The sequence below is a fragment of the Lewinella sp. IMCC34191 genome, from assembly GCF_003390935.1.
Classification (GTDB): domain Bacteria; phylum Bacteroidota; class Bacteroidia; order Chitinophagales; family Saprospiraceae; genus Neolewinella.
Genome location: NZ_QNQZ01000003.1, coordinates 115,085 through 345,770 on the forward strand (window position 1 = coordinate 115,085; position 230,686 = coordinate 345,770).

Annotated in this window: 176 protein-coding genes, 1 tRNA gene and 1 pseudogene (1 of these 178 only partly in view); 61 read left to right on the top strand and 117 right to left on the bottom strand. The window is 58.1% G+C overall.

What is annotated here, in order from left to right; translation table 11 throughout:
- Positions 1 to 149: 149 nt before the first annotated feature.
- From DRW39_RS07730 to DRW39_RS07755, 6 genes are all read right to left on the bottom strand, one after another.
- On the bottom strand, positions 150 to 893 hold the full coding sequence (locus tag DRW39_RS07730) for a hypothetical protein (RefSeq protein WP_116106455.1): 744 nt from the start codon (positions 891 to 893) through the stop codon (positions 150 to 152).
- A gap of 97 nt (positions 894 to 990) precedes the next feature.
- Positions 991 to 2,349 (bottom strand): SusD/RagB family nutrient-binding outer membrane lipoprotein, encoded by a 1,359-nt coding sequence (locus DRW39_RS07735; protein WP_116106456.1) that lies wholly within the window; start codon positions 2,347 to 2,349, stop codon positions 991 to 993.
- A 103-nt stretch (positions 2,350 to 2,452) separates the two neighbouring features.
- A complete protein-coding gene (locus tag DRW39_RS07740) occupies positions 2,453 to 5,713 on the bottom strand; it encodes a SusC/RagA family TonB-linked outer membrane protein (RefSeq protein ID WP_116106457.1) in 3,261 nt (1,086 codons plus the stop codon).
- 348 nt (positions 5,714 to 6,061) lie between these two features.
- Complete coding sequence (locus DRW39_RS07745) at positions 6,062 to 6,790, bottom strand: pyridoxine 5'-phosphate synthase (RefSeq protein WP_116106458.1); 729 nt, start codon at positions 6,788 to 6,790, stop codon at positions 6,062 to 6,064.
- Between the two features lie 34 nt (positions 6,791 to 6,824).
- Positions 6,825 to 8,042 (bottom strand): NYN domain-containing protein, encoded by a 1,218-nt coding sequence (locus DRW39_RS07750; RefSeq protein ID WP_198664820.1) that lies wholly within the window; start codon positions 8,040 to 8,042, stop codon positions 6,825 to 6,827.
- 431 nt (positions 8,043 to 8,473) lie between these two features.
- Positions 8,474 to 9,013 (bottom strand): RNA polymerase sigma factor, encoded by a 540-nt coding sequence (locus DRW39_RS07755; RefSeq protein WP_099107418.1) that lies wholly within the window; start codon positions 9,011 to 9,013, stop codon positions 8,474 to 8,476.
- A 209-nt stretch (positions 9,014 to 9,222) separates the two neighbouring features.
- Here DRW39_RS07755 and DRW39_RS07760 point away from each other — a divergent pair, with 209 nt between their 5' ends.
- A complete protein-coding gene (locus tag DRW39_RS07760) occupies positions 9,223 to 9,750 on the top strand; it encodes a helix-turn-helix domain-containing protein (RefSeq protein WP_116106460.1) in 528 nt (175 codons plus the stop codon).
- A 25-nt stretch (positions 9,751 to 9,775) separates the two neighbouring features.
- Positions 9,776 to 10,666: a DMT family transporter gene (locus DRW39_RS07765; protein ID WP_116106461.1), complete on the top strand. Its 891-nt coding sequence runs from the start codon at positions 9,776 to 9,778 to the stop codon at positions 10,664 to 10,666.
- On the opposite strand, the gene DRW39_RS07770 is transcribed toward DRW39_RS07765, so the two are convergent.
- Positions 10,655 to 12,478 carry a tetratricopeptide repeat protein gene (locus DRW39_RS07770; RefSeq protein WP_116106462.1) on the bottom strand — a complete coding sequence of 608 codons (1,824 nt, stop codon included), beginning with the start codon at positions 12,476 to 12,478 and terminating at the stop codon, positions 10,655 to 10,657. The two genes, DRW39_RS07765 and DRW39_RS07770, sit on opposite strands and share 12 nt — an antisense overlap.
- Before the next feature lie 74 nt (positions 12,479 to 12,552).
- On the opposite strand from DRW39_RS07770, the gene surE reads away from it, so the two are divergent.
- On the top strand, positions 12,553 to 13,401 hold the full coding sequence (surE, locus tag DRW39_RS07775; protein WP_116106463.1) for a 5'/3'-nucleotidase SurE: 849 nt from the start codon (positions 12,553 to 12,555) through the stop codon (positions 13,399 to 13,401).
- Positions 13,402 to 13,409: 8 nt separating this feature from the next.
- Here the strand turns inward: surE and DRW39_RS07780 are convergent, their stop codons facing one another.
- The gene (locus tag DRW39_RS07780; RefSeq protein WP_116106464.1) at positions 13,410 to 13,703 is read right to left on the bottom strand and encodes a hypothetical protein; all 294 of its coding nucleotides are present in this window, start codon (positions 13,701 to 13,703) and stop codon (positions 13,410 to 13,412) included.
- Between the two features lie 117 nt (positions 13,704 to 13,820).
- On the opposite strand from DRW39_RS07780, the gene DRW39_RS07785 reads away from it, so the two are divergent.
- Positions 13,821 to 14,609, top strand: coding sequence for a DUF697 domain-containing protein (locus DRW39_RS07785; protein WP_232830096.1), 789 nt, complete (start codon positions 13,821 to 13,823; stop codon positions 14,607 to 14,609).
- Positions 14,610 to 14,619: 10 nt separating this feature from the next.
- On the opposite strand, the gene DRW39_RS07790 is transcribed toward DRW39_RS07785, so the two are convergent.
- The 11 genes from DRW39_RS07790 to DRW39_RS07840 all read right to left on the bottom strand — a co-directional run bounded on the left by DRW39_RS07790 (position 14,620) and on the right by DRW39_RS07840 (position 28,974).
- Positions 14,620 to 15,510, bottom strand: a complete 891-nt coding sequence (locus tag DRW39_RS07790; protein ID WP_116106466.1) for a DUF4097 family beta strand repeat-containing protein — start codon at positions 15,508 to 15,510, stop codon at positions 14,620 to 14,622.
- Positions 15,511 to 15,512: 2 nt separating this feature from the next.
- On the bottom strand, positions 15,513 to 16,109 hold the full coding sequence (locus DRW39_RS07795; protein ID WP_116106467.1) for a hypothetical protein: 597 nt from the start codon (positions 16,107 to 16,109) through the stop codon (positions 15,513 to 15,515).
- Positions 16,106 to 16,672 carry an RNA polymerase sigma factor gene (locus DRW39_RS07800; RefSeq protein WP_116106730.1) on the bottom strand — a complete coding sequence of 189 codons (567 nt, stop codon included), beginning with the start codon at positions 16,670 to 16,672 and terminating at the stop codon, positions 16,106 to 16,108. Before DRW39_RS07800 ends, DRW39_RS07795 begins: the two co-directional genes overlap by 4 nt.
- 157 nt (positions 16,673 to 16,829) lie before the next feature.
- Positions 16,830 to 17,465 carry a porin family protein gene (locus DRW39_RS07805; RefSeq protein WP_116106468.1) on the bottom strand — a complete coding sequence of 212 codons (636 nt, stop codon included), beginning with the start codon at positions 17,463 to 17,465 and terminating at the stop codon, positions 16,830 to 16,832.
- 124 nt (positions 17,466 to 17,589) lie between these two features.
- The gene (gene treY, locus DRW39_RS07810; RefSeq protein WP_157975992.1) at positions 17,590 to 19,902 is read right to left on the bottom strand and encodes a malto-oligosyltrehalose synthase; all 2,313 of its coding nucleotides are present in this window, start codon (positions 19,900 to 19,902) and stop codon (positions 17,590 to 17,592) included.
- A 10-nt stretch (positions 19,903 to 19,912) separates the two neighbouring features.
- Positions 19,913 to 21,685, bottom strand: a complete 1,773-nt coding sequence (gene treZ / locus DRW39_RS07815; protein WP_116106470.1) for a malto-oligosyltrehalose trehalohydrolase — start codon at positions 21,683 to 21,685, stop codon at positions 19,913 to 19,915.
- 3 nt (positions 21,686 to 21,688) lie between these two features.
- Complete coding sequence (locus tag DRW39_RS07820; RefSeq protein ID WP_116106471.1) at positions 21,689 to 23,134, bottom strand: dihydrolipoyl dehydrogenase family protein; 1,446 nt, start codon at positions 23,132 to 23,134, stop codon at positions 21,689 to 21,691.
- A gap of 36 nt (positions 23,135 to 23,170) precedes the next feature.
- The gene (mutS, locus tag DRW39_RS07825) at positions 23,171 to 25,804 is read right to left on the bottom strand and encodes a DNA mismatch repair protein MutS (RefSeq protein WP_116106731.1); all 2,634 of its coding nucleotides are present in this window, start codon (positions 25,802 to 25,804) and stop codon (positions 23,171 to 23,173) included.
- 92 nt (positions 25,805 to 25,896) lie between these two features.
- On the bottom strand, positions 25,897 to 27,240 hold the full coding sequence (locus DRW39_RS07830; RefSeq protein ID WP_116106472.1) for a DUF2851 family protein: 1,344 nt from the start codon (positions 27,238 to 27,240) through the stop codon (positions 25,897 to 25,899).
- Positions 27,241 to 27,342: 102 nt separating this feature from the next.
- Positions 27,343 to 27,840, bottom strand: coding sequence for a dihydrofolate reductase (locus DRW39_RS07835; RefSeq protein WP_116106473.1), 498 nt, complete (start codon positions 27,838 to 27,840; stop codon positions 27,343 to 27,345).
- Positions 27,841 to 27,864: 24 nt separating this feature from the next.
- The gene (locus tag DRW39_RS07840) at positions 27,865 to 28,974 is read right to left on the bottom strand and encodes a DUF4407 domain-containing protein (protein WP_116106474.1); all 1,110 of its coding nucleotides are present in this window, start codon (positions 28,972 to 28,974) and stop codon (positions 27,865 to 27,867) included.
- A gap of 278 nt (positions 28,975 to 29,252) precedes the next feature.
- Here DRW39_RS07840 and priA point away from each other — a divergent pair, with 278 nt between their 5' ends.
- Positions 29,253 to 31,727, top strand: a complete 2,475-nt coding sequence (priA, locus tag DRW39_RS07845) for a primosomal protein N' (RefSeq protein ID WP_116106475.1) — start codon at positions 29,253 to 29,255, stop codon at positions 31,725 to 31,727.
- 3 nt (positions 31,728 to 31,730) lie between these two features.
- On the opposite strand, the gene DRW39_RS07850 is transcribed toward priA, so the two are convergent.
- Complete coding sequence (locus DRW39_RS07850) at positions 31,731 to 32,483, bottom strand: head GIN domain-containing protein (protein WP_116106476.1); 753 nt, start codon at positions 32,481 to 32,483, stop codon at positions 31,731 to 31,733.
- A 96-nt stretch (positions 32,484 to 32,579) separates the two neighbouring features.
- Between DRW39_RS07850 and DRW39_RS07855 the strand changes: the two genes are divergently transcribed.
- On the top strand, positions 32,580 to 33,812 hold the full coding sequence (locus DRW39_RS07855) for a metallophosphoesterase (protein ID WP_116106477.1): 1,233 nt from the start codon (positions 32,580 to 32,582) through the stop codon (positions 33,810 to 33,812).
- Positions 33,813 to 33,858: 46 nt separating this feature from the next.
- Here DRW39_RS07855 and DRW39_RS07860 read toward each other — a convergent pair whose 3' ends face one another.
- Entirely contained in the window at positions 33,859 to 34,770 is a 912-nt protein-coding gene (locus DRW39_RS07860) for an aldo/keto reductase family oxidoreductase (RefSeq protein WP_116106478.1), read from the bottom strand.
- A 28-nt stretch (positions 34,771 to 34,798) separates the two neighbouring features.
- Here DRW39_RS07860 and DRW39_RS07865 point away from each other — a divergent pair, with 28 nt between their 5' ends.
- Positions 34,799 to 35,149, top strand: a complete 351-nt coding sequence (locus tag DRW39_RS07865; protein ID WP_116106479.1) for a transmembrane 220 family protein — start codon at positions 34,799 to 34,801, stop codon at positions 35,147 to 35,149.
- A 10-nt stretch (positions 35,150 to 35,159) separates the two neighbouring features.
- On the opposite strand, the gene DRW39_RS07870 is transcribed toward DRW39_RS07865, so the two are convergent.
- From DRW39_RS07870 to DRW39_RS07880, 3 genes are all read right to left on the bottom strand, one after another.
- Positions 35,160 to 35,948 carry a LytTR family DNA-binding domain-containing protein gene (locus DRW39_RS07870; RefSeq protein ID WP_116106480.1) on the bottom strand — a complete coding sequence of 263 codons (789 nt, stop codon included), beginning with the start codon at positions 35,946 to 35,948 and terminating at the stop codon, positions 35,160 to 35,162.
- Positions 35,948 to 36,532, bottom strand: coding sequence for a hypothetical protein (locus DRW39_RS07875; protein WP_116106481.1), 585 nt, complete (start codon positions 36,530 to 36,532; stop codon positions 35,948 to 35,950). The genes DRW39_RS07870 and DRW39_RS07875 overlap by 1 nt, the downstream gene beginning before the upstream one ends.
- Before the next feature lie 83 nt (positions 36,533 to 36,615).
- Positions 36,616 to 37,077, bottom strand: a complete 462-nt coding sequence (locus DRW39_RS07880) for a DUF1573 domain-containing protein (RefSeq protein WP_116106482.1) — start codon at positions 37,075 to 37,077, stop codon at positions 36,616 to 36,618.
- Between the two features lie 154 nt (positions 37,078 to 37,231).
- On the opposite strand from DRW39_RS07880, the gene DRW39_RS07885 reads away from it, so the two are divergent.
- Positions 37,232 to 37,305: transfer RNA gene (locus DRW39_RS07885), tRNA-Ala, on the top strand.
- Between the two features lie 155 nt (positions 37,306 to 37,460).
- Here the strand turns inward: DRW39_RS07885 and DRW39_RS07890 are convergent.
- Together DRW39_RS07890 and DRW39_RS07895 are read right to left on the bottom strand one after the other, a co-directional pair.
- The gene (locus DRW39_RS07890; protein WP_116106483.1) at positions 37,461 to 38,258 is read right to left on the bottom strand and encodes a class I SAM-dependent methyltransferase; all 798 of its coding nucleotides are present in this window, start codon (positions 38,256 to 38,258) and stop codon (positions 37,461 to 37,463) included.
- A gap of 61 nt (positions 38,259 to 38,319) precedes the next feature.
- Positions 38,320 to 39,108, bottom strand: a complete 789-nt coding sequence (locus DRW39_RS07895) for a phosphatase PAP2 family protein (protein ID WP_157975993.1) — start codon at positions 39,106 to 39,108, stop codon at positions 38,320 to 38,322.
- 217 nt (positions 39,109 to 39,325) lie between these two features.
- Between DRW39_RS07895 and DRW39_RS07900 the strand changes: the two genes are divergently transcribed.
- The 3 genes from DRW39_RS07900 (at position 39,326) to ribA (ending at position 43,371) form a co-directional block, all read left to right on the top strand.
- The gene (locus DRW39_RS07900; protein ID WP_116106485.1) at positions 39,326 to 39,961 is read left to right on the top strand and encodes a peroxiredoxin; all 636 of its coding nucleotides are present in this window, start codon (positions 39,326 to 39,328) and stop codon (positions 39,959 to 39,961) included.
- Positions 39,962 to 40,205: 244 nt separating this feature from the next.
- Complete coding sequence (locus DRW39_RS07905; RefSeq protein WP_116106732.1) at positions 40,206 to 42,602, top strand: zinc-dependent metalloprotease; 2,397 nt, start codon at positions 40,206 to 40,208, stop codon at positions 42,600 to 42,602.
- Between the two features lie 136 nt (positions 42,603 to 42,738).
- A complete protein-coding gene (gene ribA / locus DRW39_RS07910) occupies positions 42,739 to 43,371 on the top strand; it encodes a GTP cyclohydrolase II (protein ID WP_116106486.1) in 633 nt (210 codons plus the stop codon).
- Between the two features lie 665 nt (positions 43,372 to 44,036).
- Here ribA and DRW39_RS07915 read toward each other — a convergent pair.
- On the bottom strand, positions 44,037 to 44,897 hold the full coding sequence (locus tag DRW39_RS07915) for a hypothetical protein (protein WP_116106487.1): 861 nt from the start codon (positions 44,895 to 44,897) through the stop codon (positions 44,037 to 44,039).
- A 234-nt stretch (positions 44,898 to 45,131) separates the two neighbouring features.
- Between DRW39_RS07915 and DRW39_RS07920 the strand changes: the two genes are divergently transcribed.
- Positions 45,132 to 46,190 carry an App1 family protein gene (locus DRW39_RS07920; RefSeq protein ID WP_116106488.1) on the top strand — a complete coding sequence of 353 codons (1,059 nt, stop codon included), beginning with the start codon at positions 45,132 to 45,134 and terminating at the stop codon, positions 46,188 to 46,190.
- Here the strand turns inward: DRW39_RS07920 and DRW39_RS07925 are convergent.
- The 5 genes from DRW39_RS07925 to DRW39_RS07945 all read right to left on the bottom strand — a co-directional run bounded on the left by DRW39_RS07925 (position 46,187) and on the right by DRW39_RS07945 (position 52,033).
- Positions 46,187 to 48,559, bottom strand: coding sequence for a thiamine pyrophosphate-dependent enzyme (locus tag DRW39_RS07925; protein ID WP_232830098.1), 2,373 nt, complete (start codon positions 48,557 to 48,559; stop codon positions 46,187 to 46,189). The two genes, DRW39_RS07920 and DRW39_RS07925, sit on opposite strands and share 4 nt — an antisense overlap.
- 121 nt (positions 48,560 to 48,680) lie before the next feature.
- The gene (locus tag DRW39_RS07930) at positions 48,681 to 49,472 is read right to left on the bottom strand and encodes a UDP-2,3-diacylglucosamine diphosphatase (protein WP_116106489.1); all 792 of its coding nucleotides are present in this window, start codon (positions 49,470 to 49,472) and stop codon (positions 48,681 to 48,683) included.
- 26 nt (positions 49,473 to 49,498) lie between these two features.
- Positions 49,499 to 50,539, bottom strand: coding sequence for an NAD-dependent epimerase/dehydratase family protein (locus DRW39_RS07935; RefSeq protein WP_116106490.1), 1,041 nt, complete (start codon positions 50,537 to 50,539; stop codon positions 49,499 to 49,501).
- A complete protein-coding gene (locus tag DRW39_RS07940; RefSeq protein ID WP_116106491.1) occupies positions 50,529 to 51,641 on the bottom strand; it encodes an anhydro-N-acetylmuramic acid kinase in 1,113 nt (370 codons plus the stop codon). The genes DRW39_RS07935 and DRW39_RS07940 overlap by 11 nt, the downstream gene beginning before the upstream one ends.
- A gap of 41 nt (positions 51,642 to 51,682) precedes the next feature.
- The gene (locus DRW39_RS07945) at positions 51,683 to 52,033 is read right to left on the bottom strand and encodes a c-type cytochrome (RefSeq protein ID WP_157975994.1); all 351 of its coding nucleotides are present in this window, start codon (positions 52,031 to 52,033) and stop codon (positions 51,683 to 51,685) included.
- 186 nt (positions 52,034 to 52,219) lie between these two features.
- Here DRW39_RS07945 and DRW39_RS07950 point away from each other — a divergent pair, with 186 nt between their 5' ends.
- The 6 genes from DRW39_RS07950 to DRW39_RS07975 all read left to right on the top strand — a co-directional run bounded on the left by DRW39_RS07950 (position 52,220) and on the right by DRW39_RS07975 (position 57,956).
- Positions 52,220 to 52,849, top strand: a complete 630-nt coding sequence (locus DRW39_RS07950; protein ID WP_116106734.1) for a 50S ribosomal protein L25 — start codon at positions 52,220 to 52,222, stop codon at positions 52,847 to 52,849.
- Positions 52,850 to 53,000: 151 nt separating this feature from the next.
- Positions 53,001 to 53,708 carry a hypothetical protein gene (locus tag DRW39_RS07955; RefSeq protein ID WP_116106493.1) on the top strand — a complete coding sequence of 236 codons (708 nt, stop codon included), beginning with the start codon at positions 53,001 to 53,003 and terminating at the stop codon, positions 53,706 to 53,708.
- Between the two features lie 49 nt (positions 53,709 to 53,757).
- Complete coding sequence (locus tag DRW39_RS07960; RefSeq protein WP_157975995.1) at positions 53,758 to 54,510, top strand: DUF92 domain-containing protein; 753 nt, start codon at positions 53,758 to 53,760, stop codon at positions 54,508 to 54,510.
- A 157-nt stretch (positions 54,511 to 54,667) separates the two neighbouring features.
- Positions 54,668 to 56,206, top strand: a complete 1,539-nt coding sequence (gpmI, locus tag DRW39_RS07965; protein WP_116106495.1) for a 2,3-bisphosphoglycerate-independent phosphoglycerate mutase — start codon at positions 54,668 to 54,670, stop codon at positions 56,204 to 56,206.
- Positions 56,207 to 56,368: 162 nt separating this feature from the next.
- The gene (msrA, locus tag DRW39_RS07970; RefSeq protein ID WP_116106496.1) at positions 56,369 to 57,088 is read left to right on the top strand and encodes a peptide-methionine (S)-S-oxide reductase MsrA; all 720 of its coding nucleotides are present in this window, start codon (positions 56,369 to 56,371) and stop codon (positions 57,086 to 57,088) included.
- Between the two features lie 286 nt (positions 57,089 to 57,374).
- Positions 57,375 to 57,956: a hypothetical protein gene (locus tag DRW39_RS07975; RefSeq protein WP_116106497.1), complete on the top strand. Its 582-nt coding sequence runs from the start codon at positions 57,375 to 57,377 to the stop codon at positions 57,954 to 57,956.
- On the opposite strand, the gene DRW39_RS07980 is transcribed toward DRW39_RS07975, so the two are convergent.
- A complete protein-coding gene (locus DRW39_RS07980; RefSeq protein WP_116106498.1) occupies positions 57,953 to 58,399 on the bottom strand; it encodes a hypothetical protein in 447 nt (148 codons plus the stop codon). The genes DRW39_RS07975 and DRW39_RS07980 overlap by 4 nt on opposite strands.
- Before the next feature lie 89 nt (positions 58,400 to 58,488).
- On the opposite strand from DRW39_RS07980, the gene DRW39_RS07985 reads away from it, so the two are divergent.
- The 3 genes from DRW39_RS07985 to DRW39_RS07995 are packed head-to-tail and all read left to right on the top strand — an operon-like array spanning position 58,489 to position 61,934.
- Entirely contained in the window at positions 58,489 to 59,985 is a 1,497-nt protein-coding gene (locus tag DRW39_RS07985; protein WP_116106499.1) for a DUF5691 domain-containing protein, read from the top strand.
- Between the two features lie 20 nt (positions 59,986 to 60,005).
- Positions 60,006 to 61,040 carry a rhodanese-related sulfurtransferase gene (locus tag DRW39_RS07990; protein ID WP_116106500.1) on the top strand — a complete coding sequence of 345 codons (1,035 nt, stop codon included), beginning with the start codon at positions 60,006 to 60,008 and terminating at the stop codon, positions 61,038 to 61,040.
- Between the two features lie 33 nt (positions 61,041 to 61,073).
- Entirely contained in the window at positions 61,074 to 61,934 is an 861-nt protein-coding gene (locus DRW39_RS07995) for an endonuclease/exonuclease/phosphatase family protein (RefSeq protein WP_116106501.1), read from the top strand.
- 32 nt (positions 61,935 to 61,966) lie between these two features.
- Here DRW39_RS07995 and DRW39_RS08000 read toward each other — a convergent pair whose 3' ends face one another.
- From DRW39_RS08000 to uvrB, 7 genes are all read right to left on the bottom strand, one after another.
- Complete coding sequence (locus DRW39_RS08000; protein WP_116106502.1) at positions 61,967 to 62,728, bottom strand: DUF4440 domain-containing protein; 762 nt, start codon at positions 62,726 to 62,728, stop codon at positions 61,967 to 61,969.
- Between the two features lie 61 nt (positions 62,729 to 62,789).
- On the bottom strand, positions 62,790 to 64,157 hold the full coding sequence (locus DRW39_RS08005) for an alkaline phosphatase family protein (RefSeq protein ID WP_116106503.1): 1,368 nt from the start codon (positions 64,155 to 64,157) through the stop codon (positions 62,790 to 62,792).
- Positions 64,158 to 64,160: 3 nt separating this feature from the next.
- Positions 64,161 to 65,315: a metabolite traffic protein EboE gene (gene eboE / locus DRW39_RS08010; protein ID WP_116106504.1), complete on the bottom strand. Its 1,155-nt coding sequence runs from the start codon at positions 65,313 to 65,315 to the stop codon at positions 64,161 to 64,163.
- A gap of 30 nt (positions 65,316 to 65,345) precedes the next feature.
- A complete protein-coding gene (eboC, locus tag DRW39_RS08015) occupies positions 65,346 to 66,227 on the bottom strand; it encodes a UbiA-like protein EboC (RefSeq protein WP_116106505.1) in 882 nt (293 codons plus the stop codon).
- A gap of 4 nt (positions 66,228 to 66,231) precedes the next feature.
- A complete protein-coding gene (locus tag DRW39_RS08020) occupies positions 66,232 to 67,134 on the bottom strand; it encodes a TatD family hydrolase (RefSeq protein WP_116106506.1) in 903 nt (300 codons plus the stop codon).
- 87 nt (positions 67,135 to 67,221) lie between these two features.
- Positions 67,222 to 68,067: an EboA domain-containing protein gene (locus DRW39_RS08025; protein ID WP_116106507.1), complete on the bottom strand. Its 846-nt coding sequence runs from the start codon at positions 68,065 to 68,067 to the stop codon at positions 67,222 to 67,224.
- A 113-nt stretch (positions 68,068 to 68,180) separates the two neighbouring features.
- Positions 68,181 to 70,226 (bottom strand): excinuclease ABC subunit UvrB, encoded by a 2,046-nt coding sequence (gene uvrB / locus DRW39_RS08030; protein WP_116106508.1) that lies wholly within the window; start codon positions 70,224 to 70,226, stop codon positions 68,181 to 68,183.
- A 113-nt stretch (positions 70,227 to 70,339) separates the two neighbouring features.
- Between uvrB and DRW39_RS22210 the strand changes: the two genes are divergently transcribed.
- On the top strand, positions 70,340 to 70,480 hold the full coding sequence (locus DRW39_RS22210) for a hypothetical protein (RefSeq protein WP_157975996.1): 141 nt from the start codon (positions 70,340 to 70,342) through the stop codon (positions 70,478 to 70,480).
- A gap of 36 nt (positions 70,481 to 70,516) precedes the next feature.
- Entirely contained in the window at positions 70,517 to 71,392 is an 876-nt protein-coding gene (locus tag DRW39_RS08035; RefSeq protein ID WP_116106509.1) for a hypothetical protein, read from the top strand.
- 463 nt (positions 71,393 to 71,855) lie between these two features.
- On the opposite strand, the gene DRW39_RS08040 is transcribed toward DRW39_RS08035, so the two are convergent.
- The 17 genes from DRW39_RS08040 to DRW39_RS08120 form a co-directional block, all read right to left on the bottom strand.
- Positions 71,856 to 74,132 carry an FHA domain-containing protein gene (locus DRW39_RS08040; RefSeq protein ID WP_116106510.1) on the bottom strand — a complete coding sequence of 759 codons (2,277 nt, stop codon included), beginning with the start codon at positions 74,130 to 74,132 and terminating at the stop codon, positions 71,856 to 71,858.
- A complete protein-coding gene (locus tag DRW39_RS08045) occupies positions 74,129 to 76,261 on the bottom strand; it encodes a hypothetical protein (protein ID WP_116106511.1) in 2,133 nt (710 codons plus the stop codon). Before DRW39_RS08045 ends, DRW39_RS08040 begins: the two co-directional genes overlap by 4 nt.
- Positions 76,258 to 77,919 carry a hypothetical protein gene (locus tag DRW39_RS08050; RefSeq protein WP_157975997.1) on the bottom strand — a complete coding sequence of 554 codons (1,662 nt, stop codon included), beginning with the start codon at positions 77,917 to 77,919 and terminating at the stop codon, positions 76,258 to 76,260. The genes DRW39_RS08045 and DRW39_RS08050 overlap by 4 nt, the downstream gene beginning before the upstream one ends.
- Positions 77,916 to 78,662 (bottom strand): ubiquitin-conjugating enzyme E2, encoded by a 747-nt coding sequence (locus DRW39_RS08055; RefSeq protein ID WP_116106513.1) that lies wholly within the window; start codon positions 78,660 to 78,662, stop codon positions 77,916 to 77,918. The genes DRW39_RS08050 and DRW39_RS08055 overlap by 4 nt, the downstream gene beginning before the upstream one ends.
- An 11-nt stretch (positions 78,663 to 78,673) precedes the next feature.
- On the bottom strand, positions 78,674 to 78,961 hold the full coding sequence (locus DRW39_RS08060) for an EsaB/YukD family protein (protein WP_116106514.1): 288 nt from the start codon (positions 78,959 to 78,961) through the stop codon (positions 78,674 to 78,676).
- Between the two features lie 9 nt (positions 78,962 to 78,970).
- Positions 78,971 to 80,200 (bottom strand): HesA/MoeB/ThiF family protein, encoded by a 1,230-nt coding sequence (locus DRW39_RS08065; protein ID WP_116106515.1) that lies wholly within the window; start codon positions 80,198 to 80,200, stop codon positions 78,971 to 78,973.
- 120 nt (positions 80,201 to 80,320) lie between these two features.
- Complete coding sequence (locus tag DRW39_RS08070; RefSeq protein ID WP_157975998.1) at positions 80,321 to 81,628, bottom strand: M23 family metallopeptidase; 1,308 nt, start codon at positions 81,626 to 81,628, stop codon at positions 80,321 to 80,323.
- Positions 81,629 to 81,634: 6 nt separating this feature from the next.
- A complete protein-coding gene (locus tag DRW39_RS08075; protein WP_116106517.1) occupies positions 81,635 to 82,876 on the bottom strand; it encodes a hypothetical protein in 1,242 nt (413 codons plus the stop codon).
- Between the two features lie 3 nt (positions 82,877 to 82,879).
- Positions 82,880 to 83,791 carry a TssN family type VI secretion system protein gene (locus DRW39_RS08080; RefSeq protein WP_116106518.1) on the bottom strand — a complete coding sequence of 304 codons (912 nt, stop codon included), beginning with the start codon at positions 83,789 to 83,791 and terminating at the stop codon, positions 82,880 to 82,882.
- Positions 83,788 to 84,732, bottom strand: coding sequence for a hypothetical protein (locus DRW39_RS08085; protein ID WP_116106519.1), 945 nt, complete (start codon positions 84,730 to 84,732; stop codon positions 83,788 to 83,790). The genes DRW39_RS08080 and DRW39_RS08085 overlap by 4 nt, the downstream gene beginning before the upstream one ends.
- The gene (locus DRW39_RS08090; RefSeq protein ID WP_157975999.1) at positions 84,729 to 86,585 is read right to left on the bottom strand and encodes a type VI secretion system baseplate subunit TssF; all 1,857 of its coding nucleotides are present in this window, start codon (positions 86,583 to 86,585) and stop codon (positions 84,729 to 84,731) included. The genes DRW39_RS08085 and DRW39_RS08090 overlap by 4 nt, the downstream gene beginning before the upstream one ends.
- Positions 86,585 to 87,046 (bottom strand): GPW/gp25 family protein, encoded by a 462-nt coding sequence (locus tag DRW39_RS08095; protein WP_116106521.1) that lies wholly within the window; start codon positions 87,044 to 87,046, stop codon positions 86,585 to 86,587. The genes DRW39_RS08090 and DRW39_RS08095 overlap by 1 nt, the downstream gene beginning before the upstream one ends.
- 8 nt (positions 87,047 to 87,054) lie before the next feature.
- Complete coding sequence (locus DRW39_RS08100) at positions 87,055 to 88,869, bottom strand: type VI secretion system Vgr family protein (RefSeq protein WP_116106522.1); 1,815 nt, start codon at positions 88,867 to 88,869, stop codon at positions 87,055 to 87,057.
- A gap of 75 nt (positions 88,870 to 88,944) precedes the next feature.
- Complete coding sequence (tssD, locus tag DRW39_RS08105) at positions 88,945 to 89,343, bottom strand: type VI secretion system tube protein TssD (RefSeq protein WP_116106523.1); 399 nt, start codon at positions 89,341 to 89,343, stop codon at positions 88,945 to 88,947.
- 83 nt (positions 89,344 to 89,426) lie between these two features.
- Positions 89,427 to 90,809, bottom strand: coding sequence for a type VI secretion system contractile sheath protein TssC (locus DRW39_RS08110; RefSeq protein ID WP_116106524.1), 1,383 nt, complete (start codon positions 90,807 to 90,809; stop codon positions 89,427 to 89,429).
- A gap of 37 nt (positions 90,810 to 90,846) precedes the next feature.
- A complete protein-coding gene (locus DRW39_RS08115; protein WP_116106525.1) occupies positions 90,847 to 91,317 on the bottom strand; it encodes a type VI secretion system contractile sheath small subunit in 471 nt (156 codons plus the stop codon).
- 9 nt (positions 91,318 to 91,326) lie between these two features.
- Complete coding sequence (locus DRW39_RS08120) at positions 91,327 to 93,819, bottom strand: ATP-dependent Clp protease ATP-binding subunit (protein WP_116106526.1); 2,493 nt, start codon at positions 93,817 to 93,819, stop codon at positions 91,327 to 91,329.
- A 183-nt stretch (positions 93,820 to 94,002) separates the two neighbouring features.
- Between DRW39_RS08120 and DRW39_RS08125 the strand changes: the two genes are divergently transcribed.
- The 4 genes from DRW39_RS08125 to DRW39_RS08140 all read left to right on the top strand — a co-directional run bounded on the left by DRW39_RS08125 (position 94,003) and on the right by DRW39_RS08140 (position 101,681).
- Positions 94,003 to 95,313 (top strand): hypothetical protein, encoded by a 1,311-nt coding sequence (locus tag DRW39_RS08125; protein ID WP_157976000.1) that lies wholly within the window; start codon positions 94,003 to 94,005, stop codon positions 95,311 to 95,313.
- Positions 95,310 to 99,560: a DUF6531 domain-containing protein gene (locus tag DRW39_RS08130; RefSeq protein WP_116106528.1), complete on the top strand. Its 4,251-nt coding sequence runs from the start codon at positions 95,310 to 95,312 to the stop codon at positions 99,558 to 99,560. The genes DRW39_RS08125 and DRW39_RS08130 overlap by 4 nt, the downstream gene beginning before the upstream one ends.
- The gene (locus tag DRW39_RS08135) at positions 99,548 to 100,408 is read left to right on the top strand and encodes a hypothetical protein (RefSeq protein ID WP_116106529.1); all 861 of its coding nucleotides are present in this window, start codon (positions 99,548 to 99,550) and stop codon (positions 100,406 to 100,408) included. The genes DRW39_RS08130 and DRW39_RS08135 overlap by 13 nt, the downstream gene beginning before the upstream one ends.
- A gap of 217 nt (positions 100,409 to 100,625) precedes the next feature.
- Complete coding sequence (locus DRW39_RS08140) at positions 100,626 to 101,681, top strand: ATP-binding protein (protein ID WP_116106530.1); 1,056 nt, start codon at positions 100,626 to 100,628, stop codon at positions 101,679 to 101,681.
- 30 nt (positions 101,682 to 101,711) lie between these two features.
- Here the strand turns inward: DRW39_RS08140 and DRW39_RS08145 are convergent, their stop codons facing one another.
- Positions 101,712 to 103,043, bottom strand: coding sequence for a N,N-dimethylformamidase beta subunit family domain-containing protein (locus tag DRW39_RS08145; protein WP_116106531.1), 1,332 nt, complete (start codon positions 103,041 to 103,043; stop codon positions 101,712 to 101,714).
- Between the two features lie 158 nt (positions 103,044 to 103,201).
- Positions 103,202 to 103,492 (bottom strand): hypothetical protein, encoded by a 291-nt coding sequence (locus DRW39_RS08150; protein ID WP_116106532.1) that lies wholly within the window; start codon positions 103,490 to 103,492, stop codon positions 103,202 to 103,204.
- A gap of 263 nt (positions 103,493 to 103,755) precedes the next feature.
- Between DRW39_RS08150 and DRW39_RS08155 the strand changes: the two genes are divergently transcribed.
- The gene (locus DRW39_RS08155) at positions 103,756 to 104,451 is read left to right on the top strand and encodes a hypothetical protein (RefSeq protein WP_116106533.1); all 696 of its coding nucleotides are present in this window, start codon (positions 103,756 to 103,758) and stop codon (positions 104,449 to 104,451) included.
- A gap of 22 nt (positions 104,452 to 104,473) precedes the next feature.
- Here the strand turns inward: DRW39_RS08155 and DRW39_RS08160 are convergent, their stop codons facing one another.
- From DRW39_RS08160 to DRW39_RS08205, 8 genes and pseudogenes are all read right to left on the bottom strand, one after another.
- Positions 104,474 to 105,898, bottom strand: a complete 1,425-nt coding sequence (locus DRW39_RS08160) for a DUF5723 family protein (RefSeq protein WP_157976001.1) — start codon at positions 105,896 to 105,898, stop codon at positions 104,474 to 104,476.
- A gap of 198 nt (positions 105,899 to 106,096) precedes the next feature.
- A complete protein-coding gene (locus DRW39_RS22625) occupies positions 106,097 to 106,357 on the bottom strand; it encodes a hypothetical protein (protein ID WP_255419244.1) in 261 nt (86 codons plus the stop codon).
- Between the two features lie 201 nt (positions 106,358 to 106,558).
- Positions 106,559 to 107,275, bottom strand: a complete 717-nt coding sequence (locus tag DRW39_RS08170; protein WP_116106535.1) for a hypothetical protein — start codon at positions 107,273 to 107,275, stop codon at positions 106,559 to 106,561.
- 527 nt (positions 107,276 to 107,802) lie between these two features.
- Positions 107,803 to 108,483, bottom strand: a complete 681-nt coding sequence (trmD, locus tag DRW39_RS08175; RefSeq protein WP_116106536.1) for a tRNA (guanosine(37)-N1)-methyltransferase TrmD — start codon at positions 108,481 to 108,483, stop codon at positions 107,803 to 107,805.
- 63 nt (positions 108,484 to 108,546) lie between these two features.
- Positions 108,547 to 109,587: an MBL fold metallo-hydrolase gene (locus DRW39_RS08185; RefSeq protein WP_116106538.1), complete on the bottom strand. Its 1,041-nt coding sequence runs from the start codon at positions 109,585 to 109,587 to the stop codon at positions 108,547 to 108,549.
- A 58-nt stretch (positions 109,588 to 109,645) separates the two neighbouring features.
- Complete coding sequence (locus DRW39_RS08190) at positions 109,646 to 111,025, bottom strand: putative oxidoreductase C-terminal domain-containing protein (protein ID WP_116106539.1); 1,380 nt, start codon at positions 111,023 to 111,025, stop codon at positions 109,646 to 109,648.
- Positions 111,026 to 111,040: 15 nt separating this feature from the next.
- Positions 111,041 to 112,429: a Gfo/Idh/MocA family protein gene (locus DRW39_RS08195; protein ID WP_116106540.1), complete on the bottom strand. Its 1,389-nt coding sequence runs from the start codon at positions 112,427 to 112,429 to the stop codon at positions 111,041 to 111,043.
- A gap of 6 nt (positions 112,430 to 112,435) precedes the next feature.
- Positions 112,436 to 114,388 (bottom strand): annotated as a pseudogene (locus DRW39_RS08205) (ThuA domain-containing protein).
- Positions 114,389 to 114,652: 264 nt separating this feature from the next.
- On the opposite strand from DRW39_RS08205, the gene DRW39_RS08210 reads away from it, so the two are divergent.
- The 7 genes from DRW39_RS08210 (at position 114,653) to DRW39_RS08240 (ending at position 126,730) form a co-directional block, all read left to right on the top strand.
- A complete protein-coding gene (locus DRW39_RS08210) occupies positions 114,653 to 116,251 on the top strand; it encodes a glycoside hydrolase 43 family protein (protein WP_116106543.1) in 1,599 nt (532 codons plus the stop codon).
- Positions 116,248 to 117,201: a pectinesterase family protein gene (locus tag DRW39_RS08215; RefSeq protein WP_116106544.1), complete on the top strand. Its 954-nt coding sequence runs from the start codon at positions 116,248 to 116,250 to the stop codon at positions 117,199 to 117,201. Before DRW39_RS08210 ends, DRW39_RS08215 begins: the two co-directional genes overlap by 4 nt.
- A 25-nt stretch (positions 117,202 to 117,226) precedes the next feature.
- Entirely contained in the window at positions 117,227 to 118,459 is a 1,233-nt protein-coding gene (locus DRW39_RS08220; protein ID WP_157976002.1) for a DUF4861 domain-containing protein, read from the top strand.
- A gap of 34 nt (positions 118,460 to 118,493) precedes the next feature.
- Entirely contained in the window at positions 118,494 to 119,765 is a 1,272-nt protein-coding gene (locus DRW39_RS08225; RefSeq protein WP_116106546.1) for a glycoside hydrolase family 105 protein, read from the top strand.
- A gap of 175 nt (positions 119,766 to 119,940) precedes the next feature.
- Positions 119,941 to 123,204, top strand: a complete 3,264-nt coding sequence (locus DRW39_RS08230) for a SusC/RagA family TonB-linked outer membrane protein (RefSeq protein WP_116106547.1) — start codon at positions 119,941 to 119,943, stop codon at positions 123,202 to 123,204.
- Positions 123,205 to 123,226: 22 nt separating this feature from the next.
- Positions 123,227 to 125,047, top strand: a complete 1,821-nt coding sequence (locus DRW39_RS08235; protein ID WP_116106548.1) for a RagB/SusD family nutrient uptake outer membrane protein — start codon at positions 123,227 to 123,229, stop codon at positions 125,045 to 125,047.
- 21 nt (positions 125,048 to 125,068) lie between these two features.
- The gene (locus DRW39_RS08240; protein WP_116106549.1) at positions 125,069 to 126,730 is read left to right on the top strand and encodes a DUF5123 domain-containing protein; all 1,662 of its coding nucleotides are present in this window, start codon (positions 125,069 to 125,071) and stop codon (positions 126,728 to 126,730) included.
- 33 nt (positions 126,731 to 126,763) lie between these two features.
- On the opposite strand, the gene DRW39_RS08245 is transcribed toward DRW39_RS08240, so the two are convergent.
- From DRW39_RS08245 to DRW39_RS08280, 8 genes are all read right to left on the bottom strand, one after another.
- Complete coding sequence (locus tag DRW39_RS08245; protein ID WP_116106550.1) at positions 126,764 to 127,729, bottom strand: alpha/beta hydrolase; 966 nt, start codon at positions 127,727 to 127,729, stop codon at positions 126,764 to 126,766.
- A gap of 50 nt (positions 127,730 to 127,779) precedes the next feature.
- The gene (locus DRW39_RS08250) at positions 127,780 to 128,679 is read right to left on the bottom strand and encodes an alpha/beta hydrolase (RefSeq protein ID WP_116106551.1); all 900 of its coding nucleotides are present in this window, start codon (positions 128,677 to 128,679) and stop codon (positions 127,780 to 127,782) included.
- A 6-nt stretch (positions 128,680 to 128,685) separates the two neighbouring features.
- The gene (locus DRW39_RS08255; protein ID WP_116106552.1) at positions 128,686 to 130,143 is read right to left on the bottom strand and encodes a tagaturonate reductase; all 1,458 of its coding nucleotides are present in this window, start codon (positions 130,141 to 130,143) and stop codon (positions 128,686 to 128,688) included.
- 9 nt (positions 130,144 to 130,152) lie between these two features.
- The gene (locus tag DRW39_RS08260; RefSeq protein WP_116106553.1) at positions 130,153 to 131,802 is read right to left on the bottom strand and encodes a UxaA family hydrolase; all 1,650 of its coding nucleotides are present in this window, start codon (positions 131,800 to 131,802) and stop codon (positions 130,153 to 130,155) included.
- 269 nt (positions 131,803 to 132,071) lie between these two features.
- Positions 132,072 to 135,740 (bottom strand): pectinesterase family protein, encoded by a 3,669-nt coding sequence (locus DRW39_RS08265; RefSeq protein ID WP_116106554.1) that lies wholly within the window; start codon positions 135,738 to 135,740, stop codon positions 132,072 to 132,074.
- A 40-nt stretch (positions 135,741 to 135,780) separates the two neighbouring features.
- Positions 135,781 to 136,551, bottom strand: coding sequence for a rhamnogalacturonan acetylesterase (locus tag DRW39_RS08270; protein WP_116106555.1), 771 nt, complete (start codon positions 136,549 to 136,551; stop codon positions 135,781 to 135,783).
- A gap of 21 nt (positions 136,552 to 136,572) precedes the next feature.
- Positions 136,573 to 138,111 (bottom strand): Ig-like domain-containing protein, encoded by a 1,539-nt coding sequence (locus DRW39_RS08275; protein WP_198664821.1) that lies wholly within the window; start codon positions 138,109 to 138,111, stop codon positions 136,573 to 136,575.
- 50 nt (positions 138,112 to 138,161) lie between these two features.
- Complete coding sequence (locus DRW39_RS08280; protein WP_116106557.1) at positions 138,162 to 139,595, bottom strand: glycoside hydrolase family 28 protein; 1,434 nt, start codon at positions 139,593 to 139,595, stop codon at positions 138,162 to 138,164.
- 221 nt (positions 139,596 to 139,816) lie between these two features.
- On the opposite strand from DRW39_RS08280, the gene pelA reads away from it, so the two are divergent.
- Positions 139,817 to 140,878, top strand: coding sequence for a pectate lyase (gene pelA, locus DRW39_RS08285; protein WP_198664822.1), 1,062 nt, complete (start codon positions 139,817 to 139,819; stop codon positions 140,876 to 140,878).
- A gap of 195 nt (positions 140,879 to 141,073) precedes the next feature.
- On the opposite strand, the gene DRW39_RS08290 is transcribed toward pelA, so the two are convergent.
- From DRW39_RS08290 to DRW39_RS08305, 4 genes are all read right to left on the bottom strand, one after another.
- Complete coding sequence (locus tag DRW39_RS08290; RefSeq protein WP_116106558.1) at positions 141,074 to 145,303, bottom strand: response regulator; 4,230 nt, start codon at positions 145,301 to 145,303, stop codon at positions 141,074 to 141,076.
- Positions 145,304 to 145,413: 110 nt separating this feature from the next.
- Positions 145,414 to 146,922 carry a M20/M25/M40 family metallo-hydrolase gene (locus DRW39_RS08295; protein ID WP_116106559.1) on the bottom strand — a complete coding sequence of 503 codons (1,509 nt, stop codon included), beginning with the start codon at positions 146,920 to 146,922 and terminating at the stop codon, positions 145,414 to 145,416.
- A gap of 175 nt (positions 146,923 to 147,097) precedes the next feature.
- Complete coding sequence (locus DRW39_RS08300) at positions 147,098 to 147,955, bottom strand: family 16 glycosylhydrolase (protein WP_116106560.1); 858 nt, start codon at positions 147,953 to 147,955, stop codon at positions 147,098 to 147,100.
- Between the two features lie 26 nt (positions 147,956 to 147,981).
- Positions 147,982 to 148,998: an LLM class flavin-dependent oxidoreductase gene (locus DRW39_RS08305; RefSeq protein ID WP_116106561.1), complete on the bottom strand. Its 1,017-nt coding sequence runs from the start codon at positions 148,996 to 148,998 to the stop codon at positions 147,982 to 147,984.
- A gap of 294 nt (positions 148,999 to 149,292) precedes the next feature.
- Between DRW39_RS08305 and DRW39_RS08310 the strand changes: the two genes are divergently transcribed.
- The 3 genes from DRW39_RS08310 (at position 149,293) to DRW39_RS08320 (ending at position 153,074) form a co-directional block, all read left to right on the top strand.
- On the top strand, positions 149,293 to 149,685 hold the full coding sequence (locus DRW39_RS08310) for a DUF3224 domain-containing protein (RefSeq protein ID WP_116106562.1): 393 nt from the start codon (positions 149,293 to 149,295) through the stop codon (positions 149,683 to 149,685).
- 91 nt (positions 149,686 to 149,776) lie between these two features.
- Positions 149,777 to 150,520 (top strand): DUF4328 domain-containing protein, encoded by a 744-nt coding sequence (locus DRW39_RS08315; protein WP_116106563.1) that lies wholly within the window; start codon positions 149,777 to 149,779, stop codon positions 150,518 to 150,520.
- 160 nt (positions 150,521 to 150,680) lie between these two features.
- On the top strand, positions 150,681 to 153,074 hold the full coding sequence (locus tag DRW39_RS08320; RefSeq protein WP_116106564.1) for a TonB-dependent receptor: 2,394 nt from the start codon (positions 150,681 to 150,683) through the stop codon (positions 153,072 to 153,074).
- A 69-nt stretch (positions 153,075 to 153,143) separates the two neighbouring features.
- Here the strand turns inward: DRW39_RS08320 and DRW39_RS08325 are convergent, their stop codons facing one another.
- The 4 genes from DRW39_RS08325 to DRW39_RS08340 form a co-directional block, all read right to left on the bottom strand.
- Positions 153,144 to 153,680, bottom strand: a complete 537-nt coding sequence (locus DRW39_RS08325) for a hypothetical protein (RefSeq protein WP_157976003.1) — start codon at positions 153,678 to 153,680, stop codon at positions 153,144 to 153,146.
- Between the two features lie 92 nt (positions 153,681 to 153,772).
- The gene (locus tag DRW39_RS08330; protein WP_116106566.1) at positions 153,773 to 154,348 is read right to left on the bottom strand and encodes a hypothetical protein; all 576 of its coding nucleotides are present in this window, start codon (positions 154,346 to 154,348) and stop codon (positions 153,773 to 153,775) included.
- Between the two features lie 85 nt (positions 154,349 to 154,433).
- A complete protein-coding gene (locus DRW39_RS08335; protein ID WP_198664823.1) occupies positions 154,434 to 155,534 on the bottom strand; it encodes a hypothetical protein in 1,101 nt (366 codons plus the stop codon).
- 120 nt (positions 155,535 to 155,654) lie between these two features.
- Positions 155,655 to 156,842 (bottom strand): hypothetical protein, encoded by a 1,188-nt coding sequence (locus tag DRW39_RS08340; protein ID WP_116106568.1) that lies wholly within the window; start codon positions 156,840 to 156,842, stop codon positions 155,655 to 155,657.
- 356 nt (positions 156,843 to 157,198) lie between these two features.
- Between DRW39_RS08340 and DRW39_RS08345 the strand changes: the two genes are divergently transcribed.
- The 4 genes from DRW39_RS08345 to DRW39_RS08360 are packed head-to-tail and all read left to right on the top strand — an operon-like array spanning position 157,199 to position 162,709.
- Positions 157,199 to 159,565: a hypothetical protein gene (locus DRW39_RS08345; RefSeq protein WP_116106569.1), complete on the top strand. Its 2,367-nt coding sequence runs from the start codon at positions 157,199 to 157,201 to the stop codon at positions 159,563 to 159,565.
- Between the two features lie 3 nt (positions 159,566 to 159,568).
- Positions 159,569 to 160,294 carry a hypothetical protein gene (locus DRW39_RS08350; protein ID WP_116106570.1) on the top strand — a complete coding sequence of 242 codons (726 nt, stop codon included), beginning with the start codon at positions 159,569 to 159,571 and terminating at the stop codon, positions 160,292 to 160,294.
- A 15-nt stretch (positions 160,295 to 160,309) separates the two neighbouring features.
- Positions 160,310 to 161,629: a cation:proton antiporter gene (locus tag DRW39_RS08355; protein WP_116106571.1), complete on the top strand. Its 1,320-nt coding sequence runs from the start codon at positions 160,310 to 160,312 to the stop codon at positions 161,627 to 161,629.
- Between the two features lie 36 nt (positions 161,630 to 161,665).
- Positions 161,666 to 162,709: an alpha/beta hydrolase gene (locus DRW39_RS08360; protein WP_116106572.1), complete on the top strand. Its 1,044-nt coding sequence runs from the start codon at positions 161,666 to 161,668 to the stop codon at positions 162,707 to 162,709.
- On the opposite strand, the gene murQ is transcribed toward DRW39_RS08360, so the two are convergent.
- From murQ to DRW39_RS08375, 3 genes are all read right to left on the bottom strand, one after another.
- Positions 162,668 to 163,465 (bottom strand): N-acetylmuramic acid 6-phosphate etherase, encoded by a 798-nt coding sequence (gene murQ, locus DRW39_RS08365; protein ID WP_116106573.1) that lies wholly within the window; start codon positions 163,463 to 163,465, stop codon positions 162,668 to 162,670. The genes DRW39_RS08360 and murQ overlap by 42 nt on opposite strands.
- Positions 163,466 to 163,473: 8 nt before the next feature.
- Positions 163,474 to 166,512: a hypothetical protein gene (locus DRW39_RS08370; protein WP_232830100.1), complete on the bottom strand. Its 3,039-nt coding sequence runs from the start codon at positions 166,510 to 166,512 to the stop codon at positions 163,474 to 163,476.
- Between the two features lie 65 nt (positions 166,513 to 166,577).
- Complete coding sequence (locus DRW39_RS08375) at positions 166,578 to 167,306, bottom strand: outer membrane lipoprotein-sorting protein (protein WP_116106574.1); 729 nt, start codon at positions 167,304 to 167,306, stop codon at positions 166,578 to 166,580.
- Positions 167,307 to 167,482: 176 nt separating this feature from the next.
- Between DRW39_RS08375 and DRW39_RS08380 the strand changes: the two genes are divergently transcribed.
- The 4 genes from DRW39_RS08380 (at position 167,483) to DRW39_RS08395 (ending at position 170,535) form a co-directional block, all read left to right on the top strand.
- Complete coding sequence (locus DRW39_RS08380) at positions 167,483 to 168,187, top strand: NUDIX hydrolase (protein WP_116106575.1); 705 nt, start codon at positions 167,483 to 167,485, stop codon at positions 168,185 to 168,187.
- Between the two features lie 108 nt (positions 168,188 to 168,295).
- A complete protein-coding gene (locus DRW39_RS08385) occupies positions 168,296 to 168,877 on the top strand; it encodes a nucleotide exchange factor GrpE (protein WP_116106576.1) in 582 nt (193 codons plus the stop codon).
- Positions 168,878 to 168,916: 39 nt separating this feature from the next.
- Positions 168,917 to 170,080, top strand: coding sequence for a molecular chaperone DnaJ (dnaJ, locus tag DRW39_RS08390; RefSeq protein ID WP_116106577.1), 1,164 nt, complete (start codon positions 168,917 to 168,919; stop codon positions 170,078 to 170,080).
- Complete coding sequence (locus tag DRW39_RS08395) at positions 170,077 to 170,535, top strand: gliding motility lipoprotein GldH (RefSeq protein ID WP_157976005.1); 459 nt, start codon at positions 170,077 to 170,079, stop codon at positions 170,533 to 170,535. The genes dnaJ and DRW39_RS08395 overlap by 4 nt, the downstream gene beginning before the upstream one ends.
- A 665-nt stretch (positions 170,536 to 171,200) precedes the next feature.
- Here the strand turns inward: DRW39_RS08395 and DRW39_RS08400 are convergent.
- The gene (locus tag DRW39_RS08400; protein ID WP_116106579.1) at positions 171,201 to 172,067 is read right to left on the bottom strand and encodes an RNA polymerase sigma factor RpoD/SigA; all 867 of its coding nucleotides are present in this window, start codon (positions 172,065 to 172,067) and stop codon (positions 171,201 to 171,203) included.
- Positions 172,068 to 172,276: 209 nt separating this feature from the next.
- Here DRW39_RS08400 and DRW39_RS08405 point away from each other — a divergent pair, with 209 nt between their 5' ends.
- Positions 172,277 to 172,699, top strand: coding sequence for a DUF983 domain-containing protein (locus tag DRW39_RS08405; protein ID WP_116106580.1), 423 nt, complete (start codon positions 172,277 to 172,279; stop codon positions 172,697 to 172,699).
- A gap of 1 nt (position 172,700) precedes the next feature.
- The gene (locus DRW39_RS08410; protein ID WP_116106581.1) at positions 172,701 to 173,090 is read left to right on the top strand and encodes a translation initiation factor; all 390 of its coding nucleotides are present in this window, start codon (positions 172,701 to 172,703) and stop codon (positions 173,088 to 173,090) included.
- A gap of 25 nt (positions 173,091 to 173,115) precedes the next feature.
- Here DRW39_RS08410 and DRW39_RS08415 read toward each other — a convergent pair whose 3' ends face one another.
- The 3 genes from DRW39_RS08415 to DRW39_RS08425 all read right to left on the bottom strand — a co-directional run bounded on the left by DRW39_RS08415 (position 173,116) and on the right by DRW39_RS08425 (position 177,861).
- On the bottom strand, positions 173,116 to 174,780 hold the full coding sequence (locus DRW39_RS08415) for a glutamine--tRNA ligase/YqeY domain fusion protein (protein WP_116106582.1): 1,665 nt from the start codon (positions 174,778 to 174,780) through the stop codon (positions 173,116 to 173,118).
- A gap of 76 nt (positions 174,781 to 174,856) precedes the next feature.
- Positions 174,857 to 175,348: a 5-(carboxyamino)imidazole ribonucleotide mutase gene (gene purE, locus DRW39_RS08420; protein WP_116106583.1), complete on the bottom strand. Its 492-nt coding sequence runs from the start codon at positions 175,346 to 175,348 to the stop codon at positions 174,857 to 174,859.
- Positions 175,349 to 175,401: 53 nt separating this feature from the next.
- On the bottom strand, positions 175,402 to 177,861 hold the full coding sequence (locus tag DRW39_RS08425) for a TonB-dependent receptor domain-containing protein (RefSeq protein ID WP_116106584.1): 2,460 nt from the start codon (positions 177,859 to 177,861) through the stop codon (positions 175,402 to 175,404).
- A 467-nt stretch (positions 177,862 to 178,328) separates the two neighbouring features.
- Here DRW39_RS08425 and DRW39_RS08430 point away from each other — a divergent pair, with 467 nt between their 5' ends.
- Both DRW39_RS08430 and DRW39_RS08435 read left to right on the top strand, forming a co-directional pair.
- Entirely contained in the window at positions 178,329 to 179,435 is a 1,107-nt protein-coding gene (locus tag DRW39_RS08430; protein WP_157976006.1) for a sensor histidine kinase, read from the top strand.
- The gene (locus DRW39_RS08435) at positions 179,368 to 180,105 is read left to right on the top strand and encodes a LytR/AlgR family response regulator transcription factor (protein WP_116106586.1); all 738 of its coding nucleotides are present in this window, start codon (positions 179,368 to 179,370) and stop codon (positions 180,103 to 180,105) included. Before DRW39_RS08430 ends, DRW39_RS08435 begins: the two co-directional genes overlap by 68 nt.
- 2 nt (positions 180,106 to 180,107) lie before the next feature.
- Here DRW39_RS08435 and DRW39_RS08440 read toward each other — a convergent pair whose 3' ends face one another.
- Positions 180,108 to 182,543, bottom strand: coding sequence for a TonB-dependent receptor (locus DRW39_RS08440; protein WP_116106587.1), 2,436 nt, complete (start codon positions 182,541 to 182,543; stop codon positions 180,108 to 180,110).
- A gap of 169 nt (positions 182,544 to 182,712) precedes the next feature.
- On the opposite strand from DRW39_RS08440, the gene DRW39_RS08445 reads away from it, so the two are divergent.
- Both DRW39_RS08445 and DRW39_RS08450 read left to right on the top strand, forming a co-directional pair.
- Complete coding sequence (locus DRW39_RS08445; RefSeq protein WP_116106588.1) at positions 182,713 to 183,069, top strand: MmcQ/YjbR family DNA-binding protein; 357 nt, start codon at positions 182,713 to 182,715, stop codon at positions 183,067 to 183,069.
- Entirely contained in the window at positions 183,059 to 184,447 is a 1,389-nt protein-coding gene (locus DRW39_RS08450; RefSeq protein WP_116106589.1) for an amidohydrolase family protein, read from the top strand. The genes DRW39_RS08445 and DRW39_RS08450 overlap by 11 nt, the downstream gene beginning before the upstream one ends.
- Here DRW39_RS08450 and DRW39_RS08455 read toward each other — a convergent pair.
- The 15 genes from DRW39_RS08455 to DRW39_RS08525 form a co-directional block, all read right to left on the bottom strand.
- Entirely contained in the window at positions 184,444 to 186,831 is a 2,388-nt protein-coding gene (locus tag DRW39_RS08455) for an outer membrane beta-barrel family protein (RefSeq protein ID WP_116106590.1), read from the bottom strand. The genes DRW39_RS08450 and DRW39_RS08455 overlap by 4 nt on opposite strands.
- Positions 186,832 to 186,871: 40 nt before the next feature.
- On the bottom strand, positions 186,872 to 189,523 hold the full coding sequence (locus DRW39_RS08460; RefSeq protein ID WP_116106591.1) for an ankyrin repeat domain-containing protein: 2,652 nt from the start codon (positions 189,521 to 189,523) through the stop codon (positions 186,872 to 186,874).
- Positions 189,520 to 189,897, bottom strand: a complete 378-nt coding sequence (locus DRW39_RS08465; protein WP_116106592.1) for a BlaI/MecI/CopY family transcriptional regulator — start codon at positions 189,895 to 189,897, stop codon at positions 189,520 to 189,522. The genes DRW39_RS08460 and DRW39_RS08465 overlap by 4 nt, the downstream gene beginning before the upstream one ends.
- 83 nt (positions 189,898 to 189,980) lie before the next feature.
- On the bottom strand, positions 189,981 to 191,156 hold the full coding sequence (locus DRW39_RS08470) for an outer membrane beta-barrel protein (RefSeq protein WP_116106593.1): 1,176 nt from the start codon (positions 191,154 to 191,156) through the stop codon (positions 189,981 to 189,983).
- Between the two features lie 444 nt (positions 191,157 to 191,600).
- On the bottom strand, positions 191,601 to 192,737 hold the full coding sequence (locus tag DRW39_RS08475) for a hypothetical protein (protein WP_116106594.1): 1,137 nt from the start codon (positions 192,735 to 192,737) through the stop codon (positions 191,601 to 191,603).
- Between the two features lie 180 nt (positions 192,738 to 192,917).
- Positions 192,918 to 193,853, bottom strand: coding sequence for a DUF4249 family protein (locus DRW39_RS08480; protein WP_116106595.1), 936 nt, complete (start codon positions 193,851 to 193,853; stop codon positions 192,918 to 192,920).
- 3 nt (positions 193,854 to 193,856) lie between these two features.
- A complete protein-coding gene (locus DRW39_RS08485) occupies positions 193,857 to 196,211 on the bottom strand; it encodes a TonB-dependent receptor (RefSeq protein ID WP_232830102.1) in 2,355 nt (784 codons plus the stop codon).
- Between the two features lie 102 nt (positions 196,212 to 196,313).
- Positions 196,314 to 197,033, bottom strand: coding sequence for an RluA family pseudouridine synthase (locus DRW39_RS08490; protein WP_116106596.1), 720 nt, complete (start codon positions 197,031 to 197,033; stop codon positions 196,314 to 196,316).
- Positions 197,034 to 197,161: 128 nt separating this feature from the next.
- On the bottom strand, positions 197,162 to 197,920 hold the full coding sequence (locus tag DRW39_RS08495; RefSeq protein ID WP_116106597.1) for a DUF4397 domain-containing protein: 759 nt from the start codon (positions 197,918 to 197,920) through the stop codon (positions 197,162 to 197,164).
- Positions 197,910 to 199,193, bottom strand: a complete 1,284-nt coding sequence (locus DRW39_RS08500; protein ID WP_116106598.1) for an APC family permease — start codon at positions 199,191 to 199,193, stop codon at positions 197,910 to 197,912. The genes DRW39_RS08495 and DRW39_RS08500 overlap by 11 nt, the downstream gene beginning before the upstream one ends.
- 185 nt (positions 199,194 to 199,378) lie before the next feature.
- Positions 199,379 to 200,479, bottom strand: coding sequence for a dipeptidase (locus tag DRW39_RS08505; RefSeq protein WP_116106599.1), 1,101 nt, complete (start codon positions 200,477 to 200,479; stop codon positions 199,379 to 199,381).
- Between the two features lie 209 nt (positions 200,480 to 200,688).
- Positions 200,689 to 201,774 (bottom strand): alanine racemase, encoded by a 1,086-nt coding sequence (locus DRW39_RS08510; protein WP_198664824.1) that lies wholly within the window; start codon positions 201,772 to 201,774, stop codon positions 200,689 to 200,691.
- Positions 201,775 to 201,803: 29 nt separating this feature from the next.
- The gene (locus DRW39_RS08515) at positions 201,804 to 202,193 is read right to left on the bottom strand and encodes a RidA family protein (protein WP_116106601.1); all 390 of its coding nucleotides are present in this window, start codon (positions 202,191 to 202,193) and stop codon (positions 201,804 to 201,806) included.
- A 3-nt stretch (positions 202,194 to 202,196) separates the two neighbouring features.
- Positions 202,197 to 203,057: a fumarylacetoacetate hydrolase family protein gene (locus DRW39_RS08520; protein ID WP_116106602.1), complete on the bottom strand. Its 861-nt coding sequence runs from the start codon at positions 203,055 to 203,057 to the stop codon at positions 202,197 to 202,199.
- A 39-nt stretch (positions 203,058 to 203,096) separates the two neighbouring features.
- The gene (locus DRW39_RS08525) at positions 203,097 to 203,513 is read right to left on the bottom strand and encodes a hypothetical protein (protein WP_116106603.1); all 417 of its coding nucleotides are present in this window, start codon (positions 203,511 to 203,513) and stop codon (positions 203,097 to 203,099) included.
- A gap of 151 nt (positions 203,514 to 203,664) precedes the next feature.
- Between DRW39_RS08525 and DRW39_RS08530 the strand changes: the two genes are divergently transcribed.
- Positions 203,665 to 203,934 carry a hypothetical protein gene (locus DRW39_RS08530; protein WP_116106604.1) on the top strand — a complete coding sequence of 90 codons (270 nt, stop codon included), beginning with the start codon at positions 203,665 to 203,667 and terminating at the stop codon, positions 203,932 to 203,934.
- Between the two features lie 617 nt (positions 203,935 to 204,551).
- Here the strand turns inward: DRW39_RS08530 and DRW39_RS22215 are convergent.
- The 9 genes from DRW39_RS22215 to DRW39_RS08580 form a co-directional block, all read right to left on the bottom strand.
- Complete coding sequence (locus DRW39_RS22215; RefSeq protein WP_157976008.1) at positions 204,552 to 204,884, bottom strand: hypothetical protein; 333 nt, start codon at positions 204,882 to 204,884, stop codon at positions 204,552 to 204,554.
- A gap of 323 nt (positions 204,885 to 205,207) precedes the next feature.
- Positions 205,208 to 206,041, bottom strand: coding sequence for a hypothetical protein (locus DRW39_RS08535; RefSeq protein ID WP_116106605.1), 834 nt, complete (start codon positions 206,039 to 206,041; stop codon positions 205,208 to 205,210).
- 411 nt (positions 206,042 to 206,452) lie between these two features.
- A complete protein-coding gene (locus tag DRW39_RS08545) occupies positions 206,453 to 206,713 on the bottom strand; it encodes a hypothetical protein (protein WP_116106607.1) in 261 nt (86 codons plus the stop codon).
- 313 nt (positions 206,714 to 207,026) lie between these two features.
- A complete protein-coding gene (locus DRW39_RS08555; RefSeq protein ID WP_116106609.1) occupies positions 207,027 to 207,764 on the bottom strand; it encodes a PaeR7I family type II restriction endonuclease in 738 nt (245 codons plus the stop codon).
- A gap of 8 nt (positions 207,765 to 207,772) precedes the next feature.
- On the bottom strand, positions 207,773 to 209,491 hold the full coding sequence (locus DRW39_RS08560) for an Eco57I restriction-modification methylase domain-containing protein (RefSeq protein WP_198664825.1): 1,719 nt from the start codon (positions 209,489 to 209,491) through the stop codon (positions 207,773 to 207,775).
- Positions 209,492 to 209,615: 124 nt separating this feature from the next.
- On the bottom strand, positions 209,616 to 210,209 hold the full coding sequence (locus DRW39_RS08565; RefSeq protein WP_116106610.1) for a tyrosine-type recombinase/integrase: 594 nt from the start codon (positions 210,207 to 210,209) through the stop codon (positions 209,616 to 209,618).
- A 244-nt stretch (positions 210,210 to 210,453) separates the two neighbouring features.
- Complete coding sequence (locus DRW39_RS08570; protein ID WP_116106611.1) at positions 210,454 to 210,909, bottom strand: hypothetical protein; 456 nt, start codon at positions 210,907 to 210,909, stop codon at positions 210,454 to 210,456.
- A gap of 375 nt (positions 210,910 to 211,284) precedes the next feature.
- Positions 211,285 to 211,581: a hypothetical protein gene (locus tag DRW39_RS08575; protein WP_116106612.1), complete on the bottom strand. Its 297-nt coding sequence runs from the start codon at positions 211,579 to 211,581 to the stop codon at positions 211,285 to 211,287.
- A 213-nt stretch (positions 211,582 to 211,794) separates the two neighbouring features.
- Positions 211,795 to 212,202, bottom strand: coding sequence for an Rrf2 family transcriptional regulator (locus DRW39_RS08580; RefSeq protein WP_116106613.1), 408 nt, complete (start codon positions 212,200 to 212,202; stop codon positions 211,795 to 211,797).
- A 198-nt stretch (positions 212,203 to 212,400) separates the two neighbouring features.
- Between DRW39_RS08580 and DRW39_RS08585 the strand changes: the two genes are divergently transcribed.
- On the top strand, positions 212,401 to 212,823 hold the full coding sequence (locus DRW39_RS08585) for a DUF983 domain-containing protein (RefSeq protein WP_116106614.1): 423 nt from the start codon (positions 212,401 to 212,403) through the stop codon (positions 212,821 to 212,823).
- A 437-nt stretch (positions 212,824 to 213,260) separates the two neighbouring features.
- Positions 213,261 to 216,806, top strand: coding sequence for a DNA polymerase III subunit alpha (gene dnaE / locus DRW39_RS08590; protein WP_116106615.1), 3,546 nt, complete (start codon positions 213,261 to 213,263; stop codon positions 216,804 to 216,806).
- 113 nt (positions 216,807 to 216,919) lie between these two features.
- Here dnaE and DRW39_RS08595 read toward each other — a convergent pair whose 3' ends face one another.
- Positions 216,920 to 218,107, bottom strand: coding sequence for a hypothetical protein (locus DRW39_RS08595; RefSeq protein WP_157976009.1), 1,188 nt, complete (start codon positions 218,105 to 218,107; stop codon positions 216,920 to 216,922).
- 308 nt (positions 218,108 to 218,415) lie between these two features.
- Between DRW39_RS08595 and DRW39_RS08600 the strand changes: the two genes are divergently transcribed.
- Together DRW39_RS08600 and DRW39_RS08605 are read left to right on the top strand one after the other, a co-directional pair.
- Positions 218,416 to 219,456 carry a sensor histidine kinase gene (locus tag DRW39_RS08600; RefSeq protein ID WP_116106617.1) on the top strand — a complete coding sequence of 347 codons (1,041 nt, stop codon included), beginning with the start codon at positions 218,416 to 218,418 and terminating at the stop codon, positions 219,454 to 219,456.
- Complete coding sequence (locus DRW39_RS08605) at positions 219,453 to 220,184, top strand: LytR/AlgR family response regulator transcription factor (protein ID WP_116106618.1); 732 nt, start codon at positions 219,453 to 219,455, stop codon at positions 220,182 to 220,184. The genes DRW39_RS08600 and DRW39_RS08605 overlap by 4 nt, the downstream gene beginning before the upstream one ends.
- A 47-nt stretch (positions 220,185 to 220,231) precedes the next feature.
- Here DRW39_RS08605 and DRW39_RS08610 read toward each other — a convergent pair whose 3' ends face one another.
- Entirely contained in the window at positions 220,232 to 221,740 is a 1,509-nt protein-coding gene (locus DRW39_RS08610) for a DUF1593 domain-containing protein (RefSeq protein ID WP_116106619.1), read from the bottom strand.
- Between the two features lie 536 nt (positions 221,741 to 222,276).
- Between DRW39_RS08610 and DRW39_RS08615 the strand changes: the two genes are divergently transcribed.
- The 3 genes from DRW39_RS08615 to DRW39_RS08625 form a co-directional block, all read left to right on the top strand.
- Entirely contained in the window at positions 222,277 to 225,558 is a 3,282-nt protein-coding gene (locus DRW39_RS08615) for a SusC/RagA family TonB-linked outer membrane protein (RefSeq protein WP_116106620.1), read from the top strand.
- 20 nt (positions 225,559 to 225,578) lie between these two features.
- Positions 225,579 to 227,264, top strand: a complete 1,686-nt coding sequence (locus tag DRW39_RS08620; protein WP_116106621.1) for a RagB/SusD family nutrient uptake outer membrane protein — start codon at positions 225,579 to 225,581, stop codon at positions 227,262 to 227,264.
- 315 nt (positions 227,265 to 227,579) lie between these two features.
- Positions 227,580 to 230,686, top strand: the 5' portion of a protein-coding gene (locus DRW39_RS08625) for an FG-GAP-like repeat-containing protein (protein ID WP_198664826.1). 253 nt of this gene lie beyond the right edge of the window; 3,107 of the gene's 3,360 nt are visible here — the first part of the coding sequence; it begins with the start codon at positions 227,580 to 227,582; its stop codon lies off the right edge, out of view.

Sequence of the window (230,686 nt, forward strand, 5' to 3'; positions counted from 1 at the left end):
AGGTAAATAAGCAGATTGCGGTACGTGAGCTTTCATTCGCTCCGAAATATGATAACATTAAGGATTTTTACGGCCAGGTCCGGTTGCCAGGCACCTGCTGAGAAATGCCCTACATTTCTTCAACGGCATGGCGATCACTCGGAATACGGCTATTCCTTTTCCATATACTCCAGAAGCGCTACAAAATCTTCCGGCTCGTTTTTGAGCCGTTGCCGCCGTACAAAATCAGTAGCGACTTCGCCTTCGTCCTTCCCTAGTCTGGAGAGTAAATGCTTCATTTTATCGACCTCGGTGGTCTGGCCGTTATTGACCAGATAGCACTGGGTAACGCGTTTCAGGGTCTTCTTCGGCTCGCTGGTGTCGAACATATTCTTCTTGGGCGGATCCTGCCACACCGTACTTTCCTGGATGAGCAAGCGCCTTTCCTTACCTGAAAAAGCTACCTGGTACCACTGTGCGCCACTCTTGCGGGCTAAGGGATCGAAGCCCGGAACAAAGACGCGTCCGTTCGCATCGGTGACGGAATTAACGGCCTGGTTATCTAACTCGAACACCTCATCGTCCACCTTGACCTCGACCTTTTGGTCGATCAGTCGAATGCGGCCGGGCAGCACGTACTTTTGTCCGTCCTTCAGCACTATCTCAAATGGAACAAACTCGGTGTCGAGGTAGGCCTTTTCCGCATCCACTTCGTAGGCGGGTGGCGGGTTACTCACGTAGAATGCACCGCCTGCCGCTAACGCCGCTGAGGGATTCTGTTGATTGAACATACTTTCCCGGGTTCGATCGTTAAAGCGGGTCTGCTCAGTGAGGTCGGTTTCAGCATCCTGAGCCGGTAGTACTGTAAACCAGAACAGCGCAATTATGATGATCAATAATTTGGACAATTGCATGGCTAATTGTTTAATGCTCCCTCAATATAAAAAACGGCGAGTACGCATGGGATGCGTACCCGCCGTCGTGAGCTAAAAAAATACTTCCGCTATCCTATCAGTTGAAGACGGGAGTGGCATCATCCAGGGTTTTGTTCCCGGGGTAGTTGCTGTTCGAAGAAATTTCCGTCGCGGGGTAAAGAAAGCGCTCGGCTGGCGTATCCCTTGAGTCCATATCCGCTCCAATGAGGTTGTCTGTCCGGATGATGTCGTAAAAGGTAGGAAGTCCAAATACGGACACGTACTTTTCTACGAGTATCGCCTCAATGAGCTCATCACCAGAAAGATCAGTTTCGTCAAGATCCTCGTATGAATCAGTACCCGTCAGACCATCCCAATAATTGCGAGCATTATTGAGCGCGGAGAGGGCGCTTTCCTCATCTCCAGTACGAGCCGCTGATTCTGCAATGATCAATTGCACTTCAGGATAGCCAACTAAGGGAAAGTCTGCATCTGCCGCGAAATACCCTTCGTCGGTCACATTGATACGGTAAATGCCCTGATCCGCTCCGGAACTGAACAGTGCCAAACGAGCGGCATCGTCAGTTTTGTCATCGGCTCGAGACATTGGAGTATCGGTAGAGAGGATATTGTAGAGCGTAGATTCGTTGGTCCCCTCGCTACCGAAAGAAAGATAATTTGCGCGTTGCTCGAACTCGAACTGGTAGATCAAATTTTCGGTAAAATTTGTCGTGGTGTGGATATAGTAAACACCATCGGTCATATTGTCAAAGTTCGCCGCCTGTGCAGCGGTCAGAGCCTGTTCGTAATTACCCTGAGCCAAGTAATAACGGGCCATCAGCGCATTACCCAGTTGGCCCCACGTGGTTCCTGTGGGTTCGGGTCCGGTGGTGAATACCTGGTTGGCCGAAGTCACTGGATTGTCGGCACCCGGTCCAGTAGTGGCCTCCATCAATAAGTTAATACCTGCTGCCAGCACTTCTTCCTGAGGTTCGTATACGGGATCGGCAAACTCAAGATCATTGACCTGCGAGTACGGCACATCGCCAAACATCAGCGCGGCTTCAGCTACATAATAGCCTTCCAACAGACGCGAGTAGTTGGCAACTACCGCCAACTCCTCCGCTTCGGCTTGCGCCTGCGCAATTTGCGCCTGTGCGATACCCTGTTGGAAAAGGTCGCCCCAAATACCGTTAAAGTCAGCAGCTCCTACGTCATAATTGTCTTGAGTAGTGTATTGCCTGTCAGTACCGGCAAACTGATCCGCCCACATACCGGCAAGACGGAGAGGTTCGGCCTCGGCAATCGTGGAAGTACTCAATACGACGTGGTTGAACACCAGTTGAGCGGGAACTTCCGTAAATTGATTAGGGTTGACGTTGAGATCGTCGACAAGGTTTTCGCAACCCGTGAAAAGTATGGCGGAGATAGTAGCCGCAAGAATGCTCTTTCTCATTTTTCTTTATTGTTAGCAATTAAAGGATGGCAGGGCGGGCCGGCGAACGCCGCGGAGCTTCCGCGCGTTTGCCGTTGGCCCTGCCAGATGGCTGCATGCCTGTTTAGAAGCCGAATTTTAGGTTGAACAGCACCGAACGGCTACCGGGGTTATTGAAGTAAGCCAGACCCCGACCACGGGAAGCTCCCGTAAGGTTCGTATCCGGGTCGGCACCTTCGAAGGGCGTCCAGAGGATCAAGTTTCGGCCAGTAACTCCAATACTGACGTCGCTCAGTCCTACGTTCTCCAGCAAACTGATGGGCAGTGCATAGCTAAGGGTCACTTCGCGCAGGCGGGTCCAGGAAGCATCCTCGATAAATTGCTCGTCAATTTGTCCAAATCCTCCACCGTTACGCTGGTACCAATAAGCATCTGCGGCAACCGGTCCGCCACCGAAGTCGATAACGTTACCCCGGAATTCCGTACCGGCCGGGATGGTAGCTCCGGCAGCGTTCTGTATATCTTCAGGCGCCACGGAAATATTGGCCGTAAGCGGGTCGATGCCGAAGTACTGAAGTACGCCTTTCGTGCCGTTCCACATGTCCTGGTTCTGGGCGGTCTCGAAGAGGAAGCTGAAGCTTATTCCCTTATAATTGAGTTCGCTACCTATGCCTCCGCGCCAGTCGGGGTTAGGATCACCGATCACGCCCTGCTCGATGGCGTTATAGGGAAATCCAAATTCGTTCAGACTCAGACTACCGTCCTCTTCGCGGGCGTACCGGCCACCGTAGAGCGCGGCAAACGGAGCTCCCTCCACGAGGGCGGAAGACGTGGAGGTAAAGCCGTTGAGGATGAGGCGGCTAACGTCGGGCAACTTAGTCACCGTGTTTTCGTTGTGGCTGGCGTTACCGAAGATGCGCCACCGGAGGTCACCATTATTTAGCACGCCGTAGGAAAAGTCAAATTCGAAACCCGTGTTGGTAATTTCGGCAATGTTGGCATAGCGCGAGGTAAATCCGCTGCTCGGCGGCGTTTCGACCTGCAGCAGGGCGTCTTCGGTTACCCGGTCGTAGTACGTGAGGCCCAAGCTTAGACGGTTCTGGAAGAAGCGGAAGTCACCCCCGAACTCCAGTTCTTTGACAATCTCGTTCGTCAGGTTGGGGTTACCCTGCAGCGAACTGCGGGCGTAGGTTCCGCCATAGTTGAGACCGTCAAGCGCTTCGCCCCAACCGCCGCCCGGGGAGGTAGATACGAAAGTGGAAAGGTTCACATACAGCGGTGGCTCGATACCCACCTCGCCGTAGCTGGCGCGCAGTTTCGCGAAGCTTACGGTCTTGCTGTCGTCGTCGAAAAGCTTATATCCCAGACTGACGCTGGGGTAAAAGAATACTTGGTCGGGCAGCGAAACGGTCCGCTCCGCACGGCCACTAAGCTCCACGAGAAGGTCCTCCACGATGGTGAAATTCAGCACACCGAAGACGCCGTTCTTGCGGTTGTTGCGCAGGTTTTGGCTTGAGCCGTTGTTCGAAGCGATCGCATTCTCGATAATAAACTTATCGGAGGGAACGAGTAAGTTAGTCGCGGATCCGCTCAGCGACTGGTAATCGTTTTCGTAGTAGTTGTACCCGAGGGTGTAGTCCAGATTCAGGGAGCTGCCGAAGCTGGAGTTACCGTTCAGGATCAGGAACAGATTTTGGGTCTTCTCGGTGATCTCGTCACGGAACAGACCACCCTGTCCGTAGTCGCCCGCGGAAAGTACGGGAAACACCGTACGCCGCTCGTCGGTATAGTAGTCCAAACCGTACCGGGCGGTGAATTTAAGGTTAGGCAAAATATCCCAGTTAACTTCGGGAGCAACCAGGAAACGGTCTACCTCGGAGGGGTTGACCTGGCGATTGATCGTCCAGCCCGGGTTGTTGTATGCGGGGATACTATTTCCAAGGTAATTCCGGTAACCGCGATGAGCGTTCTGAGCAATTCCCCTCTCGTCGGTGTATACCCCAGAGTAATCGGTGTTGTCAAAGTCCGGCGAGGTCCTCAGATACCCTAGATATAGGCCAGCCAGGTTGGAACCCGTTTGGATCCGATTGGATTTCACACCGGAGTAGCTGCTGTTGACTCGAATATTAATCTTATCCGTGAGATTAAAATCCTGGTTGATCCGGATCGTACTACGGTCATAGTCAGAGTTTCCCCGGAGAAGGCCTTCCTGCTGTAGGTTAGAGAAGCTGACATAAGTGTTGCTGTTGTCTCCTCGGAAGTTGATGCTGACGTTCATGTCCAAAGTATTCCCTGTCTGGAAAATTTGGTTGCGGTTCACGTCATTGTAAACCGCAGTAGAATTTTTGACTCCATCTCCTAGTCCGGGTAATGATCCGTTCTGGTCAACATAGGGATAGTATGTGTTTCCAGTTTGATCCCCTACGAAGAACTCACCGTCCGTGTCGACCACATCCGCCGCGCCACTTCGGTCTGCGATACGGTCACCCCAGCTAAAGCCGGTGTTGGGTACGTAGATGCCGAATTCGTCAAACCTTTCGGAGGTGTAGGCTGAACCCTGACCAAATACGTCCTGCTTCTCATATTCCCGGTTGACCTCGTCAAAGCCGTAAGTAATACCCGCGTTTACCGTGAAACGCTTACCGGCCGTACGTCCCCGCTTGGTATTGATGACTAGTACGCCGTTGGCGGCACCCGTACCGTATACCGCGGCGGCGGACGCTCCCTTCAGCACGGTGATGCTCTCGATGTCCTGCGGGTTGATGTCGTTCAGGCGACTCTGCTGGACTACCCCACCGGTGTTTCCGCCGATGTTCGAGTTAGAGATGGGCACCCCGTCTAAAATGATGAGTGGTGAGGCATCCCCGAGGATGGTGTTTTGACCGCGGATTTGAATGTATGCTCCGGCGCCCGGATCACCGGAGTTTCGGGTAATGTTGATGCCCGATGTTTTGCCGGCTAAGCCCTGTACAACACCGGTTTCCCCGGAGCGCTGCAGCACATCCGCCTTGACGAGGGTGGAGGAACTAAGATCTTCATCCCGACGACGCTCGATTCCGAGTGCCGTAACGACGACCTCCCCCAGTTGAGCGGCGTTTTCCTCCAGCGCGATACTGTAGTCAGTACGGCCGTCCTCCAACAGGATCTCCTGGGTACCGAATCCGGTATAGCTGACGATGAGCACTTCACCTTCGGCTGGAACCGCCAGGGAGAATGCGCCGTCAATGTCCGTGACAGTACCGGAGGTCGTTCCCTGAACGAGAATAGACGCTCCGATCAGTCCCTGCCCTTCGATGTCAGTTACGGTACCGGACACGGTCTGCTGTGACATGGCAATGCCACAGACGAGGCAGACGGCTGCCACGACTAGTAAAAGTCTTTTCATGATTGAAAGAAGTTTTAGTTGATTAAATGTCTCTAAGGCTAAAAAAAGATAAGGGTCACCGGGGCGTCGGCCCGCAATGCTTCGTTGGGTCAGAGATGTAAATTGCTGAGTTGATTGTGCGTCTGGAGATGGGTGAAGAACTAGTGAAAACTTGCACGATAACTAAAAGCTCCTACGCAAATGGCGGATCTATTGTCCGCTGTATGAACGTAAAGGTAAAATATTTCGCTGCTTGAGCAACCCCAAATTAAATTTTCCGTCTCTAATCGATCGATTAGCCAAACCGATTGGTCTAATAATTCCCCCGATTTATCGATTTTTTAGCCGACCCGACGGGCGTTCCAACCCTTACCGTCTGCTGCCCTCCGCAATTTTCTGCAGGTATAGCTGGATGGTGTTCGACAACCCATGGTAGAGGGAATCCGTCACCAGCGCGTGGCCGATACTCACTTCCTGCAGGTCAGGTAGCGCGCCTACGAAATAGCTAAGATTATGCAGATTCAGATCGTGCCCGGCATTAATCCCCAGCCCGAGTTCAGCGGCGTAGCGGGAAGCCTTGGCGAATGAAGCCACGGCGCGCTCGGGATCCTCATCGAACGATTGCGCATAGGGGCCGGTGTAAAATTCAATGCGATCCGTACCCACGGCCAATGCCCCTTCGAGCAGATCGGCCACCGGATCGATAAACAGAGAGGTACGGATACCGGCATCCTTCAACTTTCCCACGATGCTACGAAGCTCCTCCGCCCGTCCAACGGTATCCCAACCATGGTCGCTGGTCAGCTGCCCCGGCTCGTCTGGTACCAATGTGACCTGCTCGGGCTTCGCCTCCAAAACGACCGAGAGAAACTTCTCCGTGGGATAGCCTTCGATGTTCAATTCCGTGGTGACCGATTCCCGCAGGGCAAAAACATCATCGTAGCGCGCGTGCCGCTGATCCGGTCTGGGGTGTATGGTGATGCCCTCCGCACCGAAGCCCTCACAATCCGTAGCGACCCGCACCAGGTCCGGATAATTAGCTCCCCGGCTGTTCCGGATCAGGGCTACTTTGTTCAGGTTGACGGAAAGGCGCGGCATAGGAAATCGGATTGGTTAGCCGCGAATGTACGGGCTACTCCTCTTCTCGTTCTCCGTCAATACGCTCCAGGCGTTCGGCCTGGTCTGGATTACCGGTAAGGGCCAGCGAGAGGGCGGTATAGTTGAAGGGCTCTTCGAGGTTGTTGCCGATGCGGGCGAGCATGAGGTCGAAGTACCGATCCTCGATGTCTTCGATCCCTTTGATGTCTTCGTGGAAACCGATGGTATCATCAACCGACGGCCGGAAGAGGAAACACTTGAAAAGGACCTGGCGTACCTTTTTCACCTCCGTCATCGAAAGGGTCGGAAAATCCTCCCGCAGCAGGCGGAGGCATTCCTGGTCGATCTCCGAAAAGGAATGAAAGGTGATGTCGTCGGCCAGGAAACTGGCGTACACGTCAATGCCTTCCCACATGATGATCGGATCCGGCATGCGGATACCCTGCTGCCCGGCTACGCGCAGGTAGTAGGTGGCCAAATGTTCCGGATTTGGCGTGCGGGCACCCGCTTCGTCCCCGGAGTCTTCACTTGCCAGTAGCCGGAATTCCGGTTCCTGCTCTCCTTCCCGGTGTCGTCGTTCGATTAGATCGCCCTGATCGCGCAGGAAGTGACTGAATGCCTCGTATCCGAGCAGGCTTTCGTCGAAATCGGGTTCCTGACGAATGATGGCGGGCTTGATCCGTACCTGTTGCACCCAGTCTGTCCCGTAGTAGCGGCTCAGTTGGTTCATCGCTACGGTAAGCAGCGAGCGGGCGCGCTCCGCGTCGAGCGACACCATATCCAGGGGACCGGTGTACAACTTGCGGCACCCCAGGCGGTGGTAGAAGTTGAATTCATCACAGCTTTCGATCCAGAAAGTATCGGTTACGGCTTCTACCCCGATTCCCATTAGCTGGCGACCTTTGGCCTGGACAATCTGACGGAGCTGCCGGTACTCGCTTCCCCCGCCAATGATCAGAATGATGTCGGCCGGTTCGGCTTGTTCCAAGTGCGTAATTACGTCGGCACTAAGCTGGCGATGGACGGCGACGTTCCCTAACTTATTGGGAAATAACTGGATCAGTTCCAGGGGAGCCTCGCCCAGTGATTCCGCGTATCCACCCAACGGACGCCAGTCAGCGTACGCTCGGTTGATAACGACACGGCCTGACCGGTCGGCAAATGCAAGCAGGCATTTGACGTCAATGACCTCCGGCTGCGTGACGGTGGGGGAAATCTGATAAGGTTTGCCATCGTTAGCAGCAGTTAGCAAACTTTCGTGCAATTGGGCAAAATCCCAAAATATGGCTAAACTGTTAGGCATTTACTGGGGCGTAGAAGAAAACATTACCAAAAAGGCCACTCATCACGAATACATTATCGGATGGGGTCTGTGAAAAATAACCCGAATGAGCTTACTCAGGCATTAAACCTGGATGGCCGGACAGGGAAAAGCAAAAGCAATGGTAAATGAGTCCTAGTCGTTCTTAGTGTTATTAAGGTAGGCACAGGTAAGTTACACTATTAACGCGAAACCTACCCGTATTCCGGTAAAAATACTATCTAAACTCGGTTTCAGCTAATTGTTTGACCACTTTAAAAATTTTGACCATCCCACAAACGAAAACGGCAGATCCGCGGTTTTTCGTCCGCAAATCTGCCGTCCGTACCGGTAGCCTGAGCTAGCCGGGAATGTAGATGGTACTAGGCCACGCTGCTGCGCTCGCGCATGATCTCTTCGTACATCTTCTGTAGTTTCTTACGGGCAAAGAAGATACGCGATTTGATCGTACCCAGCGGGCTGCCGAGTTGCTCGGCGATCTCGTCGTACTTATATCCCTGGTAGGCCATCAGGAAGGGAACGCGAAAATCATCGGGCAGTCGATCGACCAATTCCTGCAGCTCGTTGAAAGTTACTTCACTTTCGCCATCGTTGAGAACGGTCTTATTGCCGCTGTTGATGTAGTAGTTATTGGGCGTCTGGTCGATAATCAGGTTGCGCCGAACCTTCTTGCGGTAGTTGTTAATAAAAATGTTCCGCATGATGGTCACGGCCCAGGCCTTGAAATTCGTACCGGGGTTATACTTCTCCGCGTTCGTCATGATCCGCAGCGCGGTATCCTGGTAAAGGTCCTCCGCGTCGTTCATGTTACCCGTCAGCTTCAGGCTAAAGGCGCGCAGGCTGTTGGTAATGGTGGAGAGTAAGTCTTGTATATCTTTCTGTTGTTGCTTCGTGGCTGTCATCTTCGTCATATTTGGGCGCCTGTAAAAATTCTTTACAAAATTAGTGCTTGTTTAGACTTTTTGCAAATAATACGGGCGCGTTCTACGGTAAAGATTGCAAGAATCATACCAAGGGTTGCATGACAGCGGCAAAAGAGTAAAATTTTTTTACATATATCAACCATCTTCGTCACCGAATTGTAAAGTAGACATATCAGTTTACGAGACACATGAAAAACCAGGACGCCGTACTTGCCGCCTTTACCGAAGAGGCAGAGCTACCTAATTTCATCGCTTCGAACCTGAAACTCCTCCGCAAGTCAGCCGGCTGGTCACAAACCGAGTTGGCGGAGCGGGTAGGCCTGAACCGCGGTAATATTGCAAGCTATGAGAGTGGTTGTGCGGAGCCGAGTATCTGCAAATTGCTCCGCATCAGCAATTTATTCGACATCACCACCCGAGACTTCACCCGCCGTGATCTCAGTGACCCCAGCGAGCTTGCCCTGGCACGTACGGCGCACCGCGCGGAGACCAAGGAAGCCGACCGCTACGCCGCTTATCGGCAGCGACAGGCCACGCTGCAGCACCTCATCGATTCTTCTCACGATCTCTTTCGCCACAAGCGAGCGTCATTAGAACAACCCTGTAAGGAAGCCGAAATGTACGCGGGGCACTACCTGCAACTCATGGATCTCAGCCGCCAACTACTTGCGGACCACCAAAACCTGCTGGATGAACTGGGCTGTCAGTGTAAATAAGACACCCTGGCAGTAACCTGACACAATGGCCTACAGTGAAAAGCGAGCGTATCTGGAGCTCCACCTCGCCGTTTTTCTCTGGGGATTCACGGCGATCCTCGGCGATCTCATTCAGTTATCTGCTCTGACGCTTGTCTGGTGGAGAGTCCTGTTAACCTCCCTCAGCCTCATATTTTTCGTCCGGCTTGGGCGTATGGTCCGGGAAGTCGGTGCCAGACGGTTGCTTCTATTATGTGGTATCGGAATAATCGTGGCGCTCCACTGGGTAACTTTCTACGGTTCCATCAAATTGGCGAATGCCAGCATCGCGCTGATTTGCATGGCCACCACCTCCCTTTTTTCTTCCGTTTTCGAACCGCTCATCGTGAATCGGCCATTCAACTGGTACGAACTCCTCCTCGGCATTTTCATCCTGCCGGGTATTTGGCTGGTTGTCGACGGCGTGGAAAGCGCCATGAACGTCGGGATCCTGGTCGGTTTGCTTTCGGCGGCGCTGGTTTCCATTTTTACTTCGCTCAACAAAAAGTACATCCAGAGTAGCAATCCCGCCCGCATCACCTTTATAGAGTTGGGTTCCGCTACCCTGTTCCTTACTCCCTTTCTTTATTCCCTGGGGGGTGACAAATTCTGGCCCTCCGCCATGGACTGGGTTTACCTGCTGGTTCTGTCTCTCCTCTGCACCACGCTTACTTTCTTTCTCTCTCTACGTTCCCTCAGCGAATTATCCGCCTTCGCTTCCAACCTCACGGTCAACTTGGAGCCGGTATACGGCATCCTGCTCGCCTATTTTCTCCTCAACGATGCCGCCGAACTCAGCCCCAACTTCTATTGGGGCGCGCTGCTGATCGTAGTAGCCGTTTTTGGATACACGGGCGTGGAGCGTTACTTCAGGCGGCGCCGTGCGCTACTCCGATAATTGCCGGAGCTGTTGACGGGCGATGGCGACGTTTTGCCGGGCTCCCTCGTTATCGGGCTCTATTTGAAGTGCGCGTTCGAAGTAGGACAAGGCACGGGCCGGGTTGCCCTCCATCCCGTAAGTGATGCCCAGTAGCCGCAGCGTTTCGTACCGATCGGGTGCCAGGGCCAGTGAACGCTCCAGGTAGGACCGGGCGGTAAGCAGGTCGTTTTGCTCCTCCCCTGCCCTGCGTCCGGCTTGCTGCAGGGCCAGGGCCAGGTTTCCGTTTACGGTGCCATCGGCAACGCCGAAGGCACTCGCATTTTCGTAATCCGCTATCGCCGCCCCGTAGTCTTCCTGCAGATAGTGGGCGTTACCCCGCAGAAGGTAGGCGTTGCCGTAGCGCGGATGAATGCGGAGGGCGGCATTCAGGTCTTCGAGGGCATTGGCGATGAGCATTGCCTGCCCGGCGCGCCGTTCCTCCGGCAACTGCTGATAACGATCGAGCCGGGCACCGGCGGCGGCATTACGCAGTTTCGCACTGTTCGGCTGGCGGGCGACATCCGTCGTGAAGAGCGTATAGTTATCGCTCCACACCGGATTGCGCAGCACGGTCAACATGCAAAAAACGGGTACCACGGCAATCGCTATCCACCGACCATGCTGCCACCGGGCCAGCAACGCCACCACCGCCAGCAAGAAGCCGAAGCTGGGCATAAACAGAAAGCGTTCGCTCATCAGCGTACCCACGCTAAATAGCAGATTACTGACGATGGAAAGCGTGATAAAATAGGTCAGTATGCCTGCGGCAACAATGGGGCGACGGGAGCGCAGGTAAAAGCCTGCCAGTGCAAGCAGCGCAATGTGGCCGATCAGACTGATCCAGACCCAAATGTCCGACCAGCTCTTCAGCTCGATGGCGGTCGGGTAATAATCATGTACCAGATTCACGGGCCAGACCATCAGCTTCAAGTACAGCAGGGCCGTATAAATCACCGTAGGCAAACGCTCCCAGAAGGTCATCACGACCACTCCCCCACCCTGTTCCCGCAAAAAGGGATTATTCATTAGTTCGGTAGGTGGGTCGCCGATGCCCGTACCGATCACCGCGAAGCGGACAGCCAGGTAAACGGCGGCTGCCAAAGCCATAGGAATCAGGTATCGGTAGCGAGGACCACTGCGGGTGGAGAGGAGCAAGGGAGTTACGATTAAAAAGGTAATCGCATTTTCCTTGGCAAAACACCCCACTAGAAAAAGCATTCCACCTGCGCTCGCCGCCCACCAACTGCCGTCGCGGGACGCACGCAGGACCATCCAGGTGGCGCACAGCGCCCCGAGCAAGGCAAGGATCTCGTCCCGCCCCTTGATATTGGCCACGGCCTCGGTGTGGACGGGATGGGCCACGAAGAGCGCGGCCGTCGCCAGCGGCACCCACCCGGCCAGCTCCTTATCCCGGACAAGCTCCCGGACCGTAAACAGGACAACGACGCCCAGGACCGCGTACCACGATACGTTGAATAAATGGTACAAAAACGGGCCGTCCGCTACCTCCCCTTCCAGGGCAAAGAGGGCCGGCGTGAGGGGACGGTAGCGTCCGCCCGCGACCAGGCTCGCCCGGTCCTGCTCCCCGAAGAAACCGTAGAAGGTATCGTGGGTAAAGAGGTCCGCCCATCCGGAGACACCCCGGTTGACGACGGAATTATCCGTGATCACGATGGCGTCATCGAGCGTAAAGTCGTGGCCCAGCGTGTTGGCGTACAACAGGAAACTGAGGAGCGCAAGCGCAATCGCTTGCGGACCGGAACGGCGGTACCACGGTAGAACGAGCGGCATAGGGCGAAGATAGCGGGCGGTCACGGCAACCCAAATTGGTTGGTAACCGTTGCAACGATTTACAAGCCCCGCTTATGTCCCGCCCCCTGATTTTGGTTACGAACGATGATGGCATCACCGCCGGAGGAATTGCCGCGCTGGTCGGTGTTGCCAAAGAATTCGGTGACGTGCTGGTCGTCGCCCCCGACAGCCCGCAATCTGCCCAGGGCCACGCCATCACCATTAGCGTGCCGGTCTTCGTTCGGGAAAGCGACGCCTTAGGGGACGACGTCGAAGCCTACGAATGCAGCGGCACCCCGGTCGACTGTGTCAAGCTGGCGAAGAGCGTATTGCTGAACGGCCGCACGCCCGACCTGTGCCTCTCCGGCATTAACCACGGAAGCAACGCGGCCATCAATATTCTTTACAGCGGCACCCTTTCCGCGGCCATGGAAGCCAGTCTGGAAGGTATTCCCAGCATCGGGTTCAGCTTCCTGAATTACCAAGCGGACGCTGACTTTTCGCCCTGCCTGCCCTACGTCCGGCATTTGGTAGACTTCGTTCTGACCAACGGCATGGAAGACGGCAGCCTGTTCAACGTCAACATTCCCGACCTGCCCGCCGAAGAGATACGGGGACTAAAGGTCTGTCGCCAGGCAGAAGCCCGCTGGGTAGAGGAATACACCCGCGCGGAAGACCCCCGCGGCCGCCCTTATTACTGGCTGACGGGCAAATTCGTCAACGAAGACGAACGGACCGACACCGATGCATACGCCCTGCAGCACGGCTACGTGGCCCTGGTACCGAGTGTCCACGATTTAACCAACCACCGGGCCCTACAGAGCCTGCAGACCATCGAGAGTAGTCTCCAACCGGGCGAGGTCGATTACGCCGACGACGTCCGCGAAGGACCGGGTAAGGAACAGCAGCTGGAGCAGTTCTAGGTAAAAATTTACCCGTCTAGCAACTCACTTCCGAAATAGAAGAACCAGATGGCGGCCATGATCATGACCCCGATCACCAAACCCTTCAGGCTCTTGGACCGGTAGGTTCGGCGGAAGACGTTCATCGGAAGGATATTCAGGCAGATAGCGATGAGCGCGAGTGTGCGCGGCCGGAACGAGATCTGCCGCCCCGCGCTGGCGGAAAACCAGTCGCCGAGTTGCAGGAAAAGGGCGTAGGATACGAAGGAGAGAAAGAAGGAAACGGCCAGACCGAGCCAGAGGTGGTCATTGCGTGGGACCATGCAGCGAGATTTTAGCGGATAACGACCGAATGACGGCCTACGTTCATCCCGTCGGAATTGCCGGTCGTCGAAACCGGCCCCCGCATCGTAGCGAGTGACTTAACTTAGGCTCCGTACATGCGTTCTACGAATATGCGCAAGAGAATAACGGACTACGCCAAGAAAACGCTTAAAGATTCCATCATGAACCCCGATCCGAAGAGCGATAAGGATGCCCACGCCGGCACCATTATCCGTAACCACGTCGTCTGGAGCATGGGCGCCAGTTACGTCATTCCACTTCCGGTAGCCGATGTATTCGCCGTATCGGCCCTGCAGCTCGACATGATCCGCCAGCTATGCCGGGTCTACAATATTGATTTCGCCGAGACACAGGGCAAGGCCATCGTTACCTCGCTGACCACCAGCGCCATGACCAAGGCCGGAGCCCGCAGTCTGATCAAACTTATCCCGGGCATCGGCACGGTGATCGGTGGCGTGACCACGGCCATCCTCAACGGGGCCAGCACCTACGCCCTGGGGGAGGTTTTCAAAAAGCACTTCGGCAACGGCGGCACCTTCCTCGACTTCGACACCGACCGGTTGAAGAAGATGTACAACGAAAAATTCGAGAAGGGCAAGGACGTAGCCAAGAAGTGGAAGCAGGAGCAGGCCGAGGATATCGTTCCTCCCCCGCCGCCGCCACCCGCTCCCACGGCTAAGCCAACGCCCGAAGCGGGTGTAGGCGCAACGGCAACCGCCGCCCCTAGCCCTACCCCACCCCCTCCGGCACCGACTCCTCCCCCTGCTCCCGCCAGCGACGCGGAGGATAACATCCGCCGCATCCGCGAACTTGCCGAAATGAAGGCGCAGAATATTATTTCCGAGGAGGAGTTTCAGGCTATGAAGAAGCGCATCATCGGCTAGTCCAGGAGACCTACCGCTGTTTGGCTAAGTGGAGATCGCCGAAAGTCACACTGGCGGTGATCGTCCCCGTTCGTTCGCCGCCGGCACCGATCTGGATGCGTCGCCATTCACTGGTGCGCTCCAGCTCGATGAGCTTGCGGTTATCCGGCAGGATCATTTCTCCGTTGTTGCTGGCCAATTCGTAGGCCAGTCGTTCGCCGCCATCCGGCTCGTAGATGTAGACGTCGCTTTTATCCGCGTTCACGCGCAGGTCACGCATATTGATGTTGGGGCTCAGCTTTAGCTCGCCGTACTGCGCGTTGATCGTGAACGTACCGCCGACGTCGAGCAGGTTGATGTCCGACCGACGGGCGTTAATCACGACATTGCCGTCGATTTTTTCCCCCGTAATGTCGCCGAATCGCGTGCGGATATCCAGCAATCCCTCCACGTTATCGATGTTGATGGCGGAGAATTCTCCGTTGATGCGCAGTCGGTTGCGCAGGTTGCTGATGGTCGCCCCGCCGAAGTGGCTCTTAAGGTAGACGGGGCACTCCTCCGGCAGCGTGATGAAGTATTCGACGGTCAGCTCGCTATCGGGTTCATGGTCCGCGTCCAGCCGGCGATTCTTTAGAAAGATTTTCTGGCCGGCGACCTCGGTGACGAGTTCCAGATTCTCTAGATCCCGTTCGGCGACCTCAAGGCGCTGGTTCCGCGCCGTCATGACCACCCGCACGTGAATTTTTTGCTGGTCCCAGGTTTCGACGAAGATTTCCGCTTTTTCCCCCTCCACGGCCAGTTCACTGCCGGAGCGGTAGGTATAGGTATCCTCAATGGTCTTGGTGACTACCTCCCGGTAATCAGCCTGGGCCGTTAGCGTAACGGCAAACAAGCAGTAGAGGGCGAACAGGACGTACCGCATGATCACAGTTCTACGATGATGCGGCGGTATACATCGTCGCGCTCCCGCTCGATCTCGGCGAGTTGCTGCACGATACCGGGATCTTCGCCGTAGGCCACGAGCATCGCCTTGACCTCCTCGCGGGCGCTGGTCAGTTCGTCGAGTTCGTGACCGAGATTATTGAGGTGAGGTTCGTTACGCTCTTCCACTTCCCGGCGGGCGAGCTGAAAACTGTTTTCATCGTCATCCCAGTCGGCAACGACGGGCTCGGGTGCCGCTTCGCGGGAATAGGCGTAGGAGATCTCGGGGCCGCCGTCGTACAGCAGGAATACGGTAACGAAGAGCAGCAGAACCGCCGCGGCCGCGGCTACGCTGGTCCAACGACGAAGCGGTAGCCGCCGCATTCGCGCCCGCTTGTCTTCGTCCAGTTCTTTACTAATCGTGTTCCAAACACCCGGTGGTGGGGCATGTGTGGGCAGTCGGCTGCCGAGCGGAGCGCTGGCGCCGCTGGTAGCCTGATTCAGCTTGCCGTCGATGGCGGACCAGGAATCACCCAGGGCATCGTAGTTCGGCAGGCGATCCAGTGCTTCACGCAGGGTCCGGTAGTTCTTCTCCTTCACACGTATGCTTTTAAGTATTCGCGCAATTTCTTTTTCGCGTAGAATAGCTGGCTCTTGCTGGTTCCGGTTGTAATGCCCAGCATATCAGCTACTTCCTGGTGTTTATAGCCTTCCACTTCGATCAGTACGAAGACGGCGCGGTATCCGTCGGGCAATCGCTGGATGGCACGTTCCAGGTACTCTACGTCTAAAGCGGTATGCCCCCAATCGATCTGCTCGTCCGCGTGGTTAAGGGGCAGCTCCTCGTACTGGGGTTGACGACGTAGCCGGTTCAGGGCAGTACGTACGATAACCACTTTCATCCAGGCACCGACGGTGCTGTCGCCCCGAAAGGTGTGCAGCTTCTGGAATACCTTCAGGAAGCCTTCCTGGAGGGCATCGTTGGCCAGATCGAAATCGCCGCAAATGCGGTAACAGGCGGTATACATCGCCCGACTGTAACGGTCGTACAACTCTTTCTGGGCACGTCGGTCCTGCCGGCGACACGCAGCTACTAGTTCGTCTTCCGTCATCCGGGCGGGGCTTGTAGGTGTAATTGCTCCAGCTTGAAGTTTACTGATCATGATGGTAAGCTCTAAGTAAAGGAGTGGTGAGAGGAGTATAGGGTTGGTTCGTTCGCAAAAAAAAGCGGAAGCGATGCGAAGCTGGCACTGGCCACCTTCCATCTCGCTTCCGCTAGGATAATTCAAACCGTTTTAGCTTTCAGGAGCCTGGTCCTATCTAGAACCGGTAGGCAACACTACCGATCCACCGTTTCGGCGCCTGATCAATATCAAATTCGTTACCGTCGAAGGTCCAGGTTTTCCCGTATTTGGCAAAGTTGCCATCGTAGCGAACGTCCAGGGTAAGCGGGCCTATATCGATCGATCCCCCCAGTGTGTAACCCAGGTTGAAGGTGTCGAAGGTACGGTCCAACCCATCCTGCGAACGCAGGTCATTCGTATTCGACAGGAAGAAGTGGCCGACGGGACCAGCGTTCAAACGCAGGAAGGCGAGCTTATAACTTAGTAGCACCGGAACGTTTACGTCGTTGTAACGCTCGTCGAACACCACCTCCGTGCCCGGCGTGTCGGGATCGTCGAATCGGTAGGTCGTCTTAGCGCTATTGAAGGTCACCTCCGGTTGCAGGGTCAGTTGTTCCCCGAGTGGAAGACGTAGCAACGCGCCGAACTGGAAGCCATAATTGGCATCGGTCAGCGCGAAGCGCAGATCGTCGCGTCCGTCGCGGTTGAAACTGAAGCTTTCCCCCTGCAGCGATTCGGTCGCGAGGCCCGCCTTCACGCCCAGTTCGATCTGGGCAAAGCTGAAGGTGGAGAGAAAAAGCAGGGGTAGAAAAAAGGCTATTCGTTGTGTCATGTCATGCAAAGTATTGGTTCACCAATAAGCGGCTGCGTATTCGAAAGAATTGTGGCCAATGCGTTAATTCTCCCTTAATGTATATCGCGAGCGGATAGTTCGTTACCCATCCAACCGGCTATTTTCAGCGATTTCCTTCGGTGCGCCACCAGACTCCCAGGCCACCGCCGAAGTCGTCCGAAACGATTCGGTCCCAGCCTCGCTCTTCCGGGCGTTGAACGCGCGTGTCCGACCGCTTCGCGATCTTGACGAGCAGCTCCTGCCCTTCATACCGTCGACGAAAAGCAAGCATCTCATCCCCCTCGCTGATCGGCTCGTAATCGGCCGATTCGAAGAACTCCTTATGGTCTAACCGCAAATGGAGCAGCTTCTTCAGCAGTTTCGATTTCTGTGCCGGGTCGTATTTATCCTTGGCGTCCCGGGAGAGTCGCAGGGAGCGTTCCTGGTAATCGACCGGCCGCCGGTTGTCGGGGTCCACGAAGCTGAGGTCCCAGCTTTCCGTACCCTGGTAGATGTCCGGGCTGCCGGGTACGGTACACTTCAGTATGACCTGGGCGAAACTGTTGTGGCGCGTCTGCGGCCAGATCGTGCGCAACAGGGTTTCGAGGGCACTTTGTAGGCCGTCGTCGTCCAGGATACGGTCGCCCAAATTCTTGAGTTCCCGCTCGTAGTCCAGATCCGGATCGGCCCAGTCGCTCATCTCCTTGCCTTCGCGGATCGCTTTTTCCAGATAGGCGTGCAACCGCTCCCGAAGGTTGGCCGCCTCGGCCTTTTTATGCAGCGGATAACCGGCAACCAGGCTTTGCAGGACGAGGTAGAACCCCCGTGGCCGGACCAGTTCCAGGTCGAGTTGCTCGCGCATGCGTCGGACGAAATCGGTCCATTCCTTCGGATAGAAGGTCAGCGCCTGCAAAAATGCCCGCCCGTCTTCGCCCCGCTTGGTATCGTGGGTAGCCGTAGCGTTCATGGTGGTGGCCGGACGCCGCATGATGAACTCGTGAAAGTCGCGGACGGGCAGCCGATCGCCCGGATCTGCCGATCCCCCTACCTCGTTCAGGTGTGCCTGCCGCCAGAACTGGTAGAAGGTCGTGTCCTCCACCCCCTTGGCCATCAAAGGTCCGCTAAGTTGCTGGGTGCGTTGGAGGAATTCCAGGCTTTCCCCCTCGAACTGCTGGTGCGCCAGCCAGTTGACCCAGGCCAGTACCAGACGCCCGTGGTCGGGGGCGTATTCCGCCACGATCGTCGCGGCTTCCATGCACAACGTGACTTCGTGGTCGGTCAGACCGCCGCCGTCCGGGTAGATCCGGTACACGGGGAAGGCGGCCAGCCAGTGGGCCAGGGTTTGCTTAAAGTCAGCGCGTAACTCATCCGTCAGCAGTGAATCCCACCGCCGGACCAGGTTATCGAGCTCCCCGTTAAAGTGCTCGAGCACCAGCATCAGCTTGTTGCGGAAGACCAGTTCCCGGTAGTCCGGCAGGTGTTCTCCGGTGATCTGCTCGTAGAGGTCGCTGAAACTGTTGTTGCTGTCGTCGTTGGTCAGCAGGCGGTTCACCGCGGCCAGGAAGTCGTAGCCGGTCGTTCCCTGTACGGGCCAGTCTTCCGGTAATTGCTCACCCGGTTCCAGGATCTTTTCGACGTAGATACCGACGTCCGGTCCCACGGATGTGCGCAGCCGCTGCAGGTAGCCGGTGGGATCGAGCAGCCCGTCGACGTGGTCTACCCGCAGGTAGTCGATCCGGCGGGCCTTGACGTCCGCGAAGGTCCGCTCGTGCAGATCGTCATAGACCTCTTGCTCCTCGGTGCGCATACCGATCAGTTGGTTCACCGTAAAGAAGCGCCGGTAGTTGATGTAGTCGTTGACCCGCTGCCAGTGGACGGGTTTGACATAGGGGTTCTCGGCCTGCTCGCTGTCGCGATCTGGGGTGGTTCCTTCCCATCGGTCGTCGTACACCTTCATGCCACCGCCGTAAAAGCTGAGCTGGCCGGCCCGTATCACGTGCTCCGGTTCATCGCCCAGCACGGGCAGCATCATTTTACCCGGCAGGCGGGGATGCGACCAGTCGATGTCGAAGTGCCCCGCGTACTTACCTTCCGGCCCGTCGGCAATGACCGTTTTGAACCATACGTTCTCGGGGGTCAGCGCCGTATGGTTCGGTACGATATCCTGCATATACGACATCCCCCGCTCCCGCAGCTCTTCGTGTAGTAGTTGCCAATCCTTTTCGTTGGTGACTTCCGGGTTGAGGGTAGCCGGATCAGTTACGTCGTAGCCGTGGGTGCTTCCCCGGTGGGCGGTCAGGATGGGGCTGCCATAGATCGTATCGATACCCAGTTCCTGGAGGTAGTCGAGGACATGCATCAGATCCCTGACTTTAAAATCTTTATTGAACTGGATACGGTAGGTGGTCATGGGCGTAATGGGATTAATTGAATGCAAGGGGAATTGGTTATCGCGTTCCGGCTACCGCAAATCCCCATCCGGGAAGGTGTAGTTGGCCATCAACGAGCGTGGCCCCATTTGACTCGAGCAACAAGTCGCCGGATACTTCTATATCCAGCGCTTCGTCACCAAAGTTCGCGCAGCACAAAAAGGGACTGTTCCGGATCGTCCAGGTGATCAGCTTACCGGCGTGATCGACGGCGATGTCCGTAAAGGCAAAGTCCTTTGGGGCGGCGGCGCGCAGGTGTAAAGCTTCCCGGTAAAAGCCAGCGATCTGCTCGTCCGCATCCCAACTCAGGCGGGCGGATTGAAACGTTTCCTCCGATTGCGGATCCGGAACCGTATGCCCTTCGTGCTGAAAGGCGGCGAATTCCGCGGCCCGCCCCTTCCTGACGGCTTCGATCAACCAGTCGTCACCATGGTGCACGAAGTAGGGAAAAGGGTTTTCCTCCCCGTACTCCTCCCCCATAAACAGCAGCGGGGTAAAGGCACTCAGCAGGTAGGTACCCGCTCCGAGCAGGTATTTATCCCGGCCTACGGTCGAGAGAATGCGGTCGCCAATCATGCGGTTGCCGACCTGGTCGTGGTTCTGTAAGAAGACGACCATTTGCCCGGGACGTACGCGCTCGTCGGCCGTGACGCCGAAATTACGGCCCCGGTGACGACTGTACTGGCCGGTATACACGTAACCGTCCTTCAATGCCTTAGCCAGCATTTCCACGCTACCGAAATCCTCGTAATAGCCGCGGGTTTCACCGGTCAGCACCACGTGAAGGGCATGGTGGAACTCGTCCACCCACTGTCCGCTCATGCCGTACCCTCCGTCGGCGCGTGAGCGGATGAAGCGGGGGGCATTCAGGTCACACTCGGCAATGGTGATCATCTGCCGGCCCTGCCGTTCGCCGATCTCATCGACTACGATGGAAAGTTCTTCCAGGAAATGTCTGGCGGAGTAATCCTTGATGGCGTGGACGGCATCGATGCGCAGACCGTCGGCCCCGTAGTCTTGCAACCACATACGGACGTTTTGCAGCCAGTAGTTACGCACCCCGTCGGCCTCTGCGTCGTCAAAGTTGATCGCTTCTCCCCAGGGGGTATGGTGCTTCTCCGTGAAGACGGGGAAGAACTCCGGCAGGTAGTTGCCTTCCGGCCCCAGGTGATTGTAAATGACGTCAACGAGGACGGCGATCCCCCGTTCGTGGGCGGCATCGATGAGCGCGCGAAAATCCTCCGGCCGACCATAAGCGCGGAAGAGGGCGAAATTTTTGACGCCGTCGTAGCCCCAGTTCCGGTCGCCCGGCGTCTGGTTGAGCGGCATGATCTCCAGGGTATTAACCCCGAGATCGCGCAGATAATCGAGCTTTTCCATCGCTCCCCGGAAGGTCCCCTCCGGGGTGAAGGTGCCGATGTGCAGTTCGTAAATAACGGCTTCGGCCAGGGTATGGCCCTTCCAATCTGACTTTGGCAGGGGGGACAGATCGACTACCTCGCTCCAGCCGTGGACCCCTTCGGGCTGATAGCGGCTAGCGGGGTCAGGGTACCTTTTCTTGTGCTCTCCATTGATGTAGTAGCCGTAGCGATCGCCGGTCCGGGCGGGCACTTCGTCGGACATCAGGTACCCATGTCCCTCGTCGCGCATGGGGTAACGGCTTTCCTTGCCATCGGCTTGCACGACGAGTTCCACCGAATCCGGCTTAGGGGCCCACAACCGAAAACGGCGGGATTGGTCAGCCCCCGCCGGCAGCGGGCCGAGGGGCAGGTAGGGAAAATGGTCGGTCATACATTATCGGTTTTGGAGCCGGTAGGCGGCCTGCAGTATCCGCTTGGTCAGCGGAGAGAGCAGGCGATTCTGGGCCCGGTCGCGGGCGGGCTTCTGGTTGATGCGACTGCCTACGGGATAGGCATATATTTTGTTGGTCAGCTTACCGTAGTCTAAGCCAAGCTGTTGCAGCAGGTGCAGTTCCTGGATCATCTCACCGGCGGCCGGGGCGGCCATGCATCCGCCCAGCACTTTGGCACTTCCGAAGGCCGGCTTACTTAAGTAGAGAATCAAGAGGCTGTCATCGTAGTCGGCGGCAACCGCCCGGTCATCGTGAGCGAAAGACTGCTCGATCGTCTCGTATTCCGTTCCCGACTCCTTCAGTTGTTGCGGGGTCAGGCCGAATGTGGCGACCTCCGGATCGGTGAAGGTCACCCAACTGAAGTGTTTCAGTTTGTGCTTTTTGTCGATGGGGCTGAGTAGGTTCGTCCAGAGGTCCGTATTGTGCTTCTCGGCTCCGTGGCTGAACATCTCCCGGCCGTAAGCATCACCTACCGTGAAAATGGCGTGATTGCTGGTGCGGTAATAATCATCGGTGACGATCCGGTCTCCCTTTACGTGCACGCCCGCAAGTTCCAGACCGAGCCCCTTCGTCCGCACCGAGCGACCGATTGCAACGATGAGGTGGGTAAAGGTCAATTCACCGGCGGGCAGATCATCGTGGACGAGCTTGGCCGTATGGGCATCGGTGAATTCGCCTACTTCCGTTTCGAAGCGGATGTCCACGCCCTCCGACCGCAGTTTGCGCTCCAGGATGGCGGCCGCGGCTTCCGGGTCGTGCTGGAGCAACCGTTTGTCCCGACAGAGCAAGGTGACCTGGCTACCCAGACGCTGAAAGGCCTGGGCCATTTCGCAGGAGTTCGGGCCGCCCCCGATGATCAATAATTGGTCGGGTAATTCATCCAATTCGGAAAACACGGACTCGTTATCATACTGCTTGACGAGTTCGACGCCGGGCACGGACAGGTGACGGGGGTTGCTCCCCGTAGCCAGGACGATGCGGGGGGCAGAAAGTTTTCGGCCGTTCACCGTGACCTCCTTCTCAGCGGTCAGCATGGCTTCACCGACGATACAATCCAACCCGTAGGTAGCCCGCAGATAGTCCGGGCTTTCGTGCTCGCGGATGATATCCTGTCGCTCCCGGATAAAGCGTTGCACGGTTTTCATGTCGGCTTTCCCCTCGATTTGCAAACCGAAGGCGGTCGCCGCACGGGCACCGGCAAACTGGGCGGCGACGTGCAGCAATGCTTTGCTGGGTACACAGCCGTAATTGAGGCATTCCCCGCCGTAGTCGTGCAGGGTCTTATCAATCAAAGCCACATTTAAACCGATTGCTCCGCCGAAGCCGGCGGCCCCCAGTCCCCCGGAGCCCGCCCCGATCACGATGAGGTCGTGGGTATAATTCGCCATACCCTCCTAAGCCGGGGGGAGCCGGTATTGTTTGCTTTATTCCGCCGCCTCCACGATCTCTTTCAATTCCTGCAACTTAAGCATGCATTCTACCGGTGTCATGCTGTTGATGCTCACCTGATCCAGCAGCTCCCGCAGGCGTCCGGCGGTAGGGTCACTTGTCTCGAATATGCTCAGTTGCATCGCCTCCGCACTCAGGCTTCCCGGAGCCACGCGCTGGGCATTTGGTACGGGAGCCTCTCCATTTGAGGTAACCTGTTCCGTGACCTCCTCGGTGATGTGCTGCCGCTCCAGTTGCAGCAGGATATTAGCGGCACGTTCAACGATGGCATCGGGCATGCCGGCCATCCGGGCCACGTGAATACCGAAACTGTGTTGGCTACCACCGGGTATGAGCTTCCGGAGAAAGATGATCCGGTTGCCGTGCTCCTTGATGGCAATGGAATAGTTGTGGATGCGGTGCAGGCTCTCCGCCAGTTCGTTCAATTCGTGGTAGTGGGTAGCAAAGAGCACCTTCGGCTTGGCCCGGCCATTATTGTGGAGGTACTCCGCGATCGCCCAGGCGATAGAGATGCCGTCGAAGGTGCTGGTACCCCGACCGATCTCATCGAGGAGGATCAGGCTGCGGTCGGTGATGTTGTTCATGATCGAGGCCGTCTCGTTCATCTCCACCATGAAGGTCGACTCACCACTGCTGATGTTGTCGCTGGCGCCCACCCGGGTGAAGACGCGGTCCACCACCCCCAGGCGGGCCGATTTGGCCGGGACGAAACTGCCCATCTGGGCCAGCAGACAGATCAACGCGGTTTGTCTCAACAGCGCTGACTTACCCGCCATATTGGGTCCGGTGATCATGAGAATCTGCCGGTCTTCGGGATCCAGCTTGACGTCATTGGGTACGTACTGCTCCCCGACTTCCAGTTGCCGCTCGATAACCGGGTGCCGCCCCTCCTCGATGACGATGTCCCCGGTTTCGTCCATCTGGGGTTCGACGTAGCGGTAGGTATTCGCCACCTTGGCGAAGCTCAGCAGGCAGTCGAGTTGACCGAGTACGGCGGCGTTGCGTTGCACAGGCTCGATGTAGTCCTGCAACCAAATCACCAGCCGTTCATAGAGTTGCTCTTCCCGCTGCAAGATCTTGTCCTCGGCGTTCAGGATCTTATCCTCGAGGACTTTCAGTTCCTCGGTGATGTAGCGCTCGGCATTGGTGAGGGTCTGCTTTCGCGTCCACTCGGGGGGGACGACCTTCTTGTACTTATTGGTCACTTCGAGGTAGTAGCCGAAGACGTTGTTAAAGCCGATCTTCAGGCTCGAGATACCCGTGCGCTCCACCTCCCGTTGCTGAATGGCCGCGAGGCGGTTTTTGCTGTTCCGGGTGATGTCGCGCAGCTCGTCCAGTTCCTCGTCAAAACCATCCGCCATGACGCCGCCCTTGGTCAGGTTGACGGCGGGTTCCTGCTTGATCTGCTCGTCGATGGCCGTGCATACGTCCGGCAGGGGATCCAGTTGCTTACCGAGGCCCGCGAGCACTTCGCTCCCGCAGTCGAGCAGCAGTTTCCGTATGGGTTCCATCGCACAAAGTGCCTTACTCAGGGCCCGTATTTCGCGGGGGTTCACTTTGCCCAGCGGCACCTTAGAGATGAGTCGTTCGACATCGCCGATCTGTTGCAACGACGCATTGAGGTCTTGCAGCAGCGGCGGGTTCTGGACGATCGTCCGCACCGCTTCGTGGCGTCGCCGGATGGCGGGGAGATCCTTCAGGGGCAGGACCGTCCACTTCCGGAGGAGCCGCCCACCCATGGGGGTGACGGTCTTGTCGATCGTCTGGACCAGCGATACGCCCTGATCGTTCGGACTGTAGATCAACTCCAGGTTGCGAATCGTGAACCGGTCGAGCCAGACGTAGCGGTCGCTGGCCAGTCGCCCGATCCGGGTGATGTGCTTCAGGTTCCGGTTCTCGGTGGTTTCCAGGTAGTGGAGTACCGTACCGGCGGCCACTTTTGCGACCTGCATATCGTCGACGCCAAAGCCCTTTAGGCTGGCGGCCTGGAATTGCTTGAGCAGCTTTTCCGTGGTGTAGTCCTCGGTGAAGATCCACTCATCCTGGGGGCTGAGGTAGAAGCGATCGCCGAAGCGTTTCTCGAAATCGCCGCGGCGGTCCTTGCTCAGGAGCACTTCCTTGGGCTGGAAACTTTGCAGCAACTTGTCGATGTAGTCTTCCGGTCCTTCGGCGACCATAAACTCACCGGTACTGATATCCAATAGACTGATGCCACAGGGATCCTTTCGTCCGCGCCCGAAGACCACGCAGGCCAGGAAGTTGTTGCTCTTGTGCTCGAGTAGTTGATCGTCGACGGCTAGTCCCGGGGTGACGATCTCGGTGACCCCCCGCTTTACGATCTTTTTCTCCTTCGACGGCTTCTCCAACTGCTCGCAGATGGCCACCCGGTAGCCCGCCCGTACGAGGCGGGGCAAGTACATGTCGACGCTGTGGTAGGGGAAACCCGCCAGTTCGACATCGCTGCCCCCGTTGTTGCGGCTGGTGAGTGTGATGCCGAGAACCTGCGCGGCCTTCACCGCGTCTTCGCCGAAGGTCTCGTAGAAGTCGCCTACCCGATAGAGCAGCAGGGCATCCGGGTGCTTGGCTTTCACCTGGTTGTACTGCGCCATGAGCGGCGTGACTTTCTTCGATTTGCTTTTGGCCACGGAAGTTCTTTTAGGAATGGGCGAAGGTAACAAAGCTACCGGCCGGGCGAAAATGACTAGCCCGTCAGTTGGTAAAGCCGGGCTTCCTCATTTACGCTCAGCACCGTACCGTCCGCTTCATCGGTGCGATTAAGTATGGAGCAGCCAACAGCGCAGGATGTGCATCGGGTAGGTGTACAATATGCCTGCTTCAGATCAAGGAGGGCCTGACTCTCCCCCGCCGATCGGGCCGGCCACCCCAGTTTTTTCCAATGACTGACAACGGAATTGCGTTCGGCGGGCAGTGCCTCCAGGAGTTCGAGGGCCCTTTCCCGGTAGCGCTCGTCGGTTCGGTGAAGCCCGTATGCGAAGTATGCCGGCGCGATGGCATTAACGAGAATCGAGCGGATGGCCGTCTCTCCCAGCCGCCTATCGCTCCGCTTTGCTTCCGCCCCGAAGCGATAATGATCCTTCCAATAATTGCTCAGCGAGACGGCAAACATATTCTGCAGTTCCTGCTGCCCGGTGGCCGCCAACGCCTTGCCGAATAGCTGGCCGCTGCGATGGTACAGGCACGCCAGTTGGGCGATGCGGACGGTAGGAAAGTTATTGGGTCGCATCCGCAGGAAACGCCAGGCGGTCGCGGGAATGGGTTGCAGATCGTACTTGACGCGCAGCAATGCGTACTCCCGGTGTAATCGGACCACGTATGGCGCGACCTGCTGTTCGGCAGCCGGAAGGAGACCAGACTGCCCGAAGAGCAAGGCCTCCAGTTGCAGCAGACTATGCTTATGCTTCTGGAGGATACGCAACGGTAGTGAGCGGGCCAGCATCTCCATGGCATCTGCATTTACACTTCCGCCAAGACTGCGGGCAAGGACCTGGTAAAACGCGGCTTCCCAGTCTGCATCCGAGCGATTCACTAAACTTTGGAAGGTGACGGCTTTCCGTGATAGCCGCTCGGCCAGCACCCGTTGTAACCACACCGCCCGTACCGGGGGAGCCACTGCGGTAAGCTGTCCGGCGCAGGCAACCCAACTTTCGTTGTGCAGCAATCGCCAGTAGGTACCACGCAGGCCGGCCGGTATGCGCCCGCGGAGCTCCAGACAGGGAATTTGACTTCCATCGCTGCGGTAAACCGGCCGATCGTCCTCCAGTACGACGTGCAGGATTACGCTATCGTAGACCGGATCGTCCTGATGACCGTGATCGTACCAGTCGCTGCTTTTCAGGTGCATCTCTACCCTACCCGCCCAGCGTAGGCCGTCAATGATTAGACGGGCATCGTCGAAGTCGGGCCCGGCGTGGGTGTTGTGAACGCCAAATTGGTAAATGATGATGGGCTGCCCATCGGTCGTCCGCAGGTCACGGAGGTCAAAACGGGCCAGCCGCCACAGGTAGTGGAGGAAATCTTCTCGCATTTCTCATAGTGGTTTGCCGGTCGGCGCAGGCCAGATGCCTACCGGAGTGAATCAATATTGACACAATTAACCACTAATTAAATTAATAAACAACTATTTGTGTTATTTAATTTTATCCAGCCGGGAAAAGCGGTACGCCAATTCATTCTTCCCGTTCGGCCGGTAAGCTTCGCTCCAGACCTCGCGCCACCGCTCCGGATCCAGCTCCGGGAAGAAGGCGTCACCATCCTTTATCTCGGCGTCAACGATGGTGCGGTAGACCGTAGAGATGAAGGGCAAACTGTCGCGGTAAATCTCACCGCCACCGACGATAAAGGCCTCTTCCGACTCGGTCACCGCCGGGTGGCCTACCGCTTCCCGTAGGCTGTGCACCACCACCACGCCGGTGGCCGTGAAGAAAGGGTCGCGGGTGAGCACGATGTTGGTCCGCTTCGGCAGGGGCCGGCCGATACTGCGGAAGGTCTTTCGGCCCATAATGATGGGATGACCCAAGGTTACCCGTTTGAAATACCTCAGGTCGGCCGGCAGGTACCAGGGAATTTCCCCGTCCTTACCTATGGTGCCGATTCGATCCGTGGCGACGATGGCGGAAAGCTTCATGGTCGCCAAGGTACAACGGGTGGCTTATCCCATCCCCAAACCAGGCTCGCCGAGTTCCTCGCGGTAGCGCCGCAGCTTCTGATCGATCTCGACCTTCTTGGCGGTGATGTCCGCGGTGGTCTGATAGACCCCGACCTCCGTCTGGTAGCGAATGCGGTTCTTGAGCTTGCCGGCCCGCTCGGTCATGCTTTCCTCGGCGGTGACGGCGTAGCGCTGTTCGTGCTCGGCCATCAGATAGTCGTACGGGCTACGCGGAGCGATCAGCTTAGTAAAGATCGGCGCGGTCTCGATGGCGATGAACAGCAGGGTCACGAACAAGACCGCCAGTTGCACGGCTTCGCTGCGCCGACTCAGTCTTTCAAGCGCCTCAATGCGGGCCGCCATCCCTCCGTAGGTGCCCCGGTCGAGGGCGGTGACCTCTTCCGCGATGGTGGCTCGTAATTCCGCCACCCGGCTGGTCTTTTCGTCAATTTGCGGCTGCAACTGAGCGGTCGTAGCGTCTAATTCCGCCTGCGCTTCGTCCGCGATGGCCCGCTTGGCGCGGTAAATCGGCCCCATGTTCCGGATACCGGATCCGCCACTGCCATCCGCTTCGGCGAGGGCCGCGGCATCGGCGGCGTCCCGGGCAGCGGTCTTTTCGGCAATGACGCTTTTCCATTCGTTCGCTTCGGCGACGTTTGTATTAATTAAATCGGTGTAACGGGCCTGAATCCGGTCTTCCTGCTCCTTGTAGGTTTCCTGCTCCATCACGATTAGTTCGGCGTCGATCTCCTTTTCGAAGATCTTCAGTTCGAGCGGTTTCGAGATCACCAGCGCAAGTAAGACAGCCATCGCAATGCGGGGCGTAGCCAGCAGAAAGTTTTTGAAAAAACCCCGGTCGCTCTTCATACTCGACACGATATAGCGGTCCAGGTTGAAGATCATCAGTCCCCAGATGACGCCGAAAGCCGTGGCCAGCAGGTAGCTATCGAAGATCGTGTAGCAGGCGTAGGCCGCGGAAAAGAAAGCAAGCACGCCGGTGAAGAAGATCGTGCCTCCAATCCCGAGATATTTGTTCTCGTCACTGGGCACCTGGTCGAGGGTAGTACGGTCAACGCCCGAACAGAAAAGGAAGAAATCTTTGGTGGAAGACATAGGTTGGTGGGATTTGGGTAATGGTCGAGGGTAATTGATGGGACCAAAGTATTCCCGCCGCACCCCGCCGTGGAATCCATTCGATCAACCAAGGAGCTTCTTGGACGAGTGCGCTTTCCGGGGGGCATCTCTATATCCTGCGCTCCGTCGCCCTGTACTAATTGGTGAATTTTTGAATTAGTGGATTAGTGGATTAGTGAATGGCGGCATCCGGTCCTTCACTAATTCAATCATTCAATCCTTCTTACATTTGCAACAAATTATTTTAAATTCCTTCCGTGACCCGCAGCGCTCATCCAGACCCCCCCACTACCGGTACGGTATTCGCCGACGTCGTGCTGCCGCTGGCGCTGGCCCGGACGTACACCTACCGGGTGCCCGAGGAGTTTGTCGGACAATTGCGGGCGGGGCAGCGGGTGGAGGTGCAGTTCAGCCGGAATAAGCACTACGCGGGCATTATCCGGCGGCTGCACGGCAAGGATCCCGGCTTCAAGACCAAGCCGATCATCAGCGTGATCGACGTGAATCCGCTGCTGACCGAGCGGCAATTGGAACTGTGGGAATGGATGGCCGACTATTACTGCTGCACGCTGGGCGAAGTAATGACCGCCGGGCTGCCGAGCCACCTGAAGATGGCCAGCGAGACGATCATTACGCTGGGGCCGATGTTCAGCGACGATATTACGGAGTTGAACGAAGACGAGTATCTGATCGTCGAGGCGCTTACCCTGCAATCGGAGCTCTCGTTAAAGGACATCCGGGACATCCTGCAGCGTAAAACGGTCTACCCGGTGATCCGCGGCCTCCTGGATCGCCACGTGATCTTCCCCAAAGAAGAGTTTAGCGACCGGTATAAACCCCTGGAGGTTAAATGCGTGCGTTTCGGACCCAAATACCGGACGGAAGCCGAGCAGATCAGTGCCTTCGACCTGGTGAGCCGCTCGGAGAAGCAGACGGCGGTGTTGCTGGAATACATGGATACGAGTCGCAAGCAACCCTACGTCCGGCGTGCGGACCTCAGCAAGCGGACCGGAGCTTCCGATGCGGTCATCAAGGCCATGGTCAAGAAGGAAATCTTCGAATTTTACGACCGGGAGATCAGCCGGATCGACGCCACGGAGGCCAGCGCCGAAGCCGGTGCGCTGAGCCGGGAGCAGGAAGAAGCCCTAGGCGACGTGCGCCGGATACATGCCAGTGGCAAACCCGCGCTCATAAACGGCGTGACGGGCAGCGGGAAGACCCGGGTGTACCTGGAACTGATGGAGGAAGCGATCGCCAAGGGCGGGCAGGTACTGTACCTCCTTCCGGAAATCGCCCTGACGGGGCAGATCACCAAGCGGTTACAGCGGGTACTGGGCGACAAAATCCTCGTTTACCACAGTCGCCTGAATAATATGGAGCGGGTAGAGATCTGGAAGGCCGTGCTCTCGGGGGAAAAGTCGGTGGTCGGTCCGCGTTCGGCACTGTTCCTGCCTTTCACCAATCTGGGCCTGGTCGTAGTCGACGAGGAGCACGATCCCTCCTACAAGCAGCACGATCCCAATCCGCGTTACAACGGTCGCGACGTCGCCATGTACCTGGCCCACCAGCACGGGGCACAGGCGATACTGGGCAGTGCCACCCCCAGCCTGGAAAGCTGGGAAAACACCCGCTCGGACAAATACGGCCTGATCGTCATGCGGGAGCGCTACGGCGGCGTTGCCCTGCCGGAAATATCCATTGCCAACAGCCGGGAAACCGATGAAAAGGGCATGCACCACCCTTTCTTCACGCCTACCCTGATCGACAACATCCGCGCCACCATCGAGCGGGGGGAGCAGGTGATCCTGTTCCAGAATCGCAGAGGCTTCGCGCCGGTCTATTTCTGCCCTACCTGCGAATGGTCGGTGCAGTGCGTCAACTGTGACGTCAGTCTCACCTACCACAAATACCAGCACCGGCTCCGCTGCCACTGCTGCGGTTACGTCACCTCTCCCCCGGAGCAGTGCCCGGCCTGCGGGGAGGTGCAGCTCAAGCTCAGCGGAACCGGGACCGAAAAAATCGAGGACGAGCTCAAGATCTTCCTGCCGGAAGCCCGCATCGCGCGTATGGACCTGGACACGACGCGGGGAAAGAACGCGCTGGGAAAACTCCTGCAGCAATTCGAGGTCGGCGAGCTGGACATTCTCGTGGGAACCCAGATGGTGACCAAGGGCCTGGATTTCGACCGGGTTGGCCTGGTTGGGGTCATCAGTGCGGACCAACTGTTGCGCTTTCCGGATTTCCGGGCGGACGAACGCGCCTTCCAGCTCATGCTCCAGGTAGCGGGGCGGGCGGGGCGCCGCGAACGCCAGGGCAAAGTGATCATCCAGGCACACGAAGAGAGCCATCCCGTATTGACCGACGTCCTGGCGGCCGACTACGATAACTTCATCCAGCGGGAGGCGGATAACCGGCGGGCGCATGCCTTCCCCCCTTACCGGAAGATGATTCGGATACAGCTCCGACACACCCGGCGGCCAACGGCGGAAGAGGGAGCTAAATTGATGGGTAAGTGGCTGACGTACGCGCTGGGCGATCTGGTAGAGGGGCCGTTCGAGCCGTCGATCGCCCGTTTACGCACCTATTATTTGCAGGATATCGTCCTGCGCCTGCCCCCCCACCCCGCCGAGCTGAAGCGGGTGAAGAGCATCATTCAACGGGCTTCGGACAAGCTCTCGACCACAAAGGGCCTGACGAACGTTCGCGTAGTCGTCGACGTCGATCCGTATTAGGGATCAATTTCGGCCCCGGACCTTACCGGCGCTGCTGGTGTCGGTGTGAATATCGCTGGGACTGCCGCTGTAGCTGATCGAGCCGGCGGAACTGGCATCCGCGCGCAGGCGCTTTTCGGCGTGGACGGAGATATTCGCTGCGCTGCTTACGTCAGCGTCCGCTTCATCGGCACGTAGGTCACCGGCGTCAATCCTACTGGCGCTGCTGGCGTCGGCCGTCACCCGCCGGGCGGAGCCCTTTACGTCGATGCGGCCGGAGCTGCTGGCGTCCAGTTCGACGTGGTCGCCGCTAAACTCCACTTCGATATTAGCGGAACTGCTTACATCCAGGTCCAGATCGTCACCGGTGAACGGTGTAGTTCCCGTCACCCGACTGCTGCTGGAGGCGTCGATGGACTCCAGCCTGGGTAGCCGGACGTAGACAACGATGGGCTCGGTCGACTTAAAGTTGGCGTCTTCGGTGTACTTAATGTGCAGCGTGCGGCCACGGACTTCGGTCTCGATGAATTCCAGCAGGTTGCTTTCCGCTTCCACGCGCACGTCGAAGTTTCCTTCCGCCACTTCTACCTTGAACGAGCAGCAGGTCTTGACTCCGGTAAAACCATCGATGTTTCGGGAACGGGTTACTACATCGCCGTTGCCCTTTACCCGGTCACCGGATCCGAAGCCGAACCAGCCGCCGCCGTTGTTGACTTCTACCTGTGCGGAGAGGGTGGTCACGATGAGCAAAAAGAAGAGGGTGGATATTGCTTTCATAGTTGATCAGATTGTTTGTTACACGAAGGACGAGTGGTAGTCACCGGCGTTGCATTTGTCCATCATCTTTTTAGGTCACCCGACGTTAATGGGGGCATGTCTAGATTATTTATTCTACTTGCGGTCATGGGCGCGCTTGATGCGTATGCCTTCCAGGCCCTCCGCAGTTGGCTTTCCAAATATAGTCCCTCTACCAGACGAACCGCTTACGTAATTTACTGGGCCCTCAGCGTGCTGAGCTTCGCTTTCATCGTACTCAATGTATTGGAAGTCACGGAGGCATGGTCGGACGGACTCAAGGTTTACAGCCGGGCCGTCGTCTTCATTCTGTACCTGAGCAAGGTTCCCGTAGCGTTCTTCCTGTTGATCGACGACCTGCGCCGCGGCGTCACCTGGATCATCAACCGCATCAGTCCGGTGACCAAACGCGATACCAGCCGCTCCCGCTTCCTGAGCAAGACCGCCCTGGTGGCCGGGGGCGTCCCGTTGGTGACCCTTACCTACGGCATGGTTCGCAACGCCTATCGCTACCGCCGCTTCTCCGTGGACGTGCCCGTTGCTAATCTACCGGCGGGCCTGGAAGGCTTTCGCATCGTCCAGATCAGCGATATGCATTCCGGCAGCTGGACGCGCACCGAGCCGTTGAAGGAAGCCGTCCGGATGATCAACGAAGAGGAAGGCGACATCGTCGTCTTCACGGGGGACATCGTCAACAACCGGGCGGACGAGATGGAACCCTACATCGACATCTTCAAGGAAGTCCGCGGCAAGCACGGGGTGTACAGCATCCTCGGCAACCATGACTACGGCGACTACGTCCCCTGGAACGACGACCGTGAAAAGGAGAACAATATGCAGCGGGTGTACGCCATCCACGAGCGCTTGGGCTGGGACCTCCTACGTGACGAGCACCGCAAGTTGAAGATCAACGGCAGTACGCTGGGCCTGCTGGGCATCGAGAACTGGTCGGCCATCATGCGCTTCCCGAAGTACGGCGACCTCTCCGTAGCCGCCGCCGGTACGGAAGACTGCGACTGTAAAGTCCTGCTCAGCCACGACCCCACCAGCTGGGATGCCCTCATCCGCCCCGAATATCCCGACATCGATCTCACCCTCAGCGGGCACACCCACGGCTTCCAGTTCGGCATCGAGATTCCCGGCTTCCGCTGGTCGCCTTCTCAGTACATCTACGAGCAGTGGGCCGGCTTGTACCGAAAGGGGACACAGTCGCTGTACGTTAATCGCGGTCTGGGGTTTTTAGGCTATCCGGGGCGGGTGGGTATTTTGCCGGAGGTTACGGTGCTTACTTTGAAGGGGGTCAGGGGGTAGCCTGTAAGCATTGACCATTCACTACCTGGACCTGCTACCTGCTGACCTACGCCACTTCGTGGCCGCGGCCGGCTTCCAGGATCTCGTACCATTCCTGGCGGTCGAGGGGGAGATCTAGGGCTTTCAGTGACCGGGTGATGCGCTCTTTTTTGGTGGTCCCGATGACGGGAACGGGGCGCGTGGGATGCATACGGCACCAGGCCAACAGCACCACGTCTTCCTCGACGCCGTACTTTTCACCGATCTCTTCCACTTTCGAACGTAAACGCAGCAGCTTCGTGCCCTCTCCCTTGAAGTAATCGGCGCCGCCCAGCGGGCTCCAGACCATGGGGCGCAGACTGTGCATCTGGCACTGGTCGTAGGTTCCGTCGAAGAGCGGATCGGGGTGTAAAGGACTGCACTCTACCTGATTGGTGACCAGATCGGTGTGTTGGCGAAGGAGGTCGAATTGGCCGGGGGTGAAGTTGCTCACGCCGAAGTAGCGCACCTTGCCGGAAGAACGCAGGTCGTCGAAAGCACGGGCCATTTCCTCGGGCTCCATTAGCGGATCGGGGCGGTGAAAGAGCAAAAGATCGATATAATCGGTGCGCAAATTCCGCAGGCTTCGTTCGGCGGATGCGATGATGTGATCGTAGCTTGCATCGTAGTGCTTCACCCGGGTATCGGGGCGGTGGGCGGATTCGAGCTGGATCCCGCACTTCGTGACCAGCTGTATCTGCTCGCGTACGGTGTCGCTGTGCTGGGCCAGGGCCGCACCGAAAGCCGCTTCGGTGGTGTAGCTTCCGTAGATGTCGGCGTGATCGAAGGAGGTGATGCCGATATCCAGACAGTGACCGATCAGCTCCGCCATCGTGGCCGTATTGTAATCACTGCCCCATTCGCCCCAGGTCATGGTACCGGCGACAATTTCGGATAATTGGGGACCCGAAGGGCTAAGGCCGCGTTGGTCGGCGTTCATGTGTTCAATTTTGCGCTAATCTAGCAATATGAAATATCTCCATCTTGTAGTTGCCGTTCTCTTCGCTTTGTTCGCTTATTGGCAGCTAAACGATCCCGATTGGCCGATCTGGGTACTGATGTACGGTAGCGTAGCCGTAATCGCTGTTTGGAATTTCTTCAGCAAGCCCCCCCGGCTTCTCGTCTACGTAGCGCTGGGCGCCGCGGCGATTTGGATGCTCACCCTCGTACCCGATCTCATCACCTGGATCGGGGAAGGCATGCCCACGATTGCCGGCCAGATGAAGGCCGAATCCCCCCACATCGAACTGACGCGCGAATTCTTCGGCCTGTTGATCTGTACGATCGCCCTGGCGATGTACGCCCGCAAGGGCTCGTAGTACCGGGCCGCTAAAATTTGGAGAAGTTTTCGATCGTAACGGGCACCTTCAGCGTGGTTCCGTGCACGGTCAGGCGGAGGCCCTGGGCGTCCGCGGTCACGGCCAGGATGTGGTCCGGATTGACGGAATATTGCGGGTGGCAGCGCAGCAATCCATCGTAGGCGTACTCGGTTTCGATAACGTCCAGCGGCTGATCGATCTCCTTTTCCCGGCCGCTCTCGAAGTAGATCGTCGTTTTCGATTTGGCGCGCGGTTGGTGACCGACGACGATACTGTCCGGCGTCCCCTCCCCCGATGGTTGCCCGTTACCTAGGGGCGAGTTGTTGCCGTTGCCCCCGATCACGCTGAGTTGTAGCCGGCTCGCCACTTTCTGGTGTTCCCGTTCCGCGCGTATCTGTACGGCCAGTCCGCTGAAGACGATGGGCAAGAGACCGACCAGCACGGTAGGCACGGCGATGTAGAGAAAAACCTGTAGGTCCATCACCGCCCAATCACGGGTATAATTATACAGCAGAAAGCAGGCCGCGGAAACCAGCAGGAGCAGCACCGCCTGGTCGAGCGTCCACTTGGCCATGGTCCACTTCGGTCCCGTCCGCCGCACGCCGATTTGCTCGGTCACCAGGTGATAGGCCAGCGCGACCGCGAAGACGATCAGGCCGTACGCCAGGGCTTGGCCGATAGAAAAGATGAAGAGCAGCGCGATGAATACGAATAGCGCCGTGCGCCCGTGACCGATCACCACCGGCCGGCTGAAGGGCCGTTCCGGGAAGGGGCGGGAAAATGGGTTGCGATTGAGCATCAGTCCGGCGCGGAGAAGAGTTTAAAAACGGTCATACCCCGTTGGAAAAGGTGTAGGATTTCCTCGGGCGGCAGCAGCATCCCCTTTTTGTACACGATGAGGTAGTAACCGATGCCTTCCACCGACCAACCCTTATTCAGGGTGAAATAGTTCAACACGTCGTCGGTAAAGTGATGCCGAATATAGTCTTCATCATCGCCGGTGAGGCGATACTGCTTGCTGAACTTCGGGAAGCGTACGAAGTCGATGTCATCAAATCCGAAGAGCTCCCCCAGTTTATGCAGGATCGTTTCGGGCTGCATATCCAGGCCGGGCAATGTCAGTTGCTGACTCTGTAGAAAGAAGACCGTCTGCCGGGTAGTATGCTTATCGCCGTAGTCCTGGTAGCTGTAATCGAAGATGTACGCATCCTTTTCCATCAGCCCGTCCTGCTTGCGCAGGATATTCGAAACGGCGCGGCGCCGGCCCCGATTCGCCAGCCGGAAGTCGCTCAAATAGCGGTGAAGACCGAAATCATCGGCTGCACTAAACTCGAAACCCGCCCGGTGGGCCAGGCCACTAAGGCTTTTCTCGCGGTATGGCATGGCCAAATATAGAAAATGCCCGCCTCCTGTCGGAAGCGGGCATCATCGAATTCGTTGGTTTGAATTCCGGGCGGGTGCCGGGACTACTTGCCGTTGTTAAACATTCCGGCCTCACCGGCGGGAACGGCCTCGGGCTGAGCGGGCTTCTCGAGCACCTCGCCCATGATGGTCAGCACGACGGGGTCCTTGGTCACGTTGGTGGTGAGGGTCACGCGCTTGCGAAACTTGCCGAGGCGGTCGGTGGCGTAGCGCACCTTGATCTCACCGGATTCACCGGGGGCAACGGGCATATCGCTGTAGCTGGGTACGGTACATCCGCAGGAACCGACGGCGTTGGTGATTACGATGGGCTCCTCACCGGTGTTGGTGAAGGTGAAGGTGCGGTAGGGATCCGAGTTCTGCTCGATGGTTCCGTAGTCGATCTCCTTGGTTTCGAAGGTCATGACCTCGGGGTTACCCTCACCCGGCATGACCGAGGGAGACTGGGCGTTAACGGCGAACGTAACGCACAGGAACAGAGCGAAGAAGGAAAAAAGGCGCTTCATAATTCAAGTTGTTTCTTGCGGTTATAACGTAAAGATCGGTCGAAAGATGATGCACTACCAAGGATAAAGCTGTTAACGGCATGTAAAAATCTTGTTCCGAATGTTTGTCTAGTTCCATCGGCTACCCTTATCTTTGCCCTCGCTTAAACGCCACGGGGGATTAGCTCAGCTGGCTAGAGCGCTTGCATGGCATGCAAGAGGTCACCGGTTCGACTCCGGTATTCTCCACGAAAAGGGGCATTCGCTTTGCGAATGTCCCTTTTTTAGTACGGTAGTCTTTAGTCAGCTGCCTGCGGCATCCGGGGTAGTACGGTAGTCGGTGGAGTAGTTGCCCCCCGCTTTGCTCGGGTGCTTGCGGGACACCCCATACTGGATTTGGTTGATTAATTGAGGGGCTTGACTACGTCCAGGGAGTAAGTTAGGGGGATCAGTCCGGGCATCTGTTTAAAGTGGTAGCGGTTTTTGGCTACTTCGACTAGGTCCGGGAAGCAATCGTAGGGGCTGTAGTCGTACTCTTCGAATTGGCGGAGGTCGAGGCCTTGATGGAGCAGGGCGTTGATCACGTCGCTGATGGGGTGGTCCCAGCTGACTTCGGTGCCCGATACTTCTTCGCTGCCGTCGGTGTAGCTGCCGGTGGTTTCTTCTACGATGGCTTCGCGGGAGAAGTAGCCGTATTGGATGCCGGTCCGGTCTGCGTTCCAGAGCCAGGCAAGGGGGTGAAACTCGACGAAAACGAACTGCCCGCCGGGCTTTAGGTAGCGGGACACGATGGCCGCCCATTTGTCCAGGTCGGGGAGCCAGCCGATGGTGCCGTAGGTGGTGAACACGATATCGAAGGTCTCGTCGAGGTGTTCGGGCAGACTGTAAACATCGCAATTGATGAACCGACCCGGTAGCCCGCTGCGCTGCGATAGCTCACGGGCGGCGCCGATGGCTTGATCGCTGAGGTCCACACCCGTCACTTCGGCCCCTCTTCGGGCGAGGGATAGTGTGTCCTGCCCGAAGTGGCACTGCAGGTGCAGCAGTGACTTTCGCGCCAGCGAGGGTGGCAAAAGGCCCAGTTCGATATCGCGAAGGCACTCCCCTCCGGAGAGCCAACCCTCCACATCGTAAAATTCACTCGTCAGGTGGGCGGCCGTCCGTTGATTCCAATGCGCCCGGTTCGTTTCCAGGTAATCCATGGAGATAAATATAGGGCGGCGGAGCGCAGGTAAAAAGCCAGCTAATTAGAAGGAAGGTGCTTCAGAAACGATAGGCAATTCCCAAGCCGTCGGCCGTAGCCGTCATCGACCAGTGCTCTCCACCGCGTTTGTGCAGTTGGGGAACAAGGATCCCCAGTGCCGCCCCAAGCGCATAACCGGCCGCAATATCCGTGGGGAAATGCTTGCCCGCGCGGTAGCGCGCGTAGCCCGTAACGAGCGGTATAGTGGCCGCGCCGGCCCAGACCACGGGGCGCCAGGGGCTATCGGGATATAAGTCGTGAAAAACCTTGGCGGTAAAGAAGGTCAGGGCGGCCGTATTAGAGGTATGGCCGGAAACGAAAGACTGTCGGGAATCCTCCCCGCGCTTGGCATCAATGTCCACCGACCGGTTATAGATATACGGACGGCTGCGCTGGACGATGATTTTTGATGCTTTGGTCAGTCCGTCGTTGGCCAGCATGGTTTCCGCGAGTAGCGTAGCCAGCACCAGGCCTTTGCGGCGCGCTGGCTTGCTAAAGAGTAGCGTTCCCGGTAGCAACATCGAGCCGCGAAGCACCTCATCACTGATGTTCCGGAAGACCTCAGACCGGTGGCGGGTGGCGCCCCGATCGACAAACCACACGCTCTTGCGCTGCAGTGTAGCCACCTCCGTAGGCGAGTGACCATCCAACTTATTTTCCAAGGTATGAGATGTCATACTCAAACTGCCGGCCGCAGTAAGCATGGCAATTTCCCGTTCGGGATTAAGCGTGTACGGAAAATCCTGCGCACCGGCGGCCAGGGCGAAGCAAAGAAGGAACCAGAGAATAAAATGTCGAATCGACAGCATGCGGCACATTGTTGGTGGAGCAAACCGGGCTTGGCAGCACCCGTAAGAATACGATATTTTACGCTGATTAACAACCGGTTAGTACACCACTGCGGCGGACATTGCGATGAGTAGCAGACAAATCGCCACTACCGAAGGGCAAACTATATCCGCTCCCTTCCGCTTCAACCGTAGCGGGACTGCCACGTTATTGAGGTTCAACCCACAATGAACAACCATGCCTTTACGATTAGGAGATCAAGCACCCAATTTCGACGCCCAGACTACGGAGGGCGACATTAATTTCTACGACTGGGCCGGCGACCACTGGGTCGTCCTGTACAGCCACCCGAGCGATTATACCCCCGTCTGCACCACCGAACTGGGCCGCACCGCCGCGCTGAAGGAATCTTTCGAGCAGCGCCACGCCAAAGTGATCGCCCTCAGTGTCGACGACCTGGAAAGCCACAAGGGCTGGGTGAAGGACATCGAGGAAACGCAGAACTGCAAGATGAACTTCCCCATCATCGCCGATTCGGAAAAGAAGGTGGCCACCGCCTACGATATGATGCACCCGAACGCCGATGACAAGTTCACCGTTCGCTCTGTCTTCATCATCGACCCCCAGCGCAAAGTGCGCCTGACCCTCACCTACCCGCCCAGCACCGGACGTAACTTCCAGGAGATCCTGCGGGTACTCGACAGCCTCCAGCTGACCGACAACTACAGCGTCGCTACTCCGGTTGACTGGAACGACGGCGAGGACGTCGTCGTGAGCCCCAGTATCAAGACCGAGGATATCCCCGACAAATTCCCCAAGGGACACAAAGTCATCAAGCCTTACCTGCGCACGACGCCGCAGCCTAATCGCTAAGCGGAAACGATCCACTTGACAGCCGGCCACTCCCGCAAGGGGGGGCCGGTTTTTAATTCAGCGCCCTGTCGCAGCTACCGCGTCTGCAAGCTTGCGAATTCGCGGACACAACGGGCGATCATTCAACCCGAATTGTCGATCAGACTGTTGTTTTAGCAACGAAATGGGCATCTTGGCCGAAATTATCATCCGGCGCTGCCCACCCTTCCGGTATATCGTAGCCCACCGTAATCAATCTAACCGAATGAACCGATATTCATTACTCTTCCTCATGTTGCTTTTCTCCTGCGCTTTCGGCGCCAATGGCCTGCTCGCCCAGGCGGACGATAAGGAGGAGGAATCCGAAAAAGAAGACAAAGACGCTTATAAGGAACTGACCAAAGACGCCGACATCCAGGACGGCCTTTTCGGCGTCATTATGAAGGAAGGAAATACCTACTTCGAGCTTCCCATGGATCTGTTAGACGAAGAGATCCTGGTGGTGAGCCGGATCAGCGGCCACGTAAAGGGCCTCAACTTCGGTGGTGCCGGTATGAAGAGCCGTCCTCAGCAGGTCGTTCGTTGGCAGAAGCACGGTGAAAAAGTCCTACTGCGCAGCGTCAGTTACAACAGCGTAGCCATCGAGGAACTGCCGGTCTACCAGTCCGTCAAGAACAACAATTTCGAGCCCATCGTCGCCGCCTTCGACATTAAGGCCTACGGTCCCGACAGCGCCTCGGTGGTAGCCGATGTCACCCCCTTCTTCACCAACGACGAGCCGATGATCGGCGCGCTTGACGATAGCGAACGGAAGCGCTTCGGTATCAAGGGGCTGGATAAGGAACGCAGCCTCATCATGAACGTGAAGGCTTTCCCCAGCAACGTGGAAGTACGCCACGTGCTGACTTACAAGGGCGACGAGCTGCCCGACAACAAAGTGACCGGTACGCTTTCCGTAGAGATGAACCAGAGCTTCATCGTCCTGCCGGAGGAGCCCATGCAGCCCCGCAAATACGACCCCCGTGTTGGCTACTTCAGCATCGAGCAGACCAACTACGGCCTGGACGCCCAACGCGCCGAGACGCAACGCTTCATCACCCGCTGGCGGCTCGAGCCCGTTGACATGGAGGCCTGGGAAGCCGGCGAACTCGTGGACGTCAAAAAGCCGATCGTCTACTACATCGACCCCGCCACCCCGAAAGAATGGGCACCTTACATCAAGCAGGGAGTCGATGACTGGCAGCAGGCCTTCGAAGCGATCGGCCTGAAGAATGCCATCATGGCGAAGGACGCGCCCACCAAGGAGGAAGACCCCGACTGGAGCCCCGAGGATGTCCGCTACAGCGTGATCCGCTACGTGACCACCGAGATCCAGAACGCCCAAGGACCCCACGTGCACGACCCCCGCACCGGTGAGATCCTGGAGAGTGACATCATCTGGTACCACAACGTGATGAACCTGCTGCGCAACTGGTACCTCATCCAGACCGCCGCGGTAAACGAAGACGCCCGCAGCCCCAAATTCGAGCAGGAAGTGATGGGCAAACTGATCCGCTTCGTAGCCGCCCACGAGGTCGGACACACCCTGGGCCTGCCCCACAATATGGGTTCGAGCCCCGCTTACACCGTAGAGCAGCTACGCACCCCGGGCTTCGTACAGGAAAACGGCGTATCGCCCAGCATCATGGACTACGCCCGCTTTAACTACGTGGCGCAGCCGGAAGACGAAGGCGTGGGTCTCCACCCCAAGATCGGCCCCTACGATTACTACGCCATCCGCTACGGCTACCTGCCCATCCCGGAAGGTGACGAAGACCAGGTCCTGAACGAGATGGTCAAGGAGAAAGCCGACGATCCCATTTACCGCTACGGCCGGCAGACCCGCAACGGCTACGACGCCAGCGCCCAGACCGAAGACATTGGTGACGACGCCGTACTCGCTTCCACGCTGGGTATCGCCAACCTGAAGCGTATTGTGCCCGAGCTGGAGGGATGGATGGCCGAAGACGGTAAGTACTTCGATAACCTCGAAGAAGTGTACGACAACGTGATCGGCCAACTTCGCCGCTACACCGGCCACGTGGCCAATAACGTCGGCAGCGTTTACGAATGGCAGCGCAGCAGCGATGAGAATAAAATCGTGTACGAAACCGCCCCGCGGGATAAGCAGGAAGCAGCCGTTAAATTCATCAACGAGCAGATCTTCAAAACGCCCATGTGGCTGGTGAACGAAGACATTCTCCAGCGCATTTCCGCCACCGGCGTCGCCGAGAAGATTGAAGGCCTCCAATCGTACGCCATCGGTACGCTAATGAACGAAGACCGCCTGAACCGCCTGGTCGAGCAGCAGGCCCGCAATACCCAGGCTTACGGCGTGATGGACCTCATGGAGGACACCCGCACCGGCGTCTTCAACGCGGAGAACACCAACAGCAGCTACGGCCGCAACCTGCAGGCTAACTACGTTGATGCCCTGACCGATCTCCTCGAAAATGAGGACGTAGCGGCCGACGTGCGCGCCTCCGCCCGCGCCAATCTGATGGAGATCCGCACCGGGCTCCTCGGCCGCCAGGCCGACGCCTTAGTGACCGGTCACCTCTCGGAACTCAGCCAGCGGATCCAGGTTGCCCTGACCGGCCTGGAAGTTATGACCGGCAAATAAGCCTTCCCCTACTATCCGGGAGACTAAGCCCCCAATCTCCCCCGCGGAGGTTGGGGGCTTTCGTTACCGGTCCGCCGCCATGCAACCCCCTTCCGTTCCAGGCGTTACCCTTGCACGAATAATCGCGATACGCTCCATGCCCAAGTCCGGCGACTCCCTGCTCCTCCCCTCCGCTGACCTCACCGACGCTACTCGCCGCGCCGAAGCCCTGATCCCCACCCCCTACGGGATGTTCAAGATGATCGCCTACGCCGGCGACGAGGAGGACTATACCCCGCACCTCGCCCTGGTGCATCCCGACATGGACCCCGACAGCGACGTAATCGTGCGCCTGCACTCCGAGTGCATTACCGGCGATCTGTTCGGCTCCAAGCGGTGCGACTGCGGCGAGCAGCTGGACCGGGCCATACGCCTGACCGCCTCCGGCAAGGGCGTGGTCGTGTACCTGCGCCAGGAGGGGCGCGGTATCGGTATCATCAATAAACTCAGGGCCTACCAGCTACAGGACCAAGGTATGGATACCATCCAAGCGAACGTACACCTCGGGTTGGAAGTAGACGCCCGGCACTACGATGTGGCTCAGGGCATTCTGGGTGACCTCGGCATTCACCGCATTCAGTTGCTGACCAACAACCCCGAAAAGGTAGATTCCTTCGGCGACGGACCCATCGAGGTGGTACGTCGCTTGCCCATCATCGTTTCCCCGGGCAAGGAAAACGAGAATTACCTCCGCACCAAGCGGCTTGATATGGGTCACTGGTTAAAGTAGGGCGCCGGGGCGCAGGAGAAGTGAGCTCCGTAACGGGTAAGGTTGTTCCCGGGGCACCACCAACATGGGTGGAGGACCTCTGGTCCGACTGGGGTGTTCCCTGCCCCTTGCTCCGCTCGGACAGGTTCGGACCGGGAGGTCCTCAACCCGGGACACCACTAGCTCGGGTGGAGGACCTCAGGTCCGACCAAGGCATCCCCTACCCCTCGCTGCACTCGGGTAGGTTCGGACCGGGAGGTCCTCAACCCGGGATACCACAAGCTCGGGTGCAGGACCTCTGGTCCGACCATGGCGTTGCCTGCCCCTCGCTGCGCTCGGGTGCGTTCGGTCCGGGAGGTCCTCCACCCGGGATACCACTAGCTCGGGTGGAGGACCTCAGATCCGACCGCAGCATCCCCTACCCCTCGCTGCACTCGGGTAGGTTCGGACCGGGAGGTCCTCAACCCGGGACACTACTAGCTCGGGTGGAGGACCTCTGGTCCGACCACGGCATCCCCTACCCCTCGCTGCGCTCAGATGCGTTCGGACCGGGAGGTCCTCAACCCGGGATACCACTAGCTCGGGTGCAGGACCTCTGGTCCGACCATGGCGTTGCCTGCCCCTCGCTGCGCTCGGGTGCGTTCGGACCGGGAGGTCCTCAACCCGGGCGTGGCCCGTGCCGGCAACTAGCCCGTTAGGTACTCCCAGTCGCGGATGGCCTCAAAGCCACGGTGTCCCTCTGCCACCGAGGGATGTGTGAGGACCGACTCCACGGTCACTTCCGGTAGGACTTCACGCGCCAAGTCGTTCCGAACAAAGATGAAATTGAACGCCAGTTCGTTCGCGCCGACTAACCGGTAGCCTTTTCTGCGGCCGAGCTTGACCATAGCGACCGGCGAGGCACCGTGATAAAGGGGATGCTTGCCCGGATAGGCGTAATTCGGATCGTAGGGCACTACGATATTTTCCATTCCGAATTCGTTGTGCGTTTCGATAATGACTACCTGTGGATTGATGACCTCGAGCGACTCCCATACCCAGTAGTCGTTGCCGTCGATATCGATGGAGAGTAATCCTATTTCGCCGACGTAACCACTCTCCTCAATTAGCTGATTGACGTTCTCGCGGGTGACGCGGGCGCATCTGAAGTGGGGAGGATAAAACCAGGGGTGCGGGTATTTCCCGTAGAAGCGTTGCCCGCGGCGGATGCTGTCCGGGTTGCCATCGATAAACAGTCCGGACCAGCCGAAATTGAAATACAGGTTCGCGCTGTTGCTGTTGACCCCGTCATCTGAACCGATCTCCACGAATCGTTTATTCGTCATGCCCAGCACCGCGAAGACAAATAGAAGGAGGCCGTCTTCCTCAAATTGGGAAAAGACGCGGAATCCGGTTTCCGCAAGTTTCGGTATACTACCCGCTTCGGTTTGCTCGCGGTACTTCAGGTACCGGGCCCGCTGAGCGATCTGTACGGCCGCTGAAAACCGGTCACGGACCTTGAGGATCAGGAACCGATCCTTGAGTATGTTTTTAATCCAGCGTTTCATAGAGGATGAGGTGTACGATCAGGGCTCGGTTGACGGTGAAACCAAAGGTAGACAATAGGAAATGGCCGTGACGGTTGGCAGGATTGAGGTTAGCGATGGGCACGTTTTAATCGACAGGCTTTCTACCTGCGCTCCGACGCAAGTGAACAAAAGAGGCGCTTCGGCCCATTCATTGGAAGTCATTTTCCTCACTTTAATAGTTAGTACGTCCACCTTCAATACCTTGTAGACTTTATGCCGTTAACCGAGCTCGCAAAAGAGGTACACCGCGAATGGGACAACCTCGTAGACCGGCTGCGCTGGGGCCAAGACAAGCCCGTCGACGTGGCGAATTACATCGGCTTCGGCCGGCCCGACTATCTCTACCTCACCGGGCGGGTGCTGCGCGACAAGGGCGTGAGCCGCAACGAGCGCGACCAGCTCTGGCACAACCTCGTCAACAACTTCAAGCGCTTCAATAGCCGCGAGATCGACGACGCGGAAGTAGAGATCACCTGGGGGGAGCACACCTTCCAGCGCACAACCGACAGCGAAGGGTACTTCCAGATCGAGCACCAGTGCGACCCCGACGAGGCCCCCATGCTCGACGACGCGCTGTGGCAGGAGGCCACCATCCGGGTGATATCCACCCCGTTGAACGGGCCGGTGAATCACCTCTCGCATTCGGACGTGGTGGTGCCGGTGGAGGCGGAGTTTGGGGTAATCAGCGACATCGACGATACCATCCTGAAAACGGACGTCACGAGCCGACTGAAGCTCAAAACGCTGATGCACACCTTTCTGAAGAACGCCAGTAACCGGCGTGCCTTCGAGGGGGTATCCGATTTCTATCAGGCCCTACAGCTCGGTCCCGACGGCAAGGGATATAACCCTTTCTTTTACGTATCGAACAGCCCCTGGAACCTGTATGACCTGCTGTTGGACTTCATCCACCTGAACCACCTGCCCCGGGGGCCGATCCTACTGCGTGACTTCGGTTTACCGGCCGACGATATGATACAGTCCTATAAGACGCATAAGGCGGACATGGTGGACAAAATACTGAGCACCTACCCCGATATGCCCTTCATCCTACTGGGAGACAGCGGGGAGCACGACACGGATATCTACCTGGAAGCCGCCCGCAACAATCCGGATCGCATTCTCTGCATTTACATCCGGGATGTAAAGCACGAAGAGCGCGCCCAGCGAATCGAAGGGTTGATCGAGGACATCAGCCTTATCAATGTAAAACTCGTAGGAAGTTACGAAGAGGCGGCGGCGCACGCCCGTGAGAAAGGCTGGATAATCTAGTACAGTACCAGCTCCGCGGCGGCTTCCACGACGTCCATCACCTGGGGCTTGCTGGCGTAGTTTCCATCGTCGGCGTAGGCCGGGCGGTGTACGGCGGCGGTGACGGTGCGCACGGGGGCGTCGAGTAATTCGAAGCCTTTCTGCTCCTCTACAATTTTTCGCTCGATGAAGGCCGAGGCGGCGCCGGGAATATCCTCGTCTACGATCAGGAGGCGGTTGGTGTGCGACAGGTGATTGGCGATGCGGTGCTCCAGATCGAAGGGCAGCAGCGTCTGCACGTCGATAATTTCCACCTCCACGCCCTGTTCCGAGAGGAGCTTGGCAGCTTCCAGGCAGATACGTACGCAGGCTCCGTAGGTCACGATGGTCAGATCGGTGCCTTCACGAAGGCACTCGGGCACACCGAGCGGAACGCGAAACTCCAACAAGTTGCTGGGCTCGGGCTCACGTAGACGGTAGCCGTTCAGCACCTCGATCACGAGAGCGGGATCGTCACCGTCCAGCAGGGTATTGTACATGCCGGTGGCCTGGACCATATTCCGGGGAACGCAAATGTGCATACCGCGCAGGCTTCCCAGCAACGGAGAGAGGTAGGAACCGCTGTGCCAGATACCTTCCAGGCGGTGGCCCCGGGTGCGGATGATCAGCGGGGCGGCCTGCATACCGTTCGTCCGCCAGCGCAAGGTGGCGACGTCATCGGTGAGGATCGGCAGCGCGTAATAGATATAGTCGAGGTACTGGATCTCGGCGATTGGTCGTAAACCGCGCATGGACATGCCCATGGCCTGCCCGACGATAGTCCATTCGCGAATTCCCGTATCGAAGATGCGCTTCTCTCCGAATTTATCCTGGAGGCCGGCGAATCCCTGATTGACGTCACCGATATTCCCAACGTCTTCACCGAAAGCAAATAGCTCGGGCCGCTCCTCGAATTTAGCGGCAAAGTAATGCTGGAGGATCTCGTAGCCCGGGATCGGCTTGACGCCCTTCGTGTACGTCGCGGGGACGCCCCCGATACGGAGTGGAGAATGGGGGGTATTGCTCAGCAGATTGCGGGACTTCGTGGCGCGCAATTCATCCAGGGCATCGCGGAGCCACGACTTGAGCTCGCGTGGCATGGCGTCGGGCCCGGCTTCGAAACGCAGGCGACGCACGGCGTCGATGAGTTCCGATAGCAGCGGCTGACTCATTCGCTTTAGTTCCTCCGCGAATTTGTTGATGGCCGGCGTACTATGACCGTTGGTAGGCAGCAGTTTGAGGAGGGCTTCCTTGCGGGCCTTCCGGGGAGCGTTTAACCGTTCCCAGGCTTCCTTGCGGGCGGCGGCCACTTCTTTCTTGGCCCGCTTTTCGATCTCGTCCAGATCGCTCGCATCGGCTACGCCGGTGGCGACCAGGTAGTGACGGAACTGCGCCAGGCAGTCCCAAGTCTTTTCCCACTGCAGGCGTTCCTTGCTCTTGTAGCGCTCGTGGCTGCCGCTGGTGCTGTGTCCGTTGGGCTGGGTCAGCTCCTGAACGTGGATCAGGGCGGCACGGTGAGACTGCCGTACCTGCCGCGCCACCTTCGGATAGAGGTCGATCAGGGCGGGATAATCCCAGCCTTTGACCCGGTGGATATCGATGCCGCTGCCGGCCCCATCGTCCTGCAGGCCGGCCAGGGCCTCGCTGATGCTTCCCTTGGTGGTCTGCAGATCGACGGGCACGCTGATTCCGTAGCCATCGTCCACAATGGTACAGATCATCGGTACGCGGGTGACGCCGGCGGCATTCATGGTTTCCCAGAAAACACCTTCGCTGGTGGAGGCATCACCTATTTCGGTCCAGGCGATCTCATTGCCCTCGTTGGAATGCAGATCCGCGGGAAGGCGTTCGTCCTGGCGGTAGAGTTTGGAAGCGAACGCCAGCCCGAAACCGCGCGCCATCTGGCCGGCGGTGGGTGAGGTTGCGCTGCTTAGATTGAAGGTTTGGGTGGCATCGAGCCAGTTGCCGTCCTCGTCGATTGTCCGGTTGGCGTAGTGTCCGCCCATCTGACGGCCGGTGCTGAAGGGATCGTGTCGATCGTCGCTGTAGAGCTGGGCGAGTAACTCGGCGGGCGTGGTCATATCGAGTGCCAGTAGCAGGGTGTGCCCGCGGTAATAATCGGCCCGCCAGTCTCCCTTGCGAATAGCCCGCGCCATCGCTACCTGGTAAAGTTCTTTTCCGTCGTCACTCACCCCGAATTTGGCCCGTCCATTCAGTACATCCCGGCGTATAACGTTACTTAGCTCTCTGGATACGCGGCATGTATAGTAGTCCTTCAGCGCATGCTCAAAGTCTGATTCCGGCAGTCTCCGGAAATCCACGGTGCTTAGCTCGGGATCTTTTACGGACAAAACAATTAGGTTTAAGTGTGCGGTGGTTAGCCGCAAAATTGGTCAGGGTATCATGTCAAATTTGGCCGCGGCACAGCTGACGCGACTCTTGCGAAGGTAACAGATTTTTCTGATTCCCGGTTTATCCGGGGTAGCGATTGACGCCGGGAACGACCGCCTCCGGATCGATGCCGTTCCAGTGCAAAAGCCGGGCTCCAGCCGTGTCTAAGCGCAAGTAGGTCTGGTAGTTCAGCCACTCCCCGAGGTTGAGATAGCGCGTCCGTCCGTTGCTTAGGGTGTAGTCGATCGGCAGGTGTCGGTGGCCGAAGATACAGAGGTCCAGATCGGGGAACTCGGTCAGCTTTCGTTCACTGTAGGCGACGAGCCACTCACTGTCCGCCCCCCTGAACTCTTCCTCCGAAGGTTGGGCGTCGCGACTCTTCCCGCTGAACCAGTTAGCCAGTCCGATGGAGGCGTTCGGATGCAGGCGGGCGTATAGCCACTGGGCCCAGCGGGCGGTCATCACCTTCTTCAGCCTTTTATAGTTTCGATCCCCCGGACCCAGACCGTCGCCGTGGCCAACCAGGACGTGCCGCTCCTCGACGGTAATACGAATGGGCCCACGGTGGATGATGGCGCCGACTTCCTGCTCGAGGTAGTCTTTCATCCACAGGTCGTGGTTGCCGGTAAATACGTGCAGTGGTACGCCGGCATCTACAACTTCGGCGAGTTTTCCCAGAAATCTGACGTGCCCCCGCGGAACGGCGTGGCGCCACTCGAACCAAAACTCGAATAAATCACCAACGAGGTAGATGGCCTCCGCTCCTTCCAACAGGCAGTGATCCAGCCAGCGGACGACGGCGGCCTCTCGCTCCCGGCTGCTCGTGCGGGCGTCGACGCCAAAGTGAAAATCAGAAGCAAAGAAGACTGGCATGCGCCGCCAAGATAGAACGTCCGAGATTACTCCCCCGCCCTTACGACGGGCAGGTAGGTAGCCGGTAAGCCCTGACCGATGCCCTGGCTCATCCGAAAAGCCTTGCCGATCTCTGCTATCGTCAGCTCCGGCGGAATATATTCCTGGCCGGTTGCCTCTACGTAGGGCCGACCATCGTAGCGATAGGTCGCCTGCCCCGTTCGGTGACTGGCGCGGGTAATCACGGGTTGGCCCCCGACTACATTCGACCATAGGCCCGCCAGCGGCCAGAGCATGGCGGATTGCCAGTGGCTCAGGCCGATCGATGGTGGACTCGCGTCGAGGCTTCGGGCTACCTGGCGGAAGAAGTCCTGCCAACTCAGGTTCGCGGCATTCAGCAGGAATCGTTCCCGGTCCACGTCCCTATCGACCACGGTCAGAACTGCTCGCACCACGTCGCGTACGTCGATGAAGCCGGCTGCTCCCCGGGGATACAATCTTCCGCCATTGTCGACGTACGTCCAGAGCGAGGGTGTATTATCTCCCTGCCAGTCACCGGCGCCGAGAATGGTCGAGGGGTAGACGGCGGCCACCGAGAGGCCCTCCGCCTGCCCCCGCCATATTTCCCGCTCGGCGGCAAACTTGGAGCGGGCATAGGCCGTAGTGAGCCGATTTTCCGGCCAGCGGTCGGCGGCGGTAGTCAGGGGCCCGCCGTCCACACGATCCAGCGCGGCTACGGATCCCAGGTGGACGAGGCGGCGCACGCCGGCGTGGAGCATAACGTTGACCAGGTTCGCGGTTCCCGTGCCGTTGACCTGCAGCAATTCGTCTTCCCGCCGGTCTTCCATGGAGACGAGGGCGGCGGCATGGATGACGGTATCGACCCCGTCCATTGCCTCCTCCATGCTGCCGGGATCGGTCAGATCGCCGTACACCAAGGTGCACCAGGCCGAGATGGTAGTTAACTGGGTGGTATCGGAGTCTTCCCGTACCAGGGCCACGAAGGGCCGCCCGTCGGCCGCCAATGCCTGGGCGAGGTAGTAGCCGACAAAACCCGTAGCCCCGGTAAGTAATAGTTTACCCGGCATACAGCGCCCCGTTGACGGTGTCGTGCGATGCCCCCGTGGCGGAAGCCAGGCTATTGGGCAGACCGGCGTAACGAAGCAACGCACAGAGGGCTACCAGAGCGCCCTCCTTGAAGTCCGTCACGCCGGCGGGCGTTTGAAAGTCAAACGTCCACTTGTCGCTGCGGTAGGTGCGCAACGATTCGAGCAAATAGCGATTGTGGGCGCCCCCGCCGGTTACGAGGACCGGCATGGAGGTATTGTCCGGGCCGCTGCGCCAGTGCGGCGTAAGCTCTTCGTAAATGGCTACAATGAGGTAATCGACGAAAGTGCGAAGCTTGTCGGCGGTGTCGCCAGGAAAATCACGGATGACGGGCCAGAGCGTCTCCACCACCCACTGATTACTCAGGGATTTGGGGCAAGGCTGCGAATGGAACGGGAGTTCATCGATCCGTCGCCAGAGCTCCGGAAGGTGTTTTCCGGAGCGGGCTAATGTCCCGTCCTGATCGTAGTCCTGCCCTTCCTGACGGGCCAGCCGATCCATGATCTGGCAGCAACCCGATAGATCGCCGGCGAGAAAATTACCGTCGGGCTGCCGAATGCTGAAGTTAACGATGCCGCCTAGGTTAAGGAAGGCGTCGTACTCCGGGAAGAGGTAGCGGTCGGCCACCGGCGCGAGTGGCGCTCCCTGGCCGCCGGCGGCAATATCGGCCGATCGGAGGTCGGTAATCACGGGCAGACCGATCGCACCGGCTAACGCGGCGCCTTCCCCTAGCTGCAGGGTGTAGCCGGCCGCCGGCTCGTGAAATACGGTATGGCCGTGGTAACCGACGAGCGAGGGCGCGCCCGAGGTAAACTCCGAGAGGAATTTCGCTGCCTGGGCCCCCACCCAGCCGCCCAGTTCGGCATTGAGTTGCTGAAGATCACGGGCGGAAAGCTTGGTTGAAGATACCAGTCTTTCCCGCCACGTGTCTGGATAGGCGAGAGTAGTTGCCTTATCTAACGACCAGTTTCCGATCGGATCGGCGCGGTGAGCGTCAAACTCGAAGGTGCATACGGCCAGGTCTACCCCGTCGAGCGAACTGCCCGACATGATTCCGAGTACGGTGTGCCGGGTGTGGGGCATGGTGGTCGGGGTGCGGGGTGCGAGAGGCGGGTGCGGGGTGCTTACAGGTTCTCGTTGAACTGCATCGTATGCTTGGCCATCGCTTGGATCTCCTCGGGGGTGAGGATATCTTTGAAGGCGGTCATAACTCCATTTTCGCTACCGTTCGTGATGATATTGACGCGGTAGGCCATGTCGCTGGTTGCCTCTTGCAGGTTGGCCGCTCCGTTGGTTCCCATATCGCCATTGAGGCCGTGGCAGGCGATACAGCGGACCTTCCAGATCCGGTCGGTATCAATGTCGGGCGCGGCGGCAACGTCTTCGGTCTCGGGGGCTTCCGAGGCGGTTTCTTCTCCTCCGCCACAGGCAAGGATAACGAGAGCGAAAAGCAGGAGGGGGAAAAGCCTTTTCATAAGCTTGGTCATCTTTAGGTTAAATTGCGGGGCAAGGTAAGGCAGGCGGGTTTAACAATAGCTTTGGGAGGCAGAATGTTGGTTTGGCGCGAATCAATTAAAGTTTTTGGCCCAATGGCTACCTTGAGCGCCGATATCTTCGTATCTTTGCGGGCCGAAAGCGAAACAGCGCTAAAGAATTACCGTATGGAAGTTGTAAAAGTAAGCGGCGAAGTCCGTGATAACCTAGGAAAAAAATCCTCCAAGGATGTACGTCGTTCCGGCCTTGTACCGGCTGTTATCTATGGCATAGGTGGCCCCGTCCACTTTACCGTCAAAGCGCTGGACCTGCGGGATCTTATTTACACCGCCGAGTTTAAGCTTGCCGAGCTCAACGTCGGCGGCGAAAGCTACCGCGCCATCGTGAAGGACTACCAGTTCCACCCGGTGACCGACGAACTTCGCCACGTCGATTTCCTGGCCCTCGAAGACGGACGCACCATTAAAGTGCAGGTTCCCGTTACCTTCACCGGCACCAGCCCCGGCGTCCGGGGAGGTGGCAAGCTGCAGGTTAGCGTTCGCCGCATCAAGATCAAAACCACCCCCGAGCACCTCGTTGACCACGTAACCCTGGACATCAGCGACCTCGAACTCGGCCAGAGCATCCGCGTCCGCGATATCGACGCAATGGAAGGTGTGGAAATTCAGAACCCCGGTGGACAGCCCATCGCTACGGTTGAAGTGCCCCGTGCCCTTCGCTCCGCCGCCACCGCAGAAAAGAAAGCCGCCGAGAAGGATGCCAAGAAGGCAGCCAAGGAAGTGGCCACCGAAGAGTAATTATTCCCACGACAGACTTGATCAGAGGGTATGTATCCAGCCGGATGCATACCCTCTCTTTTTGGCCCTTGGCCGCCTGCTCAGCCTACAATTTGTTTGGCAATCCATAATAGCCTATTTTTGTTGGGATTACGTACTGATACCAAACCCGATGAAAAAGCAGAAAGTAAACCGGAAGTACAACTTCCCGGATGCCGATCTTTACCGCATGGCCATGGACAGCATCCGGCTGGCCAAGCGGGATCTCGAGCACTTTAAAAGCGGTTACGATTACGACGGCCACCGCCTGAAGGGCTTTTACGATCGGTGTGAGCGCTTCGTCGAGATGCCCCACGACGATGAGCTGCTCGGCGACCAGATGGTGGTGACCGATAAGAAATACGAAGCATCCGAAAAATTAAAGCATGCCATCCGCTCGGTCATGACCCGCGTGCGTATGGCCTTCAGTAACCGGACCGGCCGGTACCGTAAGTTCGGCACGGCCAAGATGGGAGATATGACGGACGCCCAGCTGTTGTTCTGTGGACGCCGCGTGATCCGCGTGGCCCGGGCCCAGTGGAACTTCCTGGCCGATACCGGACTAAACGAGAGCCACCTGGAACGCGTCGCAAAAGCCTGCCAGGCTTTTGAATTGGCCATGAATATCCAGCAGGATAAGATCGCGGACCGCGACATCAGCGTCGAGTCGCGCATCGAACTGGGTAATCTTATCTATGACGAATTAATTAAGGTCTGCGATATCGGCAAGGACATCTGGGCGGAGCGTGACCGCGCGAAGTACGATGCTTACTGCATCTATGACAGCAACATGGAGCAGAAGCGCATCAGCGGAGTGGCCGGGTCCCAATCTCCGGCTTAGCCGGAACCGGGGTCAAAGCCCGTACCTTACCATTCAAATCAACTATCCTTTGGAATCCCTGTCGTGGACTATCATTTACGGTGTGATCGGCGTGGCTTTCGCAGTCCTTACAGTGCGACGGGGCAGTCTGACCAAGGCGGGTGCGGGGACGGCCCTGGCATTGGGTACGGTAACCCTAAGCTTCCGCGGTGCGGAATGGCTTTTTCCCCTGCTGATTTTTTTTCTGAGTAGCGTGATCATCGGCCGAGCGCTTCCGGCGTCCGTATCGGTTAGCGACGAGAAAGACAAAATGCCCCGCGATGCCGTTCAGGTGGCCTGTAACGGGGCGGTGTACGGTTGCCTGGCTGTGTGGGGGGGTAACCCGATGCTGCTTTTGGTTGTCATGGCGACGGCCACTTCGGATACCTGGTCGAGCGAGATTGGCAAGCATTTTCGACAACCTACCTTCGATATCACGACCGGTCGACGGGTTCCACCCGGCCTCAGCGGGGGCATTAGCGTGGCGGGTACCATTGCCGGCCTGGGGGGCGCGGCCTTGATTGCCCTATTGGGCTACGGTCTGATACCATCGTACACTCTCGGCGATTTGCTGTTCGTGATTACTTGCGGCTTTGGTGGTATGCTACTGGATTCCCTGCTTGGCGCGAGCTTCCAGGCTCGCTATCGCGGTAGTGACGGTGCGATCAGTGACCGCCCCAGCCCGGGTAGCCATCTCGCAAGTGGCTTTCCCTGGATGACCAACGATACCGTGAATCTTCTATCGATCACCCTGGTCGCCCTGGTAGCGTGGTTTGCTGCTTAATTCCGTTTGGCTTCCTGCTCTCTGCGGAAGAAGTTGAAGCCGTTATCCGTACCGTTGGCGGATTTGAACCGTTCGTTTGCCGTGAACTGGTTTTCTTTGCACCTTCGGAAGGATCCCTCCGGACCTCCACCACCCCCAAACGGCAAATGAAAACGGCATGAATTCTGCAAAGACACTATTGGTAATATTAGACGGATGGGGATTGGGTCAGCGCCCTGAAGCCGATGCCCTCGCCAACGCCAACACCCCCAACTTCGACCGAATCTGGAAGAATAACCCCCACGCCACCCTGGTCACCTACGGGGAGGAAGTAGGATTGCCCGAAGGCCAGATGGGAAATTCCGAGGTCGGTCACCTGAACATTGGAGCCGGACGGGTCGTCTACCAGAGCTTTGCACGAATCAATAAAGCCATCCGGGAGGGGGAACTGCAGCAGCTAAAAATCCTACAGGATGAACTGGCCTATGCGCGCAAGCACAAAAAGGCCGTTCACCTGATGGGTCTGGTCAGCGACGGGGGCGTCCACAGCCACATCAACCATCTTCTGCGGTTGACTGACATTGCTACTCAGGCCGGCAATGAGCGGGTCTACATCCATGCCTTTACGGACGGCCGGGACGTTTCACCGACTTCGGGCAAAGGATATCTATCTACCCTACTCGAACACATCGCTGACCAACCGACTAAGCTGGCATCGGTCACCGGTCGTTTCTACGCTATGGACCGGGATACCCGCTGGGAACGTATTGCGGAGGCCTACGACGCCATGGTCAAGGGAGCGGGTGAGAAGTCGGATGACATCCTTAAAACCATCGTCGCGCACTACGATGAAGGCACTACGGATGAGTTCCTGAGGCCCATCATCCACGTAGACCAGCAGGGCAAACCCATCGCTACCATCGAGGAAGGGGACGTGGTGATCTGCTTCAATTTCCGGACCGATCGCCCGCGCCAGATTACCCGGGCGCTGACCCAGGAATCCTTCCCCGAACAGCACATGGAGCCGGTGAAGGGGCTGCACTACGTCTGCATGACGCAGTACGACGAGAAATTCAAGGGAGTCAATGTCCTCTTCGAGGCTACGGACCTGAGTAAGACCATGGGTGAGGTAGTCAGCAAGGCAGGAAAAACGCAGGTACGAATCGCGGAAACGGAAAAGTATGCCCACGTCACCTTCTTCTTCAGCGGCGGGCGGGAAGACACCTTTCCGGGCGAGCGACGCATTCTGATCGACAGTCCGCGCGACGTCGAGACCTACGACGAGAAACCCGAGATGAGCGTATACGGCGTCACCACGGCGATCATCAAGGATATCCGGGAGAACGAGCCGGACTTCATCTGCCTGAATTACGCGAATACCGACATGGTCGGTCACACCGGAAGCTGGACGGCTGCCATCCGGGCGGCGGAGGCGGTCGACGAATGCCTCGGGCAATTGCTGAATACGGCCTTCGAGCACGGGTACCATGCCCTCATCATTGCGGATCATGGTAATTCGGACGTCATGATCAACGAAGACGGAAGCGTAAACACCGCCCACACCACGAACCCCGTACCGGTGATCTACTCCGGGCCCGATCGCTTCGACGTCCGCCTCCGCACCAACGGGAAGCTGGGTGACGTCGCACCTACCCTGCTGCAATTTCTGGGCGTCAGACAACCGAAGGAAATGACGGGGGAGAGCCTGCTGTTCTAGTCTAATGTTACCCCTGGGTTAAGAAATTCTTGGTCGCGCCGACCGCTATTCCCAGTCGACAAACGGCATAAGGTCGCTTGGCATTTCGGTTCCGGCGGGGAGAAGCGGAAACGCATAACCTAAGCCCCCACTCTCTTGTTAGGGAAGTAGAAATATATACGAATGAAAAATCTACTTCTCCTTCTGACTTTTGCCCTGAGCGTAGCATCCTGCGACAGTCAACGCCCGGCTACGACCACCTCGGAAACCACGCCCACCGCTGAAACGGGCAGCCAAATGCAGCTCGCCGGCGAAATGTCGATCGACGAACTGGATGCCCGCTACCCGGATGCCAAGAAGGCCTACTTTGCCGGAGGATGTTTCTGGTGCACGGAGGCTTCCTTCGACCGGATTCAAGGTGTAGAAGACGTCTGGAGTGGTTACGCCGGAGGCACCAGCGATAATCCGAACTACAAGGACGTCAGCTACGGCAAGACCGACTATGCCGAGGCGATTGTGGTGTACTATGACCCGGAGGTAATCGACTATGACAAGCTCCTCGATATCTTCTTCGTCGCGCACGATCCCACCCAAGTGAACCGTCAGGGTCCCGATGTCGGTAAACAGTACCGCTCCGCCATCTTCCCCATCAACGACGAACAACGTCAAGCTGCTACGGCCAAGATCGAAAAGCTCAACGCCAGCGCCAAATTCGACAAGTCAATCGCCACCACCATCGAGTCCGCCGACAACTTCTACGTCGCCGAAGCCTACCACCAGGATTACTACGAAGACCCTTCCAACCCCAACCAGAGCTACGTCCAGAACGTCAGTCGCCCGAAGGTGGAAAAGGTGATGAAGGAGTTCAGTGATTTGCTTAAGCCGGAGTACCAGCAGAAGTAGGGCTCCCTGCGGTCGTGGTAGAGGCTGCGCCGTAGAGCTCCCTGCGGTCGCGGTAGACGCCTCCGGCAGTAGAAGCTCCCTGCGGTCGCGGTAGACGCCTTCGGCGGTAGAGCTCCCTGCGGTCGCGATAGAATACTGCTAGCAAAATTCTAATCTCTACCGTGAGCGCTAGCGAACTCTACCGCGAGCAAAGCGAGTTCTATAGCGAACTCTACCGCGAGCAAAGCGAGCCTCTACCCTGAGCGCTAGCGAACCCTACCCCTCTTCGTTCTAAAAATCAAACCCTATGCACGACATCGAACCCCACTTCCAGTGGCGCGACCGTTACCGCGCGGAGGATGATTCCGCTTCTCCGTTCTACGGCCGACGCTACAGTGAATTCAGCTACAGCAATAAGGTGTATAACTACCTGCTGCATCCCCAATGGGATGAGTTCGGGTCTGAGACACTGTACCTGAAGATCTTATTTGTTGACTACGATGACCGGTACGCTATTATCGAACTGATCGGCGAGTGGAACGATGCGCTGCATAATGATAGCATGTTCCTGAAGCGGGAGGTCATCGACCGGCTACTCGGGGAAGGCATCAACCAATTCATTCTGGTGATGGAAGGGGTACTAAATTTTCATTCGGATGCCGATGACTACTACGAGGAATGGTATCACGAGGTAACGGACGAAGGGGGATGGATCGCCCTGATCAACGTACTTGATCACGTGATGGACGAGATGAATACCGCCGGATTAGATAGCTATCTACACTACGGCAGCCTCCTCAACAATCTGACCTGGAGGCCGCAAAAGGCGCGGCGGGTTCACGAGGCCATCGAAGGGTTGCTGCAGACGGAACGCCGCCGAGTCTATTAAGCCCGGGCGCTTTTCGCTTTCTTAAGTACCATTCGCCCACGTCGGCGCGTACCCTTGAAGGTTTCATCGGTGACTTCCTGCCAGAACCCGCGTAGCTCGCTTTCCCAAAGATCGGGTTTGAAGTTGATCTGATACTGTCGGTTGAACTCGGGCATGATGGCATTATCGCCGTCGCCAACGAATGCGATCTCCATCATTCCCATCGAGCGATCGCCGTAGAGTTGGCCTTCCAGATCCATGCGCAAAATACGACCGTCCGGCAGGGTGACGTAACTGCGCCCCTCGATGACGCCGTCCTCCGAAGTGGTCAGGTATAGCTGCATGGGGAGTGCTTCATCGGAGTAGATGCCCCCGACGGTCATATGTCCCTCCCAAAGGCCATCCAGATCGGTTTGGGCACTTGCAAACAGGGGAAGCAGTAAACAGCAAAGAAAAGTTTTCATCGGTCGGAGGGGTATCGGACTACGGAAAGTTAACCAATCGTACCGACAATCGTTGACGGTTGCCGGTCGGCTCCCCTACCTTGCGGTCCATGCCCGCTCCCCCAACTTATGCCCGGCTGTTTAAATCCGTCACGCTCGGCACCGTCCGCCGGCCACCGGAGCCGGAGGTGCTGGCCTGGTTGGATGAGCTCGGCGCTATCGACCCCACCGCCGACGAGGCCGAACAGCTACTGGTTGCGCTGGGGCTGGCCGAACGAATGCACCGGATGCGGTTAGCTACCAGTTCCGTTGTAGACACCAACTCCGGTATCGCACCTCCGGAAGAGAGCGATCCACCCCCTCCAAAGCTCGCCCGTGGCCTACAGCTCATACTGGAAGGAACTTACCCGGAGTTACTGGACGAGGCCGTTGACTTGGTACTGACTCAGGGTACATTTGTCCCCCCTCAGCTACTACCCTTATTGATCCCGCGAGCCGCCGCCTTTCTCTCCGAAGATTACACCCGCGCGCAGCGCTACTTGGATGCCGGAGGCAAGCGAGGTCGATGGCTGGCCGCGCAACATCCTGACTGGGCGCTTCTGACGCCAACCTATTCTTTCGCAACTGCCTGGAGCGCGGCGGAGCAGCCGGCCAGACAAGCCGAAATACTTAGCGCGTGGCGCCGAGTGGACGCCCAGACCGCACGCCGTGCCTTGGAGGACATTTGGGACGAGCAGAGTCCCCGTAATCAGGAAGTGCTGTTGGATGGCCTGCAGGATTCGCTAGAAGAGCCCGATCACGCCTGGCTCCGTGAGCGACTGCAACCCAAACGGAAAGGTGTTCGCCGTCGTCTTACGGAATTGCTGCTACTGGCGCGGGAGCCGCAGACGGTAGCCGACTTCCAGGCAATTGCAATAAACGCTACGGCGGCGGACGGTTCCATAGCCGCTAATCCGCCGAGTGGAGAGATGCGGGACCTGCTGAAGCAATACGGAGGTGTCAAGGCACCGGAATCTCTCGCGCAGCGACTATTGGAAATCCTGCCCCCGGAGGTATGGAGCGAGGTAGTGAATATGCCGCTTCCTCGATTCTGGCTGGGCTTGCGTCCGCTGGAATTACGAGCCGCAAGCAGATCCATCCTCGCGTTTAGCAACGCGGATCTTATCCAAGAGATGGTCCGGTTTCTACTGCAAGAAGAGCCTAAGGGCTATGATATGGAACTCGCCGGCCGATTGGTGCAGGCACTGGATCGGGAGAGCTTCAACCGCTTGTACGACGAGTTACTGACCAAAGAAAAGGATGCCCTGCGCCTCCGCGGCTTCTCCCGCTACCTCGCCCTGCAGCGACGCGAAGCCTGGTCCGAACGACTAAGCAAAGCCATGGTCACCCGCCTGCTGGAAGACCTCCACAACCGGCAACTCGACTACGCGACCCAGCGCGACCTGGGCCTGCACTGGAAGCTGGCCGTCCCCCTGCTCGATACGGCCATCTTCCCCTGGCTTCGCCGACAGTTGCACACGACCACGGAGCGGTACGACGCGTTCGGCAAGTTAGCCACCCGGATGTTGCAGGTAACGTCCTTCCGCCGGCAGCTGCACGGGGAGTAGTTCGTATCTTCGCGGCCGCTATGGAAAGGAAGAAGCACGAACTGCGTAACCTGCTGTCCCGCGAGGACTTACAGGCCCGGCTGGACGCCGAAACCGAACCCCGCACGACCCTGTCGTTTTACCGCTACGCCCGGATTACCGACCCCCAGGCATTCCGCGACGAATGCTACGAACGCTGGTCGCCATTAGGGGTACTGGGGAGGATTTACATCGCTTCGGAGGGGATCAACGGGCAGCTATCCGTGCCCTCGTCCAATTTGGATGCCTTCCGCGAGGCGCTGTACAGCGTTCCCTTCCTGGAGGGCACCCGGCTAAATATCGCGATCGAAGCCGAAGCTCGTTCGTTCCTGAAGCTGATCATCAAGGTCCGTCCCAAGATCGTCGCCGACGGGCTGGACGACGATACCTTTGACGTTACCAAACGCGGGCGCCACCTGAGTGCCCGGGAGGTGAACGAATTGCTGGAAAAAGAGGACACCCTGGTCGTCGATATGCGCAATTACTACGAAAGCGAGGTCGGCTACTTTGAGGGTGCTATCCGGCCGGAAGTGACCAACTTCCGCGATATTTTGCCCGTAGTCGAGGATATGCTGGCCGATAAGAAGGACCGCGAAATCGTGATGTACTGCACCGGCGGCATCCGTTGCGAAAAGGCCAGCGCCTATTACCTGCACCGCGGCTTCGAACGGGTAAGCATGGTGGACGGCGGCATCATCGAATACGCCCGACAGTGCGAACGGGAGGGATTGGAAAAGAAGTATATCGGTAAGAACTTCGTGTTCGACGAGCGGCTCGGCGAGCGCATTACGGAAGACGTGGTCAGTCACTGCCACCAGTGCGGACAACCGACCGACCGGCAGCTGGACTGCGCCAACAAGGCCTGTCATATCCTCTTCATCCAGTGTATGGATTGCGCCGCGGAACACGAAGACTGCTGCTCAGTCGAATGCCGCGACTTCAACCGGCTGCCCGAAGACGAACGGCAGAAGAAGCGCCCTTCGATGGTGTTCAATGGACAACGGTTCGGGAAGGCCATGCCGCCACGAGCCAAATAGCGAACCCCGGCCCCACTCGGGCATTAAGGAAGTATGAAAAGTATCGTTCTGAAGTGCTGCGCCCTCCTGATCCTGGCGGCGGCCTGCTCTACCTGTACTCCTTTCCGTAGCACGGCGGACGAGAACCCGCTAACCGTGATGACCTACAATATCCGCTACGACTCGGGCGACGACGGAGGCGATCGGTGGGAAAACCGCCGGGATATGCTCGTCAATCAGGTCCTGTTTCACCAGCCCGATATACTGGGCACCCAGGAAGCTCTATCGAATCAGCTTCGCTATATGGACCGCCAGCTTAGCGACTACGATTACGTAGGTATCGGACGCGAGGGAGGTGACAAGGGAGAATACTCGGCCCTTTTCTACAACGATCGCAAATTGCGGGTCGAAGACAGCGGGACGTTCTGGCTCTCTCCCACCCCGGGCGAGGTTTCGACCGGCTGGGATGCCGCCCTGCCGCGGATCGTCACCTGGGCGCGCTTCCGTCGCCTGGACACGCGCGAGTCGTTCATGGCCTTCAATACCCACTTCGACCACCGGGGAGAAGAAGCCCGCCTGGAGAGTGCCCGTCTGCTGGTCAGTTCCATTAGCCGCATGAACACCGGGAACCTGCCGGTCATCGTCACGGGCGACCTGAATCTTACCCCGGAGACTGAAGCCATCGGTATTTTGACGGATTACCTGGAGGATACCTACGAAGCATCTCCCGTTCGCCTGGGACCGGTCGGCACCTTTACCGGCTTCGATTACGACGCCCCGGCCGAGCGGCGGATCGACTACATTATGGTGTCGGAAGGGGTCCAGGTGCAGCGCTACGCCGTGCTTACGGATGCCATCGATCGGCGCTTCCCTTCGGATCACTTTCCGGTAGTGGCGAAGGTGATTTTGCCCTAGTCATCAAACGGTCGGTTGGGAGAGCAAGCTAACTACTCGGACTGCCGGGCTTCAGCGACTACCTGGCCCCGGTCAGTGACGCTCAGAATAAAGGGGCCCCGACCGGAGGCGGACGAAAACACGAAGGACAGCGGACGATCGGGGGTGACAAATTCTCGTTCCGAAACCGGAGTCAGGACGAAGGTTTTTCCATTATTACTAAGTTGTAGTCTCCCCTCCTCCAGGGTGACGGTAATGACGCCTTCATCCGGCATGAGGTAGGTTCCAGTATACAAATGAAGCTGATCCGCATCCAGTGCCACAGCGCTTGCCGCCTCCGCGTTGATCATGTGGTGGTCGTAACTGAACACCCGCGTCATGACGTAGCCTTCGGGCTTAGCTTGCCACAGGTGGCTGAAGTAAGCCTGTTCTACCTCGCCGGTGAAGGCACCGTCTTTCTTCAGGTGAAAAGTATGCGTGCCCTGCTCATAAGCACCGTAATCCCGGATCGGAAAAACCGCTACACTGCCCTGCACGGCGCGACGCTCCAGGGTGTTCACGCCGGTTGCGCAGAGCCCGTTTCGCATGGAAGCGATCAGGGCTTCGCGGCCCATCGTCAACCCGCCCTTATCGTGGTAGAATTCCAGATCGGGATCGAGCATCGAGGCCATCGTCTCGGTATCGCAGTCGTTGTAAGCCTGCCAGAAGAGGCTATCCAATCTTATGATGGTGGCCTCCATTTCGGATTGCGCGTCTAGAGCCGGAGAGAACGCGAGTACAAATAGGAGGGTGAAAACGAGGTAAGGGTGCAACATATGCCACGTCGGTTTTCTAAAGGACGTGAGGTCCGGCCCGGGGTTGCACCACCCTGCTGCATCAGGCCGGAAAGGCCGTGGTCAATAACCAATTGAATACCTCCGGAGCGTTGAGCTTATCCGGAGCCTCCTGGCGATGAATGAAAACCGGGAGGTCGCCGTCGGCATTCCCCAGACGGCCGTGGGAGCCGCCGATCAATTCAGCCCGCAGGGGCACCACGTTCATCAGCGTGCGGAAACCCAGCTTTTTACCGGCGACCTTAAGGCCGATCCGCGGAATCATCAGCGGCTTATCCGGGTCCAGAAACATCTCTACCGGGTCGAAACCGGGTTTGCTATGGATGTCGACGGTACGGGCGTAGTCGGGAGCCCGATCGTCGTCCAGCCAGTAGTAGTAGGTGAACCAACTGCGGTCGTCGGCTACGGCCACGAGCTCGCCGGCGCGGGGGTGATCGATCTTCCACTCCTTCTTGCCCTGCTCATCCAGGAGGTGCTCGATACCGGGTACGTCCTTTAGCAAATCCTGGACCAGCGGAATGTCCGCCGGATCCTTGATGTAGACGTGGGCGATCTGGTGGTCGGCCAGGGCAACCGCCCGGCAGGTACCGACGTCCAGCAGCTCGGTGCCGCGCTCCTCCCGGTAGCTGATCAGCCCGGCCTCTCGCAGGATGCGGTTGATGTGGACCGGCCGGTCGACGTTGGTGATGCCGTACTCCGAGACGATCGACACCTCCACCCCGTTCGCCTCGTAGTAATTGATCAGCCCCTCCACTACGCCGTCGATCTCGCGCAGGTCCTGCCGCACGGAGGGGTGCTCCGTCCCGTGGCGCTGCATATTGTAATCGAGGTGGGGCAGGTAGACCAAATTCATGGTCGGGTGATGCCATTGATGCACCAGCCGGGCGGCGTCGGCGATCCACTGGCTACTGACGATATTCGTCCGCGGGCCCCAGAAGGAGAACAGCGGAAAGGTTCCCAATTCATCGGTGAGCCGGTGCCGCAGCTGCATCGGGAAGGTGTAGCAATCGGGCATTTTGCGGCCGTCGGCGAGGTACTGCGGGCGCGGGGTGACGGTATAGTCGACCGAGCCGTTCATGGCGTACCACCAGCAAATATTGGCGATGGTGAAGCTCGGGTCGCGCTCGCGGGCGACCTCCCAGATCTTCGGCGCCTGCACCAGGTGGTTGGACTGCCGCCAGAGCTTGAGTTCCATCTCGTCGCGGAACAGCCAGCCGTTGGCGACGATGCCGTGGTCGCGGGGGTACTTACCGGTCAGGTAACTGGTCTGGGCGGTGGTGGTGACGGCGGGCAGCGCGGGCTCGACGTGACTTATTTTCCGGTTCGCAGACCAGCGCGCCAGAAAGGGCGTATCTGCTCCGATGAGGTTGCTCGTCAGGCCTACGATGTTGATGATGGCGGTGGGGCGCATAGGTTAGTCGGCTATTTCGCGGCGGACCCATTCGAGCTCCCGGACGATGGAGTCGGTCAGGTTCAGCCGCTGGTGATCGGGCAGGACGTCCCAGGTATAGGTTTCCACCTCCAGGTGCGGGGTGTAGAGGCTTGCTTTCCAGTAGCGTAACGCCTCCCGGATGGCATCGTTGGTGGAGTGAAGCAGGCCGTAACTATCCGCGTAGATCGGCACGTGAAAGTGCGTCCGTAACTCTTCGTACGCCGGGTCGTCGAGCACCTCCAGGGCGGGGGCCAGGTCGGGGAAGCGATCGATCGATCCGTCCGAACGCCGCAGGGCCGCCTGGTGTAGGTAGACCGGCTCGTCGTAGGGCTCCAGGTTGTGACGGACTTCACCGCGGTTGGCGGTCAAGTTGGCCTTCAAAGCGGCGCTGATCTGCAGGCGGCCGATGCGGACGCCTTCTTCGAGTAGGGCGGACAAAGACTGCTCCGACGATTCGTAGGCCACCGCGAAGTGGCATACATCGTAGCAGATGGCGAAGTGCCGGCGCACGTCCGCTTCCATTTCGCCGACGGCAATACTGCGGTAGAAATCCAGGAACTCCTGCGTATTTTCGATCAGGCCATCGGGCTCCGGCTCGAGATCAAGGTGCAGGTCCTTCCCGGTGCGCCGGCGGAGATCGGCCAGGTAATGAATCGTCTCCACAATATGCTCCCGCATTTTGGGCACGGCTTCTACCTGCGCTCCGCCGCCCAACCAGGGCTTATAGGAAAGCGGCGAGGTGGAGACGCCGCCATCGAGGCCTTCGGGGAGGAGTTCGACGAGAATATCGAACAGCTGCTTCGTGTACGTGACACGCTCGCGGGTGCTCCAGTCGGGGGCGTAGACCTTATCCTTCACGCGCTCCTTGTGGAAGCCGCCGTAGGGGAAGCCGTTCATGGTAAAAACGTAGCAGTCGTGGACGTCGAGCCACATTTTAAAGCTCTTCAGTCGCTTCGGTTCAGCCAGTTGCGCGGCGGCCGTGGCGGATAGTCGCAGCCCGATCCCGAAGGGCTCGTCGGGACAGAGTTGCTGCTTGACGACCAGCACGTACTCCAGGCTATCGCGTACCGCTTCCCAACTTTCGCCGGGGTGGATATTCGTGCAATACGTAAGGTGATGGTGGGGGGAAATCTTCATGCGGGCGGCGGGGCGCAGGTAAAAAGCTAATCAGGTAACGGCAAAGTAACGCGCCAGTCCGAAAGAAACCGGCAGCAGGGCAAGTACGGCCAGACCCGCGGGTAAACCCATGAAGCTAGCGGCCAGGCAGGCATTCAACGGGATCAGGGAAATCACCCCGGTCTTGACGGCCTTCTTGATGAGGCGCGGTCGGTTGTCGCGAATGGCATCCCGCTTGGCCAGGAAGTTCATGCCGTACCACAACAGAAAGAAGGGATAGGCGGGCAGCGGCTCGGCGACGGTATACCACGGCAGCAGCAGAATGGCGGCCGCAACGATCCCGTCGAGCCACATCGCCAGGCCGATCGAGCGCTGGTTGTTGCCGCCGACCTCGCCCCGGCTGGTCAGGGTGATGGCCGCGATGAAGAGGACCGGCAAAAGGCCCAGCCACCAGTACTGGCCGAGGGCCCGCGAACTCAGACTTATACCGAGCAGCAAATTGCCGCCCCGGCACATCCCCATAACCAGTGGTCCGAAAACGGCGTGGTGTTTCGCCTTTGCATCGTAGAGCAGGGCCAGTGCAGCGATGCCTATGGCGATCGCGGCGGAGCTACTGCCCACTACCGCGGAAGCTACCACTCCACCGATTAGCAGCAAGCCTCCAAGCAGGAGGGCGGAGGCCAGGGTCACCTGACCGCTCGGAATCGCCCGTTCGGGGCGCTCTATACGATCGAGATCGGCGTCAAAAATATCGTTGAAGACCACTCCACCCCCATACAGGCCGACGGTGGCCAGGCAGAGCCAGCCTAGTTGGCTATCCCAACCCCCACTCACCGCGGCCGCCACGCTGGCACCGGCTAGTATATCGGCTACGGCCGTTACCAAGTTGGCCGGACGCATGAGGGTCAGGTAAGGACGCAGGGAACCGGTCATCTGGCTAGTTTTCGATGATGTTATCGGCACGCTCGGTTTTGCGTCCGTTGCGCAGGACGCTGTTGCCGCTAAAGAGCTGGCTGCGATCGATCTCGGGAGCGTCGAGCCAGTGCTCCTCACGCATCTGGCCGCTCTGGGAATAGGCGGTTAGGGCATTACCGTAGGTGACCTTCCGTACGTCGGCTTCCGAAATGCCGCGCTCGAGCATGAGGGCGGCGGTCTTGGGAACGGAGAGCGGATCGCTGATCCCCCAGTCGGCGGAGCTGTCGACGATGATGCGTTCCGGGCCGTAGTGCTTCATGAGGTCCACCATGCGTTCGTTCCCCATCTTGGTGCCGGGGTAGATGGTAAAGGCGGTCCAGTAACCGCGATCGAGGACTTCCTGGGCGGTCTCCTCGTTGCAGTGGTCGATGATGACCTTGGTGGGGTCGCAGCCGTGCTCCTCCAGCACGTCCATGCTGCGATAGGTACCATTTTTCTTATCTCGGTGGGGAGTGTGGATGAGGATGGGCAGGTCCAGCTCCTTGGCCAGCTCGATCTGCTGCCGGAAGTACTTATCCTCTGCTTCCGTCTGGTCGTCGTAGCCGATTTCACCGATGGCGACCACGCCCTCCTTCGTAGCAAATAAGGGAAGAAGATCCATCACGGCTTCCGCCAGCGGTTCGTTGTTCGCTTCCTTGCTGTTCAGGCCGATGGTGCAATAGTGGCGAATGCCAAATTGGGAGGAGCGAAAGCGTTCCCAGCCCACCAGCGTGCTGAAATAATCGCGGAAGGAACCCACGGCGGTCCGGGGTTGTCCGAGCCAGAAGGCGGGTTCGATGAGGGCGACGATACCGGCGGCGCTCATGGCTTCGTAATCGTCCGTCGTACGGGAAACCATGTGAACGTGGGGGTCGATGAATTGCATGCAGGCGGTTGCTGGTGAGGAAGGAGATTAAAAGGTGAACGGGAAATGGGTGTCTTCCGTGTCAACGGGTGGGAGCGTAACGTAGTTTCATGCCCCTTCGCTTGCGCGTCCAATTTCGTTCCAACCGGGGAGGTCATCCGTGTCGATGGCTTGTTCGCCGAGCCAGTCCCGGGCGTGGACGAAATCACTCTCGAGGATGGCCTTCGCCGCGGCGGCCCGCTCCATTGCGGACCCGTTGCGGATCGTCTTGCGCAGTCCGGGGAAGGACCGGTCGCTTACGTGGCCGGCGACGAAACGCCAGAGTTCGGGGCTGACCGGCCGGTGTGCCGACCAACGCTCTTCAGCGTAGTCCATGAAGATGTCGGCCAACTTCGGATTCTTGCGGTCTTCGATGCGGTAAATTCGGTACATGGGGCGCTGCATAAACATGGCTTTGAGCACCATCTGATTCCAGGCATCCTGGGAAAGGTAGCGGGCCGGATAGGGATTATCCAGCGCAATCGCGTCGAATACCCCGACCATATTCGTGCGTAGCCCTTCGCGCGCGCGACCGGTAAACTCCGAGGCATTCTCCAGGAAGTACAAACCCCGGTAGAGTGCCATGGCTTCCCGGTAGTCGGTAGCTGCAAAAAGCTCGTCCAGCACTTCCCGGTTTCGATCCGTGGGCAGCGCGGTCATGAGCAGGATCCGCCCGAGTTCGTCGGCGGTCCAGTCGGTCGCGACGAAATTGGGATAGACCGCGACCAGGCTGCTGTAATCCGTTTCGCTGAAGTTCAGTACTTGGTTTCCGAGATGCCGGGCACAAGCGCCGAAAGCCAGGTAAAATTTTCGCGGCTGAAAGTCATCGGTGATGGTATCCACTTGCGCTTCCAGCCAATCTCGGGCATCGGATGATAAATGCCGGTGGAGGATGTGGTGGAGCGTCGTATTCATGATCTTTCAGGAGAGTTCAGCCTGGGAACGCTCATCCTATGGCAGGGTTTGCTGACCCCGCGTGCAAAAGGCGGATATCGATCTTCTCCTTTTATGCGGCGGCTGAAGGAGCGCTAATTCTCCTTGAGCACCATATTTCCCATCTTCAACTTCGCCTTCAGGGCAAAGACTTCATCCCGGTACTGGGCCGCGCTCATGAAGTCGAGCTCCTTGGCGGCCTTCTTCATTTTGCGTTCCGCTTCGGCGATGGCCAGTTCGAGCTGGTCCTTGGTCATATGCTGTAATACCGGATCGGCGGCCGAGCTGGGGCGGGTTTCCTCGACGTAAGCATTACGAGCCTTACGGCCGCGGATGTCGAGAATCGTACTGCGGTTGATGATCTCCTCACGGGTTTTGGCGAGGGTTTCCGGGGTAATGCCGTGTTCCTCGTTGTAGGCTATTTGGATGGCGCGGCGGCGGTTCGTCTCGTCGATGGTGCGGCGCATCGAGTCGGTCATCGTATCGGCGTAGAAGATGACCAGTCCGTTACTGTTCCGGGCCGCGCGGCCGGCGGTCTGGGTCAGGCTGCGCTCGTTGCGAAGGAAGCCTTCTTTGTCGGCGTCCAGGATGGCTACGAGGGAAACCTCCGGAAGGTCCAGGCCCTCCCGCAGCAGGTTGACGCCGACCAGTACGTCGAACTCCCCGAGCCGTAGATCGCGGAGGATTTCCACCCGCTCCATGGTATCCACCTCCGAGTGGATGTAACGGACGCGGATGTTCATGTTGGCGAAGTAGCTCGTCAGTTCCTCGCTCATGCGCTTGGTCAGGGTAGTGACCAGTACCCGTTCGTTCACCTTGCGACGCTCGTCGATCTCCTCGATCAGGTCATCGATCTGGTTCATACTCGGGCGGATCTCAATGGGCGGATCGAGCAGGCCGGTAGGCCGAATCAGCTGCTCGACGATCTCGCCGCCGGTTTGCTCCAGCTCGTAGTCACCGGGCGTGGCGGAGACGTAGACCACCTGATTGATGAGGCTCTCGAATTCGGTAAAATTCAGCGGGCGGTTGTCCATGGCGGAGGGAAGCCGAAAACCGAAGTTGACGAGGGAAAGCTTGCGTGCCCGGTCACCACCAAACATGCCGCGTACCTGGGGTACGGTGACATGACTCTCGTCGATGATCATCAGGTAGTCGTCGGGGAAGTAATCCAAGAGGCAGAAGGGTCGCGTCCCCGGGCGACGACCGTCGAAAAAGCGGCTGTAGTTCTCGACGCCGTTGCAGTAGCCCAGTTCCTTCATCATTTCCAGGTCGAAACTGGTCCGTTCGTGGATGCGTTTAGCTTCCAGCAGCCTACCCTCCCGCTCGAAGTAGCGCTCCTGCTCGTAGAGTTCGTCCTCGATGTTGCGGATGATGCCGTTGATCCGCTCCTTCGGGGCCACGTAGAGGTTGGCCGGAAAGATGGCGGCGTTGCGCATCGTTTCGATGCGCTTCCCGCTTTCGATCTCGATCCGCTCGATGGTTTCGATCTCGTCACCGAAAAAAACGACCCGGTAGCCGAAGTCGACGTAGGGCAGGTTGATGTCGACGGTATCGCCACGCACCCGGAAGGTGGCCCGGCGGAAATCCGTTTCCGTGCGGCTGTAGAGACTATCGACCAGGTCGTAGAGAAAGCCGTTGCGGCTCTTGGTCTGGCCCACCTCCAGGCGAATGATACCGGACTTGTAATCCTCCGGATTACCCATACCGTAGATTACGGAAACCGAGGCCACGATGATGATGTCGCGGCGACCGCTAAGCAGGTTACTGGTTGCCCGCAGGCGTAGTTTATCCACCTCCTCGTTGATGGCGAGGTCCTTCTCGATGTAGGTATCCGAGGTGGAGATGTAAGCTTCCGGCTGGTAGTAATCGTAGTAACTCACGAAGTACTCCACGGCATTTTCGGGGAAGAACTCCTTGAACTCGCCGTACAGCTGGGCGGTCAGGGTTTTGTTGTGCGTCAGGACAAGGGTCGGCCGGTTCAACTGCGCGATGGTGTTGGCCATCGTAAAGGTCTTTCCCGATCCGGTCACCCCTAGCAGTACCTGCCCCCGGTCGCCTTCCCGTACACCGTGGACAAGCTTCTCGATCGCCTGGGGCTGATCACCGGTGGGATCGAATTTGGATGTAATCTTAAAGGCCATGGACGGGGGGATATCTCGCTTACTGGTGGATAACCGGCGGTGCAAACAAATTGTTGGAGGGGAATTCGGTTTCGGGTACTTGCGACCGATCGCCCTGGGCACTATATTCATGTATGATTCGTACCCGGCACCGAAAATACATCGCTTACATCGTTTTAGTGGCGCTGGCCATGCTGCTGATCCTGCTTTTCGGTTGGCAGGATGAGGGGGGAATCAAGTCCGCCCTCAAATCCTTCATTCGTGCGGTAACTTAAACGCGGCTCGGGGTATAAACGGGAAACCGCCGCATCATGTCTGTCAAAATTTCCCGCCGTGAAGAGAAGCGGGCTACTCCCCTACGTGATTTTTTACTTGCCGCTACCCTACCCCTGCTACTCGCTGCCTTGATCGGTTATCTAGCCGGGCGGGCAGCAAATGCGGACGCCGGCATTAACCGGGCGGAAGTCCAACAAATGCAGGAGCGCGCCGAGCGGGCGGAAGCGCAATTATCGGAACAGGCCCGCTTCGTGCAAGACGTTGACTCCCTTACCCGATTGCTCGTGGATGCCCGCGATGCACGCAAGGAAGAGTTCAGTCAGATTGTTGCCCAGGGTAGTTCGGACTACACCTTCGGTCAGGATCCCCTATCCGCCTGGACCAAACAGGTGCGGGAGGATCTCACGAGTTACTCCCGCGCTATGAATGAGCTACAGGGAAGCATTGCCGGACGGGACATCATCGAAGAGTCATCCATTATGCCCATCACTCACCTCTATAGCAGTCTGATCGAACTGTGCGGTCAGTACTTCAATGATCAACGGCGCACCTACCAGGCCATGAACGACGACCAAAAACGGATGTCCGAATCGATTGCCGAACAGGAAGAAGTGTTGGACGACGAGCTGGAGGACCTGCAAGCGGAACTGGATCAGGCGAAACGCAAACTGGAGATCAAAGACGAGCGGATCAATTTGCTGAACAGCCAGCTGGCGCAGACGGGAGAGGTACCCCCGCCCGTCAGTTTTCAGGCGGAGAAAACAGCGATCAAGGGAGCGACCGTCAGGATCGAGGCGATATCCCGTCAGCTACCGACCGGGGTCGTCGGCAAGCGCAAGGTCGCGGAGATAGAAGCGGAGATCCTCACGCAGGTAGGTGTAATCGAGTCGGCCCTGGAGATCATCGACTAGACAGTCCGGTCATCACCGGAAGGATCGGATGGTTCTTCCGTCAGGTTACGCCCGAATCTAAATAGAAGACACCGGCCAACAAACTAGCTTCCCCACCCAACAATTTGTAATTACAAACAAATTGCTCTGGCGGACTCCCTGGATGGGATAACGGGAACCGCCAAATCACGTTGCCAATAACATAGGTATTCGCCGACACCCTCCGGGCCCGGATGGAGGTACGGTAATATACTTTTTCTCCCGATCCGCATACTTGATGGGTACGCCCGGAAGGCCACCGGCGTGGGAGAAGGTGACGGCGGAACGGGGTGAGGCAGTGCGATCACGACGAATTCGCTATCCCTCTACAATACCCGGGATTGCCACATCGCGCATATTGCCGCAGCCTTAAAAGTGGAACGCGGATGGAGCCGAAATGCAGCGCCTATTTCCCAAGGCTTGGCATTGCGGTTGCACGATCACCTTACTTTTCCCAGAATCGCATTTGCGTCGTACTGCGCCGGCCTAACTGCAAGGTATCGCCAGACTGCAGTTGCACCCGCTTCTGGCCGTGAATGATCTGGCCGTTGACCAGGGTTTCCCCCTGCGGGTATAGATAGACCCGCCCTCCTTCGAGTTTGATCCGAGCGTGTTCGGGTAGTACATTCTCGTCCGGCCATTTGATGTAGACCTGACTACCGGGTTGCGTACCGATCATAATATCCCAGCTACTCTTTAGCCACTTACTCAGCGGCACCTTCCGGTGGTAGTTTGCAGGACTCACGTATTCGATCTCGTAGTTTTCCGCCAGTTTGACGACGGTATCCAGAACCAGCCCCAGCAAGGCTCCCGAAATCAGCAAACTGATGACTTTCGGGATCAGGTCCGTACCCAGGAATTCCTGCGACAGCCAGTACACTAAAAAGCCGATGACCCCGGAGACCAAGCCCCCCAGCAGTCCGCGTCTGCGCTCGATGGTCGAACGGAGCGTGAGTACGAAGCCGAGCGCCACCCCGAAAATGGTCCAGGAGATGGCCGCTGAAACGATCGGGCTCCCCACGACGTCTGATTCAAGCAACAAAAATCCGCCGCCGAACGCGACGGTGGCAGCCAAGCCGCCGAGAAGCGTGCGGAGGAGGATGCGCCGTACGGATATACGTCGGGACTGCGAACGCTCTTCCATAATCGCCAGCATGAGTGTCATGCCCAGCCCAAAACAGGCTCCGATTACCGCCTCCCGCAGCAAGGTTTCGGCATTTTGATAGGCGGATAATCCTTCGGCGGCAGCGGCCAACCAGTTTCGTCCCGCGCCGGCTATAAGTGCATAAAGTACCCAACCGGCAAATCCCCCCAGCGCGCCGAACCATATCCAGTTTAGCCGGCGGTTGACCCCGTGTAGTGCAAAAAAGTTGAGGCTCTGTCCCCGCCCGGCTCCCGAGCATTGAATGTTGTTATTGGTGCAGCCCGGGTAGTGCGGACACTGGTCGCCGCAATCTTTCCAGGTCTGCAGGGGAACAACCATCGAACAGATGTTTACTACGGGTTCTCCCGTTCGAATGGGTTCGCGCGTCATGGGATCGAGCACATGCCGTCCCGGCTGACTGACGTAGGGTACGACGTGAGCGTGGCGGAACTGACGTCTTCGAATCTGTGGGACTACGAAATAGAAGATAGCCAGGAGGCCCCCGACCCCCAGGAGACCGAAGAGGGTAGGGCCGAACCAGGAGACCGCCTGGCGGAGCTCACCGATCCGCACCGGATCATTAAAACTGCCCATACTGAAGGTGGCGTAGCTGGTATCGGCATCGACACGGTGGGCATCAACGAGCCCGTACGCCCTCGTTCGGCCGCTGAATACCAGATCTTGCGGCTTCACCATCACCACGTGGGATATCGCCAACCGCCGACCACTGCCAAAGATTTGTTCCACTCCGTCCGGCAAGCTTCCACGCGCGTGGCCGTCATCGCCCACCGGCGTCTTCAGAGGAAGTTGACGCAAAAAAGCACCCGGTGCCCCGTCCGTTTCGGCCTCCAGTTCGCTCTCGCCGATGTTCGATATGGTAAAGAGGTACAGCTTATTGCCCAGGGCTTCCGCTGCGCGGTAAACGTGGTCCTGGGTGGGTGGCAGGCGCGGACGGCCGCCGTAGTCGGGAGCGATACTTTCACCCCCGGAGAAGAGGAAGATGAGTTGTTTATTCTCAGCGTTTTGACGCTGCTGCAGGACGGAGAGCAGCGCGCCGTAGAGGTGGGGTTGTCCGGACCTGACCCTAATCGGTCGCAATGCGTCCATTGGCCGGGCCGGATCAATCGGAATCGGCGGTTGAAGCTTATCGGAGAACAGCTGGATCGAATAGGTTCCCCGCGCCTTATTGTGTCGCTCCAGGAAGGTCCGGATCATATCCAATGAGGCCGGAAGCTGGGCCTTCTCGCTGGCGTCCACTAGAAAGAGGACCTCGACACTATCCTGATTCATGTTTAAGGTATCGTAGACAACGGAATCGATAACCTGCACGATGCTGATGTCCTGCGGGATCTGATCACCGATGCGCTCGTTTATGCGCAGGTCACCGGCCTCAAGCTGCTTGATCGGCCCGCAGTCCGGCCCCCTTGCCAATACCTGCAAGGCTACGAATCCGCTCTGCCGATCCGCATTGGCGGAGACCAGCTGAATTTGCGGATCGCAGGGTGTTCCCTGTGCCGACAGAAAACACGGTATAAACAGGGGGAATAGCAGCCTGAATAGCGCAGCGAGAGGTTTCATGGTAGGGTATTAGTCTGGTGTCGACTGAATTTTTCGATATCCGCCCAGGAGAACCAGCCGCGATCGTTCCGCCGGGTATCGCGGTTATTCATGCGCTCACTGGGCATATAGGTGAAAAAGGCCGTATCGAGCTGATCCGTCAAACTGTCGATCTCCATGGCGAAATGGTAGGGCTTCCGAAAATGATTGTACTGTACTTTAAGGTCCGGTTGAGAGAGAAATAGACCGTGACCGGGATGTGTATGAAACCAGCCCACAACGGTCAGGTGAGGGTAATCGTCCTGGGCCTGACTCAGATCACGGGCCAGACTCATGGGATCGATCTCCATTTTGACCAGATTCTGTACCCGGGCGGCGAGGGGGATAAATTGCTCAACCGAAACCCGGTAGCTTTGACCGTTGGCCTCGAGTTGGTACTGTCCCATCAGCATACCGCCGATCTCCGGAATATCTTCGTTACGCTCCCACCGTTCACCCGCTTCGTTTTGGCCCGCGGCTACGATTTTGTCAATATTCCCTTTGCGCAAAAAGCCGTCGAGAGCTCCGATCGCCACCCGGCCAAATAAGACTTCGGATACCCTGGACGCAGACCACAACTCGGCCAGATCGAGGGACAGAAACTGTGCCGGGTGCTCATCCGGGTTAAAGCGTCCATTGAATCGATCACGGACATCGCGCTTTGTCACCCGAAATCCTACCGGCACCGTAGCGGGACGACGGTTTTCCCGTAAGCGGGCACCGTTGACGGTCGATACGATTGCGGGATTGCGGGCGTGGCCCGTAGTTACCGGGTTCGGTGCTGATTCTTCAGTTTGCAGCTTTTCGCGAATCAGGCGGCCCCGCTTCCTTTGTCCGCGCTTTCTGAAGGCGTAATAAATACCCGCCAGTAAGAGTGCGGCAACTACTACCAGGGCAACGCGGTAATCCTTCAGCGGGCGCTTCGGTCGATCGAGTTGCAAGCGGGCTCCCCCGAAATTCCAGGTCACCGAGCGCTGGCTGTCCGTTAACTGCATGCCGTAGGAGCCGGCCGTGCCGATTAACGTCCGGAGGGAGGCCAGATCGGTGTGCCAGACGGTATCGCTCCCGAGTTCGTAATCCGTAATGGGGGCTCCGTTTCGCAGGAACAGCAGCATGTAGGGGGGCCGCCCCCCGTGAAAGGTGAAGGTCGCCGAGTCTGCTGACTGCGCGAATGTGCCCCCAAGCAGATTGTCGAGTGTTACGATGGTGGTACCCCGGTGCTTGGTACTATCGGATAGATGCAGGCGGAAGAGTCCGGTGTCGGATACTTCCACTACGAATCGGTGACCGTACGGCGGATCCATATCGTCAGTAAGTACGCTGTATCGGTGACCACCCGTAACGGAGTCAATTTTTGCCGCGCGTACGTACGGGAGACGCAGTTCGTATACGTTGGTGGCGATCTCTTCAACCTGGGCCCGTAAAGGAATACGACCCAGTGCGTCGTGGACAAGCGCCCGCTGATCGGGCCATTTCTCGATGAATGCTTCGGGAGATAAGCGCCGGTAGTCTACCTGGTAGGGTTGTTCCTTGTGTACGGCTTCGGTTTCCACGACGGCAGGAGAAGCAGGAGACACGCTATCCCTCCCCTCCCGCACCACTGGTGCCGCCGGCGCGGGAGGTTCGACCGTATGCGCGAAGCTTACGATCGTCCGGGTCACTTCCTGTCCGGCGTAAGAGATGGTCACGCTACCGGTTTCCGCTATCCGCTCGCCGATCGGGACCGGGAAATTGGGCGTGCCCCCCTCCCGCATCAGGCTACTGAGGAAGATCGTTTCGCCCGGTATGGTTTCCGGAAGATTTACCCGCACGCTCACCATGTCGGCCACGGTGGAGTCAGGACCGCTTACCTGGTAATTACTCAGCCAAACGCTTACCTGGGTCTTTCCCGGCACATCAGCGGATGCCGCAGCTTTGGGCGGGGGCGCTTCCGGATAGCGAAACCGGGTATCGAAGTGGACGGTGTAGAAGGCCGCCTCCTCAGTAGGCTGGACGCGGTAGTCAAATCGATCGGTCCGCTGTGCCAACAGGGAGGGCACGCCGAGGAAAAGGAGGCTCAGGCAACAGAGCAGCGGCCAGCGGAAAACCGGTATGTGATTCATGCAACTCATGCCTCATCGAATATGGTTCGTTGCCGGCTACCGCCCCGCCGGATGATGTAGAGGAGCAGGAGGGCTATGCCGCCGAGAGCCAATACCGTCAGCACCGGGAGGACCCAGGCCGGGGTGGGCTTATCCGGGATGACGATCGTGCGACCGGAAACCGCGACGGGGCTATCCGAACCGGTACTGAAGGCCTCTGCCCGCCACGAACCCGTGAGACCGGCTGCCTGTAGACTGTCGCGGGTCAGAACGATCTCGTCCTCACGGATGCTCTTACGCGACCAGGACCGATCGGAACCATCGGTGGCGACCAACTGAAGTCCGTACGGCTTTTTACCCCCCCGAAAACGAATTCGGTATACCCCATTCAGGGTGTCGCTGTTCATCTCCGCGCTCATCAAATTGTCGAGAGGTATGGTCACCGATTTCTGTGGGCACCGCTTGTCCACCACTTCGAGCACCATCGGTTCGCTGCGCAAAACCGCGATGTCCAGGAGGTGCCGATTGTACAGAGACGAGTCTTCAATCGCCAACCGACCCGAAAACACGTCGTAATACGCCGGTGCCAGAAAATTGACCAATTGGATCCGTTCCCTGTCGCCGTAACGGTCCAGCACCCGGTAAGCGGCGGGGGTCCAGCATACGAGGCTGTCACGAAGCGGCAAAATCCGCTCGGGGTGCAGCTCTCCGTACTGCTCGATGACCCGACGGGCTTCCGCGGTATCACGGTGCTGGAGCGCCAGACTTATTTCCCGGATACCCGGAGAGAGGTTGGCTGTCGACCCCGGGGGTGAGTCCGGCTTCGGTTTCGGATCCGGCTTGACGACCAGGGTGGCCAGATGTCGTTTGCTCATGGCCACGTTGTCGTCAATTGCCATGATGCCCTTACCTACGTGATTTTGGTATAGGGCCACGAACTCTTCCACCCCGGCTGTTCCCCGGTCGCCATAAATGAGTTTCTTGACGTCGTTGCTAACCCGTTCCGTGAGCAATCGTTCCCCCCTGGCCACCAGGTCAGGGTCGGCATCCGGGTTATTTACGAACGCGATCAGGCTACCGGTATTAGCGGTAATAGCATTCCAGTCAAATTCCGGTTTGCTGCCCAGTCCGCGGACCGTAATGCGGGGAACCGCGATGCGATTCTTCGTCGTGGTGGACAGGTACCAGTCCGACGATACATGCCAGTTCTCCTCCTGCGTATCTAAAAAAGTAAAGGGGAGGAAGTAATTCGAGGTGCCCTCCCGCGTCGCTTCAAAGGTCAGGCGATGTACGGGGCTATCGCCATCCAGTACAACATCGCGGGGGCCTACCGCTTTCCAGAAAACGGGCTGATGCTGTGCGAATGCCCGCGAGCTGATGCCCACCCGCATACGCTCGTCCCATTTATCGTTTCTGGCCTCCATGTGAAGATCGATACGGATACGCGCCCGCTCGACACCCCGAAAGTCGTAGGTATTGTCTTCGATGCGGTCCGCGTCCAGTACGTAGACATCGTAGATCAGCTCCCCCCTGCGCGAATTGCCGTCCATGACGTCGACCCGCGCGTTTTTCACGATGGCAAATTGTTGGGCCGTTATAACTCCGCCTCCGGAGATGGTAAGCAGGGTGACCAGCAAGACCGTCCACAGTAATCGTGTCCGCCCCGAAAGGCTCCCGTAGCCGCTCATGACTTATCCTGCTTAGCATGGCTGCCACCGATGCGAATGGTGCGACGGGGGGGATCGGGTACCTGGCTACGCTTTCCAATCCGAATCTGGTGGACGGGTTTTTCTTCCTTTTCCTGCTCTTCTTCGGACGACGTAGTTGCAGCGGCGGGCGCTTCTGCCGTACGCACGATCGGGCGGATCAGGAGCTGGTCATCCGTAAAAATGCCCTCCTTGCGATTTACAATGTTCCGCGGTTCGCCGTAGGCCTTCACCCACTCCGCCACTTTGGGATCTTCCGGGTAGGGCGGCACGAAATCCGCCAGATAGTTTTTGTACTGCAGGATCTCCCCCACCCGCAACACCAACTGGCGGAGGCTATAGTCGATGCCGTAGCTATTCACGTTGCCACAGATCTTCCCTTTGAATCGGCCGACCGACTGGATGTTGGGATGCCAGACATCGGTACGCATGAATATGGAGGCCGGCACCAGGGGATACCGGGTAGGAATGGTGAGTTCCATCACGTGCCGGTCTCCGTATATAGGCTGGGCATCATCATCGATCCCGGTGATGGTACGCAGGTGGTAGGTAACGTGATACACCGTCGGGATCTCGAGCGAGCCAACGGTGGATTGTACTTCCCATTCGATGACGTCACTGTTCTCCTGTAGGTCCCACAGGTCCATATGTTCCTTGGCATAAAGCAGCCAATTCCGTTTGGTCTTGAAAATGGGATGGTCGAAGTCGTAAGTGGGGCGCGGCATGGCTTTCGGGTTTAGCGGTCAGTACGGCTACCGGCCACCAGGTCGGGAACCAGGAGAATGGTTTCGCCATCGTGTATTCCGAGGTCGTGGAGGGTTTTGTGGTCTTCGATGCGCACGTTACCCGTCTTCGAGATTAGCTCGTAGAAAAGCGGTTCGCCCTGTTGTGTCTGTCGGGGAGCGACATTCTCGCTCAGCAATCCTTCCAGTATCTCCTGACCGGTTGAAAAGCGCGGTAGTTCGACATCGAGCTGTTCGCCACCGGGCATCACGCGTACGACAATGTTGAGGAAGTCTGACATAATTGGGTATTATAGATTTTGGATGGGTACGCCGGTGTCTTGATCCTCCACCGACGCAGCCGTTTTCGTTGCGAAATAGGTTCCGCGGTCGCCGCCCAGCGATACGAAATACATATCGTCATTTGCCTCCACCTGCAGGATCTGCCAGGGCGGGATGCCCACTTCCAGCAGACTGGCATCGGGCCGGGGAAAGCTTTCGTCCAGGGTACTAACCGTCATTTCGGGTGGTATACGCACCGTTTCCCCGGCTGAGAATTGATGGTTACGGTACGTCTGTTCGTCAATCCGGAAGCGAGGTAGCAATACCGGAGTCGCTATCCGGCTATCCTCGCTGTAAAGTTCCAGCACGATGTCGTACTCCAGGTGAACCCGGGGTCTTTCGACACCCAACAGGCGGCGCAACCCGGCCAGGAGTTCGCTGACCGACAGCTGCGCGGAAAGCTCATCGGCTTCCATGATGTTCTCCCAGGTGGAGTGGCTGAGGCAGTTCGCCTTCAGCGGTTTGGCGGGGTAGAATTTACTTTCGTTGCTCTGACCGTCGTAGAAGTAGCGCTGCCGGCTCAGCAACTGAGTATGGTTGCCGTAGATGACCTTGAAAGCCTCCTGCACCTGCATCGCCCCGATAATCGAGGAGGAAATAGGCGTCGTCGGTAACCGACCCTGGTTGGCATTCCGTTTGGCCACGTCGTTGCATCCCAGCCGGTACCGGATGATCTGCCACTCCTGGGGCCGCAGACCGCATTCGTAGCAGGATACGCCGGGCTGAAAAACGTCCAGCGATCCGGCCAGATTCAGAATCCCGCCGTTGATCCAGGTTTTATTCAGCCGGTAGGCATAGCGATTGAGGTGGAGACGAGCCACGCGGTTGTCGAGACAGCCGATAAAGACGTCCATGGTGTGCAAAAAGCCCAGGCCGAGGTCGTAGATGATGTCTCCGTCAAACCACCCGACCTCGCAGTTCGGGTTGATTTCCCGCACGCGCTCGGCGGCGACTTCCGCCTTTATACGGCCGACATCGCCGGGCCGAAACAAGACCGACCGACTGAGATTGCCATATTCGATGGCGTCAAAGTCGACGATATAAATGTGGCCTACGTTGAGCAGAGCCAGGTTCTTGAGCACTTCGTTTCCCAGGGCTCCCGCGCCTACCACCAATACCCGGGCAGCGGCCACCTTGTCGGCGTCCCACCAAGACAGGAGTCGGTAAACTTCATCCCATTGTTCTTTCCCTGGTGACATTATTGTGTTGTTCTGGCAAGTAGCCCACCGTTTATAGCGCAATCAGGTCCGCGAACCTTATTTCCTTTGGCGAGGTGGATACTCCTTTATACCGTCGCAGATGATTTGTTACCTCAGGCGCTAAAAATTTATCTCCTGGTAGTCCAGGCTATCCAGGATATCGAGCAGCGAATCCCGTCGTTCGACAAAGTGGCCGCTTACTCCCGCACCGGGAGCAGTCACACCTTCGTCGCGGTACTGTAAGAAATCCTTTTCCACCCCCCGATCCCGGAAGCGCAGACAGACGTGGGGGCCGGTCGACAGCCCCGTGGACCCCACAAATCCGATGACGCTTCCCTGTTCCACCCGCGAGCCGATCTCCGTGTCGGGTCCGAAACTGTTCATGTGCAAGTACATGGTGCTGAAGCGCCCGTCGTGGGAGACTTCGATGTATTTCCCGTTGAAGGGATCCTCCGCCCGCCGCGTGACCCGGCCGGCAGCCAGGGCGATGATGGGAGACCCTTCGGGCGCGGCGAAGTCCGTACCGCCGTGGGGTCTGATCTCTCCGGTCACGGGGTGCCGGCGTTGGGGGTTGAAGCGCGAGGAAACGATACCGAACTTCACGGGAGCACGGAGAAATTGACGGCGCAGGCTGCTGCCGTAGTAGTCGACGTACGCCGGTGCATCCACCGAGCCGACCCCAAACACCCGGTAAGCTTGTCCCGGGGTTTCAATCTCCACCGCTTTCAGCGCCTTGACGCCAATCGGCCTTCCGTCACGGCGTTCCTCATCATAGATCAGTTTGTACCGGTCGCCGGGGCGCAGGTGGAAAAGATCTACGGTCCACTTGAGTGCTTCCTCAACGACCGGCAACAGGGTGTGATGGAGCCGATCGCTCTCCAGGATAGATACCCAGAAGTCTTCCGTGATGATCCCGGCGTACCGTACCTCATGCACGGTCACTTCGCGTGGTATAGCCGTCACGTGCGCGTAGGGCTGGAAGCGCAGACTGAGCAAGGTGGTATCGTCCCGCTCGAAGGTCAGTACGCGGGCCGGGCTGGCCGGCTCACTGCCGTACTCCACCCGGTAAAGGGTGCCGGAACGAACCATGAGATCGGGGGGAACGGCAGGATGAGCCAGTATAGCGGTGGTAACCTCCGTTTCTACACGAAACTTGGCGAGCAGATCCGACAGTGTTACGTCCTGCCGGATGACCCCGTCGGACGTTGCGGCCCGGGACGGACTTTTTACCTGCGCTCCGCCGCCCTGCTCCGCTTTGCTTTCGACCTCCGGTTGTTGCTCCTCATGGCTCGCCGCGCGCACCAACAACCATACGGCGACGCTTATCCCAACGGCCAGAAGGACGAGGACCGTCAAACGCCTACCGGACCTAGTCCGTAGCGGCGCGGCGTCGGGGCCGTTGATGCTGATCTTGCGACGGCTGCTCACGGGATGCTATTTTAATCCCCAACCACCATCCGTATCTCCGCCGTGGTTATCCTGTGATGAATCGCGCGTAGCGTTGCGGGTCGTGATCCGTAGGGAACTGCCGGCCGGCCGAACCGTGGGACGGATAGGTTGCGCCGGGTGCCCCGTATCCATTCGGCCGTAGCTGCGGTTGTTGATTATGGTGGGGGTGGCAATCTCGTGATAATCGAGCTGCCGGATCTGGGAGAAAAGCCGGGAAACAAATCCCATAAAATTATTGACCTGGGTGACCAGGTGATGGATATCGGAGTGGTGGTAATCGCAGTCGCACAGGTCGTTGCAGAAGCGCATCAAATCGGTGGCCGCTACTCCGTCGATAAAGTGGGCCAGGTAGTTCAGCATGTTTTCCTGGTTACCGGCCAGGCGCACCTCGTTCCTGATCGTCCGTGCCAGCGCCATGAACCAGTTGAACAGCAGGATGGGCTCCCCCTGGGGCAATAGCAACCGGTAGGCGTCGAAATGCTCGTTGATGTAGCGGATGCAGGCGTGTGACAAACTGAGCAGATCGGCGGACAACTGGTTGCCCTGATTGTTGCGGTGCTTATCCTTGATCTTGCGAATGATCTCGAAGTGGTCCCCCTCCGTGGCCAAAAGTTGCTCCTTCCACTGGTGGTGGTGATGCAGCAGCTGTTCGCTGACGTCAACACGGACGACCGGGGGGATAAACTCACGGTCGCGTTCGATGCCCTGATAGGTCTTGATGATCCGCGCCAGTGGCAGGCCGTGGGTCATACTATCGGCCCGCGCCAGATCGATGGCGGGCACGATCTCCAGGTGCACCTTCGTACAGGCGAAGGGTTGGCGCAGCGGTATCTCCTCCGGGTTCGGGCTACCGATACCGGTCCGTTCGCCGGGTTGGATACGAAGTACTACGTGCCAGGTATCCGCCTCGGAGAAATCGCGGCCGTACATGAGGTCCGACATCCGCCGCTGGAGTTCGGCGTTGTTTTCGGGTCCGACAACGAGCAGGTATCCAGCGCGGGTGATAGCCTGGCAGCGACGCACTTCTACCCGTTCCGGGGTGACGACCAGGTCCAGACCGCCGTAATTCGCCGATGACGGCAGCAAACCGTATCGGTAATCCTTAAGCGTCGCCGACTGGGTCAGGGCGATCTGCTCGTTCAGGTTAGCCTCCTGTTGTTGAAAGTGGGATTTGTTGATCTTCATGCCGTCCACCCAATTGACCGGCCAGTATTCTCGCGTCTTCATAGTCTACGTTTTGTTTTCCCAGACCCGTACCCGCTCGGCGAGGATTCGCTCGCCGTCCTTGAGATCGGTGGTCCGCAGCGGCTCCTCCATGGGTAAATAATCGCGGTAGCTCCCCCACCAGCTACGGGCCGAGCGATACAGCAGCCAGCCATAAAGGAAGTCGGACTTATTTTCGAAAGCAATGGCGATCTGCTTGGCAGAGCGGCGCTGTACGTTGTGCTGATAAAGCAAATGATGAAATGCCTGGCCGAGGGATGTTCGCCGGGGTATACTGAGGTCGTAGGAGACCGTATCCGAATCACCCTCCCGTACCGGTACCTCAAAGAAAATGCGGAGGGCGTCGGCGGAAGGCTCGATAACCGGTGCGTCGCGGTGGACGGGCAGCATCCAGGGTTCCCGGTACTTGATCACGATAGGTATGGCGTTCCATCGCCGGTACGCCTGCAGTACGGCGGGGGGGACCAATAAGGCCAGGGAAGCCGCGGCGGCGTAGGCAAGCGGGACACCGTCAGCCATGCCCGCCGGGTCGCCGGGAAAGACCAGCCGTTTGGCCAGCAGGGCGGACAGGAGAACGAGGGTGGCCAGAGCCCACAGGGCCGAAGCCTGGGGTAACTCCCACCGCCAGATCGCGCGGGCGTCGAGTTCCGATAAACGCTGTTTGTGCCAGTACCACCAGGCAAAAAGCGCGAAGGCAAGGAAAAGCAAGGCTTGCAGCCCGACCAGACCGATGTAGTTTCCCGGTTGCCGGTACAATAAGCCGATGAGCGCGAACAGGGTGGCCGTGGCCACGGTACGTGCCGCCAGTCCGACCAGTTTACCGGTGAAGATCTTTTTATCTCCGCGGGTCGCGTACATCCACACCATGCTCAGAAGCAGCATTACGACCAGGGTGATGATGATGCCGTCGTAGGTCATGCGGAGGGAATTAAGGTGGCCGTGAGCCCCAGACGCGAGGCCGGTACCCGATCTCCGGCCAGATGGAAGGACTCCGCGGCGGATTCGAGGGTGATTTGCACGCGGACATCGACCTCGTAAGGCACCAGACACTCGCGGAGTAAGTCCAGCATGGCCGTACCCGGGCCGGCGGGCAGAAATTCCTCGCTCCGCTGCCGGTTCAGCGGCCCCACGGTTATTACCAGACTCGGAAGTTCTTCCTCCGGCCGGCCCTCCAGCGTCAGGTCCAGGCCCAGCGTAGTTCCCATAGGTGCCTGATTACCCGATTCGGGCGAACTGGATAACCGGCGGTATGCCAATTTTACGGGCGCCAGTAATAGACTGCGATAGCAGGGTTCCATCAGCTCCAGATCGCCACTGATCCGGTGTGCCAGCGGCAGGACATAGGCCAGCAACGGCAAGCGCTCGGGATGGACGGCCGCACAGCCCGGCCAGAGCTTTAACAGCAGGTTGCGGTAAAGGGGACTGGTGAAGGCGTCCGTGAGTTTGCGTTCCTGCAGAGCCACCTGGATGGCGGTGGCGTTGAGGACGTGCTCGAAGGGAAAAAAGAAGGCGCGCGCCGCTTCTTCCCTGGCCCGGGCGGCTTCGCTTTCGGCCAGGCGGCTGGTCAGTTTCTGCGTCGGGCCGTACGGTTCGGGCCGGTGGAAGAGGTGGTAGGGCAGCTGGTCATAGAGTCCCTCACGGTGCGTTTGGACATCCAGTACGTCGCCGGACGGTGTCTCCCTCACCCTGGAAGCGGCGATGTCCTGGCGGTAATTCCGGGCAAACGTACTCGCTGCCCGGATACTCATTTCTTCCGATGTAAGCACGTCCGCGTCGACCAGTTCGGCCAGCAAAATTTCCATCCGGGCGGGGTGGCGACTCAGGACATCTTCCAGTTCGTTCAGTTGGGCCGCCTTCATACCACGACGTTTTCGGCGGCGACCACGCGAATGGGCAGTACACCGGTGCTCTTTCGATTAAGTTGCCGTTCAAGCGCCGAGAGGCGTGAACCGATATCGGCCCCTTCGGTCTCACCGACGCCAACGCTGACTTCGAGGATTCGCTCCATACCGTGCTGACCTCCGTGACCCTGGGCGTAGGCTTTGCGAATGCGGATGCCGCCGGTCAGCAGCCTTCCCAGGTCGGCTTCGCAGAAGGCACGGATATCCTCCCGGGTCACGACACGACCGCGGGAAACGATGGCCTTTTTATAGGCATACTTCCGTTCCTGGTAGGAAAGTGGTGCCCGGCCGCCCGAAGTGGAGGTGACCAGGTGCAGGCTCTTGCGGTCGATTCCGGCGAAGCGTACAAGCTCCAGGGATTCGCCAGCGAGGATGTCGTTTGCCGCTTCAGCCTGTGTACTCAGGTACGCAACATCGACGAAGCGATCTTCGCTCAGGGGGCTGACGACTACAAAGGCCCGACTGCCCGTGCCTTCGGGTTCGAGTTGGAGTTGTTGCTCCAGATCCTTCAGGTGCTGATTGAGCGCGGTAATCTTGCTCTGCAAGGCGTCCTTTCCGTAAGCACTGAAGGCGGCGCTTTCTTCGCGCAGGAGATCGAGCAGCTGGTAGAGCATTCGTCCGGCGTCGCGGTGTTCGAATTTGCCCACATCGCGCCGACGGACGCTGTACTGACCGGCCTGGTACCGGCGAATATTGGTCAAAGGGACCTCGTCGTAGGCCATGCCCCGGCGACTTCTGACCGCTAAAATATCGAAATAGTGGTGCTCGGTGTCCAGGGGGATGATGTTGACCTGGTCCCGCAGCCGTCCGGCCACCGTGTGGGGCCGGAGGTTCGCTACCGGCACGGGGTTGAGCACGCAGGTGGTGGCCTGTAACTCCCGGCCGCTCATCTGGGTGGGAAATACAACCTTGATCCATACCAGCTTGTGATCCAGTACCACGAGTTTCTCCGGCGGATAGAGCGCTTCAAATTCCGGCGGATAAAAGGCCGTAAGTAATGCAAGCTCCGGCTCGGCCTGCGGTGCGGCAAAACATTCGATGGTCACCAGATGGTCGGCGTAAAAGCTACTGACCTCCGCCACTTCACGGGGGTAGCGACGATACTCGCTTTCCAGAAACGCATCGGCCGTGTCTCCGCCATTGCGCGAGCGAAGTATATCGCTTTCACTGGCTACCCGGAGCGGGTGACCGGCACAACTCCACTCGGCCTGCCGTAGCCACTCCAGGTTCTCGTCCAGGCGCAGGGCGTTCATCCAATTAAAATAAAAGCGCAGGTTGGATAGCGAGGACACGCTGCGATTCAGCTCCAGACCGATATACAGGGTACTACCTCGTTCCGCCAGCCCGCCTTTTCCAGTGGCTAATTTTTCCCGCCCCTGCTTTTCGCCGATGGCCCACAGCGTCGAGCCGCCCGCTTCGAGGCAGGCAATCCGTCCGTTGACCACCGGTGTCGGGGCCAGTGGCCGAAAGTAAATTTCTCCCTTCTGTCCTTTGCGGTCTATTGAGGCATACAGCTGAAGATCCGGGGTAACGGTTTCGGTTCCGTTCAGCGCCCGTACAAAGGCAACGGCGTGCGCCGGTCGCGGCCCCGTACTCACCTCGGGGGCGAGTTGCTCGAGCATCCGCTCCATGATGCGGGTTTCCGACTCCGCAAGCATGCGCTCCAGCCGGGCTACTTCCCCACTGCACGCGTCCACGAGCAGGCGGACGAGCGGATCGAAGGCCTGCAGGTCCATCTCCGACTCCTGGTAACCCCAGTGGCGGGCGGCGGCGCGCAGGATCCGGTTCCTGATTTGTTCCTGTCCGTCCATCATCGATCGTTTGTGTGCTCGATGGCCACCGGGCTGAAGTAAAGCTGGAAGGGGGGCGGGGCGAAGTCGGTGTTGGTCTGTAACAACCGACCCGTGACCTGCATTTCGATGCGCTTTTTGAGGGAGAGCATCCGCCGGCCCCGGTAGGACGGAAGCGGACTATTGAAAACACGGAAGTTGACCTTCAGGGTAGTCGGATCCAGGCGGGGTTCCCGCTCGGTGATCATCGTGCGGATGCTTTCTTCCAATTGATGGCGGCGGTTTTCCAGCTTGGCTCCCGATTCAAAGTCGTATTCCCAGAAAGCGCAGCCGAAGGCGGGATCGGCGCGGAGGCTGCCGAAGTGGGAGATCAGCATCAGCAGAATATACTGCCTGACCGACTCGTGTAGATCGACGGTCGGTGCGCGACCGCCGGGGCGCATCAGCTCGGTAAAATCGGTGGGGAGGGCGTAGTTTTTCATGGGTGGGCTCAGTTCAGTTTGACCATGGGAGCGGAGACGGTCACCATCGCGTCCCCCTTCAGAGTGGTGTTGGCACTGCTGAATTCGGCGGTTGCCCCCCCGGAAGCGGTCACCCCTACCTGGGCGGATAGGTTCACGTTCTGACCGCTGATATCTACGTTCGTAGCCGCGTCGATAGTGAGGGCCTTGCCGGCCGTTACCGACATGCCCTGTCCGGAGCTAAAGTCGGCTGCCTTCCCTGCGGAAACGGCAATATTTTCTTCGGCGGTAATGGTAATGTTCTTGGCGGTAAGGTTCAGGTCGCCCGCGGTCATGATCTCGATGGACGTGTCTCCTTCAAGACTCAGGCGAATTACGTTGACACCGTTTTCAATCGTGATGCTTTCTTCTCCGTCGGCGTCGGAGAGGATAACCTGATTGCCGCTGCGGGTACGGATGATCTTGGAGTTATTGTTGGGATCGGCGGCATTGGGGGGCTTGACATTACCGTGGTAGAGGCTGCCGAGGACGACCGGCCGGTCGGGGTTGTTGTATTCGAAGCCGATCATGACCTGATCGCCGACCTCCGGAACAAAGTAGGCCCCGTGACCTCCCCCGGCCCCGGCGGCGGCTACCCGTAGCCAGGGGGTTTGCTCGCCCGATTCCTTTTGCCAGGCGAAACTGACCCGCACCCGTCCCAATTCCTCGGGATCCTGATTGTCGACGACCTCGGCGGGTTGCGTTTCCGCCGGCGGGGGGGCGATGTGGTGGTCGCTGATGGGGGGCACTTCCAGTTTGGCGGGTATGCCCTGAAAGGTATTGTGGTAGTTCCCCATCCCGTCGCAGTGGTGGGTGATGCGCAACAGCCGGAAGCTGCCGTAGTCATCGGCACTGTCGGAACCATTTCCATTCAGGCTGCCGGGTACCGTCCGCACGTTGACGACCTGCCCAACCCGCAGATCGAGTCGGGAACTTTCGGCAAAGAGATTGATGAGGTTGGCCGACTGGCCGCCCCGCCGGCGCTCGGCGTAGTGTTCGAGCTGAACCTTGTCCGGTGCGACAAAGGGTTCGGCGAAGACCGGCGCGTGCTGGAACAGGCCAACGGAGGTATCGAAGACCAGCTGTCCGAAGTCGTCCAGTTCGCGGACCTTGGCACGCTCGGCCGAAACATCGAAGTGCTGGTCGCCCACGTAATCGTAGCCGAGCAATTTAAAATTGGCCGGCACGACGTCGGCCGTAACTTCCATACCGCTGAGGTCTTTGCCGAACAGGAGTTCGGCTTCCTCCCCCTCCGCGGGGGCGCCGAAGCGGGCGGTTTCGCCGTCGTAGTAAAACCACTCCCCGTGGGTGGCGGTGAGCCGACGCAGGAATCGGTAGGCCGTCTCGCGGTACTGGGTCACATAAGGTAACGGATCACCGTACCGCACGTCTACCTTCGTGGCCAGGTCGGGAAAGTCACCGGCCACGGTTTGAATGACGTCCGACAGCGACTGCTCGGCAAAGGATCGGTTGTGCGGTCCGTCGTCCAGCAGGCGGGTTGGGCTAAACCCTTGCAGCACGAGCTGAATGACCGAGCTGGCTTGTTTGCTAAGCTTGACATTCGTAATGATGCCGTTAAAGGTGAGCTGCCCGCTACCGGCGCGAATACCGGCGCGTAACTGGATCGTGATCGATTTGCCGACGTAGGTTTTTCCGAGTGCCATGAGGGCGCCGGAGCGTTCCCGGTACGGACACACGATGGAAAACGAATGATGATCGTTCCAGGGCTGGTCGAGGGTCAATACCGAGATCGGCCCCAGGGGGGTTCCGTCGATTACGATGTCCGGTACGGCCTTGCCCGCCACGAGAGAATAATTTGGTGATGAAGAATGGAAGGAAACCGGAGGCCGGTTATGAGTGCCGGGCCTCCGGTGACGTGTTTAGCTGACCCAGGTTTTTTTGAGTTCGCTCTCCTGCATCTTCATCGTCTCGGCCGAGACGGTAAAGTGCTCGACCATCGGCTGGTCGACCTCCCCGTTCAGGACGTTGAAGGTCTCGCCGTGCTCGACGATGTAAGCATTCTCGAAGGAAAGTACCTTGGCCGGCGTGGGATCGTTGCGCTTATAGAACTCGATCTCGCCGTTCTTCTGGGCGAAGGCATTGATCATCCAGTCGAATAAAGTGATATCGGAGGATGACTTGATGGTGAGACTAATCTTACCGCCGTGCACGCCGGTGGCCGGCATGCCGGACTTATCGGTCTCGCGGTCCATCTGGTAGCTGCACTGCAGCACTTCAACCGGATCACCGCCGTCTAATTTAAGCTTGGCTTCGAACATAGTGTAATGAATTAAAGGGTGAATTGAATCGGCCGTCCCCTACCCTCCCGGGGCGGGACCAAACCGGTTATAGTCTTGCGGGCCTAGGCCACGTTGCTGTCCCAGTTGGGCGGGGAGTTCGGGTCGTCGCCGCTCTTGCCCTCCAGGTTGATCACGAAATTGCGGGCGGGGAAGAAGGGGGTGGCGTGGACCTTGACCCACACCCGGTCCTTCTGATTCGGGTCGCGCTTGATCTCCACCTTGCCGTACTTCTCCAGGATGCCGTTCTTCTGGCAGTTGAAGAAGAACTTAGCCACTTCGCGGTGGATGTTCATCTCCGCGTTGGTGCTGATGTTGACGAACAGCATCCGGTTGAGGTAATCCATCAGGCTCTTCGTCAGCCAGTCGAAGGTGCGTACCACGGAGTAGGTCTGCATGCCCAGGTTGTCGCCGTTGAAGAGGGTGCGCTGGCTGAAGGCCTGGACCTGCCCGTACTCGTAGGCCATGGGCACGAGGCCCATTTCGCCCAGGTCGGACAGTTCATTGGCGCGGGTCACGAAGCGCGTGCCTTCCACCCCGCGCAGAACGCCGAACTTCTTGCCGGCGGATACCTGCGCAATGTTATTAGCGTACATCCGTCCGGCCAGGGCCGTGGAGGGGGGAATGTAGAGCGGGTCGGATTCCCCAACGTCCGCGTTGGCCGGTCGCCCGACCAGCCAGTTGCAGGTCATCATCACGTTGCCCTTATGCTCGTCGGCACCGGTGTACTTACCCGCTTCCCAGAGCTTCATCACCTGGTCGGGATTAGCCAGGTCGCGGAAATCCGTCAGCAGCATGGCTTTCGCTTCCTGCGCCGTCCGCGCCCACTCGTCGATCACGGCCTTGGAGCCGAGGAAGCCGGGGACGCACACCAGCCCGTAGCTGTTCATCAAGTCCAGGCGGTCGAACTTTTCCTGCAGCTCGTTGCCGATCGCCTTTAGGAAGATCGGGTTATCCAGGTCGTTCAACTTCTCCAGGGGAGCATTGACGATGGTTACGTTTTTAACCGGCTTATCGCCGGCGGCATTGCGGTAAAAGTTGGCTACCGAACGGTAATTCGTTTCCAGCTTCGCGATCCGGTCGAGCGTCTTTTTCAGATTCTGCTTGAGCAGCGCGTCGGCCTCCTCGTGGCGGGCGTTACTTTGCTCGATCATCTCACCGACGTTCTCGACTTCGGTAAGGAGAGCGATCCAATCGGCCAGGCGCTGGCGGAGTTGCTTGCGCTCCCGTTTGTTGCTTTCCTCCTCGAGGAAAATATCTTTCAGTATGGAATCCGGCTCCATATTCTCCGCGCCGTCGACGCTGCCGGCGACGAGATCGAAGCCCCCAAATTCTTCCAGCGATTCGACCGCGTGGCTCACCGCCTCGGCGGGTACCGCATCGGTTCGCGTGGCCGTCTTTTCGGCCGGGGCGCCGGTTGCCGCGCCCTGTAATTCTTCCTGTGCCATGGTGCTTGTATTGTGCTTTCGTGTTTAGTGCTTCGGTTTAGGCCTCGTCTTCGAGTTCCTGCAGCATGGAGCGCAGTACGGTGAGGTAGGCTTCCTTCTTGTCGGGGTCGCTCAGCACCCGCTGTAGGACCTTGTTATTCTGCAGGCGGGTGGCGAAGGTGGAATAGTTGGCCCGCTGCTGGCTAATCTTGCCTAGGAACTCGCTCTGGCGGAGCAGGGCCTTATCGCCAAAATCGCCGAGGTTGGTGAAGTGAAGTTCTTCGTTGATGGACGCCCCTTCCGCATCGCTGAATTCCATCTTCACATTGGGCTGGAAGTGCTCGAAGACATCCTCGATCGTTTCCAGCTCGTAGGTCATCTCGGGCCGGGTGGCGGGCTTATCGGTCAGGTCGGCGGTGAGGATGGTCCGGTTCTTCGGAATGTCGGCCATCGCCTCGTTGGCGGCGTCGACGGTTTCGTAGATGAAGCCGTTCTTGCGTAAGTCTTGATTGGAGGTGAAGTCTGCCATGAAATTGGATTATTGAATGTTGAATCGGGCCTCTCCGGCTTCGTCCAGGTCGATGAGCAACTGCTGCCCGTCGGCGAGTTCGCCGGAGATGATAAGCCGGGAGATCGGCTTTTGTAGGTCGTTCAAAATGACGCGGCGTAGCGGCCGGGCGCCGAAGCGTGGCGAGAAGCCCAGCATGGCGTAGTGCCGTTCCGCTTCCGGCGTCATTTGTAGGTCTATTCCTTTGAGCCGCAAACTGTTACCAAGTTTGCGCGCCTGGATCCGAAAAATTTTCACAATGTTGTTTTCCGTGATCGGTCCGAAGGGAATGATCTCCGTCAGCCGGCCCAGGAACTCGTCCTTGAAGTGCCGGCTCATGTGCTCCGTCAGCTGGGCCGACGTCGGGATCTCGCCCCGCTGGAAGCTGTCCACGATGTATTCGTGCCCGATGTTGGAGGTGAACAGGATGATGGCGTTGGTAAAGTCGCCCACCTTCCCCTGCTTATCGGTCAGTTTGCCGTCGTCCAGTACCTGCAGGAAGACCTTGAAGACTTCCGGGTGGGCCTTTTCGATCTCGTCGAAGAGCACCACCGAATACGGTTGCCGGCGGATGCGGTTCACCAGGATACCGCCCTCCTCGTAGCCGACGTAGCCCGGAGGCGCGCCGGTAAGGGTATCCGCCGCGTGCTGCTGGGTGTATTCCGACATATCGAAGCGGATCAGGGCTGACTCGTCGTTGAAGAGAAAGTCGGCCAGCGCTTTGGCCAGTTCCGTCTTTCCCGTACCGGTCGGGCCCAGGAAGAAAAAGCTTCCCACCGGGCGACCGGCGTCGGCGATGCCCGCGCGGCTCACCTTGACGGCGCTGACCACAGATTGAATCGCCTGATCCTGGCCGACCACCCGCTCGCCCAGCCGTTGGGCCATGGTGTCGAGTTTTTGTTTTTCGTCCGACTGAATCTTACCGATCGGGATGCCCTTGGCGTAGGCGACCAGGGCGGCCACGTCTTCGCTGAGGATGCTGTCTTTCTCGGATTCGGCGTGCTCGTCCAGCGAGTCCAATAATCGGTGGAGGTAGGCAATCAGGTCTTCCGACCGCTCCATTCCATCTACTTCCAGCAGGTCGGGGACCTTGCCCAGCAGGATCGGCGACACCGCGTCGCGTAATTCGCTCTCGAACCACTTGAGCTCCCCCAGATAGAGATCGGGATCCTGCTCCGATCCGGTGTCGGTCAGTTCGGCGAGACGTTGGCGGTAGCGGGCTACCTCGTCGCCGCTGGTTTCGACCATCATCCGCACGGCCGCGGCGGTGCGGTCGATGAGGTCGATGGCGGCGTCGGGCAGTTGCCGGTCCTTCAGGTAGCGGGTGGCGAGGTGGACGGCCTCCCGCAGCGCGCCGGGGGTTAGGGTGAGCTGGTGGTGCTCCCCGTAAGCGGGGGCCAGGGCCTGCAGCATACGGACGGCCTTTTCCTCGTCGGGTTCCTCAACCTCGATGGTATCGAAGCGCCGTTTGAAGGCATCGTCCTTTTCGATATACTTCCGGTACTCGGCGTGGGTAGTGGCCCCGATCACGGTCAGTTCGCCGCGGGCCAGTTCCGGCTTCAGCAGGTTGGCCGCGCCCCCCGCCCCACCCTGGGGGTCGAGCAGGATGTGAATCTCGTCGATGAAGAGGATTGTGCCCGGTCGGGCCTTGATCTCGGCGAGGATAGACTTGAGCCGTTCCTCGATCTCGCCCTTGTAGGCCGCGCCGGCTATGAGGGAACCCGTGTCCAGCTCCCAGAGGGTAGCCTCCCGCAGGCGCTCCGGAACTTCGCCGGCTACGATCAGCCGGGCGAAGCCTTCGACCAGGGCGGTTTTACCTACTCCGGGCTCCCCGACGATGATGGCGTTCGGCTTGGTGCGCCGGCCCAGGATCTCGGCGATCTTACGGATCTCCCGGTTGCGGCCGATGATGGGATCGATCTTGCCCGCCCGGGCGGCGGCGGTCTTCTCGATGCAGAACCGCTCCAACTGCTTCCCTTTGCCGGCGGCGGCCGTACCGTTCCCGGAAGCGGCACCGTTTTTGGGCGACTTCTCTACGGGCTGGTTGGCTACCTCGGCCACGTAGTTGGCCAGCAGCTGCTGTTCGGTGAGGGGGAAAGACTTCAGTTCCTCGGCGGTGAAGCCGACGCCGGGTTTGCACAGCGCGGCGAGTACGCAGGCGCTGTCGACGCGGTCGAGGGATAACTTGAGGCGGACGATATCGGCCGTGCTCAGTACCCGCTCGACGGCATCATCCGGAGCAGGTTCGGTGGCCGGGCGGGCGCTCTTCGGATACCGACGCAGGCGTACCTCCGCCCATTCCCGCATGCGGTTGAGATCGACGTCCATGGTGCGCAGCATGCTCGAGAGCCCGACATCGTCGTGCAATACGGCCTGGAGCAGGTGTGGCGGTCCGTAATGACTGCCCCGGTACTCCCGGGCTATGGCGGCGGCAATGCGATTTGCCTCGCGCAGGTCGGTGGTGTAATTCCCGAGGGTGAGCAATTTATATTTCGATTAAAGGTGATCTGTTGACCCTTTATGCTGCCTCGTGGAAAGAGGTTACTATAAAATTTGAAAAATGTGGTAACTTTTTTGTTGGACCATGAATAGACGGACGGAAGCCTAAGCCCGGAGGCAGGGCATCCCTAATCTTCATCACCGGTTCCCCCGGCCCAATTGAGCGTCTTGTCCAACAATCCGCAAAACAATGCCGCCGTCCGCCGCTTACGGCTCGTACAGCGTCTGTATATCGACTCTCCTACCAAGGAAGCCGGCAGCCTGATGCTCTGGATCGCCGGACCGGAAGAGCAGCGGATGATCGAAGCATTCGTACTCACCGAGGATTCCGCGGGGGCGGTGACGCGTGACCTCTTTCTCACCTTCCTACAGGGCACCCCCGGCTCCCCGGACTACGTCGCCGACCTGGATGCGGAATTTCGCCGGCAACTGGAAAACGCGCGGGATACGCTGTTCGAGCAGGAGGTGAACATCCAGCCGTACCTGACCCCGCTACAATCCGCCAGGCTCCAGGATTTCATACGCCGGATCCATTCATTTGCCGGCGAGCTCAAAAATCATCGCGGTCGAACCGTCATTTTCCTTAATCCGGCCCAGACTACCGATTCTCTGGCCGATGGCCTGCAGCAGCTGCTGGTTGCCGGTCTACCGCCCGGCCTGGACCTGATGGTCTGTGACACCGAAGACGGTCCGCTCGGTCGTCGTTTCGCCGGACGGGAAGATATGGGTGTCCGTACCCTCCGCCCCGAGTTGAATATGGACCAATTGGCCCGGGAACTGGCGGCGGAGGGCGACCCCGAAGATCCCGCGGTCCGCTTCCGGACGCTGTTCCTGGAAATGAGCCAATTTGGTAGCCGGGGCGCCTTCGAATCCATGCGGGAACGGGGGGAAGCGGCCCGGGAACTTGCCCAGCAACAAATTGGCTGGGAGCACCTGGTCGCTACCGTTCTGGCCGCCCAGGGTGCGCATCTGCTTCCCCACGGAGACCGACGCAAAGAAGCCGTATCCCTGTTCCGGCAGGCCCGCGCGGCCGCCCAACTCGCCATCGACGTGGACAATCCCGCCGGACGGGCCGTCCTGCTGCAGACCCTGCATTTCGAGGCCGCGGGACTGCTGCACAGCAAGGAGTATTTGTCCGCGGCGGAAATCTACGAGGAAGCTGCCACCAGGGCGGACCGGGACGACGAAGCCTTCCAACGCATGGAGGCCTATCGCCTGGCCGCCTGGTGTTTTGCTTGCGGCGGGGCGCAGGTAGAAGCCTGGCAACGCAACCTGAAGGCGCTCGAAGTAGCCGAAACCATTGCCCCGGACCAACTTCGCGGCTCTACCCTACCCTACGTCGGACGGGCGCTGCTGGAAGCAGTTGAACGGCTGAATCGACACGATGCCACCCGCGACATCCGCGACCGGTTGGAACGGCTGGTAGGTGCCGACTGGGAAGAACTGATCGAGAACGCCCAAGCACCCGTCGCGCCATGATCGCCGCCAAGATGATGGACATGGTGATGGGGGTAGATATCCACATCGTCCAACCGCCGGGACCGGTGCCGCCCATCCCGTTCCCCCACCCCTTTATCGGTATGGTGTTGGATCCGATGGAGTTCCTGCCCTTCATCGGCGCTTCCACCTGGGTCAACGGCATGCCCCGGGCGCAGGCGGGCAACGAGGCCAAGGCCATCCCGCCTCATATTCCGCTAGGCGGCACCTTCATCAAGCCGGTAGGTAACGAAGGGGAGATCTTCATGGGCAGCGCGACCGTGGTGGTGGAGGACGAACCCTTCAGCCGCATGTCCATGCCGGTGCTGAGCTGCTCGTGCATCGGTATGCCGAGCCCGCCGCGACCGAAGGGCAAAGCAAAGGCCGGTCTGATGCTGCCCACCTCCGTATTGATTGCTATCCCGGGCGGACAGCTGGTCATGGTAGGGGGCCCGCCTACCATCTCCATGATGGCGATAGGTATGAAACTGGGTATGGCGGCGGGGGGGAAGTTCTTCAACAAATTTGTGAAGAACTCGAAGGGCTACAAAAAGATCTGCGAGAAGATCCACGACGCGGCGAGCCTGGTGACCCGGCATTTACCGGAGAACCTGCGGAATAAAGTCCACCGGGGCATCTGTAGCGTCATCGGCCACCCGGTGGACGTCGGTACCGGGAAAGTATTTACCGACCGGGTGGATTTTGAACTACCGGGTCCGATCCCGCTGGTCTGGGAAAGGGTGTGGTATTCCACCTCCGTCCACGAAGGACCACTGGGTCATGGCTGGCACCACGCTTACGATCTCGAGCTTACCCGCGTCGACGATACCCTGGAGCTCCGGTTGGCGGACGGGCGCAACGCCTACGTCGACTACTTTTTCCCCGGGGAAGAGATCTACCTGAAGCAGGAAAAATTGCGGTTCACCCGCGATGAGACGCACTTCATCGTAACCGACGAGCAGTACACGTCTTACTGTTTTCGGATCGACGACATCACCGTCCATGCCTCCGCGAAACTGCATTTTATCCTGCGCCCCGCCGCCGAAAAAATTCAGTTTGCCTACGACGGTCGGGGTTACCTCGCCGGGATCACGGATAGCGCCGGCCGGCAGCTGACGGTAATGACCGATAACCACGGCCGCATAACCGCCATCGAGGCGCCGCATCCGCAGCCGGGGGGAAACGGGGCAAGGGTGACACTGGTCCGCTACCGCTACCATGCCGCCGGTGACCTGGTGGAGAGCATCGATGCCGTGGGGGCCAGCTTCCGGTACGAGTACCGCGACCATTTGCTGACCAGGGAAACGAACCGGAACGGACTCTCCTTTTACTTCGAGTACGCCGGTAAGAAACCGGAGGCGCTCTGCGTGCGTACCTGGGGCGACGGCGGCATCCACGACAACACGGTCACCTACGATAACGAAAACAGCGTCACGCGGGTGGTCAATAGCCTCGGCCAGGTGACGCTGTATCACTACAACGAAGATGGTCTGGTCTGGAAGACGGTCGATCCTCTGGGGAATGAGCGATTGAGTCTGTACGGGGAGGCGTGCGAACTGCTGCGTGAGGAAGACGAGCTGGGGCGGGCAACCAACTATGCCTACGATGCCCTGGCACACCGCAGCGAAATCACCTACGCCGACGGCAGCCAGATCAAACTGACCCGTAAAGATCATCTCCTCGTAGCGGCGAAGGACCAGATCGGGGGAAGTTGGAGCTGGGTGTACGACGACCTGCACCGATTGATTGACCGGACGGACCCGAGCGGAGCCAGTACCAGCTACGGCTACGACGGACCGAACCTGACGGAGATCGTCGACCCGGCAGGGAACCGAACGGAATTAGCCTACGACGGGGAATACAATTTGACCCAGCTTACCACGGAAGACGGAGCGACGAGCGAATGGCGCTACGACCGGTTGGGGCGGGTGACCGCGTCGGTAGATGCACGCGGGAACGTGCGTAGTCGCAAATTGAATTTATTGGGTAACACCCTGAAAGTCCGGGAGCCGGACGGCAACGTGCGGGTACTCGATTACGACGGCGAAGAGAACATCGTGCGCGCCAAGGACCGGCAGTACGAGGTCGCCTTTGAGTACGTGGGTATGAACCGGTTGGCGGCCCGCATCGAGGCCGGTACGCGGGTGGCTTTCCGATATAATACGGAGGAAGACCTCGTGGCTATCGAAAATGAGCACGGATCGGTTTACCAGTTCGGGCTGGACGACTGTGGCCGCGTGGTGAAGGAATCCGGCTTTGACCGGCTGACCCGCACCTACGAACGGGATGCCGCCGGGCAGGTGGTACGCGTGCGCAGGCCCGGCGACCGGGAGACGGACTATGGCTACGACCGGGTGGGGCGCGTAACGGAGGTGACCCACTGGGACGGCAGCGCGGAACGCTACCTCTACCGCGCCGATGGCGAGTTGGAGGCCGCCATCAACGGAGCGATCCGGGTCGGCTTCGAGCGGGATGCGCTGGGGCGGGTAGTGACGGAGCGGCAGGGCGGCTTCGTGGTGACGTCGAAGTACGATAAGTTGGGGAATCGCGTGGGCTTGACCTCCAGTCTGGGCGCGGACGTAAAGATCCGCCGGAACAAGATGGGCGACGTGGAGGAGGTGGCCAGTCAATCGGGGAAGGCCGACCCCTGGTCGGTGCAGTTCGAGCGGGACTTGGTGGGTCTGGAGCTGGAGCGCAGTTTGCCGGGGGGCGTGCGCAGTCGCTGGCAGCGCGACCGGTTGGGGCGGCCGGCCAAGCAAATTACGACCGTGGGCGGCGAGCGGGAACGCAGCCGGACCTACCAGTGGGGGGTGAACGACCGGCTGCAGTCGATCGTGGACTCCGCGAAGGGCCGCTTTGAGTTCGAGCACGACATTTTCGGCAACCTGGCGGCGGCTACCTACCCGGACGGCAGTCGCGAGCTGCGGATGCCGGACGCGGTGGGCAACCTCTTCCGGACCTCGGACCGTGGGGACCGCAAGTACGGCCCGGCCGGTCAGCTCCTGGAAGCAGACGGCACCACCTTCCGCTACGACCCGGAGGGCAACCTGATCAGCAAAATCCGTCCGAACGGCGAGCAATGGCGCTACGAATGGAATGCCGCCGGCATGCTCTACCGCGTCACCCGACCGGACGGACGGGTGGTCACCTTCACCTACGATGCCCTGGGCCGCCGCATTGCAAAACGCTACGGCCGCCACCTCACCCGCTGGGTGTGGGACGGCAACGTGATGCTGCACGAGTGGCGGGAGGAGGAGGCGCCTACGCCCATCGCCGCCCGGCAAGAAAACCCCGGCGGGGAGGATCGGAGCAGCCGGATCACCATTCGCCGCCGCGACGAAAAGCTGCGGACGTCACCCGCCCAGGCCCCGCCTGCTGCCAGAACCAACAGTGATACTGCGCTGGTCGGGGCCGATCAACCCAGCGAGCCCATCACGGCGGTCGCCGGCGAGCTGACCACCTGGCTCTTCGAACCGGAAAGCTTCTCCCCGCTGGCCAAGCTTACCCCCACGCAGGATTACGGCATTGTGACCGATCACCTCGGTACGCCCCTGAGTATGTACTCGCAGGCCGGCGATAAAAGCTGGGAGCTGGAGTTGTCGATCTACGGTGAGACGCGTACTTTAGACGGGTGGCGCGGGGAATGCCCCTTCCGCTACCCCGGGCAGTACGAGGACGTGGAGACGGGGCTTTATTATAATCGGTTTCGGTATTTTGATCCTGAGGTGGGGGGGTATGTTTCTCAGGATCCTATTGGGTTGCTGGGTGGGAGTAATTTATTTTCGTATGTCGAAGACATTCTGTTATACACAGATATCTTTGGTCTAAATGCGACTTTAGGTAATATTGGAGAAACCCACGCTGCAAATCAACTACAAAACTCGGGCAATTATTCCGAAGTTGTATCCATTCAGAATAATTCCGGGCATGGTGTAGATATATTGGCTAAAAACTCTTCCACGGGAGAATGGGAAGCATTTGAGGTTAAAAGTACACAAACTAATCGAGCTGGATCCTTATCCAAAGCACAAAGAAGTGGCGCAGATAGTTACTCTCGAAATCGTTTAGGAAGGGCAGCATCGGGATCAGGACACTACAGATCACTCCCGGCCGCAGACAGAGTTAGAGCTGGTACGATTTTAGCTGAAATCAATGCTCAAGGAGGTATTAAAAATGCAACTAAGGTTGAAGTGTTTGTGGATTCAACTGGAAATGTAAAAAGTACTAAAACGAAAAAATGGAAGTGCTGAACAAGAACAAGAAGAAATTTACTACGCTAAAGAACAGAATTGGTTCTTGGGCTAAAAATAAGTGGGTGGAGGACGAAGAGTTTTTCCTAACACCAAACAAAGAGATTTTAAAACGGCTATCGTCTATTGATAAGGAAACCTTGTTAACGAGGGATTTCCCTAAGATCGACCTCGCATTGCTTTGGTATGGCAATTGGCATTTCGATAAATTTATTGACATCCTTTTAAATAAAAACGATGTTGATCGCCAATCTCTTACAAATGGAATATTGGCTAGACAACTCCGCTATTTAATTCAAAATTTAAGCCCAAAAATTGTTGGGCCTTCGGAAGACACTTCTTTAGGATTAGCAGTTTGTGATAGTATATGGTTGAAAAATAAAGATTTAACAATTGTATTGTGTAACAGTATCAATCCTGCAGTTTTGCCGAAAGTAGATCCAGAAGGTATAATCTCATTTAGCCTCGAACTGGCTAAACGTTTCCATAGCAATGCTATTTACCAAAACATTAAAAACGAACCTAAACAGCCCTACAAAAATCTTTTAAACGTGCTATTAGATGAAAGCTCAATTATTGAAACGGTGCTTTCAAAAACTATTGATTATCGAATTGAAAATTCTAAAATAAATCCGTCTTTCCCTTTTAGCCATGAAATTGATATAATTTTACCATCAGAGATTCTTGCGATTTATCAATTGAGAAAAAGCGCAGGTTTACAGACTCACATAACAGGAATAGAATTATACGATAAATTAATATCAGAGCTAATTCAATCACAAACAACATTCATGGCAGATAACATTTTAAATATATATTTGAAAAAGTTTACCCTACAGTCTATCTAAGCTTTATTTATGATTTACTCTTTTAATTCTCGGCAGGCTGTGGGTACTATTGCATATATGTATCAATAACCGTTTTTACGATTAAAAATCGTAAAAAAGAAAGCGGCGCAAGCTTTGTAAACCACACCTTTACAAACAAGGTTAGGAGAATTTGCGCTGCCATATCAAAGGTACTTACGCGATCGGTCACGGATAACGAGTATCAGTAAGACACTTTTTGCAACGCTCTCCGATCAGCTTCCCCGGTCCCCGCCAATCGGCAAAGACCACTCTGCTCAAACAACTCTTTCCGGACTACCGCTACCTCTCCTTCCTTCAGCGCAACGACCGCCAAGTAATCCTTGACGAAGCCCAGCGAGTACCCGACCTCTTCTCCTACCTCCAGACCCGCGTCGACGAGGACCGAGAGCCCGGCCGCTACGTTTTATCCGGATCGCAGAACTTCCTGCTCTCCGAGCGGATTTCGCAATCGCTGGCCGGTCGGGTCGGCGTGGCTCGCTTACTGCCCCTCGACTTTGCCGAACTCAGTGCAGCCGATCTGCTACCGCCTACTCCACCCGATGCCATAGTCAGAGGATTCTATCCCGAGCTTTACCAGACCGACCTACCCTCCTCTTTTTTCTATCCAAGTTACGTAAGTACCTACCTCGAGCGCGACGTCACGCCGCTGGTCCGTAGCGCCAACATGGGCGATTTCCGGCGGCTAATGGCTCTCTGTGCCGCTTCCGTAAGCCAAACGCTGAACTACAGCACCTTCGCCAAGCGCCTACAGCTTTCCGTTCCCACCGTAAAGACCTGGCTGCACTATCTGGAGCAGAGCTACGTCATCTTCACCGTCGGGCCCTACTTCGAGAACTTCGGCAAGCGACTGGTGAAGTCCCCGAAGCTGTACTTCACCGACACCGGGCTGGCCGCCTATCTTTTGCAACTGGGTGACGGGGCGCAGGTGCAAGCTTCCGAAGGGTACGGCGCGCTCTTCGAAAACCTGATAGTAGCCAACCTGCGCAAAAGCCGTTTCCACGCCGGCAACCAGCATCCACTCTATTACTACCGCGATAATCATCAGTTGGAGGTCGACCTGCTCGAACCCACCGGCAGCGAATTGATCCTCACGGAGATAAAGGCTACCACCACCTACCGGGATCGGTTACGGACAAATTTGGACAAGGTGGCTAAGTTAGTCGGCAAGCCCGTCCGTAAACGGGTAATCTACGGGGGAGACAGCCAGATTATCGGTGACGTGGAATATTTGAGTTGGCGGGAGGGGGTGTAGTGCCCTCGTCAAAGCCAGCCCTGCTCCTAATCATTCCACCCCCCGCTCGATCAAATTAACAATCACCCGCCGCCAGGCCGAATCCCGCGGAATGGCCCGTACCGAAGAGATCGAGGAAGTATTGAAGAGGAAATTGCCTTCCGGGAACTCCTTCACCACCATATGCGCCGGGCCCGCCGCGTTCGTACCGATAGCCAGCAGCGTAAATCCCTCACTGTAGGGGCCGAGCTTATCCGTTTCCAGGCCGCTGATCACGCCGTCTCCGAAGCTGTCTCCGTTACCCAACCCAGTGGAATCGAAGACCCAGTGGTCCGCCTCCGTAACGCGAAAAGAGCCGTAAGTTTGGTAGCCGGACTCGGAATAATAGGTCCCCAGTAAAGGTTCCACCGCGCTTCTCGGACTTTGCTGCTCCAGCACGATCAGGCTGCCGTGGTCGGTCACCTCTATTTCGCGATACATATTGTTGCCGCTGAGAAAGGCGACGTTCGTACCGTTCTCCAGCAGGTTTTTAAGCCGGCCCATTCCTTCGTACGACCAGTACTCGCTGTGGTTATCGAACAGGACGAGCTTCGGCGGTTTCCCATCGGCCAGTTTGGCAAACTCCGTATCGGAAATCACGCCGTACGGTACGCCCAGCTCTTCCAGGTATTTGATAAGGTAGAAGCCGGAGGACATTTTCCCATTCAGGTAAGCAACGCTATCCGTGAGGGGTGCGTAAGCAAGCGGATGATTGAGGGGTCGCCGGGTTGGCAGGTAGTGGTAGGGAACCAGGCCCGGAGCGTTTTTCTCCAGCAGATCAAAAAGGGCCCGCAGGTCGCGTGGGGTCACCCTATCGCGATAGTTGCTCTTTCCACCGTATTCATTGTAGGCCTGCCAGGTATTAGTTGGCTCCACCACCAAAACATCTTCTCCTTCCCGGTCTCGCAATAGTACGGGCACGGAATAGGTCACTTGCTCCTCCCCGCCCCGCGTCAGTTGAACGACGTAGAATCCCCCCTCCCAGTCGGCGGTGGGGATAACGTGGGAAACCTCCCAATCGTGACCGTACTTCAGATCGTACCCCTCGCTCTGGAGTCTGGCTTCTCCGGAGAACCGGCCGACCAACTCAAAGTCACCATCCCCTACCCGGTACACCTTTCCTTCGTAGGCTTCCTCGGCGTGGACGTAGAGCTGCACCGTATCACCGCTTACGTAGGCGTTCGGATAGGCAAAGGCCGTGATAGCCGGCAGGTCCAGATCAAAGCTTACGTTGCTCTTGCGGTACTTTTCGTAGCGGGGGATCAGCAGGACTACGTAAATGAAAGCGATGCAACCAATGACGATGGCCACCCACTTTACGATACGTCGACTGGTTTTAAGCATGTACTTTAGGTGCGTGCGGTACAAAGTTACCCAATCGATGGGTTACCCATGCCGCAGCGGTGTTACCATGCCAGCCCGCTTCATATGGTTGCGGTGCGCTTCCCTACCATTCAGCCGTTCGGTAGCTGAAGGTGCCGGTAGCTAATAACGTATATCGTCTAAAAGTCAAACGACTCCTGCCCCCGAGCCAGCTTCTTCATTTCTTTCCGCATTGCGACATTGATCAATGTACAGGCCAGCGTACCGTTGTATAGTCCGGTCAGAGCCCCCGCTAAGGCGGTGGGAGGGCCTCCCGGAGCTCCCAGCACGAATCCTGCGCCGGCAGTGGCTTTTCCCACCGTTTTCGCGCAGTGTTTGGCAATTTGGTATAAATTCTCTTGTTCCCGGTATGACAGGACACCTATTGCCATCATTTTCTTAATCCACGTTTCACTCATTATTTCTTCCATTTATTGGTTTACCAGAATGGACGACCGAGCTAGGGATCGGTCCTACCAAAGCTGAAAATGCAACCCCCGGTGCTTCTTCGCAATGCCCTGTTCTGAGTATTTCATCGGAGTACCGTATACATTTTAAATGGATACGGGACACAGTAACATTCAGAGCCTATTAGCACATAATTCCGCATCAAATCTTATATTCATATAACCTCTCACTTAGTAAGTCAAATTACCCAACCTTGGATATTGACTTACATCACTGATTAGTCACTATGCCGCCCCCCGAACTACGCATTCCCGCCCTGGAGATCCTGGCCGATCGCCACGGCCATCGCTTCGGACGAAGTCGCCGCCCGCTGCGCCAAACGGAAAAGGATCTGGCTCGCCCCATTTTTCTAGATTCTGTCGATCTGGAGCAGGTGATGATCGTAGAAACACGCTTCATTAACGCCCCTACGACATTGGGTAATACGATCCGCGTTGCGCCGGGCCGTCAACTATCCGGAGCAACCCTGATTCATGAGCTCACCCATATCTGGCAATACCAGACTCAGGGAAATCAGTACATTTCGAGTTCCGCGTGTCGACAGCTTGGGGGTACTGTAGCCGGGTTCGTAAAGGGTGCCTTTCATGGTAGGATTGACTTTAGCGGAAGAAATGCGGCCTATGAGTATACAATTGAACCGCATAAATCCTTTCGAGACTACACCGCTGAGCAGCAGGCTAGCATCGTTGAGGACTACTATCGTTACCCTACCCTGCGGCACAACCGGCAATACCGCCGGCTGATCCGGGAAGTGCAGCAGGCGAGGCCCCGCTTTACCCCCTCCGAAAGGTATCGGGAGAGCCTTTACGGGCCGGCGCACCTGCTGAACTTCCATCACCAAGAAATGCTACAGCGGGAAATTCCTGGATATCTTCGCGACGATCAAATGGCCCCTATTTTACGATTCGAATGGAAATTTTAGTCGGTTAAGGACACATACAACGTCACTCTTTACCCCCCGACTTTTCCTCCGCGTCATCAGTTTCCAACGCTTCCTCCTGCTCCTCCTGCATGCGCTCCAAATCCTTCTTGCTGGGCTTGGTACGGCGGTAAAAGGGCACTTTTACCCCAACGTACACGTCCGTCGAGTAAGGCGTGTCACCCAGCACCAGGTCGGTCAGCAGGCTACCCGAGCCGATCGTCAGCAGCCAGAACCGTAATCCGGCACCTACGGTCGGCCCATTGTGTCCACCGAATACCATCGGCGTGTAAAGGCCCAACCACTTGGTCTGTAAGCGGGGGGTGACCGCCACGACGGTAGGGAACGCGCTGGTAAAGCCGTCTTCCCGGCTGCGCAGGGACTTATTCATGACCGCGCTCACGTAAAGCTTGCCGGTGACCCGAACATCGGCCATCAGGTTCAGGCTGGTGGGCAATCCGGCATCGACGGCTACGGTCGACTCCGTTCCGTCGAAGTTGCCATCAAGGATGTATTCAACGTCCTCCCCTTCCACTTCGTCGGCGCGAAGCGACCCATTGATCAGGTAGCTTGATTGATCGGCGGTTTCGTACCCAATGCTCCCGATGTCGGTAATGGAAGCGGCTACTTTTAGCCGGTAGGGAGGAAGGATTGGGGAGTCAGGGAGTTCTTTGGACCACCATTCGTAAGCCACGCCGATATCGAAGCCGAAGCCGCTGGTGAGGTCATTGAATGAAATTTCTTCATAAGAATAATCGGTTGTGGAACCGTAGACAAAGTCCCCGTCGAAATCTATCCGGGCGGTGTTATCATCATATTGGCCGACCAGTGATTCGCTGGAAGTGTAGCTGGCGCCCAGCCCCTGCAGGTACTTCACGCTACCCCCGATCTTCAGCTGGCTTTGCAGGCCTTCCACCACGACGGTACCGTAGCTGAATCCCGCTTCCAGGTAAGTGTGCAGGAAGCTGCGATGATTTTGCATGTCGATGTCGAAGGCATCAAACGCACCGAAGTTATCCTGTATACCTTCGAGTAATTGCCCCGAAAAGTTATCGATTCGGTACAAGCCACGTACACGGGTGGTGAAGGCGACGCCGGATTTACGACCCGCGCGTAGCATGATGGATGGCCCGAGAATATCGACGTTTCCGTTCAGGTGATTGTCTGCCTGCGGGTTGCGGGTGACCGATTCTTCCCAGAAGGTATCGAAGTCGTCAACGAGGTCAGAGGAGAAATCGACGGTCAGGTAATCATTGCCCAGATAAACGCCGGCCGATCCGATGTTAATCTCCGTTGCCATTCGGCTATTGCCGAGTTCGGCGGGGTTGAGGGTTACATTCTGAATGCCCCCGTAGTTATCCATCCGTAAGCCAAAGTAACTCTGTGTGTTAGCGAAATTGGAAACTAGAAGAAAGAGGAGTGTAAGTAAGCCGGTTGTTAGCGTTTTCATAGTAGGTCAGTGAGATAAAGGAGAGATCGCTGGCTTCTTCCGGGAATAATTCAGCTAGCCGGACGGAAGACCGAGCAGCACGCAAAGATGACCCTCGCACGAGAAGTGATAACTGGCCGAAGTGGATCGGTGCGTGTGTATGAATTAGTTCGGGGAACCCAGGTAAGGTTACCCCGAAAGATCTAAATTATTAAAAGCTTACTTTTCCACCAAACCTTCCTCGTCTAACCGGTCCGGTCGGCCTTCGCGGGTTCGCCGTTCCGCCGCCTCCGTGCGCCAGTCCTCAATGGCGGGGATAATCCCACTCCGCAGTATGGCGACCACCTCCCTAGCCCGCCAGGTGGCCGGGCGGGTGTACTCCGGGGGAGCCAGGGGATTGTCCTGAAAGGAATCGGTCAGGGCGCTGGTCTTGTCGCCGATTACTCCCGGCAAAAGGCGCCCTATGCTGTCGACCAGCACCGCAGCAGCCAGTCCCCACCCGAGAGTACGTAATCTCCGATGCTGATTTCCAGCAAGACGTACGCCTTCCCCGATCCGCTCATCGGTATCCTTCTAGTGGGCGCAAATCATGAGCAAATTGTTCGACAGGGAAAGCCGGTTCGCCCGCGCCTATTGTGCCAGCTAGCGAAGGTACCTGATCTGCCGTCTGCTTGCAGCAGCTTAGACGTCCGTGTATTCTACTTCGAAGGTATAGCGCGAGTCTTCCTCATTACTTCGGTAAGAGCGGGTCTCTGAAAGGCTACCATCTCCCCTCCTATTTTTGTAAACGTTCCTTTCAATGGAATATGCATGGTGCAATGTCGCCAGCGAAGTTTCGGGAGTTTGCTGTTCCTGGGAGTAGTTTGTCCAGTCGATGGATCCGGTAAGCGGGGTGTCGAGGTCGATATGCCAGAGGTCCAATGCGACGAGGTCTTCTCCCGCAAATGAAGACCCGCTGTTCCTTCCATTCGGTCTTAATACCTTATCGTACGAGCCTATCCCGAATGGCCCTTCGGGATACGATCCTAGGCTGACACTAGGTAGGCAAGCGCGCTCGATTCTATCCCGCATGGTTCGTTCGATTCGCAGCGCCTGGTTTTTGTTCCTGGCTGAACCATCAATTTCTAACATGACCATAATGACTTCGAGCGCGTCGTAATCAGATGAAGACCTTTCATTAATGCTCATCGGGTACTGAAATACAAAGGCCTCTCCCGTGTCCATATCATCCGCCCAGCGAAGTCTATAATCCCGGTAACCGGCAGCGTACGTCCAGCCGCTAATTCTTGACGAGTGCTTCGTAAGGGGCAAGGCTGCCAGAAAAAATGCGATGGAATCTGATCCCAAACCGTCCGTCTCTTCATTACACCTAAACCCTCGTATCTTAAGATTGAACATCGCTATTACATTATTTAAAAATGATTAGTTAAGAGCCGGAGCCAGTGAAACAAGTCGCTTATGATAACAGGCTCCCCAAGCGTAGCAGGCAACCGCCATTTTGGGCCGGCTTCAAAACAGATTGCTCCCTCCGGTTACGTTGCCCGCTCACGCTAGCGATGCCTCCCTGCCGGTGTCGTTTACACTTGATGTCTTGGTGAGTGTTTTCGTTACGCCATATCCTAAGACATAGACAGTATCTGTGACGTACCGAATGCGGGGATAAGTTTTGGGGGAGCAGGGAGAGAGGAGCTCATGTAGCGGCGGCCCGTCATCCGGAGTAAGGGACGGGGAATTAACAGAAATAATTCACTTACAGAGAGCTGTATGGGTCACAATGATTAAGGCGCTACGCCGTGATACTGGTCGGCCTGTGCTATTTGCTTCCGGTTCACGCCGATATTGGCGTTCCGGACGGTGGGCCGTGGGTTAAATTAGTGAACCCGGATGCCCCCTCAGCGATTGGAAATTACCGTTGGGGTGGGCAGCTAGTCGTCCCCTAGCAAATCCGGCCGCCGCAACCGCGTACGCTCCTCCGCCTGCTCCTGCCGCCACTCCTCGATGGCCGGGGTATTACCACTCCGTAAAACTTCCGGCACTTCCCTACCCCGCCACTCCGCCGGACGGGTGTAAACGGGCGGGGCCAGCAGGTCGTCCTGGAAGGTATCGGTGAGCGCACTGGTTTCGTCGCCGATCACCCCGGGGAGCAGTCGACCAATACTGTCTACCACGATGGCCGCGGCCAGTTCTCCGCCGGAGAGCACATAGTCGCCAATGCTGATTTCCAGGGTAACGTACTCCTCCCGGATACGCTCGTCGATGCCTTTGTAATGGCCGCATATCAGGAGCAGGTTTTCGCTCATGCTCAAGCGATTGGCGCGGGCCTGGGTGTAGCGTTCTCCGTCCGGGGTGAGGTAGATGATCTCATCATATGTCCGCTTAGCCTTCAACTCGTCGATCAGCGCGGCCAGCGGTTCACAACGCATCACCATACCGGCCCCGCCGCCGAATTGGTAGTCGTCGGTACTGTTATGTTTGCCAAGGCCGTAGGGTCGTAGATCATGTACCTGTACCGTGAGGAGGTCTTTTTCCTGCGCTCGCCGCAATATGGAATGCGTGAGCGGGCTATCGAGAAGCTCGGGAACTACGGTGATGATGTCGAAGTGCATGCGGGGTGCGGGGTGCGGGGTGCGGGGTGCGGGGTGCGGCAAATTTAGGCAATCGGACGAATGCTAGCCGAACCACCAGGGCTCGTTGACCGCCGGTTGCAGCATACGATCGGCCAGACCGTGTTTGTTCATGATCTTCGTGGCCCAGAGAATGGGTTCGGAAGCCGGCTCGTTACTCAGGTCGTAGGTGCCGTGGTGCATGGGCCACCAGTAGGTAGCCCCCAGGTCACGGTAGCCGGTGAACGCCTCGGAGGGATTGGCGTGATTGCTGCGCATCATGAATTCGGGTTTGTACGCCCCGATGCCGATCATAGCCACGTCGATGTGGGGGAAGAGCTCTCCAATTTCTTTCCAGTAATCGGTCAGGGCGCTGTCGCCGCCGAAATAGATGGTTCTTTTTTCGCCGGCACCACCGTTTTGGGATGGCGTCTCCTGTGGTGATACCTCGATCATGAAGCTTCCCCACAACCGCCGGTTAAAGTCCGTCAGGCCGCGGCGGCACCAGTGGCGGGCGGGAAGAAAGGTGATCGTTACGCCATTATCCGAAAGTAAAAATTGCTGATACCAGGCCGCTTCCTCAATGGGCGTATCCCCCACCCACTCGCCGATAATGTCGGAGAGGCGGAGCGGAGCCAGTATCTTCTTAATCTCGTTATTGGCGCAGATCGTGCGGAGGCACTTCTCGTCTACGTGGTCGCGGTGGTCGTGGGAAAGCAGCAAGTAATCGATGCCGGTCAGATCCGCATAATCAAAGGGCGGCGAAACCCGCCGGCGGAAAAAGGGCATATCCTCCAGCTGCGGATCGGTCAGGTAGCGCTCCCCGTTGAATTGCATCAGGTAGCAGGCGTGCCCCAGCCAGACGATCCAGTTGGCCGTACGGTCGTTGAGATAGTCCGTATTGCCATTCACCGATGGTGCCCAGGTATCCGCCTTCTTCTCCGCGCGCTGGGGATTGGGCAGCAGCATCATGCGCATCACCGAAGTCCATTCCGGTTCGAAGGGATCGTGGAGATACTGAAACTGCTTGTCCTCCATCGGATTACCGCGCCAGCTATCCGCTAGTTTGGGATGAATAGGTAAATCGGGATTAAGCAAGTATTCCATAAACGTTTCACTGGGATTATATCCACAGGAAAGGCCTACCCGCCCGCATTGTTTTTTGCTACCGACTCATTCGATAGGCCCGCGTCGTGATGTAGTACTTGGTAAGCATGTTGGTGCGCTCCCATTCGGGTACGTCACCCGATTCGAGGTAGGTCAAAAACTGCCGCATGACCTGACCGAAGTGCGCCTCGTGCCCGCTGCGAAGACGATCGGGGACGGTAATTTCGTAGCCGTCGTCCGTCACCCGGTAATCGATCCCCGGAAACACGACCTGCATTTCCATAAGTGCCTGCTCGATAGCCGCATCGTTCGGTGCGCCCTTCGGTTCGATATACAAGGTGGGTATGTATTGCTGGTCCGCATCCTGCCGAATAACCAGATCGGCCAGGCTGCCCCGCATCATGGAATAGTGCGTGTCCGCCGCCCCCGGTGGTGCCTCGAAGTTCCAAGTGACGGACGCTTTGGCATGAACGTTCCGTACCCTGAAGTCAATTTCGCCGTTGGCATAAACTTGTAGCGCGCCGTTGCTGACATCCCCCTGCAATGATTCCGGAAAGTCTTTCAGACCGGTGACTTTGGAAAATTGCTCGCGGATTAGATCGGTCGACCACCTACGGGCATCCAGTACCTCCACCTCGTTGGTGTCGATCGGTTCCCCGGGGAAGGTTTCCCAAAGAATGAGGTCCACCAGGTGGGTAGCCACGTCGACGATACCCTCCCCCTGCTGGCGCACGTCGAAGAACCAGTCCGGCCGGATAAGCGGGGCCCCGGACACTTCCTTACTGAAGTGATGGACGCTCTCCTTGGATATTGCGGGTTCGTCAACCGTGCCGTCCACTAGCTTTCCGAAGACATTCTCCTGTCGCGAAAAGGCCTGTTGGAGCATCGTCGTGATCTCGTAGCGTTCGGTCATGATATCGTACAGCAGCAGGTCGCGCTCTTCCGCCTCGGCCATCGTGCGTCTGAGTAGTTCGTACTCCGCCGGTTCAATGACCATCGGTTTATCAGCCAGGACGTTGAGTCCGTTCTCGACGGCTTCGGCGATGTACTCCGTCTTGCGGCCGTTATTGCCCGATAGCACGACTACGTTTCCCGGCTTTTCGGCCAGCATGCGCTCGAAAAAGTCGGGGCCGCGGTAGACGACCTCCTCCCATGCCGTTGGATTGTCCGCCTGATTGTAACGCTCGATTCGTTCAAGGTGCAGATCCACGTCACTCCCCTCCGGCGCATATACATGGACGGTCGAATCCACCTGCGGATACATCGACTTCTGTACCAGGGCGGCATGAAAGTGGCCGGGGTCGAGGGTGATGAGCCGGACGGGTTCGGCATCTTCCCGATCGCCAGGCGAAGAGGTAGTCATCATATCGCTCGTTTGGTTACCGCCGGCACAGCTGAGAAGACCGCCGAAGAGGCACAGCGCGAGAACTAATTTCATAACACACAGACTGATTTATCCACGGGCAAGCACGGGAATATTTTCGTAACCGTACGGCCAGCGTTGGGAGCGCGAGAGCATCCGGTTGGCCTCGTCGTCGTTGCTGAAGCGTTCGTTTACCGGATCCCATTCCAGTTTGCGGGGCAACTTCATCGCAATATGGGAGATCAGGCAGGCGGTACACGAACGGTGGGCCACCTCGGCCGGCGAGATCGTCCGTTCTCGGGATTTCATACAATCCAGCCAGTTCGTGTGCTGCTCCGGGCTGGCGTACAGCCGAATGTCGTCTTCCCAGATCTTCAGGGCGTCCGGGTCGGTCAGGCTGGTTTGGAAAGCTTCGGAGCCCGCGAAGTTCGGGTCGCTGGCGGTCACGGCGACGTCGCCCCGGGAGACGAAGATGTGGCCGTCGGTTCCTTCGAAGCGGACGCCGTTCGGATACTCTCCGTCGATGGTCATCTCCACCCCGTTGGCGTATTTGGCGGTGACGTGGTAGGGACCGTGTACGTTCCACAGTCCTTCCAGGGGGAAGCTGGCCGTCGCGTCCAACTCGATCGGACCGGTGTACTCGGTATCCATACCCCAGTGGGCGATATCGAGGTGGTGAACGCCCCAGCCGGTGATCATGCCCGCGCCGAACTGTTCGCAGCGCAGCCACCCGGGGCGGGAAAAGCCTTCCTGGGGGTGTACGCGGTCGACGGTGTACGGCACGTCGGGCGTAGAGCCCAGCCACATCGCGTAGTTCAAGTTCTCCGGCACGGGCATCGGGGTCGGATCACCGCCGGACGGATCGCTGGGCAGCCCGATACGGACCGACGTGAGCCGACCGATCCGCCCGTTACGCACCAGCTCGCAGGCGTGCCGGAACTGCGGCCAGGGATCCATGGACCGTTGCTGACTGCCAAGTTGGAATACCACCCCGCTGCGGTGCACGATATCGCTCATCATGCGCCCCTCCTCCACCGTCAGCGAAGTGGGTTTCTGGAGGTAGATGTCTTTGCCCGCCAGCGCCGCCTCGATGGCCGGCTGGGCGTGCCAGTGATCGGGTGTGGAGATGATGACCCCGTCGAGGTCTTCGTTCGCCAGCAGCTCGCGGTAATCATCGTAGGTAGTGACCGTGACCTTATCGTCGGGGCGGTTTTCCCGGTACCAGGATTCGATGAAGGTCTTACCCAGGTCCTTGCGCTTGCTGTCCACGTCGCATACGGCCATTACCCGGGCGCTTTCGTTTTTCATGGTCTGTGGCAGGTCGTGCCCCCGCGCGATCCGGCCGCAACCGATCTGCCCGATGTTGAGCCGGTTGCTGGGGGCCAGCGGACCGCGTAGCACGTGCGCCGGCACGATAGTCGGAAAGGCGGTTGCCGCGGCGACGGCCAATGAATTTTTAATAAGGGATCGACGGTTCATAGCTGTTTATTTAGACGGGGAAGCGGCCCATTCGATGCCGCCGAGAAGGTGCCGTAGAAAAAGTGGATCGCGGTAGTGCTCGCTGCGGTGACCGAGGGCGGTATACCACTGCCGGCCACCGTGGGCGGTATTGTACCAGGCGGCCGGGAAGTACGCACCAAAGGTCTCACCGGGATAGTCCTCCGACCGATCGTCGTCCACCGTTGTCAAATCCGCCGCGAGCAGCACGTGATTGGCCGGGTTCAGGTGGGTCATGTATTAGCACTCGTCGTCGCGGATGTGCCAGGTGGAGGGCAGGAATTCAGTGGAGGGATGACTGTCGTCCAGGACAACTACGTCGAAATCCTGGCGCTTCGGATGCCGGAAGAATCGCCCGCCTAATGTCTCCGCGAACCAGGGCCAGTCGCGTTCGCTCCCGCAGGCAGAGTGTATTCCGACCAGCCCGCCACCCGAGCGGATGTAGGCTTGCAGCGCTTCGCGTTGTGCGGGGGTGTCGAAGATGCGGTTGTTGGTATTCGAGAGCACGAGCACGTCGTATTCCGCCAGGCCCTCCGCGCTGAACACGCCCGCGTCGTCAGTAGCCGTAACGTCGAAGTCGTTGTCCCGGCCAAGCCCCTTTAGCGCTTCCACGCTGGCGGGAATGTTCTCGTGCACGTAGCCTTCGCCGTTGCGGGTATATACCAGCACCTTCTTTCCTTCCAGTATTCCGCTACGATCGGTCCGCCGGACCCGGGGTGGATAGGCGAAATCCTGCCAGATTCGGTTCGCGGCTACGGTATCTAACTGCCCGTCGTAAACGTACAGCCGGTAGTTGCGCTCGTAGGTCCGGCCGGATTGCAGGACGTAGTCGCGGTCCTGGGCCGGATTGAAGTTCACGAATACATTTTCCTTGCCCTCGTTAGCCCCGGTGGGCCAGATCCTGATTTGCTCCGGCGCATTGAAGTTGTCCGGGTGGGTCATCATCAGCAAGCCGGCCCGACCTGCCTCGGTGGGGCCTTCCACCTTGACCCAGCGGGCGCGTGTACCGTTACCGTCGGCCTTGCCGTAGCCCGCCGAGGTGATCAGGTCGACGTTATCGTCCTGCCATTCCGGAGTGGCGCGGATCGAAAAGCCCTGGTAGCGGTAGGCTTCCACGGTAAGCGGGTCGGCGGTGATGTTCTGCTGTCTGAGGCGGAAGTCGGCCAGGTAGCCCGCCGCCCCCGCTTCGCTTCCATATACCCGCAGGTCGACGGTCTCGTCCAGCACCTCCGTAGGGTCTTCCCGCACCGCGCTGTCGCGGAAGATCAGATAGGTCCGGTCGGCTATCAGGTCACCGTGAACGCTTCCCCCCTGCACGGCGCGGACTCCCCGGGCGTCGACGGTACCCTGTCCTCTCGCGAGGTTCCAGAAGTCGATCTCCCGGTCACGGAACTTGGTATGGGTCCAGGGACCCCACACGCCGTAGTGATGGTAGTGGTCGGGGGCTTGGATGCGCGTCACCGTGGCCCCGTTAAGTGTACGTAGGGGATGGACGAACCCGCCCCGCGAAAAAATGGGATCGACACCCGGAGGAACGTCCACGGCCGCATCCTGGTAGGTCAGCACCTCCCGATCGCCGATCCTGAAGACCACCTTCCCGTCGGTTTCCGTGGCCGTAACGCCGCGGCTCCCGCTTGTACTGGCCGCTTCCCGGGTAAGCGTGTAGGTTCTTTCGGAACCGGCGGCGGTTTGCCCGAGCTGCCAGCATAATTGCCGTCCGTCGTACTGCGTAGGGACCGCGCGCGACTGCCCGTCGGTGGTTTCCACGAGCGCATACTCCCCGCCGGCTTGTAGTTCGATCTCCGTACACACCGGCGCGTTCAACCGGTCAAACGGGCCGGCCTCCACCACGAAGGTGGCTATCGGGGATTGGCTCTGCCCCCGCAACAGGGCAAGGAATAGCAAAAAGCTGCTCAGAAGCAGCAATCGAATGTTGTGCATGATCGAAGTTGAAGACCAAGCCAATATAAACCTTCTGTAACCAAAAGATGGCGGCGGAGCGCAGGTAAAGTGCCTAATTCCGGGCGGATCGCGGGTCACGCGCAAAAAACCGCTACACCAAAGTGAAATATTGCACGGTCCCTCCGTGAACGTCCATGGTACATTTGGTGCATTCCGCTTTCGGTTCGCCCCTTCGGTAGCCTAAAGCTTTTTTAGTCGATCACAGATTCCGCCGCACCTGATCGCGGAACGCAAATTCTACCCGTGTCCCAGCGCCTTCTCTTTATTCTGCTGGCCTGCCTTTTCCTCCGCTCAAACGCGACGGCCCAGGTTCGCCCGGCCGACAACGGAGATGGCACCTACACCAATCCCATCCTCCACGCGGATTATTCCGACCCCGACGTGGTGCGGGTAGGCGACGATTTTTACATGACCGCATCCAGCTTTAATACGGCTCCCGGTCTCCCTATTCTGCACTCCCGCGACCTCGTCAACTGGAAGCTGATCAACTACGCTATCGACGTGCAGACTCCTCTGGACACCTTCGCCCGTCCCCAGCACGGCAACGGCGTCTGGGCCCCGGCCATACGCTATCACGACGGGTCCTACTATATTTACTACGGCGATCCGGACTTCGGTATCTACATGGTCAGGACCGATGACCCCGCCGGTGACTGGGACGAACCGGTACGCGTACGCGCCGCCAGCGGGTGGATCGACCCCTGCCCCTTCTGGGATGACGATGGTAAGGCCTACCTGGTCCACGCCTTCGCCGGTAGTCGGGCCGGCATGAAGAGCGTAGTGGTGCTGCACGAGATGTCACCGGATGGTACCGAGCTTCTGGACGACGGTGTCCTGGTCTTCGACGGGCACGAAAATCACGGCACCATGGAGGGAACGAAAATGCACAAGCGTAATGGCTACTACTACATCCTGGCTCCGGCGGGAGGCGTGGCGACTGGCTGGCAGACCGTCCTTCGCTCCGAAAATGTCTACGGGCCTTACGAGGACAAGGTCGTGCTGCACCAGGGTGACACCGACGTGAACGGGCCCCACCAGGGTGCCTGGGTCGAACTGGAGAATGGCGATGACTGGTTCGTGCATTTTCAGGAGAAGCAGCCGTATGGCCGTATCGTCCACCTGCAGCCCGCACGCTGGGAGGATGACTGGCTGATGATCGGTGTCGATGGCAATGACGACGGGATCGGGGAGCCCGTGAGCACCTATAAGATGCCCAAAGCGGCGCAGCCATTCGATGACGCCGCCCCCCTTACGGACGACGAATTCAACCAACCAGAACTGGGATTGCAATGGCAGTGGCAGGCTAACCCCGAGGCGGAATGGGCCTACCCTACCGCCATGGGCTTCCTGCGGCTAAATCCGGTGGTGGACCCAGGCTACCGGAATCTGTGGGACGCTCCCCACCTCTTGCTGACGAAGCTGCCGGCGGAGGCCTTTACCACTACCACCAAGGTCACTTTTCACCACCACTTCGCTAGCGAAAAGACCGGTCTTATCATGATGGGGCGCGACTACGCCTACATCGCCCTGGAACGGGAAGGCGACGAACTGGTGGTGAAGCAGGTGGTATGCGCAGACGCTGAGAACGGTGCCCCGGAAACCACCGTGGCTACGCAGCCGGTATCCACCGCAGAGGTTTACCTGCGCGTACGCATGGCGGCCGGTGGCGTTTGCCAGTTTTTCTTTAGTACCGACGGCCAATCCTTTACCGAACTCGGGGAGCCCTTCCAGGCCCGGGAGGGGAAATGGATCGGCGCCAAAATGGGGCTCTTCGCTATTCGCGACACCCACGAAAATGACGGCGGCTACGCCAATTACGACTGGTTCAGGACCGAAGAATGAAAAACCAGCTCACCATAGCCCTGCTCTTACTGACCGGACTGCTTCACGCGCAGTACGCGGTTGACCTGTATGTCGCCTCCGACGGCAGGGCCGAGTATACCAGCATACAGGCGGCCGTCGATGCCGCCAAGTCATTTCCGGACGAACGCATCACCATTCACGTAGCCAATGGCGTCTACGAAGAAAAGGTAAAGATCTACGCCTGGAATAACCGGGTGACTTTGCTGGGTGAAAGTGCGGATTCGACGATTATTCGATTCGGCGACTACTTTGACGGCATCGGCCGCGGCCGCAACAGCACCTTCCATACGGCCACCCTGTTGGTGCAGGGCGATGAATTCGAAGCGCGTAACCTGACCGTGGAGAATACCGCCGGACCGGTGGGCCAGGCCGTCGCCGTAGCCGTGGAGGCCGACCGGGCGGAGTTCTACGATTGCCGCTTTCTGGGCAACCAGGACACGCTTTACGCCGACGGAGCCAACGCCCGACAGTATTACCGCGACTGCTACATCGAGGGTACGACGGACTTCATCTTCGGTGGGGCCACGGCGCTGTTTGAAAACTGTACCGTGCACGCCAAATCCAACTCTTACCTGACCGCGGCAAGCACGCCGGAGGGCCGGGAATACGGCTTCGTCTTTCTGAACTGCCGCCTGACCGCCGCCGAAGAGGTACATTCGGTGTACCTGGGCAGGCCGTGGCGGAGTTTCGCGCGCACCGTATTCGCGTACTGCGAGATGGGCGACCACATCGTACCCGCTGGTTGGGATAACTGGTCTTCCCCCGAAAAAGAGAAGACGGTCTTCTACGCCGAATACGAAAATACCGGAGCCGGTGCCCGGCCCGATGTCCGGGTCGAATGGAGCCGGCAGCTGACCGCCGGGGAAGCCGCCCGGCTATCAAAAGAACACGTTCTACGTCCCTTCCTTCTACCTGAAATGACCGATTAACGGTCCGTGCCTAATGTTTTCTACTATGATCAAACCAACTCTTGCCTCTCTATCACTCCTGCTGTGCTCCGCCGCGGCCTGCGGGCAAAACGAGACACCCGTAAGCGAATTATCGGTGACCAATCCCCTCCGGAGCGACCAGAAGGATGCCGCCTTTACGGTGCCCGCCGCGAAAATCGGCAACGGCAAACTGGCGGGCATCCACTTCCAGCACAAGGGGGAGGAAGTCCCGTACCAAACCGTTGACACCAACGGCGACGACCGCGACGATGCATACCTGCTGATGCTCAGCCTCGATGCTCGCGAAAGGACCACCGTAAGCGCTCTGGACCTGGACGGTGCCGCTCCCCCGACCTTTCCGGACCGGACGCAAGCGGAGCTATCGCACAAGATCAATGGTTCCTGGAAAGACCGCGAATACATGGAAGGGGAATTCAGGAACGTAGATTCCCTGCGCGTACCCGACGAGCATACGGACCACTCCTGGTACATCCGCTACGAGGGACCCGGTTGGGAATCCGACCTGGTGGGGTACCGCTTTTACCTGGACTGGCGTAACGCGACCGACGTATTCGGGAAGAAACGGCCGGACATGGTCCTGCAGAACGTCGGACAGGATGGATTCGACTCCTACCACGAACCCTCCGACTGGGGAATGGACGTCCTCAAGGTGGGATCGTCCCTGGGCCTGGGTTCGCTGGCCACGTGGGTGGAGGACCATGCGCTGCGGGTAGAAACGACCGACTCGGTGACCAGCCGAATCGCCGAAAACGGTCCGCTCCGCAGCAAGATCCGTACCCGCTACTACGGCTGGGAGGCCAACGACCGGAAAACGGACGTCGTATCCGAACTGTCGATAGAAGCGGGCAGCCGCATGACGCGTCACGATGTACAACTCAGCGAGGAACTGCCGAACCTGGCGACCGGTATCGTGAAAATGGAAACGGGAGAACGGATGCGTGGACAAGCCGGCGACTACGCCTACCTGGCGACCTACGGCGACCAGAGCCTGGCGGATGACGGACTCGGCCTGGCCATCATATACCGGATCGAGGACCTCATCGAGCTAACCGAAGACGAGCATAGCCACGTCGTCGTCCTGCAACCCGACGGAGATAACCGCCTGACCTATTACTTCCTGGCCGCCTGGCAGCAGGAAGAGAACGGCATCACCTCCCCCTCCGATTTCAAAACTTACCTGGACGAGCAACTCCAACGGCTCACCCATCCCCTGAAAGTGAAAGTTAGCGCCCGTTAGACACGGTACGCTCACCACATTAACCCAAAGTCGTATGCACTTCACTACTTTCCTTGCCCTTCCGATTCGGATGATCAGCGGGCTTTTCCTATTGCTGATCCTGTTTTCTACCTGCGCTCCGACGCCCGAAAAAACCGATGATCGGTCGGACGTGCGTGCCACGGCCGTGTCCCTATCATTTGACCTGCCCTGGTCGGAACGCATGGCCCAGTCCATCATGAAACGGGCTCCCGAATCCTGGATGAATGATTTTCAGGACGATCTCAAATGGACCTACACGATCGGCCTCGTACTGAATTCCATGGTGGAAGTTGGCGAGGCCTACGACAAACCGGTCTACTTTGAATACGCGAGGGGCTATGGCGATACCATGATCAACGCGGCCGGGGAAATCCACGGCTACGAGATGGAGAAATTCAACATCGATATGATCGCCCCGGGGCCGCTACTTTTCAGCCTGTACGAGCGTACCGGCGAAGAGAAATACCGCAAAGCCATCGAAAGGCTGGAATGGCAGATGACGTGGCAACCGCAAACCACGGAGGGCGGGTACTGGCACAAACTGCGCTACCCCTGGCAGATGTGGCTGGACGGTCTGTTCATGGGCGAGCCCTTCCAGGCGCAGTATGCCGTGCGGTTTGATGAGCCGGAAATGTTCGACCACATCGTTGACCAGTTCGTGCTGGCCGAAAAGCACATGCGCGATCCGAAAACCGGACTGCTCTACCACGGATGGGACGAAAGCCGCGTGCAGCGGTGGGCGGACGAGGAAACCGGCACCAGTGCGCACTTCTGGTCGCGGGCCATGGGCTGGTACTGTATGGGATTGGTGGACGTACTCGATTACCTCCCGGAGGACCACCCGCGCCGGAGCGAACTCATCGACATCCTCAAGCGCACCCTCGATGCCGTACTCGAGGTACGCGACCCCGAGAGCAAGGTCTGGTACCAGGTACTGAACTACCCGGAGCGCGAGGGGAACTACCTGGAATCGACCGGATCAACCATGTTCGTCTACTCCATGATCAAGGGGGTGAACGAGGGTTACCTCGACGAGTCTTACCGCTCGGAGGCGGAGGAAAGCTGGGATGGTATCCTGGAGGAATTCATCCGCGAGGACCCGAGCGGTGAGATTAATCTGACCATGGGTTGCTCGGTAGCCGGACTCGGCGGCGATCCGTATCGCGACGGATCCTACGAGTATTACATCAGTGAGCCGGTACGGGATAACGACGCCAAGGGCATCGGTCCGTTTATGCGCGCGGCACTGGAGTTCGAGCGCTCCGAGAAAGGCTCGAAACTCTAGCAATTCCTTGCTTTTCGGCGCGTACCGGTCACATATGCATGCCGCGTGACCGTGGGTTACAAAATGCGCACTTTAAGTTAATTCATGCATACCTGTCGATTCTTTCCCTAAATGGGTCATGGGCTTTCTTTGTCATATAGTTCTACTTCTCACGGAGTATATAAAACTTGAAATCATGCAAAAACCTTGTTTTAAAATAATATTCGGTTTTCTGATGCTAACGATCAGTTTGCTGAGTACCTCGCTCGCTGCCCAGCAGCAGGTGACGGGCCAGGTAACCGATACCGACGGCGAGGCCCTGATCGGAGTCACGATAATGGTCAAAGGGACGGGAACCGGATCGGTCACCGACTTTGAGGGCAACTACGAAATCACCGCCGCGCCGGCCGACACATTGGTGTTTTCCTACACCGGTTATGGCGCCCAGGAAATACTGGTTGGAGATCAGCGCGTGATCGATCTGGAGATGTCCTCCAAAGCCTCCTTACTCGATGAGGTCGTGGTGGTCGGTTACGGCAGCGTGAAGCGGTCGGACCTGACCGGCTCGGTTGCCTCTTTATCCGGCGAGGAAATCAAGCGGACGCCCTACACCAGCGCGGCGGAAGCCATTACCGGTCGGCTGCCGGGCGTGAACGTACTGACCACGGACGGTTCCCCCGACGCCGAGGTCGTGATTCGCGTACGCGGTGGCGGATCCATTACCCAGGACAACTCGCCGCTATACGTGGTCGACGGCTTTATCGTCAACAGCATCCGCGACGTTCCGCCCACCGATATCGAAAGCATCAACGTACTGAAGGACGCCGCCGCTACGGCGATCTACGGTGCCCAGGCCGCGAACGGCGTTATCGTGATCACTACCCGTCGCCCCGAAGCGGGCCGAATCTCGGTCAACTATAATGGCTTCGTGCAGGCGAAAGAACTCCCCTCGGATCGTCGCTACGACGTGCTATCTCCCTACGAGTTCGTACTAGCCAACTACGAGTACGCCCGCCTTCGCTCCGACGCCGACGTCCGCAACTTTGAGCGCTTCTTCGGAAAGTACGACGACCTGGAACTGTACAAGCAAAAACCCGGCACGGACTGGCAGGACGAGCTCTTCGGTGATCCCCGGCTGTCGCAGTACCACAACCTGAGCATGAGCGGCGGATCGCAGACCACCAAACTCAGCCTGAGCCTGACCCGCAACGACGACGAAGGGCTGCTGATCGGCTCCGGCTTCGAACGGAACGCCCTGAACTTCAAACTGGAGCAGGACCTGGGATCCAACCTGATCTTCGAGGCGGGCGCCCGGGTCACAAGTACCGTAGTCAACGGCGCGGGTACCTCCGGAAACGCCCAGGTCAGCATCAAGGATGCCGTACAGACCCGCCCGGTCAACGGCATTGCAGACGAGCTGGAAATCGACCTGAACAGCATCGATGAGACGGACGACTTCCAGTCTTTCCTCCGCAGCCTGGTGAACCCCACCGAACTGACCAAGCAGGACTGGCGGAAGCAGACCACCAACGACTACATCTTCAACGCCGCACTGGCCTGGAACATCTCCGACGACATTATCGCCAAGTCGACCTTCACCGGTTCCAAGACCTTTGACGAGCGACAGCGCTTCTACGGGCCGCTGACCAGCGAATCCTTCAACAACGGCGGCAACCTGCCCCTGGGTGAAAAGACGCAGATCGAGCGGTCCTCCTTCCGGTGGTTGAACACCCTGAGCTACCGGCTCGTCGATCTGAAAAACCACAACCTGGACTTCCTGGCCGGCCACGAGATCTACAGCAATGGCGGGCAGGCCGACTTCGTCCGCGCCGAAGATTTCCGCCTTTCCATCACCCCGGAGGAACTCTTCGCGAACATGACCTTCGGACGTACCGACCGCCACGAGACGCAGCTGTACACGGACGAGAACCGGGTGTCCTTCTTCGGGCGGGTCAACTGGTCCATCCTGGATAAGTACCTGATCACGGGTACGGTGCGGACCGACGCCTCCAGTAAGTTCGCCGCAGGCAACCGGGTAGGCGTATTCCCCGCTATCGCCCTGGGTTGGAAACTGGACGATGAGGCCTTCCTGGACGGAGCCGATTGGCTACAGGAACTCAAACTGCGGGTGAGCTACGGGGAAACCGGTAACGACCGCATCGACGCTACGGCCACGCAGTTTCTCTTCGTAGGGTCGACGGAAAACGGCCCGGGCTTCAACAACCAAAACAACGTGTACTACACGCCGTCGGGTAATACGCTCTACAACCCCTTTGTCCAGTGGGAAACTACCGTCAACCGCAACGCGGGCCTGGACTTCTCCCTCTTCGACGGAGCCGTCTACGGGGCCTTCGACGTGTACTACAATACGACCCGCGACCTGCTGTTGCGGTCACAGATTCCGTCCAATACCGGCTTCACCACCCAGTGGGATAACATCGGATCCACCTCGAACCGGGGGGTTGAGCTCGGCCTGAACGCCTTCATCGTCAACCGACCGGAGTTTTCCATCACCGGCAGCTTCAATATCGGTGTAAACCGCGCCCGCATCGAAGACCTCGGGGGAGCCGAATCGCGCTTCTTTCAGTCGAACTGGGCCAGTACCGACCTGAATAACCAGAACGATTACCTGCTGGAAGTCGGTGGTACGCTGGGCCAAATTTACGGCTACGTGGAGGATGGCTACTACACCACCGACGACTTCACGAGCTACGATCCGATTTCGGACGAGTACACGCTGGCGGACGGTGTCCCTAACAGCGGCTCAACCGTCGGCAATCCGGACATCCGGCCCGGCTTCCTGAAATTGAAGGACCTGAACGGTGACGGGGAAATCACCGCCGACGACCGCCAGGTGATCGGCAATACCCTCCCGGCCGCCCAGGGCGGTTTCGGATTCAACGCCACCTTCCGCGGCTTCGACGCTAATATCTTCTTCAACTGGTCGCTCGGCAACGACGTCTACAACACCGGCAAGATCCAGTACAACCAGTTCCGCCGCGTGAACTACGGCAACCTGCTGGAGACGATGAGCATCGATAACCGCTTCACCTATCTCGACGTGGACGGCTCCTACACGGGCACCCCCGGTGGCATCGTTACCGACCTGGACCAGCTCGCCGAACTCAACGAAGGGAAGAATATCTGGTCGCACAACAGCTACGGCATTGCCGGGGCCGTCCTCACCGACTGGGCCGTTGAGGACGGTTCCTTCCTCCGCCTGAACAACCTGAACCTGGGCTATACTCTCCCGAGTGCGCTGACCGAACGGGTAGGCGTATCCAGCCTCCGGCTTTACGTCACGGGTAATAACCTCCTCCTCTGGACCAAGTATTCCGGTTACGATCCCGAGGTAAGTACCTCGCGTAGCTCGTCCTACGCCGCCCTCACACCGGGCGTGGACTACTCCTCCTTTCCCCGTAGCCGCTCCTACACTTTCGGCGTTAACGTCACCTTTTAATCGCCCCTGAAATCGATCAATCATGCCAATTAGACTCATCCTGTCGCTGCTGGCCGTAGCCACCGTGGCTTCCTGCTCCGACTTCCTGGAACCCGAATCGCTGTCGACCTTCGACACGGAATACGTATTCTCGAACGTCGACGACGCCCGCAAGGGAGTAAACGCCGTCTACCAGCCGTTCAGCACGGACCCCTTCCGCTCGCGGCTATCCAATAACATGACCGGTAACACGGACATCGAGCACGCCAGCGGCTGGACCAGCTCCGGTGACCGGTATCAAATCTGGGACCTCGAAGCCCTGTCCAGCAATAACGACCTGCGGCGGGTCTGGAACGCGGCTTACACCGCTATCCGGGACGCCAACATTGCCATTGAGGGCATTCAGGGCAGTGGCCTGCTCGAAACCGAAGACGTGGCCACCTCCCGCACCATGTACCACCTGCTCGGTGAGGCCTATACCCTTCGTGCCTACTGGTACAGCATGCTCGTCTACTACTGGGGTGACGTACCCAACGTACGGGAAGCCCCGAGGGCGGGGAACGACTTCTTCCTTCCGAAAGAGAATCGCAACGTCATTCTGTCGAATGTCATACAGGACATGATCGACATCGAATCGCAGATGATGTGGGCGGAAGAGTTGCCCTTCGGTATCGAGCAGGTAAGCCGGGAGTATACCCTCGGTATGATCGCGCGTATCGCCCTGCAGCGCGGCGGTTATTACCTCCAGCCCGACCTGACGCAGAACCGGGAGGCCGATTACCTGGATTACTACCAGATCGCCAAGGATTACACCGGTAAGCTCATGGAGCTTAAAGATCGCGAGTTGCCGGAGGATTTCCGTCAGGTATTCCTCAACAATGCCAAGTTCGCCTCCCCCGTGAACGACGACATCCTCTTCGAAGTACCCTTCGCGCTCGGCAACGGCGACGTGGGCTGGAACATCGGTATTACCGTCCGGGGAGGGGCAACGGCCGCCCACGGCTACGGTTCCGGGAACAACTACATGTCCATGCCCCCGACCTACTATTACTCCTTCGACACCGCCGATATCCGCCGGGATATAACCTGCGGTCTCTGGTTTGTCGATGTTGACGGGAATAAGTACGTCATCAACGACATCAATAACATATCGCAGGGTAAGTGGAGCCGCTGGTTCCTCGATTCGCCTCCCGGTGCATCTTCCGCCAAGGGTACCGGCATCAACTGGCCCATGCTGCGCTACTCAGACGTGCTCCTCATGCACGCCGAAGCCGAAAATGAACTCAACGGTCCTACCGCAACGGCACAGAACGCCCTGCGTCGCGTCCGCCAGCGCGCCTTCGCCGAAGTCGACTGGGACGAAAAGGTAGATGATTACATCAGCGACATTTCTTCCAGCAAGGAGGATTTCTTCGATGCCATCGTAGACGAACGCGCCTGGGAATTTGGCGGGGAAATGATTCGGAAGTACGAGCTCATCCGCTGGGGGAACTACTCCGAAAAAATGGAGGAAACGGTGGACGGTCTGCTCGCCATGGCCGACGCCGCCGCCACCGGGACCGGTGAATACGCGGAACTCCCCGATTACATCTACTGGAAGATCGACGAGAGCGGAAACTTCGTCGTATACAACCCCAACCGCGACGTCGTAGCACCGCCCGACGATACCTGGGAGCGGGAGACGTGGCTACTTGACCTGACCGACGAGGTCACCATCTACGACGAATGGATCACGAAAGACTGGGCAAACTACATCGACGAAGGTCCCCAACCCGGCACGGCACGCTACATCTTCCCCGTCCCCGAAGAGGCTATCACGAATAGCCAGGGAACGATATCCAACGACGGATACGGATTTAACTAGTCGGTCATTTAATCAATTATCATGAAATATTTCAAGTCTAATATATCCCTCACGCTGGCCTTGCTGGCGGTTGGGCTGGTCCTCTTTTCGGGCTGTGAAGAAGAAGAATTTTATCCTCGTACCCGTCTGTTCCAGCCGGTATTGAACGAACCCCTGATGGCTGAATTCAACACCATCATCGTCAATATGGGGAATATCAAAGAGGCCGATAGCTATACCCTCGAGGTGAGCCGCGACAGTTTCGTCTCGGTACTCTACACCCTGGAGTCCGATACGAGCTATGTCATCCTGGACGAGTCCAATCTCGGGGAGCCCCTACTCTACTCCACGCTGTACCAGGTACGGGCCACGGCCCACGCCGACGAGGATGAGTACGACAGCTTACCGTCGGATCTCGGGGAAGTACGGACAGAGCGTTTTCCCTCCATCCTTTACGTACCCACGGAGGGAGATATGCTCGACGGGCAGGTACGTGTTCGGTGGCAGGTATCCGGCGAAGAAATCACCACTGTCCGGGTGTTCGCCCGTTCCGACGAGCGACTCACCTCCCCCCTACAGGAGTACTCGGTCGAGCAGGACACCGGGCAGTTCATTGTCCGTCAGCTGAATCCCCTCACCGAGTATACGGTTGCCATTTACAGCGGCCCGAACGGAGAGGAACTGCGTGGTTTTGAGTTCTTCACCACCATCGCCAGCGCCATTAATCTGAGCAATCCCACGGTGATCGATCTCAGCAATTCGAGTGACCCCGACACCCTGACCTCCGTCGTCAACAACGCCAACGACGGCGATACGATCGTACTGCAGAAAGGATTCACGTATAACTTTCCGGCCGAAGATCTGGCTAAGTCGATCACGTTCGCATCCGCGTATGGTTTCGGAGAAGAACGTCCGGTTCTCTTTACGACCGGTAACTGGAACATCGTTCCGGGGTCCAACATCGACCATGTCCGCTTTATCGACATTGAATTACGCGGAGAAGACTTCGGCGGGGACTACGTCTTCAATCCAAACCTCGACGTGCGTACCGACCTGGGAGAATTGAGCTTCGAGAATTGCATCATCAATCAATTCCGGGGCATCATCCGTATTCGGACCCAAATGTTCCTCGGTACGCTCCGGATCAATAATTCCATCGTGCACACTATCGGCGGATACGGAATTCTTACCACCGATACCGACGGTGCGGGCAATGCGGCGGTCGACCATGTCGTACTCACGAACAGCACGTTCTACAAGGCCGAAGCCTTCCTCCAGTCCCGGCAGAACACCCAGTCGATCACCATCGACAACTGCACTTTTCACCAGGTGGGCAGCGCCGGTGGGGGCGTCATGTTCCGTTGGCGCGGCGAAGATGGCCTGTTGAGCAACGTGCTTGACGGCATCTCCATCACGAATAGCATTTGGGGCCCGGGTTGGGATCAATCCGGAGAAGCGGAATCTTTCGACATTCGCGGCATCTACGACGGTCTGGAAAACACCACTTTCAGTATCGTCAATACCTACGCGACGTCGGATTTCTCCTTCTCCGAGGGCTCCGAAATTCCCGGCTTTCCGGCTATTCCCTACAACGGGACGGCCCAGGATCTGTGGGTGGCCCCGAACGAGGGCAACTTCAACTTTGAGGATACGGGCTTTACCGGACGGAATGACGCCGGTGATCCACGGTGGCGGCCGTTCTAGGCCGATATACGCTAAAACCAGGTTGTGCGAACCCTAGGGCTCAGCAAAAACAGCCTCGAGAAAGCCGGCTGCCAGATACAGGGTTGGCTCAAACCATGGCTCCAGTAACCAGAAGCCATGGGGCGAATTTTCGAAGGTTGCGACTACATATTTAGTATTGTGTTGATCGAGTACGTTTAACAGCTCCTGCCGCCCGGCGTGAAACCGGGGGTAGGAGCTATTTACGAACAGGAAGGGCGGTGTATTCGCGCCCGCGTACACCAAGGGGGAAGCTTCCCGCCAGCGCTCGTAATGGGCTTCGTAATCACCTAGCCAGGCATTGGCCGAACGTCCGGTCCATTCCGGTTCGGCATCGGGATGCACGAAGGATACGATGCCATCGATATTTAATACCGCTTGAACGTCATCCGAATAGGCATGCAAAGGACTGAGCGTATCGTAGATATCCAGCTCATTCGTCGTCCCTAGTAAAGAGGCGAGATGCGCCCCGGCCGAAGCACCGTAGGCGGCAATGCGATTGGTATCGATATTGTATTCCGCGGCGTTGGCGCGCATCCACCGAACCGCCAGCTTCAGATCGCGGACCCCCGCGGGATAGGGCGCTTCCGCGCTCAGCCGGTACTCCGGTGTGACGGTGACGTAGCCCCGGGCTGCAAGCTGCCGGGCCATCGGGTGTAAATTCTCCTTCGACCCGGTCGTCCAACCCCCGCCGTGGATCATCAGTACGGCTGCCCTCGGCGTAGTCATCGAATCCGGGTAGTACACATCCAGGTATAGCGACCGGTCATTCCCGACTTCGGCGTACACGCGGTTGGTATCCTCGCGAACACCCTTCGGCAGCCGGCCGTAAACGGGTCGTACGTCCGGGTTTGACTTGACGACCTTGGTGTAGGTACTGTGGATGGAGTAGGAAGTATCCCTAGGCTGGTAACCGGATTGGGCCGAGCAGGCCGCACCAGAAAGGATCGCCCCGAGAAAGAGCAGTGCTTTGAAGTCCATGACTCATTTTTAAAATGTCGAAGCGTCGATCTAGGCGACCCGGGCCCTCGCTACAGTGTACGCAACCAGTTAACCAGGCGCTCCGTCCAGTCGTCCGGCGTAGTCGGGTTGTTCAGCCCGAATCCGTGGCCGCCCGCCGGATAGAGGTGCATCTCTACCGGTACGCCGAACTGAAGGCACTGCATGTAATACCGCAGGCTGTTCTCAACCGGAACGGCCTGATCGTCGGCGGCGTGCACCAGGAAGGAGGGCGGAGTGTTGGGACCCACCTGCCGGTCGGCGGAGAACCGTTCGACCATGCCCGCCGCAGGTGATTCTCCGATCAGGTTGTTGCGGGACCCGGCGTGGGTAATGCTTGAATCGAAGCTGATTACCGGATAGATGAGGGCCGCGAAGTCCGGACGAACGGAGGTAGTGTCCCGCTCCGTCGGGTCGGCATTCCGCTCGAAGCGGGTGGCGGCCGTAGCCGCCAGGTGCCCCCCGGCGGAAAATCCCATAATGCCGATTCGGTTTGGATCGATACCATACCGATTGGCTGACCGGCGAACGGTGCGGATCGCTTGCTGGGCGTCCATCAGCGGGGCCAGTGACCGGTCGACGTTGGTTTCGTCCTGCGGGATGCGGTATTTCAGGACGAAAGCGGTTATACTGTCCTGGTTGAGTCGTTCGGCTACCCATACGCCTTCTTTGTCGTAAGCGAGTCGCGCATATCCACCCCCGGGGCAGATGACGACGGCCTGGCCGTTAGGATGCTCGGGGATATAGGCAGTCAGTTCGGGAACCGCAACGTCGTTAAACGCCCGACCGCCACTCCCGCCCCGGTCAACCATCGTTTCGGGGTCCGGCACTTCACGGGAATTCGGCACCGTACCGGGATAAAGGGCTTGGGTATCCTGAGCGTACAACATTCCCGCTGTCATTAGGCCGAGCGTGAGGAGGAATCGGTTCATGGCCGCTTAATTTTGGAGGCTGTCGGCGACGGTGGCTTCCATCCCCTTGCTTTCGATGCTGAACAGGGCCGAAGCCAGCGCTGCTTGTAAGTCCGTCCGGTCGCTGAGATCCTGTTCCCAGGCCCGCTCCCAACTTAGCACGCTTTTACTTAGCTCGCGCATTCCTTGCTCGTCGGTCTCAACGTCCGCCCACGCTTGCTGCAGGAATTCGACCGCCCAGGGGTCGTCCTTCAGGGGGATCTTCTGCCCGTTGCGATCGCCCCGGTAAAAGCGGACGAGCGCGGCCAGGGCAAGCACCATGCGGGGCGGCACGCTACCCTTCTGATCCAGGTAGGCCAGGAGGGAAGGAAGGACACGGGTCCGGAACTTGGAAACCGAGTTGAGGCTGATGCTCAGCAGTTGGTGGTGGATAAAGGGATTCCGGAAGCGATCCAGTACGTCCTCGGCAAACTGTTCCAGGTCGACCTCCGCCAGGGAAAGCGTCGGGATGATCTCCTGAAAGAGTACTTGCTTGATGTATGCCCCGGTGGTGTCATCCTCCAGGGTCTCCCCTACCGTTTCCTTCCCGCTCAAATAGCCGACCGGCACCATGGAGGTATGCGCCCCGTTGAGGATCGCCACCTTGCTCCGCCGATAGGGCGTCAGGTCATCGACGTAGCGAATGTTGAGCCCGATGTCGTCGAGAGGTAACTCTTTCCGAACGGCCGCCGGGGCCTCGATGGCCAGCAGGTGGTAGGGTTCTCCCTGGGTGACGGCCACGTCCTGGTAGCCCAGCTTCTCCTGTACTTCCTGCATCTCGTCCTTACCTACCCCCGGAACGATACGGTCGACGAGGGTATTACAAAAAGTGCAATGTCTGCGGACCCAATCGGTAAAGCCGGAGCCGAGCTTCCACGACTCCGCGTTACGGATGACGAGGTCCCGGAGAACACTGCCGTTGTCAACGATCAGCTCCATGGGAAGGACAATATTCCCGCGCTCCGCCGCCCCATTGAAGTGCTTGTAACGGCGGTAGAGCCAGGCGGTCAGCTTGGCGGGGAATTCGGCCGGTGGCGTGTCCGACAAGGTATCGTCCTCCGAATAGCGGATGCCCGCCTCGGTCGTGTTGGAGATGACGTAGCGCATGTCGGGGTTCTCGGCGGAAGCGAGGAACGTGTCCCACTCCGAATCCATACTGATGACCCGGCTGACGTTGGTGATCAGTTCCTGGGTATCGACGAGCTCGCCCTGCTTAATGCCGCGGGTGAGGACGTGGTAGAGCCCCTCCTGCCCGCGCCAGTCGCGGTAGATCTGCCGGTCGGAATTATTGGCCACCAGGACGCCCAGGGGGCGGCCGGCCTGCCGGTTATAGACCTCGACGATCCAGTCGGCGAAGCCGCGTAGAAAATTCCCGCCCCCGAATTGTAAAATAGCTTCCCGGGGAGCCGGACCGACGCCGGCGTTGTTTCGATTGAGTTTTTGCATGGTTGTTTTTTAAAGCGATACGCCGCGCTTCCAGGGAATAAAATCATCCTGGCCGAGCTGTTCGGACCGCGTGCGTTGTTCACCGCTGGCGATGCGAATCAGGAGCTCCAGCAGTTCGGAGCCCTTCGATTCGATGGTATCTTCTCCGGAGACGACGGTGCCCGCGTTGATGTCGATGATGTCGCTCATCCGCCTGGCCAGCGCGTTATTGCTCGACATCTTCACGGTTGGTGCTATCGGGTTACCGGTCGGCGTACCCAGGCCCGTGGTGAAGACGATGAGCGTGGCCCCGGAACCGGCGAGTCCCGTGGTGCTTTCCACGTCGTTGCCGGGTGTACATAATAGATTGAGCCCCGGCCGTGTCGCCTGCTCGGTGTAGTCGAGGACGTCAGCTACCGGGGAAGTGCCCCCCTTCTTGGCCGCGCCGGCGGATTTGATGGCATCCGTGATCAGGCCGTCCTTGATATTTCCGGGCGAAGGATTCATGGAAAAGGCGGATCCCACTTCCTCGGCCCGCTTGCTGTAGGTGCGCATCAGGTCGACGAATTTCTCCGCCAGTTCGTCCGTGGCACAGCGGTTGACCAGTTCCTGCTCGACGCCGTTCAATTCCGGGAACTCGGACAGGATGGTCTTGCCACCCAGCGCCACCAGCAAGTCGGATGCGTATCCCAGGGCGGGGTTGGCGGTAATACCGGAAAAGCCATCCGATCCCCCGCATTCCAGCCCGAGGGTCAGTTTACTGATGGGCGCGGGCTTCCGCTCGATGGCATTTGCCTGCATTAGCCCCGTGAAGGTGACCTTGACGGCCTCGGCGATGAAGTCGCGCTCCGAGCGGCTCTGCTGCTGTTCCAGGATGTAGAGTGGCTTCTTGGATTCGGGCGCGATGCGGTCGACGGCCTCGCGCAACAGGGATATCTGGGCATTCTGACAGCCCAGACTTAGCACCGTAGCGCCCGCCACGTTAGCGTTGTTGATGTATCCGGCCAACAATCGACACAGGGCCTCGGAATCCTGGCGGATACCGCCACAGCCTCCCTGGTGCGTCAGGAATTTAATGCCATCCACCCGGGGGAAGACCCGGTTGCGGTGCATCTCCTCTCCGGTGCGTAATACGTCCGTTTGCAAAATGTCCTCGGCGCTCGACCCTTCGCGGTATCGCCGGATCAGCGTGTCCACGTCGACGGAGAACTCCCGCTCGGTGACGTACCCCAGCTTTTCGACCATGGCCGCTTCGATCACCGAGATGTTGCGGTTCTCGCAGAAGACCAGGGGAATGACGAGCCAGTAATTGCGGGTCCCGACGCTGCCGTCTTCCCGGTGGTAGCCCATGAAGGTTCGGTCTCGGAAAGCGGAGACGTCCGGAGCGTCCCAGCTGAGGTCGCGCTCCCCTACCCCGTACTCGCTGGAGGCGTGGATGACGTTCTCGGTGGAGATGCGCGTGCCCTTCGGTACGACCCGCAGCGTTTTGGCTACGGTGACGCCGTACATGACGATCGTTTCGCCCTCCTGAAAATCCCGCTCGGCGAATTTGTGCTTGATGGGAATATCTTCCAGCAGTTGGATCGGTTGCCGCGTTTCGGTCACGGTCTCTCCGGCCGAGAAGTCACGCAGCGCTACGATGACGTTATCTGCCGGATGTATTTTAAGTGTTTCGGCCATAGCTTAGAAATCTAGTCTGTCGTCAGTGGCACCTCGGGCCGGAAGTGGATTCCAGCCCGCGTACCGATCGTGAAGGTAATGGGTCGAACGGGACCGTGGCATACCAACGCCCGCACCCCACCCGCCGGACGATGACGGCGGATGGGGTACTGTTTATTTGGGCGGCGAGCGCAGGTATAAAGCCGGTTATGTCCCGCGCGCTAAATCGAAATCCGGAGCGCTGGACCAGGGAAAACAGGAGGACGCGACCATTCCACATCATACGGCCCTTACCGCTGGGTGTAAACTTTCGCGGCTTTCCGTCCGTCGGGCGCATCGGCCGTGACGATCCATACACCGGTATCGGCGCGGAAGTTGCCATCCGCTTCCACCTTCACCTGGCTGATCCGGGCGCCACTCAGGCTGTAGACGGTGACCGTTGTAGGTCCCTGCACATTAGAGACGAAAATGCGGTCGCCGGCGGCGTAAATCCTGACCTTCGATACCGGCGCGGCATAGCGCGTGGAGGTCGGATTCTGCTCGATCAGCGCGGGAAGGGGATCCCAGTCGTCGTCGCCCTTCGTGAAATGGAAGGGGGTGATCTGGGTACCGTCGGTGAGGACGGGTTCCGTGAGGACGGTCGACCATTCGACGCGTTGGTCCAAATGGCTCTCACCGGACCGCTCGACGGTACCGTACTCGTACATCATTTCGGATTCACCACCGAGACTGCTGGCCCAACCTTCCGGTTCGATCAGCGACATTCCGACGTAGCCGGGGTAATCCGACGTATCGATGGTCGTATTGTAGAATACCACTTCGCTGGTCGTAGCCTGCCACGGACGGCCGTAGTAACCGGGCTTGGCGCGGTATTCGGAAGCGGTTTCCGTGCCGGGGATGGCCGTGGTCACGGTTGTCTCGTACATCAGGTACCCGCGTGGCGCATCCTGCTGGGCGGCGGTGATGTACGCACGGTCGCTACTCGCGTCGCTCGTATTCATGGCCAGTTCACTCTGGTAAAACACGGCCGTCATACCGCCGAAGAGGTAGTCTACGGCTCCCATCATGGACCCGCGGAAGACCACCACCCGGGCACCTCGTCCGCCGTAGAACGAGTCTTGCCGGCCGATTACGCGGCACTTATCCAGAATTACCTTATCGGCGGTACCGACGACGGCGATCGCCGCGGCGCGCTCCACGTACGAGCGATCCTGAACGGAGGTGTTGCCGTAGTCGGTCGGGCGTTCTCCCTTGCTTCCGGAGTCCCACATCACCACGACATCCTCGGATTCCTTTTGGGAGATGTACTGATTGAAGCTATTCTCGAAGATGATGTCTTCCGCCTGAAAGCCGAGTGCATACACCACCACCGTAGCGTTCCAGTAGGACCCGTTGGTCGTACCGGCTCCGGCGTTTTCGTTACTGAGGTAACCGTTATCCCGGTTCACGGCCAGTACGTCAGCGTCGTACTTCTGATCGCTACCCATGCTGAAGTAGTCATACCCGTGTCCGTAATAGGACGTGATACGAACGGCATTCGGATCGATATCGACGCCCTCGTTCATCAGGGCGATGGATGGAGTGGCAGCAGCGTTCTTCAACGTCACCTCCGGCATATCGATCACGAGCATTTCCTCGTAGTTGCCGGGGTCGATCATGATCGTCACCCGTTCCCCGGAGTCGCGGCTCATCAGCCGAATGGCCTCCAGGGCGGCATTGATGGTCTGGTAGTCTTTGTCAGCCCCCACGGCCAGGGTGGAGGTATAGTCGAGGTAGGGTACGGTGCGAATTTCGGTGATGTAGGTCGATCCCGCTCCGTCACCGACCGTGATCGTTACGTAGCCACCCTCTTCACCGGGGTAGACGTAGGTAGTCGATTCCAGCATGCTGGTGCTTCCCGAGGAGGTTGTTATCGATTCGCCACCCTCGATGGAAAAATCGGCGCTGTAGTAGTAGGTGACGATGACCGCCTCTCCCGGATTGACCGGAACGGCGATCGTAGCGTCGGGTCCGGCAACCAAGTGGCCCTTACCGATTTCGTTGCTCACCGCGCCAGTGAACTGAAGTCCCCTATAGTTTGCGTCCCCGCTGGCGATAACCGCATCGTCGAAGCTCCACCGGTTGACGGGTTCGAATACCAGCGTCTTGGTGGTGTCTTTACCGTCTACCGTGAGGTTGGAAGTGAGGGCCAGCGCAACGGGGTAAGCCGAAAGTCCGTCCGCCTGTATGGAATATACCCCGTCCCGGAGCTGGATCGCGCCAAGGTCATCGAAGGTGTAGCTGTAGCCCGCCTCATTGAGATTGGTAAAGGTGAGGCGAATATTCTCCTGCTGCTCGCTGCTGAGCCCGCTTGTCTGCACGGTTACCGCATAGACAGGCTTGGGTACGAAGGTGATGTCAAATTCCGTGTCCTCGGCCGCAATGGTCACACTGTCCTGTGCCAGGGAGTAGTCATTGACGCCCGTAGCTGTAATGCCATATCCGCGGCCAGCCTCGAGACTTACCGTATACGTACCGTTTTCCGGATCCACGCTGACTTCAGGCTGATAGATGGCCCCCTGGGAGGTGAACATTAGCATGAGGTCGCTCGGAACATCCGGCAACCCAAGAATATCGCCGCTTACCGTGTACAGCTCCGTTCGGATGATGGTTATATCGAAGGTTGTCGTGCTTTCCGTTACATCCAGCGTACTTCCGCTGCTGATGATATAGCCATTAGCTCGGCCGAGGCTGAGCTCGTAGGTATAGCCGGCCGGCAAATCAATACGGTAGGATCCGGACTCCACCGTCGTTTCGAAAACCTTGCCGTCCGCATTCGTGAATTGCAGGGTGTAATCGCCGGGAATGTCGGTGGCCTCGGTGACGTCCACGCTTCCGGTCAAGGATACGTAGTTAGCACTTCGACGTACGATACGGTAGTAGCTGGGCTTGTCCTGCGTATCGAAAAGTTTATACATTCCGGCTTGCTTGGCCACGAAGTTGAACTCGGTCAGCTCACCGGGCAGTGCTTCTACGTCCGTCTGCATCGTGGGATCCGGAGCATACTGAAAATTGAGCTGACCGCCGCCATTCTGCGACAGTGCGTAAACGGTGATTTCATCGTTCTCCTCCAGTGCCAAACTTAGGTAGCGGCCCACGGCGCCTGCGCTATTCACGTAGATGCGGCCGTTAAATTCCCCATTGCCGGAGACGTTCTCGTCGTAGCGGGTCAGGTTGGTATTGCTTGTCCGCAGGCGGTCGTTTCCGCCGCCGACCCAGGTAAGTCCGTTGGAACTGAATTCGGGCAGTACGTTTCCGGCGGAGCCGGCTTCCACGGAAGCGTCGTACCAGCCGTTGACCGTGGCTTCGTCCAGTTGATTGGTGTAGGCATCGCCATTCAGTTGCTCCGCGCCGAAGTCCCACACCAGGCTTTTGCCTTCGGTATCGACGATTTCGTCGGCGTTTTCGACGGACAGTCCGTGAATATAAAATTGCCCCGTCGGTGAATCCTCACTGAGGAGGGTTGCGGTGACCGTACCGGCCGGGCCTTCGTATGAAAAAGTGCTGGGAAACCCATCCTCCTCGCCGAGGTTCTGTGCCGCAATGGTTCCAAGCACTTCGTCGTTGGCACCGGTCAGCTCGAAAACGGCATCGGAGGAAGATGCGTAAGTGCACACGAAGAAGGTGATCAGAGCATCTCCGGCTACGGCGATGTCGAAGCTGTTACCGGGAAAGAACACCCCCCCGTGGGTAGCGTCGTGGTAACCGAACTGGAGGCTTTCGTTGTCCGTGTTACTGTTGATCGTTACGAGACCATCAGCGGTGGTGAAGCTTTCGTAATTGAGTTCGCTATAGCCCGTCTGCGGCAGCACGGAACCGTCGGCAAAATTATAGCTGTACGTCTGCCCGGCTTCGGCCTGGGCCCGGATCATCGTGCCGGTGCACAGCAGGGAAAGAAAAAGGAGTAAAATCTTTTGCATGATCTAAAATTTCAGGAGGTGATAAAGGTTGCCGGCCGGTCTACCGGCGCCCGTCGGTTGCGGAGGGCAGTAGGTACTTCTTCAGTGGTATATTCTGGTCGGCGATGGCCCGGGCGACCAGACCGGCCATGGTACGGGCACCCTCCGGAGAGAAGTGCGTGTTGTCTTCTACCCCTTCCGGATAGTTGCCGTTCCCGCCTTCGGCGACCCACAAATACAGTTTCTTTGATGCGGGGTCACCAAGCCCCGTCACGAGTTTCCGGCTAAGGGTGGTCATATCGATGAAGGGGACTTTCATTTCGCGGGCAATGCGCTCGGCGGTCGCCGGATATTCCCCGTGCGTACGCAGGAGATTTCCCGCCTCGTCAAAATGCCGCCGGACAATGGGGCTCAGCACGACGGCCCGACCTCCACGTACTTCGGTTTCCTGGATAAAGCGACGAAGATTTTCGCCGTACGCGGCCGGGTTGGAAAAGCGCGACGTATCGGGCTTCCCGTCGTTGTGCCCGAATTGGATGAAGACGTAATCCCCCCGGGTGATCTGGCTACGCACCGTTTCCCATAGCCCCTCGTCACGGAATGACTTTGAGCTGCGGCCGTTCCTGGCGTGGTTATCGACACTTACCCCCGACTGGAAGTATGCACTCAGCATCTCCCCCCATCCGGTTTCCGGCCGCTTATCTTCCTGCTTGTTGGCGGCGGTGGAGTCTCCGATCAGAAAGACCGTCGGTGGCCCCGTGCGAGACGAGCGGCACGCACTCACCAGAAGCAGAAAGGCAGCTACTGCCAGGAGAAATAATTTGGATTTCATGGTCTCTGCTTGATAGCCGGCTTACCGGCTAACGATTAATCGTTTGCTTCCGATGGCGGAACCCGACCGGATCACCACGTGGTAGATCCCCGCGGCCAGGTTCGCGGTATTGAGGCGATAATCACTTAGCCCGCTTGCGGTAAAGAGGCGTGCGGGCAGCTGCCGGCCATATGCGTCTATCAGGTGCAGACTTGCATTCGGCGGAGCAGAACGGCCTACGGAGATGCGCACCTCGCCGGACGCCGGATTCGGAGACAGTGTCAGTGCGCCTTCGGGCAGTACGTTGCGGGTCGCTACGGTGGACTTATCGTACACTACCAGGACCTTTCCCTCCGTGACACCTCCCTGGGTATCGACCAACTCATATTCGATGGTTTCCGACCCGGTGGCGGCTGAGGGAGGAATGAAGGTGATCAGGTTGTCGCGCAAGGTCACCAGCCCGGAAGGCTCGTTTAGAATGCGGGCAATCCGCAATTCGCCGCCGTCCGCATCCGTATCGTTGGCCGTAGCGTCAATGACGGTAGGCGCGACGGTTTCGGTCATGTCCACGGTATCCGTGACGGCGACGGGCGGCTCGTTATTGTCGGGATTAAACGGGCCGGCCGCGTTCATGACGGCCGCCGGTACTTCCTCGGTGGGTAATGCGGTGTAGGCGTAAAAGTCGGCGGGAATGAACGCGTCCCCACCGGTTTCCCGCGATCCGGTACTGCCCTCGTAAAGATTGTTAATGGCTACCAGCTCCGGTTCCCGGATACCTTTGCCTTCATCCTCAATGACGTGTGGATTCTTCGTATTCCGGAAATAGGTATTCTCGATCACTACATTGGACTCAAAGCGTGCGGCGGCGGCGTAAGACAGGATATCCTCATAGTAACTGTTGAGTATGTGAACGTCCCCGAATCGTACCCGGGGCAAGCGCTGGGTCAGCCCCTTTCCGTACGTCCCATCAAACCAGCAATTGTAATAGGTCGTCTTCAGGTGACCGCGGCTTTCAACCTGATCGTCGCTGGATCCAATCAGGCTGACCTTATTGTGGTCGCTGAACCGGCAATTGGAGATGGTGATGAAGTCGGCATCCATGCCGTTTCCGCTACGGATGTCCACCAAGCCGTCGGCGGCGGAATAGAACCAGCAGTGATCGATCCAGACGTTCTGCCCGTAAACGGTGATGGCGTCCGTACTGTGGGTCTTCCCGTCGAAATCTCCATCGTAAGAATCTCCGATAGACAGGTTCTGTATAATCACGTTATTGCCTACGACCTCCAATCCGCCGTAGCGAATCATGGCTTTGGGGCTATCTCCGATCAGTGTTTTATTGCCGTACATCTTGATGCGCTCGTACAGCACCAGGTCGATCGTGTCGACCACGCGGATAATCCGGGCCTCGTTCCCCAGCAGCGCCAGGGCGAGTTCGGATCGGGAGGTTACCGTCACTTCTTCCCCGCCGACTCCCCCCGTCGTCCCGCCATTAGCGGATGCCCAGCCGACGGGCATGTCCTGAGCATTTAGGGCAGCGGAAAAAGGGAACGATAGTAGGCTGATCAATAGAAATAAGCGCATAGGATGGGTTAAGGGGCGCCGGTCAAGGGGCCGATCATAAGTTTGAGGCATTACTGGGCAACGGGTGCATCTAATTGTTCGCCGTTGATGTACAGATCCTGATAGCTCAGGTCCTCGACGAACTCGATCTTATTGCCTTCCGCCACTCCGTCGAAACGACAATTTGTGAGGTACACGTCACGGATGGGATGGGAGGCGTCGTAGCCTTCCAGCAGCAGACCGTAGCGGCTTTTCTTGGAGGTGACATTCTCCACGAATACATTACGTACCGTCGGGATGAAGGTCTGGCTCGTATCGGAGTAGATAGCGTACCGCATGTTGATCCGCACTACGGCCTCCCGCACTTCCCCGACTTCGATGTTCCGGAAGTAAAGGTTCTCAATGGTCCCGCCTCTTACCTTATTGGTCTTGATGCGGATGGCACGGTCCAGATTCGGGCTGTCCATGATGCAGTTTTCCGCGTAGATATTGCGCGCCCCGCCGCTGACCTCGCTGCCGATCACGACACCCCCGTGCCCGTCTTTCATCTCGCAATCCTGCACGACGACATTCTCGATCGGGCGCCCGCTGTTGCGGCCGTCTTGATTCCGACCCGACTTAAGGGCGATGCAGTCGTCGCCGGTGTCGAAGTAGCAGTTCTTGATCAGGACGTTACGGCAGCTTTCGGGGTCGCAGCCATCGCTGTTCGGCCCGTGGCTGATTACCCGCACGTTTTGGATGGTGACGTTTTCGCTGAGCACCGGGTGGAGAATCCACATGGGTGAGTTGCGGATGGTGACACCGTCGATCAGGACGTTCTTGCAGCGGTAGGGCTGTACGAAATTGGGCCGCAGGTAGCTCACCCCGTCGAAGCGACGTTCCTCCAGCGGCACTTCGTTCGTGTTCCAGGCGTAAAGCTGCGGGCGGCTGATCTCATCGGACTGACTGGGCATCCCTTCCGACCATCCGTAGCGATCCGAACCCGACCACGGCCACCAGTTTTCATTGCTCGCCTGCCCGTCGAGGGTGCCGGTACCGGTGAGTGCGATGTTCTCCTGCTCGTAGGCGTAGACGAGGGCGGAATAGTTATACGTTTCCACGCCCTCCCACCGCGTATGTACGGCTGGAAGGTAGTCATCGGGGCGGGTGCTGAACTTTAGCGTGGCGCCCTCCGAAACGTGCAGGTTGACGTTACTCAGCAGGTTTATCGGTCCGTTGACGGTGTAGGTTCCCGCCGGAACGAGGACCCGGCCCCCTCCTGCCTCGTTGCACGTGCGAATCGCGTCGGTAATGGCCGGAAGGGCATCGTCCCCGGTATCGGCCGCTGCACCGTAATCGGTTATATCGAAGGTCTCGTCCGGAAACTGAGGCGGCTGTATGTCATCCAGGATATCCTGCATGCCCGCCCACGGATCTGCGGAGTTATTCGAGTCGACGTCGTTACGGGACGCTTGTTGACAGCTGACAAAGGCCAGCAAGAGGGTCAGAAAGAGTAGTCTGTGCATGATCTATAAGTCGGGGCTCCATGGGGCCAGGCAATATCCTGAGCTTGCCTCCACGGGCTGCAATAAGCTGCCTCCCAGGTAGTCGGAAAGCAGAACAGGCCAAATATACCCGTGGTCCCTGCCGGCTTCCTATTCCCAAATTATCAATAGCCTAGCCGCTTTTAACATTGGTGACCACGGAGGTCGGACGGCCCACCTGCCTTATTATATTCGCTTCTATTATGATGAATAGCTTAAAGTCGCCAATCATACTCGTCCTGCTCCTTTCCTTCTTTGCTTGCCAGGCTCGCCACGCAGGTTCCGGCCCGGGCAACGGCGCGACTTCCGATCCGGTGGCCGACCGGATGCTGCTCTACCAGCGCTCCAATGGCGGATGGCCGCAGGACGATGGTGACGACGTGAACTACGAAGCCGAGCTATCGGCCGACCGGCGTGCGGCGATTTTATCGGATAAAGATGAAGAGGATACCACCTTCGATGACGAGTCCACTACCCGGGAAATCACCTACCTGCTGGAAGCCTACGCTGAAACCAATAACGAGGCCTATCTGACGGCCGCTTCCCGCGGGATAGACTTTCTGCTCAGCGCGCAATTCGCCAATGGCGGCTGGCCCCAGGAATACCCGGACACTTCGGGCTATCACGGGCACATCACCTACAACGACAACGTCATGATCGACATCATGACGCTGCTGTCTTCCGTCGCGGATGGCAAGGAACAGTATGCCGCCGTGACGCGGGACCGGCGTTCCGCGGCAGGCAGAGCCGTCGACCGGGGCCTGGAGGCGATCCTCCACACCCAGTATGTACACGACGGCGAACTGACTATCTGGGGTGCCCAACACGACCGCGAGACGCTCGCGCCCGCGCCCGCTCGGACCTTTGAACCCGTTAGCCTGAGTGGCAAGGAAAGCGTAGAAATTGTCCGTTTCCTGATGGATCTGCCTGATCCCAGCAAGGAAGTGAAAGCCTCCGTCCGCGCGGCCGTTCGATTTCTGGATAAAATTCGTATCGACGGCTACCGCCAGGACCGAATTGAAGCTCCCGAGCAGCCGACCGGGCGCGACCGCGTGATCGTACCCGACAGCAGCAGTGTCATCTGGGGCCGTTTCTACGAGATCGGCAGCTGGCGCCCCATCTTCATCGGGCGTGACGGCATCATCAAATACCGCCTACAGGACATCGAAAACGAACGGCGCGTCGGCTACGGCTTTTACGGTCACTGGGCCAAGGACCTGATTAAGAAGGAATACCCCAAGTGGGAGGAGCGCATTGCCGAATGAACGCTTAAGGAGTGTAATCCCATCGCGGGAAAGCGGAAGGCTGGGTCTCGTATTTCCGGGGGCGCGTGCTCGCTGAGCCGAGACTTCCAGCACACCCCCTCGACCCAGCCGGTCTCAACCCTGGGCCGTAGTGACCCGCTCGATAATCACAGGATCGCAACCCCTCAAGCGTAGTGCATCAATCGTACGCGACAATCAAACCTGCTCTTCCTGCTGCATGCTCTTCGCATACTGCGTAGGCGTCATATTCACCTCTTTTTTGAACGTCCGACTGAAGCTGTTCGGCAGATCGAAACCTACCTGATAGGCCACCTCGGCTACGGTCAGGCTTCCCTGGGCGAGTAGCTCCTTGGCCCGGTTCATGCGGTACGATTTCAGCAGATCGATGGGCTTCTTGCCGGTCAGCTGCTTCACCTTGCGGATGAAGTGCATATGACTGAGGTGCATGGCATCACACATCGCCTTTACGTTGAATTCCGACTCGGCTACGTTCTCCTGGAGGAGGGTCACCAGCCGGTCCATGAACTCTTCGTCGGCGGTGGGCAATTCCTCGACCTCCGGGGTGAGCCGGAAATCAAGATTGAATTTCTCCCGAATGCGCCGCCGCTGTTCGAGTAAGGTCTCTACGCGGACGAGAAGCAGATCGGGATTAAAGGGTTTGGTGATGTAATCATCCGCTCCCATGCGGTATCCCGACACCTTATTTTCGTCCAGCACTTTGGCCGTAAGCAGGATGACGGGGATGTGGCTGGTTGATAATTTGCTCTTTATCTGCCGGCACAGTTCCATCCCGTCCATCTCGGCCATCATTACGTCGCTGACGATGAGATCGAAGGACCGCTGCTCGGCCAGTCGCAGCCCATCGTTACCGTTGATGGCCGTCGACACGCGGTATTTGTCCTGTAGCAGTTGGGCCAGGAATTGCAGCATATCGGGATTATCCTCAACAACCAGGACGTTTTCCGTGTCTCCGGAATCGTTGTCATCCGCGGCCACTTCGACCTGCTGCTTGAAGCCGTCCTGTAGCAAGGTGGCTTCCTGCACGCTGGCGGTTAGGGCAGGTATCTCTCCGGGTCGTTCGGTGGACATACGCTCGTGCGCGGGCACCAAGGGCAGGTAGACCGTAAAGGTGGAGCCCGCGCCATCCGTGCTATCCACGCGAATTTCCCCCTGCATGAGGTACACCAGGTCCTTGATGTACGATAGTCCGATTCCCGTCCCCCCGCTCGGCGTAACCCCGGTACCGGCGGTGTAGTACTTGTCAAAGATCAGCGCGATCTTTTCCGGGCTGATGCCCGCGCCGGTATCGCTGACGACCAATTTGAAGTAGCGGTCGTAGAAAGCATTCAACTCGGCCTCATCGGCGGTTTCCTCCTCGAGCGAGACGCTGATGCTTCCGCCCTTGGGTGTGTGCCGGAAAGCGTTGGATAGCAAGTTGGCGAGGATTTTTTCCACCTTGTCCACGTCAATTGCCACGTAGCGATTATCGGTACGGTCCGTAACGCTCAGGTAGATATCGCGGTCCAACGCCAGATCCTCGAACAGTTCGGTTATCGCGGACACGTAATGAGCCAGATGAATATCACTCAGGTTGATCTCGAGTGAGGTATGCTCGATGCGGCGGATTTCCAGTAACTGATCGATCAACTTCAGCAGACGGTTGGCATTTCGCTGCACCATAACCTGCAACTGACGGCGGCGGCTATCCGTCAGCATATCCTCTTCTTCAACAAGCTGCGTGATCGGGCCGAGAATGAGGGTGAGCGGGGTGCGTAGCTCGTGGGAAATATTGGTAAAAAAGCCCAGTTTAGCCTTCGACAGGTTTTCGAGCTGGACAAGCATGCTTTCCAGCTTGTCGCGCTGTAGGCGGATCTCGTCGTTGCGATCGTGGAGGGAAGCATTGACGACTTCCAGTTTTTTCTTCTTGCTGATCACCCGGTATTCGTAGAACCCGAATATGGCCAGGAAGACAAGCATCAGCGCGATGAACCACCCCTGCTTCCAGATGGGCGGGAGTACCTCGAAGTCGACCACGGCCGGAGTAGGATCGACGTTGAAATCGATATCCCGCGCCCGGACTTCCAGGCGGTGCGGCCCGTCCGGCATGCTGGTGAAGGAAAATTCGTTATTGGACCGGTAGGGCAACCAAGCCCCCCCGTCCAGTCGATAGCTGTAGACCAGGTCCTCTGCGTCCGTCAAGCCAAAAAAGTCCTTCCCCGTCCAGGAGATAAAACCGTTACCGTCCGCGGGGATGCGCTCGGTATAGAAAGCGATAGCCGTTTCCGGTGGCGTATGCGAAGGCTGGTAGCGCGTACTGTAGAATTCGTATTGCCGCCGGTCGGGAATATCACCCGTGAGCGCCTGCCGCTTCCAACTGCGGGAAACGTGGTCGATCCAGATGTATTCGTCGGTATGGGTAATGGTCCCTCCCTCGAAGTCCATATCCAATTGATCGGGAAACAGGTCCTGCGTCCAGGCGCTGCCGTCAAAGGTGCAGAATCCATTCTCCGTAGCCACGACGAACAGGGAATCGGAGAGCGCGTCGATGCTGAGTATCGTATTGCCCGATAGCCCGTCCTTGGTCGTGTAGTTCTTCCACTGCGTTCCGTCGTATACGAACACGCCGTAGTACCGGGAGCCAACCAGTAGCAAGTCATCCGTACTGTACAGGCAGTTGACGTACTGCTGTAGTTCCTCGTCTTCCGCGGACCGCCATTCACCATCCTCGTACAGCATCAGTTTACTTCCCCCGATGCATATCGTGCCGTCGGGCATCTCGGCGATACCATATACGTTCGCCTGGTTGAGACCGTGCGCTCCGAATACATGATAAATCCACTCCAACTCATCGGCGGTTGGATCGGGAAGTTGCAATACGCCGCTGGTAAAGCCATCCTGCCGTCGCGCGTCCACGCTGCCTCCGAACCAGAGGGAGCCGTCGCTGGCCTCGAATACTCCCCGGTAATCGATCCCCCACGACAGGGTCGGGTGGAGGTAAAGCGCCCAACGGTCGCCGCGCAGTACCGCCGTGGCGGCCTTGCCCCGATGCGAGCCGGCGGCCCAAAGCTGCCCCGAAGAGGTGCGCAGCAGGCGCACCGGTTTGTCCATCAGCCCGTCACCGATCCCGTAGGCTGACCACTCGGTACCGTTCCTGTTCACCACCCGGCTGTCCGCTTCGATAAACCATTCCTGGTCGGGCGAATCGGCAAGTTGAAAGCTCAGCCCGTCGTAGGTAAGCCACCGGCTAAGCGAAAAGTCCAGAAGTAACAGCTTGGACTTGTAGCCGGCCATCCAAAGCTGATCGCTCTGGCTCTTTTGCAACAGGACCCGGTTGGCGGGGATAGGGTAGTCGGGCGATTTGTAAATCTCCCATTCCCCCGTCGGGCTGTAGCTGTAAATTTTGGCAATGGCGCTGATCCAGATGATGCCGTTGTCGGACTGAACGATATCCGTCATGTATTCATCCCCGCCGAAGTAATTGTTGATCTGGATGGTCTCCCAGGTTTCTCCGTCGTACACCAGGATTCCGCGATCCGAGCTGGAATTGATCACCCAGATCCGACCGTCCTTGGCCTGAATCAATTTTTGTGCGGCGCCAAGATTGATCGTGCCGTCGCTGTCCACCACCTCCAGCAAGGGGGCATCCTGCGTAAAGAAGTCAGCCTGCCGCATACGGATCAGGCTGCCGTTTTCCATATCCGTGGTCAGCGCCAACCAGATGTCTCCGTTGCTGTCCTCCAGGACGTCGGAGGTCGACCGGAAATCTTGCTCTTCATTCAGCGTGCTCAGCGGGAGCAGGTACCAACTGACCTGCGGCAAAGAGCTTTGCAATGATTGGCGACGCTTCGCCGAAGTGAGCATACTGACCCGGCCGTTGGCCAGCCGAATGAACCCCCGGTCGGAACAGGCCACGATGCTGCCGTCAGAGAGTTCCTTCAGGGCGAGAAAGGTGAAGGGGAAATTGTCCGGAGCCGTAAACTCGCGGCTCCACTGTCCGCCCTGGTAGCGGTATATGCCCGAGCGGCTGCTCGCGTAGATGGAACCGTCGGTCGCTACCAGCAACTGCTCCACGGGGAAATCCTGCGGACTGTTACTTTCCAGATGCGGGGTCCACTGGTAGCCGTCGTATTCCACAACCCCTTCGGTGGTGCCCGCAAAGACACGACGGTCGGGGGTCTCGGCGATACAGCGGATGCCCTTGTCGCTGAGTTCGGGGAATTGTCGCCAGCGCCAGGACTCGGTAAGGGGGTTGACGATCGTCGGGGTATAGGGCTGGATAGCTGGCAGGCCCGGGGTCAATAGCAGAAACACGGCAAGCAGCATGGCGCTGCTCGTCCGATGGACGGGGCGGATACGGAGCGGGATGAGGCCAGCGAAAGAGCGGCCTGCCCACTCGTTCACTAAACCAAAAATCGGATGTGGCATGATCGAGTTAACAATAAATAGCGACTAGCAAGGTAAGGTATCCCCCGGCTAATTGCGCCCTTTTATAGGCTTCGTATATGCTTGTGTCAGATGGCGCGCAGGGTGACCCCTTATAATCCGGTCGAGAATATGCCGTACAGGCTTTTGACGCCGCTGAAATAATTCCTTAGCAATAGATTTTCGTTCGGGCTATGCTGATTGTTATCGGGGTTAACCAGCGGCAACACCACGGCCGGCACGTCAAGCGTGGTAACGAACGGAGCAATAGGTACCGAACCACCCATTGTCCGGATTAGAACGACCTCCTCGGCCAGTTCACTACGTAGTCCTTTACGCAACCAGCTTCCCGTCGGTCCGCTCAGATCCGTCCGAAAAGCCGCGTAGCCCGGCTGGCCGGTGAAGCCCGCTAGCCGGGGGTACTTGGACCGCTCTTCCTCCGTGGGTTCCCGATCACCGGGGATCAGATGGAAGCCCTGGTCCTCGACGTGCCGTCGCAGCAGCTCCAGCAGCCGCTCCCCGTCGGTTTCCTTCACCAGTCGCAGATCCAGTTCCGCGGTGGCCGTAGCCGGCACGATGGTGCGTGTCTCGCTGCCGGTCCACCCGCTCGATAGCCCCCGTACATTAAGACTGGGGTACTGCAGCGCCTCCTGCAGGTTCTCCCCCACCTGATCCGGTTCGCTGAAACCGATGCGTCGGGCAATCTGCTCCGGATCGTCCGGCGCGTCGGCCAGCATCTCCCGCGTTGCCGCATCCAACTCGATGCCATCGTAAAAGCCCGGTATGGTCACCCGCCCTCGCTGGTCCTTCATGGTTGCCAGTATCTGCGCCAGGCGGAGGGCGGGATTCGGGGCGTAATTTCCGTAGTGCCCGCTGTGTTGCGGCAATTTCGGACCGTACACGGTGATGGTGGCCGTAGCAATACCCCGGGCGCCGCCTACGATGGTCGGTCGGTTGCTCAGATGCACGGGGCCGTCCAGAATGACCAGGTGGTCCGCCGCCAGTTTGTCACGGTTGGCTTCCACGGCCGCAGCGAGGTCCGGGCTCCCCGCCTCCTCCATCGGGTCGATGATGAACTTGACGCCATAATCCGGACGTTTTCCCTCGGCCATCAGCTGGTCCCAAGCTACCAGGAACATCATAATGGGGGCCTTAGCATCGCTGCTCGAGCGGGCAAACAACCGCACATCCGACGTATCCGGCCGCTCCGGGATGTCCGCCCGAGTATAGGTCGTCACGCCATCCTGCCCCGTTTGCATACGCCCGTAGGCCGGCTCGAAGGGCGGCGCGAGTTTCCACTGGGTCGGATCGACGGCCTGCCCGTCGACGTGGCTGTAAAAGAGTACGGTCTGCGCGTCCGAACTTTCCGCGGCATAGGTAGCCAGAAACAGGTCGATGCCCTCGTTTGCGATCCGCTCGGTCGTAAAGCCCCGTTCGGAAAATGCGGCTTCCAGCCACTGCAGGTTTGCCTCCATCTGCCCGTCGATCGCCGCGTCGTTCGGCAATCGCAGGAAGGCCTCGTAATCCGGCAGGCTCGCGAGCGTGCGCTCGTAAAGCGTGTTTTGCGCCGGAGCGCAGGATAAAAAGCCAATCACGAAAAGGAGAAGGAATGAAATGCGCATGCAGCATGGTTAAGGGAAAGGCAATATAGGAACCTGCCGTGTCGATCGCTTGTCAAAGGCCTGATGTCTTTGAAGTAGCCTGTTACCTGCGCTCCGCCGCCCGTCTCTTTTGTATCACGGAAACCCCACCGAGGAGGTGACCAGTACCCGGCACTGCCACAGTCACCACGCCCGTCTATTCGGCGGTTTGATAGACCCGCACGTAATCAACGACGTACGAAGCCGGTAGCGGCGTATCGTCGAGCGACCCGCCGTTGCGTCCGCCCAACGCGAGGTTAAGCAGCATATAGTGGGGCTGATGAAAGGGTTCGAAATCGTATTGACCGGCATTTTCCATCTCCCTGATTAACGTGCGATTAAGCAGACTATCGTCGACGAATAATTCAATCGATTCTTCATCCCAGTCCATGCGCCAGACGTGAAAGTCATCGGCCCATTGATTTCCCCCCAGGCTGTCGACCGGTACCCGCACCGTTGACCACTGGGCGTTGCCGTCAGGCCCCCGGCTGGCGACGTTGGCCAGGATATCCCCACCGTAATATTCCATGATGTCGATCTCTCCGTTGGCGGGCCAGGGGCCTTCCACGCCGAGGGTCCACCAGGCGGGCCAGTAACCCTCCCCCACCGGAATCTTGCCGCGCATTTCGAAGCGGCCGTACAGCCATTCCCCTTTGCCGCGGGTGTTGATGCTGGACGAGGAGTAGCCGATGGTGGGCCGGTTCCTGCGCCAGTCATCGCTTCCGCTCTGGTAATCCGGATTAGGGCGCGACTCCCGCCGCCCCTCGATGATGAGGTAGCCATCCTCGATACGCGCGTTGTCCTGCTGGTACCACTGGTCTTCCTCGTTACGCACGAAACCGTGTTCGTAGCCCCATACAGACGTATCGGGCCCTGACCCGGAATTGAATTCGTCGGACCAAACCAGCCGGTATGCATCTTCTTCCGATGCTTCGGACGCGGCGGGTGGAGCAGCAGGTGAACCGCAAGCCTGCAGTATCAAGAGTGTGGCCAGGAAGGGACTGAGTCTCATCATGCCCCAAACTACGGAGACTACGTTATCTAAGCGGCTACCCCCTGCATCACGTCGGCAAAAACTTCGTAGGAGTGCAGGCGTGCTTCGTGGTCGTAGAGATGGGAAGAAGCCATAAGCTCGTTCACGCCTGTTTGCCGGAGGAACTCATGGAGATCGCTTTCCAGACTTTCCGGCCCGCCGATGAAGGAGAGCGAGAGCATGTGTTCGACGTGCTGCCGTTCGGCCGGCGACCAGAGTTTGTCCATCGAATCGACGGGAGGCTGCATGAGTTTACGCCGACCGCTAACCACGCCAAGCATCATTTGCTGGAGGGTGGTGGCCAGGTGACGGGCCTCGGCATCGGTATCGGCGGCGATCACGTTTATGCAGGCGATCACGTACGGCTCGCTGAGTACGTCCGAAGGGCGGAAGTTTTCGCGGTAGCGCTTGATGGCGGCCATGAACTGCGTGGGCGCGAAGTGGCTCGCAAAGGCGTAGGGCAGTCCCATCTGACCGGCCAGGTAGGCACTCTCCGTGCTCGATCCCAAAATGTAAATGGGCACGTCCAAACCTTCTCCGGGGATGGCTCGTACCTGTCCGCTCCGGTTATCGGCGGAAAAGAAAGTCTGTAACTGTTGGATGTCGCCCGGGAAGTCCGGCGCGGTAAAGGCGGCGGCTCCGCGGATGGCGCGGGAGGCCACGGGATCGGTGCCGGGAGCACGCCCCAGTCCCAGGTCGATACGCCCCGGATAAAGCGTGGCCAGCGTACCCATCTGCTCCGCTATGATCAGCGGTGCATGGTTGGGCAGCATGATCCCACCGGAGCCGACGCGGAGCGTCTTGGTCCCGCCCGCGAGGTAACCGATTAAAATCTGCGGTGACGAACTGGCTACCCCGGCCATGTTGTGGTGCTCCGATACCCAGTAACGGGTGTAACCAAGCGCCTCCACGTGGCGGGCCAGGCTCAGGCTATTGGCGAAGGTATCGGCCGGTGTCGACCCTTCGGCTACGGCGGCCAGATCGAGTACGCTGAATTTAATATTGGAGGGGGGATTGGTAGACATAATGCACGCTTGAGATATACACAGACAAATCGCTTACTTTCAAAAAGTTAGGCGAACTGATTGCCAACACTTTACGGCATTATGCACCGGGTTAGCTAGCAGGTAATTGTCTGCCGGATAGGTACTCACAAGACAGTTTAGGTAGTCAATTAGTTGAAGGCCATCGTGCTACTGGGTACGACAGTGGCCGGAGGAGGGATTGCCATCCGTCAGCCTCGCGTTGTTCTTTTCCAACTGCACTCCGGACTCAATTTGGCCGCCTTACTTTAGTCGGTAAATCAGACATCTAAGAATATGAAAGTCACCGGAAGCTTTACCGTTAAAATGGCCCCGCTGGACGCCTATGCCGACTCCGGCGAAGACGGCGCCCAACTCGGTCGTATGTCGCTGGACAAGATGTTTTCCGGCCCGCTCACCGCCAGCAGCCAGGGGGAGATGCTGACCGGCATGACCCCCACCCAAGGGTCGGCCGGCTACGTGGCCCTGGAGAAAGTCACGGGTACGCTGGAGGGTAAATCGGGTAGCTTTCTGCTCCAGCACTTTGGTATCATGCACGCAGGGGATTCCCGCCTGATACTGGAGGTCGTACCGGCCTCGGGTACGGGCGAAATCGCGGGCTTGAAGGGAACAATGACTATTCAGCAAAGCGAGGGTAGGCATGAATATACTTTCGATTACAGCCTCTAAGCAGCTGTGGGAAGCGAAGTTGTTATGAATTATTTCCGGGAGACGCCGCCCCGCGCAGCTAGCGTTGGATCTATGGATTACCCTGATTCCTATGTACGCTGACCGATACACCGCGCAGAAAGACCAATGCGATCTCCGCCCGAATGACCGCCGGGCCTACCACGCCATCACCCTGCTTTACCTGGCGCTGGCGTTGCAGCTACTCATCATCGTCTCCGCCGCGGCGGAACTGTTCCTGCTGAACGAATTCGAACAAGGTACCGACGTCGACCCCACCCTAATTGACATGGCCGACACCTCATACGCAGTGGCCGGCATGGGCTATTTGTGTGTCCTGGTTGCCTCCGCCTTTACTTTCATCCGGTGGTTCCGGCGCGCCTATTTCAACTTACACCTGCTGCCGGTGCGCGTGGACCACGGAGAAGGCTGGGCCGCCGGTTCCTGGTTCGTCCCCATCCTGAACGTGTTCCGACCCTACCAGATCATGCGGGAACTCTTTGTGAAGAGTGAGTACCTACTAAGAGATAATGACCGGCTGGAGAAATCCTGGTTCAACTACTCGCTGTTGGGTACCTGGTGGGGCGTCTGGGCGGTGTTTGGCGTGCTGGATCGCATTGGTTCCCGACTGGATAACCACCTCGACCTGGATTCTATTGGTGGCCTCCAGACCAGTTTCCAAATGGACGTCGTACTGTACATCGTGGGTACCGTAGCGGCCTACCTGGCTATACAGGTCGTCCGCAATTATTCCCGGGTCGAGCAACTGCTGCGGGAGCGATACGTCACCGATGAAGCCCTGATCCTCGACAGCTTCGTCCCCGACGGCGGGCTATAAACTAAGTTGTTACGGACGGAGATGCTTGGGGTGCAACCTATCCGGGTGGTCTCCGTCCCTGTACATCGATGGTCTCTTTCCGTTTGTCGAAGCGGTTTGGGCCGTCCTGGCGTTGCCACCACCTTCGCCGGCGTACACACTCACCCAGCACCCCAATACCATGTTCTTCTCCCCCACCCGCCCTGTCGGGCTAATCCTAAGCTTGTTTGCCTCTACGCTGATCTTTGCACAGGGAGGCGGCACAATTGCCGGCAGCCTCGAAGCCAATAAGGAGCCCGTTGAGTTCGCCAACGTCCTGCTACTTTCCGCCGCCGACTCGGCCGTGGTAAAAATGGAATTAGCCGATGAAGCCGGTGCCTTCCGCTTCCGGGACATCACGGCTGGTGAGTACTTTATTCGCACGAGCGGCATCGGCCTACCGCAGACCGATCAGGCGGTCTTTACCCTGGCCGTCGGGCAGGAACTGACCCTGCCCCGCTATTCCCTCATCAGTAATACCACGGACCTTGCCACCATCGAAGTCACTGCCCGCAAGCCCTTCCTCGAGCAAAAGGCCGGCCGCCTGGTGGTCAACGTCGACCAGGCCATCACCGGTCAGGGCGGCTCGGTAGTGGACCTGCTGAAAAAGGTGCCCGGCGTAGTCGTCGCCGGCGAACGCATCTCCATGGCGGGTAAGTCCGGCCTGACGATCCTAATTGACGGCCGACCAACCAAATACCTGGACATCAACAGCCTGCTGCGGGACATGCCCGCCGATAACATCAAGTCCATTGAGGTCATCAGCCAGCCCGGGGCGGCCTACGACGCCGAAGGGAACGGCGGGGTGATCAACATCGTCCTTAAGAAAAACAGCTTGCTGGGAACCAACGGCCAGGTCTACGTAGGGGGCGGCTACGGAGAGCGCGCCAAATACCGCGCCGGTGCGGAACTAAGCCACCAGAGCGGCCCGATTAATTTGACGGGCGGGATCAGCTACAACCACCGGGAGTGGGTCGAGGGGCTGGACCTGATCCGCCGCTTTGACGACCGGACCTACGTCCAGGATAACAACAGTTATGGCACACCGAACAGCTACAGCCTGCGGCTAGGGGCAGATTACGACCTGAACGACCGCCACCGCCTCGGAGTAAACGGACAGTATAGCCTCGGGGAGAGCCCCAGCTTCGGCGAAAACAGCACCCGTATTATCGAGCCGGAAAGCAGCGATCTGATGACGGAATTTGTCACTTTCCGCGACCGCCAGCGCGACTGGAATAACCTCAACCTCGATGCCTACTACCGCCTCAAACTGGACACCAGCGGGCAGGAGCTCACCATCGATGGCAGCCTCAACACCTTTGAACGCGACACCCGCATCACGCTGCGTACCGTGGGCAGTGACGCCTACCCCGATCGCCTCAACCTCGAACCCAGCCAAGCCAGCATCCTCAGCGGTCGCCTCGACTACCGCAACCCCCTGAACGACGAGCTGGTCTTCACGGCGGGCGCCAAAGTCAGTCGGGCGGAGCTGGACAACGAGTTGCTGGCGCAGGTCGCAACAAACGGCGCCATGGAACGGGACGACAACCTCAGCAACCGCTATCTGTACGACGAGGACATTCGGGCCGTATACAGTGAGCTGGTGTGGGAGAAGGGCGACTGGAGCGCCAAGGCCGGCCTCCGCTACGAACACACCCGCATGGACGGCTACAACGTTACCATCGACAGCCTGAATATTCGCGAGTTCGGCCAGCTGTTTCCCAGCATGAGCGTGAGCGCACCGCTGGCCGGGCCCCTCGGCGTGAGCCTGGCCTACAGCTACCGGATCGAACGACCTTCCTATTACGATCTTAATCCCTTCATATCCTACCTGGATCCCCTGACCTACGAAAAGGGCAACCCCTTCCTTCAGCCCGAGCTTATCCACAGCGGGCAGCTCTCGGTCACCTACGAGAAGCAACCCTTCCTCAACCTGAGCTACGACCACACCAACGACATCCTGGCCGATGTAACCCAGCAGGACCAGGAAACCGAGGTCGCTTTTCAGACTACGGTCAACCTGGACCGCTTCGTCCGCTACGGAGGCAGCCTCTTCTTTCCGCTCGACTGGGTCGCCAAACCGGTGAGTGGCTACGGCGGGGCCATGCTGTACTACAATGACTACTCCAGCGATTTTCTGGGGGGTAATCTTAACCAGGATCAGTGGAGCCTGACCGGCTTCCTCCAACTGGACGTCAAATTGCCCCGCGATTGGAAATTGCAGGTCAGTGGATGGTATCAGGGCACCGGTCTGGACGGCATCATTCGCTTCCAACCGATGTACGGTCTCGACGCGGGCCTGCAGAAAGACTTTCTCGATGACCGGCTGAACCTGATTCTCAGCGGTGACGGCATTGTCCAGCAATTCTTCCGCGGACAGATCCGCTATCAGGAGCAGGACATGGATGTTTTATCCAGTTGGGAAGCACCGGTCTTCTCGGCCAAGGTGACGTACAAATTCGGCAACCGCTTCCTGAAGAAACGCGATTCCCGCAACAGCGCCAGCCAGGAAGAGCGGGGCCGGATCGGGGACTAACTCCCTAAAATAAGAACGGCCCCTCCGACAACGAAGGGACCGAACGGCTGGGTTGGGGGGGAATGCGAATTAACCCAGCTTTCTCTTGATATAGGCGGGCAGACGGCCCTTGTCGTCGAGGTCGACCAGCTTTTCCAGCAGCTCGTCGGTGCCTAGCGCTTCCTTATTGTCTTTGTAGTAAGCGATCACGCTACGGATACCGGCGAGGTTGGCCTTATCGGGGTTGGGCACCGGATGGGCCACGACGAACTCGATGTAACCGGCCATGAACATGGGTACCGATTCACCATACTGCAGGAAGGGCATTTTGTCCTCCAGCGTAAGGTTGATTTCAGTGGTTTTATTTAGGTACCATCCGAGGTAATTAGCGGCCTGCCGCCGCTTACCCGGATTCTTTTTGGCCGGTGCGTCCTGTAGGAAATGCACGTACTCCATGAGCTTATAATCCTCGTCGGAGAGCTCGGTTTCGGCGGTGGTTCGGGTGGCTTTGCCGGCTGGTGCGGAGGTTTCCGGATCCGTATTGGATACATCGACGGAGGCATACATATCCTGCGCCATGGCAATGGAAGATAGGAAGACCACCAGGGCGGTCAGTAGGCTTTTCATGAGATTCGCTTTGTTGGGATGCGACGCCATAATGACGCGATCCCGGGTATATAAGTCGACTGCCCGGTAAAAACCGGTACAACCGCGGAGGGCTAGCGCGCCTGTTCCTTATCGGATTCGGCGACCATTTCCGCTTCGGCTTCAGCCTCGGCGTCCTTGGCGCGCTCCTTTTCTATTTTTTCGAGTTCTTTAGCGACCAGCTTGGTGAGCTTGTCCTTTTCCTGCATCTTGACCAACTTATCCAGTTGCTTATCGCGGCCGAATACATCGGTGTTATCCAGGTAGTACTCCGCTACGCTTTCCAATGCGGTCATATTCTTGGCGAACTCGTCCGCCTCCGGATCCTGCAGGTCAACCTTGGCATAGCTGCCCATGAAGATGGCCATCGACTCCCCGTACTGCAGGTAGGGCATCGCGAAGGCGTGCAGTTCCACCGTTACATCGGGCGTACCGACCAGCCACTGCGTGAGATAAGACACTGCCTCCTTGCGCCGGGATTCGTATACGTCGGCGGGAAAGCGGCGCAAATGATCCACTACCTCGATGACCTTCTCATTTTGGGCCGTGTAATCAGCCTCCGTGCGATAATTCACATTTGGTATAGAAATCTCCTGAGCAAAAGCAAAGGTGCCGCAGAACAGCGAAAATGCAAGTAGATAGTTTTTCATGAGGTAGGGTTGCTATGTGTAAATAACGACCCACCCCGAGTTTATTGGACGTGTTAAGGGTTTTTTATGGTCCCGACTTTATCGCTCACCGATTAAAATTAATCATCGCAACGGCCTCGTAGTAAGACTCCAGTTGCGTACCGTGGGGCGCACTCGTTTTGATCAGCAAGGGAAATTCGAGCGTCAGGCTGTCGCCCGTGAAGGCATCGATGAAGTGTAGGCGGCTGCCCCCATATATGGCATCGGTAAGTTCAATAAAGTTTCGGTCGGGCGTGAGCGACCAATCCCCCCGCCCAATAACCCGATCGCCACTGAATACGGTATAGGCCCCCTCTTCTGTGAACTCGAAATCGAGCTGCTCTACTTCCCTAGCCACCATACCACCGAGGCGCTCGAAATCCTCCTGGTAGGCATACTTTAGTTTGCCCGGTGCCGGTTCGTCGGTGATCGTTCCAATGGAGACGCGGGAGTGATTCAGCAACTCGGAAAGCTCCTGCATACCCACCGCTTCCGGAAGCACGGAATGCAGGCGTTGGAGGGGAATAGGTCCGACCGGATCATGCATGGCCGTATCGTGGGCGACGTATGCCTGGGGTTGCCCCGCCCCGTCCCCGGTAAACAGGAGAATGCCCCGCCGCCCGCCGGCCTCCTCCGCGTCGTACGGAAAGTAAACGGGAATGCTCCGGTACGAAGCCCGTTTACTGAGCCCGCTGGAAATTCTTTTTACCCCCTGAAAATCGGGGTCTTCACGGAAAAGATGCACGCGAACCTCCGCAACGGGGCCGGTAGCGATCGCCTCCTCCGCGAAATAAGCCAAGTACCTTGTTCCGTCAAGGTCAAGGCGGTAGGTATAGCCGGGCACTGCATCGCTCATATCGTGTACCGACAGACGCTCCCCTAGCACGTACAGCTGTCGTCCGATAATCCCACTGCTGTCTCGCACGATCACGTGTAGCGAACTGTCCGGCTGTACCTCGTAAACGATATACCTCACATCGGAAAAGGTAGCCAAGCTGTCCCCGGCGTAAGCGGGCACCCGCTCGCGGTGGCGGAGAAAGGGCGAGAACAACTCCGCGGTGTCTCCCTCGATGCGCATGCGGAACCCGTCGTAATTACCGGAAAAAATCAACAGGTCCAGTGGCTTGCCCTCCGTGAGCAAATAGTCTTTCCCCTTAGGTATGCTCACCGGGCCCGCGCTTCGCGTATCTCCGCACCCGCACGCCAGGTAAAGAATCATCAGCAACGTCAGGTTTCGCAAGATCATGGCAGGGTCGATCGGTGCCGGCGGGTCCAATACCTCGCTGGTCTAGTTCTTGTAAAAACGCAGCTCCGTCATGGGGCGGTAGTAAGACCGCAGGCGAACGCCCCGTGGCTCGAGGGTCTCCACCTCCAACGGAAAGGGAATAGCAATATAGTCATCCCGGTACGCCTGAATCATCGTCAACCCGTGGGCCGCTGATTGGTCGGGCATGATCAGCATGAAGTTGCGGTCCGGCGACAGCGCCCACCGACCCTGCCGCACGATCCGGTCGCCCGCAAAGAGCGTGAAGCCTCCATCCTCCGCGAAGGAGACATCGAGACCGGGCAGTTCATCGCGGGTAAGAATGGGGTCGTGTTCCTGACTAGGTTCGACCTGATAAGCAATACCGATGCTGTCCGGCTCCTCCGGCAACTCCATCACCTGCACGCGCCCACGATTGAGCAACTCGAGCAGATCCTTCGCCGCCATGGTTTCCGGCAGCAGGGAAGGGAAAGGCTGCAGCGCCAGCGTATCGATCGGCACGGGATTGATGGTATCCCTACCCATTACGTAAAGTACCGGTGTTCCGTCGGCAAGTAACCCGGGGAAGGCCAACGGTCGCCGCATCTGCCCGGGGGCACGATCGCCCGGCAGATCGAAGACAGCGTGGATGCGTTCGTCCGAAGAAAACCCGTATCCGCTCGTGCGCGCACCTACTTCTCGTTCCCCATCGTCTTCGACCGTCATTAAATGCGACATGAAGTATCGATTGCCGGAACTGTTATTCAACTCCGCCAAGTGCACCACGAGGGAGTCGGCCCTTCCTTTTACCATAAATGTCTGACCGACAAGGGAATCCGGCCAGTAACCGGCGGCCACGGGCGCTACCGCCGCGAAGCGAAGCGCGTAACGCTGCGTTGGTGAATGCCACGTAGCGTTCAGGGTGCTATCGGCTTCCAGGGTATACTCCAGATAGAGGGAATCGTCGCGGCCCGTGGGGCGCTGGCCTGCAAAAGCGGCCACCGTCGTTTCGTAATCGGTAAAGGGGTCAAATAGCCGGGCGCTATCCTCCTCCAGGCTTAGTCGCAGCACACCAAACCGGGAACTTTCGTCTAGAAATTCGATCGGCCTGGCTGCGGTAAGCGCGTACTCCTGATCCTTCGGACCGGACGCTTCCGCGCCGTTGTCGGGCGACGGGGCGCAGGTATAAAACAGCGCCACGAAGGAGCAAACAGATACAATAAGCCGGATCATAGTAAGGGGTAAGTAGGCACGCGAAAGGCATCTTGTCACCGACAAGATGCGTGACAATCGGATTTTGGCTGCCACCGGCTGAAGAAATACCCGGGGCCGCCAGATTCCCTACCCAACCAGCTCAGGGGCACTTGCCAAATAGCGGGGCGGACTTGTCAACTTTTACATGGTATCGGAGTTTCCCTCCGTCGTAGTAAAACATGATCGCTTGGTTTTCGATTGATCTTGCACCGGGCTGGATGGTTTAACCATTTTACTACGCGGCATTTTTGCAAAATTTACGCTTCTCAGTTCATGCTCCGGCCACATTTCAGCCCACCGCGGCCGCAGTTCGTCAGCCTTTCTATCTTACCGCAATGATCGCCGATCTTCCCGCTTCCTTTTCAACTACCGCCGAGAGCGCCATCCAGCGGCTGGACCCCGACTTGTCACCCCACGAGATGGCCGCCACCGCCCGGGAACTGGCCGACGCCATAGTGGAGCGCGGGGAGGCTTGCCCGTCCGACGAATCGGCCGACCTCTCCGATCTGGAATGCCGCCTTCTTCACTTCGAATGGGCGGAGCAGGCCAAGCATTTTCTGATGCTGTTTCGCGACGTACAGTTGCAATTACAGATCGCCGAGCTGTTGGTGCGGGAACGCAAAACCGATAAAGCTTCCGTACGGACCCTGTACGAGCGGTCTCGCGGTACGCTCCGGGAAGCGCTGGGAGAGTGGGAAGGCGATCACCAGGCCCGCCTCGAAGCACTCCAGCGCAACGAGCGCACGCGCAAGAAGCAGCTGAGTGCCTGGAAGTTGCAGCACAATCCGTGGCCCCTGTACCGCCACCAAATCAAGGAACTGGCCAAGCAATCCGCGTCCCTTGCCGACGAATACGACGCGCTGCGGCAGGAATCCGACCATCTGGCGAAAGTGCGCGAGTTGCTGGAGGAAGCCATTGCCGGCAGCCGCAGTACGCTGGACCGCGCGCGGCAGCGGGCCGAAGACATTATCGAGTACATCAACCAGGAGAAGGCCGACCTGGAACGTCCGGGTTCCATTGCCGCCAAACTCGAGGATTTCGCCGAGCAAGACCTGGCGCCCCCCCGGCTGGACCGATACACCAATGCCGTCACGGCCGGTATCGCCCGGCTCAGCGAGGAGCAGCGGGTTACGGTCGCTTCCGATCAGGGCATTTTGCGGTATAAGGAAATCAATTTCCGCCGTTCGACCGATCAGTGGATCAGCGCGCAGGTCATGCCGCTCGTTTACGAAATTTGGGAACTCAGCGAGCAAATGCGCAACGGACTCGACGTAGCCAGTGCCAACGTACGGAACCGAACCCTGCTGCTGGCCAACGAAATAAAGGCAGGCAACGAAGTCGAATTCGACAACCGCCAGTTGGCTCAGCCCCTCACCACCTTCCTGAATAAAACGACCGAGCTCCGGCAGCAGTACGATACCCTGCGCGAACGGGTGGAGCACCTGATCTATACGGATCTCGAACTGGCATCCGCCTACCGCGACGTCCCCGGTTTTCTCCCCCTACCGCTACAGCGCGGCCTCGACGCCTTCACGCGCAAACAGGGTCGCGTGCTGGGCCGGCTCACCGAATGGCTGGGTAAATACGCCAGTGGCCTTAACCGCCGCATCGGCGAAGCGACCCGCGAGGAAAAGTTGAGCGTTGCTGAAAAAACCGTGCGCGTGGTGCGGCAACGTACCCTTTCGCCCCGTAACAGCGCCTACACCAACATCCTGATGACACGCGGCTACATTGGGGAATCCTTCCTGGTAGGCCGTGAGCAGGAAACGGCCCACCTGCGGCAACTGATCGACAACTGGAAGGCGGGCTACCGCGGGGCCGTGATCCTGACCGGGGAGCGCCTGGCGGGAAAAACGCTATTCGGAGAACTGGTTACCAACCGCTTTTTCGCCGGGGAAACCATTCGGCTCGAGCCGAATGCTTCCATCACCGTCCAGGGGCGGAGGACAAAGACGACCGGCAGCCTGGAAGCCGCACTTTCCTTCGTGCAGAAGTACACGGTGCAATCCCGCCCCCTGGTATGGATCGACGACCTGGAAACGTGGACGGACAAAACCACCACCTTTGCCGCCAACGTGCGGGCGCTCGGAGAGTACATCGACGATTATTCCGGCCGCATTTTTTTCCTGGTTTCAACCAGCAACGCCGTTTATAATCACCTGAATCGCTACCTGGAGATCGACCGCGTCTTCCAGTCGGAGATCAACCTGGACGACTTCAGCCTTCCGGACATGGAGCAGGCCGTACGAATCCGCCACGGAGCCACCCACAAGATTTTGGTCGACGAAGACGGAGAATCCATTAGCGACGCCCACTTCGCCAAGCTGGTGCGCCGGATCTACCGGGCTACGGAAGGAAACGTGGGGGATACGATCAATCGGTGGGCGTACTACACGCAGCGCTTTGACGACGACCGCGTCCACCAACCCACGGGTAAGCGTTATTCCCTGCCGGCCTTCCTCTCCCCGGATACCGCCACGCTGCTCGCTACCCTGCTATTGGAAAGACGTACCCGCGACTACCGTCTGCGCAAACTGTTCGGACCTGCTTACCAGGAACGCTACGCCAGTATCCTGCAACGACTTATCCGCATCGGCCTGGTGACGCGAAACGCCGACGGCTCCCTCGAGATCACCGAAAGCGTCGTGAACGACGTGGGCCGGCTGCTCGAAGACGAGGCTTACCTGGTATATACCCGCTAAATCATGCAAACGCTCCTTACGCCCCTATTCAACTGGATGGACCTGCTGCTCGCGGCCCTCGTGTTGTACGGCATTTATGCCTTGCTGTATTTCCTGCGCGATCGGCTGGAAAAAACGAAGCGCCCCGAAGGGTTTCGGGCCCGAAGTTTCCAGGCTCTCGCGGCCGGCCTGCTACTGTACGAACCGATCGCCGTGCTGATGCTCTTTATGATCTTCGTATTTATTAATCCGGCAGTGCATTTCTTAGTCGTGCTGCTGTTGATCGCGGCGGGCTTTTCGCGCATCCGGGACTACCTCAGTGGGCGCATCGTGCTGTTCACTCCGCTCATCGCGGTCGGTAAACGTATGAAGACCGAGCGCTACACCGGCGTCATTTCCCGTATCAATCGCATCGGGCTGTACCTGCAGACCGGTGAGGGGCTGCACTTTGTCAACTACACTACCCTACTCACCGGAGGCTACTCCCTGATTACCGGCAAGGACATCGGGGGCTACTACCAGCTACTGCTTTCCCCGCCGGAGGGGCAGGAAGAACCCCTGCGGGAACTTGCCGACCGCCTTACCACCGCGCCCTACCTGGACCGCAGTTTCCGACCGGAGCTCTCGTACGCGGAGCACCGGAAAAGCCAGATCCAGGCCCGGCTTTCGGTCCGGGAAGAAAAACACCTGACCGAGCTCCTGGCCCTGCTCGGTGAATGGGGATACCCCGCCACCATTGCCCAACGCTAAGACCAAACCGACACTATGCAAAACGTCGACCCCTATATCATCATCATGGCGGCCTCCGTCATCATCATCCTTTCGTTCTTCTTCGGGGAGATCGCCAAGCGAACGAATATACCCTCCGTCCTTATGCTCATCATACTGGGCATTGTTGGCAAGTTCGGGCTGGATGCCGTCGAACTGGGCAACCTGGACTTCTTCCCGATCCTACAGATTCTGGGGATCCTCGGGCTGATCATGATCGTACTGGAAGCCGCCCTGGAGCTTAAGCTGGAACGGGACAAATTTCTGCCGATCGGCAAGTCGCTACTGGTGGCCGCTATCGGCCTGGTAGTTTCTACTTGGGTGGCCGCCGAGATCCTGACCTACTTTATCGATGATATGTCCGGCCAGATTGCCTGGCTTTACGCCACGCCCCTCTCTATCCTATCCAGCGCGATCATCATCCCCAGCGTAACCGGCCTGAAGGGGGCCAAGCGGGAGTTCCACATCTACGAAAGCACCTTTTCGGACATTCTCGGAATCATCCTCTTTTACTTCCTGCTCAGCCAGATCCCGATCGGCGGAGGGGTGGAAGAAGGGCTGGAAGCAGTAGAACAGCACGGCAGCCCCATTGAATTTCTGCTGAACGTCGTAGCCACCGTAGCGGCGTCGATCGTAGCGAGCTATGCCATCATCCTCATCTTTCAAAACATCAAGAGCCACGTCAAGCTGTTCCTGCTCATTGCGGTGCTGCTCTTCCTTTATTCCCTCGGGAAAACCATTCACCTGTCCTCGCTCATCATCATTCTGACATTCGGACTCACCATAGCCAACATGCGGCTCTTTTTCCGGGGCAAACTGAAGAAGTGGCTGAACTATAAAAAAGCCCTGCACATTTACGAAGACCTCCACGTGGTCACGGTAGAGACCGCCTTCGTGGTGCGCACCTTCTTCTTCGTGATCTTCGGGGTGACCATCTCCCTGGCCAGCCTGCTCAACGTAGACGTAGCCATCGTCAGCATGCTGATCATCCTGAGCATTTACCTCATTCGCTTTATCCTGCTGCGCATTTTTATCGGCCCGGACCTGCTTCCGCAACTCTTCGTAGCTCCCCGCGGCTTGATCACGATCCTGTTGTTTTACAGCATTCCTCAACAGATCCAGATAGCCGGTTTTGAGCCCGGAGTCCTGCTCTTTATCATCATCGGTACCAGCCTTATAATGACCCTCGCGATGGTGATCGATAAAAAGCGCACTACTTCCGCTATTCGCAAGGTCGCCAGCACCCCGATCGGCTACGAACGGTGGAAAGCCCCCAGCCTCGATGATTCCGTCGTGGAGCGGGAAGCGCAGCACTAGACCATCACGGAAGATGCTTCAAAAATCGTGGAAGCCATGAAAATTTCTAAAAAGTGGCTGATTTTGCCGGGAGTGCTGATCGTAGCCGCTACGGTAGCTTATTTCCTCGGACCCACCATCGATTTACCGGAGTACGGCACCGCTTTTCCGGATATGCCGGAGGACTTGGATGAATTGGAAAGCGAAATAGCCCGCGATGAGCGAGCTGCTCCGGTACGACCTAATAATGAGGCGCGCATCGTATGGGCGTCAGATGCACATCAACCTACGGAGTACGCCTTCGTATACCTGCACGGGTTCGGCGGCAGTTACCGGGATGGCTACCCGGTCAACGTCAACGTGCCCGCCATATTCGGTGCCAATGCTTACCTGAGTCGCTGGTCGGGCCACGGCCTGGAAGCCGAGGATGCCCTGGAATTATTTACCCCGGATGATGCGTGGAACGACGCGAAAGCCGCCCTCCTGATCGGCCAACGCATCGGAAATAAGGTGATCCTCTTCACCACTTCTACTGGTGGTACGCTGGGACTCAAACTGGCCGCGGCCTATCCCGACCGCGTCCATGCGCTCATCAATATCGGACCGAACGTAGAAGACGACCAGCCCGGTGCTTCGCTGCTGATGTCCCCCTGGGGTCACGAACTGGCCCATCTCGCTTCCCTGGGGCAAAAACGAAAAATCAAGCACGACGAGCCGAAAGCCGACCAGTACTTCGATACGATCTATCCGGCCGAAGCACTCGTACAACTTCAAATACTAGTACAGACCACCATGGTGGATACCACCTTCGAGAAGGTTAGCTGCCCGGTGCTAAGCATGTATTATAAGGAGAACTTCCTGCAAAAGGATCAGCACGTAGAAGTCACCCGGTTACCGGCCGTCCACGATCTGTTCGCCACTCCCGAAGGTCAGAAAATGATCGTGACCCTACCGACACCCAAAACGCACTTCATGGCCAGCGACATCAAATCGAAGGACTGGAGGGCTACGCAGCGGGTCATCGTCGACTTCTGCCGGGATGTGCTCGGGATGGAGCCGCTACACCCCGTCGATTACGTCGCGCACGCTCCCGGCTTCTAAGAGCCGGCTGCGCGCCTCTTGGTACGACAGGCCGGTAGCCTCTACGATCATTTTCGATCCCCGGTCGATCAGCTTGGCGTTGCTAAGTTTCATATCGACCATCCGGTTGTCGCGAACGCGGCCGAGGCGGATCATTACCGTGGTGGTGATCATGTTGAGAATTAGCTTTTGCGCCGTACCGCTCTTCATGCGCGTGCTGCCGGTCACGACTTCCGGGCCGACCACGGCTACGATCGGGTGATCGCAAACTTTGGTCACCGGAGCACCGGGGTTACAGGTAACGCATCCGGTGAGGAGGCCCGCTTCCCCGGCTTTTTGGAGACCGCCAATCACGTATGGTGTAGTGCCGGAGGCAGCAATACCGATCAGGATATCGTCTGCATTCGGGGCATGTGCCTGCAGGTCTTTCCAGGCCTGCCCCTCACTGTCTTCCGCCGCTTCTACGGCGTCCCGCAGCGCCCGGTCGCCGCCGGCGATTAGACCAATTACCATACCGGGCGGAACGCCGTAGGTAGGCGGGCATTCACTGGCATCCAGCACGCCTAATCGACCGCTGGTGCCGGCGCCTATGTAAAAGAGACGGCCACCGCGCTCCATCCGGGGAACGATCTGCTCTACCAGGTCAGTCAGGGCGGGGATGCATTCCCCGACGGCGGGGGCGACGAGCCGGTCCTGTTCGTTTATAAAGGTCAGCAGTTCACTGGCGGAACGCTTTTCCAGATCGCGGTAGGGTCCGGGCTGTTCGGTAATACGCATGGCGGGAGTTAGTTGTCCGCCGCTAAGAACGCTTCTTTCGTGGGAATGGAGATGCCGTTGCCTTCTTCTTCGCCGGTAAGCGCTTTCGTAAAGGCTTCCACTTCATTGCGGAACGTCACCACTTGTTCGTGCAGTGCCTCTCCTTCGGCGCGCTGGCTCGCGGACGGACGGCCGGGGAACGAAGAGATGGAAGAATAGAGTTGACTGACTTTCTCTCCAATCTTTTCGCCCTCGTTGATGTAACCGTCACCGCCCGTGAAAACTATTTTAGACTGCAAGGCCGCTGCTCGCTCGGCCAGTTCATCCATGCCTGATTCCGAGGCCTGCAGCCAAATTTGCTCGAGTACCTCGTGGAGGTAGGCCAATTCTTCCGAATCATTGAAGAGCTGCATCAACACGGCATACTGGTCGGCGCGGGCGTCTGCGGTATAGGGTGATTCCGGATCCACGGCCAGTACGACCTCCGTCATAAAGGTGTCCCGGCCCTTTACCAGCTCGACCCGGTAGTTGCCGGCGGGCAGGCGGGGGCCATACATGGTCCCGAACTGGGCCGACCGGTTGTCACTGGGCGGCGCTTTCGGTTTATCCATCGTGGTGGGTAAGGATACGACGTTCAGGCCCGCCCCCTTTCCTGCCTGCAGGGTACGGATCAGTTCTCCCTGACGGTAGATGTTGACGAACATTTTTCCGAAGGTGTGTCGCCTGTTCGCGTAGTAGAGAATGTTCAGGTCCTCGCTTGGATTCGGACCGCTAAAGACACCGCTTCCCGCGTATTGGTTTCTACCTGCGGCCCCACGCTCTGAAAAAAAGAAGGTATCGCGTTCAAGGAAGGTGATCGGGTTTTCGCCCAGGCCCGGCCCCAGCTGGCGAAGCGCTTCCAGATCATCCAGGATGATCACGCCCCGTCCGTGGGTTCCCAATATCAAGTCGCCCTCGGTTGGATGAATGACCATATCGCGGATGCCCACCAGGGGAACCTGGTTGCGAAACGGTGCCCAGCTTTTGCCGCCATCCAGGCTTAGGTACAGGCCGAATTCCGTGCCGAGATAGAGCAGGTTCGGCTGCTCGGGGTCCTGCCGGACACTAAGGGCGTAACCCCGTATTTCCTCACTGTCCAGTCGTTCCCAGCTCTGTCCGGCATCGGTGGTGCGGTAGAGGTAGGTATTCATATCGCCTCTGCGATGGTTGTCGAAAGTCACCAGGGCGGTTTGAGGATCGTGCGGACTGGCATCGATAAAGGTGACCCAGCTGCCCGCGGGCAGGCCGTCGGTTTCCGAGTTGACCTTATTCCAGCTATCACCACCGTTTAGCGTAACCTGTAGGTTTCCATCGTCGGTTCCAACCCAAATCACCTGGGGGTCGCGCGGACTTTCCGCCACGGCGTAAATGGTGGTGTGGTTTTCCGCGCCGGAATTATCGATACTCAGTCCACCGCTCTTCCACTGCTGTTGTAGGCTCGTGTCGTTGGTCGTCAGATCGGGACTGATGCGCTGCCAGCTGTCGCCCTCGTCGTCGCTCAGAAATAAATATTGGCTGGCGAAGTACAGCCGCTCGCCATCCGGGCTGAGGTAAAGCGGAGCGCTCCAGTTGAACCTTAGTTCTTCCGCTTCCTCATCCGGATAGGGGGTAATGCTTTTGGCTCGTCCGGTGCGTTCGTCGAACCGGGCCAGGTTGCCCCCCTGGTACTCACTGAATACATAATGCGGTTGAGTGGGATGGCGGAAGCTATAGAAACCATCGCCCCCGAGGGTCTTATGCCAGTCCGAATTCCGGACTCCCCCGGGCCGGCTGCTGGGTCCATACCAGCTGCCATTGTCCTGCAAGCCGCCGTAGATCCGGTAGGGATCGGCATTATCGACCGATACGTGATAGAACTGGCTGACGGGCAGATTTTGCCACATCTTAAAGGTGTAGCCCCGATCGAAGCTTTCGTAAACGCCGCCGTCCGTAGCTACGAGGATGTGACGCCCGTCGGAGGGATCGATGTACACATCGTGGGCGTCGGAATGAATGCTCTGGTCGAAGGTCCGCCAGCTGTTCCCGGCGTCCTGCGTGATAACGGCATTAAGGCCGCATTTCACGACGATGCTGTCGTTTGCGGGGTCAACGGCCAGGCGCGCGAAATAGAAGGGGCGGATTTGGTTGGGAAAGGTGCGATCGACCAGCGCCCAGGTGTCGCCACCGTCTTCGCTGCGGTATAAACCTTTGGTCTTTTCGCTTCCGGTTTCCACGCTGGCGTAGACGACGTCGCCGTTGCCGGGCGCGACCGTAACGGCAATACGCCCGAGCGTTTCGGTGGGAAGCCCCTCGGAAAGTTTCTCCCAGTTGTCGCCCCCGTCGCGGCTGCGATAGAGCGCGGAAATACCGGTATATCCCGAATCGAAGGAGTGGGGGTACCGGCGATGACTCCACATGGCGGCGAAGAGAATATCGGGATTAGCGGGGTCCAAACTCAGACTGGCGGCACCGGTGGCTTCGTCCACGTAAAGGATTCGCTCCCAATTCGCTCCGCCATCCGTCGATCGATAGACGCCGCGCTGGGTGCCATCGCTCCACAGCGGCCCGAGGGCGGCCACGTAGACGGTATCCGCATGCTGTGGGTGTACTACGATGCCTGCAATCCGCTCGGTTGAGTCCAGTCCCAGGTGTTCCCAGCGATTGCCGCCGTCCAGGCTCCGGTAAACCCCGTCACCGATGCTGACGCTGTTGCGTACCCAGGGCTCCCCCGTGCCGACGTACACCGTCTGCGGATCGGCGGGTGCCAGGGCGATCGCTCCGATGCTCTGTACGTGCTCATCGAATACGGGCTGGAGGGTGGCGCCGTTGTTGATGGTTTTCCATACGCCGCCGCCGCCGGCTCCGATGTACACCGTCGCCGCGTCCCCGGGATCGACGGCCAGGCAGCTGACCCGGCCACTCATGGTAGCCGGTCCTATCTGCCGGGCACGTAGATCACCGAAGAGGGCGGTCGTGGTGGTGAAATCCGACTGGGCAGAGAGCAGCCAGGACAGGCAAAGCCCGCCGAGTAAGAAAATTGATCGCATCATAAGGGGTGAGTGTCGTAGCGGTCTGCGAAAACGGAAAGGCAAAGTCGGAGGTGCCGGATGATGCTTTACATACTATCCATGGAGAAGAAGTTCTCCGGCAATTCGGGGTTGATGGCGGCGGTTTCGAAGGTCATGGCCATGACGGTTTGTCCGTTCACCTTGTTCTCCATGTACATGGGAATGATGACATTATCTACCTCCTGGTAATCGCTCAGGTAGGTTTCCATCGTCATACCCTTCATTTGCCCGCCTTCACTGGTGAACGACATCATGACGGGGACCATGGTTTCCGTATCGAAGTAGTAGGTGCGGCTGAAGCCTTCGTCGTTGGTGACGAGAACGCCGTAGGTGGGTGTACCGTCGAGCTCCCGGCCTTCTACATTCTCCAGCGTGTAACCCCGGGCTTCGGTATCGACGAATACGTCCAGAAACGGGCTGGAGGTCAGGTCGGCCGCTTCTTCCGCGGACATTTCCTTGGGTTCGGTGATGCCCTGCATGGGGAAGTACATCCAGGCGGTGGTGCCATCGTAGGCCTGGACCATCTGGTTGCCCTGAATATTCAATTCTACGCGGGTCTTGTCGCCCTCTGCGGAAGTTACCGTTATGGGAAACTCCATGCCCTGCATATTGGCTTTTCCTTCGAACTGGTATGCCTGCAGTGCTTTCCAGGCGTCGGCGCCGCCAATGGTCTCTATGTACGCGTCGGCGATCTCCCGGGCGGGGGGAGCATCAACGGCCGTCTGGGCACTGAGGGGGAGGAAACATCCGACGGCAAGCATGATAAATAGGGTCAAATTTTTCAAAGTAAGTCGGTTTGTATGGTCACGAGGACCACCTGTGTTGAATATCCTAAAGATACGGCGGGGCAACCGGGCCGCCCTCCGCCTTTCGATCAACGGTTAAAACTTTTCGATCGACCGAACGTGGAGTACCTCCGAAGGCGAAGGGCTATCTTTGTCAAAAGCACTGCGTGGAGCCCCATACGCCTTTCGACAATTACTTCAAATCAGCCTTTACCGTAGACAACGTGATCTTCGGTTTCGACGAGGGCGCCCTCAAAGTGCTGCTCATCCGGCGCAGTGAAGCTCCCTACGATGATTATTGGGCCCTGCCTGGACACTTCGTACGCGAAAAGGAGGCCCTGGACGAGGCCGCGCGACGCGTATTACTGGAAACTACGGGCCTGGAGAACGTTTACCTCGAGCAGTCGTATACCTTCGGCGCCCCCGGTCGGCATGCCCTGGGCCGCGTCATCACGGTAGCGTATTACAGCCTGGTAAAGATTGCCGATTTCAGCCCCCGCGCGCTTACCCTTTCCCGCGAGGTGGCCTGGCATGACCTGACCGGCCTGGACAATCTAGCCTTCGATCACCTGGAGATTCTCCTGACCGCGCGTGATCAGTTACAACGCAGCATTCGTACCCGCCCGGTAGGATTCGAGCTTCTGCCCCCCGAATTTACCCTTACCGAACTGCAGCACCTCTACGAGGCCATCTGGGAAACCAAACTGGAAAAGCGAAACTTCCGGAAGAAGATCCTGTCCATGGACCTGATCTTACCCCTCGACCGCACCCAGGAAGGCGTCAGTCATCGGCCGGCCCGCCTTTACCGCTTCGACGAGAATCGCTATCGCCAACTGACACGGGAAGGTTTCAACTTCGAGGTAAAGGGATAGTGGCACCGGTGGGTGGCAGAACATGCCGATATGGCGTGACAAACTTTCCGCATTGATCAATGGTCCTAGATTTGCCGGTTGACCGGCGTGAGAAAATTTTTTAAGAACATGAGTCAGAAGAAACCCGACGAGCCCATCGTAGACGATGAGATGCTGGAGCACAGCGATGCCGCCCCGAAAGAACATTCCGGTGCCGACGATCTGAAATCCGACGAGAACCTGCAGGAGAATATTCCGGATAGCGTTGACCTTGACGAACTGCAAAAGCGGTTGGAGGAAAAAGAAGATCGCTACCTACGCCTCTATGCCGAGTTTGACAATTACAAGCGCCGCACCCAGCGCGAACGCCTGGAAATGATGGAGACCGCCGGGAGCAAGACCATGAAGTCGCTTCTACCGGTTCTGGATGACTTCGACCGGGCCGCGCAGCTGGCCGAAAAAGACGAGAACACCGCCGAAATTTGGAACAACGGGATCGGACTCGTCCACAAAAAGCTGATCTCCGCTTTGGCTTCCCAGGGACTGAAATCCATGGACAGCACCGGAAAGGAATACAATTCCGACCTATACGAAGCAGTTACGGAGATACCCAACCCCGAAATGAGTGGCAAAGTAGTCGACACCATCGAGCGAGGCTACACCCTCAACGGACGCATTATTCGCCACGCTAAGGTGGTAGTGGGCAAGTAGGCCGCGGCCCATCCCAGCACAATTTAAGAGCATAGCCATATGGCCAGAGATTATTACGAGGTACTGGGTGTTCCGAAGAACGCCGATGCCGATACCCTGAAGAAAGCCTACCGAAAACTAGCCATGAAGTATCACCCGGACCGCAATCCGGGAGATGCAGCCGCGGAGGATAAATTCAAAGAAGCTGCCGAAGCCTACGATGTCCTCAACGACGGCGACAAGCGCGCGCGCTACGACCGCTTCGGTCACGCCGGCGTGCACGGACAGGCCGGATTCGGAGGCGGCCCCGGCGGTATGACCATGGAGGACATTATGTCCCAGTTCGGAGACATGTTCGGAGACGGAGGCGGAGCTTTCGGTTCCTTCTTCGGTGGTGGTGCCGGCGGAGGGGCACGTCGCCAGCCCCGCGGCGAGCGCGGTTCCAATTTACGTATCAAGGTTCCCCTGACCCTGGAAGAGATTGCCGAGGGCGTAACCAAGCGCATCAAGGTAAAACGGCAGAAAGTCTGTGACGTCTGTGATGGCAGTGGCGCCAAGGATGCCAGCAGCGTGGAAACTTGTCGGACCTGTGGCGGAGCCGGGGTAGTCCGCCAGGTTCGGTCCACTTTCATCGGACAAATGGCCACGACCACGACCTGTCCCACCTGCTCGGGAACGGGAACACAGATCAAGGCCACCTGTAACCATTGTAAGGGAGACGGCCGCGTCTACGGTGAAGACACGATAGAGGTCAACATCCCGGCCGGCGTCGAGGAAGGTATGCAACTGAGCATGCGCGGTAAGGGCAATGCCGGCCGCCGCGGCGGCCCTCCGGGCGATCTTTTGATCAACGTACAGGAAAAGCCCCACGAGGAACTGCAGCGTGACGGCCAAAAGCTGATCTACGATCTTTACCTGAACTTCGCCGATGCGGCCCTGGGTACCTCCGTTGAGGTTCCGACGATCGCCGGACGGGTGAAAATCAAGGTGCCCGCGGGTACGCAATCCGGGAAGATCTTCCGCCTGCGCGGCAAAGGCCTCCCCGCCCTGCAAAGCCACCACCGAGGCGATCAGTTGATCCACGTCAATCTCTGGACGCCGAAGAAACTGACCCGGGAAGAAACGGAACTCCTCGAACGGATGCGGGACATGGAGAACTTCGATCCGAAACTCGAAAAAGGGGATAAGGGATTCTTCGAGCGCATGAAGGAGTATTTTTCGTGAGCAACCGGTTCTTTCTAGCCTTAACCGTTCTACTCTTCGCCTCCTGCGGACCGGACGTCGTTTACCAGGAAAAAACGGATTTCGGTCCTGACGGGTGGCCGTACGCCGATAGCGTAAGCTTTGCGTTTCCCATCACGGATACTACTGCTACCTACGATCTCGTCCTGACGGTTGACCACACCCAGGACTTCGTTTCCCAGAACTTTTACGTTCACCTGAGAACCCACCTCCCCGGCGGTACCGTGCTGGAGCAGCCGCTTTCCCTGGAGCTTGCCGATAAGTTTGGTGAGTGGTACGGTGACTGCGATTCCGAAGATTGTACCACCGATATATCTATTCAGGAAGGTACCCGCTTTCCCCAGGCGGGGGAGCATCGCCTGGTGGTGGGTCAGTATTCCCGGGAGGATCCGTTGCCGGAGATTACGGGCCTGGGTTTTCGTATCGTTAAGCGCTGATATGAGGGTGGCGGAGCGTTAACTCCGCCGAAGTGAAGCATCCCTGATATGGAGGTGGATAGCTCTTACCCAGTGACGAGTATCCCCGGAGCTGGAGCTCCGGGACCCTGGATGGGGGGGGAGCTCCAGCTCCGTTGAAGTGCAGAATGACCTGCTATAAGCGGGGTTGTCGCGTGTAAGCTAGCGAGGATCCCCGGAGCTGGAGCTCCGGGACCCTGGTTGGGGGGGAGGCGTTCCAGGTCCGCCGAAGTGCAGAATCAACTGCTGAGCCCGTGCAAGTCATGCGTATGACGGCGAGTATACCCGGAGCTGGAGCTCCGGGACCCTGGTTGGGGGGGGGAGCTCCAGCTCCGTTGAAGTGCAGAATGACCTGCTATAAGTGGGGTTGTCTCGTGTAAGCTAGCGAGTATCCCCGGAGCTGGAGCTCCGGGACCCTGATTGGGGGGGGAAGGCGTTCCAGCTCCGCTGAAATGCAAAATCAATTGCTGAACCCGTGCAAGTCATGCGTATGACGACGATTTTCCCCGGAGCTGGAGCTCCGGGACCCTGGATGGGGGGAGGCGTTCCAGGTCCGCCGAAGTGCAGAATCAACTGCTGAGCCCGTGAAAGTCATGCGTATGACGACGAGTATCCCCGGAGCTGGAGCTCCGGGACCCTGGTTGGGGTTACCCCAGATAACTCCGTAGCAAGTTCTTATTCCGGCTACGCCGTAGCCGGCGAATAGCCCGCTCCTTGATCTGCCGAACCCGCTCGCGGGTCAGGTCGAAGCGATCGCCGATCTCTTCGAGGTTGAGTTGCTCTTCACCGTCCAGTCCGAAGTAGGCGGCCAGTACGGCACGCTCCCGGGGGGCGAGGAGATTGAGGTTGGCGACGACTTCCTTGCTGAGGGATTCGCCCATAACCTTGAGGTCGGGATTGGAGCCTTCGTCGTTGGGGAGCGTATCCAGCATGGTGATATCGCTGTCATCTCCGGCCACGGGGGCATCGAAAGACAGGTGCCGCATGCGGCCGCGCATGGCCCGGTCGACGTCCGCGACCGAGATCTGCAGAATTTCGGCGAGCTCCTCGGGTTCCGGGTCGCGTTCGAATTCCTGTTGGAAGCTCGCGATCGCCTCGGTGACCTTCGTGTAACCGGCTGCCTTATTATTCGGCATGCGTACCAGGCGGCTGTATTCGACAATCGCCTGCATGATGCTCTGCCGGATCCACCAGACGGCGTAGGAAATGAATTTGAAGCCCCGGGTCTCGTCAAAACGCTTAGCCGCCTTGATGAGGCCGACGTTTCCTTCGTTGATGAGGTCGGACAGGCTGAGCCCCTGGTTTTGATACTGCTTCGCTACGGAAACAACGAATCGCAGGTTGGCCTTGGTGAGCCGTTCGAGCGCCAGCTGGTCCCCCTCTCGGATGCGGGCGGCCAATTCTGCCTCGTCCTCCGGGGTCAACAGATCGATCTTTCCGATATCGGTCAGATACTTTTCCAGGGCGATACTCTCGCGGCTGGTAATCTTGTTGCTGATTTTTAACTGACGCATTCTAATCTACCTTTTCAAACCTGAATCCATTTATTGGCTAAAAGCAAGTCCTAATATAGGAAACTTTACCCACGCATTTGGATAATGCATCCCACCGAAGGATTAGTTACCGACCGACCCGAATTAATTCGGTCCGACGCTTCGCTTAACTTTGCAAGCCATCTACGGTTTCCACTCTTATAACGTATTCGATCAAGTAAGCGCACCCGATGGCCAGTAAACTGTACAGTATTTTTTCTTTGAAGTGCCCCACCTGCCACCAGGGGGATCTTTTCCCCACCGGCAGTTTCTCTTACCGTCAGCCTTTCGCGCAGTATACGCACTGCCCCGCCTGCGGGCAGCCCTACTTCCCCGAACCGGGTTTTTACTACGGTGCGATGTTCATCTCCTACATCGGATCGGGCTTCTTCTGCCTCGGCGTGGTCATGTTTCTACACTGGGTACTGGGCTGGTCGATGCTGGCCTCTTTCGCTGCGCTCATCGGTATAGTGGCTATCCTGTTCGTGTGGTGGTTCCGCGTCAGCCGCTCCGCTTACCTTAACTTGGTCTTCGGATACAAGCCGGAAAAGGCCGCCGCCGCCGAGGCCGGCACCATCAACGTTTCGCCCCCCACCACCGTCAAATCAACCTGATATGGCCCGCAAGGACTACTCCCCCGACAAGCCGACCGCCAGCGATAACCCCTTTTCCGCGCTATCCAAACTGAGTGACCTGCCCGCCGGGCCGGCGAACAATCCGGATGCAGCGGATACCGACGACGATAGCACCGGCATCAATAAAGATGCCGCCCTACGCATTTACCTCGATCGCAAGCAACGCCGGGGCAAGGAAGCGACCATCGTCACCGGTTTCGAAGGACCGGAATCCGAGCTAAAGGCCCTCGGCAAAAAGTTGAAAATGGCCTGCGGCGTTGGTGGGTCGGTAAAGGACGGTGAGATCATCGTACAGGGAAACCAGCGCGACCGGGTCTTGGAAGATCTGGTCTACCTGGGATACAAAGACGTGAAGAAAAGCGGCGGCTAAAAGAAACCCTCTGGCAGCCTCTCCCCTACCCTTTCCAGCTTGATTTGAGCCCGACCGTGAGATTGAAAACCGGTTGTTGCGGCAAACTGTCGGGATCGACGGTGAAGTAGCCCTGGCGCAGAAACTGAAACTGATCGCCTACCCGGGCCTCCGCGAGCGCGGGCTCGCCTTTGGCTTTTACCGTGGTCAGACTGTTCGGATTGACGAATTCCATAAAGTCACGGTCCTCGTAGTCCATCGGCGTCGGATCGGTAAACAAGGGCTCATACATCCGAACGGTGAGGTCGAGGGCGGAATCCGCATTTACCCAGTGAAGCGTACCCTTGGCCTTGACGCCGCTGGTATCCTCACCGGATTTGGAGTCTGGATAGTAAGTACAATTGATCTGCGTAACGTTTCCGTCGGCATCCTCCTCGTGGCCTTCACAGTGGATGATGTAGGCACTCTTCAGGCGAACGTCCTTACCCGGGGCCAGTCGGTAGTACTTCCGGTTCTGAGGCTCCTTCCGGAAATCGGAGCGCTCCACGTACAACTCCCGGCTGAAGGGAAGCTCCCGGCTGCCCGCTGATTCGTCTTCCGGATTGTTTTCCGTTTCGAGCATTTCGGTTTGCCCTTCCGGGTAGTTGGTGATGACCAACTTTACCGGCTCCAGTACCGCCATATACCGGTGAGCGTCGCGGTTGAGCACCTCACGCACCTTAAACTCCAGCAGGTCCAACGTTTGCTGATTGTCGCGGCGGGTAACACCGGTATCCAGACAGAAATTACGGATCGCCTCGGCCGGATAGCCCTTCCGGCGCAGCCCGGCAAGTGTGCTCATGCGGGGGTCGTCCCAGCCGGTGACGATACCCTCATCGATCAGCAGCTTTAGCTTCCGCTTGGAGGTGATGAAGTAGTCCACGTTCATCCGTGCGAACTCGATCTGCCGGCTCGGAAATATCTCCAGGGCGTCGATCAACCAGTTGTAGAGATCGCGGTGGTGGCGGAACTCCAGGCTACACAGCGAGTGGGTGATCTCCTCCAGCGAATCGCTCTGTCCGTGCGCGAAGTCGTAGAGCGGATAGATGCACCACTTGTCGCCCGTGCGATGGTGGGCTTCGTGCTTGATCCGGTAAAGGACCGGATCGCGGAGTAACAGATTGGGGTGCGCCATGTCGATCTTCGCACGCAGTACCCGACTGCCGTCCGGAAATTCACCGGCACGCATCCGCTCGAAGAGGTCGCGGTTTTCTTCCGGACTGCGGTCGCGAAAGGGACTGTTGGTACCCGGTACGCCGATGTCGCCCTTCTGCGCCTCGATGGCGGCTGCACTGGACTCATCCACGTACGCTAAGCCCTTGTCGATCAGGCGCAGCGCCAAAGCATACAGATCGTCGAAATAGTCGGAGGCGTAGCGGGTTTCCCCTTCCCATTCATAGCCGAGCCACCGGATGTCATTCTGAATATTATCGACAAAGAGCGTTTCCTCCGTGCTCGGGTTCGTGTCGTCCATCCGCAGGTTGGTCTTGCCACCGTATTTACGGGCCGTCTCGAAGTTGATGACGATCGCCTTAGCGTGGCCGATATGGAGGTAGCCATTGGGTTCCGGCGGGAAGCGGGTATGGATGCGGCCTTCGTGCTTGCCGTTATCGAGATCCTCGACGATGATTTCCTCGATGAAGTTGTCGGCTTTTCTGGTGGCGGTAGACATGCTGGTAAACTTTGGGGGGTAACGCTGCGGTAAAGCGCGAAGTTACGGTATGCCCGCTCGGGGTATACCTACCTCCCTACTTCCAGCCGTCCTTTTCCAGTTTCCGGTACTTCACTTCCACGCTGGCGCGTAAGCTCTCCTGGTATTCCAAGAGGCGGTTACGGATCGCCTCATCCTGCGCCCCGAGGATACGGGCGGCCAGCAGGCCGGCGTTCTTCGCTCCGTCGAGCGCGACGGTGGCCACGGGTATCCCGCCGGGCATCTGCAGAATAGAGAGTACGGAGTCCCACCCGTCGATGCTGTTCCGGCTCTTGATCGGAACGCCGATGACCGGCAGTGGAGTGAGGCTGGCCACCATACCGGGAAGATGGGCCGCTCCGCCCGCCCCCGCGATGATCACTTTTATCCTGCGCTCCGCCGCCGCCTTTGCATATTCGAAGAGCCGGTCCGGCGTCCGGTGAGCGGAAACGACGGTCACCTCCAGGGGGATATTCAGTTCTTCGAGTATTTCGGCTGCTTGCCGCATAATGGGTAGGTCCGAATCGGAGCCCATGATAATGGATACCATAGTCGTGCTTTTGGCCGGCAAGGTAAGCCAGGATCGGGGGCTCATCGGTATGCCTACTCCCCGATCCGGTCCGTAGCCTCCTCGATACCCGTCTTGCGGTTACGGCTCTTCACCTGCTGGTTGCCGAAGGTGTAATTGAGGCTTAAGGCTACGCGGCGGCTGTCCCAGTTGCCGTAACCCTCCGTGCGCAGGCCGTTGAAATCGCTCGTTCCGGTCCAGCCCGAAGTGTAAAAGATGTCGTTGGCGCTCAGCTTGACGTTGAGTTGGTCGTTCATGAATTTGCGTTGCAGGCCGAGGTTGAGGGCTCCCTGCTCGTTGTACCGCAGCACGCCGCCCCACACGCCGGGGCCGCTGAAGTATCCGCCAATTTCGGCGACGAAGTTCCAGGGCAAATTGATGGTGTTCTGTACGTAGAAGCTATACGTAAAGGCCTTCACGTCGATCACCGCACCGTCTCCGTAATCGGCTTCATTATGGAGGTGGCTGGCGGAGGCATTTACGTAGAGGTTCCACTTCTCCTGCAGCTGGACGGGAGCGCTCGCGTTGAAGGAGATGATCCGCTGGCTGGCCAGGTTGTCCCAGGTGATGTATCCGGCCCGGATATCCGTCGTATCGGGCCCGAGCAGGCGGGTGATCTGGTTGGAGGTATTGCTATAGGCCAGCTTGAAATTGTAGCGGTAGGCGTGCGTATAGCCTAATTCGACGTTGTCGACGATCTCCGGGTTCAGCCGGGGGTTACCCTTCTCGTAGGTCAGTTGGCTGATCTGTTCGTTGAAGGGGTTCAGCACGTTATAGTCCGGGCGGTTGATCCGGCGGCCGTAGGCGAGGTTGAGGGTATGTCCCTTCTGGGCATCGACGGAGTATGTCAGGCCCGCATTGGGAAACACGCTGACGTAATTGAGCTCTACCGGCGGCTGGCGCAGATCGTCGCGGAAGGGCATCAGTTCGCCGTCGGCGTCGGTAACCTCCACGCGCAAACCGGCCGTGTACTGCCACTTTTCGCTGAGCCTGCCTTGCAAACTGAGGTACCCGGCGTATACATTCTCGGTATAGCTAAAGCGGTTACTGCGCCGGTCATCCAGTACCCGCTCGGGGCTGCTTTCGGGGTAGCGATCGTAGAAGAGGAAGGTATTCTTGGTCATCACCCGCGTGAATTTTCCCCCGGCGTTCAGCCGGGCCTCCCCGATGCTCCGCTCGTAGTCTGCCTTCGCCGTATAAATATCGATATCGGTGGGCATGTCGAAGTAGTAATAGATGCCGGACAGTGGGTTTCCGTTACGGGTATAGTAGATGTTCGACTGATTGTACAGGTTATCGTTTCGGTAGCGACCGAAATCGAGGTCCACGTTGAGCGATTCGTCCTCGGAAGCCAGGAAGCGGTAATTGAGGTTGTAGGTGTTCTGCGAGCGATCGGAGCGGACGAAGGTCCGGCCGTCGAGCGTACTGTCGAAAGTCTCTGTTCCGCCCGACAGGTTAAAGATGTCTACCTGGTCGCTGGCATCGTTCTCCGCGTCACTATAGCGTCCGTTAATCAGGAAACCGATGGTATGCTTATCGCCCGCCCGGAAGTCGGCCCCCAGCCGGAAGCGGGGCGTTGAATTCTGTCCGGTACTCATCAGTACCTGGTCGAGCAGCAGTCCATTCTGGTAATTGGCCAGACCGGTCGTATTATAATAGCCTGAGTTGGAATACCCGACGTTACCGAAGACGTTCATCCATCCGTTGCGGTAATTGCCGGTGGCGTTGATGTCGCCCTGAAAGTACCGGCCCTGACTTCCGTTGGCGGCGATGCTGCCGTTGGCGCCCTCGTCTTCGGGCTTTTTCAGCCGAATATCAATGATACCGGCGTTCCCTTCCGCTTCGTAGCGGGCCCCCGGGTTGGTGATGATGTCGATGCGGTCGATCTCCTCCGCGTTCAGGTTGCGGAGGTAGTTGGATAGATCGTCGCCCGATAGCGGCATGCGGCGGCCGTCCACGTACAGCAGCACGCCTGACCGGCTCAGCACATTGATGTTGTCGTTATTATCGATGGTGACGCCCGGTGCCTTCCGGAGCAGATCGAGACCCGAGTTGCCCACGGCGTTGATGGTCCCCTGCACGTTAAAAACCGTCCGGTCCGGTTTGACTTCCACCAGGGCACGCCGGGCGGTGACGGTGGCTTCGGCTAATTCTACACCCGCGGGGGCCAGTTGAAGTACCTCCAGATCGATGTCTTCACTTACTTCGAGACCGGGCACGCGCAGCTCGGGGGCACCGATGTAGGAGACCACCAGGTTATAGGTGTTTTTCTCTACGTTCAGGATGCGGAAGATGCCGCCGTCATCCGTGGTTTCCACCTTGGCCAGGGTGCTGTCCGAAGCCGTATACAAGGCGACGTTGGCAAAGGCTACCGGTGTACCGTCGGCGTCCTGAACCTGACCGCGAACGGTGTGATCGAGACCGCCGGCTTGCTGGGCAGTGGTGGCGAAAGGAAGTAAGCAAAACAAGAGAAAAAGAGTAGCTAGGGGCTTCATAATTTTAAATTAAGTCGTTGATTACCACAAACTTACGTCGTCCGATATCACCTAACAGAAACCGATCGACGAGTGGGGCCTTTATCTAGATAAGCGCGATAATCGAGGGACGAGCGGGCATCGTAGGGGTTGCTTGTCCGCTTACATCCTCCATTCGTCGAGCGCTTGATCGGTACGGACCACGCCCCTCATCATTTTTTGGGCGGCGGAGCGCAGGTAAAGAGCTTTTCGGCGGACGGAGAGATAGAAGCACGTTCTCGCATCTGACCGGGCTACTGGTGTGGGCATGCCACAAAAGTGGCCCGGATGAGTCGCTCTATTTCCGGAATTCCGACCAACGGCCATTTGGAAAGGGTGAATGCCGATCGTCGCGACGGAACGGTTCCGCTATGGCCGCCTGGCACCCTGTCGTGGCCATTCACCGAAGAGACGCGCTGAATTTGGCGGGGGAAGACTATCATTGTAAAATGAAGAACCAGCGCGATTGGTACTGGCGAGAATTGACCCTCCTGGTGGGCCTGTATGCTTCATTCGCCATATTCTATATGCTGGCTATCTACTACTCTTCCCCCCCGGAATACAGAGGGACCCTTTCCTGGCGCCTGGTTTACCTGGATTATCCGCTGAAGGGGCTGTTTACCCTACCGGTGTGGTACCTCACCTTTCGCACCTTCCGGCACTGGACCTTACCGGGCAAGGTGGCGCTGAACGTTCTCCTCCTGCCGGTATGGGTGAAGGGATGGCAGTGGACCTACTACTGGATCACCGATACCTTTACGGGGGGCGGCCATCTTCAAGGGCCGGGTGAGTGGTGGGACGTCTATATCCCGGCCCTCTTCTACGTCCTGCAGTTCGGCATCTTTCATTCCTGGCACTACTACAACAACCTGCGCATCGCGGAGCAGGACCGGGCGGAGGCCAAGGAACTCGCGTTGAGCAGCGAACTCAATGCCCTGAAGGCCCAGCTTAATCCTCATTTTCTTTATAACGCATTCAATACGATCAGCGCCAGCATCGATCCCGGTCAGGAGCGGACGCGGGATATGATCGCTCAGCTCAGCGACCTTTTCCGCTACCAACTGCGGGCAAATCGGGAAACGGTTTTGCCCCTGGAGGCGGAGCTGCAATTCGTCACGGACTACCTGGCGCTGGAAAAGGCGCGTTACGGCGACCGGCTGGAGTATGCCATCCATGTAAAGGAGGCCCGGTTAAACAACGCGCTGATCCCCCCGCTCCTCCTTCAACCCCTGGTCGAGAACGCCGTCCGTCACGGACTATCGCCCCTCGTGGACGGCGGTCGAGTGGACATCTTCGTAAACCAAAGCGGACCCGATCTTGCGGTGGAAGTGAGCGATTCCGGCGTGGGCTTCGTAGCGGAAGCGGCGAACTACGGTTACGGGATCACGAATACCCGTCGCCGCCTTGACCTGATCTACGGCCGTTCCTTATTCATTCACTCCGAGCCCGGCAGAGGAAGCCGGATCGAATTGTCCATCCCCCTGACCTATGCTCCGCAAAGTAGTAGTGATCGACGACGAAGCCCCCGCCCGCAAGCTGCTGCGCGAATATCTTAATGCCTACCCCGATCTGATCATCGTCGCCGAAGCCGCCAACGGCGTGGATGCCCTGCGCGCCATCGAGGACCACCGACCGGAGATCATCTTCCTGGACATTCAGATGCCCGGTCTGACGGGGCTCGACGTGCTGGCCCGCCTGGAAGAACTGCCCCTCGTCATTTTCAGCACCGCCTACGATCAGTATGCCCTGGACGCCTTCGAGCATCATGCCGTGGATTATCTCCTCAAACCCTACTCCAAAGCGCGTTTTGCGCGAACGGTCGAGCGCATTACCGCCCGGATGGATGTCCCGCAACCCAACGTGGCCCGGCTGGCGCAGGAGCTGCGGGAGGAGCACTCCCGCTACCCCGACCGCATCATGGTGCCACGGGCCAACAAATACGTGGCCCTACCCGTCAAGGAAATTTTGTGTATCCGGGCCGAGGGGGATTATTCCACCATCCTTACAAAGGAGAGTTCCTTTCTGAGTCAGTACAGCCTGAAGGAGTCGGAGTCGCGCCTGGACCCGGAGATGTTTCTCCGCGTACACCGGTCGTCCATCATCAACAGGTCGGCCATACAGGAAATATACCGGGAGGGGCACGGCTACGATATCATTCTGACCAACGGGGATATCGTTCGTGCCAGCAGAGGCTACGCCGACGTGGTGAAGAACCTGCTATTCTGACGCTAGTGGACACGGCCGGCCGCTTCGTCCAGACCGGTATCGCGGCGGCGTGACTTTACCTTCTGATTACCGAAATTATAGCTCAGGGAGAGGCCGACGCGTCGAGTATCCTGCGCTACCCTACCCTGGGCGTACAGTCCGTTGAAGTTGGATTCTCCGTCGATGGCATAGCCGTAAAGGACATCGCTCACCGTCAGCTTAGCAACCAGAGCATTGCTGAAGAACTGGCGCTGCAGACCCAAATTCAGGATACCGAAGCCGTCGTAAACGAAGATGCCTCCACCCACGCCGGGGCCGATGTACTGACCGGTGACCTCAGCCGTAAAGCCGGCCGGCAGCGTGAAGGTGTTTTGATTATAGAAGCGGTAATTGAACAGCTTGATATCGACCTCACCATCGCTGCCGTAATCGGCTTCGTTGCTGATGTAACCCGCCGTGCCATTGAGGTAGGTACTCCACCAATCGGTGATCTGCACGGGCGCACTGGCCGTGAAGCTGATGACGGTCTGGCGGGCCAGGTTGTCGTACGTTTCGAATCCGGCCAGGGCGATGGAATCGTCGGGGCTGAACAACTGGGCTACCTGATCGTCGGTCAGGCTATACGCTAACTTGAAGTTGTAGCGCCCGCCCAGGACGTAGCCCAATTCGACGTTATTGACCTTTTCGGGTTGGAGAAAGGGGTTCCCCCGGCGGTAGCTCAGCTCATTCAGCTGTACGCGAAAAGGATTCAGGCTGCTGTAGTCGGGCCGGTTGATCCGGCGGCCGTAGCGCAAGTTGAGCGTGTTCCCCCCCGGCGTGGCGTAGCTCAGACCGGCATTAGGAAAAAAGCTGACGTAGTTATAGTCAACGGACGGATTTTCCATTTGCCCGTCCGCGAAGGGAGTGAGGTAACCCTCGGCATCGGTAAGCTCGACACGCAGCCCGGTGGAAAAGCTTACGGATTCGCTGAGCGATCCGGAGTAACTCAGGTAACCGGCGAGCACGTTCTCGTCGTAGCGGAAGCGATTACTCCGCTCCGCGATCAGTTCGCGGTCACCCTGTAAGCCCTGGTAGTAGACGAACGCATTGGTGGTTTCCACGCCGGAGTACTTCAGTCCCGCGCTCGCCGCGCCCTTTCCGGCGGGAAAATCATAATCGAGCCGCGCGGTCTGTATGTCGATCTCGATGGGAGTCTCGAAACTGTTGTCCGAAATGCTCAGCAGATCTCCATCCGGCGTGAAGTAGCGGTTGGGCTGGTCGATATCATTATCGTGAACGAACCGGCCGTAGTCCAGGTCGACGTTCAGGTTGTGCCCGCTGCCGATGGCAAAATTATAGTTGAGATTGAAGGTGTTCTGGTTGTGATTGCCGTCGTCGAATACCTGCGCCCGCAGGATACTGTCGGAATTAGCATTCGCCATTCTCCGCAGCTTTTCCTCATCGTAGATATCCGTACTGTTTCGAACCACTCTGCGTCCGTCTTCGTACTGGCCGGTAAACAACACACCCAACGTGTGCCGTTCCGCGAGATAAACGTCCACGCCGGCACGAACGCCCGGGGTTCGCAAGATCGGTACGCTGTACAGATCGTCGACGAGCAAGAAAGAGCGCTGCCGGGAGGTAAAATTGCTCTGGCTGAAGTTCTGGTTGTAGCCGTAGCTCAGGTTGCCAAACAGGTTGAAGCGGGAACTCCGGTAATTGCCCCCCGCATTGACCGCATAGCGGGCGTAGCGTCCCTGACTGGCGGATGCGGACATGCTTCCGTTGGCACCCTCATCCTCCGCTTTCTTCAGCCGGATATCAATGATACCGGCATTGCCCTGGGCTTCGTACCGTGCCCCCGGGCTGGTAATGATGTCGATGCGTTCGATCTGCTCGGCGGTGAGATTGCGCAGGTAGTTCGTTAGGTCTCCACCCTGCAGCGGCACCCGGCGTCCGTCCACGTACACCAGCACGCCCGACCGGCTAAGCACGCTGATGTTATTGCTTTGATCGATGCTTACGCCCGGAGCTTTACGCAGGAGTTCCAAACCGTCATTCCCGGCTGCGTTAATCGTTCCCTGCACGTTGAAAATCGTGCGGTCCGGTTTCACCTCCACGAGGGCGCGGCGGGCGGTTACGGTAGCGCCGGTCAGATCCACCCCGGGGCGGGCCATGGCCAGCGTACCGAGTTCGAGGTTGTTCCGGAGTTGCATCCCCGCCTGACGCAGGTCCGGTGTGCCGACATAGCTTATCACTAGGTCGTACTCCCCCTGCGGTAAATTCAGCAGCAAAAAACTGCCTCCGTCATCCGTGGTTTCCACCTTTACTAAAGAAGAATCTAGCGAGAGGTACAAAGCGACGTTAGCAAATGAAACAGCCGTGCCATCCGCGTCGTGTACGGTGCCCGAGATGTGGTACTGAGCGAAGAGGGGAAATAGGAAACACGATAACAGAGAGACGAGTGCAAGGCGTTTCATGTAAGGGCAAGGTGAGGGCGAAGTCTGGTAAGTCCATGTAAGGTACAATCCACCGCGATTTTTACCTACTAATTTTAAAGAGTTGTTGCACTAAATATGGTTGTTACAACTTACGCGTTGACCAGGATATCAGGGAGTTATATACTTTCGCACCCGGATACAGCTGACTATGGACATTCTTGAATTTCGCCAATATTGCCTGAATATGCCCGCCGTCACGGAAACCATGCCCTTCGGGCCCGGTACCCTGGTGATGAAGGTGGCCGGAAAAATGTTCGCGCTCACGGGCCTCGACGAGGCGGACTTTCGGATCAACCTGAAATGCGACCCCCAACGGGCGGTAGAACTCCGGGATCGCTACCCGGAAATCATTCCAGGCTGGCATATGAGCAAGAAGCACTGGAATACCGTCCACGTTGAAAACGGAGCCCTGCCGGACACCCTGGTGCGGGAGCTGATCGACCACAGCTACGATCTGGTAGTGGCCGACATGACGAAAAAACTGCGGGCTGAATATGGACTGTAACGATCCGGGCCAACGCAGCTTTTGGGAAATCCCCCTGGTCGCCATCTTTGCTTTGCTGGCCCTTCCACTAGCCGGACAGGAGCGATTCGTCAACTTCACTTCCCCCCGCTTCGCCATCACCCACGTGACCCTGATCGACGGAAGCGGTACCGCCGCCCGGTACGACCAGCACGTGGTGGTGGACGGCGGAGCGATCGTAGCTACCGGCCCGGCGGACAGCTTGCGCCTTCCCCCCGAGTTGCCCACCCTCGACGGGAAGGGTAAAACCCTCATTCCCGGCATCGTTGGCGTGCACAATCACCTGCATATGCCGGGGCGCACCTTTCTGGGCCCCGCCGCCCGCTTGTACCTGGCCGCGGGGGTGACCACCATGATGACCTGCGGTGCGGCCGAGCCCGATCGGGAGATCGCCCTGATGCAATCGGTGGAAGCGGGGGAAGTGGCGGGGCCGGAAATCGTACCCAGCGCCCCCTACATCAGCGGTCCCGGTGGCAACCCGAACATGATCATAGCTGATAATGAAGACAGGCTGCGCGATACCATTCGCTACTGGAGCGAGCGGGGCGTCAAATGGTTCAAGGTGTACCGGCATACCCGCCCGGAAGATCTCGCGGTCGTGGTAGACGAAGCCCACCGCCACGGCGCGCGGGTCACCGGCCACCTCTGCGCCACCACTCTGGCCGAAGCCGCCCGGATCGGGATCGACGGCATCGAGCACGGCCTGAATAGTGCCAATGACTTTCGCCCCGGGAAGACGCCCGGGAATTGCGACGGGTCGATGAGCTATATGGACCGGCTCGACGTGTACTCCGCCGAAGTGACCCGGCTGCTGCGGACGCTGGTTGATCGGGGTGTTTTCCTGACCTCCACCCTTTCGATTTACGAAGCCAGTATTCCCGGCCGGTATCCGCCGGACGAGCGCGCACTGCAGGCCATGACACCGGCCCTGCGTTCACGCTACTCGGAGTTACCTACGGAGCTGCAGGATAGCGCACGCCTCCGGCGCCTACACCGGATCATGGCCTTCGAGCGTCGCTTCGTGGAGCTGGGTGGCTTACTGGCCGCCGGCCCCGATCCGGGACGCCACAATCTGCCGGGCTACGGCGACCAGCGGAACCACGAGCTGCTCCGGGAGGCGGGTTTTTCGGCCGGGGAGGCCATCCGCATCATGACCTACAACGGAGCGACCGTACTGGGTCGCGACGACATCGGCAGGATTTCCCCGGGAATGCGGGCCGACCTGGTATTACTAGACGGAGACCTTAGCTCCGACCCTACGGTGATCAGATCGGTAAACGCCGTTTTCCGGGCGGGAATCGGCTACGACGTCGCGGCGCTTACCACCTCCGTCGCCGGACAGATCGGCCCGGAGAACTAACGGATGCTGCCCCGGGAATTCCGTTCGCGGCTTTCGGCCCCGCGTTCGAAGCGGTACGTCAGTGTCGCCCCCAAACGCCAGATGGTCTGGTAGCGCTCTCCAAGTTCGTAGAGATTTGGCAGGGACGTCTCGTTGCTCTGGAAACGGGGACTGCGGACGTTCACGGTGAGGGTGTAGTGGTCGTTCCACTCCTTGCTTACGCCCACCAAGGCACTGTACTGCCCCCGTTGCGTACCCTGGGCCGTCTGAAAGGGAGCGTTGTACCGAAAGCTGGCCTGAGCCTGCACGTCGCCGGGAAGCGAGAGGCTGGCGCGGGCACCGGCCGTCCAGCTGCGTTGCTCGAAAGCGAAGTCCCGCTCGGGGGTCTCGCCCCGCTGCCGGTAGGCGAAGTAGTTCCACTCGCCGGACAGGCTGACGGATTCGGAAGGCCGGTAATTGGCGGTCAGCTCGAAGCCCAGGCGGTCATCCCGGTCCAGATTGACTGGTTGAAACAGAATGGTGCCGTCCTCCAAACCAAAGAGGTTTTCGTCCCGGTAGTCGATCGCGAACTGGAAGAAGTCGGTGGTGCGGCTTACGTAGACGGCCGGGTTGAGCGTCAGCTTCTCGGACTGCCACAGCAGGTTCGTTTCGACCCGGTCGGTGTAGGCGGGGTCGAGGTCGGGGTTGCCAAGGAAATAGCTGTTGGGATCCGAGAGGGTCATAAAGGGGTTGAGCTGCCAGAACCCCGGGCGTTGGATGCGCTTGGTGTAGCTCACCTGCATCCGCAAACCCTCCCGGAAGGTGTAGGTCACGTTGGCCGTTGGGAAGAGGCGATTGTAGGGTTTGCGGACGTCTTCGGCCTGCTCGTCCCGATTCTCCGTTCGCACCAGGGTGAATTCATTGCGCAGCCCCAGCTGGTAGCCGATCCGCTCCCCCTCGTGGCTGTACTGCAGGTAAGCGGATCCGATGCGCTCGAAGTAGTCCAGGCGATTGTTAAAGCCCGGAATAAGTTCCGGTTTAGCGGAAAGCAGGTCGATTGCCGAATAATCGGCCACGATGACGCGGGTCTCACCCCGTAGTCCGGCCTCCACGCTACCCCCTTCCCCGAGGGGGCGTTTGTAGTCGACCTGCAGCAGGTGGTCGCGGCTCCCTTCCCGGCTGTTCGTGCGGTAATCGAGCACCCGGCCGGCGTCGGGCTGCAGCTCGGTGAAGGCGGATCGCTCCACTTCTTCTTCGTCCCACAGGTCGTTCTTGAGGTAGGCGGTAAGACTGGCCCCGTCGTCCAGGTCCTGCTGGTAGGTCAGGTCCAACTGGTGGTACAGCCCCGGTTCACGGTAATCGACCCGCTGCCGCCAGTCGCGGGCGAAATCCGGCACGGTGCCCCCGTAACTCAGATCGGTGGTCGATTCGTCGTCGTTGATCATCCAGTAGAGGGAATAGCTGCCCGAGATCGTCGCTCTTTCTGTCACCTGGTAATCCACGCCGGCGTAAGCATTAGCCGCCACGTCATTACGATCCTGGTCCATATGCCGGCTCACTTCGTAGGTTTCCCCGTTGAGCTGGCTGCGGCGGTAGTAATCGTCGGTGCCCCGGTAGTTGCTGTAGCGACCGCCGGCGGTCAGAAAGGCGGTAAATTTTTCCCGCCGGAGGTTGACGTTTCCGTTCAGGCGGTGGTCGGCCGGGTAGCCGGTGCTCCCGCTGACGGTACCGCCGTAGCCGCGCTGCCGGTCCTTCTTCAGGATGATGTTGATGATTCCCGCCGTGCCGGAGGCTTCGTAGCGGGCCGAAGGGCTGGTGATGATCTCCACCCGGTCGATGCTTTCCGCCGGGATGCTTTCCAGGGCGTTGTTGTCGGCCAGGGCCGAGGGCCGTCCGTTGATCAGTACTTTAACGCCGGCATTACCCCGCAGGCTTACCGCTCCCTCGGGGCTCACCGTTACGGATGGTAATTGATCGAGCAACTGGTTGGCGGAGCCGCCGCGACTCAGCAGGTCCTGGCCGACGGAAAAGGTCTTTTTATCCAGGCTCAACTGCATCCGGCTGCGCTCGGCGACGACCTCGACGGCCTCGAGACTGACGTCGGCGGTGGACAGTTCGATAGTCGGAAGTGCCGTCTTTCCGCTTACGGTGACCGCCAGTTCCTTCGGCGCATATCCCAGGAATTCGATCCGTAGGAGGTAGTTGCCGGCGGGCAGTTGCAGGGTAAAGGATCCGCTGGCGTCGGTGACGGTGCCTTCGAGCAGCACGGTATCCGGGTCGAAGGCGGACACGGTAGCGTATTCCAGTCCGGCGCCGGTGGTGGCATCGATGACCCTGCCCGTCAGCGGGTGGTCGATGGTAAACATGGGGGTGGCTGGCAGGCTGCCGGCAAGAGCCAGCCAGCCCAACCATAGGAGGGTTCTCATTCGTGGGTGGTTTGGGTGCCGGTAGCCGGCGGTTCTTTACTTACTTGTTTAAGAGGCCTACGATCTCGTCGTAGCCGAGGCGCGTCGCCAGGTCGAGGGCGGTCATGCCGTCTTCGGTTCGGTGGTTGGGGTCGGCGCCGTTTTCGAGCAGTATGCGTACGATCCGTCGCTCGCCGGTTTCCACCGCCTCCAGCAGCGGGGTCCACTTCAGGGTGCGGTACCGTAGCTCATACCGACTATCCAATTCATCGGATTCCAACCGGTTGATATGCTGCCACTCGACCCGCGACGGAAGCAGGTAGCTCACCTTACCGATCACCCCGTTCGGGTCGGCGCCCAGCGCGAGCAAGCTTTCCACGGAGGCGAGGCTCTTCTCCTCGATCGCCGCGATGAGCGGGGTGGAGCCGCTGTAGTCACTGACGGTATGGATGTCGTCCATGCTGATGTCGCGGTAGTTGCAACCGTTTTCGAGTTCACCACCCCGGGATGCCAGGAGTGGGATCACGTCCGCCGCGCTTTCCCGGGCCGCCAGGAAAAGCGGAGAGCAACCGGTGCCGCTACCCTGCGGGTTGGCCCCGTTATCCAGGAGGTATTCGACGATGTCCGCGTGTCCTTCCCTTGCGGCCATGGCGAGGGCGGTGTAGCCGTTGCGGTCCACGATATCAATGTTCATGCCCAGCCCTTCGTACATGGCCTGGAGGGTAAAGAGGTCGCCCTCCCCGGCGGGCCCGATCAGGAGCTCCGGCGTATGAACCAGGCGATCGACCGCCTCCGTACCCATATCTTGAATTTCCACCTGCCGTTCGCGCTGGTCCTGGTCCATTCGTCTGGTGACCGCCGGACGGCCATCCCAGTTCCTTATCTCCGAATGGGAACCCGCCTCGAGCAGCAGTTCGGCGACGTCCCGGTGTCCCTCGGAGGCCGCGTAGTTCAGCGCCGTGCGGCCGTTCGGGTCGGGTAGGTCCACGGGTACGCCCTGGTCGAGCAGATAGCGCACGATGGATGTCTGGCCTTCGTTCGCCGCCATGTGCAGCGGCGACAACCGGCCGGGAACCGTACCGATATCCGCGCCCTCGGACTGCAATAACTGCAGTACGTCCAGGTGGCCCTCCGAGGCGGCCATGACGACGGCCGTCCGTCCATTGACCCCGCCTACTTCCAGGTCGGCACCCGCCTCGATCAGCAGGCGGGCCGTTTCGAGCGACCCCTCGTCAGCCGCTTCGATCAGCGCGGTCCAGTTGCGGACCACCTGGTTGACGTCGGCCTCCCGGTCCAGGAGCAGCCGGGCAATGTCCGCCTGGTTCTCACTGGCGGCGGCCATGAGCGGCGTGAAACCGTGATCGTCCGTCCGGCTGAGGTCGTAGACCCGCTCCAGCAGGTATTCGGTCATTTCAAGATCCCCGTCATAGATGGCGTGCATGAGCAGGGAAAAGGCGTCGTCCGGCGTGGCGGACCGGTCAAAGCTTTCATCGCGTACCTGACGGCCCGCTTCGCCGGCGGCGTAGTGGATGGCCCGTTCCACTGCTTCCCGTTCGCTCTCGCTCTGTATTTGGGCGGCGAGCGCAGGATTTAATGCTTCTGGCGCAGGGGCGGTACCGGAACGATCCGAGGCCTGGACCTCGCCCGTTGTTCCCACCGCCAGGGACAGGACAGCCGCAAAAATGAGCGTTGTAATGACCCCTTCGCCGAAGGTGGCCGTATTCAGGTACCCGTTGAGCAGTCGGGTGACCCGTCCGGCAAGCCCTCCCCCGCCCAGCGCCACGGCCAATTTAGGCGCAGCCCATTCCTGCTCCTGTAGCTGCACGAGCGTACGGGCGTAATCGATGCGCTCGCCGGTAGCTTCGATGGCGAGGTCGTCGCAGCAGTGCTCCCGCTCGTCCTGGATGCGGGCCGACATCCACCACACGCCGGGATGGTAAAAGAAGAAGGTGGTGAGAAGGGTCTGCAGCACGTTTACGGCGAAGTCCTGCCGCTTAATGTGGGCCAGCTCGTGGGCCAGGATGGTTATGACCTGGGTATCCCGCAACGACTCGAGCATCCCGCCCGGCAGCAGCACCACCGGTCGCAGCCAGCCCACGGTGAAGGGGCTACTGACGCGGGAGGAGGTGAGGTAGCGGACCGGGCGACGGATATCCAGTTTCCGTTCCAGGTCGTAAATACGTTCCGCCCAGGCGGCCGGAAAGCGGGCGGTTCCGTAGCTCTTTACCCGCTGCACCCAGGCGAGCTGACCGAGCAGCCGCAACTGGAGGACCAACACCCCCATCAGCCAGAGCGTAACGATCAACGGGAGGTGACGATCGAAGTAGGTGCGGGCTGAAGAAAGATAGTCGTTAATGGGACCTATACCGCTTTGGGGGGAGGCATTATTCCTGCGCTCCGCCGCCATACTTGGGCTATCGGCGACGTAGTCCGGTTGGAGCTCCGGAGAGCTGGCAGATTGCGTTAAGCTTGTTGTACCCAACAGGCCGGTAGTTTCCACGCTATATAAGTTGTAGAAGGTCAACCCAACGCAGAGCACGAAGGCCCCGAGGAAGGCGCAGGCAACGTAATAGCGGGCGCGGGGACTGAAGGCGCGCAGTCCGATAAGGGCCAGCCCCAAGAGCAGGGCGAAGACGGCGGCCTGCCAGAGGGTATGGAGGAGGGTCCAGCCGATGGCTTCGACCAGGTGGGGGGTTAGGAGTCGCTCGATCATCTTTTCTCGTTTTCCATGCGATCAATGAGGTCCTTCAGTTCCTGAAGGTCCTTGCGCGAAGCCTTACGGTTGCCCAGGGCACGCATGACGAGCCCCTTGACGGAGCCCCCGAAAGTGCGGTCGAGAAAATTGTCCAGCAGTTTGTTCTGGGTGTCCTCTTTGGCGATGGCCGCGGCGTAGAGGTGTCCCCTACCCTGCGCCTCGCGGGTCAGGAAGCCACGCTCCAGCATGACCTGCATGGTCTTGAGGGTGGTGGTGTAACCGACTTCCTTCTCCTCGGCCAGGGTGTCGTGGACCTGGCGGACGGTCTGCGGACCGTCGTCCCAGAGGAGCTGAAGGATCGCCAGTTCGGAGGCGGTGGGGGGACTTTGCATAGCTTATTACGATTTTTATCGTAGCTAAAGTACGAGACAAATCGTAGCAAAGCAAATTTATCTACGATTTTTATCGTAACAATTCATCGATCGCGCCCCGGGAAGACCGTAAAACCGGCCGTGGCGACGAGGCGATCGGTCTCCTGATCGGACCAACTCCCGGCCGGCATATACCCCCAGTGCATCCGCTCGTCCTGCCGCGTGTACGAGAGGTTGGCCTCCAGGGCTACACGGTCGGAAAGAAAATAGGTACCGCCTACGGTACCGCGGTAGGTCAACGCTTTTACGCGGGTGTCGTCACCCTGGGGATGTTCGTAGTCGTATTCGTAGCGGTAGTGCCCGAGAAAAGCCCCGGCGAAGGGCAGCAGGCGGGAGGAGCGAATGGGATAGTAGCGCAGTCCCAGAGAGGCCCGGAAATCGGCGGTGACGTGGTTGGCGGTCCGGCGGAACCAGTTGTTGTCCTCCAGATAGTTGTACTCCCCATCGATCTGCCAGTCGACCTCAGCGACTACCGCCAGGCCGTTTACCGGGAAGTACCCCACCGAGGGGGAAATTTCGAAGCGATAGTCGAGCCAGTCTTGCTCCTGCCGGCGCATGTGGCCGACGCTGCCCCGAAAGAGTGGCCCACGCGTCATCAGGGTGCCGCGCGTCAGGCGGGGCCGCCCCGAAACCCCGTGCAGTTCGTTGATGAGAATGCGGGGTCCGATCTCCAGAGTGGTGTAGTTGAGATCGGAGGCGTAGCCATTATACGCCAACCGGGCGGTGGCCAAAAGGCCTTCGCCGAGGCGGTACTCGGTACCGGCCGCCAGGTGAAAATCGGTTTCGAAGCCCGTATACCCCTCTAGCCCGATCCGGCCGAAGCCGACTTCACCGAAGACGCTCCATTTCCGGTCGCCGGAAGCCAGCGGATAATACCGCAGAAAGGGACGCAGGGCAGACCAGGTGTCGGTATACCGGAACTGCTGATCGGCCGTCCAGGGCATTTCCGCCTTCATTCGCCGCAAGTCGAATCGGGTCCCCACTAGCAAGCGATCGGTCACGAAGTAGCCTACGGGGGCGAGGTCGGCTGCCCATTCCTCGACCCGGCGCTGGGGGCGGGCGGGGCTTAGGTAGTGACCGAAGTACGGATAATCCGTGCGGGTGTAGTCGAGCAGGGAAGCCCCGCCGTCGAGGTAGAGCCCTCGTCGGGTCGACTGTCCGAAGATTTGGGCGGCGGCGGCCAGCCACAAGGCCAGGAGGAGGTAGGTCTTGGTATGCATAAGGGGGAGGGGTAAGTGAAGTTACGCCCGGGGGGCAAGCCGTAGACGTACATCAGCGAAGCATACGTTGGCGACCCAGGCCGGGCAACACCCGCCGGCCCGTAGGTGGATCGATTTTCCAGGGGCGCGGCGGACCGCCGCCAGCAGCTGGATCAGTGGGCCACGGTCGCCGGCAATTGGGGCAGTAATGTGGGCTTTTCCGTCCTCCGTAGCCGGGGGGAGTAGCCGCCCTGAGGACCCGGAATAGTTGTTTGCGGCCCGCAGCAGGGATGATGCGTTGCAGCGGACGCCGCTTTCCGTTCACCAGCCGCAGACCACATACGTGCCGTCCGAACCAGGTGCGAACGTGCAGCGCCTCAATCTTGGCGGTGGGAATACATTCTGCACTCGTCGGTCGTGCCCACCCCCGACTACCGTTTATTCGTCTTCAACCTAAAACGGCGATTACCGGCCGAAATAAAAGGCGAATCCGGTATCGAGACTGATCTGGCGAAATTTCGAAGTGGGATCGGCAACCGCGAAATCGGCACCGCGATTATTACTTTGCTGATACTCGGCGGCGACCTCGAGGGCTACGTTGTCGCCAAGGAAATAGCTGATTCCTGCGCTAGCCGCGAGGATCGTCGAAGAACTTTGAAGGTCGCTTGGGTTGTCCTCCCGGTCTAAACTGGAATAGCGAAATCCGACGGAGACCGCGGCGAAGGGCAATAACTTACCACCCCGCCAGGGATAGTAGCGGGCTGCCAACTCCGTTTCCAGGTGGTGTTGACGTTCATTCCGGGTGGTCACCCAAGCCGATGAGAGGTCGTTCTGCTCTCCGGTAACGGTAAGGGAGGAGGCAGAGGAAATCAAAAGGCCATCCAGCACGAAATACCCTAATGCCGGAGTGAATCGGTAGGTGTAGCTGGTCCAGTTGTTATTACCGCGGCGCATATGTCCGAAGGAAGCGTTGATGAGTCGGCCCTGGGTGGTCCAGGTTCCCTTTGCAAGGGGTACCTCCACGACCGGGTTCAGTTGCCCCAGCAGAAGATTACCGCCGACGTCCAGGGTCGTGAAATTTAGTCCGCTGGCATTGGCATTGTAGGCCAGTCGGGCGGTTCCCACCACGCCCGGCAACAACGGCACATCCACCCCGGCGCCGACATGGAAATCGGTTTCGAAGGAGGGCAGATTTCCGCCACCGAAAGTCCCGAATCCTAACTCCGCGAAAAGATTCCATTTCCGCTCCTCACCAGCGAGAATGTAGTAGCGAACGAAGGGGTTGACGCGGTAATTTTCGCTACTGCCGGCGGCTCCGTTAAAAAAGCTATCCCCGTACCAGGTATGGCTATAGCCTGCCCGTACGCCTACTAATAGTCGGTCGAAGGCAAATACGCCGACGGGGCTAGAAGTGCCCCCCACCCTGCTTACTTCCGGCGCGGATGGATTACTGAAAGCATTCTCGGATCGCAAGAGGCTTCCGTTACGCACCGTTAGAGTAGAGCCCCCATCCAGGTATACCGTACCTTGTTTATAGGCGACCTGCGCGTGGCCCACGTGAACGATAAGGAGCAATACAATCAGGGGTAGAAATATCCGCATGGTAGGTGGTTTTAGGTGATATAAGCCGGGAGGGTATTCTAAAATAAAGATGCCGGTGGGTATGCTCGCGTTGGCTGAACGCCCCTATTATGAGAAAATATTGTTCGCTGATTAACCGTGCGGGAACGTAGGGCCGCGGGCAATCTTTCTCGAATGCACGAAGCGGTATCCGCGCCCGACTTATTCCAGCATTAGCCGCCGGCGATTGGCGACGATAAAATAGCCGTATCCCCCGTCAATGTTATTGGTTACCGTCACGGGTTCGGCAAAAGGATTACCCCGGGCCCGGTCGAAGGCTTCCTTTGAAACCAGATAGCGAAAAGCGGCTTCGGTCAGGCTAAACACTTCGACGAATAAGGAGGCATTTTCGCTAGCCTCAGCCGAAGAAAATTGGACCTCCAGTTGGTAATCCTGTCCGTCAAAGGAGGCATCGCTTAGTCCCATTGCATAGGCATACCCCAAGTCACGTACTAGCGGATTCGGAGTTTGGGCGATAAGGGAGAAATCCGCATAAGTGGAATCACAGGTTATTACCCCCTGATTGTTAAAACACCGGGTCGCCCCGAGGCCCCGGTAGCCTACCGCTACCGCATAGTAATTACCCGGACCAGGGGGATCCGAGATTTCCAGGCTTAGGGCATCCACACGCTCTCCATCCGGGGAAAGAGCACCCTCCCGTTCGAAGCGTACTACCCTTGCGTTCGGCCGTGTTGGCATCATTTCTTCCGAAGAGGCCGAGCCCAGACCAGGGATATTCACCTCTATCCGGTACCTGGCGGGCATACTGTCGACGGGTGCCGGCAAAACTAAATTCGACGGATTCGTCGACGGGTCCGTAAAATCCTGCGTCGTGCCGCCGTGGCGGAGGACTTCGGCGTCATCCCGGTAAAGCACCATTTCGTAATGCAGCTCCTCCTCGGTGCGCTCGTCCTGTGTGCCGTAGCTGCGGGCGACGGAGTGACGCACGATCGAATCTCCCGCAACCAGCTCCACGGAGATCGCAGGTGCCGGATCGTGGTTTGGCAGTTCGATATCCACCACCTGCCGGAAGGGATCGTCCCCACAGGCCGAGATAACCAGTAAGGTCATCGTAAGTACGGCACTTAGCCTACTCATAGCTTAGAATTTGAAAGTATAGGCTACCGATGGGATGATGGGCAGGATACTGACCTCGGAGACGACCAGCCGGTCTCCGTAACCACAGCTCGTGCCCCCGTTACTGTCCTCGGTACATACCCATTCGGGGCCGACCTCCATGTAGTACGGATTCCGGTGCCAGTAGGCATTGTATACGCTGATCACCCAACTGCGCTCCCCCCAACGCTTCTTTTTACGGAAGGAAACGCTGAGGTCGAGACGGTGATAGTTGGTCATGCGGAAGCTGTTCTTTTCCGTGCTTGTCTCGATGCGATCGGGGTAGTAATTATTACTCCAATGCGTTCCCGCCTGCGGGTTGACGGTAGTGTAGGTATATATTGGCAGCGTGACCGCATTGCCGGTACCGTAGACGAAGGCGCCGGAGAGCCCGATGCGCTCACTGAAATCATAATTACCGACGACACTCAGGTCGTGGCGGCGATCGTAGCGAAAGGGAAAGGCACGCCCCCCGTTCAGTTCCTCGAACTGCCGATTGTTCCACGATAGCGTGTAGCCTACCCAGCCGGTAAGTCGCCCTTCCTTTTTTTGCACGAAGAATTCGGCTCCGTAGGCTTCCCCGCGTCCCTGGGTGACCTTTGTTTGCCAGTCGGATTCCAGCCCGAGCAGGAAACTGGCGCCTTCGCGAAACGACAGGACGTTATTCATTTTTTTATAAAAGGCTTCCAGGCTCACCTCGTAGGCGGAGCGGTAGGTCTTTGCCGCGCCGACCGCCACCTGCCAGGACTGCTGGGGCCGTACCTGCGCGGTTGTCGGCACCCAGAGGTCGGTCGGTAGGCTAAGCGACTCGCTGGCCAGCAGATTGATGTACTGCTGCATACGGCTGTAGCTGGCCTTTACTGACCAGTCATCACGGACCAGATACCGTAGACCGAGACGTGGCTGAAGGCTGGAATAAAATTCACCATCCACGGCAAAACCGGAGAGGTGCAGCCCGACATTGACCTTGAGCGCACCCAGGGATATGTCGTCTTCTAAGTAGGCGTACACCTCGGCGGCGGAAGTGGAGCTGCTACCGATGAGGGTATCCAGATCGACGGCATCTTCCGCCCGGTTCAGTAGGGATACGGCACCCGGATGGTAGGTATGGTGAGTGAAACCAGTGCCAAAGCGAAGGTAATGGTTGGGGTTGGGGACATAATCGAAGTCCATCTTCCCGCCGAGATCGTTGATGCCGCTGAAGTAACGGGCCCGAAACTCATCCTCGCCATTAGCGCTCAGACTATTGATTTCAATCCGGTAGCGGCTATACGTAGCCGTGGTATTAACGAACAATTTCGGACCGACCTGCCAGTTCCAGCGCGCGGCGGAGATCAGGTTTCCCCAGTTGGTACCGCCCCCGTAGGTTTCCGTCTCTTCGCTTATCTCGGTTCGGAAGACGTCGCTGCCATTATAGAAACTCAAAAAGAGCCGGTGGCGGTCGTTGACCTTATGCTGCAATTTTGCATTCAGATCGTAGAAATACAGACCAAGATCGGTTTCGGTGCCCGGGCCAGCCGTTCGTTTGAGTAGCGGGGCGGCGATTAGGTCGGCATAGGTGCGCCGCCCGGATAGGAGAACACTCGTCCTTCCCTTCCGTAGCGGACCGCTTAGGGTAAGCTTGGAGGAAATCAGCCCGAGTGAGCCTTCCCCCTCCCATTCGTTGAGGTTACCCTCCTTCATATTGATGCTGAGCACGCTGGAAAGTCGCCCCCCGTACCGCGCCGGAAAACCGCCCTTGGTGAGCGTCACGTTGCGTAGCGCATCGGCATTGAAAATGGAAAACACGCCCAGTAGGTGGGAGACATTATAGATCGGTACACCATCTAGCAGGACCAGGTTTTGGTCCGGGCTGCCGCCACGTACGTAGAGTCCCGTGGCTCCCTCGCCGCCACTCTGGACGCCCGGGAGTAATTGAAGCGTTTTTAATACATCCACCTCTCCCAGCAGGGCGGGCACCCGCTTTATCTGCGCTACGGGGATTTCCACGGTACTCATCTGCGTGCGCTGCTCGATGCGTTCGCCCTGATTGGAGGTGACAACTACGGTTTCCAATTCCGCGGCACTTTGCAGGCCCAGGTCGATAGCGAGTGTAGCCGGCGGTTGCAGGATAAGCGTATCGCGGGAACCATATCCGATATAGCTGAACCGTAAGCGTAGGCTGTCCCGCCGGGGCAGCGTCAGGCTGTAGAAGCCGTACTCATTGGCGACGGCACCCTGTCCGGTCCGCAACTCCATAACATTGGCGGCGAGAAGCGCTTCGCCGCTTGCGGCATCCGTGAGGTACCCACTTACCGTCGTTTGACCGGTAAGTACGCCCGCCCACAGACAGGCACTCAATAATAGAGAGGGAGTGTAAAGAGGCAAGGTGGGGTCAATAGGTGTTATCCTAAAGGTAGTTGGGAGACCCGATCCCCGCTCTTTTCAAAGCGTTAAATTTTGCTACCCCAACTTGCCCAGTTGCTTCACCATAGCGCGCATATCCTTCGGCAGCTCCACTTCGTAGTGCATCCATTGCTCCGTGACGGGGTGGGTGAAGCCCAGGCGGGAAGCATGCAACGGCACCCGGGAAAGCAACGGTCGCTCGACTTCATGTTTTCCTTTGTTGTAGCGTTTGCCCTTGATCTCGGAAAGAAAGAACTCGGTCCGCTTGCCGTAAAAAGGGTCCACGATGAGCGGGTACCCGAGGTACGCCAGATGCACGCGGATCTGGTGGGTCCGACCGGTAAAGATCTGCACCCCCACCAGGCTGAATTTCCCCAGGGTCTCCATCACTTTGTAGTCGGTACGGGCGAATTTGCCGCCCCGGTTGGTGACCAGCATGCGGCCAACCTTCGAAGGGTGTGGGGCGATCGGCTCGTCGATCTCTCCCTCTTCCGGGTCCGGCACCCCATCGACCAGCGCCAGGTACACCTTTTCTACTTCACGGGCCTCAAACTGCATGCTCAGACCCCGGTGGGCATCCGGCGTGCGGGCAAAAACCAGCACGCCACTGGTCGGCTTATCTAGCCGGTGGACCGGGATGATGGTACCATAACGATCCGAGAGCAGTTGCTTCAGGTTCGGGGCATCGGGATCGTGGCGGTCCGGTACGGTAAGCACCTCGGCGGGCTTGTCCACGACGATCAGGTGTTCGTCTTCGAAGAGGATGGGAATCTTCATGGCGGAAAGGTAGGCTTTCGGGCCAGAACGCTAAGTCGTCCGTGCGTTCAGCGGTCGGACGGGAAGTCGTCCGGCGGGAAATTGTCCGACCGGTTTAGGCATCTGACAAGCCCCCGGCGTATCAGCTTCTACTGAGAAGTCCTGCCGGTAACGACCCGCAGGCGCCGACTGTCACCGGCAGCGGGCAGGATATAGACGTTGGTGAAGGTGGACGTATCCAGCTCCAGTTGAAATTTCAGTCGGTCCTGCGGACTACCCGCCAGGTGCAGCGAGGCGGCGTAAGTGCCCGCGGTAAATTGATCCCGGTCGGAAGTGTGGGCGTAAGCGATACCCTTCAGCGAAGCTTGCTGGTCGCCCTCTCGGTCCAGCTCGACATCTACGGGAATAAGACCGGGGACCAGCTGCGTCACCCGAAGGTTGCCCTCGCCGGGGACGGGAACGAAGTAGTCGTTTTGCAGTAAGAGGGTAGGGAGAAAATCGTTATCGGTGCGGGCGGCGGCCCCTTCAAAGATGCGGTGGAGCCGGGTGCCGAAAGTGGCCTGATTTACCTCTTGCCCTTCCTGGGGAATGCCCGCGAGCAGAAGACTGTAACGCCCACCGGTACCTAACCCGATGGTCTTGTGAAGCAGGTGCTGTCCGCCGGCGTGTACGTCAACGGTATAGCTTCCCGGCGAAAATGCCCGGTAGTCCGTGAGCTCGGCGTAGCTGAGGCTAAGGACGCTGGAATCGCCATCCTCCCCGACCAGGCTGACGCGAGCCGATGCGGAGGCAAATAGAAACTGTCCGACACGGAGCTCGGCCGGCGCGTTTGGTGTATTTGGTTTTCCGCATCCGGCGAATAGCAACACCGAGATCAGGAGGGCACAACAGCCGCGATCAGGCGTCATTTTCACGATCTTGGTTTTTCGTCTTGTTCAGCAAAAAGGGCCGCCCCAGGATGATGAGCACCACGACCAGGACTAAGCCCCCGAAGGCCACGGGTTTTCCAATGGCCACCCGCAGGAGCAGGGCCAATCCGGTTACGACCCCACAGCCGATGCCCAGTGCGGGAATCCAGCGGCGCCGGTCGCTCTTCCGCCAGCACAGCCAGTTGACAATACCGAAGGTGGCCAGGAAGACGAGACTCGCGGCCTCGACCAAGGCGCTCAGCGATCCGGTTACGGCCAGTACGCCGGCCAGGCTACCCAGCGCTATGATCGACCGGTCGGGCACGTTGGCGCCGTTGGTATGATTAAACCAAGCCGGCAGCTCGCCCTGGCCGGCAATTTGCTTAGTGAGGTTGGCCGTGGAGAAGAGCGTGGAATTGATAGCCGCGGCGGTAGCAAAGCCGGCGGCTACGGTCATCACGATAACGCCCGTCTCCCCAAAGGCCTCGCGCGCAGTGATCGACAGGGCGATCTCTTTGAAGTCGATCAGCGTGGCGGCACCGCCCAGCACGGTAGCGCCAAGGGCGACCACGATGTACAGCAGGACCACAAAGAGCACCGCACTCATAAGGGTAGGCATGAAGTACTTCCTGGCCTCTTTTATCCGGTCGTACTCGTAACTCAGGAGCTGAAATCCTTCGTAGGCCATAAAGATGGCTGCCCCGCCGATCAGCCCGGACCAGGCCGGTCGCGGCTCCACGCCGGCCGTCAGTTGGGTGGCATCCCATTGTGTAAGGCCGTACACCCCCAGGCCCAGCAGCACCAGCAGGTTGACGGATACGATCGCGATCTCCACTTTGGTGAGCTTGCCCACGCCGGCCAGATTGAGCCCGATGAGAGCGGCAACGATACCCGCGGCGAGCCCGCGCGTGAGCCACCCGCCCCCGTGAAAGGCGAAGGATACGTAATGCCCAAAGGCATAAGCATACACGGATATGGTGAGTACGTAGCCCAGGATGAGCATCCAGGCCAGGCTGCCCCCCAGGCGTTCGTCGTTGAACTTCTCCAGGAAATCAAAGGCACCCCCGCCCTCGTGGAACGTATTCGACAGGTAGACGTAGCTGTACGCCGAACTCAGCGCGATGATGCCGGTAAAGGCGAAGGACAGCCACGCCCACTGTGCGGAGACGGCGACGACCACGCCCAGCACCGTATAGATACCGCCACCTACCATGCCCCCGGCCGCGAGAGCCCACACGGATACCGGACTGAGTTTGCTGGCGGAGTCGGACATAGGGCCGAATTTTTAAATCTAACCTGTCCTCTAAAGTGCTTTGCCCGGTATTGGTGCGATCGCCCAGCCGAATTTTATCCGTGCCATTCTCAATTTTCGCAGTCCTGGCTGTTCAGGGCACGCCAAGTCGTCGGAGCGATAATTTGTCCGACAAACCCCGGTCGGAGCACTGCTCGTCCGACCAATTATAGCACGGACCGCAACACCCGCAGCCAGTTCCCGGACCGCAACCGCTCCCGATCGCCGGCCGAATAACCGCGCCGCGCCAGTAAAGCATCGAGTTTCGGCAGATCGGCAATGGTGTCCAGGTCATATGGGCACTGCTCGGTACCGAACAGGCCGTCCAGGTCGCTACCGATACCCGCGTGTCGGGCATTTCCCGCCAGTTGGCAGACGTAGTCGATGTGGTCCGCCACGCGCTCCAGACCGATCTTCAGCGAGCGGGGATCGTCTCGCTCGCGGACGTAGCCGGGGTGCAGCATCCAGGCATCCAGGGCGGCACCCACTACCCCGCCCCGTTCAATGACCGCCCGCAATTGCTCATCGGTGAACTGCCGCTCGCCCGGTACCAGGGCCCGGCAATTTTGGTGACTGGCAATGACCGGGCCGTTGTAAATTTCCAGTGCTTCAAAGAAGCCTCGATCCGTGAGATGGGTGAGGTCCAGCAGCATCCGAAGGTCGCTCATCTCCCCCAGCAGCTCCCGGCCCGCCGGGGTAAGACCGCTACCGTCCGATCCCGTACCGGCGGCGTAGCGCCCCGGACCGAAATGGGCCGGCCCGATGGACCGCAACCCCTGCTCGTAGTACCGGTGCAGGTGATCAGGATTCACGATCGAATCTGCTCCCTCCAGGGCCAGGATATACCCCACCGGCTTCCGATCGGCCGGATCATCATCCTGCCACCGCGCCAGGTGCCGCTCCAGGCCGGCAGCGTCGACGATAGCGGTCATCTCCCCCGTCCGTTCCATTTCGCGGTACCAAGCCAGCTGACGCTGGGCATCGGCCCAGGCCTGCGCGGGGGAGTGCCACCCCGGCAGGCGAAGGGTGGCCGGGGGTTTGTCGGCGTGGTCTACCCGAGCGATCAGGGTAGCGAACACGAGTCCTACCCCACCCTGGCGCAACTCCGGCAGGGCGACCGTGCCGCGGCCGCGGTCCGGGTGGTCGGTAAGCCCCTGCGCGCGTTCCCGTTCCCGGATGGTGGTGACCGGCTGGTTAAGGTCGCGGTTGTAGGTCATGGCGTTGGTGGCCAGGTCCAGGTGGGCGTCAATGATTAGGGGGGGTGCCATGGATGGGGAAGTTACTTATCGGGTGGCTAGGCGGGATATGGGCTCTCACAGATTGGCTGCGCCTGCACGGATTCGCTGCGCTCGGGCACAGATTTCCACGGATTATTCCGGCAGGGCATCGGGATAGCGCGGATTTTGAAGGGCCGCTTGTCGGGTGGTCGAGAAGCAATCCGCCCCAGACCAAGCACAGCCAAATCGTAAATCAGAAATCAAACCCCAATCCGCCGATCCCGGGCCACCACCGCCCAGCTACCCTTCACCCGCCCATCCACCACCGGTAGCATCTCCTGATAGAGATTCACCGTGGTGCAGACGTGGGCAGGAACGGCGAGATAGGGATCGCCGACCGAGATGCCCTCCGTCGACGGCACGCGGACGACCAGGTGCTCCTCCCACTGACCCACTACCTCAAAATCCGGCAAATCGGGAAAGGTCATACGCGGTTGGGCCTTATCCGGCGAGATAGCCTTCGAGCCCATATCGAAGCAGAGTTTTTCCCCGTCGATGACCGACAGTACCCGCGTCAGCACCAGGGCGGCCGGTTGGAAACCCCACTCCGGAAAGGCGTCTCCGTAGCCGGCGTCCCACAGGAAAAAGGTGCCGGGGCTGACCCAGACGTTCTCGTGGCCGACGTAGAAGGGGAAATTGGGGGATCCGGCGACGATGATCTCCAGGTTCGTGGACATGTTTTCACCTGCGCTCCGCCGCAATGAATCCACTTCTGCCAGGGCGGCTTTGGCTTGGCGTTCGCGTTCCGCGTCTTGGGGGTTACGGATGTGGCCGTCGTAGAGGTGGAAGCCACGCAACTCCAGGCCAGGCAATTGTAGCATTAGCTCGATCAAAGCCGGCGCTCGATCCGGGGGGATTCCGGTACGGTCCATGCCCGGGTTGATGTCGACGTAAACCGGTAAAGGGTCGTCGGCGAACAGCCCGGAGGCCATTCGGGCGCTGTCCGCGTTGTCGATTAGGCTCGCAAATTCGGTATCGGGATACAGCGCCCGCAGTTCCCGCCAGCGCTTCGCCTTCACCCGGGAAAGCTGATAGCTCAGCAGTACCCGTTCGGCCCCCACCGAACCCAGCAGCTCGCCCTCGCTGACGGTGCTGCATTTGAAGCGCGTAATCCCACGCTCGATGGCCATGCGCGCAACGTCCGGGTTCTTGACCGTCTTGATGTGGGGTTGCAGACAGTGGCCGTTCGCGGTCGCGGTGAGTTCGAGCGCGCGGTCGATGTTGGCGGCAACCTTGTCGGGGAAAACGAGGAGGGCGGGTGAGTCGACCTCGTCCAGATTGTGCACACCATAAGTATGGTCGAGCTGCCCGTTCATTACGCGGAGAGCTTGGCGATCACGTCGATCTCGACCTTGATACCGTGCTTGAGACCGGACTGTACGGTCGTGCGGGCCGGACGGACCCCGGTAAAAAAGGTGGCGTATTCCGCGTTGAAACGATCGAAATCGTCGCTGTCGGCCAGGTGAACGGTGACTTTCACCACGTTCTCCATGCCGGCCCCTCCGGTTTCCAGGATGGCCTTGATATTGTTGAGTACCCGGCGGGTTTCCTCCTCGATGGTGCCAAGTACGACGCTGGAGGTGGCAAAATCGACGGGCGTCTGTCCGCTCACGAAGAGCAGGTCGCCGACGATGACGCCGTCCGAATACGCGCCGGTAACGAAGTCTTCCTTCCGCTGGGGGTGGGTGATGCGTGTTTTTTCCATAAGCTATGCCCCGTAGGCCTTTACGTGTTGTTTGCTGGTGCCGAGGCCGTCGATGCCGAGTTCGACCACGTCGCCGGCTTTGAGATACCGATTGGGTTTCATGCCCAGGCCGACGCCGCTGGGGGTACCGGTACTGATGACGTCACCCGGCAGGAGGGTCATGAAACGGCTGATGTAGCTGATGCACTGGGGCAGGTTGAAGATGAAGTCGCTGGTGTTGCTGTCCTGCACCGTTTCCCCGTTCAGTTTGAGCCACAAGCGCAGCTTGTGCGGATCGCCGATTTCGTCCGGAGTAGCGATCCAGGGCCCCAGCGGCGCGAAGGTATCGGCACTCTTACCCTTTACCCACTGCCCACCGCGTTCGATCTGGAAGGCGCGTTCGCTCACGTCGTTGTGCAAAAGGTAGCCGGCCACGTGGTTCATGGCGTCCGCCTCGCTCACGTAACTGGCGCGCTCGCCGATGATGACGGCCAGCTCGACCTCCCAGTCGGTCTTGGTGCTGTCTTTCGGGAGCACGATATCGTCGTACGGACCGGTAATGGCCGAGGTTGCCTTCATGAAAATCACCGGTTCGGTGGGCGCCTGGGCACCGGTCTCAGCGGCGTGGGCGGCGTAGTTCATCCCCACGCAAACGATCTTGGAAGGCCGGGCGCAGGGGGCGGCCAGGGGGGTGCCGGCATCGACCACCGGACAATGATCGCCGTGCTCCTCCAGCCAGGTCGCCAGGCGGGCGGGGCCACCGCTGCCAAAGAAGAACTCATCGTAATCGGCGCAGAAGCCGGATACGTCGATGCGCGTACCGTCGGGACGTTGGATACCGGGCTTGGGAATAGATTCTTTGGGTTGGAAGCGGATCAGTTTCATGCGGGCAAGATAGTACCCGCGGGCGGTTCCGGCTACCGGTCAGCGGAGGGCGAAGTGGTAGCGCCACACGGCCTGGTTGCCGGCGTATTCCCCGTGCCCCTCCCGGACGATTACGTCGATGGTAAAGCCTCCGCTATCGGCTGCGGCGATCATATCCGCTTCGGTCATGCGCAGGGTACGGCTGCCGGAATCCGGGTAAAAAGGATCGGATTCCCGGCTCGTACATTCGATGTGGTAGGCCTCGGCGCTCGCCAGGTCGATGCTGTTGTGTACGTCCAGCTCCCATCCATCGACGCGGGCGACGTGCGACCATTTGTCTCCGACGTGGTCGTTAGCCAGCTCTTCGATCTCTACCAGCGTCAGCACGAAGCTGGCCGGTCGCGCCGACAGGACGGAGAGCCCGACGATACAGGCCAGCAGGAATAACCTGCCGGGAAAGGGTGACATGCTCGACATCGGACCAAAATACAAACGCCCGCCATCAATTCACAACCGCATTCTTCCCACATGCCCCGGCAAACGGTGGCCCAATCCGCAGCTTCCGCTCAAACATATGGTGACCGATGGCGGTAAACGCAGGTAGAAAACAAGCAAAACAACCGCCATTATGGTAGACGCCCTCATTCATTCCACCCTCGACGCCCTACGCCGCCCCGAAAACGAGAAAAACGGTATCCGCAAGGCGATACTCGACTACATCCGCCCCGCCTTCGACGATGCCGACCAGCGCAAACGGACCGAATCCGACCTCCCCTCCGAAGAAGCCGAAACCACCCTCTCCCAACAACTCGACCCCTGGCTCACCGGCAACCCCGACCGCATCGAGCAACTGGAGGATATTTTGGGACGGCAGGATGGATTGGGGATAGTTCGTTAGCGGTTCAGTGGCTTAGCTCGACAGCTCTGACTCCTTCTTGCCTATGGTCGTCTAAAAGTACGGGCTGTGTGCCTCCCGGCCAATCCGTAAAACTGACGATTGGTGGGCTGGCGTCCGTGGATCCGTTGCCGCTGCCCGTGGATGGTTCGATGCGGAGATTGGTATCAATGGTCTGCTATACCGGACAGCAACCATTTTATGGGCACGACAATGTGGCCCAGGAAGTCTGGCATCCATATTTATTCGGAGTAACGCGTCTGGCGGATGGCCTGATCACGTGCTCCGCTTACCTGTCATTCGGACGCCTTTTGCTCGGACTTTTCCGTGGACGGATCGCCTGCTGCCCCATCGAAGAAAATTTGGGGTGGAGGGTTTGGTAGCATGTCCCTTTTCCTTGATATAATAGTCTCCTTGCTCGATTAGTCTGATTGACAATTGGTTGTTTATGTTTGGCACATAGGTTTTCTTATGTTTAGTAGGGGTTTGAGGCCCCCCTCTCCCGGTTGCTAATCGGCCATTCCACGTCCATGGCGGAGGTTAATTGGTTAGGTCTTTGATAACTAATAAGACAGGAAGTCTAGGGGGAAAAAGATTTCACTGGTTGTGCCTGGTGAGCCCTACTGCTTAAATCCTAAATCCTCCATACGGGCAGATTGTGTTTCAGGTACCGTCACGACGATGATTCGACCTGTCCCACAGTCGCAAGCCTCACAAAAGGTCACTACCGACTGGTCAACTTCGTAACGTACATCCAACACCGTAACATCCCGCTGCATTAGATAAGCTCGAAGCGCCCCATCGGGTCCGGTAGCGCCAGAAGAGTCTTGCTGACGCCAGGGGTCGGCACACTGGGTTTCTATCCGTCGAAGTTCTATGGTCTCCGGATCTTTGTCGCAACTTGGAAAAAGAAGGGTGATGATCGCAATAAGCAGGCAGGCGGTGATTCTCATAAGGTGATTCGGTTTGCACACACGACTTCATAGCCGTGAATGTGTTTTACCCTTAAGACGAACGGGAAAAACAAGAACGTTGGTGCTCGCCGCTATTCCGGCTTTCGCCGCTTGCTTCCATCAGTTTGGCAGATTCCTATATGCGTGATCAGATGCCACTTGCTCACCCATGATATTTTCCCAAAGCCGAAGCCGGTACTTGCTCAGTATCGGAATAGGGGAAGGAGTTATTTCGGAGGGGTGAGCTGCCAGGCGGCGGCAACGGTTTCACCAGAAGATAGAGTCATAGACTTTGTTATGATAAATAGAAACCGCGAAAGGCATTACGCTTTCTGCAAAAACCTGATAAACTCTTTCGCATATCCTGTTATTAGATAAATCTGTTCAAACTTTAGCAAGTTACTCCCTTTGAGGACCGGCTTTATAACTAGAAGACCTTTGCCAACCAAAATATTTGAATAATACTCAATCTGTTGATCAGAAATTCCTAGTCTAGCTGGTAAAAGCAATTGGTTTTTCTCGTAGATTTCATCATTTACCGACTGCAACTTCGCCCCAATAGATCCTGATGATCTTGTGCTTTGCCAAAAAGCTTGTGAATCCTCAAATGTCTTTGAATACTTTTGGTCATGCCTTGCATCAGCGGCTTTTAACTGGTTCTCTAGTTCGTAGCTGTTTGTGTACAGTTTCTGCAAACCTTCAGAATACTTCTGGTAAGTCAATAATAATGAAAGTTCGACCTCCTCAATACTCGCTATCAAAGCGATGAACGAAATAGCATGGTCAGAATCTAGCGGTTCTTGAATTTGCGCGAGCACCACCTCTTTGAATCTAAGAAGTTTCTCATTATGTCTGCACTTCTTGACTTCTTCGACAACCTCAATAATAAGATCATGAAACCCTTCTGAGGCTAGATATTCTTTATCGATTTTCGATGTATCGACAGCTTTAATGGCTTCATTGAGATGGGCAAAGAACTTACTGACACGGAGAAATTGCAGTTCACTGTGGTAGGTGAACGTCACTGCCTGTAGCATAGGTCCAAGGTGAGGGATAGAACCTACCATACCCGCGAATCCAGCCTTCAACATTGCAGCCTTTGCTTCATGCATTTCAGGTGCAAATTCAGGATCGCCAAATTCTTTTATGGTTGACATAGGTGATATTTTGCCTCTTGAAGTTCTCTGTCTGTTTCCCTGAAAAAGTCTATCAATTTTCAGTTTTTAATTACCTTTTTAGCTTCGACTATTTCTTTTTTGATCGAGAGGCTATTGACCCAATCCCCTATACGCAGAGCTTTTTGAATTTTCATGGTGACTCTCTGCTCAATGTCTTGCCACTCTCCTTCGATCTGGGTATAGAAGGGAAGACAGTCAGGGCATTTAAGGCTAACCATGGAGTCAGCCGTATGATGATGATAAAAAGGATGAGGGACTAGCTGGCAGTCGCACTCGGAACAAAAGCAAGAAAGGTGATAGATCGTGTTAGAGGTGTGTGCATACTGCCATCGCCACATAACCTTAAAAAACAGGTCCTTTTTGTATTCAGACCGAGTCAGAGGACGTTCTTCAGTTCCTCCTAAACGCGAGAGCCACGTCCAGGTGATCAGCAAAATGAAGAATGCGCTGATGAGGATCAACGCAGCCAGCAGCCAGCAGCCAGTTGGCTACAGCTGTTTTCCCGGCAAACCAACCTATCGCGGTTGATGACAAAGCAGTGATTGTAGACCAGAATAAAGCCAATGCTCCACCACCCAAAACAAGGATAATACTCGCAATAACTTTACTTTCGACGGAATCCTTCCAGATGAATTTTAGAAGCTTGAGCATGTTTCGAAATCAGGACATGAGCAGAAGATTACTTCCTCCCGCTTTTGTTCTTGGTGGGATCCACAAGCGTATAAGTTGACTTTTTCTTGGTCGTAGTGGGTAAGGGTTTACCCTTGGTCGAGGTGATTTCTCGTCCTTTTCCACCGCGTGGACCAATCTCTTGGTACTGTCCAGAATTAAAAGCCGGCTCGCCGGGCTTCAGTTTGTTATTTGACATATCAGGTGAGTTAAGTTTCAATTCGCCTAGATATAAAACAATGTGTAGGTTATGATGGTTTCGCCAGGATCTCCGCTTTATAGATACTGCGTTGAGCTATTCTTTAGCAGCCGCCGCAGCGACGTGACCTGCCAATTCCGCTATGAAGGATTTTAGACTGGTCATCTCGGACAGCTCGCTATACACCCCATCCTTCTTGCTTGATCTTGGTGCGGTGATCAGGCACGCAGCTGAGTATAATTGTTCCTGCACCATTCTTTGGCACAGCAAATTATACCGCTCCAAATAGGAAGCTCCGGCGAACTCAGGAAATACTGGAAACAGAGGCTCTTTATTCCCGACCGGCGACCTTGATTTGGGTTCGTCTTCGACCATCATTAGCCACCCAATGAAGGGTTTGGCTTGCTGGCCAAGTGCTCCTTCCCGATATGCCGTCCAAAAATCATGCGCTGTTCCGATTGCCTCTTCGGAGCGGTTATTGAAGTTGTTCCCAAATGAGGGTCCAACCTGGCTTTTCAGCTCAATGGCAGCAATTAGCTGGCCTTTGTTTACGACGAGAATGTCCCAAAGCTTGGTGGGACGAAAATATCCGGGCAAGGTTAAGACCTTCCTGCTTTGATGTATGTCCGCATTCTGGAGGCCATTGCGCTCAATGATGTCTACGATCAGACCAATGAAGCCATCCATGTTATTGCCAGCCGTGACGTGCGAACGGCCGCCCTGATCCAATCGCCCAAGCTCCTCTTGCTTTTTGATGGCCTTGTCCCTGTTGCCCCAAAAAGCTTGTACTGCTTCTTTTGCTGAGGTCTCGTAGTTTGCTAAATCAAGAGCCATAAAGTTATTTATCCTGCTGTCTGGTTGATGATGGATCGCTGGTTATTGCTTAGACCATAGAGATCAAATACGACATCCCTACAACGCACAAAATCCTGGGATTTTGAAGCATCAATGAGCTGCTCCCTTACTTTTTCAGAGACAGCTTCCCACTGCGGAATTCTGATGCGGCGAAGATACTGGGCTTGATAGCGTAAATAGCCACCCCTCATCCTGGTCGAATAAGTCGAAACAAACAGTTCGGCGACGCCGGAAAGTAAAACGGTCTGGAGGGCTCTTAAGTCCCAGGTCTCAGACGTTATGTAGTAGAGATTATGATGAGGATATAGCCCTTCATGCTCATAGACTATGGAGGCGTTACCCTTGATATCAGGAATAAGAAGCTTGGGTTGATTGGCCAGCTTGGACGTGATCCTGTCAATGGTCTTATACCATTTTGCTGGCGACTTCTTTGCTACGTGCCGCCCTTTCAGTTTTTTTTGATGCCCAGTAACGTAGTCTTTGAACTTGGGATAAGTCTCCAGGTTGGCCAGCGTTCCGTCATCCTCGAATGGATTTACCACGCCCCGGCCTTGCCATACAACCTTTCCAGCATTCAGATCTTTGGTCGTGGCCAGCGGGAGTTTTCTCGAAGGTTCTACATCAAGGGTGTTGTAATCAACGATGAAAACTTGATCTGCACCGGTCGCTACACCTATGCCAACCTTGCACCCCTCTTCTTGCAGAGTAGGAAATCTCGCCTCCAAATCCCGCACAAGAGCAGTTTGATCCTGGTTGTCCAGCGTCCAAGGTTGTTCCCCGTTGACAACAGCACTTACAGTTTTAATCACGCCGGTTGCAGTTGCCTTACCGCTGCTAAAATCTCCTGCTAATTTTTTAAGAGAGGATGGAGAGACTTGAGGTTTGCTGACTAATTGGGTGAGCGTTCCACGGGAGCGCGTAATAATAGTAATTGCGGGATAGGTGGCCACGTCTGTTTCAAAGGCTTGGGTTCCGACCAGATCTATATAGGCTTTTAGGTGGTAGCCTTTGGAAATCATATTGCGTAGCGGTGCACCGTACTTGTTTTTTGTCCAGCGATCTGTACAGATGAATCCCAGAAGGCCGTGGGGCTTAAGCAGTTTAAGCGATTGTTCGATGAATGGGACATAGAGATCTGCCCGATCATAAAGCGTGCGATACTTTGCCCGGTAAGTTGAGAGCAGGATTGGGGCAATTTTCTCCTGGCGGACGTAAGGCGGATTGCCTACTACAAAATCAAACGCCGGTAGATCCTGAGTAAGAAGAAAATCACCTTGAATAAGCCACGCATCGCAGAGCCTTTCTGCTTCCACTTTATTAAAACCAGCCTCAAGAAGTTTATTCAAAACGGTCCGGCGAAGGGCATGAAAAGTCTCCTGATGAAGCTCTACACCACGAAGGCAGGTTGCTAGGGACTGAGCGAATAAAGGCCCTCCTGCTTTCTTCCAGCTGATAAGTAGTCGATCCAAGGCAGGGAGAAAGAAACGTCCCGTGCCACAGGATGGCTCAAGTAAGTTAAATCGGTGAAGTTGGCGATCGGGAGTATAGCCCACCAAGTCTAATATCAAATCGACGACACAGGATTTGGTAAATACTGCGCCTCTTTCTTCTCCGCTGGCTAGAGCCATTTCTGCCACTGCATTATCTAGCTCGGTATAGTACTGCTGAGCAGAGAACAAATCGGGGGAGGAGATTGAGGAGGGCATTCTTTAAGTGTGCTTCAGTCAGTGATTAGAATCTACAAGACTTTGAATTGAGGGATAAGTAGGGCCGCCAAAGTACAAACAAAATGTTGTTACAAGTGCTACAAGGTAAAGATTGATTGGCCCGCTAAAGCGACAAATATGCATTGCTGATCGTCTCCTGCGTCAGCCCGATGTACCGCCGCGTCACTCCGATGTCCCGGTGACCAAAGATGTGGGAGAGCAGGATCAGCGCGTGCTCGCTCCGTCCATTGTTCTCGTAGATGCGCCAGCCGAAGGTTTTGCGTAGGGTGTGTGAGCTGGCGTTCTGCGAGTCAATTCCGTAGGTCGCGAAGGCTTTCCGGATCCGCTTGTTGGCGGCGGTCACCGAGATCGCCCGCTCGCGGTTGCCGTCACTCCGCTGGTGAACGAAGACTAGGCCGGGGTGATCGGCGGAGATATTCAGCTGCCCCCCTACCCTCCTGGCCAGCTTCAGGAAATTGCCATGGACGTCGACCATTCTTTCTTTCCCGGTCTTGCCCTCCAAGATGACGAACTGATCCGACTGGATCTGATCCCACCGCAGCTGAAGGATGTCCCCGATCCGGAGGCCGAAGTAGATGCCGGCACCAATCAGGAGGGCGGTGTTGTAGCGGCGGTCGGCCATCAGATCCTTGAGGAGGGTATTCGCGTGGGTCCACCGTAGGGGGGCGGTGGCACTCTCGCGTCCCGGTTTCTCCATGTACTTAAGGTACAGCCGAGAGGTTACAAAAACGCCGTCCGCGCAGGGAAACGTAACCCAAACATCAAACCGCCGAATTATTTTTCGATTAACTATCTGACCACCAGCTAAGTAAGTGATTTTACTAGGTTACACTTCTACACGGAGTGTAACCTAGCGATGGGTGTTGAATCGACCTGCAGCTATATCCTTCGCCGTACTACTGCTTCATGCAGGGGCAGAGCGAGGTAAATCTCCATTGGCACTACGCAATTGGAGCCTCTCCAGCTTCCAAAGACCTCATCCATTCAAGAAATTTCGCTTTAGGTATTCCGTACTCCTGATGAAGGTAGAATTCGTGACTGGATGATTTTACGCGCAATGAAGGCTCATGAAAATTAGCCCGATCCGTGTCAAATTTCACATAGACCATTTCACCTTTCCCATACTGATAAAACGGAACATCATCTAACAACTCACCATCACACTCGAAGTCATGATTTTCTTGGGTTAATCTCTCAATATCTTGCAGGCTTATCTTGATCCAAACCTTGAAAGTGAAAAGTTGATTTACATCCACGATCTGGCTTTGCAACCTTCCCAGAGTAACCATCCACATTCCATCTCCGGTCAAAAATACTCCCTCCCTGAGCTGATGGATTCCTTGATTGTTTTTGATGATTGAAGGGGCTGGCATTACTGCCGTGAAGTAGTGTTTCATATGGCTTAAGTGGTTCATTTGTCAACTTCAAGAATATAGCCTTCGTCTTAAGAGGCTCTGCTAATCAGACAATCTTGTCGAGAGATTTTAATACCTCGAATTTCCGGACCATAGGGCTACTCAATTTACGGGAAGGGGCAGAAAACCGTAATGATCATCTCCCCTAGGTTACATTTATACACAAAACATATCCTACCAATAGTAGGTCAGGGAATTGCCGTCGGGAATCGTCGGGATGGCGGGGCTCAGTCCCTCAAGATACCCGCGCGCTACGGCTCGACCCAATTAAGCTCTTCGGCAATACCGTCATGCTGGCCTTTGCCAAAGTAAAGTACACCGACGCTGCCAGCAGGACAGCGTCGGGATGGAATTTCATTAGCGATTATCCAAGGCGGGCTGTAATACGGCATCGACCGCCCGGGTGATCTCCTCCGGGGGTGCGTAACCGCTTTCCAAAACCTGGGTTACGTCTCCGGTTTGCAGGAGCAGCGTGGGAAAGCCGCTCGCCTGCTTCCGGGCGCGGGACCGGGCCGCAGCACTGCGGGAGGCAGCGAGGAACGCGTCACGGAGAATACCAAGTTGCTCACAGAGGGGCAGGTAGGCGGCTTGCCGGTTCACGTCCTGCCCCTCGCGGTAGGCACCGAGGCACTCGCCGGAGGTACCCTGGTGCATTTTCAGGGCCGGGCTCAGGAAGATCGAGTCTAGCTCCTGCTCCCGTTGGAGTTCGGTAAGGTAATCGCGGACGGTAAGGGCGCCGGCCCAATATTCGGTTTAGCGTGGCGCGGCCGACCAAGCCGGTGGCACCGATCAGTAGAATATCATGAAATACTAGAGGGAAGAATAGGTCAAACTGTAAGTACTTTCGTTTCAGTTTTAGGCGAAAGCTTAATCGAACTTCCGGCCGAAATCCTCCAGGGTAAGCTGCCCGAGCTGATTCAGCAGGGCTTCGTCCGCCCGGCGGTAGAGATCCTGCAGGTGTCCGTTGATCTGCTTACCCACGGGACAGTCCGGATTAGGGTCGTTGGACCGGCCCAGAACGTGGGTGTCCCTTACGACTTGATACACCTCGGACAACTGGATCTGCGTGGCGGGCTTGCCCAGGGAGTAGCCGCCGCCCCTACCCTCTTTGCTGGTCACCAGGCCGCGATCGCGCAGGTTGCTAAGCTCCTTACGCACCACCGCCGGATTGACGTTCACGCTTCCGGCCATATAATCGGACGACAGCAACTCACCGCGGTTTAGCCGGAGCAGGGTCAGCAGGTGAAGGGCCGTGGCAAAGCGTCCGTTATTCATGTGGGGTCGAAGTTCAGGGGTTTGCAAGGCGAGCCCATCCGGACCGCGCCGCGCAGAAAACGGGGTAGAATTAATACTGTAACAAAACTAATTACAGAATGGTTTGTCTTCTAGTTACCGTTCTCTTGGATCGTTGAATCGACATAAACGGACCGATCCATATCCGGCGGAACCGATTTCTCCGAAAATCATAATACTATGGCTTCCATTCTTGCCAACATCTTCGCCCTGCGGTGCCCTACCTGCCACCAGGGAGATCTCTTCCCGACCGGTTCGTTCTCCTTCAAGCGTCCGTTCGACCAGTACAAGCACTGCCCGGCCTGTGGGCAGAATTACTTTCCCGAGCCGGGATTCTATTACGGATCGATGTTCATCTCCTACATCGGTTCGGGATTTGCCTGCCTGGCGATCGTGATGTTCCTACGGTGGGTGCTCGGTTGGTCGATGATCGCCTCCTTTGCCACGCTCATCGCCATTGTGGCGGTCGTCTTTGTCTGGTGGTTCCGCTTCGCCCGTTCCGTATGGATTCACATGGTCTGCAAATACAAGCCCGAAGTGGCGGCCGCCGTCGCCTCGGGCGACCTGAAAGTAGCGCCTCCGGAGACCTCCGATCGCAGCTAGGGTTCCCGACGCACGCTTCGCGATTGCCATGGCTCGTCTCCTTTCCCAACGGTTTAATACCGGGTTGAAAGACCTACCTGCCCGCTCAACGGATCCGTATTAGCGGAAGCGGTGCGGGTCGCCATTGAAGCCTTAAAAGAAAGTCAGCCATTTGCCAAGCAGTATGAGCTTCACCCTAACTAGATCAGGCAGTGAAAGCTTTTCACCGCCGGTTTCGTATAGTACCCCGGCTTCACCATACCGAAACGACTTGATATCGCGGATTAGCGGTACATATGAGGCGGCCTATGGCTAAAAGACGAAGGCTCACCGGGCGACCGCGAAAAGCCCTTACCGCAAGCGCAATGAATTCCCAACTCCCAACACCCTGTTGATAACTTTTTGTTTGAAAAAGGCGTTTTCTGGGTACCTTACCGAGGTCGAAAAATGCCCCGCCGATGCCCGAATTCTGCCACCTCCACTGTCATACGCAATACTCGCTGCTCGACGGAGCCTCCGAGATCGGCGTGATGATGGACAAGGCGCAGGCCGACGGCCAAAAGGGGGTTGCGCTGACCGACCACGGGAATATGTTCGGGGCCTTCAAGTTCGTCGCGGAGGCGGATAAGCGGGGGTTGAAGCCCATGATCGGCTGTGAGTTCTACCTGGTGGAAGACCGGCACGTAAAGGCCTTCAGTCGCGCACGGGGGGAAAAAGACGTCCGCTACCACCAGTTGATGCTGGCGAAGAACAAGCAGGGCTACCAGAATCTGGCTAAGCTTTGTAGTCTGGGCTACATCGAAGGGCTGTACGGTAAGTACCCACGCATCGACAAGGAACTGCTGCAGCAGTACAGTGAAGGAGTGATCGCCACCAGCTGCTGCATCGGCGCGGAAATTCCCCAGTTGCTCCTGCAGGGAAAGGACGAGGAAGCCGAGATCGCCCTCAAGTGGTGGCTCGGCGTTTTCGGGGAAGACTACTACATCGAGCTGCAGCGGCACCGCGGACTCGAGGACATCGACGGTCTCGGCATCAGCCAGGAAGACATCAACCAGAAATTGTTGGGCTTTGCGAATAAGCACGACGTGAAGGTGATCTGTACCAACGACAGCCACTACGTCGAGGAGGATGACTACCTGCCCCACGATATTCTGCTCTGCGTGAATACGGGCAGCCTCATGGAAGACATGAGCCGCTTCAAGTTTCCTAGCAGCGACTTCTACTTCAAGTCGCAGCAGGAAATGGGCCACCTCTTCAAGGACGTCCCGCAGAGTGTCGCCAACACCCTGGAGATCCACGACAAGATCGACCATCTGAAGCTGACCAGCGACGTACTGCTGCCCAACTTCCCGATGCCCGCGGGCTTCAAAACCCAGGACGAATACCTGCGCCACCTCACCTACGAGGGCGCGAAAAGGCGGTACGGGGAGCTTAACGCCATCATTACCGAGCGACTCGATTTCGAATTATCGGTCATCAAGGCCTCCGGTTATCCCGGCTACTTCCTCATCGTACAGGATTTCACCGACGCCGCCCGCAAGATGGGCGTGAGCGTAGGACCGGGTCGTGGATCCGCCGCCGGATCGGCCGTAGCGTACTGCACCGGAATCACCAACATCGACCCGATCAAGTACGACCTCCTGTTCGAGCGATTCCTCAACCCGGAGCGGGTGTCGATGCCCGATATCGATATCGACTTCGACGACGTTGGCCGCCAGAAGGTGATCGACTACGTCATCGATAAGTACGGCCAGCAACAAGTGGCCCAGATCATTACCTACGGTACCATGGCCGCCCGTTCTTCCCTGCGCGACGTGGGTCGGGTCATGGACGTCCCGCTGGGTGAGGTCGATAAGGTAGCCAAGTCTTTCCCCGCCCAGCTGGGAGCCACCCTCCGCGACGTGCTGGCCCCCAAGGACATTGCCGCCAAACTGAAGGGAAAGCTCAACGGTGACGATACCGAAAAAGCCTACCGCTTCCGCGAGATGGCCGACCGGCAGGACGAGATCGGCGAGATGATCCGCACGGCCTCCAAGCTGGAGGGCAGCATCCGTAATACCGGGGTTCACGCCTGTGGGGTCGTCATCACCCCCACTCCGGTGACCGACCACGTCCCCGTTACGGCGGACAAGGAGACGGGTATGTACATCAGCCAGTTCGACAACTCCGTAGCGGAGACCGCCGGCCTGCTGAAGATGGACTTCCTGGGGCTGAAAACGCTGAGCATTATCAAGGATGCGCTGGCGATGGTCAAGGAAAATCACGGCCTGGACATTGACATCGATGCCATCCCCCTGGACGACCCGAAGACCTACGAGCTGTTCCAGCGCGGGGAGACCAACGGCATCTTCCAGTACGAGTCGGGCGGGATGCAGAAGCACATGAAAAACCTCAAGCCGACGACCTTCGACGACTTGATCGCCATGAACGCGCTCTACCGCCCGGGGCCGCTGGAGTACATTCCGGAGTTCATCGACCGGAAGCACGGCCGTAAACCCATCACGTATACGCTCGACGGGGAGGAAAAATACCTGAAGGAAACCTTCGGCATCTACGTCTACCAGGAGCAGATCATGCTGCTCAGCCAGTCCATCGCCGGCTTCTCCAAGGGACAGGCCGACGTGCTGCGGAAAGCGATGGGTAAAAAGCAGAAGGCGGTACTCGACAAGATGTACCCCACCTTCATCGAGGGAGGAACGGCCAACGGCCACCCCGAGGATAAGCTCGGCAAGATCTGGAAGGATTGGGAAGCTTTCGCCTCCTACGCCTTCAACAAATCGCATAGTACCTGCTACGCCTTCGTGGCCTACCAGACGGCCTACCTCAAGGCCCACTACCCCGCCGAGTACATGGCTTCGGTCCTGACGCACAACCGGACCGACCAGACCAAGCTCACCTTCTTCCTTAAGGAATGTAAGCGCATGAACGTCCCGGTGCTCGGACCGGACATCAACGAAAGCCAGGCCGACTTCGCCGTCAACCAGGACGGAGCGATCCGCATCGGCATGACCGCCCTGAAGGGGGTCGGTGAAGGTCCGGTGGAATCTATCCTGACTACGCGTAAGCAGGAGGGTCCCTTCGATTCCGTCTTTCACTTGATGCAGCGCGTAGAGCCGGGCAGCGTAAACAAACGGGTACTGGAAGCCCTCGTCGATGCCGGCGCCTTCGACTGCTTCAAGCAGACCCACCGGGCCCAGTACTTCGCGCCGAGTGAGAAGTACGACAGCTACCTGGAGCACGTCACCAAATACGCCAATGCTTACCAGAGCCAGCTGGCCTCCGCCGCTTCTTCCCTCTTCGGCGCGATGCAGGACGAGGTGCTGCCCGACGAGCCGGAGCCCCCGCAGGCCAACGAATGGACGCTGCCCGAGAAACTGAGCCGTGAGAAGGAAGTCACCGGCATCTACGTTAGCGGTCACCCGCTCGACGGCTATAAACTGGAGATCGATAACTTCGTCACCTGCTCTTTGGGCGAGCTGGACCCACAACGCTACGGTAAGACGCCGCTCCGGCTGGCCGGTATGATCAGCAGTTCCCGGCACATGGTCTCGAAGAACGGCAACGGCTGGGGGATCTTCGAACTCAGCGACTTCGACGAGACCATCGAATTCAAGCTCTTCGGGGAAGACTACGAGAAATACAAGCACGTACTGAGCCAGGGCAAGGCGGTCTTCGTAAAGGCGAGCTACCGCCCCAAGTGGAACAGCGACGAAGTAGAAATCAGCGTGAACGAAGTAAAGCTCCTCGAAGGTCTCGGCCGGGAAATGACCGATGCCATCATCCTGAAGCTTCCCCTACCCGATCTCTCCCCCGAACTGGTTCGATCACTCGACGATCTCTGCCAGCAGTACCAGGGGCAGCAAAAACTGCGCATGGTCTTTTACGACCCCGAAGCGGACATCAAACTGAAGATGGTGAGCCGGGAGCGTACGGTCGACGCGGATACCGATTTCATCAACGAGATCGAGCGTCTGGGTATAAAGTACCGGGTATCCGCGGGCTAAGCAATCGATCGATAGCCGGCTGCCGGTACCAGCAGAGAGTATTCGGTTAGCCAAGGCATCCATGCGAAGGCGTCACGAAGGAGTAGACATCCGATTGAGGAAGGGATGAGTCGTCAGAACTGATACCCCCCTACCAGCGAAATCGTACGTTGGCGGTGCTGTAGCGCTGTATTGGACCGCAGCATATCCTGCGCGAGATTATACCGGAGTTCGAGTTGGAGATGATCGGCAAACCTGACGCCGGCACCGGCCCCGGGTGCCATACTGACAAAGACCTGCTGCTTAAGACCCGAGGCGTAGTAGGCGTCACCATCGACCGGAAACAGGAATTGCCCGAATAAATTTGCGTAAACATCCGTCTTGGTACCCTGACTGAAGTAGTACCGGACACCCACCGGAACATTTATCGAGGTTACATCCAAATCTAGTTCCCGGCCGATGGGCTCCGCCACCCAGTCCAGGCGAAAGCGCTGATAGTACGCCTCCCCCGTTACCGCCCACTGGGCGTGCAGGAATCGGAAGGTGAGCTCCGCCTCGATCCCGACGCGCGGGACGAGCACGTCGTCGTAGTCGTAGGTGTCCACCCTCCCGCTCGAGGATATGTATCCCATACTCGACCGATGATGATCTACGCCCCCACGCAGGGCCAGACGGAAACGGCGGCCCTGATTACGGCGCTCGTAGATCACGTATTCGGCCCCTACGCACGCATTGTAATTTTCGACGTAGCGCATCAATGGCTTTCGGGCATAGTCCAACTTCTTCCCAGGTGTGGAAACGCCACAAGCCATCAGGGAGAACAAGACATCCCGGTATAAGTCCTGATGAACCATCCGGTCCCCACTCAAATAGCGGCGGCTGACCAGGGGCTTGATGGCCCCCTCGCCCATCCGGTAAAAAAACAGCAATCGGTTACCGGATTTATAATAGAACAGGTCGGCGGCCCCGTCTAGCAACACCTCCAGAAAGACCGTGTCTCGGCGGTACTCGGGGAGCGGTGATTTACTGAGGCTGTTCAATTCCCGCGGCGAATCTTCTATATCGACCCCGGCCCGCACGTAGCGCACTTCACTCTCGCCGATCCCGAACTCGCGAACCGTCCCCACATCACCGATTTGGGTTGACCCATCGGTCGTACGGTACTTAAAGGTCTCGGGACTTGTGGCCCAATCGCGATCCAGTATGTCCACCGCGAGCCTTTCGCCACTGGCCTTGATCAGGTAGCCGGGCTGGTAGTCGGACTGGCAAAATAACGTCATCGCCAATAGGACCAGCAACCCGGACAAACAAAAACGTAGCATGGAAGGGCGTATTTAGGTGTACCTCACAAATGATGGCCTGGGGTATAATAGCGTATTCCCCGCAAACATTAACGGGGTTTCACCCCAGCCACCGGCCTCCGCGAAATGGGGCGAAGCCGGAAGTAAACTTTCAGGGCAACTAGCGCGGGGGCAGACGTTACCGCCCGCATAAACGTTTGGACGGCCGTCCGCCAGCACCACGGATAGTAGATTAGATACAGGCGGTCATCGAGTGAGCGGACCAAATAGGTTGATTCGCTGGGGAGGGTGCAGCTATTGCCTTACCTTGGCATGTGATTCCAGCGCCTATGGCCAATCTTTTTCAGCGGCACAAGAAATTTATCCTGCACTTCGCCTTCTGGAGTGTATACGCCTCGCTGTTTTTTTACACGATCAGCTATGCGCGGAAAGGAGAACCCGACTGGGGCCGCGTGTTTGGGGATCTGACGTTTCATACGCTTGGCCTCATGGCCATCGGTTACCTCAATTACTTCGTTTTCCTGCCCCGATTATTAAGGCACCAGAAAATCGGCCGGTACCTGCTGACCTTCCTGCCGGTGTATATTCTCCTGTCCTATCTATTCCTGAAGGGCAAACAGGCGGTGCTGGCTTACTACTTAGGCCCGGATGACTGGATGTACAGTTCCCGCTTCGCGATCAACGTCCTGATGAGCGTTTTCTTCGCCGTCGCCTGCGTCGGGCTGCTCCGTTTCGTTGAGGATTACTTCGAACTGGAAGCCCGCCGTAAGGAGCTGGCCAATCAGCAACTGACCAGCGAACTCCAGTTTCTGCGCGCGCAGGTCAACCCCCACTTCCTGTTCAATACGCTCAATAACCTGTACTACCTGGCCGTCAACAACAGCCAGCGTACGCCCGAAGTCATCGCCAAACTCTCGGGTATGATGCGGTACATGATCTACGAGAGCAACCACGAAAACGTACCCCTGGACCGCGAGATCGAGTACATCGAAAACTACCTCAGCCTGGAGCGCCTTCGCCTGGAGGAGAACGTGCCGATCACCTTCGAGGTGGAAGGAACGACCGCCGGCGTACGCATCGCTCCGCTGATCCTTATCACTTTCCTGGAAAATGCCTTCAAGCACGGCGTCAGCAGCTCCGCCACCGCACCCTGGATCACGGTTCACCTGGAGGCGGATCGGTCGGAGCTGGTGTACCGAGTTGCAAACGGTAAATTGTCGGATGACAGCAAGGTGCTGAAGAACAAATCCGGCATCGGGCTGCAAAACGTCAAGCGTCGCCTGGAACTCTCCTACCCCGGCCATCACTATCTGCGCATCTCCGATACCGATGAACGGTACGAGGTGATTCTTAAACTAGATCTGGCATGAACCTGACCTGCCTGGTGGTCGACGACGAACCCATGGCCCGCCGCCTGCTGCAACAGTACGTCGAGCAAACGCCAAACCTGACCCTTACCGCGTCGATCGGCAACCCCCTGCAGGCCCTGAAGGTGCTCCAGGAAGATCCGCCGGATATCCTTTTTCTGGACGTACAGATGCCCGAACTGACCGGTACGTCGCTGCTGAAGATCCTCAAAAAAAAGCCCGTCGTCGTCCTCACGACCGCCTACTCCGAATACGCCCTCGAGGGCTACGAGCTAGAGGTCACGGACTACCTGCTCAAACCAATCACCTTCGAACGGTTTTTGCAGTGCGTCGAGCGCATTACCCAGGCCAAGAATCCGGTGCATTCGCCGGGCGTCCTCTCCGTGGAGGGCTCTATACCTGCGCCCGCCGCCCCCTCCTTTTTTTTCGTCAAGGACGGGACGAAGTCCGTACGCATCAATTTTGACGAGATCACCCACATCGAGGGACTCAAGGACTACGTAAAAATTCATACGCTTTCCAAGCGTATCACTACGCTACAGAGCCTGAAAAAATTGATGGAAACCCTGCCGGCCGGCCAGTTCGTGCGGGTGCATCACTCCTACATCGTGGCCCTGAAATGGATCGAGGAAGTATCGCGGGATGAGGTGACCATCGGAGACGTCACCGTTCCCGTCAGCGACACCTACCGCCGGGAACTCAAGGAGATCATCGATAATCGCCAATTGTAATTCAGGGCGTCGGAGCGCAGGTAAAAACCTTTTTCAGAATAGTTGGGCTACTCGGCAACGAGCACCACTCTCGCGTAGCGCGTCAGGGAGGGTGACCCGCCATCGGTAACTTCGGCTACCAGATGCAGGGTTTCTCCGGATTTCATGTCGCGGGGAACGGTCAGCTTCACTGCCGACTTATTCAGGATCATCATGGCCTTGCCGGCGTAGGTATCCGCTTCCCCGTACTGGAACCAATGGTAGAACAGCTTGTCTCCGTCGGGATCGGTGGCAGATACCTGGAGCGTGACCAGGTCTCCGGGCTTCACCGTGCGCATCAGCTCGCCTTCGGGGTCGATCACGGGTGGATGATTGGCTAGTTCGTACGGCAGGATGCACCAGTCGGCCCGGGCGGCAAAATCCCGTTGCAGGGCCGGTATCCAACGGGTAATCGCGTAGGCATTGTCTCGCTTGCGCGTGAAAGGATTGTAATCCGCGGCCGCGGCAAGGTCTTCGTAGCGCGTACCGGCACTGTCGACCGGCACCAGGCGGCCACCCCATCCGCCCCAGGACGGATGGGATAAACTGTGGAGCCCCACGTTCAAGAGGTGAAGAAAGGCCGGGGAATCCCCCTCGGAGAGGAAATCATAGGGCTGAAAACTCCCCCACTGGGAGCTGTCCAGCCGCTCCGGATCGCCGTGAATGTGCTCGGGGTCGCCCGTTTGCTTCCGTCCGTCGCCGTAGCTGTAGTAATTCGCGGTAAGCGGCCCGTGATTCTTTATGATATGGTTGCCCATGAAATCCCCTTCCAGCCAATAGTGCAACTTCGCGGGGACGGCCCGCTGCCAGTCGTACGCCAAGCCGCCGAACTGACCGCCGTTGTACAGAATGGGGATATCGGGCCAGGCGCCGGCTATGTACTTCCGGTAGGTTGCGTCCTGATCCATGATCAGGTAAATGATCGCCTTGTCGCTGACGCGGCGGTACACTTCCTCCCACTCCGCCGAGTCGGAGTAGGCGTCCTCGATGGACTTTAGGGCGCGGGCTATGGTATTGGTTCCGCCCCATGCCTGTAAGTATATGGCTGCCGTATCACTGTCCAGCAACAGGTTCCTGATGTGGTCGGACCCCTCCGTATCGTTTTCCATCTCTCCCTCGAAGGTGATATTGCCGACCTTGACCAGACTGAGCAGCGAATCCGGGGAGGGGTAACCTTCCGCGTGCCGCCGCAGCGTATCATAAACCGATGCGTAATCCCCGATAACTTCCTGCATCCATTGCTCGCCGGGCCAGCGAAGATCGGTTTGTTCGCCGTACATCTCCCGGGTCATGTCCATTTCGGACACCATGGTGGTTCCCTGGCCGTCTCCCTTATAGTGCCACATCGAGCTGCTGTAAACTAGCCCCTCGATTTCCATCTCATTAGCGTACAGGAGCAGCCGGACGAAGGAATCGACGTCGTCGATCTCCCCGTCGGTGGTGATCACGGTCCGTGGCTTTGGCGTTTGGCCCGCCGCGACCGTCGATAAACCGAGGGCGAAGAGGAAGGACAAACAGCGAAGTAGCGTAAGGGACATGGCGGCCGGAATTTAGTGATGCTTCGAGGGGGTGAAGGTACAGAAGCCTCTTCAGAGAGTGGAAGCTTCGACCCCGGGCCTGCCACTGTTCGCGTAGGCCGCTCGGATCTTATCAGGGGGCAAGCAGCGTTAACCACGACAGCCACGTTGAATGGGGGCAAGCAATTGCAAATCAGCGGCACTAAAATTGAAATTTAATAGGGAAAGCTTGGCTCTTTCTAATATAAATTGCACTTTTAATGCCAGAAGCGTAAGATTTGTATTATCGCGTTCTTCGTATTGTAATTTAAAGTCAATTGAGCAAAAAAAATTCCCCCGTACCAGACGGGGCCGACCCGGACACTCCCGGCGTAGGCATCGTGCATGCCTGTGACCGGTTTGAGATACCGATTCTTCCCAGTTTTCCACTTTACTAGTCCCCGACTGTGTGATCCCGGGCCAATGTGCTTATTCGGCTTGAAGGTTACGCAATCGTTTGTCTATACATCACCATGTTATACTCACGTACTCTGAATAATCCATATTAATCAACAATTATGAGAGTTTTATATCCGCATTTGCGGGCTGGCAAATTCCGGGCCTCATGGCATCCGGTTAGCCTGACCGTGCTTTCGCTGCTCTGCTCCGGGTGGTTAGCTGCACAAACCGTCACGGGCACCGTGTACGACGAGACCGGTATCGGTCTGGTAGGTGCCACTGTGATGCTGGACGGCACGTCTACGGGAACGGTTACCGATTTTGACGGCAACTACTCCCTCAATGCAGACGAAGGCAATGTCCTTGTTTTTTCTTTTACCGGTTATGTTCCGCAGACCATAACGGTAGGCCCCGAAACGGTTATTGACGTTACGCTGGAACCGAACGTTGCCGTTCTCGACCAGATCGTCGTAACCGGTTACAACCAGCAACGGAAAGGTGACATCACCGGTGCCGTGGCGGTCCTGGACGCGGACGAGCTTTCGAGCGTTGCAGCCTCCTCGGTCAACCAGCAGCTTGAAGGTAGAGCAACCGGTATCCAGACTTCTACCTCCGGACAGGCCGGCGCGGGAACCAACATCCGTATCCGGGGCATCTCGTCGTTTACCAACAACGACCCCCTGATCGTAGTCGATGGTGTTCCCCAACTCAACAGCTACCTCAACAACATCAACCCGCAGGATATCGCCTCGCTGCAGATCCTCAAGGACGCTTCCGCTTCCTCGATCTACGGTACGCGGGCTTCCAACGGGGTAATTATCATTACCACCAAGAAAGGTGCCTCGGGCAAACCACGCATCACCTACGACGCTTATGTCGGTATACAGGATCACGAGCGCGGTTTCAACGACTTCCTGATCCAGGACCCGAACGACTACGCCCGGATCTTCTTCCAGCAGTATACCGACCAGAACCGCACGCCGCCAAACAACCTTTACGGTAATGGCCGCACGCCGGAGCTTCCGACCTACATCTTTCCCGCGCGTAACGCGGATGGCACGCAGCCCACGGTCGACGAAGCCAACTACGGCTTCCCGAACAACATCATCGCCCGTGCCAATACCAGCGGTACGGACTGGTGGGACGCCGTATTCGATCCCGCTCCCGTGACCGACCACACCCTGGCGATTTCGGGCGGTACCGACGCCGGCACCTACCGGATCTCCGCGAATTACTTCAATCAGCAGGGAACGATGATCGAAACCTACTTCAAGCGCATGGCGCTGCGGGCTAACTCGCAGTGGACGCTGGGTAAGTTCACGATCGGCGAAACGCTGAACCTGTCGCGCACGCAGAACGTCGGCGTTCCCGGGGGGCTCCAGAGCGAGCAGGGCACGCTGATGCAGATCATCAAGCAGCAGCCCATCATTCCGGTGTACGACGAGGGCGGAAACTTCGCCAGCGGTAAAGCGACCTCGCTGTCCAACGGTACGAACCCCGTTGCCATGCTGGTGCGCAACCGCAACAACGTCGGTGAGTACGATGCTGCCTTGGGTAGCCTGTTCGGAACCGTTGAAATTATCGACGGCCTGGTGCTGAAGACCAACTTCGGTGTCAACTACAGTGTTGGTGGCGCCCCCAACTTCACTTTCCCCACCTTCGAAAACAACGAGCCGAACGTCAACAACGGCTTCTCCGAAAACCTGAACCGGGCCCTGAGCTGGGTATGGACGAACACGGCGAAGTACGACCGCAACTTCAACGATCGTCACGACATCGGCGTCCTGGTCGGTTACGAGGCGCTGAAGGAGCGCTACCGTCAAATTGCCGGTTCCTACGGTAACTACTTCCTGACCGACCCGAGCGTCCGCTACCTGAATCCCGGTCTCGGTTCGTTCATCTCGAACACCTCCACCGGTAACGAGCACACCCTGCTATCCATCTTCGGTAGCGTGAACTATGCTTTGGATAACAAATACCTGATCGGAGCTACGATTCGTCGCGACGGCTCGAGCCGCTTTGCCGAAGAAAACCGCTTCGGCGTATTCCCTTCCGCAAGCCTCGGCTGGCGGGTTTCCGCGGAGCCCTTTATGGAAAACATTGGCTGGCTCTCCGACCTGAAGCTGCGTTTCGGATTCGGTACCGTGGGTAACGAGAACATCGGCAACTACCGCTTTACCAACCAGTTCGGCGGATCGCCGGCCAGCACCTTCTACGCCATCAACGGCGGCAACACGCTGACGACCGGTTATACGGCCACCGCACTGGGCGATCCGTCCATCGGCTGGGAGGAAAAGACCACCTCCAATTTCGGCATCGACCTGTCAATCCTGGAGGACAAGGTGAACGTCGTCCTCGACATCTACCAGTCTACCGTCGACAACCTCCTGTTTAACCCCGCGCTGCCAAACACGGCCGGACTGGTCACGCCGCCCTTCGTCAACATCGGACAGATGGACAACAACGGTTTCGACCTGGCCATCAACTGGCGCCCTGACGTAGGCCCGGTCAAGTTTGACATCGGACTCAACGTATCTCAGTACCGCAATGAGATTGTCCGCATCGACGGAAACGCCGATGTATTCTCGCCCCGTGGTGCCCCCGGTATTCGTACCGCTCCTTCCGATTACATTGTCAACCAGGTAGGCTCTCCCGTGGGTTCCTTCTTCGGTTACCAGCTGGACGGCATCTGGCAGAGCCAGGCCGAGATCGACGAGTACAACGCCCTTGACGGCGATGCTTCCTCGAACTACATGGCCTATGCGGCTCCCGGCAGTTTCCGCTTTGCCGACAACAACGGCTTCGACCCGGAGACCAATGAGCTGACCGGACGTCCGGACGGCGTCGTCAACGATGCGGACCTGACCGTGATCGGTAGCCCCCACCCCGACTTCACCGCCGGCTTTAACCTCGGTGCCCGGGTTGGAAACTTCGACTTCACCGCCTTCCTGTTCGGTAGCTTCGGCAACGACATCCTGAATACGACCAAGCAGTTCACCATTTTCCGGGAATTCAACACCAACGCGGACCGTGCCATCCTGACGGAGAGCTGGACGCCACAGAACCCGAATGGCCGCCTGCCCGCCCTCAACATCAACGACACGCAGAGCCGGGTACTCTCTTCCTTTTACGTGGAAGACGGTAGCTACGTACGCCTCAAGCAGCTGCAACTCGGATACACCCTTCCGGGCTCCGTGGGCGGCAACGTCCTGAAGAACCTACGCTTTTACGTGCAGGCGCAGAACCTGTTTACCATTACCGACTACTCGGGCCTGGATCCGGCTCTTTCCAGCTTTGACGTGAGTGGCAACGTTGACGCAGACGATCTCTACATGGGAATCGATTACGGCAACTACCCTACCTCCCGCATCATCATGGTCGGCGTTAACGCCGGATTCTAAACAAACAATCTGAATCAGAAATGAAGATCTTTTATAAAATATTCGCAATCTGCGGTCTGACCGTTTTTGCGTGGGCCTGTAGCGAAGATTTCCTCGTTACCCCACCTCAGGGCGTTCTTTCCGAGTCCAACCTTACCGGACAGGAAGGTATCGACGCCGCGCTCATCTCCGCCTACTCCATGCTGGACGGCTACAATGGCAGCGGTAACGGTTGGGGCGCAGCCGCCTCTAATTACGCCTTCGCCAGTGTGGCATCGGACGACTCCCACAAGGGAAGCGAGCCCGGTGACCAGGACGATCAGATCCTCCTGGAACGCTACCAGTGGTTTTCCAATAATCCGCTGCTTAATGACAAGTTTTCCGCCGTTTACGAAGGTGTTCGCCGGGCGAACGAAACCCTGACGCTGCTTGCCAGCAACGAGTCCCTGGATGAGGGAACCCGCAACCGTATCATGGGAGAAGCCACGTTCCTGCGCGCCCACTACCACATGGAAGCCTGGAAGATGTGGCGCAACGTGCCGTACTTCGATGAGAACGCCACGGAGTTCCGCGTACCTAACGACCAGGATATCTTCCCGCTCATCGTCGGTGACTTCGAGCAAGCGGCCAGCCTGCTTCCCCAAAATCAGGACCAGATCGGCCGGGTAACTTCCGGCGCGGCCTATGCGATGCTTGGCCGGCTGCACATGCTGAACGCCAACCTGTCAGCAGCCGAAGCCGCTTTCAATGAAGTGTCCGGTTACAGCCTCAATGAGTGCTTTCACGACATGTTCAGCATAGTCGGCGAGAACGGTCCGGAGATGATTTTCAGCGTGCAGTCCTCCGTGAACGACGGAACGGGTGGCGGTGAAAACGCCAACCACCTCGAGCGCCTGGCCTTCGCACACGCCGGTTCCCCTTACGGATGCTGCGGCGTGAACCAGCCAACCCAAAGCCTCGTCAATGCCTATTTGGTCGATGACTCCGGTCTGCCGCTCATGGAGAATACCCTGAACGACAATCCCAGTGCTGATATGCCCGTCGATCCCCGCCTGGACTGGACGGTCGGTCGCAACGGCGTACCCTACCTCGATCAGGGCATCCACGAAGAAGATTGGATTCGCTCGGCCGCTCTCGGTGGTCAGTACAGCCCAAAGAAATTTGCCTACGCTGACGGGGAAGGATCGAACGTTGGTTGGAGCCCGAACCTGAGCGCGGTAAATATTCCCATCATCCGCTACGCCGATGTACTTCTTTACCAGGCAGAGATCGACGTGAACGCCGGTCGCCTCGAGGATGCGCGCGCTAAAGTGAATATGGTACGGGAACGTGCCGCCAACTGTGCGCAGGGTGACCTGGACGGTGACATCGCCGTCCCCATCGACGCCGAGGAAATTACCTGGGCCGATTACCGGGTCTCCCCCTACCCCGGCCCCTGGACCGACGCCGTCGCGGCTCGCGAAGCCGTACGTCTGGAGCGTCGCCTCGAATTCGCCCTCGAAGGACGCCGTCTGTTCGACCTCCAGCGCTACTCCCGCATCGATGGCTCGGACTACTTCGTACGGACCCTGACCAACTACCTCGCGGTAGAAAGCACCCGTCGTCCGCACCTGGAAACGGCCAACAATCCTACGATGACGAACCTGTTGTTTCCCCTTCCCGCCACCGCGATTCTGCGGTCCCGGATTGACGGACAACCAACCCTCCAGCAGAACGACGGCTACTAATACACCGAAACCTGCCGCTACGCACTAAACGTGCGTTTCTCAAGCCCCCCGATGTTTCGTCGGGGGGCTTGTTGATTCATAACCGGGACAAAGTGTCCCCCATCGGTGTTCTTCGAAGGCCAAATGCTACACCTTGATGCGGCCATACCCAGCGGTAGAAGGTCCGCTATGAGCTCAAGAGATGCACACGGAAGTTCCCCTGGACGTCTACGGTGAGAAACGGTAGAAGTAAGGTGGCTGACGATCGCCCAGCTTCCCCGGGAGGGCCGGAATCGCCTGGCAAAATTTCGTAAATTTGATGTTTAAATGTCTTTCATGCCCGCCTTACCGTTTTGTCGCTTTGCCGTCCCTTGTTTTTGCGCGTTCGTTCTTCTGCTGAGTGCCTGCGATGAGGAGGGTTACACCGCGCCCGAGGGCGCCCTGTTTACAACGGTGGAAGCCGAGGACGCGGGCATCACCTTTATCAATACCGTCACCGAGGGCGAAGAGTATAACCTGCTCAGCTACCGGAACTTCTATAACGGTGGCGGCGTAGCGATCGCCGATCTGAACGGGGATGGACGGAACGATCTTTATTTTACGGCTAACCAGGGACCGAATCGTTTATTCCTCAACCGGGGCGACTGGAATTTCGAAGCGGTGACCAGTGGTGCCGAAGGATCGATGGACTGGAGCACCGGCGTCAGCGCAATCGATGTAAATGCTGACGGCCGGCTGGACCTCTACGTATGCCACTCCGGGAATCCGGCCGGGGAGCGCCGGTCCAACGAGCTCTTCATCAACCAGGGTAATGACGAAAACGGCGTACCCCGCTTCACCGAGATGGCCGTTGCTTACGGACTGGACGATCAGGGCTACAGTACCCAGTCCGCCTGGTTCGATTACGACCAGGATGGCGACCTCGACCTTTATCTTCTCAATAATTCATTCCTCAGCCCGCAGGTGCTCAATCCGGACGGGGAGAATCGGAACGTGCGCGATTACGCCGGCGGTGACAAACTCCTTCGTAACGACTTGGGCCCGGACGGAAGCCCCCGCTTTACCGATGTCTCTGAAGCCGCCGGTATCTACGGCTCCCGCATTGGTTTCGGGCTGGGCTCCGGGCTGGGTGATTTCAACGGCGACGGCTGGACGGACATCTACATCAGCAACGATTTTTGGGAACGGGACTACCTCTACCTCAACCAGCAAGACGGGACCTTCTCCGAGGAGTTGGTCGAGCGAATCGATCACGTTTCGATGTCCTCTATGGGGTCGGACGTCGCCGATCTGGACAATGACGGAGACGCGGACATCTTTACCACGGACATGCTGCCTACGGACAACCTGCGCCTAAAGGCTTCGACGCTATTCGATTCCTACAATTCGGAGTTCATACGGTTTGACGCCAAATACCACCACCAGATGCTGCAAAATTGCCTGCAGATGAACGACGGCACCGGCGCATTCACCGAAATGGCGCACTACGCCGGCGTAGCCGCCACGGACTGGAGCTGGGGGGCGCTGATCTTTGATATGGACCTGGACGGACGCAAGGACATTTTCGTGGCGAACGGAATCTACCGCGACATCACGGACATGGATTTCGTGGACTTCATCGAAGACAAGGATCGCGTACGTCAACTCGTCGAAGAGAAGGGGCGGTACGACTGGCGCGACTTCGTGAGTCTGATGCCCCACAACGAACAACCCAACTACGCTTTCATCAACCACGGCGATCTTGGCTTTATCAACGAGGCCCGTGAATTAGGCCTCGGCAAACCGTCCTTTAGCAATGGTGCGGCTTACGGTGACCTGGACGGCGACGGTGACCTGGACCTGGTGGTCAATAACGTCAACCAGGCCCCTATGCTCTATCGTAACGGGGCGCGGGAAAACGGTCGCCACGGCCTTACCGTAGCCCTCCGTGGATCCGCTGGCAATCAAGACGCTATCGGGGCGAAGGTGACCCTTATCACTTCGCTTGGTCGGCAAGTACTGGAGCAATACCCGACCCGTGGCTACTTGAGCACCGTCGGGCGAGAGCTTATATTCGGACTTGCCGAGGGCGAGACGCCGGAAGCGGTGGAGGTCGTGTGGCCGGATGGAAGGGTATCGCAGGTTGACGGCATTGCCGCCGATGATGAGATTGTAGTCGATTATGCCAAGGCCCATGCTAAGCCTTCCGAGGAAGTCGTGGCGGGTACTGCGCCACCCCTGGTGCTGGACACGAATATGCTGGACGTGGCGGCCCTCCACGTCGAACCCAGCTTTAATGACTTCGATCACGAGGGTCTTCTGCTACGGACACTCTCCAACCCCGGGCCCGAACTGGTCACCGGCGATGTCAACGGGGACGGACTTGAAGACTTTGTATTGCTTGGCTCCCTCGACCATGCGGACCGCTTATACCTACAGCAGGCAGACGGTACGTTCGCCTTCCAAAAGAATGCCAGCCTGGAGGCCACCGCCGGTTACGAAAGCAGCTGCGGAGCCCTATTCGATGCCGACGGTGACGGCGATAACGACCTGATGGTCGGCAACGGCGGAAACGAATTGGCCCGCGAGTCCGCCGCTTACGGAGTACGGTATTATGAGAACGTCAACGGCGAGCTGGTCTACAATCTGATCAAGGCACCGGAGGCCGGCGGGGAAGTGAGTTGCATCGTACCGAAGGACATCGACTTCGACGGTGACATGGACGTCTTCATCGGTGGCCGCGCCATACCGGGGAATTACGGACTCGTCCCGCATTCCTTTCTATTCACCCGCGAAAATGGCAACTGGGTCGATAGTACCCCGGAAGACATCGCCAACGTGGGGATGGTCACCGACGCGGTTTGGAGCGACCTGAACGGCGACCGGCGGCCGGACCTGATCATGGTTGGCGACTGGATGCCGGTCACCATCGCTTTCACGGTGAATTTCGAGCAGATCAGCAACACCTACGAAGTGCCTAATTCTTCGGGATGGTGGAACACGATCGAAGCCGCGGACCTGGATGGCGATGGCCTCGAAGACCTGATATTAGGCAACTGGGGGCTCAACAGTAAATTTACCGCCTCCGTGGAGAAGCCGCTTCGGATGATGACGAAGGATTTCGATGGCAACGGTAAGTCGGAATTCATCGTGGAATGGTACCCCCCCGCCGAGGGTCAGGCCTTCCCCTTCGCCCAGAAAAGACAGCTCCACGCCCAGCTCCCCGGCCTGCGGAAGAAGACGCTGAAGTACAGTGAATACGCCGCCGCCACCTACGAGACCCTGTTCACGGAGGAACAGCGGAAGGGCGCTATTGAAAGTGACGCCAAGCAGCTCCAAAGCTGCGTAATTTGGAACATGGGCGAAGGGAAAGTGGAAGTGGAACCATTACCCTGGCAGGCCCAGGTCAATCCGCAATTCACCGTTGCCGTGGGCGACGTCAATGGCGACGGACGCCCGGACCT

Excerpts from the sequence above, each read along its gene's own strand:
- DRW39_RS07730 (WP_116106455.1), bottom strand. The coding sequence starts at position 893 with ATGCAATTGTCCAAATTATTGATCATCATAATTGCGCTGTTCTGGTTT.
- DRW39_RS07735 (WP_116106456.1), bottom strand. The coding sequence starts at position 2,349 with ATGAGAAAGAGCATTCTTGCGGCTACTATCTCCGCCATACTTTTCACG.
- DRW39_RS07740 (WP_116106457.1), bottom strand. The coding sequence starts at position 5,713 with ATGAAAAGACTTTTACTAGTCGTGGCAGCCGTCTGCCTCGTCTGTGGC.
- DRW39_RS07745 (WP_116106458.1), bottom strand. The coding sequence starts at position 6,790 with ATGCCGCGCCTTTCCGTCAACCTGAACAAAGTAGCCCTGATCCGGAAC.
- DRW39_RS07755 (WP_099107418.1), bottom strand. The coding sequence starts at position 9,013 with ATGACAGCCACGAAGCAACAACAGAAAGATATACAAGACTTACTCTCC.
- DRW39_RS07760 (WP_116106460.1), top strand. The coding sequence starts at position 9,223 with ATGAAAAACCAGGACGCCGTACTTGCCGCCTTTACCGAAGAGGCAGAG.
- DRW39_RS07765 (WP_116106461.1), top strand. The coding sequence starts at position 9,776 with ATGGCCTACAGTGAAAAGCGAGCGTATCTGGAGCTCCACCTCGCCGTT.
- DRW39_RS07770 (WP_116106462.1), bottom strand. The coding sequence starts at position 12,478 with ATGCCGCTCGTTCTACCGTGGTACCGCCGTTCCGGTCCGCAAGCGATT.
- surE (WP_116106463.1), top strand. The coding sequence starts at position 12,553 with ATGTCCCGCCCCCTGATTTTGGTTACGAACGATGATGGCATCACCGCC.
- DRW39_RS07780 (WP_116106464.1), bottom strand. The coding sequence starts at position 13,703 with ATGGTCCCACGCAATGACCACCTCTGGCTCGGTCTGGCCGTTTCCTTC.
- DRW39_RS07785 (WP_232830096.1), top strand. The coding sequence starts at position 13,821 with ATGCGTTCTACGAATATGCGCAAGAGAATAACGGACTACGCCAAGAAA.
- DRW39_RS07790 (WP_116106466.1), bottom strand. The coding sequence starts at position 15,510 with ATGCGGTACGTCCTGTTCGCCCTCTACTGCTTGTTTGCCGTTACGCTA.
- DRW39_RS07800 (WP_116106730.1), bottom strand. The coding sequence starts at position 16,672 with ATGATCAGTAAACTTCAAGCTGGAGCAATTACACCTACAAGCCCCGCC.
- DRW39_RS07805 (WP_116106468.1), bottom strand. The coding sequence starts at position 17,465 with ATGACACAACGAATAGCCTTTTTTCTACCCCTGCTTTTTCTCTCCACC.
- treZ (WP_116106470.1), bottom strand. The coding sequence starts at position 21,685 with ATGACCGACCATTTTCCCTACCTGCCCCTCGGCCCGCTGCCGGCGGGG.
- DRW39_RS07820 (WP_116106471.1), bottom strand. The coding sequence starts at position 23,134 with ATGGCGAATTATACCCACGACCTCATCGTGATCGGGGCGGGCTCCGGG.
- mutS (WP_116106731.1), bottom strand. The coding sequence starts at position 25,804 with ATGGCGCAGTACAACCAGGTGAAAGCCAAGCACCCGGATGCCCTGCTG.
- DRW39_RS07830 (WP_116106472.1), bottom strand. The coding sequence starts at position 27,240 with ATGCGAGAAGATTTCCTCCACTACCTGTGGCGGCTGGCCCGTTTTGAC.
- DRW39_RS07835 (WP_116106473.1), bottom strand. The coding sequence starts at position 27,840 with ATGAAGCTTTCCGCCATCGTCGCCACGGATCGAATCGGCACCATAGGT.
- DRW39_RS07840 (WP_116106474.1), bottom strand. The coding sequence starts at position 28,974 with ATGTCTTCCACCAAAGATTTCTTCCTTTTCTGTTCGGGCGTTGACCGT.
- DRW39_RS07850 (WP_116106476.1), bottom strand. The coding sequence starts at position 32,483 with ATGAAAGCAATATCCACCCTCTTCTTTTTGCTCATCGTGACCACCCTC.
- DRW39_RS07855 (WP_116106477.1), top strand. The coding sequence starts at position 32,580 with ATGTCTAGATTATTTATTCTACTTGCGGTCATGGGCGCGCTTGATGCG.
- DRW39_RS07860 (WP_116106478.1), bottom strand. The coding sequence starts at position 34,770 with ATGAACGCCGACCAACGCGGCCTTAGCCCTTCGGGTCCCCAATTATCC.
- DRW39_RS07865 (WP_116106479.1), top strand. The coding sequence starts at position 34,799 with ATGAAATATCTCCATCTTGTAGTTGCCGTTCTCTTCGCTTTGTTCGCT.
- DRW39_RS07870 (WP_116106480.1), bottom strand. The coding sequence starts at position 35,948 with ATGCTCAATCGCAACCCATTTTCCCGCCCCTTCCCGGAACGGCCCTTC.
- DRW39_RS07875 (WP_116106481.1), bottom strand. The coding sequence starts at position 36,532 with ATGCCATACCGCGAGAAAAGCCTTAGTGGCCTGGCCCACCGGGCGGGT.
- DRW39_RS07880 (WP_116106482.1), bottom strand. The coding sequence starts at position 37,077 with ATGAAGCGCCTTTTTTCCTTCTTCGCTCTGTTCCTGTGCGTTACGTTC.
- DRW39_RS07890 (WP_116106483.1), bottom strand. The coding sequence starts at position 38,258 with ATGGATTACCTGGAAACGAACCGGGCGCATTGGAATCAACGGACGGCC.
- DRW39_RS07895 (WP_157975993.1), bottom strand. The coding sequence starts at position 39,108 with ATGCTGTCGATTCGACATTTTATTCTCTGGTTCCTTCTTTGCTTCGCC.
- DRW39_RS07900 (WP_116106485.1), top strand. The coding sequence starts at position 39,326 with ATGCCTTTACGATTAGGAGATCAAGCACCCAATTTCGACGCCCAGACT.
- DRW39_RS07905 (WP_116106732.1), top strand. The coding sequence starts at position 40,206 with ATGAACCGATATTCATTACTCTTCCTCATGTTGCTTTTCTCCTGCGCT.
- ribA (WP_116106486.1), top strand. The coding sequence starts at position 42,739 with ATGCCCAAGTCCGGCGACTCCCTGCTCCTCCCCTCCGCTGACCTCACC.
- DRW39_RS07915 (WP_116106487.1), bottom strand. The coding sequence starts at position 44,897 with ATGAAACGCTGGATTAAAAACATACTCAAGGATCGGTTCCTGATCCTC.
- DRW39_RS07920 (WP_116106488.1), top strand. The coding sequence starts at position 45,132 with ATGCCGTTAACCGAGCTCGCAAAAGAGGTACACCGCGAATGGGACAAC.
- DRW39_RS07930 (WP_116106489.1), bottom strand. The coding sequence starts at position 49,472 with ATGCCAGTCTTCTTTGCTTCTGATTTTCACTTTGGCGTCGACGCCCGC.
- DRW39_RS07935 (WP_116106490.1), bottom strand. The coding sequence starts at position 50,539 with ATGCCGGGTAAACTATTACTTACCGGGGCTACGGGTTTTGTCGGCTAC.
- DRW39_RS07940 (WP_116106491.1), bottom strand. The coding sequence starts at position 51,641 with ATGCCCCACACCCGGCACACCGTACTCGGAATCATGTCGGGCAGTTCG.
- DRW39_RS07945 (WP_157975994.1), bottom strand. The coding sequence starts at position 52,033 with ATGAAAAGGCTTTTCCCCCTCCTGCTTTTCGCTCTCGTTATCCTTGCC.
- DRW39_RS07950 (WP_116106734.1), top strand. The coding sequence starts at position 52,220 with ATGGAAGTTGTAAAAGTAAGCGGCGAAGTCCGTGATAACCTAGGAAAA.
- DRW39_RS07955 (WP_116106493.1), top strand. The coding sequence starts at position 53,001 with ATGAAAAAGCAGAAAGTAAACCGGAAGTACAACTTCCCGGATGCCGAT.
- gpmI (WP_116106495.1), top strand. The coding sequence starts at position 54,668 with ATGAATTCTGCAAAGACACTATTGGTAATATTAGACGGATGGGGATTG.
- msrA (WP_116106496.1), top strand. The coding sequence starts at position 56,369 with ATGAAAAATCTACTTCTCCTTCTGACTTTTGCCCTGAGCGTAGCATCC.
- DRW39_RS07975 (WP_116106497.1), top strand. The coding sequence starts at position 57,375 with ATGCACGACATCGAACCCCACTTCCAGTGGCGCGACCGTTACCGCGCG.
- DRW39_RS07980 (WP_116106498.1), bottom strand. The coding sequence starts at position 58,399 with ATGAAAACTTTTCTTTGCTGTTTACTGCTTCCCCTGTTTGCAAGTGCC.
- DRW39_RS07985 (WP_116106499.1), top strand. The coding sequence starts at position 58,489 with ATGCCCGCTCCCCCAACTTATGCCCGGCTGTTTAAATCCGTCACGCTC.
- DRW39_RS07990 (WP_116106500.1), top strand. The coding sequence starts at position 60,006 with ATGGAAAGGAAGAAGCACGAACTGCGTAACCTGCTGTCCCGCGAGGAC.
- DRW39_RS07995 (WP_116106501.1), top strand. The coding sequence starts at position 61,074 with ATGAAAAGTATCGTTCTGAAGTGCTGCGCCCTCCTGATCCTGGCGGCG.
- DRW39_RS08000 (WP_116106502.1), bottom strand. The coding sequence starts at position 62,728 with ATGTTGCACCCTTACCTCGTTTTCACCCTCCTATTTGTACTCGCGTTC.
- DRW39_RS08005 (WP_116106503.1), bottom strand. The coding sequence starts at position 64,157 with ATGCGCCCCACCGCCATCATCAACATCGTAGGCCTGACGAGCAACCTC.
- eboE (WP_116106504.1), bottom strand. The coding sequence starts at position 65,315 with ATGAAGATTTCCCCCCACCATCACCTTACGTATTGCACGAATATCCAC.
- eboC (WP_116106505.1), bottom strand. The coding sequence starts at position 66,227 with ATGACCGGTTCCCTGCGTCCTTACCTGACCCTCATGCGTCCGGCCAAC.
- DRW39_RS08020 (WP_116106506.1), bottom strand. The coding sequence starts at position 67,134 with ATGCAATTCATCGACCCCCACGTTCACATGGTTTCCCGTACGACGGAC.
- DRW39_RS08025 (WP_116106507.1), bottom strand. The coding sequence starts at position 68,067 with ATGAATACGACGCTCCACCACATCCTCCACCGGCATTTATCATCCGAT.
- uvrB (WP_116106508.1), bottom strand. The coding sequence starts at position 70,226 with ATGGCCTTTAAGATTACATCCAAATTCGATCCCACCGGTGATCAGCCC.
- DRW39_RS22210 (WP_157975996.1), top strand. The coding sequence starts at position 70,340 with ATGATTCGTACCCGGCACCGAAAATACATCGCTTACATCGTTTTAGTG.
- DRW39_RS08035 (WP_116106509.1), top strand. The coding sequence starts at position 70,517 with ATGTCTGTCAAAATTTCCCGCCGTGAAGAGAAGCGGGCTACTCCCCTA.
- DRW39_RS08040 (WP_116106510.1), bottom strand. The coding sequence starts at position 74,132 with ATGAAACCTCTCGCTGCGCTATTCAGGCTGCTATTCCCCCTGTTTATA.
- DRW39_RS08045 (WP_116106511.1), bottom strand. The coding sequence starts at position 76,261 with ATGAGTTGCATGAATCACATACCGGTTTTCCGCTGGCCGCTGCTCTGT.
- DRW39_RS08050 (WP_157975997.1), bottom strand. The coding sequence starts at position 77,919 with ATGAGCGGCTACGGGAGCCTTTCGGGGCGGACACGATTACTGTGGACG.
- DRW39_RS08055 (WP_116106513.1), bottom strand. The coding sequence starts at position 78,662 with ATGCCGCGCCCCACTTACGACTTCGACCATCCCATTTTCAAGACCAAA.
- DRW39_RS08060 (WP_116106514.1), bottom strand. The coding sequence starts at position 78,961 with ATGTCAGACTTCCTCAACATTGTCGTACGCGTGATGCCCGGTGGCGAA.
- DRW39_RS08065 (WP_116106515.1), bottom strand. The coding sequence starts at position 80,200 with ATGTCACCAGGGAAAGAACAATGGGATGAAGTTTACCGACTCCTGTCT.
- DRW39_RS08075 (WP_116106517.1), bottom strand. The coding sequence starts at position 82,876 with ATGAAGACGCGAGAATACTGGCCGGTCAATTGGGTGGACGGCATGAAG.
- DRW39_RS08080 (WP_116106518.1), bottom strand. The coding sequence starts at position 83,791 with ATGACCTACGACGGCATCATCATCACCCTGGTCGTAATGCTGCTTCTG.
- DRW39_RS08085 (WP_116106519.1), bottom strand. The coding sequence starts at position 84,732 with ATGAAGGCGGCCCAACTGAACGAACTGGAAGATGTCCTGAGTCGCCAC.
- DRW39_RS08090 (WP_157975999.1), bottom strand. The coding sequence starts at position 86,585 with ATGGACGGACAGGAACAAATCAGGAACCGGATCCTGCGCGCCGCCGCC.
- DRW39_RS08095 (WP_116106521.1), bottom strand. The coding sequence starts at position 87,046 with ATGAAAAACTACGCCCTCCCCACCGATTTTACCGAGCTGATGCGCCCC.
- tssD (WP_116106523.1), bottom strand. The coding sequence starts at position 89,343 with ATGTTCGAAGCCAAGCTTAAATTAGACGGCGGTGATCCGGTTGAAGTG.
- DRW39_RS08110 (WP_116106524.1), bottom strand. The coding sequence starts at position 90,809 with ATGGCACAGGAAGAATTACAGGGCGCGGCAACCGGCGCCCCGGCCGAA.
- DRW39_RS08115 (WP_116106525.1), bottom strand. The coding sequence starts at position 91,317 with ATGGCAGACTTCACCTCCAATCAAGACTTACGCAAGAACGGCTTCATC.
- DRW39_RS08130 (WP_116106528.1), top strand. The coding sequence starts at position 95,310 with ATGATCGCCGCCAAGATGATGGACATGGTGATGGGGGTAGATATCCAC.
- DRW39_RS08135 (WP_116106529.1), top strand. The coding sequence starts at position 99,548 with ATGGAAGTGCTGAACAAGAACAAGAAGAAATTTACTACGCTAAAGAAC.
- DRW39_RS08145 (WP_116106531.1), bottom strand. The coding sequence starts at position 103,043 with ATGCTTAAAACCAGTCGACGTATCGTAAAGTGGGTGGCCATCGTCATT.
- DRW39_RS08150 (WP_116106532.1), bottom strand. The coding sequence starts at position 103,492 with ATGGAAGAAATAATGAGTGAAACGTGGATTAAGAAAATGATGGCAATA.
- DRW39_RS08155 (WP_116106533.1), top strand. The coding sequence starts at position 103,756 with ATGCCGCCCCCCGAACTACGCATTCCCGCCCTGGAGATCCTGGCCGAT.
- DRW39_RS08160 (WP_157976001.1), bottom strand. The coding sequence starts at position 105,898 with ATGAAAACGCTAACAACCGGCTTACTTACACTCCTCTTTCTTCTAGTT.
- DRW39_RS08170 (WP_116106535.1), bottom strand. The coding sequence starts at position 107,275 with ATGTTCAATCTTAAGATACGAGGGTTTAGGTGTAATGAAGAGACGGAC.
- trmD (WP_116106536.1), bottom strand. The coding sequence starts at position 108,483 with ATGCACTTCGACATCATCACCGTAGTTCCCGAGCTTCTCGATAGCCCG.
- DRW39_RS08185 (WP_116106538.1), bottom strand. The coding sequence starts at position 109,587 with ATGGAATACTTGCTTAATCCCGATTTACCTATTCATCCCAAACTAGCG.
- DRW39_RS08190 (WP_116106539.1), bottom strand. The coding sequence starts at position 111,025 with ATGAAATTAGTTCTCGCGCTGTGCCTCTTCGGCGGTCTTCTCAGCTGT.
- DRW39_RS08195 (WP_116106540.1), bottom strand. The coding sequence starts at position 112,429 with ATGAACCGTCGATCCCTTATTAAAAATTCATTGGCCGTCGCCGCGGCA.
- DRW39_RS08215 (WP_116106544.1), top strand. The coding sequence starts at position 116,248 with ATGAAAAACCAGCTCACCATAGCCCTGCTCTTACTGACCGGACTGCTT.
- DRW39_RS08220 (WP_157976002.1), top strand. The coding sequence starts at position 117,227 with ATGATCAAACCAACTCTTGCCTCTCTATCACTCCTGCTGTGCTCCGCC.
- DRW39_RS08225 (WP_116106546.1), top strand. The coding sequence starts at position 118,494 with ATGCACTTCACTACTTTCCTTGCCCTTCCGATTCGGATGATCAGCGGG.
- DRW39_RS08230 (WP_116106547.1), top strand. The coding sequence starts at position 119,941 with ATGCAAAAACCTTGTTTTAAAATAATATTCGGTTTTCTGATGCTAACG.
- DRW39_RS08235 (WP_116106548.1), top strand. The coding sequence starts at position 123,227 with ATGCCAATTAGACTCATCCTGTCGCTGCTGGCCGTAGCCACCGTGGCT.
- DRW39_RS08240 (WP_116106549.1), top strand. The coding sequence starts at position 125,069 with ATGAAATATTTCAAGTCTAATATATCCCTCACGCTGGCCTTGCTGGCG.
- DRW39_RS08245 (WP_116106550.1), bottom strand. The coding sequence starts at position 127,729 with ATGGACTTCAAAGCACTGCTCTTTCTCGGGGCGATCCTTTCTGGTGCG.
- DRW39_RS08250 (WP_116106551.1), bottom strand. The coding sequence starts at position 128,679 with ATGAACCGATTCCTCCTCACGCTCGGCCTAATGACAGCGGGAATGTTG.
- DRW39_RS08255 (WP_116106552.1), bottom strand. The coding sequence starts at position 130,143 with ATGCAAAAACTCAATCGAAACAACGCCGGCGTCGGTCCGGCTCCCCGG.
- DRW39_RS08260 (WP_116106553.1), bottom strand. The coding sequence starts at position 131,802 with ATGGCCGAAACACTTAAAATACATCCGGCAGATAACGTCATCGTAGCG.
- DRW39_RS08265 (WP_116106554.1), bottom strand. The coding sequence starts at position 135,740 with ATGCAAAAGATTTTACTCCTTTTTCTTTCCCTGCTGTGCACCGGCACG.
- DRW39_RS08270 (WP_116106555.1), bottom strand. The coding sequence starts at position 136,551 with ATGAAATCCAAATTATTTCTCCTGGCAGTAGCTGCCTTTCTGCTTCTG.
- DRW39_RS08275 (WP_198664821.1), bottom strand. The coding sequence starts at position 138,111 with ATGCGCTTATTTCTATTGATCAGCCTACTATCGTTCCCTTTTTCCGCT.
- DRW39_RS08280 (WP_116106557.1), bottom strand. The coding sequence starts at position 139,595 with ATGCACAGACTACTCTTTCTGACCCTCTTGCTGGCCTTTGTCAGCTGT.
- pelA (WP_198664822.1), top strand. The coding sequence starts at position 139,817 with ATGATGAATAGCTTAAAGTCGCCAATCATACTCGTCCTGCTCCTTTCC.
- DRW39_RS08290 (WP_116106558.1), bottom strand. The coding sequence starts at position 145,303 with ATGCCACATCCGATTTTTGGTTTAGTGAACGAGTGGGCAGGCCGCTCT.
- DRW39_RS08295 (WP_116106559.1), bottom strand. The coding sequence starts at position 146,922 with ATGCGCATTTCATTCCTTCTCCTTTTCGTGATTGGCTTTTTATCCTGC.
- DRW39_RS08300 (WP_116106560.1), bottom strand. The coding sequence starts at position 147,955 with ATGATGAGACTCAGTCCCTTCCTGGCCACACTCTTGATACTGCAGGCT.
- DRW39_RS08305 (WP_116106561.1), bottom strand. The coding sequence starts at position 148,998 with ATGTCTACCAATCCCCCCTCCAATATTAAATTCAGCGTACTCGATCTG.
- DRW39_RS08310 (WP_116106562.1), top strand. The coding sequence starts at position 149,293 with ATGAAAGTCACCGGAAGCTTTACCGTTAAAATGGCCCCGCTGGACGCC.
- DRW39_RS08315 (WP_116106563.1), top strand. The coding sequence starts at position 149,777 with ATGTACGCTGACCGATACACCGCGCAGAAAGACCAATGCGATCTCCGC.
- DRW39_RS08320 (WP_116106564.1), top strand. The coding sequence starts at position 150,681 with ATGTTCTTCTCCCCCACCCGCCCTGTCGGGCTAATCCTAAGCTTGTTT.
- DRW39_RS08325 (WP_157976003.1), bottom strand. The coding sequence starts at position 153,680 with ATGAAAAGCCTACTGACCGCCCTGGTGGTCTTCCTATCTTCCATTGCC.
- DRW39_RS08330 (WP_116106566.1), bottom strand. The coding sequence starts at position 154,348 with ATGAAAAACTATCTACTTGCATTTTCGCTGTTCTGCGGCACCTTTGCT.
- DRW39_RS08340 (WP_116106568.1), bottom strand. The coding sequence starts at position 156,842 with ATGATCCGGCTTATTGTATCTGTTTGCTCCTTCGTGGCGCTGTTTTAT.
- DRW39_RS08345 (WP_116106569.1), top strand. The coding sequence starts at position 157,199 with ATGATCGCCGATCTTCCCGCTTCCTTTTCAACTACCGCCGAGAGCGCC.
- DRW39_RS08350 (WP_116106570.1), top strand. The coding sequence starts at position 159,569 with ATGCAAACGCTCCTTACGCCCCTATTCAACTGGATGGACCTGCTGCTC.
- DRW39_RS08355 (WP_116106571.1), top strand. The coding sequence starts at position 160,310 with ATGCAAAACGTCGACCCCTATATCATCATCATGGCGGCCTCCGTCATC.
- DRW39_RS08360 (WP_116106572.1), top strand. The coding sequence starts at position 161,666 with ATGAAAATTTCTAAAAAGTGGCTGATTTTGCCGGGAGTGCTGATCGTA.
- murQ (WP_116106573.1), bottom strand. The coding sequence starts at position 163,465 with ATGCGTATTACCGAACAGCCCGGACCCTACCGCGATCTGGAAAAGCGT.
- DRW39_RS08370 (WP_232830100.1), bottom strand. The coding sequence starts at position 166,512 with ATGATGCGATCAATTTTCTTACTCGGCGGGCTTTGCCTGTCCTGGCTG.
- DRW39_RS08385 (WP_116106576.1), top strand. The coding sequence starts at position 168,296 with ATGAGTCAGAAGAAACCCGACGAGCCCATCGTAGACGATGAGATGCTG.
- dnaJ (WP_116106577.1), top strand. The coding sequence starts at position 168,917 with ATGGCCAGAGATTATTACGAGGTACTGGGTGTTCCGAAGAACGCCGAT.
- DRW39_RS08400 (WP_116106579.1), bottom strand. The coding sequence starts at position 172,067 with ATGCGTCAGTTAAAAATCAGCAACAAGATTACCAGCCGCGAGAGTATC.
- DRW39_RS08405 (WP_116106580.1), top strand. The coding sequence starts at position 172,277 with ATGGCCAGTAAACTGTACAGTATTTTTTCTTTGAAGTGCCCCACCTGC.
- DRW39_RS08410 (WP_116106581.1), top strand. The coding sequence starts at position 172,701 with ATGGCCCGCAAGGACTACTCCCCCGACAAGCCGACCGCCAGCGATAAC.
- DRW39_RS08415 (WP_116106582.1), bottom strand. The coding sequence starts at position 174,780 with ATGTCTACCGCCACCAGAAAAGCCGACAACTTCATCGAGGAAATCATC.
- purE (WP_116106583.1), bottom strand. The coding sequence starts at position 175,348 with ATGGTATCCATTATCATGGGCTCCGATTCGGACCTACCCATTATGCGG.
- DRW39_RS08425 (WP_116106584.1), bottom strand. The coding sequence starts at position 177,861 with ATGAAGCCCCTAGCTACTCTTTTTCTCTTGTTTTGCTTACTTCCTTTC.
- DRW39_RS08430 (WP_157976006.1), top strand. The coding sequence starts at position 178,329 with ATGAAGAACCAGCGCGATTGGTACTGGCGAGAATTGACCCTCCTGGTG.
- DRW39_RS08435 (WP_116106586.1), top strand. The coding sequence starts at position 179,368 with ATGCTCCGCAAAGTAGTAGTGATCGACGACGAAGCCCCCGCCCGCAAG.
- DRW39_RS08440 (WP_116106587.1), bottom strand. The coding sequence starts at position 182,543 with ATGAAACGCCTTGCACTCGTCTCTCTGTTATCGTGTTTCCTATTTCCC.
- DRW39_RS08445 (WP_116106588.1), top strand. The coding sequence starts at position 182,713 with ATGGACATTCTTGAATTTCGCCAATATTGCCTGAATATGCCCGCCGTC.
- DRW39_RS08450 (WP_116106589.1), top strand. The coding sequence starts at position 183,059 with ATGGACTGTAACGATCCGGGCCAACGCAGCTTTTGGGAAATCCCCCTG.
- DRW39_RS08455 (WP_116106590.1), bottom strand. The coding sequence starts at position 186,831 with ATGAGAACCCTCCTATGGTTGGGCTGGCTGGCTCTTGCCGGCAGCCTG.
- DRW39_RS08460 (WP_116106591.1), bottom strand. The coding sequence starts at position 189,523 with ATGATCGAGCGACTCCTAACCCCCCACCTGGTCGAAGCCATCGGCTGG.
- DRW39_RS08465 (WP_116106592.1), bottom strand. The coding sequence starts at position 189,897 with ATGCAAAGTCCCCCCACCGCCTCCGAACTGGCGATCCTTCAGCTCCTC.
- DRW39_RS08470 (WP_116106593.1), bottom strand. The coding sequence starts at position 191,156 with ATGCATACCAAGACCTACCTCCTCCTGGCCTTGTGGCTGGCCGCCGCC.
- DRW39_RS08475 (WP_116106594.1), bottom strand. The coding sequence starts at position 192,737 with ATGCGGATATTTCTACCCCTGATTGTATTGCTCCTTATCGTTCACGTG.
- DRW39_RS08480 (WP_116106595.1), bottom strand. The coding sequence starts at position 193,853 with ATGAGTAGGCTAAGTGCCGTACTTACGATGACCTTACTGGTTATCTCG.
- DRW39_RS08490 (WP_116106596.1), bottom strand. The coding sequence starts at position 197,033 with ATGAAGATTCCCATCCTCTTCGAAGACGAACACCTGATCGTCGTGGAC.
- DRW39_RS08495 (WP_116106597.1), bottom strand. The coding sequence starts at position 197,920 with ATGACGCCTGATCGCGGCTGTTGTGCCCTCCTGATCTCGGTGTTGCTA.
- DRW39_RS08500 (WP_116106598.1), bottom strand. The coding sequence starts at position 199,193 with ATGTCCGACTCCGCCAGCAAACTCAGTCCGGTATCCGTGTGGGCTCTC.
- DRW39_RS08505 (WP_116106599.1), bottom strand. The coding sequence starts at position 200,479 with ATGGCACCCCCCCTAATCATTGACGCCCACCTGGACCTGGCCACCAAC.
- DRW39_RS08515 (WP_116106601.1), bottom strand. The coding sequence starts at position 202,193 with ATGGAAAAAACACGCATCACCCACCCCCAGCGGAAGGAAGACTTCGTT.
- DRW39_RS08520 (WP_116106602.1), bottom strand. The coding sequence starts at position 203,057 with ATGAAACTGATCCGCTTCCAACCCAAAGAATCTATTCCCAAGCCCGGT.
- DRW39_RS08525 (WP_116106603.1), bottom strand. The coding sequence starts at position 203,513 with ATGTCGAGCATGTCACCCTTTCCCGGCAGGTTATTCCTGCTGGCCTGT.
- DRW39_RS08530 (WP_116106604.1), top strand. The coding sequence starts at position 203,665 with ATGGTAGACGCCCTCATTCATTCCACCCTCGACGCCCTACGCCGCCCC.
- DRW39_RS22215 (WP_157976008.1), bottom strand. The coding sequence starts at position 204,884 with ATGAGAATCACCGCCTGCCTGCTTATTGCGATCATCACCCTTCTTTTT.
- DRW39_RS08535 (WP_116106605.1), bottom strand. The coding sequence starts at position 206,041 with ATGTCAACCATAAAAGAATTTGGCGATCCTGAATTTGCACCTGAAATG.
- DRW39_RS08545 (WP_116106607.1), bottom strand. The coding sequence starts at position 206,713 with ATGCTCAAGCTTCTAAAATTCATCTGGAAGGATTCCGTCGAAAGTAAA.
- DRW39_RS08555 (WP_116106609.1), bottom strand. The coding sequence starts at position 207,764 with ATGGCTCTTGATTTAGCAAACTACGAGACCTCAGCAAAAGAAGCAGTA.
- DRW39_RS08560 (WP_198664825.1), bottom strand. The coding sequence starts at position 209,491 with ATGCCCTCCTCAATCTCCTCCCCCGATTTGTTCTCTGCTCAGCAGTAC.
- DRW39_RS08565 (WP_116106610.1), bottom strand. The coding sequence starts at position 210,209 with ATGGAGAAACCGGGACGCGAGAGTGCCACCGCCCCCCTACGGTGGACC.
- DRW39_RS08570 (WP_116106611.1), bottom strand. The coding sequence starts at position 210,909 with ATGAAACACTACTTCACGGCAGTAATGCCAGCCCCTTCAATCATCAAA.
- DRW39_RS08575 (WP_116106612.1), bottom strand. The coding sequence starts at position 211,581 with ATGCACCAGGGTACCTCCGGCGAGTGCCTCGGTGCCTACCGCGAGGGG.
- DRW39_RS08580 (WP_116106613.1), bottom strand. The coding sequence starts at position 212,202 with ATGAATAACGGACGCTTTGCCACGGCCCTTCACCTGCTGACCCTGCTC.
- DRW39_RS08585 (WP_116106614.1), top strand. The coding sequence starts at position 212,401 with ATGGCTTCCATTCTTGCCAACATCTTCGCCCTGCGGTGCCCTACCTGC.
- dnaE (WP_116106615.1), top strand. The coding sequence starts at position 213,261 with ATGCCCGAATTCTGCCACCTCCACTGTCATACGCAATACTCGCTGCTC.
- DRW39_RS08595 (WP_157976009.1), bottom strand. The coding sequence starts at position 218,107 with ATGCTACGTTTTTGTTTGTCCGGGTTGCTGGTCCTATTGGCGATGACG.
- DRW39_RS08600 (WP_116106617.1), top strand. The coding sequence starts at position 218,416 with ATGGCCAATCTTTTTCAGCGGCACAAGAAATTTATCCTGCACTTCGCC.
- DRW39_RS08605 (WP_116106618.1), top strand. The coding sequence starts at position 219,453 with ATGAACCTGACCTGCCTGGTGGTCGACGACGAACCCATGGCCCGCCGC.
- DRW39_RS08610 (WP_116106619.1), bottom strand. The coding sequence starts at position 221,740 with ATGTCCCTTACGCTACTTCGCTGTTTGTCCTTCCTCTTCGCCCTCGGT.
- DRW39_RS08615 (WP_116106620.1), top strand. The coding sequence starts at position 222,277 with ATGAGAGTTTTATATCCGCATTTGCGGGCTGGCAAATTCCGGGCCTCA.
- DRW39_RS08620 (WP_116106621.1), top strand. The coding sequence starts at position 225,579 with ATGAAGATCTTTTATAAAATATTCGCAATCTGCGGTCTGACCGTTTTT.